Source organism: Phytohabitans sp. LZ39 (assembly GCF_059359075.1).
In genome coordinates this window covers 1-230686 of sequence record NZ_JCADBM010000009.1, presented here as the reverse complement: position 1 = coordinate 230686, position 230686 = coordinate 1, and the positions used below count along the sequence as shown (strand labels likewise).

Sequence of the window (230686 nt, the reverse complement as noted above, 5' to 3'; positions counted from 1 at the left end):
CGCGCGTGCTCTTCCTGGACGAGCCGACCACGGGCCTCGACCCGGAGGCCCGCTCGGCGATGTGGGAGGAGATCGGCCGGCTGGCCGCCGACGAGGGCCTCACGATCGTGCTGACCACGCACTACCTGGAGGAGGCCGACCACCTCGCCGACCGGCTGGCCATCGTGGACGGTGGCCGGGTGGTCGTCGAAGGCGCGCCCGACGAGCTCAAGGGCGAGCTCAAGGGCGACGCCGTACACGTGGAGCTGGGCGACGCCGACGGTGAGGGCCGTGCCCGCGCGGCGGTCGCCGTCGTCGCCGGCGTCCGCGAGGTCACTGTGGACGGACGTCGCCTGAGCGCCCGCGCCGACGACGGCGCCGCCGCGGTGCCCGCCACGCTCGCGGCGCTGGGCCGGGCCGGTATGCCGGTCGCCGCCGTGACGGTCGCCCGCCCCTCGCTCGACGACGTGTACCTGCGGTACGCCGGCCGCCGCTTCGCCGAGGTCGACGGAGGTGTGGCATGAGTGCCATCGTCACGGACACCATGTGGATGACCCACCGGCGGCTCCAGGCGTTCGTACGCCAGCCGGCCTTCCTCGTCATCACGCTCGTGCAGCCGGTCATCTGGCTGTTCCTCTTCGGCAGCCTCTTCCGCAGGATCGTCGAGCTGCCCGGCTTCGGCGCGTCGTCCTATCTGGACTATCTGGTGCCCGGCGTGGTCGTGATGAGCGCCGTCTCGTCGAACATGTGGGCCGGCATGGGCACGATGGAGGAGATCGAGCGGGGCACCCTCAACCGCTTCCTCACCACGCCGGTCAGCCGCGCCGCCATCATGAACGCCAACGTCGTCGAGCAGGCCGTGAGCACCACCATCCAGTCGGTGGTCATCGTGCTGCTCGGCTGGCTGGCCGGCGCGCACTACCCCGGCGGTGGGCTCGGCACCGTCGTGCTGATCGTCGCCTCGGTGCTGCTGGGCACGGTCTTCAGCGCCTTCTCCAACACGATCGGCATGCTGGTACGCCAGCGCGAGTCCATCATCGGCATCAACACGTTTCTGCTGCTGCCGCTGACGTTCCTGTCGTCCGCCTTCATGGCGACCGATCTCATGCCCGGCTGGATGCAGGCGATCGCCAAGGCCAACCCGGTCGACTGGGCGATCCGCGCGGGCCGCGACGCCCTCTCCGCCGACCCCGACTGGCCCGCGACCCTCACCCGCGGCGGGGCGCTGCTGGTGCTGGCGGCCGCGATGGTGTGGCTCTCCACCCGCACGTTCCGCTCCTACCAGAAGTCCGTCTGACGCTCCGCTCGTCCAGCCCCACCCGGGCGCGTGGGTGGGGCCTGGACGGGCCGTTTCTGGTCGCGGTTACTTCGGCGCCTCCGGCGGGGCCTCGGGCTCCGGCCGGGACCGCCTGGCCTGGTTTCGCGTTGTTGGTGGGTGGTCGGAGCCGAAACCCCGGGCCCGCCACCAGACCTTGGTATCTATTGGCCCCTCCGTGGGCCATTGCGTACCAAGATCTGCCCGCGTTCCGACAGCGGACGGGTGAGACCGGGGAGCTAGATCCGGATGCCGGTCACAGCCGGTACGGCGACAGCCGCATCGACCTCGGGCACCCCTCCGACAGGGATCCGGCCCACCGCGGGCTTGTGGCGCGGGCCTGGCAGCGCGGGTCGGGGATTTCGGCGAGCGCCAGCTCGCCGCCGACCCGCGCGTTCTCCGGCGGGAGCGGCGGTCCGCAGCTGACACGGCCCGGGCAAAACTCCGCCTGAGGCACGACGGCGCCACCCCGATCCCGAAAGGCTCACCTACGGGTGCAGGAGGATCTTGACCGCGCCGTCCAGCTTCTTCTGGAACATGTCGTAGGCGCGGGGCGCCTCGTCGAGCGGGAGCCGGTGCGTGGCGAACGTGTCCACGCCCAGCGGGTCGGCGTCGCCGGCCAGCAGGGGCACGATGTCGTCCACCCAGCGCTTCACGTTGGCCTGGCCCATGCGCACCTGCACCTGTTTGTCGAAGAGCGTGAGCATCGGCATCGGGTCGGCCATGCCGCCGTACACGCCGATCAGCGAGATGGTGCCGCCGCGTCGGACGATGTCGATCGCCGAGTACAGGGCGGACAGGCGGTCGACGCCGGCCTTCTGCATCATCTTGGCGGCTACCGCGTCGGGGAGGGCGGCGGTCATCTGGTGGGCGAGCTTGGCGGCGGTCGAGCCGTGGGCCTCCATGCCGACCGCGTCGATGACCGAGTCGGGGCCGCGGCCGTCGGTGCGGTCGCGGATCTCGCCGGTCAGGTCTTCGGTCTCGCGCAGGTCGATCACCTCGACGCCGCGGGCGCGGGCGCGTTCCAGGCGTTCGGGCACCAGGTCGACGCCGATCACCTGGCCGGCACCGCGGTGTGCGGCGACCCGCGCGGACATGTCGCCGATCGGGCCGAGGCCGAGCACGACGACGCTGCCACCGTCCGGGATGTTCGCGTACTCGACCGCCTGCCACGCCGTCGGCAGCACGTCCGAGAGGTACACGAAGCGGTCGTCGGGCGGGCCCTGGGGCACCTTGATCGGGCCGTACTGCGCCTGCGGCACGCGCAGGAACTCCGCCTGGCCGCCGGGCACCTCGCCGTACAGCTTCGTGTACCCGAATAGCGCGGCGCCCGTGCCGTGCTCCCGCACCTGCGTGGTCTCGCACTGGGTTTGTAGGCCCTGCGCGCACATGTAGCAGTATCCGCAGGAGATCTGGAACGGGATCACCACGCGGTCGCCGGGCGCGATCGTGCCTACCTCCGGGCCGACCTCCTCCACGATGCCCATCGGCTCGTGCCCGAGGATGTCTCCCTTGCCCATGAACGGGCCCATCACTTCGTACAGGTGCAGGTCGGAGCCGCAGATGCCGCTCGATGTGACTCGGACGATCGCGTCGGTGGGTTCCTGGATCTTCGGGTCGGGCACGCTCTCGACGCTCACCTCGCGTCGCCCCTGCCAGGTGACTGCTCGCATACGGAGCGGCTACCCGCACATGTACCCGTCAAACCCCTTCGCGGCGCGCGCGAGCCCGGCGCTTGCCCTCGTGCATGGCCTGCACGCGGGCGATGGGGATCGTGTGGCCCTCGGCGACCAGGTCGTCCGGGAGCCGCTGCGGCGCGGGCAGCCGCTCCGCCCACGGGTCGGCGTCGCCGAGCAGCCCGACCGCGGTGTGGATGGTGAAGTCGGCCGGCTTGACCCGCTCGAGGTCGTCCCACGCGACCGGAAACGACACCGGCAGGCCGGGACGCAGCCGCGGGCTGTACGCGGCGACGACCGTCGCGCCGCCGGACCTCGTGGAGTCGAGGAACACCTTGCCGGCTCGGTCCTCCTTGATGAACGCGGTGGTCGCGATCGCCGGGTCGAGCCGCTCGGCGCGGGCCGCGAGCGCGCGGGTGGCGGCGGCGACGTCCTCTATGGACACCGACTCGTCGACCGGCACGAAGATGTGCACGCCCTTGGAGCCGCTTGTCTTCACCGCGCCGGACAGCCCGGCGTCCTCAAGCGCCCGCCGCACGAGCCCGGCCGCGGCCACCACCGGGCCGAAGTCGTCGCCCTCCGGCGGGTCGAGGTCGAGGATCAGGTCGGTGACGTGGTGCCACCGATCCGCGCGCACGAGCGCCGGATGGTACTCGATCGCCCGCTGGTTGCCGAACCACAGCAGCGTGCGGCGGTCGTTGCAGAGGGCGTAGCGCACCTCCCGCTTGGACGCGTCCGCCCACCGCTCGACGGTCGGCACCCACTCCGGCGTGTACTTGGGGAGGTTTTTCTGCATGAACGCGTCCTGCCCGCGCAGGATGCGGATCACCGAGAGCGGCCGGTCGCGCAGCACCGGGATGATGCGGTCGCGCACCGCGTCGAGGTAGTCGACGAGCTCCCGCTTGGTCGCGCCGGCCCCCTCGAACAGCGGCTGGTCGAGGTTGGTCAGTGCGACCCCGTCGCGCTCCTCATCCGCACCCATCGCCTTACCCTGCCATCACCTCGCGCAGCAGGTCCAGGTTCTTGCTGATCACCGCGGATACGCCGAGGTGGCGGGCGTGCGCGAGCGCCTCCGGCGTGTCGACCGGCCACACCATCACGACCTCGACCGACTCGCGCAGTTCGGCGACCACCTCCGGGGTGAGCAGCTCGCGGCGGATCGAGACGCCGTACGCCGGCCGGTGGCGCACCCGTGCGCGCAGCCGCCGCAGCGTCACCCTGTTGCTGGACGAGAGCACCCGCCGCACCGGCTCCTCGAACGCGTCGAGCATCCCCCAGTGCTTCGTGCACACGGTGATCGGCGCGTCGGGCGCGGCCTCGCGCAGCAGCGCCGCCACCCGCGGCGCCAGCGCCGCCGCCGGACCCTTCAGGTCGAGCATCAGCCGATGGTCACCGTCCGCGGCGGTCAGGACCTCGTGCAGTTCCGGGAGTACCGTGTCGCGCCGCCGCACGAGCACCCACTTGTCCCACAGCCACCCGGGGCCGAGCGTCTTGAGGTGGCGTACCTCCAGCGCGCCCTTGAAGAGATGGATGTCGGCCTCGACGAGGTCGACGCCGGCGTCGAGGGCGGCCCGCAGGCCCCGCGTGTCGTTGCCGGCGCGGTGGGCGATGGCCATGAGCTGCTGAGGCACGGCTCAGGGTATCCCGCCGGCGTTTGCCCGATCTCGTGACGGGGAACCGCCCGGAGTGGCACGCTGGTGGCGAAACCGCCCCGGAAGCTGGCAAGCTCCACCGCCGACCAGCGCGGAGCGCGCCGGCCACCCCGGGAGACGCCAGCGAGCGGAGCTAGCGCGACCAGCACAGCCCCGAGGAGGCTCTCATGACCCAATCCTGGACAGGGCCGCCGGTCGGCGGGGCCGAGACGCCCGCCCGCCCCACGGTCACCGTGGCCAGCTACCCCGACTACCCGGCCGCGCAGCGGGCGATCGACTACCTGTCGGACAACGAGTTTCCGGTCGAGCGCACCGCCATCGTCGGCACCGACCTACGCCTGGTGGAAAACGTGCTGGGCCGCATGACGGTGGTCCGCGCCGGCCTGGCGGGCGCCGCGACAGGCGCCTGGTTCGGCCTGTTCATCGGCCTGCTCTTCGGCATCTTCAGCGACTCCAACTGGCTCGGCGTGATCCTCGCCGGCGTGCTGATCGGCGCGCTGTGGGGCGCCGTCTTCGGCGCGATCGCCCACGCGATGACCGGCGGCCGCCGCGACTTCACGTCGACCAGTTCGCTTCAGGCCGCGCAGTACGCGGTGACGGTCGACGCCGAACACGCCGACGCCGCCCGCCAGCTGCTCACCCGCCTCAACTGGCAGGCCAGCGGCGCCGGCTAGGTCCGGTCGCGACAAGCCCTGGACGATCTATCTTGGGCTACCGCGATGCCCGTCGTGGTCGCTCTCCGTTGCTCCCGCGGCCTCACCCGTCCGCCGTAGCGGTGCCCGCGGGAGCATACGGTCTACAGCTGACAGACGTGGGCGGATACCCCGTCTCCTGAAGGTCTAGGGGGTTCCGCGCACGAGGGCGGCGAGGAAGCCGCCGACGAACGCGTCGCCGAGCCCGATGGTCGTCGGCTCGGCGACGTCGAGGTGGAAGCCGGGAAGGCAGCGGGCGCCCCCGCCCATCCGCTCCTCCAGGGCCGCGGCGAACTCCACCGCCGCCGGCCGCCTCGGTCTGAGCCGCATCAGTTCGTAGTCGCCGGCGCTGTAGCGGGCGCTCGCTACCACGATGCCCTCGTCGAGCGCCGCCGCGTATCCGCCGGCTCCCTCGCCGACGGCCGCCGACCAGTACTTGGTGTGCAGGACCAGCGTCGGGACGGGGATGAGGGCGCGCAGCTTTTCGAGCGCCCGCGCCACCTCCGCCGGCGAGAGCAGGTCGACCGTGCGGCCGAGGTATGCCTGGAGCTCGTCCTCGTTGAGCCCGTAGACGGTGATGACGTCGACGAGCGCGTCACGGACCCGCTGGCTGAACCCCGGCTCGTGAAACCCGGCGTCCTCGTAGTAGACGACCGCCCCGGCGGGGAGCTGCCGCATGTGGCCGCGCAGCGTGGCCAGGCGCTGGTCGAGGAGCCCTTGGTCGCGGATCGCGTTGAACCCCGAGATCAGGAAGACCCGCGCGGAACGCAGCAGCCGGCCCAGCTCCGGGCTCAGCAGCATGGAACCGTTCGGCGGGTCGTTGACGTAGATCAGCCGGTTGGGGAACGGCGCGGCGATGTCGATGTCACCGGCCCGCACCTGGACGCCCTGGTCGTACTGGACGATGAGGTGCGGGTGGAACGTGTCCTTGTCGTCGCTGCATATGTAGTCGCAGTCCGGCGGGAGCAGGCGGCGGACGACGTCGTTGATGCTGACGAGGTGCAAAGTGGACGGTACGCCGAGCCGGCTCATCTCGATCGCCGCCCGCACGGAGGTGCCGCCCAGGGTCGTGCGGGTGGGAAAGCGCGCGGCGAACGTGCTCAGCCCGGCGGAGGAGGCGACGAAGTGCTCGCCTCCCCCGCCCTTCCTCAGGTACGTGAGGATCGAGATGACCAGCTCGCGCTCGCTGGCCACCGTCGTCGCCGCGGTCAGCTCGGCGGCGCGGATCCGGTACTCGCGGACGAGCTGCTCCACGATCGGCGCGGACAGCTTGAGCTCGTAGTCGACGCCTCCGCCGAGGCCCAGGACGACGTGGCCGCTCATGTCAGTACAGATCGGCCTTGCCGGTCGCCTCGAAGAGGTCGATCTTGTGCGCGGCCACGGCCTTCATGGCCGCGATGCACGGCGGCTGGATGTTGAGCGGCTCGCGCAGCCCGGCGTCGGCGAGAACCTCGCGCATCTTCGCGTGGTACGCCACCTTGATGTCGCTGGAGATATTGATCTTGTTGATGCCGAGCTTGACCGACTGCGCGATCTCGTCGTCCGGGTTTCCCGAGCCGCCATGCAGCACGAGCGGGATCCGCACCCGGTCCTTGATCTCCTTGAGCAGGTCGAGCTTGAGCTCCGGCTTCAAGGTCTTCGGGTAGAGGCCGTGGTAGGTGCCGATGGCCACCGCGAGGCTGTCGACGCCCGTCTCCCGCACGAAGGTCACGGCGTCGACCGGATCGGTGTAGATGATGGCGTCGGTGCCGGCCTCGCCCTCGCTGTCGGCCTTGCCGATCGTGCCGAGCTCCGCCTCGACCGACAGGCCGACCGCGTGCGCGGTCTCCGCGACCTTCCGGGAGATCGCGACGTTGTCCGCGAAGGATTGAAGCGACGCGTCGATCATCACCGAGGTGAAGCCGACGTGGATCGCGGTCAGCATCTCCTCGTACGTGGCGCCGTGATCCCAGTGGATCGCGATCGGCACCGACGAGCGGTGGGCCCGCTGCGTCATAGCGGCGATCACGTCGACTCCGATGTGCCGCACCTCGTCGGGATGGATCCCGATGAACAGCGGCGCGTGCTTTTCCTCGCTGATGTCCACGATGCCGTTGAACATGGCGTAATCGCTGATGTTGAAGGCGGGCACGGCGAAATTCTTCTCATTCGCAACGTCCAGGATCGCCTTGCCGGTCGTCAGCATAGCTGCATTTCTCCTTGTTGATTGGGTGGCTTGATCTAGGCCTTGACGGCACCGGAGGTGAGGCCGCCGATGAAACGCCGCTGGAAGAGCAGGAACAAGATGAGGACCGGGATCGAACCGAGGATGCTCATGGCCATCATCTGGTTCCACTCGTAGGAGTGCTGACCCATCAGGAGCTGGATGCCGATCGGCACCGTGCGCATGTTGTCGGTGCGGGTGAGCGTCAGCGCGAAGAGGTACTCGTTCCACGAGATCATGAAGGTGTACACGCCGACGGCGACCATCCCCGGCACCGAGATGGGCACCAGCACCCGCCACAGCGCCGTCCAGCTCGACGCACCGTCCACCTTGACGGACTCGTCGAGTTCCTTGGGGAGCGTGTTGAAGTAGGCGGTCATCATGATGATCGCGTACGGCAGGGTGAACACCATGTGCGTGAGGATCAGCCCGGGATACGTGTTGTACAGACCGAGCGTCACGACAAGCCCGAAGTAGGGGATGACGAGCGTGATCGGCGGCACCGCCTGGACGCTGACGATCACGGCGTTGATGGACCGCTTCAGCGGAAACTCGTAGCGGCTGAACCCGTAGGCCGCGAGCACCGCGACGAGCAATGTCAGCGCGGTGACCGAGAGCGCGACCACGTAGCTGTTGAGGAAGAACCGGAGCTGGGCGCCGTCGGTGAGGATCGCGCGGTAGGCGTCGAACGAGAAGTTGCCGGTGACCAGTCGGGGCGGGACGGCGAAGACCTCGCCGTTGGGCTTGAACGACGTCGACAGCATCCACAGCACGGGCAGGCCGGCGAAGGCCGCGCCCAGGCAGAGCCCGGCGAGCAGGGCGATCTTCGCGCCGAGGCGCCGTCGCTTGCGGGTGAGCACGCGATCACCTCTCCTTTTGCAGGCGGACGTAGAAGACCGCCAGGATCATCGTGAGCAGCAGGACGATGACGGCACTGGCGGAGGCGGTGGCGAACTCGTAACTGCTGAAGGCCTGCTTGTAGGTGTAGGTGCTGAGCATCTCCGTGACGTTCAGCGGCCCGCCGCCCGTCGTCATCCAGATGAGGGCGAACTGCTGAGAGGTCCAGATCAGGTCGAGCACGGCCATGCTGACGAGCACCGGCCGCAGCTGCGGGATCGTCACGTTCCAGAACTGCCGGAACGGGCTGGCGCCGTCGACGGAGGCCGCCTCGTACAGGTCGGGCGAGATGCCCTGGAGTCCGGCGAGGATGCTGATCATGAAGAACGGGTAGCCGGCCCAGATGTTGATGAATGTCAACGCCCACAGGGCCTTGCCGGGGTCGGAGAGCCAGTCGACACCCTGCGACATGCCACCGACCGTGGTCAGCAGGTAGTTGACCACGCCGGACGGGTCGAGCATGAGCCGCCAGATGACCGCGATCACCGCGACCGTGAAGAGCCACGGCAAGATGAAGACGACCCGGAAGATGGTCTTCGTCACCGGGCCCAGCAGCGAGGAGTTGAGCATCATCGCGAAGGCCAGGCCCAGCACGAGGTGGGCGAAGGTGCTCACGGTGATGAAGATGAACGTGTTCTTCAGCGCCGCCCGAAAGTCGGCGTCGGAGAGCACCTTCGTGTAGTTGTCGAAGCCGACGAAGGCCGTGCTCGGCTGGGTGATGACGGTGTCTCTGAACGAGTAGCTCACCACCATCCCGATCGGGATGATCATCAGGACGGCGATCAGCACGATCGTCGGCGAGAGGAAGCCGAACGGGGCGGCGCTCTTCGCGAAGAAACGCCGCGCCCTGCCCCGATGGGCCGCGCGGGTCTGCGATGCCACCGGCGCGGCGGGCGGGGCCGCGCGATCCAGTTTCGCAGTATCCATCGATGTCTCCTTGTTTCGAGGCCGCGCCGCGGTGCCCGGCGCGGCGCGGCCCCGATCTGTGGAAAGGCTCAGAGCACCGATGCCCAGGACTCTTGCGACTTGCTGAGCGTGTCGTCGACGCTCTGCTTGCCGGTGAGCGTGAGCTGAAGCTGCTCGTCGAAGCTGCGCATGAGGTCCTCGGACTTCGGCAGACCCACGAACTCGTTGGCCGGGTAGCCCGCCTGGTAGATGTCGAAGGCCGTCTTGAAGAGCGGGTCGCTCTTGGTGAAGTCGGGCTCGGCGGTCTTGTTGCCCGGGAAGCCGTTGGCCAGCGTGCTCAGCTCCGCGTTGGTCTGCTTGCCCATCAGGAACTCGACGAGCTTGAACGCCTCGGCCTTGTGCTTGGACGAGTTGGCCACGCCGATGCCCCACGACGCGTACGGGATGCCCCGCTTGCCGGTGTAGCCGTCCTCGGCCGGGAGCGGCGCCACGGTGAACTTCAGGTCCGGGTTGTTCTTCTTGATCAGCGTGATGTGCGCCAAGGAGTCGATCACCATGCCGACCTGGCCGGTGGTGAACTTCTCGACCTTGTCCTGTTCCTTCATCGTGAGCGAACCGGGTGCGATGACGCCGGCGTCGTTCAGGCTCTTGACGTACTCGACGGCGCTCTTGACGGGCTGGCCGGTCAGATCGGGCTTTCCGTCCTTGGTGAGCATGCTGCCGCCGGACGCCCACACCCACGACATGACGTCGTTCTGGATGCCGTTGGGCACGGCGGTGTCGAGCGGGAGCGCCCAGCCCTTGACGTTGCCACCGAGCGCGGTGACCTTCTTGGCCGCGTCGAGGAACTCGGTGCGGGTGCTCGGCGGCGCCGTGACCCCCGCCTTGGCGAGCAGGTCGTTGTTGACGAACAGGGGGTACACGAAGTTGACCACGGGGATCATGTAGGTCTTGCCCTGGATCTGGATCTGGCTCGCGAGCTGGCTCGAGTCGTAGCTCGCGTCGGTCATGAGCTCGCTCAGGTCGGCGATCGCCCCCTGCTTGGCGAAGTCGCTCACCCAGGCGCCGTCGAGACCCACGACGTCCGGCAGCGTCTTGGACGCCGCGCCGGACACCAGCTGCTGCTTGGTGGACGCGTACGGCCCGCTCAGCAGCTTGACCTTGATGTTCGGGTTTTGCGCGGTGAAGTCCGCCATGAGCTTGTCGAACGATCCCGCCGGAAGCTCCGGCGCCCACCACTGCGCGAACTCCAGCGTGACGGCCCCGCCCCCGTCACCGCTCGATCCCTCGTCAGAACCGCACCCCACCGCGGTGGTGCCGACCACAGCCGCCACCGCCATAACCCCGAGTAGCTGCCGCAGTCGGCCGCGCACCCCGGTGCCGCCTCCGATCATTGCGAACTCCTTCAATGTAAAGGTGTTACCGCTCTTTGCAGGTTTGCGCCACGTTAACAGCACGTTACACCCCCCACAAGGCCTAGTACTGCAACATCTGGCTAGAGACTGCATAGTCTCGCATCTTGAATGGGATATTGTGGTCGAATCCGGCACACTCGACCCGCCCGCGTTGCCGATCCTCGCCTCATGTGGCACGAAACGGGCGCTACGATGCTGTACCCTGCCGTTCTAAGCGTTCTTTGGGCCCTCCCGGCGCGCGATCGCCGGCCTGACTACCGCAGACATGGGAGGATCGGTGGCTCTAGACAAGGAGGACCGGCAGCGTCGCCTGCCCGCGGGTCGCAAGGCCCAGCTGGCGGCGTACGTGGCGGAGACCGGTGAGGTCACGGTCACCGCGCTCGCGGACCGGTTCGGCGTCTCCATCGACACCATCCGGCGCGATCTCGACCAGCTCAGCGCCGACGGCGTCCTGGTCCGCACCTACGGCGGAGCGGTCAGCCAGTCGACCTTCTCCCGCGTCGACCGGGCCGTCGACGTGCGGCTCAACCTGGAAAAGCGGGAGAAGGAGAAGATCGCGGAGCTCGCCGCGGCGCTGGTGGAAAACGGCTCGGTCATCATGATCAACGGCGGCACCACCACCCTCGCCGTCGCCAAGAGCCTGCGCAACCATCGCGACCTCACGGTGGCGACAAACAGCCTGCTCGTGCCCCCGGCGCTGTCTCCCGCGGCCGTCCGCGACGTGTACCTCTTCGGCGGCGCGGTCCGCACCCTCACGCTGGCTACCACCGGCCCCGTCAGCTTCCGGGCGGCCGGCGGCGCCGAGCTCGACATCAGCTGCGACCTGGCGCTGATCGGCGTCGGCGCCGTCTCCGCGGTCGCCGGATACACGACGAGCAACCTCGCCGAGGCGGCGATGATGCAAGAGATGATCTCCCGGGCGGCGCGCGTGGCGATCCTGGCCGACTCGTCCAAGTTCGGCCGGCGGCTCTTCGCCCAGGTGTCCGAGCTGGGGCGTGCCGACTACCTGGTCACCGACTCCACCCCGCCACGCGACCTTCTCGACGCCCTCCGCGAAAACGAGGTCGAGCTGGTGATGCCCGACGACTGAGCCAAGTGTTTTTTGATAGGTCGACGATATGTGCTGGTTCGTAGCATTGGGATCATGCGTGTGTTGGTCGTCGAAGACGAGCCCTACATGGCGGAGGCCATCCGTGACGGTTTGCGCCTGGAAGCGATCGCGGCCGACATCGCCGGCGACGGCGACACAGCTCTGGAGCTGCTGAGCGTCAACGCCTACGACATCGCCGTCCTCGACCGCGACATCCCCGGCCCCTCCGGCGACGAGATCGCCAAAAGCATCGTCGCCTCGGGCACCGGCACGCCGATCCTGATGCTCACCGCCGCCGACCGGCTCGACGACAAGGTGTCCGGGTTCGAGCTCGGCGCCGACGACTACCTCAGCAAGCCGTTCGAACTCCGCGAGCTCGTGCTCAGGCTCAGGGCACTCGACCGCAGGCGCGCGCACAACCGGCCACCGGTGCGGGAGATCGCCGGCCTGCGGCTGGATCCGTTCCGCCGGGAGGTCTACCGGGACGGCCGGTACATCGCGCTCACCCGGAAGCAGTTCGCCGTGCTCGAGGTCCTCGTCGCCGCCGAAGGCGGTGTCATCAGCGCCGAAGAGCTGCTCGAGCGGGCGTGGGACGAAAACGCCGACCCGTTCACCAACGCCGTGCGCATCACGGTCTCGGCACTGCGCAAACGACTCGGTGAGCCCGGGATCATCGCCACCGTGGCCGGCGTCGGCTACCGCATCGACACAGGACCGGCGGGAGGAGACCGTGGATAGGGCACCCGGCCTGAGCGTTCGCCTCAAACTCACGCTCAGCTACGCGGCCTTTCTCATGATCGCGGGTGCGTTGCTGCTCGCCGTGGTGTGGTTCTTCCTGCTGCGTTACGTACCCGAGGTGGTCAACGCGCCGATGCGCATGCCAAGCAAGTCCGACCTGGTGGACGCCTTCGCGCCGAAGGCGGCCGCGGTCATGGTGTTCCTGCTGGTATTCGGCCTCGTCGGCGGATGGATCCTCGCCGGCAGCATGCTGGCGCCCCTGACCCGCATCACGAACGCCACCCGCCTGGCCGCGAACGGGTCACTCTCCCACCGGATCCAGCTGGAAGGCCACCAGGACGAGTTTCGCGAACTCGCCGACGCCTTCGACACGATGCTCGCCCGGATCGAGGCACACGCCGCCGAACAGCAGAGGTTCGCGGCCAACGCCTCCCACGAGCTGCGCACCCCGCTGGCGGTCACGCAGACACTGCTCGACGTGGCCCGCAACGACCCGAGACGCGACAGCGGCGAACTCGTCGAACGCCTCCACTACGTCAACAGCCGAGCGATCGACCTCACGGAGGCGTTGCTCGTGCTCAGCCGCGCCGACCAGCGGTCCTTCGCCCGGGAGCACGTCGACATGTCCCTCATCGCGGAAGAAGCGATCGAAACGCTCCTCCCGCTGGCGGAAAAACGCGGCCTCGCTCTTGAGTCCTCCGGTGCCATCGCCACCACCGTCGGCTCCCACGCGCTCCTGCTCCAGATGACCACGAACCTCGTGCACAACGCGATAATCCACAACCTGCCCGCACATGGCAGCGTGTGGGTCACGACAAGCGTTCGCGCCAACAGTGTGGTGCTCACTGTCGAAAACACCGGCGAGAAGCTCTCCCCGCACCTTGTTTCCACGATTGTCGAGCCGTTTCAGCGCGGCACCGGACGGATACGTGACGGCCACGCGGGCGTCGGTCTCGGCCTGGCGATCGTCAAGAGCATCGTCCAAGCACACGACGGCTTCCTCGCCCTCACCCCCCGCGACGACGGAGGGCTCCGGGTCAAGGTGCGACTGCCCGCCGCACCACCGGCGGATGAAAGCCGACCGTGACCGTGATGATCCGTAACTGCCGCCCGCAGGACGGCCTCGACATCGTGCCCCTGCTGGCACAGCTCGGCTACCCGGCCTCACCGGAGCAGGCCACGCGAAGAGCGCACGAGTGGGCGGCAGACCCCGAACGGCACCTGCTCGTCGCCGACGTCGGTCACACCGTGGCCGGGCTCGCGGCGCTATGTCTCATCCCGCTCATCCACCGGGACCAACCCATCGCCCGGCTCGTCGCACTCGTCGTCGACGATCGGCACCGCGGCACCGGGGTCGGACACGCGCTGCTGGACCGGGCGGAACAGCTTGCCCAACAGTCCGGCTGCGAGGAAATGGAGATCACCAGCAACCGGAGCCGCGACCGGGCCCACCGGTTCTACCGGTCCCACGGATACGACGACTGGTGCGAGCGCTCGGCACGTTTCCGAAAGCAACTGAGCCCGGAGTAGCCCTTGAGCGCATACGCCACCGAGCCGGTGAGCCTGATCGTGCCGGTCGACATCGGGACTGGCCGATTCCGGGTGCATCTGACCGGCCCCCGGTTCGGTATTCGTGAGGTACTGGAGGCGCTCTCGCATCTGTGCCTTCTCGCCGTGGACGAGGCGTCCTTGCTGGAGGATCTCGCGCCTGTCATGCACACCCACGACGTGGTGCTCGCCGACGTCCTCGACGTGCGCGTACCTCCCGCACCCGCGCTGCCTCTCGTCGACCTTCTCCGCTGGGCCGCCGCCAGCCGGACGTCGCCGCGCGCGCTCGCCATCATCGAGATGGCCTTCGCGGACGTCAGCGACGACGAGCTCGCACTCCTCCTCGGCTCATCGGACCTTCCCTGGGTGCGTGACCTCGTGGCGTCGGTGCTGGCCGATCTCGACGGGCGTCAGCCGGCGGCCCGCGGCACGATCGCCGCGCTCGTGCCCGAGCATGTCGCCCGGCTGCTGATCGGCGGCGTGCCTCACGACCGCGCCACGGCCGCCGGATTGCCCCGCGCCTCCGCAAGCCTCGCCAGCTGCACCCAGACGCGTTCGAACGCGTAGCCCTTGGCCGCGAGCCCCATCAGGAAGGTGGAGGTGTCGGTGAGACCGGGCGCGACGGCCGTCTCCAACACGAACGCCCGGTCGTCCTTGTCGACGATGAGATCGGTCCGCGACAAGTCGCGCAGGCCCAGTGCCGCGTGCGCGGTGAGCGCCGCCCGTGCGGCCGCCGCGGCCGCCCTCTCACTCAAGCGGGCGGGGCAGAAGAACTCCGTCGCCCCCGCGGTGTAGTGGGCCGCGTAGTCGTAGATGCCCCTGCGGGGCACGATCTCCACGGCTGGCATCGCGACCGGCCCGTCTCCCAGGTCGACGACGCCGACGGCGACCTCGACGCCGACCACGGCTCGCTCGATGAGTGCGGTGTCGTGGTAGGCGAAACACGCCATCAGCGCCGCCGGGAGCTGATCGGCGACCTTGACGTGGCTGACGCCGAAGGCGGATCCGCCGGCGCGCGGCTTGACGAACAGGGGCAGGCCGAGCCGCTTGAGGATGAGCGAGATCAACGGGGCGGCGCCCAGGTCGTGGAAGGCTTCCCGCGGCAGCGTCACGGATGCCGGCGTGTCGAGTCCCGCCTGGGCCACCAGCGCCTTCGCGAGGGGCTTGTCGAACGCGAGCCGGCAGGCTTCGGCCGACGCCCCGACGTACGGCACGCCGACCAGCTCCAGCACCTCCCGGACGGTGCCGTCCTCGCCCGGGTTGCCGTACAGGACGGGCAGCACCACCGACGGCGGGTCGGCGACAAGGGTCTCCATCAGGTCAGGACCCAGATCGCCGAGCTCGACGTCGACGTCGAGCCGCCGCAGCGCGTCGAAGACCCGCCGCCCCGATTGCAGGGACACCTCCCGCTCGGGGGAGAGCCCTCCGGCGAGCACGAGTACGCGGCCAAGCTCTGACATCGGTCCACTCAACCACAGCTCAGTGGTAGGTGAGCTCGCCGGCCTCGATCGGATCGGCGAGGCGGTTCTCCTCCGGCGCGAGCGGACAGGCCCAGCGGTCGTCGTACGCGCAGCTGGGGTTGTACGCGTAGTTGACGTCGAGCCGCACCCGGCCGCCGGGGAGCGGCACCACGCCCCGCCCGAAGGTGCCCTTCACCGTGTCGGTGAGATAGCGCCCCGCGCCGTACGTCATCGACCCGTACGTGCCGTCCCGGAACGGCAGGAAGAGCCCTCCCCCGTACGCCTCGATCCAGAAGAGCGTCAGCGGGCCCCACGGTGTGATCGCGCGCGCCACCCGCCGGTACCGCACCACGCCGTCCGGCCCGCCAGTGTCGATCTCCAGCGTGCCCTCGGCCGGTTCGAGGGGCACCTCGACGACCGCGGTCGGGTTGTCCGGAAAGTAGCGGAGCCCGGCGAAGCTCGCGCGCTCGTGCGGCGGGATGGGTGACTGTGCGTGTTCGGCGAACAACCGGTCTCGGGCCGCGCGGAATTCGCCCAGGTCGAGCCCGGAGAGGTACATGCGCGCGACCCGCTCGCGCCAGTCCGCCAGATCTAGATCTTCCACGCTCTCGAACCCTAACCGCCCATCCAACGTATTCACGGCGGATGAGGCACTACTTTGCGCCCACGACGCAGCGGCCCTCGCTGCTACCGTTTGTCCGTGACTTCCCGGACACCCCGATGATCCACACGGTCGGGCTGGTGCTGCATCCACAGCGTGACAGCCGCGCGGCCATGTCGACCATCAGCGCCTGGGTGCGGGGCCACCAGGCGACGCTCCTGGGGCTGCCGGAGGAGGTCGCCCGCACCGAGGGTGCCACGGCCGTGCCGCCGGAAAAGCTGGCCGAGGAGTCCGACCTCGTCGTGAGCCTCGGCGGCGACGGCACGATGCTCCGCTCGATGCGCCTGTCCTGCGGCGGCCGCGCGCCCGTGCTGGGTGTCAACCTGGGCCGCCTCGGCTTCCTCGCCGAGATCGACGTGCCCCAGCTCCCCGAGGCGCTCTCCGCGATCGACGACAAGCGGTTCACGGTCGAGGCGCGCTCGGCGGTCCGCTCCCGGTTTCACGACCAGGAGGTGCTCGCCTTCAACGAGGTCGCGCTCGTGCGCCGCCCGGGCGGGCCGATGGCCGCGGTCGAGCTGTTCGTCGAGGGGCACCCTTTCATCCACTACGTGGCCGACGCGCTGATCGTGGCGACCCCGACCGGCTCGACGGCATACAGCTTCTCGGCCGGCGGCCCGATCGTCTCGCCGCGCGCGCAGGGCCTCGTGGTGACGCCGGTCGCGCCGCACTCGGCGTACAACCGGGCGCTCGTGCTCTCGGAGAGCGAAAAGGTGGCGCTGCGCGTGCTGCCGGCCAGCGGCGACCTGGAGGTCGAGTCGGACGGCGCCGTGGTCGGCCGCCTCTGCCCCGGCGACACGGTCGAGGTGGCCGCGGTGCCGGGTGCGGCGAGCGTGGTGCGCCTCGGCCACACCACGTTCTACCAGCGCGCCCAGCGCAAGCTGAGGCTTACCGGCTCGACCGAGGTCGACCGCGCCTGGTAGTTCTTCAGATTTGAAGTAACATGGGGGCATGGCCGAGCCGCTCACCCCCACGGAGATGGCTGGCTGGCGGGCATACATCGAGTCCAGCCAGCGGCTGATGACCCAGCTCGAAGACGATCTGCGCGCCGACAGCGGGCTGACCTTCGCCGACTACCACGTGCTCGTGCTGCTCTCCGAGGCGCCCGACCGGCGCCTGCGGATGGGCGAGCTGGCCAGCCGGCTGGTGTTCTCGCCCAGCCGCTTGACCTACCAGATCGGTTCGATGGAAAAGCGCGGGCTGGTGGCCCGCGAGAGCTGCCCGGAGGACCGCCGCGGCAGCGAGGCCGTGCTGACGGCCGAGGGCCTGCGCACGCTGCGCGAGGCCGCGCCGCACCACCTCCGCTCGGTGCGCGCCCACTTCGTGGACGACCTCGACGAGGCCGAGACCGCCGTCCTCACCCGCGTCTTCACCCGGCTCGGCGAGCGCCTACGCGCCTCGTCCGTGGCCAGCTAAGGAGCACCGCCATGCCCGCCATCACCGTCGACGACGTCCTTGTCCTACCCCGCCTGCCCAAGCTCGACCCGGCCACGACGGAGTACCGCGCCGTCCGCCGCCTCGTCACCGCGCCCAGCGGCTTCGAGGGCGAGGGCTTCCCGGTGCGCCGCGCCTTCGCCGGGGTGCCGCTGACCGAGCTCGACCCCTTCATCCACCTCGACCAGATGGGCGAGGTCGACTACGCGCCCGGCGAGCCGAAGGGCACGCCGTGGCACCCGCACCGCGGCTTCGAGACCGTCACGTACATCATCGACGGCATCTTCGACCACCAGGACTCCAACGGCGGCGGTGGCACGATCACCAACGGCGACACGCAGTGGATGACCGCCGGGGCGGGCATCCTGCACATCGAGGCGCCGCCCGAGCACCTCGTCGTCAGCGGCGGCCTCTTCCACGGCCTCCAGCTGTGGGTCAACCTGCCCAAGGTGAAGAAGATGAGCCCGCCGCGCTACCAGGACATCCGCGGCCGCGAGGCGAGCCTGCTCACCACGCCCGACGGCGGCGCGCTCATCCGGGTCATCGCCGGCGAGATCGACGGCCACCAGGGCCCGGGCACCACGCACACCCCGATCACGATCGCCCACGTCACCCTCCAGCCCGGCGCCGCACTCGACCTACCCTGGCGATCGGACTACAACGCCCTCGTCTACGTGCTGGGCGGCCGCGGCACGGTCGGCACCGACCGCCGCCCGGTCCACACCGGACAGATGGCGGTGCACGGGCCGGGCGAGGCGCTGCGGGTCACCGCCGACGAAAAGCAGGACTCGCACACGCCGGCACTCGACCTGTACATCATGGGCGGCGAGCCGATCCGCGAGCCGGTCGCCCACTACGGCCCGTTCGTGATGAACACCCGCGCGGAGCTGGCGCAGGCGTTCGACGACTACCAGGCGGGCCGGCTGGGGGTCATCCCCGCCAAGCGGGTCCCGCACGCCAGCGACTCGGAGCAGCCACCAACCACGTCCTAGAAGATTCGAGCTACCGCGGCGTCCGTCGTGGTCCATGCCGTTGCTCCCGCGGCCTCACCCGACACCGATCGACCCGTCAAGAGTCGAGCATGCCGGCGCCCCGTCTGCTCACGCGGCATCATCTCGGCGTGGGTTGGCGGAAAGGGCTCCAGAGACCTTTCGGGGTCGGGGTCGCCGCCCGTCGTGTTGCTTCGAGGCATATTTGCCCATGTCCGTGTCAGCGGCGGACCGGATGCTCCCGCGGGCACCGCTCCCGGCCGGCGGCTCGCAGGGCGAGCCGAAACCTCCGGCCGTCCACTGCCAGGTCCGCGGGACAAGCCCCGAAGGCTGTCTTCGCAGCCCCTACCCGGGCCATACTGACGCAGCGTAACCAGCCAAGGGACGAGACTTCGAGATCTGGAAGCTTAGGGTTGCTCGGCTTTCGTAGAAATGCCACGTGGTGCATAACCATGCACCCGTGCGCGCCCCCGAGGCACCTCCACCGCCACCTATAAACCATTTGTCGCTTCTCTTGTCCGCAGCAAGAGACACCTCAAATGGATCTAGAACACTTAGGGTCGAAGGGGCAACCACAAGTGTTCTAGATCTACTCCCAGACGATGCATAAATATCAGCGCGCGAAGCCCGAGCCGTGCCGTATGCCGTCGTCCACCCGCACGGGAAGCAGACCAGCGCCGGCCGCCACGAACCACGAACCCGCAACCATCAGACGGCGGCTGGCGGCCGCGGCGCTGGTCTGCTCGGCTCAGCCTGGACGACGGCATACGGCACCGCTCCCACCGCAACCACCCACCAACAGACCGAACAAGGCCAGGCGGCCCCGGCCGGAGCCCGAGGCCCCCCGCCAGAGGCGCCGAAGTAACCGCGACCACAAACGAAGCCAGAAAGTCGAGGCGCCCTAACTCTCCAAGATCTCGAATCACGCCCACGGCGACGAAACCCCCCGTTGCTTTCCCGGATCCCCGATCCAGCAACAGACATTGTGGACAAACGTCGACCACCGCCTAGCGCGAGCTCAATTTGCGCGAAGGGGTGAGCGCGACCAGCGGCGGACGGGTGAGGCCGCGGGAGCAACGGTCTGGACCACGACGGACGTCGCGGTAGCTCAAAACTCTGTCCAAAAAGAGGGGCTCAGGGGGTCGAAGCCACCCCGACTCCGAAAGCGGCGCTCTAGAGACCTTGGATTCGGGGGTTACACGCGGTCGATGGCGGCGGTCACTCTAGGGAAGCAGAGCAAGGGCATCCCGCGCACTCACCCAGCCGGGCCGCGGGGTCCGGCGCAGCCGTCGGGGTGAGCGCGATCAGAGGGACACGAGGTACATGCCGGCGACGCCGAGCACGACCATCAGCAGCACGGTCAGCAGCAGGCCACGGCCGGCCTCGGCGGGCTGCGCGGCGCGCTCGGTGGTGATGGACTCGGTGGTCACTGTGGCCTCCTGTGGTCTCGCTTGGTCACATTGACGTTATGGCGGCACCCCTACCTGGGTAATCACGGATTCGTGCCGCTGACGAACTGGTTCCTCACCGCGCCGGAACGCGGTAACGACGTATCCGACATACCCGCTTGGACGGAAGGAAACACGGCCGAGCCGTTGATTCATGGCTCGGCCTACTTCGATCGCCTGACCGACGCCGTCGAGCGCATGTCGGAGGGCGACCACCTCTTCTTCACCGACTGGCGGGGTGACCCGGACGAGCGCATGCGACCGGACGGGCCGACCGTCGCCGAGCTCTTCTGCCAGGCGGCGAAGCGCGGTGTCGTGGTCAAAGGGCTCATGTGGCGCTCGCATCTGGACGTGCTCCAGTACAGCGAGGAGGAGAACCGCCACCTCGGCGAGGCCATCGAGGCGGCCGGCGGCGAGGTGCTGCTCGACCAGCGGGTGCGCCGCGGCGGCTCGCACCACCAGAAGCTCGTCGTGCTCCGCCATCCCGGCCGGCCGGAGCACGACGTGGCGTTCGCCGGGGGCATCGACCTGTGCCACAGCCGCCGCGACGACGCCGACCACCGGGGCGACCCGCAGGCGGTGCGCATGTCGTCGCGGTACGGCTCCAACCCGCCCTGGCACGACGTGCAGCTCCAGTTGACGGGGCCGGCGGTCGGCGCGCTGGACACGTCGTTCCGGGAGCGGTGGAACGACCCGACACCGCTCGACTCGCACAGCCCGATCGCCTGGTTTCGCGACAAGGTGGGCGGTGCCGACCTGTCCGCCGGCGAGCTCCCGCCCCAGCCGCCCGACCCGCCACCCACCGGCCCGCACGCGGTGCAGGTGCTGCGCACGTACCCGTCGCTGCGCAACGCGTACGACTTCGCGCCGGGCGGGGAGCGGACCATCGCCCGCGGGTACACCAAGGCGATCAAGCGGGCGCGGCGCCTGATCTACCTGGAGGACCAGTACCTGTGGTCGCGCGAGGTGGCCGACCTCTTCGCGGGCGCGCTGACCGAAAACCCCGACCTCCACCTGATCGCCGTCGTGCCCCGCTATCCCGACGTCGACGGCAAGCTCGCCTGGCCACCCAACCTGATCGGCCGCGCCAAGGCGCTGGATGTCTGCCGCCGCGCGGCCGGCGACCGCGTCCATGTCTTCGACGTGGAAAACCATGCCGGCGGCCCTGTGTACGTGCACGCGAAGGTCTGCGTCGTGGACGACGTGTGGGCGAGCGTGGGCAGCGACAACTTCAACCGTCGCTCGTGGACACACGACAGCGAGCTCTCCTGCGCGGTGCTCGACGACACCCGCGACGACCGCTCCCCCACCGACCCGGCCGGACTGGGCGAGGGGGCCCGGAGGTTCGCCCGCGACCTGCGCCTGCGCTTGATGCGTGAGCACCTCGACCGCGCCACCGACGGCAGCGAGGACGCCGACCTGATCGACCCGGCCGACGCGGTCGCGGCGGTCACCGCGTACGCGCAGGCCCTCGCCGACTGGCACGACGCCGGCGAGGTCGGCCCGCGCCCGCCCGGCCGCCTCGTGCCACACGAGCCCGAGCGCCTGTCCCGCCTGACCAGGCTGTGGGCGGTCCCGGCCTACCGCCTCGTCTACGACCCGGACGGCCGCTCGCTACGCCACCGCCGGTCCGGCACCTGGTAGGCGCCAGTCGCGGGGCACCCAGATGGGCTGGCTCAGGTCGCCGTCGAGTGCCATGGGTGCCTGCCAGGCGGGCACGGCGGGGCGGCCCAGCGCGACCCAGCGGTCGATCAGCCCGCTCGCCGTCTCCGCGAACGCCACCGCGTGCGGGCCGCTGCCCCGCACCGCACCGTCCGGCCAGATCGTGGCGCCGCCGCCGGGGGTCTCGTCGAGCAGCGCGCAGCCGCCGTTGCCCGCGCTGTCGGGCGGCTGGGCGTACGTGGTGCGGCTGTCCCAGACGCCCAGCGCGAACCACATGTCGTGGTAGCGGAACACGTCCAGCGGTGGGTCGAAGCGGGCCGGGCGACTCACCGTCGGCGGGGACAGCGGGCCGCTGCCGAGCGGGTGTGCCCCGGCGTACACGGCGGAGAGCGGGCCGGCCGCGGACATGAAGCCGGCCGGACACACGCCCGCCGCGTGCACCGTGCCGTCGCCGGCCCTGGCCGCGCGGAGCACCGGGTGGTGGCCGGCGTGGCGGACCGGCGCGAGCACGAAGCCGCCGGGCACGAGCTGGTCGAGCCAGAGCGGCGAGACGCCGGCCACGCCGACGGTCACGATCACGCGGTCGTACGGAGCGCCGGCCGCCCAGCCCTCGTAGCCGTCACCGAGCCGCAGGTCCACTGTGGAGGAAATAGTGGCGAGTGCGGCCTCGGCCCGCTCCACCACGTCCGGCTGTACGTCCACAGTGGTCACCCGTGCGCCCGCGGCGGACATGAGGGCGGCGTTGTAGCCGGTGCCCGCGCCCACCTCCAGCACCTGCGTGCCGGGCGACAGGTCGAGCGCCTCGATCATCGCGGCCATCAGCGACGGCTGGCTCGACGAGCTCGTCGCCCGGCCGTCGACGACCTTCGTGACGAGGACGTCGTTGACGTAGACGGCGTCGAGGAACCCGCCGGCGTCCGGCGCGACCCAGGTGCCGTCGCGCCCGTGAAAGCCGCCCGCGACGAAGGCCTCCCTCGGCACGGCGGCGAACGCCTCGGCCACCTCGGGACGCGTGATGGCCCCCTCGCGCACGAGCGCATCGGCGAAGCGCCGGCGCAGCTCAACGGAAGAGGCCATCACACCACCCTAAGCTCAGGACAGGTCGAACTCCGGGTTACCCAGCCCGGTAACCCACTTACGCACCTTCTCCACGTCGCCACCGGAGAACGCGAGGCTGAGCATGAGCAGCAGCCGCGCCTTCTGCGGCAGCAGGTCGTCGCCGGCGATGATCGGCTGGGTCGTGCTGCCGCCGTACACCGAGCCGGAGCCGGTACGCGACGTGCTCACGAAGACCACGCCCTTGGCCGCGGCCGCCGTGCGGGCCGTCCCCTGCGCCGACGACAGGCCGCCCGCCCCGGTGCCGGCGGTGACGATGCCCTTGACGCCGGCGTCCGCGAACGCCGTGATCGCCTCGCCGCCCGCCTGCTGGTAGCTGGTCACCACCTCGACCCGGGGCAGTGCCTCGGGGCCGAGCTTGGTGAGGTTGAAGGGCGTGTACCACTTGCTCTTGTCGTCGCAGTCCTGGACGCGGGCCGGCGCCCGGCCGACCTTGATGTTCGCGCCGTCGATCCAGCCGAGCACGCCGAGTTCGCGGGTCTGGAACGTGTCCATCCGGTACGAGCTGGTCTTCGTCACGTCGCGCGCGGCGTGGAACTCGTCCCCCAGCATGAGCACCGCGCCGTAGCAGTACGTGGCCTGGCTGGCCGCGAGCACGATCGCGTTGTAGAGGTTGGCCGGACCGTCCGCGCCGATCACCTTGGGCCCGTCGGGTGTCACCGCCGCCCACGGGCGCATCGCGCCGGTGAGCACGACCGGCTTCTGGCTGCGCACGGAGAGGTCCAGCCAGTACGCGAACTCCTCCATCGTGTCGGTGCCCGTGGTCACCACCACGCCGTCGGAGGACTTGAGCGCCTTCTCCACGGCGAGCGTGAGGGCGTGGAACTCCGGGATCGTGTAGCCGCCGGAGCCCTTGTTGCCGAACTGCACGGTGCTGACGTCGGCGACCGCCCCGATCTCCGGTTGGAGGTAGCCGACCATGTCCGCGATGGCGATCTGACCGGAGCGGTAGTCCTGGAAGCTGCTGCGGGAGGTCGCGACCCCGGAGATCGTGCCGCCTGTGCCGATGACGGTCACGCGGGGCTTATTCGCGCGGGCCGCCGCGACGGCCTGGGTGTACGCGACGCTCTCGATGTCGGTCAGGGTTTCGACGCCGTCGACCTTGACGGAGGTGGGGTCGCTCTCCGGCGCCGCCGGCTGGCCGAGCGCGGAGACGACGAGGGCCGCGGTGACCGCGGCCGACAAGACGGGAAGGAGCAGGGCGCCGAGGCGCGAAAACGATCTCTTCGGCATGCGGGAGATCGTCTGTGCGGCCCGTTTCAGACCGGTTGCAGCTTGATCAAATATACGGTCACTCGCCCCCAGAGGGCAGCCCTCTTGGGGGGCTACATCAGACCCAAGAGGGCTGCCCTCTGGGGGGCGGCGACGTCAGCCGCTCAGCGGCTGCCACCACGCGTCGACCACGGGCGGCGCGCCGACGTCGACCCGCTCGCCCGGCCGCGGGATGGCCACCGAAACGTCGAACGCCTTCGCCTCCCGCCACAGCCGGTCGACCGGTTCGCTCCAGGAGTGGTACGACAGCACGAACGTCGCCCAGTGCACCGGCAGCAGCAGCCCCGCGCGCAGGTCGACGTGCGCCTTGACCGCGTCCTCCGGCGTCATGTGGATGTCCGGCCACGCCGGGCTGTACGCGCCGATCTGGATCAGGCTCGCGTCGAACGGCCCGTACTTCTCGCCGATCGCCGCGTACCCGTCGAAGTAGCCGGAGTCGCCGGTGTAGAAGACCTTCCGCCCGCCGGCCTCGACCACCCACGAGCCCCACAGCGTGCGGTCGCGGGCGAAGAGCCGCCCGGAGAAGTGCCGCGCGGCGGTCGCCGTGATGCGCAGGCCGGCTGGGCTCGCTCCGCTCGCTGGACGCCCCGGGCGGCCGGCGCCGTCCGGGCTCGTCGCCGCGCTCCTCGGTCCGGATCCCGCCAGCCCCGGGCCGATGTCGACGCCGTCGTCCCAGTCGAGCTCGACGATCCGCTGCCGCGGCACCTTCCAGCGGTCGAGGTGGGCACCCACCCCCAGCGGTACCAGGAACGGCGCCTCCTGCGTGCGGACCAGCTCGCGCACGGTGGGCAGGTCGAGGTGGTCGTAGTGGTCGTGCGAGATGACGATCGCGTCCACCGGCGGCAGCGCGTCGAGCGGCACCGGCGGCGGGTGCAGCCGGCGCGGGCCCGCGAACTGGAATGGCGAGCACCGCTTGCTCCACACCGGGTCGAAGAGCACCCGCCGCCCGTCCAGCTCGACGAGGCTGCTCGCGTGCCCGTACCAGGTGAGGTGCAGGCCCTCGGCGGGCGTCGCACCGGGCGTGACCAGCGGGACCGGCGCGGTGGGCTTGCGCACCTGCTTGCCGAAGATCATCTCCCGCATCGCCGCGCGCATCGCGCCGCGCGGCAGCACGGTGGCCGCCACGGTGTTGTGGAAGCGCCCCTCCCGGTACCGCGGGGAAGCGCCCACCACGGTGGCGTCGGGCTGGCCCCCGAAGGCGGCGGGTCTGATTTTCATCGCCCAACCGTACGACGACCGTGACCGTTTCTTCGTAAGGCCCCGGTAACCCGGGCCTGCGAGAATGTTCCACGTGTATGACTACGACGTGCTCGTGCTGGGCTCCGGCCCCGGCGGGCAGAAGGCCGCGATCGCCGCCGCCAAGCTCGGCCGCCGGGTCGCCGTGATCGAGCGACGTCACATGATGGGCGGAGTGTGCATCAACACCGGCACCATCCCGTCGAAGACGCTGCGTGAGGCGGTGCTCTACCTCACCGGCCTCAACCAGCGGGAGATGTACGGGCAGAGCTACCGCCTCAAGGACGACATCACCGTCGACGACCTCACGGCCCGCACCCAGCACGTGATCGGGCGCGAGACCGACGTCATCCGCAGCCAGCTCGCCCGCAACCGCATCCGCCTGCTGACCGGCACCGGCACGTTCGCCGACCCGCACAGCCTGACGGTGAACGACGGTTCCGGCCGCGAGCAGAAGGTGACCGCCGAAAAGATCGTCATCGCCGCCGGCACCCGCCCGGCCCGGCCGAGCACGGTCGAGTTCGACGACCGCACGATCATCGACTCCGACGGCATCCTCAACCTCGAGCACGTCCCCCAGTCACTCGTCGTGGTCGGCGCCGGCGTGATCGGCATCGAGTACGCGTCGATGTTCGCCGCCCTCGGCTGCAAGGTCACCGTGGTCGAGCGGCGCGACCGCATGCTCGAGTTCTGCGACCTGGAGATCATCGAGGCGCTCAAGTACCACCTGCGCGACCTGGCGGTGACGTTCCGCTTCAGCGAGACGGTCGCCTCGGTCGAGCGCCGGGCAACCGGCGCGCTCGCGGTGCTGGAGAGCGGCAAGCGCATCGCCGCCGACGTGGTCATGTACTCAGCGGGCCGCCAGGGCATGGCCGACCAGCTCAACCTGGAGGCCGCCGGCCTGAGCGCGGACAACCGGGGGCGCATCAAGGTCGACGAGCACTTCCGCACCGCGGTGCCGCACATCTACGCGGTCGGCGACGTGATCGGCTTCCCGGCGCTCGCCTCCACCTCGATGGAGCAGGGCCGCCTGGCCGCCCACCACGCCTGCGACGAGCCGGTGCGCGCGATGCACGAGCTCCAGCCGATCGGCATCTACACGATCCCCGAGATCAGCTTCGTCGGCCGCACGGAAGACGAGCTGACCGAAAAGCGCGTGCCCTTCGAGACCGGCATCTCCCGCTACCGCGAGCTGGCCCGCGGGCAGATCATCGGCGACTCGTACGGCATGCTCAAGCTCCTCGTCTCCCCCGACGACCGCACGCTGCTCGGCGTCCACGTCTTCGGCACCGGCGCCACCGAGATCGTCCACATCGGCCAGGCGGTGATGGGCTGCAAGGGCACGATCGACTACCTCGTCGACACGGTCTTCAACTACCCGACGCTCGCCGAGTCGTACAAGGTCGCCGCCCTCGACGCCATGAACAAGATGCGCAGCATCGACCGCATGCGCGCCTGACCCTCCGCGTCTCACGACCCACCCCCGACGACTGGAACACCAGTGCTGTTTAAGACGGCCGGATAACAGCACTGGTGTTCCAGCCGTGCGCCCGGTCGAAGCGAAAGGCGGTCATGGCGCGATCGCGGCCGGCAGGGGGCGGCGGTGGATGATGTCCAGCCGGGAGACGGCTCTGGTCAGGGCGACGTAGAGCAGGCGCGGCGCCAGGTCGGCCGGCTCGACGAGGACGACGTGGTCGAATTCGAGGCCCTTCACCATGGCGGCCGGCAGCACGGTCACCCGGTCGGAAGGCTCGTCGAGGGCGAACGGCGCGATGACGCCGATCGAGCCCTCGTGCTCCAGTGCCTCGCGCACCGCCTCGGCCGTCGCGGACCGCAGGTCTTCGGCGTGCCGCACGCGCAGGGAGCCATCGCCGCGGACGGCGCGGGTGGGTGGCACGTCGACGTCGAGCGTGGCGAGCAGGCGGTTGGCCACCGCGAGCACCGCGCCGGGCACACGGAAGCCGGCGGTCAGCGCGATCACCTGGGCCTTGGGCTTGCCGAGGTGGGCCAGCTGCTCGGGCCAGCCGCTGGCCGCCCACGGCGTGGTGCCCTGCGCGAGGTCGCCGAGCACGGTGAGCGAGCCGTGCGCGCTGCGGCGGGCCAGCGCGCGGCACTCCATCGGCGACAGGTCCTGTGCCTCGTCGACGACGATGTGCCCGAACGACTCGGGGTGGTCGATCAGCCCGGCCACCTCGTCGATCAGCACGAGGTCGGCGGCGGACCACTTCGTCCTGGGCCGGGTGATCGCCTCTTGCTCACCTGACGTGAGGATGCCGGCGGCGGCCGCGGACGGGTCGCGGAGCAGGGCGGCCACCACGTCCTCGGGGCGCACGGCCGGCCACACGTGGTCGAGAAACTCGCGGACCGGGCGGGAGCGGCCCATCCGCCGCGTCCACGCGGCGCCCGGCGAGTAGCCCCGCGCCTCGGCCTGGCGCTGGAGCAGACCGACCATGCGGGAGCGCAGCCGTTCGCGGGCGATGCCGTAGGGCAGCGACTCCTGCCACACCTCGCCGATCAGGCGGCCGAGCGCGTGCTCGGAGATCCGCCAGCGGGCCGAGTGCTCGGTGACGGTGAGCGGGCCGGCCGGCTCGCCGAGGCGTGCGTACAGGGCGCGGCTGAGCACGGTCGCCATCTTCGGGTCGTGCTTCACGGCCGCCGCCTCGTCGCCGTCGGTGGCGGTGACCGGCCGGCGGGCCAGCACCTGGTCGAGCGTGCTCTGCTCGACGTCGACCTCGCCCAGCGCCGGGAGCACGGCCGAGATGTACTCCAGGAAAGCCGGGTTGGGACCGATGACCAGCACGCCGTCGCGCTTGAGGCGGCGGCGGTGGGCGTAGAGCAGGTACGCGGCGCGGTGCAGGCCGACCGCCGTCTTGCCGGTGCCGGGCGCGCCCTGCACGCACACCGACTCGTCGAGGTCGGCGCGCACCAGGTCGTCCTGGTCGGGCTGGATGGTGGCCACGATGTCGCGCATCGGCCCGACCCGTGGCCGCTCGATCTCCTCGGCCACGATGCGGCTGGCCGAGCTGGCGAGACCCGATTCCAGGTGCTCGTCCTCGAAGCCGGTCAGGGTGCCCCCGCGCCACCCGTACCGGCGGCGGACCGTGACGCCCATCGGGTCGCGCGCGCTGGCCCGGTAGAACGTGCGGGACACCGGGGCGCGCCAGTCGATGACCATCGGCTCGCCCGCCTCGTCGGTGATGTGGCGGCGGCCGATGTAGTAGCACTGTCCACTGTGCTCACCGCCGCCGCGGCCGAAGCGCAGGCGCCCGAAGTACAGCGGGCCGTCCGGCTCCTCGGCGAGCTCCTTGGCGTAGCTCTTCAGCATGCGGCCGAGCGTCTCGGCGGTGTACCGGTCGCCGGCCACCTGCGCACCGGTGGCGACGCGGTGCCGGGCGAGGTCGAGCATGCGGGCCAGCGCGGCGCGGGAGGCGGCCAGGTGCGCCCGCTCCTCATCCATCGTCATACCGATAGCTTAACTCGGTAAAGAATTTGTCCGAGTGTAGTATCGGCCACGTGACCGGCCTCCGCGAGCGCAAGAAGCAGCGCACCCACGACGCGATCTCGTCGGCGGCGATCGCGCTCTTCCTCGACCGGGGCTACGACGCCGTCTCGGTGGCCGACGTGGCCGACGCCGCCGAGGTCTCCAAGCCGACCCTGTTCAAGTACTTTCCGAGCAAGGAAGACCTGGTCCTGCACCGCATCGCCGACCATCAGGGCGAGGCGGCGCGCGTGGTGCGCGGGCGGCGGCCGGGGGAGAGCCCGCTCGCCGCGCTGCGCCGGCACTTCCTCGACGGCCTCGACCGGCGCGACCCGGTCACCGGGCTCAACGACGACGAGCGGGTGCTGGCATACCACCGGCTGGTCTTCTCCACGCCCGGCCTGGCCGCCCGGGTCGCCACCTACACCGAGGCGGAGGAGGCCACGCTGGCCGAGGCGCTCGGCGGCGGCCTCACGGCGCGGGTCGCCGCCGGACAGATCCTCGCCACCCAGCGGATCCTCGCGCGGGACAACTGGCGCCAGCTCATCGAGGGCCGCTCCGCCGCGCGGCTCCACCCGGCGGCCGCGAAGGCGGCCAACGCGGCGTTCGACCTACTGGAGCGAGGCCACCACGACGCCGGTGACCTCGCCGAGGGCTAGCTCCGGCCGGCCCGGCGTGGCCGGCACCCGGCCCCGGATCACCACTTCGTCTCCGTCTTCCAGGAACGAGCGGGTCACCCCGCCCGGCAGCTCCAGCGGCTTGCGGCCGATCTGGCTCAGCTCCATCAGCGAACCGGCCTGGTCCGGCTCCGGGCCGCTGACCGTGCCCGAGGCGAAGAGGTCGCCGGGGCGGATGGAGGCGCCGTTGACGGTCAGGTGGGCGAGCATCTGCGCGGCGGTCCAGTACATCGCCGGGAACGGCGGCCGCGATATGACGGCGCCGTTGAGCTCGATCTCCAGCGCGATGTCCAGCCCCCACGGCGGCAGCGCCGCGTCGTCCAGATAGGACACCAAGGGCACGTCGCGCGGTGGCGGTGCGGTGCGCGCGCTGTCGAAGGCGTCCAGCGGCACCACCCACGGCGACACGGACGTCGCGAACGACTTGCCGAGGAACGGACCGAGCGGCACGTACTCCCAGGCCTGGAGGTCGCGCGCGGACCAGTCGTTGACCAGGCACACGCCGAAGACGTGCTCGGCCGCGTCGGCCAGAGCGACCGGCTCGCCGAGGCGGGTGCCGGCGCCGAGCACGAAGCCCACCTCGGCCTCGATGTCGAGGCGCAGGCTCGGGCCCACCTCGATCTCGCCGCCCACCCGGCGCTGGCCGTGCGGCCGGACGATCGGCGTGCCCGAGACGACCACCGTGCCGGAGCGCCCGTGGTAGCCGATCGGCAGGTGCTTCCAGGCCTCCGGCAGCGAGGGCGAGTCGGGGCGGAGGATGCGACCGATCGCCGAGGCGTGGTGCTCGGAGGCGTAGAAGTCGACGTAGTCGCCGACCTCGAACGGCAGGTGGGTCTGGCCGATCGGCTCCAGCAGCGGCTCGACGACCGGCCTTACTGATTCGTCGGTGAGCCACTCGGTCACCGCGGCTCGGAGGCGTCGCCAGGTCGCGGCCGGCGCGGCGAGCAGCGGGTTGAGCACCGGCCCGGACACCAGTGGCGCCAGGTCAGGGGCCAGCCGCGCGCATGCCGCCGCCAGATCCAGCCCGAGGTCGCCGATCCGCACCACGAGGCGCGGCGAATCTCGGTAGGACACCGCGCCGTACGGCAGGTTGTGCAGACCATAGGGGTGCCCGGCGTCGACGCCGGGCACCCATGTCACCGCGCTCACGAGTCAGACACTAGAGGTTGCCCCGGCGCTGCTGCTCGCGTTCGATGGCTTCGAAGAGCGCCTTGAAGTTGCCCTTGCCGAAGCCGAGCGACCCGTGCCGCTCGATGAACTCGAAGAACACGGTCGGCCGGTCGCCGATCGGCTTCGTGAAGATCTGGAGCAGGTAGCCGTCTTCGTCCCGGTCCACCAGGATCTTCCGCTTCTGGAGCTCCTCGACGGGCACCCGTACCTTGCCGATCCGCGCGCGCAGCTCGGGGTCCTCGTAGTAGGAGTCGGGCGTGTCGAGGAACTCGACGCCGGCCGCCCGCAGCTCGTCCACCGTGCGCAGGATGTCGTTGGTGGCCAGCGCCAGGTGTTGCGCGCCCGGCCCCCGGTAGAACTCGAGGAACTCGTCGATCTGGCTCTTCCGCTTGCCCACGGCCGGCTCGTTGAGCGGAAACTTCACCCGGTGGTTGCCGTTGGCGACCACTTTGGACATCAGCGCCGAGTAGTCGGTGGCGATGTCGTCGCCGATGAACTCGGCCATGTTGGTAAAGCCCATCACCCGGTTGTAGAACGCCACCCACTCGTCCATGTGGCCCAGCTCGACGTTGCCGACCACGTGGTCGAGCGCCTGGAAGAGCCGGCGGCGCTTGGGGAGCGTGGAGGTCCGGGCCACGTACCCGGGCAGGTACGGGCCGTGATAGCGGGAGCGGTCGACGAGCGTGTGCCGGGTGTCGCCGTACGCCGCGATGGCCGCCACCCGCACCGTCCCGTGCTCGTCGGTCAGCTCGTGCGGCTCGTCGAGGATCGTCGCGCCCTGCGCCCGCGCGTGCTTGACGCAAGTGTCCACATCGGGCACTTCGAGCGCGATGTCGCTGACCCCGTCGCCGTGCCGGTCGTGCAGCGCCACGAGTGGGCTCTCCGGGTCGACCGCGCCCTTGAGCACGAACCGCACGGCGCCGCTGCGCAGCACGAACGCGCAGTGGTCGCGGTTGCCCGTCTCCGGGCCGGAGTAGGCGACCAGCTCCATCCCGAAGGCCAGCTGGTAGAAGCGGGCGGCCTGGGTCGCGTTGCCGACCACCCACTCGATCGCGTCCCAGCCGGTCACCGGGAACGGGTCGGACTGCTCGTCGTACTCCACCAGTCCCACGAGTTGCTTGAGCTGCTCGAGGCTCAGATCCGCGAGCCGCTCGTCATCGGTCAGAACGTGTTCGACGGTCATGACCACCATCTGATCGTGCATTTGCTTCCTGTGCAACCGGCGTATCGTGAGCTAGGCAACCTGAGCAATTAGCACAGCGCTTTCCCCATAACGCTAGGCAGATTGGTAAGCTGTGGAACTCGACACTCTCGACGTCGCCCTCCTGCGACTGTTGACCGAAAATCCGCGCATCGGCGTGCTGGAGCTTTCCCGGCTGGCCGGGGTCGCCCGGGCCACCGTCACCGCGCGCATGGAGCGGCTGCGCGTCGCCGGCGTCGTCACCGGGTACGGGCCGCAGGTGGACCTCGCCGCCGCCGGCTACCCGGTGCAGGCGTTTGTGACGCTGGAGATCGCGCAGGGGCGGCTCGACGAGGTGACCGATCACCTGGCGGCGCTCCCCGGCGTGCTGGAGGCGTACGCGACCACCGGCCCCGGCGACGTGCTCTGCCGGGTCGCCGCCCGCTCCAACGACGATCTCCAGCGGATCCTGCTCGAGCTCGATCGCTTCGCCGGCATCCGCCGTTCTACAAGTGTGGTGGTGCTCTCGACGGTGGTCGCCCACCGCACGCTGCCGCTGCTCACGCACGGTCAGCGGCGGGGCGCACAGCACGCGCCGTCGTACAAGAATCCGGGCTGATTTTCTGTAATCCGGGTTCTGCCCGCCGGTCTCCACATACGGAAGGGTCGGCAACGGCACGTGAGGAGGCAGGCGGATGTCCCGTACCGGTCGGGCCACACCGGACGCCACGCTGGTCAGCGCGGCACAGCAGGGCGGCGCGCACGCGCTCGACGCGCTGGTCGCCGCCTCGCTCCCGCTGGTGTACAACATCGTCGGCCGCGCGCTGCGCGGCCACGCGGACGTCGACGACGTCGTGCAGGAGACGCTGGTGCGGGTGGTCCGCCACCTGCCCGACCTGCGCGACCCGAGCGCCTACCGCCCGTGGCTGGTGGCGATCGCGATCCGCCAGGTGCGCGACTGGGAGCTGCACCGGCGCACGGCACCCGCCCGGCCGGTGGGCGTCGAGGCGATGCAGGAGGTGCCCGACCCCGGCCCCGACTTCGCCGACCTGACCATCGCGAGGCTCGGCCTCACCGACCAGCGGCGCGAGGTGGCCGAGGCGACCCGCTGGCTGGACGCCGACGACCAGGAGCTGATCGCGCTCTGGTGGCTGGAGGAGGCGGGCGAGCTGGAGCGCTCCGACCTCGCCGGCGCGCTCGGCCTCTCCCCCAACCACGCGGGCGTGCGCATCCACCGCATGAAGGAGCAGATCCAGACCGCCCGCACCGTCGTGCGCGCGCTCCGCGCCCAGCCCGGCTGCGCGGCGCTGCGGGCGGTGGCCACCTCGTGGAACGGCGTGCCCGACTCGCTCTGGCGCAAGCGGCTGGCCCGCCACGTGCGCGAGTGCGGGGTGTGCGCGCGCACGACCGGCGACCTGGTGCCGATCGACCGCCTGCTCGCCGGCATCTCCATGCTCCCGGTGCCGGCCGCGCTGGCCGGCAAGCTGGCCGGGCCCACCGCACACACCGCGTTGGCCGCCAAGGCCGGAGCGGGTGTGGCGGCGAAGGCGGGCGCGGCGGCGGCCGGCACCAGCGGCCTCGCCGTGCCGATCACCGCCGCGGCGACCGTCGTGGTCCTGGTGACGGCGACCCTCATCGGGGTGAGGCTCAACCGCTCCCCCGCGCCCGAGCCGGCGGCGAATCCGTTACCGGCGGCGGTGGTCACGCCTACCGTAGGTCCCAGCCCCTCGGCCAGCCCATCGCCGTCGCCGGCACCTCGCGCGACCACCAAGGCGCCCGCCGCTCCGCCCACCACAAGGCCTCCGTCGCCGAAGAAGGGCGTCGCGGTCTGGAACTTCGACGGCGTCAGCCAGGCACTCGCCGCCTCCAAGGCGAGCTGGTACTACACGTGGAGCCCACGCCACGACGGCGTCACCACCCCGCGCGGCGCGCAGTTCGTGCCGATGATCTGGGGTGCCAAGGACGTCGACGACTCCGCGCTCGCCGCGGCCAAGGCGGCCGGCCCGTACCTGCTGGGCTTCAACGAGCCGGACATGGCCGGCCAGGCCAACATGAGCGTCGAGCAGGCCCTCGACCTGTGGCCGAAGCTGATGGCCACGGGCAGCAAGCTGGGCAGCCCGTCGGTAGCCTTCGGCGGCGCCGACAAGGGCGGCTGGCTCGACCGCTTCATGACCGGCGCCAAGTCCCGCGGCCACCGGGTCGACTTCGTGACGCTCCACTGGTATGGCGGCGACTTCACCACCGCGAACGCGGTCGACCAGCTCCGCCGCTACCTGCAAGCGGTATACGACAGGTACGAGAAGCCGATCTGGCTGACCGAGTTCGCGCTGATCGACTTCTCCGGCGGCGGTGCCCGCTTCCCCACGCAGGCGCAGCAGGCGGCCTTCGTGACCGCGGCGGCCAAGATGCTCGGCGGCCTGCCATTCCTTCAGCGCTACGCCTGGTTCGGCCTACCCGCGACCGACAAGGACAAGTCCGGCCTCTTCCGCACCGCCACCCAGCCGACGGAGGTAGGCCGCGCCTTCGTAGCCGCCCGCTAGCGCCCCCGCCGCAGCTAGATCCAAAACAGACTTCGAGCTACCGCGACGCCCGTCGTGGTCCAGACCGCTGCTCCCGCGGCCTCACCCGTCCGCCGCTGGTCACGCTCCCCCTGCGTCCCGGGCCGAGGCGAAGGGCGTCGCCGCGGCGAGTGGGCAACGTCCCCGACATTGCCCGTCCCCCTTGCCGCCTTTCCTCGATGATCGTTCGCCCGATACCCGCACTCTTCCCGGCGTGTCGTGTGGTTTCCGGGCGAACGATCATTGCGCCGTCCACATGCCGAGCCACATCCCCCAAACAGTGGGAAGGCGGGCCTCGGGATGCCGGCGGTGGCCCGAGGGCTTGTCCCGCGGACCCGGCAGCGGACGGCCGGGGAACTCGGCTCGCCCCGCGAGCCGCCGGCCGGGAGCGGTGCCCGCGGGAGCATACGGTCCGCAGGTGACGCGGAGGTGGGAAATTTCTGCCTCGAAACAACGCCATGACGGACGGCGACCCTGCCCGAAAGCTCGCTAGTCGGTCTCGTCGGGGTATTGGAAGACGTCGTCGAGCGAGACCTTGAAGACGCGGGCGATGCGGAAGGCCATCTCCAGCGACGGCGAGTAGCGCCCCTGCTCGATCGCGATGACGGTCTGGCGGGTCACGCCGATGCGATCGGCGAGGTCCGCCTGGGTCATCTCGCCGGCGGCGAAGCGCAGGGCGCGGATCGAGTTGGTGACCCGGGTGGGCTTGACCATGTCAGAAGCCTCGCCGATACGCCACGATCTTCGCGGCCGCCGAGCCGAGCGCGGCCAGGCAGAATGACAGGTAGAGCGCGTTGGCGATCCAGAAGTAGTCGACCTCGGCCATAGCCAGCACCAGCGGCCCGAGCGCGGCGAGGCTCATGACGTGAAAGCCGACGTACTCGCCGATGCGGTGGATCTGCCGGTCGCGCTCGTCCTTGCGGTCGATCTCCTCTTTACGGGAGAACATGGCGGCGACGATGTTGGCCACGATGCCGAGCACCATGGCGGCGACGACCGCGGTGATCAGTGGCCGGATGTAGGCGACGTCGGCGGCATCGGTGCCGTCGAGCCGCCGCAGCATCACGACCGCGTAGACCGCGGGCACGACGACCGCGATCGTGGCGTAGATCCAGGACCGCTTCTCCTCGATGGACATGCACACGAAGGTAAAGCTAGCCAGACATCATGTCAAGTATCTTTGACTCAACCACTCCGGCCGGGTCTGGGGTGCGGGCCCACGCCCGGTGGGCCCGCACCGGTCACCAGCTGTGCAGGGTGCCGTCTTCGAGGCGGTTGACCGGCAGGGCCGCCGGCTTGTACGGGTATCGCGCCGCCAGATCCTCGTCGATCTCCACGCCGAGGCCGGGCTCCTCGGACGGGTGTAGGTAGCCGTCGTCGAAACGGTACGTGTGCGGGAAGACCTCGTCGGTCGCGTCCGCGTGCGGCATGTACTCCTGGAGCCCGAAGTTGGGGATGCTGATGTCGAGGTGCAGCGCCGCGGCGAGGCACACCGGCGACAGGTCGGTGGCGCCGTGCGAGCCGCTGCGCACGTGGTAGAGCGCGGCGAAGTCGAAGATGCGCCGCAGGTGGGTGATGCCGCCGGCGTGCACCACGGTCGCCCGCACGTAGTCGACGAGCTGCTCGCTCACCAGCTGCTGGCAGTCCCAGATGCTGTTGAAGACCTCGCCCACCGCGATCGGCGTCGTGGTGTGCCGCCGGATCAGCCGGAACCCCTCCTGGAGCTCGGCCGGCACCGGATCCTCCATCCAGGTCAGCGCGTACGGCTCGAGGCTCTTGCCCAGCCGCGCCGCCTCGATCGGCGTGAGCCGGTGGTGCACGTCGTGCAGCAGCTTGAGGTGCGGCCCGAACTCTTCCCGCACCCGCGCGAACACGCTCGGCACGTGGTCGAGGTAGCGCTCGGTGGACCAGACCGCCTCGCTGGGCACGGCGGCGCCGGCCGGCTCGTACACGCCGGGGCCGACGTGCACACCGTACACACCGGACAGTCCGGGGATGCCGGTCTGCACGCGCACCGCCTTGTAGCCCTGCTTCACGAAGTCGGCCACCCGGTCGAGCACACTGTCCACTGTGTCCGCGCTGGCGTGCCCGTACACGGTGACACCCTCGCGTGACCGCCCACCCAGCAGCTGGTAGACCGGAAGCCCGGCCACCTTGCCCTTGATGTCCCACAAGGCCGTGTCGACCGCGGCGATCGCGCTCATCGTGACCGGCCCGCGCCGCCAGTACGCGCCCTTGTAGAGGTACTGCCAGGTGTCCTCGATCCTGGCCGGATCGCGCCCGATCAGCAGGGGCACCACGTGCTCCCGCAGGTAACTCGCGACGGCGAGCTCGCGCCCGTTGAGCGTGCCGTCGCCGATGCCCGTCACGCCCTCGTCGGTGACCAACTTGAGCGTGACGAAGTTGCGGCCGGGGCAGCTCACGATCACCCGGGCGTCCACGATCCTCACTCGACGTCCTCCCTCGACCGCGCCCGGCGACCTTCCGGAACTATTCCGGAAGAAACGTAGCGGCGCGCCGCCCAGATAGTCAAGCCACTCGATCGGTCCGCCAGGCCGCTTGACGCAACCATCTGATTGCTATAGCTTGGATGGCAATCAGATGGTTGCTATAAGGAGGACAAGATGCTCGCCCTTTCCGCGATGGTGATGGCCGACAACGCGACCCGGCACCACGTGCACTCCGCCCGCCCGAAGGCCCGCACGCAGCCCGAGCGGCCACCGCGCCGACGCCGCACGACGATGCGCGAGCTCACCGCGACAGCCCTGCACCGCCTCGCCCACCGGCTCGAGCCGCACGGTGTCAGCCCCGAAGCGACAACCAGCTAGATCCCTGCCCCGCCGGCCTCACTGGCCACCGTCTGTGACGCAGCGTCGGCAGGCTCGGCTGAGAACTTCGAGATCTAGGAGAGTTTGGGTTGGTATGGCGCCCTAACTCTCTCCTAGATCTCGAATCTTGGGCCACGCGGACGGCGCCGGCGGTTACTCAGGGCGACGAAGCCCTGTGCGCGGTCTCGCCGCCTGGTCGGCAACAGGCATTGTGGACAAACACTCTGCACCGCGGGCTGTGCATCCGCCGGAGGCAAAGGGGCGACCGCAACCCCAACGCGAGGGTGAGCCGCGGGAGCAGGGCTTGCCCCGCGGAGCCGGCAGCGGACGGCCGGGGAAGTCGGCTCGCCCCGCGAGCCGCCGGCCGGGAGCGGTGCCCGCGGGAGCATACGGTCAGCAACTGACGCGGACCCGGGAAAACTCTGTCTCGAAGTAACACCACAACGGACAGCGACCCCAGAGGGGTGGCCGCAACCAACGGCGGCGGGAGCGACGGTCCGGGCCACGACCGAGGTCAGGGGCGGGTCGTGCTCTGCCAGCGGGCAGCCAGGGCGGCGCGGCCGTCGTCCGTGAGGGAGCCGTACAGGCGGAGGCGAGCCATGCCGCCGTCGGGGAAGACGTCGAGGCGCACGTGGGTGGCGGCCGGCGGCGGGCCCGCGACCGGGAAGCGGTGGCGGGTGTCGGGCTGGAGGCGGGTGCGCGGCAGGATGTCGAACCACGCCGCCGGATCGTCCACGTCGGACACTCGGGCGTCCACGCCGCGCAGGCTTGCCGCGCCTGGCGCGTTGCCCTTGAAATGGCTCGTGTCGAGCTCGGCGAGGTGTACCACACCGGGCGCGGCGAGCTTGACCAGCACCCAGTCGTTGCCGTCGTCGCGGCGGCGGGCGGTCTCCCAGCCCTCGCCCATCACGCGTGCCAGGCCGGGCGCGATGAGGCGGTGCGGCGGGCCGTAGAACATGTCGCTGCACCCCACGACCTGGCCGCCGTGCTCCATCGCGGCCAGGTCGAGTACCGCCGGCAGCAGGGTGGGATCGGGCACGACCTCGCCGTGAACGCGTAGCCGGGCCACACCGCCGTCCGGGTAGATGGTCAGGCGCACGTGTGTGCAGCGGTGCGGGTCGCTCACCTCGAACTCGTTGCGGGTGTCCCCCGCCAGGGGCGACTTCGGGACGAGCGGGGCCCACGGCGCGGACGCCAGCTCGGACGGGCTCGGGTAGCCGTCGACCGCGACGCCCTCCACCGAGGCGTGCGGCGGGTAGTTGCCGGTGAAGAACGCGGTGTCCACGACCACGCCGCGCACGATGCCGGGCGCGCCGAGGCGGACGATGGCGTGGTCGACCCCGGGCTCGCGGCGGCGGCGGGTCTCCCAGCCGTCGTAGACCTGGCCCTTCGGGCCGAACGTCCGCGCCTCGAAGCTCGGCGGCGCGTCGGTGACCAGGTTGTCTCCGGCGGCGAAGAGCTCATCCGTGACATGCGGAACGCCGCCGCCGAGCGATCGGGCGGCGAGGTCGGGCAGCAGCCGCCAGGTCATGCCGCACCTCGGGACAGCAGCCGGCCGCGCGGGGTCACACCGTCCACAACGGACCCGCGCAGCCAGGTGGTGCGCACCTTTCCGAGCAGCGCCCTTCCGTGGTAGGGGGTGACCGGATGCCGGTGGCGCAACCGTCCGGCGTCGACCACGAAGGCGGCGTCCGGCTCGAAGGCGACGAGGTCGGCGTCGTAGCCCACCGCGATGCGGCCCTTGCGGGCGAGGCCCACGACCTCGGCCGGGCGGGTCGCCATCCAGCGCACCACGTCGGCGAGGGTGAAGCCGCGGGCGGCGGCCTGCGTCCACACGACCGGCAGGCCCAGCTGGAGGGAGGCGATGCCGCCCCAGGCCGCCGCGAAGTCGCCGGTGTCGCCGCGCTTCAGGTCGGGGGTGCAGGGCGAGTGGTCGGAGACGACGAAGTCGATCGCGCCGCTGGCGAGCCCCTGCCACAGCGCTTCGCGGTTGGCGGCGTCGCGGATCGGCGGGCAGCACTTGAACTCCGTCGCGCCGTCCGGCACCTCCTCGGCCGCGAACGTGAGGTAGTGCGGGCAGGTCTCGACGGTGACGCCCGGAACGTCCACGGTGGACGGCAGCGCGGACGCGGCGGACAGGTGCAGCACGTGCAGCCGGCGTCCGCTCTCCCGCGCGGCCGCCACGACCGTGCCGACGGCGCCGGTCTCCGCGCTGGGCGGCCGGGAGGCGACGAAGTCCGCGTAGTGCGGCGACGTGGCGGCCGGCTCGATGGCGGCCGGGTCTTCGGCGTGGATGACGAAGAGCGCGTCCACCGCGGCGAGCGCCTCCCGCAGCTGCGCGGGGGTGAGCGGTGGAAACTCCGGCACGCCCGAGTCGACCAGGAACGCCTTGAAGCCGAAGACCCCGGCCTCGTACAGCGCGGGCAGGGCGGCCGCGTTGCCGGGGATCGCGCCGCCCCAGAAGCCGGTGTCCACATGGCACTGACCGGTCGCCGCCGCACGCTTGACCGCGAGGGCGTCGGCGTCGACGGTGGGCGGTAGCGAGTTGAGCGGCATGTCCACGATGGTCGTCACACCGCCGGCCGCGGCGGCGCGGGTGGCAGTGGCGAAGCCTTCCCACTCCGTCCGGCCGGGCTCGTTGACGTGCACGTGCGTGTCGACGAGGCCGGGCAGCAGCGCGGCGTCGCCGAGATCCGTGCCGGGGAAGTCGTAGGCTTCGATCGCCGCGATCCGGTCGTCGGAGACGCACACCGCCGCCGGCCGCTCGCCGTCCGGCAGCACGACCCGGCGTGAGCGCAGCACAAGGTCGTAGCTCACGGGCCCTCCGAGGCGTCGAGCGCACCACAGTGGACGCCGCGGGTAAGGAAGCCCTCCAGCGCCCGCGCGGTCGCCGGCTCGTCGAGGATGCCGCCGGAGCGGCGCTCGCGGTATGCGGCGAGGCGGGCGCGGGCGGCCGGGGCTCCGTCGCGGAAGAAGGCGTACGTGGCGGCGAAGCGGGTGGGCAGCTGGGCGGGGTGCAGATCCCAGCCCTGGTAGAAGCCGCGCTCCAGCGAGCGGCGCACCAGCCGGGAGTGCAGCGCCCAGGCCTCCCGCACGGCGGCGGTGTCGCCGACCGGCAGCACGTTGGTGGAGCCGTCGGAGAGGCGCACACCGGTGCCGGCCACCGCCACCTGCATCACCGCCTTGGCGTGGTCGGCGGCCGGGTGCTCCAGGCTCTGGTACGCGGCGGCGATGCCGAGGCTGGCGCTGTAGTCGTAGGTGCCGTAGTGCAGCCCGGTGAGCCGCCCGCCGGCCGCCGCGATCATCGAGGCGACGGTGGCCCGCCCATCCGGCCCCAGCACCGCGGGCGGCGTCTCCACCTGCGCCTCGAAGCGGAGCGCGCCGGCCGGCAGCCCGTACTCGACCTCCAACCGTCCACACAGGATCGCCATCGCCTCGACCTGCGCCGGCGCGCTCACCTTCGGCAGCGTCACGACGAAGCCGGGCGGCAGGCCGCCGTACCAGAAGAGGAAGACGGCGAGCGTGCGCACCGCGCGGCGCCGCGTCGCCGCCTCCAGGCTCTTGACCCGCAGCCCCACGAACGGCGGCGCCGGGCCGTCGCGCAGCGCCGCGGCCGCGGTCACCGCGTCGGAGTCCTCGGTGGCGTCGTCGCGGATCCCGTATCCGTCTTCGAAGTCGATGCGCAGGTCTTCGATCGGCTCGCGGTCCAGTTTGGACAGCACGCGGTCGCGCAGCTCCTCCCCGAACGGCAGCGGCGGGTGCGCCTTCAGCGCCTCCCGCGCGGCCGTGCCCCACTCCGTCACGAGGCCGGCGTGCATCCGGTCGGCGGGCACGTACACGGTGTGCACCGGCTGCCGCCCGCCCGGGTCACCGGGGTAGCGCACCGCCAGCTCCGCGTCGAGCCCACCGAGCAGGCCGTCCAGCTCGGCGAAAAGGGGGTCGAGGAAGGACTCCGGAAACATCTACTGGATCAGCTCGTAAGCCGGGACCGTCAGGAAGTCGGCGAAGTCGTCGGCCAGCGCGACCTGTTCGAAGAGGTCGCGGGCCGACTTGTAGCGCTCCGGGTCGCCGAGCCGGGCCAGCTCCTCGTCGCCGATCCGCCGCACCAGGTCGGCGGTGATCGGTGTGCCGTCCTCCAGCCGCACGCCTTGATGGACCCACTGCCAGATCTGCGACCGTGATATCTCCGCGGTCGCCGCGTCTTCCATCAGGTTGTTGATGGCGACCGCGCCGTTGCCCTCCAACCAGGCCTCGATGTACTGGAGGGCGACCGACACGTTGTTGCGCAGCCCCGCCTCCGTCACGGCGCCTGGCGTGGCGGCGACGTCGAGCAGCTTTTCGGCGGGGACCACCACCTCGGGCCGCTGCCGGTCGAGCTGGTTGGGGCGGTCACCCAACACGCGGTCGAAGACCTCGCGGCAGACCGGCACCAGGTCGGGGTGGGCCACCCAGGAGCCGTCGAAGCCGTCGCCCGCCTCGCGCTCTTTGTCTTCGCGCACCTTCGCCAGTGCCACCTCGTTGACCGACGGGTCGCGCCGGCTCGGGATGAACGCGGCCATGCCGCCCATCGCGAACGCGCCGCGCCGGTGGCAGGTGGCGACGAGCAGCTCCGTGTACGCCCGCATGAACGGCGCGGTCATGGTGACCGACGCCCGGTCGGGCAGCACGAAGTCGGGCCCGGCGTCGCGGAAGTACTTGATGATGCTGAAGAGGTAGTCCCACCGGCCGGCGTTGAGGCCGGACGCGTGCGGGCGCAGCTCCCACAGGATCTCGTCCATCTCGAACGCGGCCGGGATCGTCTCGATGAGCACCGTCGCCCGGATGCTGCCCTGCGGGATGCCGAGCGCGTCCTGCGCGTAGGTGAACACGTCATTCCACAGTCGAGCTTCGAGGTGACTCTCCATCTTGGGCAGATAGAAGTACGGCCCGCTGCCCCGCTCGAGCAGCTCCCGCGCGTTGTGGAAGAAGTACAGCCCGAAGTCGACGAGCGCGCCGATCGCCGGCCACCCGTCCAACGGCAGGTGGCGCTCGTGGAGGTGCCACCCGCGCGGGCGCATGACGATCGTCGGATACGGCCCGCCGCCGAGCTCGTAGTGCTTGCCGCCGGTGTCGAGCGAGATGGTGCGGCGTACCGCGTCGTAGAGGTTTTGCTGCCCACCGACCACGTTGGACCAGTGCGGGGTGTTGGCGTCTTCAAGGTCGGCCAGCCACACCTTGGCACCGGAGTTGAGCGCGTTGATGGCCATCTTGCGCTCGGTCGGTCCGGTGATCTCGACGCGCCGGTCGGTGAGGTCGGCCGGCGCGGGCGGGACCTGCCACTCGGTGAGGCGGATCTCGGCCGTATCCGGGAGGAAGTCGAACCGGCCGGTGCGGGCGACCTCGGCGCGCCGCTCGGCGCGGCGGGCGATCAGCTCGTTACGGCGGGAGGCGAACCGCCGGTGTAGATCGGCGATGAACTCCCGGGCCTCGTCACTGAGTATCTCGGTCACCTAAGCACCGTAGCCGAAACTCTGCCACCCGGCCCTCGCTCCGCGACGGCCGCGCGGTCCGGCGCGCGAGGCGCGCCAGTTACCGCAGTGGTTTGGACGGCCTCCGCTTGGGCTCCTTGGTCTTGCCGCGCCGGCCGGGCTTCTCGTTGACGCCGGTGAGCCGGAGCGCGAGCCCGGGGCACATGTCGACGGCCCGCCGGGCGTCCGCCTCGAGCCACGCCGGCACCGGGGTGTCGGCGATCGCCGGATATCCGTTGCCGTCCAGCCGGATCAGCTCCGGTACGAGGTGGGCGCAGAGCCCGTGCCCGTCGCAGCGGGTCCAGTCGACCACGAGCTTGCCCACCCCGCCGGTCGTGCCCTCGGTCTCGGGCGAGCTGGAGAGCGGGAGCACGCCCTTGACCGGGCGGCCGCAACCCTCGCTGTACGCGTGGGTGGCGATGTCTTCCGCGAAGACCTCCAGCGCGGAGAGGGCGAAGCGGGACGTGCCGTCGGGGTGGCTGCACGCGCCGCGCCCCTTGACCACGCCGGCCGCGGCGCGCACGGCCGCCTGGCCGCCGCCGCCCTGGACCAGCTTCGAGACGGTGCGCGCGAGGTCGGGCAGGCCGAGGCGGCACGGGCCGCACTGGCCGGCGGACTCGGCCGCCATGTAGTGCATGACCCGCTCCACCTCGCCGAGCGGGCAGGTGTCTTCCGGCAGCGGGATCATGATGCCCGCGCCGAGCGTGCCGCCGACCTCGGTGAGGCTCTCCCGGGAGATCTCCGCGCGCGACGCGGCCTCCGCGGTGATCCACTTTCCGTGGTACCCGCCGAGGAGCAGCCCTTGTCCGGGCGTGGCCCCGCACATGCGCAGGACCTCCTTCAGCGGTACACCGGTCGGCGCCTCCACCACGCTCGGCTTGCCGTTGGCGGTGATGGTGAGCAGCACGGTGCCCGGCTCCCGGCCGGTGCCCACCGCGGCGTACTCGTAGGGCCCGATGCTCGCCGCGAACGCGAGCTGGGCGTACGTCTCGGCGTTGGAGAGCAGCGTGGGCAGCCCGTTGACGCCGGAGTCGCTCGACCGGATCTTGCGGCCGGGCGGGATGTGCGCCTCGCCGTTGATGCCGCGGACCAGCGCGCCGCCCTCGCCGGAGATGAACCGGTGCGGCACACCCACGATGCGGGTCGGCGCCGGCATCCGCCGCTCGGCCAGCGCCCGCCGCAGCGACTCGTGGCCGACGTGGTCCTTCTCCACGCCGATCACGATCTCGTCGGCTTCGAGCGCCCAGGCGGCGAGGGAGGCGCCGTCGAGGATCAGGTGCGGCGCGCGGGCGAGCAGCACCTTGTCCTTCCAGGCCGCCGGCTCGCCCTCGGTGGCGTTGACCACCACGACGATCGGCTTCTCCTGCCGCATCGCCGACTCGATGACCGCACGGACCTTGCGGGCGAACGGGAACGCCGCTCCACCCCGCCCAGTGAGCTTGATCTGTTCGGCGAGGGAGATGAGGTCCGCGCTCGACATCGGGCGCAGGTCACCGTGTACCTGCTGGTGATCCCAGAGATCCAGGCGCCCGAACTGTTCGAAGCCCGCGGTCAGCCGGGCCGGACCGGCGCGACCGACGGCCGGAACCATCCCTCCACTCACCTCCCATACCCTTCCCGAGGTCGAGTCCAGTAGGCACCGTTGTCCATGTCTTCACCGCCCGCTGCCCGGCGGCCACGCCGTGACCGGCGTGAGGGCATCGGGTCCACCGCGGGCGGGTACGGGCCGGGACGCTCGTAGCCAGGCTCGGACGCGTACTGGATCGGGCCGTCGTCCTCCTCGCCGAGGCTGTGCCGGCCGTCGTCGCGGCGGCTGTGCCGCGCGTCCTCCTGCTCGCGCGACGAGCGCGAGCGGCGCGACCGGCGGGGTGCGTCGTCGTCGGTCACCAGGCGCAGCGCCGCCCGGCGGGGACGCTCGTCCTCGTACCGCGGCTCGTCGTAACGGCTCTGGCCGTACCGGCTGGAGGGCGCGGAGACCGGGTCGACGCGGCTCTGGTCGTAGCGCGGCGCGGGACCGGAGACCGGCTCGCGGCTCTGGTCGTAGCGCGGCGCGGGGCCCGAGACCGGCTCGCGGCTCTGGTCGTAGCGCCGCGCCGGGGCCGAGACGGGTTCGCGGCTCTGGTCGTAGCGGCTGGCCGGGGCCGAGACCGGGTCGATGTCGGCGTAGCGCTCGTCGGCCGGCGACGTCCACCGCTCACCGCGCTGCTCCGCCCGGCGGCGGCCGCCGCCCTGCTCGCCGCGGCCGTACCGCTCACGCTCGGGCTGCGGGGCGGGCGCCGGCGACGAGGGCGCGTAACCACCCGAGACCGGCCCGTACCCGGACACCGGCTCGTCGCCGCGCAGGCTCTCGTACCACTCGCGGTCGGTGGCGTCGGCCTCCTTCGCCTCCGACTTCGACTTGCCGCGGCGCCACTGCGTCGCGCTGCGCTTGTCCTCGTTGCGCGAGCCGGACCGCGACGCGCGACGCTCCTGCCGCCGCATGTCGTCGAGGCGCTCGCCCACGTCTGCCCGGGGCGCCGGTGAACGCTCCAGGACGCGCCGCTCCTCGGCCCGCTCGTCCATCTGCTCCAGCCGGGAACGCCGCGCGTCGGACCGGGCCCGCTCCGGCCTCTCGGGCCGGGACGCGCGCCGCTCGCCCGGCGAGACCAGCTCGTCGGGCGTCCGCTCCTCGGTACGGGGACGCCGCTGCTCGGGCGGGGCCACCGGCATCGCGTAGCCGACGCGGGTCTCTTGCCCGGCGGCCTCCCGCTCGCGCGGGGGGCGGCCGGTCGTCATCATCCGGGTGGCGGTGTTTTCGAGGTCGTCGTCGCGGATGGCGCGCTGCTCGCGGGTCGAGGTCGACAGACCCTCCCGGAACCCGCCGTCGCCGACCCGCGGGATGATCGCGGTCTCCACGTTGATGCCCATCGCGGTGGGCACGGCCTTGCCGGTCGTGCGGCGGCCCAGGCTGACGTACACCCGGACCAGCAGCGCGATCACCACGCCGATGACGCAGGCGCTGTAGCTCAGCCACACCCAGGTGGCGGCCGGGCGGCCGGCGTTGAGGCCGTGGCCCAGCGCGGCCGGCCAGGCGACGTACGAGCTGGCGTGCAGCGTGCGCCACATCCACGGCTTGCCGCTGCCGGCGAACCGCGCCCGGACGATGCCGGTCCAGAAGACCGTGAACATCAGGTAGCTCGCGATGGTGCCGAGCCCGATGTAGATCGGCTCGAACGGGTTGGCGAACGGCACGAACGGGTCGATCACGCTCGCCGTCCCGGACAGCACCTTCATCGCGATGTGCAGCCCGAGGAAGACCACCGCGATGATCGCCGTCGCCCTGTGTACGCCCTGGAAGAAGACCCGATGGCCGATCTTCAGGAAGAACCGGTCGGTGGCGACCAGGCCGCACATGACCGTCAGCGAGAGCGCCACCAGCGAGACCACGCCGGCGAAGAAGTTGAGGAACGCGTAGACGTACACCGAGGCCAGCGCACCACCGAACGTGGTGCTGGCCGCCCACATGGCGAGGGCCAGGAAGACGACAGCACCGATCAGCGGGAGCCGCGGAAGCTTCCGCTTTACGCCGGTCGTACTGCTCGTCGTCTCCACCGTCCCTGTGTCTTCGTCGCGTTCCACGGAGCGCTCTTCGTACTTCCGCTTCAGCAAGACTTACCGACCTTCCGCAACCTAGTGACTTGCCCTTCACCCGGTCCGATCGCGCTCACTGCATCGGGTGCTCACCTCGCCTCACGCAGACGTCTCCGTCCCACGTGTACGTACCGAGGGGCGAGCTTGGTTGAACCGACTTTCGAAGAACTGCGTGTCTTAAGGGACGCATAAGGGGGCGCTAACCGGGCGCTGCGGTCCGAAACCGGGCCTACATCAGCGAGGCTCTTACAGACCCCTAACGCCTCCTTGCGGTGACCGTCCGACTACAGCTAGAACGCAGGTCATGAGGCATCCCGGGGGCAGGGTATCGAACCTCGCGCTGTTGCTCGCTCTGGTGCTCGCGTTCGCCACCGGAGCCGGCGCGGTGGCCGCCGGCACGCCCCGCGGACGCTGGGTGGTGATCGCCCACGGCGTCGCCGCGATGCTGGTCATCCTCCTCATACCGTGGAAAACCAGGATCATCCGGTCCGGCGTGCGCCGGCACAAGATCGGTCGCTGGGCGTCGCTCACACTCGCCGCGCTCGCGGTGGTCACCCTCCTCTTCGGACTCGGGTACACCACGGGGCTGGTCCGCTCGGTCGGCGGCATCCGTGGCATGTGGCTGCACGTCGCGGCGGCGCTGGCGCTGGTGCCCCTGCTGCTGTGGCACCTTGTCACGCGGCGAGTCATCCCGAGGCGCACCGATTTGTCCCGCCGCAAGGTCATGCGCGTGGGCACGCTGACCGCCGGCGCGGCCGCCCTCTACGCGACCGTGTACGGAGCCACCCTGCTGCTGCCCGGCCGGCGCCGCCGGTTCACCGGCTCGTACGAGGTGGGCTCGTTCCAGCCCAGGACGATGCCCAACACCATCTGGCTGAACGACACCTCTCCGCCGGTAGACCCGGCGACCTGGCGCCTGACGGTGGTGGACGCCGACGGCACCCGGACGTGGCCGTTGCCCGACTTGTCAAGAAATACGGTGACACGGCGCGAGCTGCTCGACTGCACCTCCGGCTGGTACTCGGAGCAGGACTGGACCGGCGTGCCGGTGTCCGCGCTGATCCGCCGGACCGGCGACGCCCGCAGCCTGCTGGTCCACTCGGTGACCGGCTACTGGGTCCGCCTACCGGTCGCCGACGTCGACACCCTGCTGCTGGCCACCCACGTCGGCGGCACACCCCTGTCCCGCGGCCACGGCTACCCACTCCGCCTGGTAGCCCCCGGCCGGCGCGGCTTCTGGTGGGTCAAGTGGGTCGACCGCATCGAGCTCCGGGACACCCCGTGGTGGTGGCAGCCACCCTTCCCCGTGACCTAGCAAGCTCCCGCGCGCGGTTGACCATTTGTCCATCGGCGGAGGCCGGGGCTTGTCGCGCGGACCCGGCAGTGGACGGCCGGGGATTTCGGCTCGCCCCGCGAGCCGCCGGCCGGGAACGGTGCCCGCGGGAGCATACGGTCTAGCGCTGACAGGAGCGTGGGAAATCTGCCTCGAAGCAATGCCACGACGGACGACGGCCCTAAACCCGAAAGCTCGCCAACCGCGTGAGGTCAGGTGGTGATGTGTTCCGGGCGGATGGGGACTCGGGCCAGCGCCTTGCCCGTCGCGGCCCGGACCGCGGCGACGATCGCGGGCGTCGAGGAGATCGTCGGGGGCTCGCCGACGCCGCGCAGGCCGTAGGGCGAGTGGGGGTCGGCCAGCTCCAGCACGTCGACCGCCATCGGGGGCATGTCGAGGATCGTGGGGATCAGGTAGTCGGTGAAGGACGGGTTGCGCACCAGCCCGTCGACGACCTGGATCTCCTCCATCAGCGCCAGCCCGAGCCCCTGCGCCGTGCCACCGTGGATCTGGCCCTCGACGGCGAGCGGGTTGACGGCCTTGCCGACGTCCTGCGCGGTGGCGATCTCCACGACCTTGACCAGGCCCAGCTCGACGTCCACGTCGACGGTGGCCCGGTGCGCGGCGAACGCGTACTGCACGTGGGCGTGGCCCTGGCCGGTCTCCGGGTCGAGCGGGTAGGTCGGGCGGTGCCGCCACTCCACCGTCTCCTCGATCGGCTCGTCGCCGATCGCCTCGGCGAGCTCGGCCAGCACGGCACCGGCCGGGTCGACCACCTTGCCGCCCACGATGCCGGCGCCGCCCACGCGGGACAGCAGGGCGGCCCGGACCGCCTGGCAGGCCGCGCGCACCGCGCCGCCGGTGACGTAGGTCTGGCGGGACGCGGACGACGAGCCGGCGCTGCCCACGCTGGTGTCGGCGGTCGCGACCGTGACCCGGTCGACGCCCAGCTCCGTGCGGGCGATCTGCGCCTGCACCGTCACCAGACCCTGCCCCACCTCGGCGGCCGCGGTGTGTACCAGCACGGCCGGCTCGCCGCCGATCAACTCCAGGCGGACGCGGGCGGTGGAGTAGTCGTCGAAGCCCTCGGAAAAGCCGACGTTCTTGATGCCGATCGCGTACCCGACGCCGCGCACCACGCCCTCACCGTGGGTGGTGTTTCCCACTCCGCCGGGCAGGCCACGCAGGTCCGAAGTGGACGGTGGTGGGGCCGGTCTGCCGCGTACCCGGGCGAGCAGCGAGGCGACCGGCGCCGGGCCCTCCACCACCTGGCCGGTGGGCATGCGGGAGCCGGCGGTCATCGCGTTGCGGATGCGCAGCTCGACCGGGCTCAGGCCGAGCGCGGCGGCGAGCTTGTCCATCTGCGACTCGTACGCGAAGCAGGCCTGCACCGCCCCGAAGCCGCGCATCGCACCGCACGGCGGGTTGTTGGTGTAGTAGACGCTCGCGTCCATGTCCACATTGGGCACCTCGTACGGCCCGACGCCCAGCGTCGCCGCGTTGGCCGCGACGGCGGTGGAGCTGGAGGCGTACGCGCCGCCGTCGAGCACGATGCGCGCCCGCACGTACACGAGGTCGCCGCCGCGGGTGGCGCCGTGCTCGTACCGCAGCTTGGCCGGGTGCCGGTGCACGTGGCCGTAGAACGACTCCTCGCGCCCGTACACCATCTTGACCGGGCGCCCGGTGTGCAGCGCGAGCATGCTGGCGTGCACCTGCATCGATAGGTCTTCGCGGGCGCCGAACGCGCCGCCCACGCCGGCGAGGCTGAGCCGCACCTTCTCCTCGGGCAGCCCGAGGCAGGCGGCCACCTGCTTGCGGTCGACGTGCAGCCACTGCGTCGCGATGTAGAGGTCGACGCCACCGTCCTCGGCCGGCACGGCGAGCCCCGACTCCGGGCCGAGGAAGGCCTGGTCCTGCATGCCGACCTCGTACTCGCCGGTGACCACCACGTCGGCTGTCGCATGTGGATCGCCGGTGCGCACCGGCACGCTGCGCAGCAGCTCGCCCTTCTCCGGGTCGGTGACCGGCGGCAGCTCCAGGTAGTCGACGGCGATGTGGCCGGCCGCCCGGCGCGCGGTCTCCGGGTGGTCGGCGGCCACGATCGCGACCGGCTCGCCCTGGTAGCGCACCTCGCCCATCGCGAGCACGGGCTGGTCGACGATCTCCAGGCCGTAGCGCTTGGCGCCGGGCACGTCCTCGTGCGTGAGCACGGCGTAGACCCCCGGCAGCGCGAGCGCCGCGGTCAGGTCGATGCCGCGGATCTCCGCGCGGGGGTACGGGCTGCGCAGTGTCGCGCCCCACAACATGTCTTCGTGCCACAGGTCGGAGGAGAAGGCGAACTCCCCCCTCACCTTCAGCGTGCCGTCCGGGCGGCGCGGGCTGGCGCCGACGCCCGCACGCACGGGAACGTCCACAGTGGTCATCTCAGGAGCCTCTCGTGCGCGCGGACCGACCGGCGGGTCAGCTCCCGCTCGTCGGCGGTGCGCAGCTCGCCCCGCTCGACGACCGGCCGGCCACCGACCATCAGCAGCTCCACTGTGGCCAGTGGGCCGAACACCAGCGCCGCCACCGGGTCGTCGATGCCGGCGTGGCCGAGGTCGTCGAGGCGCCACAGCGCCACGTCGGCGAGCTTGCCGGGCTCCAGCGAGCCGAGCTCGGCGTCCCGCCCGAGGCACCGCGCGCCGCCGATCGTGCCGAGCGACAGGGCCTGGCGGGCGGTGAGCGCGTCGTGGCCGCCGCGCACCCGGGCCGCGTAGAGCGCCATGCGCAGCTCGGCGCCAAGCTGGCCGCCCTCCTGCGACGCCGCGCCGTCCACGCCGAGCCCGACCGGGGCGCCGGCGGCCAGCAGGTCGGGTACGGGCGCGACGCCCGCGCCGAGCCGCGCGTTGGAGCTGGGGCAGTGGGCCACTCCCGTGCCGGTGGCACCGAAGCGGGAGATCGCGTCCGGGGAGAGGTGCACCGCGTGCGCCAGCCACACGTCGTCGCCGAGCCAGCCGAGCCGCTCGGCGTACTCCACCGGCGTGCAGCCGAACTTCTCCAGGCAGTACTCCTCCTCCTCGGCCGTCTCGGCGAGGTGGGTGTGCAACCGCACCCCGCGGCGGCGGGCCAGCACGGCTGACTCGCTCATCAGCTTGCCGGTGACCGAGAATGGCGAGCAGGGCGCCACCGCGATCCGCACCATCGCGCCCGGCGACGGGTCGTGGTAGCGGTCGATCGCCTCCTCGGTGGCGGCGAGGGCGGCGTCGGTGTCTTCCACGATCTCGTCCGGCGGCAGCCCGCCCGCCGAGGCGCCGAGGTCCATCGAGCCGCGGCACGGGTGGAAGCGCAGCCCGATCTCGCCCGCCGCCGACACCTGCGCGGCCATGAGGTCGCCGACGCCGGCCGGGTACACGTAGTGGTGGTCGGTGCTCGTCGTGCAGCCGGACAGCGCCAGCCACCCGAGCCCCGCGGCCGTCGTCGCGGCGACCACCTCGTCGTCGAGGCGGGTCCAGACGGGGTACAGCTCGGTCAGCCAGCCGAACAGGTTTTCCTGCTGGGCGAGGCCTCGGGTGGCCCACTGGTACAGGTGGTGGTGGGTGTTGACGAGCCCCGGCGTGGCAAGGCAGCCGGTGCCGTCGACCCGCTCGCCGTCGCCCGGGTAGCGACCCGCGCCCACCGCCACGATCCGGTCTCCGTCGATCGCGACGTGCCCGCTGGCGAACTCCGTCTGGTCCGCGTCGACGGTGGCGACGGCGCACCCCTCGATGACGATCATCGGGCCGCCAGCCGCACCGCGTCGAGGATCTTCTCGTATCCCGTACATCTGCACAGGTTGCCCGCCAGCGCCTCGCGTATGTCCGGGTCGCTGGGCTTTTCGTCGCGCGCCAGCAGGTCGTGCACGGCGACCACCAGCCCCGGTGTGCAGAATCCACACTGGACCGCGCCGGCGGCCACGAACGCCTCCTGCACGCGCCCGTACTCCAGCCCTTCCACGGTCACCACGTCACGCCCCTCCGCCTGGCCGGCGGCGACGAGGCACGAGCAGACCGGCGTGCCGTCGAGGTAGACGGTGCACGAGCCGCACTCTCCTTGCTCGCAGGCGTTTTTGGAGCCGGGCAGCCCGAGCCGCTCGCGGAGCACGTAGAGCAGGCTCTCCCCCGGCCAGACGTCGTCGGCCTGGCGCTTTTCGCCGTTGACCGTGCAGTTGACTCTCATCGCGATCCTCCCCAGGCCCAGCTCAGCGTGCGGCGGGCGAGCACCGACAGCGCGTGCCGGCGGTACGCTGCCGTGCCGCGCACGTCGTCGATCGGCGCGGCCGCCTCCGCGACAAGGCGCCCGAACTCCGCGGCCACGTGCGGCGGCACGGCGCCGCGCGACTCCCAGTCGAGCGACGCGGCCAGGAACGCCTCGGCCGCCGTGGCACGCAGCGGGGTGGGCGCGGCCGACCCGATCCCGGTGCCGACGGTCCTACGCGAAGGGTCCAGGGCCAGGGCGAACGAGCACACCGCGATCACCATCGCGTTGCGGGTCCCGATCTTGGCGAACTGCTCGGTGAACCCTGGACGCACCCAGAACGCGGCGATCAGCTCGTCGGGCGCCAGCACGCTCCGCTTCGGCCCGGTGAAGAACTCCTGGACCGGCAGGCGACGCACCCCGCGTACCGACGCGAGCTCCACCTCGGCACCGGCCGCCAGCAGCGGCGGATGGGCGTCGCCGGCGGGCGAGGCCGAGCCGAGGTTGCCGCCGACCGTGCCCCTGTTGCGGATCTGCGGCGAGCCGACCGTCCGGGACGCCATCGCCAGGCCGGGCAACCGGTCGCCGAGCTCCTCGATGATCCGCCGGTACGGCACGCCGGCGCCCACCCGCAGCAGCTCGCCGTCGCCACCCCACTCGGTGAGGGCGGACACCCGGGTCAGGTCGAGCAGCGCCGGCGGGCGGCGCTTGTCGAAGTTGAGCTCCACCATCACGTCGGTGCCGCCCGCGATCGGCACCGCGTCGGGGTGCGCGGCCTTGGCGGCCAGCGCTTCCTCCCATGTGGACGGTCGCAGGAAGTCCATCAGAACGCCCCGTCGTACGAGGGCGCGTCGGATCTCAGGACTGTGCCTTCGATAAGCCCGTATGGACGGTCGGCGGCCACGAACACCTCGTTGGGGTTGTCGAGCCCGAACGGCGCCAGGTCGACCAGCAGGTGGTGCTTGTTGGGCAGCGCCAGCCGCACCTCGACCACCTCCGGTCGCTCCTCCAGCACGCGCCGCCCCATCGCGTAAAGCGTCTGCTGGAGCGAGAAGCTGTACGTGTCGACGAACGCCGTCACGAGTGCCGCCCGCACGCCCTCGTACGACGCGGCCCAGTCGGCCTCCGGCGAGGCGAGGCGCCACCGAGCCGACACGGCCGTCGCGAGCACGCGATCCTTGGTCTCCGGCAGCGTCGTGTACCCGTCCTTCACGTACCCCCAGAACTCCGAGTCGGTCGAGTTGAGCAGCACCAGGTCGGCGAGGCCGGCGACCACCCACTCACCGGCACCGTCCACGGTGACGGTCGCGGTGCGCGTCTCGGCGCCGTCCCGCTGGAAGGAGTGCGGGCCGAGGCGCCGCCACCCGTACTGTTCGATGTGGATGCGAGCACTGTGGATGGTCGGCTGCGTCGCGACGAAGTGGCGGGCCAGCCGCAGCCCGAAGTCTTCCGGCTGGTCGATGCCGTGCTCCTTGGCGAAGGCGTACACGGTGTTCTTCTGCGTGTCGGTGGGGAGCACGCCCGCGTTGTCGCCGGTGAGGTGGGTGCCGTCGAGGTCGCCGGCGAGCGCGACGCTCACGTTGAGGTCGCGCAGCTCGTGCCGCTCGCCGTCGCGCACCACCCGCACGACACGGGTCTCCGCCTTGCCGTACCGGTTGGGCCCCAGCACGATCCCCATAACCTCAACTCCCCCGATAGGTCGTGTAGCCGTAGGGGCTCAACAGCAGCGGCACGTGGTAGTGACGGTCGGCGTCCGCCACCTGGAAGACCACCGCCACCTCGGGAAAGAAGTCGCTGTTGGCGGCCGTGTCGAAGACGAGCCGGTGCACGCCGATCTCCACGGGCCAGTCGCGCACCCGCCCGTCAGTGTCGGTGCGGCCGGCGGCGACGGTCGTCCAGCCGTCACCGTCCCGCCGTTCCAGCCGCACCGGCACCCCCCGCGCGGGCTGCCCCGTCGCGTTGTCGAGCACGTGCGTGGACAGGCTCATGGCACCAACCTCTCCAGCCGCAGCAGTGTGATCTTGCGAAGCTCCTCCTGGACGACCGGCCGCTCGGTGGCCTCGTCGTGGGCCAGCCGCGCGCGGGCCGCCGCCAGCATCTCGGGCGCGCTCCTGCCGGTCGCGAAGATCAGAAACACGTGCCCGAAGCGCTCCTCGTACGCCCGGTTGGCCGCCACCAGCGCGGCCGCGACCGACGGGTCGTCCGCGCCCGCCTGCTCCCGCCGCGACCAGGCCGCCTCCCGCCCCGCGCCCGCCGCCCGCTCACCGATCCGCGGATGCGCGGAGAGAGCCACCGCGACGTCCGCCCAGGTCAGGGCCCGTGCGGCGGCGTCACCCGCGGTCCGCAGCGCCATCCGGTCCGGGTACGGGCGACCGCCGGCCACCGCGCGGGCCCAGGCGGGCGCGGCGCAGCACGCGAGGAGCTCCCGCTCCGCCTCGGCGGCCGGGAGCGCGTTGAACTCAGCGAGGTTTGGCACTGTGCCTACCCCGCTCCGTCGCTCGGCGCTCGTCCGCCGTCGTGCGCAAGGCCCGTAGCCTCCCGCCTCTCGCTCATTCGGCCAGTAGACCAGTCAGACAACCGGCCATGAACCGGCTTTGACACCGAAACCGCAACATGCGGGCCGTAGGGTTTTCGTAGGTTCCTACAACTGGTCTCCGGGAGACGTGAGCGATGCTGCTGCGCGAGGTGCTCGACCAGCCTCGGCTAAAGCTTGCCCTGCTCACGGGCGCGGAGGGGCGCGACCACCCGGTCACCCGCGTGTACGTCACCGACCTGCCCGACCCCAGCCGCTACCTCGCCGGCGGGGAGATCGTGCTGACCGGCATGGTGTGGCGGCGCGGGCCGGACGACTCCGAGTCGTTCGTGGCCGCGTGCGCCGCCGCCAAGGTCACCGCCATCGGCGCGGGCGACGCGGTCTTCGGCAGCGTGCCGCCCGACCTCGTCGAGGCGTGCGCCCGCCACCGCGTGCCGCTGTTCGAGGTGCCGGTCGAGGTGTCGTTCCGCGAGATCGTCGACGCGGTCAACCCGTCGCTCTGGGCGCAGCGGGCGAGCGGGCTCGCCACCGTACTCGGAAGGCAAAGAGGCCTCGTGGCCGCGATGGCCGCGGGGGCCCGGCTGGCCGACCTGCTCCCACCCGTGGCCGCCGACCTCGGCCTGGCCTGCTGGGTGTACTCGCCGACCGGCCGCCCCATCGCCGGCACCGACGCCGCACCGCCCGGCGGCGTGCTCGCCCGCGCGTTCCTGGCGGCCACGAGACTGCCCGCGCCGGCGGGCGACGGGCGATACGCGCTGGTGGGCGTGCCCGGCCGGCCGGAGCACCGGCTGGCCAGCTGGTTCGTGGCGTTCGCGGCGGACGCGGAGGCGCCGTCGGGCCTGCCGGAGGGCGCCGAAGAGCTGGTCAGCCTCGTCGCGCTGGAGCGCGCCCAGCTGGACGAGGTCGTGCGCGTGGAGCGCCGCCTGGCCGACGGCCTGGGCCGCCAGCTCGCGGCCGGCGCCGCCCCGGCCGACCTGCGAGCCGGCGTGCTGTCCTGCGGGCTCGACCCGGAGTCCACGTTCGTGGCGGTGGTGGCCGGCCTGACCGGCTTGCGCACACCGCCTGACCTGACCGTCGCGGTGCTGGAAGAGGCACTGCGCACGGTCTCCCCACACCCGGCGGTGACCCAGCTGCCAGACGGCACCGTGCTGGGCATCGCGACCGCGGCACCGGATCTCGACGTGCCGGCCACGCTGCGCGGAGCGTTCGACGCACTCGGCCCCGGCCTGGGCACCGGCCGGCTGGCCGTCGGCGTGAGCGCCCCCGCGGTGGGCGTGGCCACACTGCCTGGCGCGGTCGCCGAGGCCAGACACGCCCACCGCTCCGCACACGGCCGCACAGCGGTGGTCTGCTCCACGGAGCTCGCGTCACACCAACTGCTACTCGCCCGCGTCCCGACCGACGCCCGCGACGCCTTCCGCGAACGCCTGCTGGGCCCACTGGCCGCATACGACCAGGCCCACGACGCCGACCTGGTCCGCACCCTGGCCGAGTTTCTCGAGTGCGGCGGCTCGTGGAGCCGCTGCGCCGAACGCCTCCACGTACACGTCAACACACTCCGCTACCGCATCAGCCGGGTGGAGGCACTGACCGGCCGCGACCTGACCCGCTTCGAAGACCGCGTCGACTTCTTCCTGGCGTTGCGCCTGTCCCGCTAGGCATATTTATTTACCCCGGTCCGCGTCACCTGCGGACCGTATGCTCCCGCGGGCCGCCAGCCCCGCGAGACAAACCCACCGGCGGCATGGTCACTCACGCAAATTCGACATGATCGACCACCGATCGGGGCAGTAATTGCGCGCCAGATGCGGGATAATTTATGGATGCGACAGCTACAGTTATTCACTTCGGCTGAGCTGGCTCAAATGCGCGACCGGACCGCGTCGCGTAACTATTCTCCAAAGCACGACGAGTTTCGTCGCGAGCACGAGCGCCATCGCGCCTGGGGCTTGATACAGCGCCATGGCGAGCGGCTGCGCAAGAGTTCCTGTGCCTCTCGAGCAGACCAGACTCGTCCACCTACGGTCTCGGCGTCCACGCCGCCTGAGCAGGAGCAAAGCCTGGCGCCAAGCAGTAACGCATCGACCGACCGAGAGCCCTCAGACCGCGGTGGGACACCGGCCGACGCCGTGGCGCCTGCCCCGAAGGGCGAGCCTGCCCACGCTGAGCCGCGTCATCGACTTAGGCCGCGATCCGGACCGCATTCACCGCGGCACAATCACCGACCGCCCCTTGAGGTTCCTACAGGCGTTGCATTGAGATTAGAAACCCATCGTGCAGACATCTCACCAAAGGCACGAGGAAGCCCTCGATTCTGAGCCCACGTACGAATTCTTGACGACGCGTCGACGTCGCTATGGCGAGGTGTCGGCTTTTCTGGCCAGCGGTGGCGCTCTCAACCGCCGCCCGTGATGTCGATCGCGATCGTCTCGATGGTGGTGTCGCCGACCCTAAACGTGGCCTTGGCGGTGCTGGTCGCGGGGTGCAGGAGCGCGGCATACCGGACGCCGAGCCGACTTGTGTACGCCAGGAGTTGGTACAGCTCGCTGGTTGCCGGGCGGGCATGCCACTCGCGGTACTTCGCGTCGTAGACGGCAGTCGGCCGGCCGCCTGCCTTGACCACGAAGTCGGCGCGGCCTTCCCATGTGGGGTGGCTGTCGGTGAGCTGGATGCGGTGCTGAGACCGGATTACCTCGCCCATCGCGTACCGCGTGGCGAGCCAAGCTTCCACGTACCGCTCCCAGATACGCGTCATGTTGAACAGCACGCCAACGCCCGCGACACCGCTGGCCGTGGGCAGACTCGTGCGTCCCTCCAGGATGAGTAGCGCGAGGTCATGCGCCTCGCGATACCGGGATGCGACGGCCGGAATGGGCGTCGCGGGTCCGGTGAGCGGCGAGATCTGGTGCAGCGAGGCACCCAAGGCGCGCAGCCGGGTAGCGAGGCCACGGTCCTGGTAGGACAGTGCGGCTATCTGACGGTGTGCGGCGGCGACGAGCCGGTTGATCGGCACGTCCGTGGTGAGGCGGCGCGCGGTGGTGACCAGCCGGTCGGGGCGCCCCGCGTGGGTATTCAGATGCGCGGTGACAGCCGGCACGCCGCCAAATGGGGGACGGGTGAACGTCTGTGTCCGGTAGCCCTTTTCCAGGCCCTGCCCCACGATCCGTTCTACCTCGCGGGTGAACGCCATCGCGATCAGGTCCATCAGGCCATTGCCGCCGGTGGCGGCCGTGGCTGCCTCGCGCAGCAGCGTGGCTCGATCGCCGAGGCCTAGTAGCCGGGTGAGGTCGTCGAATGCGAAGCGGCTGATGATCTCCACAACCCGACCGGAGCGCAGGCTGAAGCGACCGGCGTACGGGCCCGGCGTCACGTCGTAGTCGTCCCCGTTGATCGTGAGTCGCTCGATGACTCGGGGCTGACCGGCGGCCCCGCGCCCGCCCTTGGTGAGCGCGGTGAGCTCGTCGGCCTCGTCCCGACTGAGGTCGACGGTCGTCGGTTGGTATTCGGTCAGGCGGATCACGCTAGGCGCGTTCGGCGATCAAGGCCCGAACGTCCGCGTCGAGCTGCTCCAGTTCGGTGGGGCGCTCGAACCAGTACTCGGCCAGGTATGGGCGAAGCTGGTACTCCCAGACGCGCTGAGCGGCACGTGCATCGATGCCCTCCACCATCCAGTACGAATGGCCCGGGCTGACCGGCGAGTCGTGACCGATGCGGTCGCGAATGAGCCGAAATACATCGAGCACCAGGTCGGCGTCACCCGCGTTGCTGCTTTCCGCCCATCTACCGAGGACATCGTCGCTGGGTAGGAGGGGGAAGGCATGGAAACGCCGTCGAAGCGCGAAGTCGAGCAGGGCGAGGCTGCGGTCGGCCGTGTTCATGGTGCCGAGCAGGATCACATTGCGCGGCACTGAGAACGGCGTCTGGGAGTAAGGCAGCGTGGCCGAGACCGTGTCCCGGTACTCCAGCAAGAGCAGCAGCTCGCCGAAGACCGCGGCCAGGTCAGCCCGGTTCATCTCGTCGATGACCAAGACGAAAGTCTCTTTCGGCACGTCGCGGGCCCGATCGCACAGCTTGGAGAAGACGCCTTTGCGGACCGCGTAGTGGAGGGTGCCGCCGTCGCTGCGCTCGGGGCGCAAGCCCTCAACGAAGTCCTCGTACGAGTACGCGGGATGGAACTGGGTGATCTCCACGTGCTCCGGTGATGTCGCCAGATGATGCGCGAGGTGCCGGGCGATGTGCGTCTTGCCAGTGCCGGGCGGGCCGTAGAAGACCGCCTGTCGCATGCCTTTCTCCAGCGCCTCCACCCATGCGTCGACCTGCTCCACCGGCAAGTGGCACGCCGAGGCTACGTCCTCAGAGGTGGGACGCTCGTCCACACGAGTCAGCTGGTCCTCCAGCAGGTGAAACCGAGGCCGACTCCGGCGCATGATTTCCGTCAGGATCGCGTCCGCCTCCTGCGGCGCCACGCCGTACTCGCGCCGCCACTCGATCAAGACCGCACAGAAGCGCTCGTAGCTGTCCTGGTTGTCGGCCCGGAACCGCACGTCGACCTCGACGCCGAGACCGGTCATTGTGGCGTTCATGCACACGCCGAAGCGCTCGGGATCGCGCAGATACAGGAGGTAGCTGGGGAGCGAGGAGCCGGCGCCAGGCAGAATCGTGCGATCGGCGTACATCTGGCCGAGCAGGTGCACCGCGTCCTCGAAGGACCGCCGCCACAGGTCCGAGACGACCTCATTGAACCGGACGGTGTTCTGGGCGAGTTTCGCCATCACGGCGCCGGCGAAGCCAGGGGAGAAACGGTCGTAACGGATGCGCCCGGCCTTGCCGTGCCGGTTGAACACCCGCCCCAGCTGTAGGATTTCCTGCGCATCCATGTGGCCGATCCGCGCGTCGATGATGCGTCGCGCCTCCCGCTCGGAGTCTTCCCGGCTGGACACGAAGTCGGTGCCGAAGAACTCTCGCCGCTCCGCGACGACCTCGCGCGTATCCCACCGCTTCGCCGGCATCGAGTCCCCTCCGTCGCTCGGAGGAGAATCGTATTCGTCCGCGGCCGGCATCACGCTTCCGAGGTCCTCACCGATCCGACAGGGCGAGGAACCGTCACGACAGGGGCGGCCAGGCGTGGCGTGGCGACCGCCGAAGTCGCCACGCCACTCTCCCATCGAGGAGGGCCCGTGGACTGACGCCATCGACGCCAGTGGATAGCGAGTATCACACCGGAACCAAAAACGCGTCAACACTTTCCGGAAACATACCGGTAACTGCGGCGCCACCCGAACGGCCACCACCATGGGGCCTAGCTGCTCAAACGGCTCAAATTCCGTAACTGTTGCGGTAGTGATCAGTCCTCGACGTATGCCGCCGCTTGTAGGGTGAACAGCTCCGCGTACAGGCCGCCCAGTGCCATCAGGGTCTCGTGGTCGCCGGCCTCGACCACCGTGCCGGCGTCGAGCACGTAGATGCGGTCGGCCGAGCGGACGCTGGAGAAGCGGTGCGAGATCAGCAGTACGGTGCGGCCGGCCAGCAGGGTGCGGATGCGTTCGAAGAGCTCCTGCTCGGCGCGCGCGTCGAGTGAGGCGGTCGGCTCTCGAGGATGATGAACGGCGCGCCGCGGAAGAACGCGCGGGCCAGCGCTATCCGCTGCCACTGCCCCACCGAGAGGTCGGTGCCGCCGATGAACTCGGGGCCGAGCTGCGTGGCGTACCCCTTGGGCAGCTCCTCGACGAAGCGGTCGGCGCCGGCCTGGCCGGCGGCGGCCTGGATGGCCTCCAGGTCGTGCGCGAGGGCGACCCGCCCGAGGCCGATGTTGTCGGCGGCGGTGAGGTGAAAGCGTTCGAAGTCCTGGAAGATGACGGCCACGTGTTCGCGCCAGCCATCCGGGTCCACAGTGGACATGTCGGTACCGTCCCAGCGGATGGTGCCGCCGTCCGGGCGGTAGAGGCCGGCCAGCAGCTTCGCGAGGGTGGTCTTGCCGGAGCCGTTTTCGCCGACGAGCGCGACCACCTCGCCGGCCGCCACCTCCAGCGACACCCCGCGCAGCGCGGGCTCGGTCGAGGTCGGATAGCTGAACGTCACGTCCTCGGCGGTCAGGCGGGCGAAGCCGGTCGGGGCCGTGCCCGTGGGCAGCGCCTGCCGCACCCGCGGGAGCAGCGCGGTGAAGGCCAGATAGTCGTCCAGGTACCGCCCCGACTCGGTCAGCGCGCCCGCCGACCACCCGGCCTCGGCCAGGCGACCGCCGACCAGCGCCACACCGGCCACCGCGATGCCGGCGGAGGCGAGCGGCACGGTGCCGCGCAGTGAGAGCCAGGCGACGGTGAACAACGTGGCGGCGAGCAGCGCGCCGATCATCAGGTTGGCGCCGAGCGTCACGAGGAGCTGGCGGCGGGCCACCTTCTTGAGTTCGGTGATCCGCTCCGTGTACAGCTGGTCGTGGCGGCGGCGCAGGTGCGCGGCCAGGCCGAAAGCGCGGACCTCCTTGGCCGAGTTTCGGCTTTGCAGCAGGCCGGCGAGGTAGTGGCGCTCGCGGTCGCGCGGGGTCATCTTCCAGAAGAACTTGTGGAACGCCTCGCCGCGCCGCGACGCCGCGAACCACGCCGGCAGCACCACGAGCGCGAGCAGCGGGAGCAGCGCGGGCGCGACCGCCACGATCGCGACGAGCGCGGCGACCACGCCGACCAGCGCGCGGAAGAGGCCGGAGAGGCCGAAGATCATGTTGAGTGCCTGGTGGCCGCTGCTCTGGATGCGCTGCACCCGGTTGTGAAACTCGGGCTCATCGAACATCGCCAGGTCGGCCGCGCCGGTGACGTCAAGGACGCGCCCCTCGACGTACCGGCCGACCATCTCGCCGAGGATCTGCTGCCGCTCGCGCTGGAGGGCGGCGGCGAGGGACTGGCCGGCCGCGACCAAGGAGATCGCGATGACCCACGGCAGGATGTCCGAAATGGACCCAGCGCTCGTGACCACGCGCAGCACTTCCTCGAGTGCTGACCGCCCGATCAGTAGCAGCCCGGCGAGGCCGAGGCCGCCCAAGACCTGGAGCGCGGTGGAGAGGATGAGGTCACCGCGGCCGGCGGTCCAGGCGATGGAGAGCGCGTGGCGGGCGAGCCGGGGCAGGTGGCGGAGTCCGACCGGGGGCGGATCGTCCACTCCCATGAAGACCACCATGCGACCTACCCGTGGATCCGCCCGGTCGTCTCCGAAAGGCGCACGCCGCGACCACCCCACCGGCTCGCGATGATCTCGGCGGCGATGCTGACCGCGGTCTCCTCGGGAGTACGCGCCCCGAGGTCGAGCCCGATCGGCGAGGCGAGCCGGGCCAGCGCGTCGGCGCCGACACCCGCCTCACGCAGCCGGTCCAGGCGGTCGTCGTGGGTGCGGCGGGAGCCCATCGCGCCCACGTACGCCAGCGGCATGTCGAGCGCGGCCTGGAGCACCGGCACGTCGAACTTGGGATCGTGGGTCAGCACGCACACCACCGTGCGCTCGTCGATCCGCCCGCCCTCGGCCTCGCCGGCCAGGTAGCGGTGCGGCCAGTCGACGACCACGTCGTCGGCCTCCGGGAAACGCTTGGCCGTCGCGAACACCGGCCGCGCGTCGCACACCGTCACCCGGTAGCCGAGGAAGGCGCCGATCCGCGCCACCGCCGCCGCGAAGTCGATCGCGCCGAACACGATCATGCGGGGCCGCGGCGCGTACGCCCGCACGAGCACGCTCAGCCCGCTGCCGCGGCGCTGGCCGTCGGGTCCATAGTGGAGCATCCCGGTGCGGCCGGCGGCGAGCAGCCCGCGCCCGTCGTCGGTGGCCGCGTCGTCGAGCCGCGGTGAGCCGAGCGTGCCCTCCCGCTCGCCTGGGCCGATCACCAGGTGGCGGCCCAGCCGCTCGGGCGGCCCCTCGACGCAGGTGAGCACCGCGACCGGCACACCCTTGTCGATCGACTCGGCCACCCCCGCCAGCCACGGGAAGCTCTCCCGGTCGACCCGCTCCACGAAGAGCTCGATCGTGCCGCCGCACGTCAGGCCGACGGAGAAGGCGTCGTCGTCGCTCACCCCGTATCGCTGGAGGCGCGGCGGCCCGCCGGCGACGACCTCTTGGCACAGCTCGTAGACCGCGCCCTCGACGCAACCGCCGGAGACGCTGCCGACCGCGGTGCCGTCCGGCCCGACAAGCATCGTCGCACCCGGCGGCCGGGGCGCACTCTTCCACGTGGCGACCACGGTCGCCATCCCCACCGGCTGGCCTTCCCGCCACCAGGGCAGCAGGTCGTCGAGGACGTCACGCATGGGAACCAGTGTGCTCCTCCGGCGTGTCGACGTCACGATCGTCCGCCACGTCGTCGCACGGCACCACCCGCACGGCCGCGCCGTGCGCGGCCAGGTAGGGGCGCGCACCCACGTCGCCGGTCGCGGCCGCCGCCACCCCCGCCCAATGCTCCCGCCCCAGCAGCACCGGATGCCCCCTGCGGGGCCCATAACCCGCCATCACCAGCGCATCGGGCGAGGCCAGCGCCGCGACCCGCCGCACCGCCGCGGGCGTCACCCCAGGAAGATCCACGAGGAGTACGAGCGCCGAGTCCACGCCCAGCGGAAGAGTCGCTCGCAAGCCGGCACCGAGCGAGGAACCCATGCCGCTCGGCCACTCCGGGTTGTCGACCACGATGGCGTTACCGAGCATCGCCTCGGCGCGCACCCGGTCGGCCGCCGCGCCAAGCACCACCACCACCGGATCGCACCCGCCCTCGCGCAGCGTCTCCGCGGCCCGCTCCACGAACAGGCGCCCACCGTGGCGGGCGAGGGCCTTGGGCATCCCGTACCGCCGGCCGGCTCCCGCGGCGAGCAACACCCCCGCGACGGTCATCGGCCTACTGTATGCCGGTGGAGAAGTTCGAGATCGACATCGACGAGGCTGTCATCACCGACCTGCGCGACCGCCTCCGCCGCACCCGGTGGCCCGAGCCCGCACCGGGTGAGCCGTGGTCGCAGGGCACCGACGACCAGTACCTGCGTGACCTGCTCGCCTACTGGACGGACGGCTACGACTGGCGGGCCCAGGAACGCGAGCTCAACCGCTTCGCCCACTTCCGCACCACCCTCGACGACGCACAAGTCCACTTCGTCCACGCCCGCGCCGCCGGCGGTGACGGCATCCCGCTCATCCTCACGAACGGCTGGCCCAGCACCTTCGCCGAGCTGCTCCCGCTGGTGCCGCTGCTCACCGACCCGGCGGCGCACGGCATCGACGGGCCGGCGTTCGACCTGGTGCTCCCCTCGCTGCCCGGCTACGGCTTCTCGCCGCGCCCGGCGCGCACCGGCGTCACGTACCCCTATGTGGCGAGCCTGTGGCACCGGCTGATGCGCGAGCTGGGATACGAGCGCTACGCCGCCGGCGGGAGCGACTTCGGCGCGGGCGTCGCCACGTACATGGGGCTCGTCGACCCGGAGCCGCTCATCGGCCTGCACTTCAGCACGCCCGAGATCCCGCCGTACACCGGCCCCGGCTCCCGCCCGCTCTCCGACGCCGAACGCGCCTACCGCGAGGGGTACGCCCGGTGGGCGCTCACCGAGCGCGGCTACAGCGAGATCCAGTCGACCAAGCCACAGACCCTCGGGTACGGCCTGGCCGACTCCCCCGCCGGACTAGCCGCCTGGATCCTGGAGAAGTGGCGCACCTGGTCCGACCCGCGCGCCGACATCTCCCGCGACCTGCTGCTGAACACGGTCACGCTGTACTGGGTCACCGGGACGATCACGTCCTCGATGCGCGACTACTACGACAACCGCTGGTTTCGCGAGCCACTCGGCCCCGACGACTTCGTGGCGGTGCCGACGGGCTTCGCGTGGTTCGGCCACCACATGGCCGACGAGGGCGACATGCCCCGCGAGTGGATGGAACGCCTCTTCGCCATCCAGCGCTGGACCCCCATGCCCCTCGGCGGCCACTTCGCGGCCGCCGAGGTCCCGGAGCTGCTGGCTGGAGACATCGCGGCGTTCTTCGGCTCGCTCTAGAGACCTTTTCGGAGTCAGGGTTCGCGGGCCCAGCCACAACGCACGGTCAAATCCGAGGCAGGATTTTTCCCAGGTCCGCGTCAGCGGTGGACCGTGTGCTACTGGCACGGACGTGGGCATATCTGTTTTCAGAAACTCACGACGGGGAAGCACCCGACCCGGCGAGGCTTCCAGCCGCTCAGATCAGCTGGTACAGCACGACGGCGAGCAGGCCCAGCCCCACGACGACCAGCGCGACGGTCCGTCGCCAGCTGCGCCGCGGGGCGGTGGTCATGTAGTCGGCCAGCTGCTCGTACGCCTGCACGCCGCCGGCGGGCGAGAGCGAGCTGGTGTACTTCACCTCCGGCACCGGCTGCGGCGGCGACACGTCCTGCTCGCTGCCGGTCGGCCGCACGCGCGGCGGCAGCCGGCGGTATCGGCTGCGCCCGGGCTCCTCGTCCACGCCCGCCATCGTCGCAGGCGTTGTCACACCTGGGTGCGATGCTGGCGTCCGTGATCGTGGATTTCGAGGCCGAGCTGTGGATCTGGGACGCCCGGCGGGACGACAGCTGGACCTTCGTCACCCTGCCCGTCGACGCCTCCGACGAGATCCGCGACCGCACGGCCGCGACCGGGCCGCGCCGCGGTTTCGGCTCGGTGCGCGTGCGGGTGACGGTCGGCACCACCACGTGGCAGACGTCGATCTTCCCCGACGGCGCCCGCGGTGCGTATGTGCTGCCGATCAAGCGGGCCGTCCGCAAGGCCCAGTCGCTCGAGGAGGGCGACACCGCCACGGTGACGGTCGAGGTTCTCGACTGATCTCGCCCTCGCCCGGCGAAAACCCGCTTCCTCGGGTCAAATGGTGTGATGAGCGTCCTCCGCACCAAGCCGGTCGAGCAGTCCATCCGCGACACCGAAGAGCCGGAGCACCGCCTGCGCAAGGAGCTGTCCGCGCTCGACCTGACCGTGTTCGGTGTCGGCGTGGTGATCGGCACGGGCATCTTCGTGCTCACCGGCGTAGCCGCCAAGACCACGGCGGGGCCGGCGGTGGCGCTGTCCTTCCTGATCGCGGGCGTGGCGTGCGGGCTGGCCGCCCTCTGCTACGCCGAGTTCGCCTCCACGGTGCCGGTCGCGGGCAGCGCGTACACCTTCTCCTACGCGACGCTCGGCGAGCTCGTCGCGTGGATCATCGGCTGGGACCTCATCCTGGAGTTCATCATCGGCGCGGCGGTGGTCGCGGTCGGGTGGTCGCAGTACCTCGGGGTGTTTCTGGAGACCATCGGCCTGGAGCTGCCCACGGCCGTCGCCAGCAGTGAGGACGGCGTGGTCAACCTGCCCGCCATCCTGGTCGTCCTCGTCCTCACCGTGGTGCTGGTGGCCGGCATCAAGCTCTCCTCGCGGGTCAACGAGGTGGTCGTGACGATCAAAGTGGCGGTCGTGCTGTTCGTGATCGTCGCCGGCGCGTTCTTCATCGACTCGGACAACTACCGCCCGTTCGTACCGCCGTCCGAGCCGGCGGCCGACACGTCGGGGCTGCACGCGACGCTCGTCGAGGCCGTGTTCGGCCAGGCGCCGGCCAACTTCGGCGTCAGCGGTGTGTTCGCGGCGGCGGCACTCGTATTCTTCGCTTTCATCGGCTTCGACGTCGTGGCCACCACCGCCGAGGAGACCCGGCATCCGCAGCGCGACCTCCCGCGCGGCATCCTCGGCTCGTTGCTGATCTGCACCACGCTCTACGTCGCGGTGTCGCTCGTCGTGGTCGGCATGCGCAACTACACCGACCTCGACGAGGCGGCGCCGCTGGCGGCCGCGTTCCGGGCCGTGGACAGGCCGTTCTTCGCCAACCTCATCACCGTCGGCGCGCTCGCCGGCCTCACGACCGTGATGATGATCCTCATGCTCGGCCAGAGCCGCGTCGCGTTCGCGATGAGCCGCGACGGGCTCCTGCCCCGCCAGCTGTCGATCGTCCATCCGCGGTTCGGCACCCCGTACCGCATCACGGTCATCGTCGGCGTCGTGGTCGCGGTGCTGGCCGGCATCATCCCGCTGGCCGAGCTCGCCGAGCTGGTCAACATCGGCACGCTCTTCGCCTTCGTCCTGGTCTCGATCGGCGTGGTCGTGCTCCGCCGCACCCGCCCGGACCTGCCGCGCTCCTTCCGGCTCCCGCTGATGCCGCTGATCCCGGTGCTGTCGCTCGTCGCCTGCCTGATGCTGATGTTCTTCCTCACCGTGGAGACCTGGCTGCGCTTCCTGGCCTGGATGCTGCTCGGCTTCATCGTCTACTTCCTCTACAGCCGCCGCCGCAGTCGCCTCGCCGTGGACCGGCGGGCCGCAGCGGATAGCCAGCTTGACCAGGTTTAAACCGTAAATCGAATCACGTGCCTTTGACGATCAAATGCCCAGGCCAGGCCGTACTGTGTGGTTATGCTGGTCTGGCCTGGGCGTCGCTACCCCTTGGGCGCGACGTATGACGGTGTTGGCACCAACTTCGCGCTCTACTCGGAGGTGGCGGAGGCGGTCGAGCTGTGCCTCTTCGACGCCGACGGCACCGAGCAGCGGATCGAGCTGCCCGAGGTGGACGCGTTCGTCTGGCACGTCTTCCTGACCGGTGTGGAGCCGGGCCAGCGCTACGGCTTCCGCGTGCACGGGCCGTACGACCCCGGCCGCGGGCTGCGTTGCAACCCCAACAAGCTGCTCCTCGACCCGTACGCCAAGGCGGTCGACGGCGACGTGCGGTGGGATCCGGCGCTCTACGGGTACGACCTGGAGCACCCCGAGCGGATGTCCGAAGTGGACTCGGCGTCGTTCGTGCCGAAGGCGGTCGTCGTCAACCCGTACTTCGACTGGGGCAACGACCGCCCGCCGCGCACGCCCTACCACGACACGCTCCTCTACGAGGCGCACGTCAAGGGCCTCACCTGGCGGCACCCGGACATCCCCGAGCAGCTGCGCGGCACGTACGCGGGCATCGCACACCCCGTGATGATCGACCACCTCACGCGGCTGGGCGTGACGGCGATCGAGCTGATGCCGGTGCACCAGTTCATCCACGACCACCACCTCGACGAGCGCGGGCTGCGCAACTACTGGGGCTACAACACCATCGGCTACTTCGCGCCCTACCACGGGTACTCCGCGATGGGGCACCTCGGTCAGCAGGTGCAGGAGTTTCGCGGCATGGTGCGGGCGCTGCACGCCGCCGGCATCGAGGTCATCCTCGACGTGGTCTACAACCACACCGCGGAGGGCAACCACCTCGGCCCGACGCTCGGCTTCAAGGGCATCGACAACGCCGCGTACTACCGGCTCGCCGACAACGCGCCGCAGCAGTACATGGACTACACCGGGTGCGGCAACAGCCTCAACATGCGCGGCCCGCAGACGCTCCAGCTCATCATGGACTCGCTGCGGTACTGGGTGCAGGAGATGCACGTCGATGGTTTCCGCTTCGACCTGGCCGCCGCGCTGGCCCGGGAGTTCTACGAGGTCGACCGCCTCTCCACGTTCTTCGAGGTGGTGCAGCAGGACCCGGTGGTGAGCCGGGTGAAGCTCATCGCCGAGCCGTGGGACATCGGGCCGGGCGGCTACCAGGTGGGCAACTTCCCTCCCCTGTGGACGGAGTGGAACGGCAAGTTCCGGGACACCACCCGCGACTTCTGGCGCTCGCAGCCGGTGCTCGCCGAGTTCGCCAGCCGGATCAGCGGGTCGTCCGACCTCTACCAGGACGACGGGCGCCGGCCGTTCCACAGCATCAACTTCGTCACCTGCCACGACGGCTTCACGCTCACCGACCTCGTGTCCTACAACGACAAGCACAACGAGGCGAACGGCGAGGACAACCGCGACGGCGAGAGCTACAACCGCTCGTGGAACTGCGGCGTGGAAGGCGCCACCGACGACGCCGAGGTGCTCGCGCTCCGCGCCCGCCAGCGCCGCAACTTCCTCGCCACGCTGCTGCTCTCCCAGGGCGTGCCGATGATCAGCCACGGTGACGAGCTGGGCCGCACCCAGCGCGGCAACAACAACGTGTACTGCCAGGACAACGAGTTCTCCTGGGTCGACTGGGAGGACGTGGACGAGCAGCTGCTGGAGTTCGTCCGCCACCTGACCGCGTTCCGGGCCCGCCACAAGGTCTTCCGGCGCCGGCGCTTCTTCACCGGCGACCTGGTCAAGTCGCGCAGCGCGTCCACGCCGGTCGCCGACATGGAGTGGTTCGCCCCGGACGGGCGGCAGATGCAGGGCACCGACTGGGACAGCGACGTCGGCGCGCTGGCCGTCTTCGTCAACGGCGAGGGCATCCGCGAGCGCGGCCGGTACGGCGAGCGGCAGTGCGACAACTCCTTCCTGCTCTGCTTCAACGGCCACCACGAGCCGGTCGAGTTCGTGCTGCCGCCGGAGGAGTACGGCGAGAAGTGGCAGACGGTCATCGACACCACGGAAGGCGCGCCGCTCAGCCCGGAGACCCTGGGCGCCGGCGCGCGGGTGCGCGTGCCCGAGCGGTCGCTGCTGGTGCTGGACAGAGCGCTATGACCCAGCGGCCGCGCCCCGAGGCCGGCAAGGTCCGGCCCGAGGAGCGAAGCGACGAGGGCGGCCCGCGCCGGCAGCTCGGGGCGCTTCGCGAGCGAAGCGAGCGCGGCCAGCAGAGCCCCACGTACCGCGTCCAGGTGCGGCCCGACTTCGACCTGCTCCAGACCGCGGAGCTGGTCGACTACCTCGCCACGCTCGGCGTCGGCCAGCTCTACACCGCGCCGCTGCTCGCCGCCGCGCCCGGCTCCGCGCACGGGTACGACGTCGTGGACCACTCCCGCGTCAACCCGGAGCTGGGCGGGCCGGCGGCGCTCGACCGGCTGCGCGAGGCGCTGCACGCGAAGGGCCTCGGCCTCGTCGTCGACATCGTGCCCAACCACGCCGGCGTCGCGGTGCCGTCGGTCAACCCGGCGTGGTGGGACGTACTGCGGCGGGGGCAGGCCTCGCCGTACGCGCGGTGGTTCGACATCGACTGGGAGCGCGGGCGGATCCGCCTCCCGGTGCTCGCCGACGACCCCGCCGCGCTCGACGACCTCAAGGTGGTCGGCGACGAGCTGGTGTACCAGGAGCAGTGCTTCCCGATCGCGGACGGCACCGGCGGCGGTGAGCCGCGCGAGGTGCACGACCGCCAGCACTACCGGCTCGTCTCGTGGCGGATAGGGCCGAGCTACCGGCGCTTCTTCGCGGTGTCCACATTGGTCGGCCTGCGCGTGGAGGACCCGGAAGTGTTCGACGCCACGCACGCCGAGATCCTTCGCTGGCAGGCCGACGGCATCCGGGTCGACCACCCGGACGGGCTCCGCGACCCGGGCTCCTACCTGGCCAGGCTGCGCGCGGCGGCACCGTCCGCGTGGCTGCTGGCGGAGAAGATCCTGGAACCGGGCGAGCGGCTCCCCCGCTCCTGGCCGGTGGACGGCACCACGGGATACGACACGCTGGGCGAGGTCTGTGGGCTCTTCGTCGACCCGGAGGGTGAGGATACGCTCAGCCGCCTCGCCGGGAGCGCGAAGTGGGCCGACGTCGCGCACCGGTCCAAAGTGGAGGTCGCGACCACGCTGCTGGCCGCGGAGCGGGACCGGCTGGCCCGGCTCGCACCGGAGATCCCGCGGGCCGCGGACGCGCTCGCCGAGCTGGCCGCCTGCTTCGAGGTCTACCGCTCGTACCTGCCCAGCGGCGCGCGCCACCTGGCCGCCGCGCGGGTCGAGGCCGGCCACCGGCGTCCCGACCTGACCGAGGCGCTGGAGGCGGTCACCGCCCGGCTCGGCGACCCCGAAGACGAGCTGGCGGTGCGCTTCCAGCAGTACACCGGCGCGGTGATGGCCAAGGGCGTCGAGGACACCGCGTACTACCGGTACACCCGCTTCGTGGCGCTCAACGAGGTGGGCGGCGACCCGAGCCGCTTCGGCGTGACGCCGGAGGCGTTCCACCGCGCGGCCGCCGTGCGCGAACGGGACTGTCCACACTCGATGACCACGCTGTCCACACACGACACCAAGCGTTCCGAGGACGTCCGCGCGCGCCTGGCGGTACTCGCGGAAATGCCGTCGGAATGGGCGGCGACGCTGCGCCGCTGGACGGAGGCGGCGCCGCTCCCAGACGCGTCTTTGGCGCTTCTGCTCTGGCAGACGCTGGCCGGCGCCTGGCCGATCGAGCGGGAGCGCTTCCACGCCTACATGGAGAAGGCGGCCCGCGAGGCGGCCGTCTCGACCAGCTGGCAGGATCCGGACCGCGACTTCGAGGCGGCGATGCACGCCGCGGTCGACCGCGCGTACGACGACGAAGGGCTGCGCGCCGACATCGGGGCGTTCGTCAAGAGCATCACGCCGCACGGCTGGTCCAACTCGCTCGGCCAAAAGCTCGTGCAGCTCGCGATGCCGGGCGTGCCGGACACGTACCAGGGCACCGAGCTGTGGGACAACTCGCTGGTCGACCCGGACAACCGGCGGCCCGTCGACTTCGGCACGCGGCGCGACCTCCTCGCCCGCCTCGACGCCGGCTGGCTCCCCCCGGTGGACGGGACCGGCGCGGCCAAGCTGCTCGTGACAAGCCGCGTGCTGCGGGCCCGGCGCGATCACCCGTTCACCGGCTACTCACCGGTATCGGTGGAAGGGCCCGCGGCCGAGCACGCGGTGGCGTTCGACCGGGGCGGCGTTGTGGCGGTAGCCACCAGGTTGCCGGTCAGGTTGGCATTTCGCGGGGGCTGGGGCGAGTCTAAGCTGGCTTTGGCTCCAGGGCGCTGGACCGACGCGTTGACGGGACGCACGTGGCAGGCCCGGCGGGTGCCGTTGTCCGAAGTGCTGTCCGCCTACCCAGTAGCTCTCTTGGTGGCTGCCACATGATGACGCGATTCAGTGTGTGGGCGCCGGAGGCCTCGCGGCTCCGCGTGCGCATCGGAGGAAAAGACCATCCCATGGCGCTCGACGCCGGTGGGTGGTGGCGCACCAACGTCGCTTGCGCCGCGCACGGCACCGACTACATGTACCTGCTCGACGACTCCGACGAGCCGCTGCCCGACCCGCGCTCGCGCTGGCAGCCCTACGGCGTGCACGGCCCGAGCCGCACGTACGACCACGCCGCCTTCCCGTGGACCGACGACGAGTGGACCGGGCGCGACCTGCCCGGCGGTGTCATCTACTCGGTGCGGGTGGGCGCTTTCACCCCGGACGGCACGTTCGACGCGGCGATCGCCCGTCTCGACCACCTTGCCGACCTCGGCATCGACGCGGTCGAGCTGCACCCGGTCAACATCGAGCGCGGCTCGGGCCACCACAGCGCCTGCTGGTACACGCCACACCCGTCCTACGGCGGGCCGGACGGGTTGAAGCGCTTCGTCGACGCCTGCCACGCGCGCGGCATCGCGGTGGTGCTCGACCTGGCTTACGACCACCTCCAGCCCGGCGCCGGCACCCACCGCATCGGCCCCTACCTGGCCGAGGTGGCCAACACGTGGGGCCACACGCTCGCGCTCGACGGCCCGCACGGCGCCGGCATGCGCAGCTTCATCACCGACAACGTGCTGATGTGGCTGCGTGACTACCACGCCGACGGCGTGCGCCTCGACGCCGCACACACGCTCATCGACCGCGACGCGCTGCTGCTCGTCGACGAGCTGTCCACCGCGGTGTCCGCGCTCTCCATCAGCCTGGGCCGTCCGCTCGCGCTGATCGCCGGCTCGGGCCTGGCCGGTGCCCGCTTCATCCCCGGCCCCGGCGCCGACCTGGCCGACCTGCTTGCCCCGTCCCCGGGCGGCGCGGCCGGCATCACCGCACTCGACCGCGACTACGGCGCCGAGTTCGGGTCGCTGGAGCAGCTGTTCGGCATCCTGCGCGCCGGCTTCTCCACGGTGCTGAGCACCGACCGCCCCACCGCCGCCCTCTCCCCCGGCCTGCTGCGCATCGGTGCGACGCTGCTGCTCACCGCGCCCTCCACGCCGGTGCTCCAGATGGGCGAGGAGTGGGCCGCCCGGATGCCCACCCCGCCGGAGTGGGGCGGAGTCAGCGCCCTCGACTGGTCCGAGCTCGACAAGGCCGAGCACCGCGACATGCTCGACCTCCACCACCGCCTGATCGCGCTCCGCGAGAGCCAGCCCGACCTGGCCAAACCGGTGCTGAAGCGGAGCGAGGTCTGGCACGGCGGCAGCTTCCTGGCCATCCGCCGCGGCACCTGCGTGGTCGTCGCCAACCTGCGCCGCACCCCGCAGAGGATCAACCTGCACGGCACCGCACGTACGGTGCTGGCCGCGACCGAGCCGGGCCTGGCGCTCGCACACGACGCCGCCGACCTACCGGGCGAGTCGGCCGCGGTGATCGCCTGCTGCCGCTTCGACCGCTGACCCATGCCTCCACCTGACGCGGCCTAAAACCTCGCTCTGAAAACAGCTTTGGGCTACCGCGATGTCCGTCGTGGTCGCTCTCCGTTGCTCCCGCGGCCTCACCCGTCCGCTGTTGGTCGCGCTTTCCCTTTTGCCTTCGGCGGATGCGCGGCCCGCGGTGCAGGGGTGTTTGTCCACAATGCCTGTTGCCGGACAGGCATTGTGGAGGCTTCGCCGCCCTGAGTCACCGCCGCCGCCGTGCGCGCGGCCCAAGACTCGAGATCTAGGAGAGTTAAGGGGCCATAACGACCCAAATTCTCCTAGATCTCGAAGTTTCTCACCTGAGCCCGCTGGCGCTGCGTCACAGACGGTGGCCGGCCCGTCCTGTGCGGGCAGGAAATCCATGTAGTGCCGTCGGCCCTTGCCGGTCCTGTCATCCGCGCGTCTCCGAATGCCCAGGTGAGCACCTGATCGACTTGGGTACAGGCCGCTGCTCCCGCGACCTCACCGGTCCGCTGTTGGTTGCGGTTACTGCTGCGCCTCCGGCGGGGCCTCGGGCTCCGGCCGGGCCGTCCCCGGCTTGTTTCACGTTCTTGGGTGGGTGGTTGCGGTGCGAGCCGTGCCGGGCTTCGCACGCTGGCGGCGGCTTCGGGGTGGCCCGGCCTCGGCGCGGGGTCATGATCGATGTGGTTGATATTTATGCATCGTCTGGAAGTAGATCTAGAACACTTTTGGTTGCCCCTTCGACCCCAAGTGTTCTAGATCCACTTGTGGCGTCTCTTGCCACTCACCCAGGAAGCGACAAATGGTCTATAGGTGCCGCGTAGGCGCCCTGTGGTGAGCTATGGATCGCATGGTTATGCGCTGTCTAGCATTTCTGCGGACGACGAGCAGACCAGCGCGGCCTAGCCGGATCCCAAACTCGGTCCCGCGGCTGGCGACGCTTCGTCGGGATGCCGGCGGTGGCCGCTGATTTTGTCCCGCGCAGCTGGCATCCACGTCGCGGAGAGGTTGCCGCCGGGGCAGCCGTGACCAACGGCGGATGGGTGAGGCCGCGGGAGCGACGGTCTGGACCACGACGGACGTCGCGGTAGCTCGAATGGCTATCTAGGTTGTGGGGTCCTACGGGACCAGGGGGCGGACGTCTTCGGCGACGAAGCGGACGAAGGCCTCCGGGTCGGGGTCGTCGGCGGTGGGCTGGAGGATGACGGTGTCGGCGCCGGCCTCGACCCAGGCGTGGATGGCCTCGGCGAACTGCTCGGCGCCGCCGGCGATGCTGCGGCCCTCGATCGTGTCGTAGCCCCACTTCACGCGCTCGGCCTCCAGGCGGGCGGCCGCCGTGGGGCCGGTCGCGGCGTGCACGTACGCGACGATGGTGTGCGGGTCGTCGGCGCCCTGGGCGCGGCGGGCGCGGCCCTCGTCGACGAGCGCGCGGGCCCGGCGCAGCTCGTCGGGGCTCTTGCCCCCGTCGACGATCGTGCCGTCGGCGACCTCGCCGCAGAGGCGCAGCGAGTTGGGGCCGGTGGCGCCGGCGAAGATGGGCGGCGTCGCGAGTGGCGGCATGTCTAGCTTGACGCCGTCGAGCGTCACGTAGCGGCCCTTGGTGGTGACCCGCTCGCCGGAGAGCAGGGCGCGCAGCGCGTTGGCGTACTCGCGGAGGAGGGTGACCGGCGACTCGACCCGCGCGCCGACCTGGCCCATCCAATCCTGCACGCCGTGGCCGATGCCGACCAGCGCGCGGCCGGGGAAGTAGCGGTCGAGCGCGGCCATCTCCATCGCGGTCAGCGCGACGTTGCGCAGCGGGACGGGCAGCAGGCCGACGCCGACCCGCAACCGCTCGGTCCAGCCCAGGGTGGCGGCCATGCTGGCGATGCCGCCCTCGAGGAAGCAGTCTTCCCAGAGCCAGAGCTCCTCCAGCCCCGCCTGGTCGGCAGCCTTGGCCACGGAACGCAGGCGCTCCGGCGGGTTGTAGGGCAGGTATACGGCGCCGAGTGTCGTCATGCCGCGATCCTGCCTCACGCCTCCGACAGAGCGGCGATCAATTCCCGCTCGCGGTCCGTGGTCAGGCCGGCCTTGCGGGTGCGGTCGAGGCCCTGCTCGCGTTCCCAGGCGAGGGTGTCGGCCACGACCTGCTCGCGCGGGCGGTGCCGCAAGCCGGCGGCGACCGCGGCGGCGCCGCTGCGCGCGTTGAACGCCTCCCAGCCGGGCGACGCGATCCACATGGGCAGGGACTCGTCGCCCATCCACTCGGCGACCTCCCGCGACCGCAGCCAGGCCGATTCGGCGGTGACCACCGGGCCGTCGTGGCCGCCGACCGCGCGGGACAGCGCGATCCACTCGCCGAGCGGCACCACCGGGCCGACCGCGTCGAACGTGCCGGTCGTGCCGGCCTCGGCGGCGTCGATCAGCCACGCGGTCAGGTCGCGCACGTCGACCACCTGCGTCGCCTGGTCGGGCGCGTCGGGCACGAGCAGCGGTGCCTGCGGGGCGCGGGCGGCGCGGGCCACCCAGTAGCCGGTGCGGCCGGTGTGGTCGCCCGGCCCGCCGATGAGCCCTGAGCGGGCGATCAGCAGCCGGTCGCCGACCGCCGCGAGGCAGGCCCGCTCGCAGGCCACCTTCGCCTCGCCGTACAGCTCGCGGTCGACCGTGTCGAGGTCGGTGGGGGGCAGCAGCGCGCCCGACTCGTCCGCGCCGTGGGTGCCGTGGTCGGCGTAGACGTTGCCGGACGAGACGTACGTCCAGTGCCGGGCCCGCGGGGCGAGCGCGTCGAGTGCGCCGCGCACGAAGCCGGGCTGCCACGACACGTCGACGACGGCGTCCCAGTCACGGCCGGCCACCTCGTCGTACGCGCCGGGCGCGCTCCGGTCGGCGGCGACGTGTACCGCGCCCTCGGTCACTCCGCCGCTCTCACCTCGCGCGAGGCACGTCACCGCGTGCCCGCGGGACAGCGCCTCCCGCGCCAGCTCGCGACCCAACCATGCCGTGCCACCCAGGACCAAGATCTCCATAGACCCAGACAACCAGTCGGGTACCGCCGGGCCCAGCCCTGTTCACCCAGAGCGCAAGCGCTCGACCAGGATCTGACCTGGCCATTCGCCCACAGCGAACACATCGGTGGCGGTGAAGCCCTGCCGCTCGTAATAGCGGACCAGCGCGCGGTCGTCGCCGGCGTAGCAGTCCACGCGCAGCTGGCGGGCGCCACGCTGGCGGGCGATGGCGCGGGCGTGGTCGAGCAGCCGGGCGCCGACGCCCCGGCCCGCGTGGGCCCGGCCGGCGACGAGGAGGTTGACGTACAGCTCGGGCTCGGTCGCCGGCGGAACGTAGGGCATCGCCTCACCGACGGCGAGGGCGCCGGCGACCTCCCCGTCGATGCGGGCCAGGTGCAGCCTGCCGGTCTCGGCCCACTCGGTGATCTGGGCGACTCCGCGCGGGTTGGTCGAGCGTGGTTGGGTGCCCCACTGGCCGGTGCGACCGATGCTCACCAGCCAGGCCGTGGCGTCGTCGAGCAGCGCGAGCACGGCGTCGACGTCGTCCGGCCCGCCCGGCGTGATCCGCATACCTCTTTCTACAGCCTCGCGATCAGCAGCGCGGAGACCAGGAGTGAGAACCAATGAAGGGCCTGGTCGGCGACGTACATGCCGCAGACCGGCGAGGTCTGCTCCGCGAACACCGGGGAGCGGGTCAGCCGCAGCAGGTTGCGTACCGGGGTGCGGCGGTCGAGGATCGCATGGCTGACGACGCTGAAGCCGAAGCCGGCGACAAGGCCGGACGCGGAGAGCGGCAGCTCCAGGGTGAGCGCCGTGCCGGCGAGCACCGCGCCGGCGGTGAGGTGGTAGGTCAGCAGGTGGCCGACCATCGCGCGCAGGCCGGCCTGCCCCTTGGCCGCCTTGTTGTCCGCCTGCTTGTCGGTCTGCGCGATGTGGTCGCCGAGCTGGTGCCCGATCAATAACGCGAGAAGGGCCACCCCGAAGGTGGCCTGGAGGGTCAGTTGCTCGGCGCTCATCATGGCATCCTGCGCGACCGCTCAGCTTCGATCAGCGTGGTAGCTGACACTTCTGGGGATTGTGGCAAAGCTCGCCCAGGTTTCGAGTGTCGACCGAGTGGGGACAGGGCGGCATGACACAGACGGCCGCCGATCGATTTCCCACCCGCCACCTGCCCGCGGTGACGGTGCGTGAGCTGCCGGATCCGCCGCGTTCGCCGTGGCGGATCATCGGTCCGGGGGTCGTGGCGGCCGGCGTGGGGCTGGCGTCCGGCGAGTTCGTGCTCTTCCCGTACATCGCGTCGCAGGTCGGGCTGGTCTTCCTGTGGGCCGCGGCGGTCGGCATCATCACCCAGTACTTCCTGAACATGGAGATCGAGCGCTACACGCTCGCGACCGGCGAGACCGCGCTGACCGGGTTCTCCCGTTTCTGGCGTCACTGGGGCCTGGTCTTCGCGATCATGGTGTACTTCGCGAACCTGTGGCCGGGGTGGTCCACCAGCTCGGCCACCATGGTCACGTACATCTTCGGCGGCGACGCCACCTGGATCGCGGTGGGCATGCTGCTGGTCATCGGCGCCACCCTGACCCTCGCGCCGGTGGTCTACGTCGCGCTGGAACGCGTCGAGTTCGTCAAGGTCGCGCTCGTGGTGCTCTTCATCGTGGTGGCGATCGGGTTCGCGATCAGCGCCAGCGCATGGGGCGACCTGCCGGAGACCGTCACGAGCCCGGAGTTTCCGACCGAGCTCGGCTTCGCGCTGATGCTCTCCGCCCTCGTCTTCGCCGGCGCGGGCGGCGGCCAGAACCTCTGCCAGAGCAACTGGATCCGGGACAAGCGCTACGGCATGGGCGCCTACGTGCCCCGCCTGGTCAGCCCGGTCACCGGCGAGGAGGAGGCGGCCGCCGGCGGTGGCGGCTACGTCTTCGAGCCGACCGACGACAACCTCGGCCGCTGGCGCCGCTGGTGGAAGCTGGCCAACCAGGAGCAGCTCGCCACGTTCGTGCTGATCTCGTTCGTGACGATCGTGCTGATGTCGATGCTCTCCTACTCGACCGTCTTCGGCGTGCCCGGCCTGGAAAACGGCGTCTCGTTCCTGGAGGTGGAGGGCGAGAAGCTCAAGGAGCTCGTGGGTGGCTGGTTCGGCACGCTCTTCTGGGTGATCGGGGCGCTGTCGCTCTTCGCCGCCGCGCTGGGCATCGTCGACTACACCAGCCGGCTCGCCGCCGACGTGCTCAAGACGTCATACCTGCCCCGGGCCTCGGAGAGCAAGCTCTACTTCGGACTCGTGTGGGGTCTGGTGGCGATCGGCTGCGGCATCCTGATCGCCGGCTTCGACCAGCCGCTGCCGCTGCTCGTGATCTCCGCCTGCGTCGGCGGGCTGATGATGTTCTTCTACTCGATCCTGCTGCTGGTGCTCAACCGCAAGGTGCTGCCCAGCCAGATCCGGCCGCGCGCCTTCCGGGTCGCGGCTCTGGTGTGGTCGATGGCCCTCTTCGGCGTCTTCTCCGCGCTCACCGTCTGGCAGCAGGGCGACAAGCTGCTCGACTGGCTGCGCTGATCATGGTGACCTGGGCGCGCCCCAAACGCGCCCGGGTCCTCACGACCAAGCCTTGGACCTACACGATCTCGTCGGGGCGCGGCTTGCGCACCACTTCCCGATACTTGGGGTGGCTCGCGCCATACAACGCGAAATTGAGCTTGGCCTCGCCAAGTGTGAGATCGCCGTTGGGACCGCCAACGTCGACGAACGCTCCCGGATCCGCCTGTGCGGCGTCGGTCCAGAAGCAGACCGGGCACGTAGCGCACCCAGTCCGGTAACCACAACATGGACAACGGCTTATCACCGATGCCTGACCCTTACCACCCACGCGCCCTACCCTTTCACGCCACCCGCCCCCGGCGTAACCCGGGGACGGGTGACGGAATGGTCGATCTTTCAGCTACAGGTGGCGCCGTTCAGGGTGAACAGGCCGGGTGACGGGTTGGGTCCGCCGGTCGTCGCGTTGAAGCCGAACGTCTTCGACGCGCCCCGTTCGATGCGGCGATTGTGCGACTGGTTTCGGGCCGTGACCGTAGCGCCGGACTGGGTGGTGTCGGCCAGCCAGGACTGGGTGACCTTCTGTCCACCTAGGAACGCCCAGCGCAGCGCCCAACCGTCGATCGCCGTGGTGCCGGTGTTGGTCACCGTGACCTGCCCGGTGAACCCGCCGGTCCAGGTGCCGTGCACCACGTACGAGACGCGGCAGCGGGTCGCCGGCGCGGGGCCGGCCGCACCCTGGTCGGCCAGGAAAGAGGCCACCCAGGCGAGCGCCGAGTTCCAGTTGATCGCCACCTCGTTGGTCGCGTACGACTCGATGTGGTCGACGTAGCAGAACATCGGCTGGCAACCGTCGAGCAGCTGCTTGGCGTACGGGTCGTCGAGGCTGGCGTTGGCCCCGCCGGCGATCGAACCGGCCGGCGGGTGTGGCAGCGAGGCGTCCGCCTGGTTGGCGAAGATCCGGCTGTGCTGGTTCTGCGACGCCTTCTCGCCCCACCCGGTCACATAGGACTGGTTGAGCGCGTTGCGGCCGAGGATGTAATCGATGCCTTGGACCGCGCCGTCCCGGTACTTCGCCGCGCCGGAGAGGTCGAACGCGGTGGCCAGCACGACCATGTTGTTGAGGATGTTGCTGTTGGCGCCCCAGAAGTAGGCGCCCCGGTTGCCGGGCATCGGCAGGCCGTACGCCTGGCCGGCCTGGATGGTCAGGTACGCGTCCGCGGCGGCGAGCACCGAGGCGCGCAGCCGGTCCCGGTCGGCGGCCGGCAGTCCACTCGGGACGGTGGCCAGGTCGAGGCGGCCGAGCGCGGCGGTGCTGCCCCAGCCGAAGCCGTTCGGGCCGAAGACGTCCGCGCTGGTGTGGTGCGGTGACGCGGTCACGTCCGACAGGTACGGCGCCTCGCCCGTGGTGAGGTACAGCTCGGCGGCCGCCCAGTAGAACTCGTCGCTCACGTCGTTGTCGCTGTAGGTGCCGCCACCGGTGCCGTCGTTCGGGTCCGCGTACACCGCCGGGTTGGCCTTGGCCGCCGCGTACGCCGTCTTCGCCGCGGTCAGCGCCGTGGCCGCGAACGCCGCGTCGTACGGCGCGAAGAGCCGGGCGCCCTGCGCGGCGGTGGCCGCGAGGTTGAGCGTGGCGGCCGTCGACGGCGCGTGCAGCTCGCGCTGCTGCGGGTCGTCCTCCGGCTGCATCGGGATGCCGGTCCAGTTGGCGTCGTGCATCTTGTGGTGCGCCATGCCGGCGAGCGGCCTGCCGGCCGGCACCTGCATGCGCATGAGGAACTCCAGCTCCCACCGGGCCTCGTCGAGCACGTCCGGCACGCCGTTGCCCCGCTCGGGTACCCGCAGGGTGCTGTCGGCCAGGGCCGCGCCCCCGCCGGCGGTCGGGGCGGTCTTGGTCCGCTCGAACGAGCTCAGCAGCTGGGCGGTGGCGATGCCGCCGTTGACGACGTACTTGCCGTGGTCGCCCGCGTCGTACCAGCCGCCACGCACGTCGAGGCGGTAGTCGCAGACGCCGGCCTGGCAGGGCACGTCGGTGTCGCCCTTGTTGGGTGCCACGCCCAGGTGGCCGGCCGGGCGGGCGTACTGCTCACCGATCAGCGCGCCGTCGATCGCGATGCCGCTGCGCTGCGCGTAGAAGAACTGGAGCGAGTCGGATCGGAGCTGCTTGAAGACGTCCGCGGCGATGTCGAACGGGTGGCTCGTCTCGCCGTCGGCGGTCAGCGTGTAGCCGGTGCCGGCCGTCGTGAACGAGCCGAAGTCGACGGTGTGCACGTTCTGCCCGGAGGCCTGGTCGGTGCCGCGCGGTGTGGTCTGGCCGCTGGCCACGACCGTGCCGCCGCTGTCCTTGAGCTGCCACGGCAGCGCCTCGGTGGCGGTCGTGACGACCGTCGCGCCCTTGGGGCCGGACGGCAGGTAGCCGACCTGGTTGACCCGCACCCGCGGGCCGGTGTCCGGCACGTACGGCGGCTCCTCTTCGCCGCCGAGCAGCGAGACGTTGTCCAGGCAGAGCGTGTACGCGGCCGCGTTGGCGCCGACCTGGAACACGACCTGCGCCTGCTCGGTGTCGACCGGCGAGGTGAAGGTGAACTCCAGGTGCTGGGTATCGCCGGTCAGCGGCACGTCCCGGCTCAGGAACGCGGTGAACGGGTCCACGCCGAGCTGCACCGCCGCGCGGACGGTGGCGCCCGGCGCCGCGCTCGCGTCGAACGAGAACGTGTACGCGGAGCCGGCCAGCAGCGGGACGTCGTTCTGCCCGATGCCGGCGTCCCACGGGTTGGCCAGGCCGCCGGGCACCTCGGCGCAGAGCCGGCCGTCGGTGACCGCCGTCGAGGTGGTGCCGTACGAGAACCAGCCGGCGGTGCCGTCGTTGAAGTCACCGTTTTCGACCTGCTCGGGGTCCCCGCCGGCGGTGGTCTCGCTGGTCAGCGACACGCCGTCGAGGCAGAACGTGAACGCGTCGGCCGAACCGCCGAGCTGGAAGGTGAAGACACCGTTCGTCGAGTCGATGTTGCCGTCGAACTCGTACACGAAGGTCTGCGGGGTGGCGGTGAGGGCGACCTCGCGGGAGAGGGCCGTGGTGAACGGCGTCTCGTTGAGCTGGACGTTCGCGCGGACGGTGACCGGCGCGGTCGCCGAGGCGGTGAAGGTCAGCCGGTACGCGTCGCCGTCGACCAGCGGGATGTCGCCGTGGCCGATGGCGGCGTCCCACGGGTTGGCCTGGCCGGCCGGCACCTCCGCGCAGAGGCGGCCGTCGACGGCGGAGATCGGGGTGTTCTCGGTGTTCCACCAGGGCGCGGTGCCGGCGTCGAAAGTGCCGTTGTCTATGTGCTCGACCTCTTCGGCGTGGGCCGCGGCGGTGAGTCCGGTGGCGATCAGCACGGCGGCCGCGAGGACCGCGAGGATCTTGGGGGTGGGGCGTCGGGTCACGGCGGATCCCTTCAAGATTGGGAGCGCTCCCATAGGGCACCGATGTTGCCAGCGCGTTTCGCTGATGTCAATCGATGTCTTGGGATGCCGCCCAGTCTCGTAAGGGCCGCCGGAACAAAAAGGAATTTAGCCGCGTAGTGGGCGCGAGCGGTGATCTACTGGAGACATCCAAACGTCGGCCTGGCAGGCTCCCAGCCATGACCCTGAAGCTGCGCTACGCGGCGGTGAGCGATACCGGCCTGATCCGGAGCGCTAACCAGGACTCGGTGCACGCCGGGCCGCGTCTCCTCGCCGTCGCCGACGGCATGGGTGGCATGGCCGCCGGCGACCTCGCCAGCCGCATCGTCATCGAGTCCGTGGCGCCGCTGGACCGGGAGATTCCCGACGACGGGTTGATCGACGCGATGCGCGAAGCGCTCGACACGGCCAACGGCCGCATCCGCGAGGCCGTGGCCGAAGACCCGAGCCGCGACGGGATGGGCACCACGCTCACCGCCGTCCTGTTCACCGGCACCGCCCTGGCGCTGGGGCACGTCGGCGACTCCCGCGCGTACCTGCTCCGCGAGGGCCAACTCCAGCAGATGACCCGGGACGACACGTTCGTGCAGATGCTCGTCGACGAGGGTGTGATCACGCCGGAGCAGGCCAGCCACCACCCCCGGCGGGCGGTGGTCACCCAGGCGCTCCAGGGCGGCGAGGCCAATCCCGCGTACACCTTCATGCGTCCCACCGCCGGCGACCGCTGGCTGCTGTGCAGCGACGGCCTGTCCAATGTGGTCAGCGCGGAGACGATCGGCGAGACGCTGGGCGGATACCCGGAGCCGCTGGAGTGCGCGCGGCGGCTCGTCGACCTGGCGCTGCGGGCCGGCGGCCCGGACAACATCACGGTCGTGATCGCCGACGTGGTCGAAGAAGAGGCGTAGCCCCTGGATGCGCTGAACGGATACCGTTCCGTCCATGCATCCCGGCTCGCCACCGCCGCCCCCAGCACAGGTCGGTGCCACCCTGCCACTCCTCGTCGGCGGCTTGGCCCTGCTGCTGATCGCCGGCATCATCGCCGGCGCGGTGCTCATCTCGTCCAGCCTGGACGACGGCGGCGGCCCCGGGCTGTCGGTGGCGTCCTCGCCGTCCGCCGCCTCACCCGCACCCAGCGACGCGCCGCCCTCCGGGTCGCCGTCCCCGTCGCCCTCTCCGGAGCCGTCCACTTCGGAGGATCCACTGCACGACTCCTGCCTGATCGGCACCTGGCAGGAGACCTCGCACGACTCGGACACCACGATCGACGGTGTGAAGATGCGGCTGCACAGCTGGGGCGCCACCCAGCACTTCAAGGCGAACGGCACACTCACGGTCGACTACGGCGACGGCAACAACGCCCGCGCGAAGGTCAACAACCGCACGTACGAGATGATCCTGTCGGGCATCCTGACGTACAACTGGCAGACCAACCAGGGCCAGATCCTCTACAGCAACGCCAAGGGCCTCGGCACGGTGGTGTACAAGCAGAGCGGCCGCGAAACCGGCCGGTCGTCGCTGAGCGGCTCGATCGACCCCGAGCGGTACACGTGCAGCGGCGACTCCCTGCGCCAGTTCGGCCCGACCTGGACGATCGAGCTGCGGCGGCTCAACACGGCACCGCTGTAAAAGGCGCGTCTAAGCCGGCACGAACGGGTGCCACTCGCGGACGCTGACGACCGCGACGCCCGGCGTCGTGAGGTAAGGGTCGGCCGCGAGCTTGTCGCGCACGGCCTCCTCGTCCGGCAGGTCGAAGACGATCACCGCGCCGGAGTCGTCGGCGAGCGGGCCGGCCATCGGCACCGTGCCCCGCTCGTGCAGGCTGGCCAGCAACCGCCGGTGGGCGGGGCGGGCGGCCAGGCGCTCCTTCGTCGGGGCCAGGCTGAGTTCGACGATCCACATGTTTCGGCACGCTACGGCCGGGGCGGGTCGGGGCGCTGTATCACTGGATACATGACCTTGCTCGGCACGATCCCCGCGTTCGCGGCGCTGTCCGCGGAGGCGCTCGGCGCGCTCTCGGCGGCGAGCCGTCCGGTGTCGTACCCGCCGGGGGCGGTGATCCCGCGCGACGGCGCCGTGCTCCTGCTGCTGAGCGGCGTGGTGGTGGGCGCGCACACGAACTCAGCCGGCGCCGAGGTGTGGCCGGCCCGCTGGGAGGCGCCGGCGATCGTCGACAAGCCGGCCGCGCTCGCGCCCGCCGCCGGCACGCTCGTCGCCGCCACCGCATGCCGCGGCCGGCGCCTGCCGGCGGAGGCTTTCATGCGCCTCCTCGACGACGAGCCGGCGGTACGCCACCATGTGCTCGCCCGCCTCGCCGCGGACGCCGCCGACCTGCGGCAGCGCCTGGCCGAGACGGCGACGGTGCCGGCGCTCGGCCGGGTGGCGGGCTGGCTGCTGGCCACCGGTGCCGGGCCGGGCGAGGTCGCCTGGCGCGGCTCTCAGGAGTCGCTGGCCCGCCTGCTCGGCCTCAGCCGCGTCACGGTCAACCGCGCCCTCCGCCGGCTGACCCGCGCGTCAGCGGTCGCGGTGACGGCCCGAGGGGTCGTCCTGCTCGACCGCGCCGAGCTGGAGTCGATCAGCCCAGCTGCTCGTCCACGAAGCACCAGCGCCAGTCCTCACCGGGCTGGAAGGACTTGATCACCGGGTGGCCGGTGTCGCGGAAATGCGCGCTCGCGTGCTTGGCCGGCGAGGAGTCGCAGCAGCCGACCCGCCCACAGGTGAGGCAGAGCCGCAGGTGCACCCAGTCGCGGTGACCGGCCTCCAGGCAGTCCTGGCAGCCCTCCGTGCTCTGCGGCTCCACCAAGGTGGCCTCGGCGAGGTGCGTACAGGCCATCCCTACCACGCTCCGTCGCTCGGCGCTCGTCCGCCGTCGTGGTCGAGGCCCGTAGCCTCGCGACTCCCGCTCATCAAACTCAGTCCTCCGTCGTTCGCTGCAACAAAGACTCCTCCAGGTCCAGATCGCGCTGGGCCCGGCGGAGCACCTCCTCGGCGATGCGTCCCTCGTCGCGGGCGTTTCGGAACACCTCGCGCTCCGCGTCGATCATCTCGCGGCGCAGCCGACCATACGCCCGGGACGGCGTTTCCGCCGCGCCACCCAGCCGTTCCCACGCCTTGTTCACCCGGTGGTCGGCGAGGTCGCGCAGCCGCTCCACCGTCGCCGCCGGCGCGCCGTCGGCGAGCGCCTCCAGCCGCTCGCGGGCGGCGCGGCTGGCCGCGTTCTGGACGGCGGCCTCGGCGAGCGTGTCCTGGGTCGGATCGTCCGGCGGCACCCGGAAGCGCCGCGCGTACCAAGGCAGGGTCGCGCCCTGGAGCACCAGCGTCACCACGATCACCGCGAACGCCAGCCACACGAACAGCTCCCGCGGGTAGGCCACCTCGCTGGTCTCGGGCAGGGCCAGCGCGGCGGCCAGCGTGACCACGCCGCGCATCCCGGCCCAGCCGATCACGGCCGGGTAGCTGGCCGAGGGTACGGGATCCCGCTGGCGCGTCCGCGGCACGAGGCGGGCGGCGTACGTGGCCGGGAAGATCCACACAAACCGCACCGCGATGAGCGTGAACACGACCACGGCCGTGATCCAGATGACCTCGCTCCACGGGGTGTCCAGCTCCTGCACGATCTCGCGGAGCTGGAGCCCCACGAGCAGGAAGACCATTCCCTCCAACAGGAACCGGGCGATCCGCCAGAACCCGTCCATCTGTAGCCGGGACGCCGCCGACATCAGCGTCGGGAACCGGTGGCCGAGATAGAGTCCGGCGAACACCACCGCCACGACACCGGACGAGTGCGCCGCCTCGGCGGGCAGCATGATCAGAAATGGCGTGAGCAGCGACAACGCCGTGTCGATCAGCGGGTCCTTGATCCGCTTGTGCAGGAAGGCGATCACCAGCGCGCCGACCGCGCCGATGGCGATGCCGCCGCCGGCGGCGCGTACGACGTCGATGGTCACGTCGAAGAAGCCGACCGCGGCGCCGGTGGCGGCGGCCACCGACACCCGCAGCAGCACCAGCGCCGTGGCGTCGTTGATCAGGCTCTCGCCCTCGAGGATCGTCACCAGCCGGCGGGGCAGCCCGATCCGCCGCGCCACCGCCGTGGCCGCGACCGCGTCGGGCGGGGCGACCACCGCGCCGAGGGCCACGCAGAGCGCGTACGGCACCTCGGGCAGCAGCAGGTGCAGCACGGTGCCGACCGCGAACGCGGTGAAGATGACGAGCCCCACCGCGAGCAGCAGGATGGGCCGCAGGTTGAACCGGAACGCCGGCACCGACATCTCGATCGCGGCCACGTACAGCAGGGGCGGCAGGATGCCGACGAGCACGAGCTCCGGCTCGAGGTGCACCTCGGGCGCGAACGGCAGGAACGACATGCCGAGCCCCACGATCACCAGCACGATCGGCGCCAGCAGCCCCAGCTTGCGGGACAACGCCGTGCCGATCACCGCGATCGCCACCAGCGCGACGATCTCGCCCAGCCCATCCATGCGCAGAAGCTTATGCGGCCGTCCGCGTGTCATCGCCGCCACGCGGGCGTTCCGCGAAAGCGGGCCCTGGCACAGGCGGGCGGTCCGTTAGAGTAGTCAGGCCATTGCTGTCCGCTACCGAGACTTCGGGGATGCCGCGATGCGCCAACGCTGGACGACTGCCGTCCTCGCCCTTACCGCGATCCTGGCCCTGGCCTGCGAGGAGGGCGGTGCGGGCGGGCGGCCGGGAGCCACGACGAAGCCGGCCAACACCGACCTTCCGTCGTCGATGGCCGCGATCGGCGACTCGATCACGGCCGGGCTCGGTGCCTGCATCACGTACAAGGGCTGTGGCCGCCAGTCGTGGTCGACCGGCGAGAGCGGCCTCGTCGACAGCCACTACCGGCGGCTGCGCGACGACAACAAGGCGATCAAGGGCAACGCGCACAACTACGCCGTGCCGGGCTCCCGGGCGGCCGACCTGCCGGCACAGGCGGACAAGGCGGTCGGCGCCAAGGTCGAGTACGTGACGCTGCTCATCGGCGCCAACGACATCTGCCGCGCCAGCGTGGCCGACATGACGCCGGTCGCCGACTTCCGGCAGAGTCTCGACGCGACGCTGCGCCGCCTCAAGAAGGGGCTGCCGAAGGCGCGCGTGCTCGTGGTGAGCGTCCCCGACCTCAACCGCCTGTGGGAGATCGGCCACAAGGAGCGGCGCGCGGTGAAGGCGTGGTCGCGCGGCACCTGCCCGGCGCTGCTGGCCAACCCGACCTCCACCTCGGCGGAAGACACCGGCCGGCGGGCCGCGGTCGCCAAGCGGGTCGACGCGTACAACGGCCAGCTCGCGGCCGCCTGCAAGGCGTACGGCAACCGGTGCCTCTACGACGGCGGCGCGGCACACCGGGTCCGCTTCAGCCTCGACATGATCAACCGGGTGGACTGGTTTCACCCCGACTCGGACGGGCAGAGAAAGCTGGCCGAGGTCACCTACCCTCGCCGCTTCGCTGCCTAGGCACGGTTGGGCGATACAGCGCCTGGGTGCGCCGGGCCAGCTCTTTGGTGGCCGCCGAGTTGGCCCAGGTGCCGAAGACGACGCCGGCGCCCGGCACCACCTTGGCGACCATGCGCTTCGCGGCGCCGACACCGGCCATCTGGGCCAGCTTGACACCCAGCCGCAGAAACGTGCGCCCGGCGGCGGCCGGCTGGCCGAAGAGCGCGCCGGCCCGCTCGCGTCCCGCCGCCACTCCCAGCGCGAGCCGCGCGGTCTCGGCGACCTTGTGCACCTTCTGGAGGACGAGCAGGTCGGTGGCGCGGTCGTGGTGGGTCGGGTCGATCCCGTACGCGGCGGCGACGTGCAGCACCATCCGGGCCTGGGTCCAGGCGAGCACCCCGACGTCGACCACCGCTCCGGGCAGGCCGGCCGCGCCGGAGACCGCGCCGGACAGGCGGGCGAGGTTGACGAAGCGGCGCGTGGCACGGCGCGCCAGCTCGTCGGGGTGTACGTCGGGCTGCCGGGCCCGGGACTGCTCGGCCCAGCGCTTGGCCTCGGGGCCGAGTCGCCGCACCGCCTCCAAGGCGAGGTGCTCCGGCGCGTACTGCGGGTCGCTCTTCATGCGGTCCCACAAGCCGGCTGGCGGCTCGGCGGGTCCGTCTTCCGCGGTGGGGTCCTCGGACGCCGCCGTCGGCGGCTGAGGTTCGGTCACGGATGCCTCCGGGGGGCGAGGGGGGTCGTTCCATAGTGCCCGGAGGAAACCACCCCTCGCCCGTCCCGGAGTCAGCCGTTGGCGACGCCCTGCTGGATCAGCGACTTCACGACGGCGGTCGCGGCGCCCTCGTGCTTCGCGTATGCCTCGGGGAACGCCGAGACCTGCACCGCCTGCGCGGCGTACGTCAGCGGCATCCGGTCCCACCCCGGCACCTGGAGCAGGCCCTGGTAGAACTTCGTCGCCGCGTACTCCGGCTGCATCAGGCTGGCCACCGGGCCCCAGCCGGTGCTGGTGCGCTGCTGGAAGAGGCCGACCGAGTCGTGGTCCGCGCCGGTGCCCTGGTGCGGGTAGCGCTTCGACTCGGGCAGCACCTCGCTGGCCCGGTTGAGCAGCGTGCTCTCCTGCATCGCGGTGGCCACCGCGATGACCATGCCGCGCTGGGGCACGCCGTTCTTGGCGCCGGCCCGCACGATCGCGGCGGCGTTGTCGGTCTGCACCTGCGACAGGCCGGCGGCCGGGGTGAGCTTGGCGGGCGCCTTCTTCGGCGCCGCCTTCGGTGCGGCGGGGGCCTTGGCCGCCGGCTTCTTCGCGGCGGCACCGTCCTTCGTGGACTTCTTCTGGTCCGCGCCGGCCGCCTTGGCCGACCCGGCCTCGGCCCGCTCGGCGCGAGACACCGGCGCCTCGGCGGCCTCGGCCCGCTGCGCCTCGGCGTGCGCCGCGGCCACCGGGGAGAGGGCGGTCACCGGGCCGCTGGTGGCGGCGCCGGTCTCGGCGAAGGCGGCGAAGCCGAGGAGGCCGATGATGCCGGTGGCCACGCCGACCCGCACCCTGCGGGTGTTCAGCTGGTCGCGGATCTGCGACCAGTCGCGGGTGCGGAGCCACGCGGGCGCATCGGCCGCCCACTGCTTCGCGCGCTCCTCGACTACCGAGGGCAACGTCCGCATCCATGACGGAACGTGAACGCGGCGTGGGGCTCGGTGCCTTACGGGGGACCCGCCATCAGCCGAACGGTTAGTGCTGGCTGCGGCGGCGGACTGGGGGTTCTTCGTGTCGTCGTCACGCATCCAGCGAGGTTAGACAGTGCTTCTCGCGATCACACACAGTGATTTTGTGAGGCCGGCCACTTTGTTAGCCCAGCAAACCAGTCACCGAGCGTCACGGATGGGGCATCGGGCAATAACCTCGCCAGACCGGCAAGTCGGGTATGCCCAAAGAGTCATGACAAGACAGGAGATATCCTCCAAGATCGATGATCAAAGAGCGACATACCTCGACCTCCTCCGTTCGGCCGAGCCCCCCTCAACCCCGGAAAACCCGTCCGGGGGAACGGATTCAACACCGCGTAGTCACCCTTGGACACACCGTAGCGGAGGCGCCTGAGGCCACGCGCAAGAAAATTTGAGCTACCGCGATGTCCGCCGTGGTCCAGACCGCTGCTCCCGCGGCCTCACCCGTCCGCTGTTGGTCAAGCTGCGGACCTTGACATCCGAGACGCGCGGCTGACCGGACCGGCAAGGGTCCACGCCCCGCGGGAATCGCTTGCCCGCACAGGCTGGGCCGTCCTCGCCGGTCACCGCCTGTGACGCAGCGCCAGCAGGCTCAGTTGAGAACTTCCAGATCTAGGACAGTTAGGGTCGATATGGCGCCCTAACTCTCCAAGATCTCGAATCGTGGCCCGCGCGGACGACGGCGGCGGTTACCCACGGCAACGAAGCCTCCGCTTCGATCTCCCGCCGCCTGGACGGTAACAGGCATTGTGGACAAACACCGCCGCCCCCGACGGCGCGGGCCGCGGCCTCACCCGTGCGCGGCTGGTCAAGGGCGTCGCGGAGCGACGCCTCGGTCTTGTCTCGCGCACCTGGCAGCGGAGGTCGGGGATCTCGGCTCGCCCCGCGAGCCGCCGGCCGCCGCGGTCTCCGGCGGGAGCAGCGGTCCGCAGGTGACGCGGGCCCGGGAAATCCGCTCGTGAAAAGCGGCACGACACGACCAGCTCTAGGGTCGGACGTGTGCGGGATCTTCGACGGCTGCCGAAGGCCAATCTTCACCTCCACCTGACCGGCTCCATGCGCCCGGCAACGCTGGCCGACCTGGCCGACCGCTACGGCGTGCCGGTGCCGCCGCCGCTGACGCCGGGGATGGCGCACGGGTGGGCCGCGTTCCAGACCCGCTACGACGCGGCGCGCGCCGCCGTGCGTACCGCGGACGACGTCGCCCGTCTCGTGGCCGAGGCCGCCGCGGGCGACGCGGCCGATGGCGCGGGCTGGCTGGAGCTCCAGGTCGACCCCACCTCCTACGCGGAGCGGCTCGGCGGCCTGGAGCCGGTGGTCGAGGCCGTGCTGGCCGGCGCCAGGGGAGGCCGGACCGGCATCGTCCTGGCGGCGAGCTGGACCCGCCCGCCAGAGGTGGCGGTGGAGGTGGCGCGCCTGGCCGCCCGGTACGCCGGCGCCGGCGTCGTGGGCTTCGGACTGTCCAATGACGAGCGGCGCGGGCGGGTGGCCGACTTCGCGCCGGCGTTCCGGATCGCGGCGGAGGCCGGGCTGCTGGCCGTGCCGCACGCGGGCTTCTACGAGCCGGCCTGGCACGTGCGCGACTGCGTGACCACGCTCGGCGCCCGCCGCATCGGGCACGGCCTCAGCGCCGCCGCCGACCCGGCCACGCTCGACCTGCTCGCCGCGGAAGGCGTCGCGCTGGAGGTGTGCCCCACGTCATACCCTCCGCTCGGCGTCATCGCCGACTTCGCCGCCCTCCCCCTGCGTACCCTGCTCGACGCCGGCGTCCGGGTGGCCCTCGGCAGCGACGACCCGCTGCTGTTCCCGGGCGGCCTGCACCGGCAGTACGAGATCGCCCGGCACGAGCTGGGCTGCACCGACGCGGAGCTCGCGGTGCTGGCCCGGCATTCGGTGGAGGCCTCGGCGGCGCCGGCGGAGGTGCGGCGGCGGCTCGCGGCGGGAATCGACGCCTGGGTCGCCGGGGTTTAATAACGGGTAGACCGTTTGTCCCGAGGAGGACTGGTGCTCGATCCGCATGGCCTGTACGAGCTGGCCGACGACCTGCCCGACCTGGGCCGGCCGGTGCTGGTCCAGGCGCTGAGCGGCTTCGTCGACGCAGGTAACGCCGTCCGGCTGGCGCGTGAGCACCTTCTGGAGACCCTCGAGTCGCGGCCGGTGGCGACATTCGACATCGACCAGCTGCTCGACTACCGTTCCCGCCGCCCGCCGATGATCTTCATCGAAGACCACTGGGAGTCGTACGAGGCGCCCAAGCTCGAGCTGCACCTCGTGCACGACGACGCCGGCACCTCGTTCCTCCTGCTCACCGGCCCCGAGCCCGACCTTCAGTGGGAGCGGCTCGTGGCGGCGCTCACCGAGGTGGTCGCGCGGCTCGGCGTGCGGCTCACCGTCGGGCTCAACGCGATCCCGATGGCCGTGCCGCACACCCGGCCCACCGGCGTCACCGCACACGGCACCCGCCGCGAGCTCGTCGCCGGCTACGAGCCGTGGCTCCAGCGGGTGCAGGTGCCGGGCAGCGCCGGCCACCTGCTGGAGTTTCGCCTCGGTGAGAAGGGGCACGACGCGATGGGCTTCGCCGCCCATGTGCCGCACTACCTCGCCCAGGCGGAGTACCCCCCGGCCGCCGAGCAGCTGCTGACCTCGGTCTCCAAGTCGACCGGCCTGCTGCTGCCCACCGAGGGCCTGCGGCAGGCGTCCGAGACCGTGCGGGCCGACATCGACCAGCAGATCGCGCAGACCGCCGAGGCGGCTGAGCTGGTGCGGGCGCTGGAGGAGCAGTACGACGCGTTCACCCGCGGCCGCCAGCGCGGCGCCAACCTCCTCGCCGACAGCGGCCCGCTGCCGACGGCCGAGGAGCTGGGTGCCGAGCTGGAGCGCTTCCTGGCCGAGCAGGGGAAGTCGGGAGACTCAGGCCCTAGCGCGCCGTGATCAAAGCTCCTCTCGAGCCGTTCCAACGGCTTGGAGGAGCTTCGATCACGGACGGGTCAGTGACCAGGCGCGCACGCCGCCGATGATGCCGGCGGTGTTGGGCACGACCACCACGTCGTCGCCCATCCGGGTGAGCTGCTCGGGGCGGATCCGGCGGGCGTTGCCGCCGCCGATGTAGAGGCGGTCCCACAGGAAGACCGGCCGCAGCCCGTCGACGATCGCCCGGATCCGCCGCGACCAGAAGGCGTCGCCCAGACGGCGCCGCTCGTGCTCACCGATGTACGTGTCGTAGCTCATCCCCCACCGCACCGGCGCCTGGGAAAACTCCAGGTGCGGCGCGAGGATGCCGCCGTCGAAGAGCGCACAGCCGAGCCCGGTGCCGAGCGTGAGCACCAGCTCCAGCCCGGTGCCGGCGACCACGCCGGCGCCGTGCACCTCGGCGTCGTTGAGCACCAGGGTGGGCAGGCCGAGCGCGTCGTTGAGCGCGGTGCGGGCGTCGAAGCCGGACCACTGCGTGACGAGGTCCGGGTCCACCTTGGTACGCGGGCCGTTGCGGGTCACGTAGTGCGGCGTCGCCACCACCACGCCGTGCCGGATCATCCCCGGCATGCCGACGGTGGCCCGGTCGGCGGTGGGTAGCTTGCCCGCCAGGTCGCCGAGGGTCTGCACGAACAGGGTCGGCGGCAGCGGGTACGGCGTGGGCACCCGCACCGGCTGGGCGCGCATCGTGCCCGCCTCGTCCAGCACGGACGCCTTGATGCCGCCCCCGCCACAGTCGATCGCCAGCGTGGTAGTCACCCCGCCAGTGTGCCTGGCGGGGTGCTTCACCACCGGTTGATCAGCCCACCACGCCGTAGTGTGGCGGCACTTCCACGGTCCGCGCCCCCGGCTCGCCACCGAGGATGACCTTGCGGAGCGAGCTGTTGTTCGTCTTGTCCGACTCGATCAGCTTGTTGTCCGGGTTGGCGACCACCTCGACGTAGTACGTCCCGTTCGGCAGGTCGGTGATGTCGAACGACTGGCCCGGCAGGAACTGTCCGTACGTGTCGCCGTTGCCGATGTCGAGGACCTCCCGCACCGCGATCGAACCCTGCTCGCCGCAGGACGTGTTCAGCTCGGTGTTCTCCGGCTTCCAGTTGGCCCGCGGGAGTGTGAGGTCCACCGCGTCGGTGTTGGCCAGGCAGAAGGCCTCCTTGCCGCTGCGCACCGCGAGCTGCTGGCTGGCGTCGAGCAGCCGGTACTGGGCGAAGTCGGTGAAGTGCCAGTGGTTGTGCCCGTCGCGGTCGTCCCACTCCATCGTGCCGACCTGGGCGTACCCGGTCTGGTTGCCCTGGGCGTCGTAGAAGTACTGGTAGGCGTCCATGATGTCCTGGCCGGACCGGCGGAAGCCGTCGACGACGAGCGGTGACCGCCCGCCGAGCCACACCGTGGCGTTGAAGGACAGGTAGTCGTGCCCCTCCTCGGCGTCGTACGCGCCGATCTCGATGCCCCACGCGGGCAGCGACCGGAGGTCCGGCTTCGGCCCGGCGACGACCTTGCCCTTGCCGGCCGGGCGCGCGGCCGCCGGCTGCCCACCGGCGTTACCGGCGGCGAAGCGGGCGTGCTGGTCGGGCGTGTGGTGCGCGTGCTCGTCCGCCGGGGCGGCGGACTGCCGCCGGGGTTCGCCCGGGTCGACCGAGCGCACGGTGACCCGCACCGTCGCGCTCGACTGGTCGGCCGGGATGCCGAAGAGGTCGCGGTACGGCTGGTTGACCGTCACGGTCGCCGTGTAGGTGCCGTCGGGCAGGTCGACCGGCTCCTTCTGCCACCACGCCCCCGAGGTGGGCACGCTCCACCCGGCCTGGATCCCCCAGACCGCCCCGAGCGTGAACGGGTTGGTCGCGCAGTCCCTCGGGTACGGCGAGGTGTCCGGCGCGTCGGGCCGGCTGCGCGCGCCGTAGCCGTTGGGGCAGAACTCCTCGTCCCGTTCGAGGACCACCGCGCCGGTGGCGTCCGTGATCCGGGTGTGGGTGAACGCGCTGAAGCCGGAGAAGCTGGTGAGGAGCCCGGCCGGCAGCTGTGTCGCGCGGGCACCGGTGCCCTGCGTCGCCACGATCGGGTCGGCGTACGAAGCGCGCTTGGCACGGATCTCGAACGGCTTCTTGCCGGCCACGACGTGGGTGCCGAGGTCGAGCCAGACGCCCTCGTCGGGATAGCGTTCGAGGGTCACCGCGCTGGTCGCCGCGACGAAGCTGAGGGGCGGCGGTGCGGGCGCCGCGGCGGCCACCGCACCGCCGTTCATCGCCAGCACCACCGCCCCGACCGCGAGTGGACGAAGCAGTTTCGTGGTTGCCATTTCCTCCCCGTTCTGTCGTGGGTGGACCGAGGTGGCCCACCCACATAGACAGACGCGAGTCGGACGGGAAGGGTTGCTAAGCGCTCGCGCACACCGTCCCATTTAGACGGAACTCCGCCGGGCGGTTGTTCGTGCCGCTGTAGGTGGCCTGGAAGCCGAAGGTCACGTTGCCGTTGGTCGGGATCGCGCCGTTGTAGCTGACGTTTCGCGCGGTCACGCCGGTGCCGCTCTGGGTCACCTGGGTGTTCCAGGCGTTGGTGACCTGCTGGTTGCCGCCGAACGTCCAGGTGAGCGCCCAGCTGCTGACCGCCGCGGCGCGGTTGGTGATGGTCACGTTCGCGGTGAAACCGTTGCTCCACTGGTTCACCTGGTACGCGACCGTGCAGCTACCGGTGACCGGCGGCGTGGTGGGCGGCGTCGTCGGCGGGGTCGTGGGCGGCGTCGTTGGTGGTGTGGTCGGCGGGGTGGTGGGCGGCGTCGTCGGCGGGGTCGTGACCGTACCGACCGGCGGGAAGCGCAGCACGCGGTCGTCGTTGGCGGCGGGCGAGCCGCGGCCGTCACGGTTGCTGGTGGTCACCCAGAGCCAGCCGTCCGGGCCGACGACGACGGCGCGCAGCCGCCCGAACTGGCCCTGGAGCCGTGCGGTCGGGCTGCCCGTGACGCCACCGCTGCCGTCCAGCGTGACCTGCCACAGCCGGGTGCCGCGGAGCGCGGCGACGAAGAGCGCGTTGCCGTCGATGGCCGCGCCGCTGGGCGACGCCTCGGCGGTGGTCCACTGCACGATCGGGTCGCGGAAGCGCGGGTCACCGGCCCGCCCCTCGACCGTCGGCCAGCCGTAGTTGCCACCCGGCACGATCTGGTTGACCTCGTCCCACGTGTTCTGCCCGAACTCGCTGGCGTAGAGCCGCCCGGCCGGGTCCCAGGCCAGGCCCTGCACGTTGCGGTGGCCGAGGCTGTAGACGAGCGAGCCGGCGGTGGGGTTGTCCGGCGGCGCGCTGCCGTCCGGCCGCATCCGCAGGATCTTGCCGTTGCGGCTCTGCGGGTTCTGCGAGTTGGCGGTGTTGCCGGCGTCGCCGACGCCCGCGTACAGCATGCCGTCCGGACCGAACGCGATCCGGCCGCCGTCGTGGATGGTGGCCCGGGCGAGACCGGTGAGGATCGGCGTCTGGGTCTGCGGGTTGGCGAGCGTGAAGCGGGCGATCCGGTTGTCGGAGGCGGTCGTGAAGTACACGTAGACGAAGCCGTCCTGCGCGTACGTCGGCGAGACCGCGATCCCGAGCAGGCCGGACTCGCCGCTCGCCGAGACGCCGCTGATCGTGGCCACCTGCGTGGCCTGGCCGCCGCCGGCCGGGATGCGCAGCACACGACCGCTATTGCGCTCGGTGACCAGCGCGCTGCCGTCGGGCAGGAAGGCGAGGGCCCACGGCACGGTGAGGCCGCTGGCCGCGGTCTGCGGCGCGGACCAGTTGAAGTTTCCGTTGGCGAGGGTGGTGATCGGACCATCGGCGGCCGCGTTCGCCGCGATGGCGACGCCGGCCCCGCCGGCGGTCGCCACAAGAGTGGCCAGGGCGATGACGATTCGGGTACGCACGGTGATCTCCTCAGCGCATACAATGATCGTCATCAATCTATCATGGGTTCTTGGTCTCCACGAGCGACGCGAACGCCACGATGTTGTCCTGGTAACCGATGCTCCCGCCGATCCACCGACCGCCGCAGGTGATGAGGCGGAGACCGGGCCGGCTGTAGTCGCCGTAGACCCGGTCGGCGGGGAGCTTGGACTTGCCGAAGCGCTCCACCGAGTTGACCTCGAAGATCGCTATCGAGCGATCCCGGCGGGTGATCTCGATCTTGGCGCCGGGCTTGAGCTTGGGCAGCGAGAAGAAGATGGACGGGCCGTCCTTGGTGTCGGCGTGCCCGACGAGGACGGCCGGGCCGAACTCGCCCGGCGTCGGCCCGCGGTCGTACCAGCCGGCCTCGTTGTGCCGGTGCACCGAGGGCACCGAGATCGAGCCGTCGTCGGCCAGGCCGACGCCGTGCACCGGCGCCTTCACGTCGATCGACGGGATCACGATGCGGATCGGCCGGCTCGGCTCCAGCAGCGGAAACTCGCGCGGCGGCGGCTTGGAGTCACCGGACAGGGCCGCCCAGAGGCCGGTGTCTTCGGTCAGGCCGGCGCCGACCGCGAGCACACCGGCGATCGCGACCACGATGGCGACCGGACCGGTGAACCGGGTGGCGGCCATCGCTCAGGTCGTCTCCGCGCGGCGGCGGCGCAGCGTATACACCCCGAGCAGCGCGCCGGCGACGATCGCGACCATGCCCCCGCCGACGAGCAGGCCGCCCGAGCCGTCGTCGGCCATGCCACCGAAGCCGGTGGCCGGCCCCTCGCTCGGCCGCCCGCCGTCGAGCACGTTGAGCCGGGCGGTGGCTGACCCGCCGCCGTCGCAGGTCAGCCGCACGTTGTAGCGGCGGGGGTCCTTGTCGGCGGGCACCGTGACCGCCGCGGTCAGCACGTCGAACTGCGGGTAGACCTTGACCTCGCCGAACGCGTCGGACTCCACAGTGGCCGGTTTGGTGTTGTCGTCGCAGCTCGCGCGGATGCCCACGAGATATCCAGCCTGGACGGTCGCCGGGTTGAGCTCGACATACACCGCGGCGGCCCGTGCGGGCGCCGCGGTGGACAGGACCACGGCCACGACGGCGGCGGCCGCTGCGATGGCGCCGCGTCCTCCCATGGTCAGATTCTCCCCGTGATCGGGTAGACCTTCAAGTCACCATCGGGAGGACGCGGCGCCGCCGATTGATCTTTTACGTCGCGGTGCAGGTGAGCGTGGGTGCCGTGTGGGAACCGTTCCAGCTGGCGATGAAGCCGAAGGTGACCGAGGCGTTCGGGCCGACCGCGCCGTTGTAGCCGGCGTTCGTGACGGTCACAGTGGACCCGCTCTGCGTGTACGAGCCGCCCCACATCTGGTTGACCTGCTGCCCGTTCGCGAAGGTCAACACGACCCGCCACCCGCGAGTGGCCGCGGTGCCGTTGTTGCGCACGGTCACCTCACCCTGGAAGCCACCCGGCCACTGGCCGACGCCCCGGTAGGTCGCGCCGCACCCGCTGCCCGGCGGCGGTCCGGTGGTCGGCGGCGCGGTCGTCGGGGGCCCGGTCGTGGGCGGCGCGGTCGTCGGCGGGGCGGTCGTCGGCGGGGCGGTCGTCGGGGTCACGCCACCCAGGGCGGCCGCGAGCGCCGGGTACCACTTGTCCGACATCTTCTGGTCGCCGCTCGCGTTCGGGTGTACCCCGTCGTAGGTGTCGGTGGCGGTGTCGAAGCCGGTCCACTGGTCGACCACGGTGATCGGCGACTGGCTGGTGGTCTTGCTCGCGGCCCAGGCCGGGATCGCGTTGTTGAACGAGACGACCCGCTGCCCGCACTCGGCGCACTGGCTGGTGCCCATCGGGATGATCTTCGCGACCAGGATCCGCATGTTCGCGTTGCTGGCCCGCATCTGGTCGACGAGCTTCGAGAACGCGGCCAGGATGACGTCGTTGGGGCGGTTGCTCCAGACGTCGTTGGTGCCGAAGTGCATCATCACGACGTCGGGCCGGGTGGCGGCGAGCCAGCCCACCAGCTGGTTCTGGTCGGCGACGTTGGTTGCCAGGAAGCCACCGTGGCCCTCGTTGTCTCCGTCGTGCGCCACGCCGCAGCCCTGTGGCGGGAGCGTGCCGACGAAGTCGACGTCGGTGAGGCCGGCGCTCTGAAGCCGGTTCCACAGGATGGCGCGCCAGCAGCCCGGCGAGCCGGTGATCGAGTCGCCGAGGGGCATGACGCGCACCGGGGCGGCCGCACTGGCCTCCGGGGCGGTCAGGACCTGCTGACCGGCGATGGCTGCTCCGACGGCCAGCAGGCCGGCGAGCAGGGATCTTCTCCACATGGGTCGCATTGAAGCATGTAGATACATGGCAACTCAACCGGTTCAGGAACTAAGTTTGTCGTACCGTCGGATTAGTATGTGTGTACGAACACGGCTCGTCACTTTCGGTTAGGAGACTGCTGTGACCGGCGCCCCTCCCCCCTACGCCACCTTGCTCGCGTTCACCCGTTATGTCGGGCGCACCGGCCCTCGCAAGGCCACCTTCGTCTCCGGTCTGCGCCGCCAGCGCGAGTCCGGCTCCGGCTTCAACCCGCACGGCACGCTGGTCAAGGCGCTCAAGGCCGACATTCAGTTCCGCACCGGCGGAGCGCAGCTCGCGGCCGCCGTCGACCTGGTCCGACCGCGCTGGCGCCCGCTCTACGAGGCGCTCACCCCCGGCGCCCTCGCCTACCTTGGTTCGCTCGGCGATCCGGCGGCCGTCGGCGTGGCACAGACCCGCGACGCGCTCGGCGTGCTCGGCGGCCTCTCCATCAAGGTCAATCCGCACCTGGGCCTGCGCTACGACGACGGTCGGGCCGAGGCGGTCCGCCTGCACTTCGACCCCGACCCGCCGGCCGACGAGGCCCTGCTGGCCACGCTCCACCTGATGTCCCGCCACATGCACCAGGTCCTCCCGCACGCCACCCCCGTGGTGGTAGACGTCCGCCGCGGCGAGATCCACCGCCCCGACCCGGCGACCAAGCCGGAGGAGGTCGAGCGCTGGCTGACCGGCGAGGCCGCCGCCTTCGCCGCCATGTGGACGGCGGTCGCCTGACCCGCCCGTGATCAAAGGCGGCGGCGCCGGGCGCCCGGCGCCGCCGTATCCTTGGGCGCGTTATGACTTCTCTCGCTCATCCCGCCCGCGTGCGGACGTTCCACCCGCGCCGGGGGCGGATGACCGGGCGCCACGCCGACGCGCTCACCCGGCTCTGGCCTCTCTGGGGCGTCACCATCCCCGAGACGCCGGCGAGCCGTCTCGACCTCGACGAGCTGTTCGGGCGGCGGGCGCCGGTCGTGCTGGAGATCGGCTCCGGCATGGGTGAGGCGACGATCGCGATGGCCGCCGCCGACCCGGGCCGTGACTACCTCGCCGTCGACGTGCACACCCCCGGCGTGGCCAACCTGCTCGCCGTGGTCGAGGAGCGCGGGCTGACCAACGTGCGGGTCGGCCTCGGCGACGCGATCACGCTGCTGCGCCACATGCTCGCGCCGGAAAGCCTGAGCGCGGTGCACGCCTTCTTCCCCGACCCGTGGCCCAAGGCCCGCCACCACAAGCGCCGGCTCTTTCAGCCCGACCACGTGGCGCTGCTACGGTCGCGGCTCGCGCCCGGCGGCCGGCTGCGGTGCGCGACCGACTGGGCCGAGTACGCCGAGGTCATGCTCGAAACCCTGAGCGCCGACTCAGCGCTGGTCAACGAGCACGAGGGGTTCGCGCCGCGCCTGGCCGAGCGCCCGGTCACGAAGTTCGAGCAGCGCGGTGTCGAGGCCGGCCGGGAGATCTTCGACCTCTCGTTTCGGCGGCCACAGTAGACAGTCCTATGTAAACGCCACGGTGGGCATCCGGAAAAGCGGCCCGGCCGGGTTTTCCCGCGGCGCGGGCTCGGCCGAAGGCGCCTTCCCCGAGCGGGCGGTCAGCGTGTCGGTGAAGTGCCCGGTCGACGGCGGGTCGAGCACCAGATAGCCGGCGGCGACGAGGTTGAGCACCGGCACGAGCTGCTGCGCCACCTCGCTCGAAGGCACCAGCCCGAGGATCCCGTGCGCCACCGCCTCCGCCATGCCGCGCCGGTCGATCGGGTGGTCGTGCACCATTACGGCCGACCAGCCGAGAGCCGCGCCGGCCTGCCACTGGTCGACGGTCGGGTTGACGAGCACCCGGATCACCGGCCCGCGGTGCGTACGGAGCCAGTGCACCTGTGCGACCGCCTCCGGTCCGTGTTCGCGGACGACCGCGAGCCGGTGGGCGATGAGCGTGGTGACGACGAGGTCGAGCACCGGTCCGGGGTTGCCCACCGCCACCGCCAGCACCGGGCGTCCCGTGGGAGGGGGCGGCTCCTCGTCCGGGTGGCTCGGCGGCGCCGGCGGCCGCGCGGCGACGGGTGGCGGTGGCACGCCGAGCTTCGCGTACACCCGGCGCCGGTGGTTTTCCACGGTGCCCGCGCTGATCGCCAGCAGGTCCGCGATCTCGCCGACGTGGTGCCCCGAGCGCAGCAGCAGGAGGATCTCGCGCTGGCGACTGGTGAGCGCCGCGCCGTTCGCGGTCTGCCAGGTGCCGGCCGGCAGCGCGCGGAGCACGGCGAGAAGGCCTCCGAGGCCGTGCGTGTACGGCACGACGGCCGCCAGACCCACGTCGCCGAGCGCGGCGAAGTCGTGGCTCGACAGCCGCTCGTACACAACCACCGCCGCGATGCCCGGAAACCGCTCGCGGAGCACGCGGATCGCGGGCAGGTGCTCGCCCGGCCGCGGCCCGCCGTCGATGAGCGCGATGTCGGGCCGCTGCGACTCGGTGAGCGGGATCAACTCGGCACAGCCGGCGGCCTGCCCCACGAGGGTGAAGTCCGGCAGCGTGCCGAGGTATGCCGCCACCGCGTCGCGGCGGAGTTGGTCGACGGAACACACCGCGATGCGGCTGGGTCCCGGCGGTGTTCCACTGCCCATGGGCCGCCCCCTGAGTAGGAGCACGAATACCATCGATGAGCACGGATTTGAAAGCAGCATAACCGCTGCGGTCGGAGCGTAGGAACCGTGCGCCGAGCGGCCCTGGAAAGGCGATGAGCGGCGGAGCCCAGACGACGAACGGCCAGTGTGGACGGTCTGCTGACTGCTTGCTCAGGCGACCGGTGGCTGGGGCCGAGGTGGCGTACGCCAGAGGGGGGCTCGACCCCGGCCGGTCCGTTCGGTGGCCGCGACCAGCCTCACACTTGTCATCCAGGCGGTAAAGGATCTACGGTCAGCGCAGCTGCGCCATGTCGCAGATGCGTCAACGAGGGATGTGATCGTGCTCCAGGCCGCCGGGCTGAGCGCAGCGGAGGAGTCCACGTATCTGTCCCTGGTGCGCCAGGGCAGCGCCCCGCTCCCCCAGCTCGCCGACCGCATCGGCCTCAGCGCCGCGGGCACCCGCCGCGCGGTCGCCGGCCTCCAGCGCAAGGGCCTGGTCCACCGCACGCCGCCACCGCAGGAGCGGGTGGTGCCGGTGCCGCCCGACCTCGCCGTGGAGCAGCTGGTGCGGCGCCGCATGGAGGAGCTGGAGCGCACCCGCGAGGCCGCGCTCCGCCTCGCCGACGAGGCCGAGCACCTGGTGGCCGACCGGAGCACCGAGGAGCTGATCGAGATCGTCTCCGGCCGGGCGGCGGTGGGGCGTGCGTTCGACCGGGTGCAGCGAACGGCGCGCAAGGAGATGCGGGTGCTCGTCGCGCCGCCGTACGCGAAGCCCACCGGGGTCAACCGCACCCAGCTCGACCGCGAGGCGGCCGGCGTCAGCTACCGCGCCGTGTACGACGCGACGGCGCTCGCCGACCCGGGCGTGGCCGCGGCCGCCGCGACCCACCTGCGGGCCGGTGAGCAGGCCCGGCTCGTCGAGGTGCTGCCGACCAAGCTGGCGATCGCCGACCGCGAGCTGGCGCTGCTCCCCCTCGCGTACGCCACCTCGGCACACGACGCGGCCCTGCTGGTACACCCCTGCGGGCTGCTGGACGCGTTGATCGCCCTGTTTGAGACCATCTGGGCGGTTGCCACACCGCTCGCACTCGGCGACGACGACGAGCCGACCGCCGACGCCGGCCTGACCGCCGCCGACCGCCAACTGCTGTCGCTGCTCGTGGCCGGGCTCACCGACGAGGCGGCCGCTGCCCGACTGGGCGTGAGCCGGCGTACGATCGTCCGCCGTGTGCAGCACCTGATGGAGCTGACCCACTCCCGTTCCCGCCTCCAGCTGGGATGGCAGGCGCGCGAGCGCGGGTGGCTCTGACACCATAGGTGGGTTATGACGCTCACCGACCTCGTCCCGCGCGACGACCCGGGCCCCGACGCGACGTTCGACGCGTTCGCCACCTGGGCCGACGACCACGGGCTCGCCCTCTACCCACACCAGGAAGAGGCGCTGATCGAGATCGTCTCGGGCGCCAACGTGATCCTCAGCACCCCGACCGGCTCGGGCAAGAGCCTGGTGGCGCTCGGCGCGCACTTCGCCGCGCTCGCCACCGGCCGCACCACCTTCTACACCGCGCCCATCAAGGCGCTCGTCTCGGAGAAGTTCTTCGCGCTCTGCGAGGCCTTCGGCGCGGACAACGTCGGCATGCTCACCGGCGACGCCAGCGTCAACGAAGACGCGCCGATCATCTGCTGCACCGCCGAGATCCTCGCCAACATCGCGCTACGCGAAGGCGACCAGGCCGACGTCGGCCTGGTCGTGATGGACGAGTTCCACTTCTACGCCGAGCCCGATCGCGGCTGGGCGTGGCAGGTGCCGCTGCTCGAGCTGCCGCAGGCGCAGTTCGTGCTGATGTCCGCGACGCTCGGCGACGTCTCCTTCTTCGAGAAGGACCTGACCCGCCGCACCGGCCGGCCCACCGCCGTCGTCCGCTCGGGCGCGCGGCCGGTCCCACTCTTCTTCTCGTACGTCACCACGCCGCTCCACGAGACGATCGAAGAGCTGCTCACCACCCACCAGGCGCCGGTGTACATCGTCCACTTCACCCAGGTGGCCGCGCTGGAGCGCGCGCAGGCGCTGATGAGCGTCAACCTCGCCACCCGCGCGGAGAAAGACGCCATCGCCGCCGCCATCGGCAGCTTCCGCTTCACCGCCGGCTTCGGCAAGACCCTGTCGCGCCTCGTGCGCCACGGCATCGGCGTGCACCACGCGGGCATGCTTCCCCGCTACCGCCGGCTGGTGGAGACGCTGGCGCAGGCTGGGCTGCTCAAGGTGATCTGCGGCACCGACACGCTCGGCGTGGGCATCAACGTTCCAATCAGGACAGTGCTCTTCACCGCGCTGAGCAAGTACGACGGCACGAAGACCCGGCTGCTCAAGGCGCGCGAGTTCCACCAGATCGCGGGCCGCGCCGGGCGGGCCGGGTTCGACACGGTGGGCAACGTCGTCGTGCAGGCGCCCGAGCACGTCATCGACAACGAGAAGGCGCTCGCCAAGGCCGGTGACGACCCGAAGAAGCGCCGCAAGGTTGTGCGCAAAAAGCCGCCGGAGGGCTCGATCGGCTGGGGCAAGCCGACCTTCGACCGGCTCGTCGAGGCCGAGCCGGAGCCGCTCACGTCGAGCTTCGCGGTCAGCCACTCGATGCTGCTCAACGTCATCGGCCGACCCGGCGACGCGTTCGCCGCGATGCGCCACCTGCTCACCGACAACCACGACGAGCCGGCCACGCGGCGCCGCCACATCCGGCGGGCCATCGCGATGTACCGCGAGCTGCTCGCCGCCGGCGTGGTGACTCGCGCGCCGATCCGCCTGGCGGTCGACCTGAAGCTCGACTTCGCACTCAACCAGCCGCTGTCACCGTTCGCGCTGGCGGCCATCGAGCTGCTCGACCGCGACGCCCCGACGTACGCCCTCGACGTGCTCTCGGTCATCGAGTCCATCTTGGACAATCCTCGGCAGGTGCTCTCCGCACAGCAGTTCAAGGCCCGCGGCGAGGCGGTTGCCGCGATGAAGGCCGACGGCATCGAGTACGAGGCGCGGCTCGAGCTGCTCGAAGACGTGACCCACCCCAAGCCGCTGGCCGACCTGCTGGAGGTGGGCTTCGAGGCGTACCGGAAGGGCCACCCCTGGGTCGCCGACCACGAGCTGTCGCCGAAGTCGGTGGCCCGCGACATGTACGAGCGGGCCATGACCTTCACCGAGTACGTGGCCTTCTACGGCCTTTCCCGCTCCGAAGGGCTCGTGCTGCGCTACCTCGCGGACGCGTACAAGGCGCTGCGCCAGACCGTCCCCGACGAGGCCAAGACCGAAGAGCTGATCGACCTCGTCGAGTGGCTCGGCGAGCTGGTCCGCCAGGTCGACTCCAGCCTCCTCGACGAGTGGGAGCGGCTGCGCGGCGGCATCGACGGCACGGCCGCCGAGGCCCCGGTCGACGAGCGCCCGCCCGCGGTCACCCGCAACACCCGCGCCTTCCGCGTCCTGGTTCGCAACGCCCTCTTCCGCCGCGTCGAGCTCGCCGCCCTCCGCCGCTGGGACGAGCTGGGCGCGCTGGATGCCGAGGCCGGTTGGGACGCCGAGGCGTGGGAGGACGCGCTGGAGCCCTACTTCGCCGAGCACACCGACATCGGCACCGGCCCCGACGCCCGCGGCCCCGCGCTGCTGATGATCGACCAAGGCCGCGACCGCTGGACGGTGCGCCAGATCCTCGACGACCCGGCCGGGCACCACGACTGGGCCATCACCGCCGAGGTCGACCTGGCCGAGTCCGACGAGCTTGGCGCCGCCGCCGTCCGGGTGCTCACCGTCTCCGCCTGATCTACGGCAGAGCCTGTTACCTGGGCGTTTCGGTCCGCGATGACGCCGGCGTAACAGGGGCTCGGGTTGTATCCGGAGCCATGGCTATGAATGAGAGCATCGGGCGGCGCGCGTTTCTCACCGCGGCTGGCGCCGCGGCGGGCGTCGCGGCCGGCGGAGCGGTGCTGGTTGGTGCGGATCGGGCCGCGGCCGGCGCGCCCGTGATTCCCACCGAGCTGCGCCCCGGCGGCGCGTTCGACCAGTACGTACGAGGGCTGACCGCCGAAGACGCGTTTTCCGGGAGCGTCGCGCTGGTACACCAGGGCCGTACGGTGCTGGAGCGGGGATACGGGATGGCGGACCGGGCGCGCTCCGTCCCCAACCGGCCCGGCACGATCTTCTCGCTCGCCTCGGTGACCAAGTTCCTCACCAGCGTGGCGATCGCCCAGCTCGTCCAGCGGGGAAAGCTCGCGTACACGGACACGGTGGGCAAGCATCTCGACGGCTTCCGGGACGACGTGGCCGGCACCGTCACGGTCCACCACCTGCTGACGCACACGTCGGGGCTGGGCGACTACCTCCAGATCGAGGGCTTCTGGGACGAGCTGCCGGCGTGGGACACCGTCGAGAAGGCGTGGCAGGGCACGCTGCGGTATGCCCGCCGGGACACGCTCGCCTTCGCGCCGGGGGCGGGCCAGCGATACAGCAACACCGGCTTCGTCACGCTGGGCGCGGTCGTCGCGGCGGCATCGGGGCGGTCGTACTACGACCAAGTACGCGAGGGCATCCTTCGGGTCTCGGGCACCACCGGCTCCGACTTCTACACCACGCCTCGGTGGCGGACCGATCCCCGCTTCGCCCACCCGTACCTGCGGGACGGCAGCGACCAGATCGAGCGGCACGGCTTCGTCGGCAGTCCGGCGGGCGGTTCGTTCGCCACGGCCGGCGACATGGCCCGGATCGTGGCGGCGCTGCTGGGCGGCAGGCTGCTCGACCGCGTCCACGCCGACCTGTCCACCAGCCCCAAGCTGCCGTTGCCGCCCATGCCCGGCGGCGGTGACGGGCGTATGGGCTTCAGCAACTACCTCACGGTCGGCTCGCTCGTGAACGGCCGATGGGTGCTCGGGCACTCCGGCGGCGCACCCGGCGTCTCCACCAACTTCAGCTGGTATCCCGACGCCGGCTGGACGGTCGTCGTGCTCAGCAACCTCGACGGCGCCGCCAACCAGGTGGCCGCGGAGGCGCGGAGCCTGATCCTGGCCTGAAGCGGCGAAGGGCCCGTGCCGCACGTGCGGCACGGGCCCTCGCATCCACTGTGGAGCTACAGCAGGTGGTCGAGCGACCGCTTCACCAGGTCGTCACGGACGGCCGGTGCGAGGCCCTCCAAGCCGAATCCCGTGTAGACGGTGTCGGGAGTGACGACGATGCCGCCCTCGTCGAACGCCGTCTGGGTGCGGCTCCAGTCGTTGCCGTTGGGGTCGGAGCCCGGCGCGGGGCCGGCCACCGTCCAACCGCCGAGGTCCGCCTCGAACGAGGTCTCCGCGACCGGTGCGCCGTCGGCGAGGACGCGCGCGTCGTCGATGAACACGCCCAAGCCCTGGGTGGACCAGTCGGAGACGTACGAGATGGAGATCTCGACCTGCTTGCCCGCGTACGCGGTGAGGTCGACCGACCACTCGACCCAGCCGCCGGACGGGCCGCTGGCCGCGTTCCACACGCCGGTCGTGCCGGTCGGGGAGCAGTCCGCGCCCTGGTAGTGGGCGAGGAACGGGTGCAGCTGCGGCACCCAGCCCGAGTTGCAGCTCTCGCCGGTCTCGGTGCCCGTGTGGCCGTTGCGGTCCGGCAGAGTCGTCCAGTCGTCCGCCCCGACGGTGTGCGCCTCGACGAGGAGGAAGTCCCACTCCGCCTCGGTGTCGTACGAGGCGCCGAACCGCAGCTCGCCGCTCGTCGCGCCGGTCAGGTCGACCGTGCGCGTCAGCCGCTTGTACGACTGGTCGGACTGGCCACTGTAGACGTACCAGGCGCCGGTCAGCGGGTCGAACGGTGCCGCGCCCGGCCGATCCCAGTCACCCGCGATCTCGCTGCGGAACTGCGGGAACTCCGCGGGCGGCAGGAAGCTGGACGTCGGCAGGAACGAGGCGGTGTGCGCCTGGTTTTCCGCCGAGCCCGGGGCGTTGAGCGTGCCGGTCCAGCCGGCGAGCGGCCCGCGGCCGTTGATCGGGTACGTCGAGCCGTCCGGTGACGTGCCGCCGTCGCTGACGTACGTGTGCGCGCCCAGCCAGTACTGCGGGAAGTCGTTGACCAGCGGCAGGCAGGCCAGGTCGTCCGGGTCGGTGCACTCGGGCGGCGCGGCCGGGTTGTAGAAGTACGCACCGTTGGCTCCCTGGGCGAACAGCGCGTTCTGCCCGCCGACGAGCGCCTTGCCACCCTCGTTGAGGTAGTCGCGCACGGCGAGTTCGGTGTCGAGCGCGGCCTTGGTGGTCGTGCCCGGCACCTGACCCTGCGACCGCTGGATCACGTCGTCGCCGGTCTCCCAGACCACCGCCTTGTAGTGCGAGAGCACGCCGAGGTGGTGGGGTGCCTTGCGGCCCTGGGTGTCGAAGTCGTAGACGTCGGTCGTGTAGCCCGCCTTGTTGATCGCGGCGACGTGTTCGTCCGCGTACTTGGCGGAGGTGAAGCCGGCCTGCACCGGGCTGAGGCCCGTCACGTCCTCTTCGGCGAGCACGAGGACCTGGCCGCCGATGTCGCTGTTGACCGTGTACGTGAAGTGGTCGCTGGCGACGACACCCTTCTTGGCCTTGCGGCCGGTGAACCACACCTCGACCCGGTCACCCGGCTTGGCGCCGGTCACCTTGCCGCGCAGTTCGGCGTAGTAGTCGTCGTGGGTGCCGCCGTACTTCTCGCCGCCCTTCCACTCCCGGACGTCGACCGTCTTGGGGCGGCCGCCGTTGATGGTGTAGTGCATGTGGACGTCCTTGAGCGCCCGGCGGGCGATCGTGGCGACCGGCTGGTTCCGCCCGTACGACACGTCGAACGGGTCGATCACGAAGTCGGGGGTGGTGCGGCCGACGACCGAGACCGGGTCGTCCGGGTCGAGCGCGGACTTGCCGACCGCCAGCGCGAACGGGATGTTCTTCGCGACCTCGGTGGCGATCAGCTCCTCGTCGTCCGGGAAGATGAACGTGCTGACGCAGTCTTCCGGCTCCCACTCGTCATCCGGCACCGACGCGGAGACGGTCTCGCAGGTCGACATCTCGGGCGTGAAGCCGAGCGTGCCGTAGTTGATCGTCATGTGCGTGTCGGTGTCGCCGTTGGTGATGTAGAGCTCGGCCGAGATGTCGGGGTCGTAGCCGGGCACCGCCGGGTTGGCGTCGTCGCCGGCCATCGCCTTGTAGATCTCGTCGTCGGGGGTCGGGGTGGCCTGCTGCCAACCCAGGCCGTAGAGCAGCAGCTCGGCGGCGGAGTGGTAGTTGATGAAGAACTCGAAGCCGACCCGGCGGAAGAACCTGTCGAGCGCCTGCGTCTCCGGCTCCGAGTTGGGCCCGGTGCCACGGAACGTGTCGCTCGCGAAGTCGGTCGAGGAGCCCTCGTTGTCGTAGCCCCACTTGTACGCGAAGTTGCGGTTGGGGTCGACGCCGTCGAGTGTGGTGATCTTGCCATCACCATCGTTGTCGCGCATGTTCTTGCGCCACAGCCGGTTGTCCTCGGTGAACGTGTAGTCGTACCCGTCCGGGTTGGCCACCGGCAGGAACCACAGCTCGGTCTTGTCGACGAGCGCGGTGATCTCGGCGTCCTTGCCGTACGAGTCGAGCACGTGGTGCATCAGCCGGCGGACCATCTCGGGCGTGATCCACTCGCGAGCGTGCTGCGCGCCGAGGTACAGCGTCGAGGGCCGCTGGCCGTCGCGGAGGTTGCGGGCGCCCTTGGTGACCTTGACGGCGAGGATCGGCTGGCCGTTGAGCGACTTGCCGATCGTCACGAGCTTGGCGATCTTGGGGAAGCGGGCCGCCGTGGCCGTGACCTCGTCACGGATGCCACCCGGCTCGCTGTATGAGCGGAAGGCGTCCCAGCCCTGCGCGGCCTGCGCGCGCAGTGCCTGCGAGGCCGTCTTGCCCTCCACCTTCTTCGGCGAAAGCTTCACGCCCTTGGTCGCGAGCTTTGCCGCCTGGTATCCACTCAGCACCACTTCTACGGCGGAGTTGCCGGACTTGTCCGTCGCGACCGCCGCCTCCTCGAGGTCCACACCGGCGGACCGCGTGGTCTCGAGCTGCTGAGGCGTGAGCGTGCCGACGTACACCTCCAGCTTGTCCACTCCGCCGCCGGGTTTCGACGGCGCCTGAGCTCCTGCCGGTATGGCGGGTGTCAAAGCACCCACCAGAGTGAGCACGCAGGCTGTCGCCAATCGTGCTGTCCTCATTGCGCCTCCTCTATGTTGAGGGTCGTCCACGCGTGAGCCTGCTGTTACGCGCGGTAGGTGTCAATCAACCCTTCGGCCCTGCCGCGATTTAGAATCAGGCGAATGAGCCGATGGGTCTGCCCCCGATGTGACCGCGAGTTCGGCCGGACCCATCAGTCGCATGTGTGCATTCCGGGTATGACGGTTGACGAGTGCTTCGCACCCTGGCCACCGGCATATCGCGAAATCTACGACGTGCTGGTCGATTTTCTGTCCACTTTGGGCGATGTACACGCCGACGCCGTCACGGTCGGCGTTTTCCTGAAGCGCGGGCGCACTCTCGCCGAGGTCCGTCCCAAAGCACGCTGTCTCTCGCTCGAGTTGGCACTCCACCGTCGCATCGACCATCCGCGGATCGCCCGCACGATCCGGGTCAACGCCGATCGCACCATCAACGTCGTCAAGCTCACCCGTCCGGAGGAGGTAGACGACGATATCCGCGCATGGCTCGCGGAAGCCTACGACGCGGCGGCCTGAACGGGCCGCGCCACCCGTAGAATCGGCGGGTGGCTCCCGCTGTAGATCTTGAAACCGAGGCGCTCCGCGTCCTCCGGCGGATCTTCGGATACGACTCGTTCCGCGGCGACCAGCACGAGATCATCGAGCACGTGAGCGGGGGCGGCGACGCGCTCGTGCTCATGCCCACCGGTGGGGGCAAGTCGCTGTGCTACCAGATCCCGGCCCTGGTCCGCCGGGGCACAGCCGTGGTGATCTCGCCGCTCATCGCGCTCATGCAGGACCAGGTCGACGCGCTGCGCGCGCTCGGCGTGCGGGCCGACTTCCTCAACTCGACGCTCGACTTCGACACCCGCCGCGCGGTCGAGGCGACGTTCCTCGCCGGCGACCTCGACCTGATCTATCTGGCGCCGGAGGCGCTCGGCACACCCGGCGTGCAGCGGCTGCTCGACCGGGGCGACATCGCGCTCTTCGCCATCGACGAGGCGCACTGCGTGTCGCAGTGGGGCCACGACTTCCGCCCCGACTACCTCGCACTGTCGATGCTGCACGAGCGGTGGCCGGACGTGCCGCGCATAGCGCTCACCGCCACCGCCACCACCGCCACCCACGCCGAGATCGCCAAGCGCCTCCAGCTCGAGGGCGCCCGCCACTTCGTGGCCAGCTTCGACCGGCCCAACATCCAATACCGGATCGTCCCCAAAAACGAGCCCCGCAAGCAGCTGCTCCACCTGCTGCGCACCGAGCACGCGGGCGACGCCGGCATCGTCTACTGCCTCTCCCGCGCCTCCGTGGAGAAGATCGCCGAGTTCCTCGTCGACAACGGCATCACCGCGCTGCCCTACCACGCCGGCCTCGACGCGCGCACCCGCGCGGCCAACCAGTCCCGCTTCCTGCGCGAAGACGGGGTGGTCATGGTCGCCACGATCGCGTTCGGCATGGGCATCGACAAGCCCGACGTGCGCTTCGTCGCCCACCTCGACCTGCCCAAGTCGGTCGAGGGGTACTACCAGGAGACCGGCCGCGCCGGCCGGGACGGCCTCCCGTCGACCGCCTGGCTGGCGTACGGGCTGCAAGACGTCGTGCAGCAGCGCAAGATGATCGACGGCTCGGAGGGCGACCTGGCCCACCGGCGAAACCTTGCCGCACACCTCGACGCGATGCTGGCCCTCTGCGAAACGGTGGAGTGCCGGCGGATGCAGCTCCTGGCGTACTTCGGGCAGCAGAGCGGCCCCTGTGGCAACTGCGACACATGCCTCGCGCCGCCGGAGTCGTGGGATGGCACGATCGCCGCGCAAAAGCTGCTTTCCACGGTGCTTCGGCTGCACCGCGAGCGGGGGCAGCGCTTCGGCGCCACCCAGTCGATCGACATCCTGTTGGGCAAAAAGACCGACAAGGTCACGCAGTGGCGGCACGACCAGCTCAGCGTCTTCGGCATCGGCACCGAGCTGAGCGAGAGCGAGTGGCGGGCGGTGGTGCGCCAGCTCCTGGCCCAGGGCCTGCTCACGGTCGAAGGCGAGTACGGCACGCTCGCGCTCACCGAGGCAAGCAAGGCCGTGCTCAGCAAGCAGCGCGAGGTCAAGCTCCGCCGCGAGCCCGAGAAGGTCGCCACCGCCAAGGCCGCCAGGGCCGCGAAGTCGAAGAGCAAGGCCGCGGCCGTCGCCGAGCTGACGCCCGAGACCAAGCCGATCTTCGACCGGCTCCGCGGCTGGCGTGCCGTCACCGCCCAGCAGCTCGGCGTCCCGGCCTACGTCGTCTTCCACGACGCGACGCTCCGCCAGATCGCCGTCGAGTCGCCCCGCACGCTCGACGCGCTCAGTACGGTCAGCGGCGTCGGCGAGGCAAAGCTGGCCAAGTTCGGCCTGGAGATCCTCGAGACGCTGGCCGCCGGCCAGGACTAGAGACATTTCGGTGTCGGGTTTGCTTCGGCCTACATGGCGTCGGCCCGCGTGGCCTGGTGAAGATCAAACCTAGATACCAGATGCGAGCTACCGCGACGCCCGTCGTGGTCCCGACCGTTGCTCCCGCAGCCTCACCCCACGCCGTTGGTCACGCTCCACCCACAAAAAGCAAGACCGAGGCGCGCAAGCAAATCGTGGTACACGACTGCACCCCTGGGTACAGCTCACGACCACGATCCGCCCGAACCCGCCGATCCGAGCCACACCGGGATCTACACCTTGTCCCGGGTGTGCGCGCCTGCGCATTTGCTCTGCTTCCCTCGAGGAAGCGCCCGAGCCCGGCGAATAGCTGAGACTGTGCCGCTTCCTATACGGAAGCAGAGCAAACGCACCCGCGACACACCACCGACCAGCGGTCGGACGATCCGGTCGCCGCTACCACCGCGCCTGGGGTGACCGGCAGGCCGAGGTGGTCAAGCAGCTGCCCAAGCTCGGCGCGCGGTTTCGGGCTTGGACCGCGGAGCCGGCAGCGGGGGTCGGGGATCTCGGCGAGCCCTGGCGAGCCGCCGACCTCCGCGGTCTCCGGCGGGAGCGGCGGTCCGCAACTGACGCCGACCCGGGCAAAATGTCCTCAAGGGCGCGTCAGCCCGAAAAGGGCGACGGCGGTCGGACTAGGGGATCCCCGCGGCGGTAACCGCGAGGACCACCCGCCTTGCCTTCGGCACAGGGCCGCTGCTCCTTTGTGGGGGCGCCATGCGGAAGTCTGCAACCACGTCCCTGCCCAGGTCACTAGCCCGCGCGCTTCGCAAACGCGACATGTCTCTAAGAGGCCACCGGGCCTGATCACCCATTCCAGCGATGGTCATCGCTTGATCCGGGTACTTGACGGGCGGATACTTGAGCCGTCAAGAGATTGGTCACAGTCGTCTCCGTTAGTGGAGGTAGGCATGGACATACTCGTACTTATCGGGCGCATTCTCTTCTCGGCGCTCTTCCTCGGTTCGGCGGTGGGGCACCTGACCCAGACGAAGGCCATGGCCGGCTACGCGTCCAGCAAGGGCGTGCCGCAGGCATTCGCCGCCACGCTCGTCAGCGGCGTGGTCATCGCGGCCGGCGGGCTGATGGTGCTGCTCGGGATCTGGGCGGACCTCGGCGCGCTGCTGCTGGCGATCTTCCTGGTGCCGACGGCGATACTCATGCACGCGTTCTGGAAGGAGACCGACGCGCAGGCGCGGCAGGGCGAGATGGTGCAGTTCCAGAAGGACATCGCGCTGGCCGGCGCCGCGATCATGCTGTTCGCGCTGATCTCGTTCGCCGGTGACGAGCTCGGCCTGACCATCACCGGCCCCCTCTTCGACATCAGCTGATCCCCCTCCCCAGCCCGCCTGGCCAGCGCCCCGTCGGCGAAAAATCCGCTGGCCAGGCGGGATAAACTTGTCGGGACATGGATCGGGACACGCGGCTTGCCGCTCGCCGCGAGAGCAGGGCGAGCGTGCCGGAGATCAGCTACCCCGAGGCGCTCCCGGTCAGCCAGAAGAAAGACGAGATCCTCGCGACCATCCGCGACCACCAGGTCGTGATCGTGGCCGGCGAGACCGGCTCGGGCAAGACCACCCAGCTGCCCAAGATCTGTCTTGAGCTGGGGCGGGGCGTCGAGGGGGCGATCGGTCACACCCAGCCGCGGCGGATCGCGGCCCGCACGGTCGCCGACCGGATCGCGGAGGAGCTGGGCACACCGCTCGGCACGGCCGTCGGATACAAGGTGCGCTTCTCCGACCGGGTCAGCGACGGCACGCTGGTCAAGCTGATGACCGACGGCATCCTGCTCGCCGAGATCCAGCACGACCGGATGCTGCGGCAGTACGACACGCTGATCATCGACGAGGCGCACGAGCGCAGCCTCAACATCGACTTCATTCTCGGGTACCTGAAGCGGCTGCTACCCCGCCGGCCCGATCTCAAGGTGATCATCACGTCGGCCACGATCGATCCGGAGCGCTTCTCGAAGCACTTCGGAAACGCGCCCATCGTCGAGGTGTCCGGCCGCACCTACCCGGTCGAGGTCCGCTACCGCCCGCAGGAGGACGAGCAGGACCCGATCCAGGCGATCCTCGACGCGGTCGACGAGCTGTCCGCCGAGGGGCCGGGCGACATCCTCGTCTTCCTCTCCGGCGAGCGGGAGATCCGCGACACCGCCGACGCGCTGCGCAAGCACGACCTTCGCCATACGGAGATCCTGCCGCTCTACGCGCGACTGTCCACCGCGGAGCAGCACCGCGTGTTCCAGCCGCATACCGGGCGCCGCGTCGTGCTCGCCACCAACGTCGCGGAGACCTCACTCACCGTGCCCGGCATCAAGTACGTAGTCGACCCGGGCACCGCGCGCATCTCGCGGTACAGCCACCGGCTCAAGGTGCAGCGGCTGCCGATCGAGCCGGTCTCGCAGGCCTCGGCCAACCAGCGCAAGGGCCGCTCCGGCCGCACCTCCGACGGCATCTGCGTACGGCTCTACTCCGAAGACGACTTCCTGTCCCGCCCCGAGTTCACCGACCCGGAGATCCTGCGCACCAACCTCGCCTCGGTCATCCTCCAGATGCGCGCGCTCGGGCTGGGCGACATGGCCGAGTTTCCCTTCGTGGAGCCGCCGGACCGCCGCAACATCAAGGACGGCGTCGACCTGCTGCACGAGCTCGGCGCGCTCGACGGCGACCGGCTCACCAAGCTCGGCCGCCGGCTCGCCCAGCTGCCGGTCGACCCACGCCTGGGACGCATGGTGCTGGAGGCCGAGCGCAACGGCTGCGTACACGAGGTGCTCGTCATCGCCGCGGCACTGTCCATCCAGGACCCACGTGAACGACCGACCGACCACCAGCAGGCGGCCGACGAAAAGCACGCCCGGTTCGTCGACAAGGAGTCCGACTTCCTCGCCTACCTCAACCTGTGGAAGTACGTCGAGGAGCAGCAGAAGGCACTGTCGTCGAGCCAGTTCCGCCGGATGTGCCGCAACGAGTTCCTCAACTACCTCCGGGTGCGCGAGTGGCAGGACCTGTACGGCCAGCTGCGCCAGGCGGTCAAGCCACCCAAGGCGCCGCCCGCCGACGGCCAGCGGATCCACCTGTCGCTCCTCAGTGGACTGCTGTCCCACGTCGGGCTGAAGAACGTACAGAAGCACGAGTACCTGGGCGCGCGCGGCGCCAAGTTCGGCATCTTCCCGGGCTCGGCGCTCTTCAAGAAGCAACCCCAGTGGGTGATGGCCGCCGAGCTGGTGGAGACGTCGCGGCTGTGGGCCCGCATCGTGGCCAAGGTGGAGCCGGAGTGGGTGGAGCGGCTCGCCGGCCACCTCGTCAAGCGCAGCTACAGCGAGCCGCACTGGGAGAAGAAACAGGGCGCGGTCATGGCGATCGAGCGGGTCACGCTCTACGGCGTACCGCTGGTCACCGGCCGCAAGGTGAACTTCGGGCGGATCGACCCGCCGCTGTCCCGTGAGCTGTTCATCCGGCATGCGCTCGTGGAGGGCGACTGGGAGACCCATCACGCGTTCTTCCGCGAAAACCGCGACCTGCTCGCCGAGGTGGAAGAGCTTGAGCACCGCGCCCGCCGCCGCGACATCCTGGTCGACGACGAGACGCTCTTCGCCTTCTACGACCAGCGGCTCCCCGCCGACGTGGTGTCCGCCCGACACTTCGACAGCTGGTGGAAGAAGGCCCGCCAGAGCCAGCCCGACCTGCTCACGTTCGAAAAGGCCATGCTCGTCAACGAGCGGGCCGGCGCCGTCGATGCCGCCGACTACCCGGACGAGTGGCGCCAGGGTCAGCTGGCGCTGAAGCTGACCTACCAGTTCGAGCCGGGCACCGGCGCCGACGGCGTCACCGTCCACATTCCACTCCCGCTCCTTTCCCGGGTACGCCCGGAAGGCTTCGACCGGCAGGTTCCGGGCTTGCGCGAAGACCTTGTGGTGGCGCTGATCCGGTCGCTGCCCAAGCCGGTGCGGCGCAACTTCGTGCCGGTGCCCGACTACGCGCGGGCCGCGCTCGACCGGATGGCGCCGGACGGGCCGCTGCTCGACGCGCTGGAGCGGGAGCTGCGGCGGATGACCGGCTCACCGGTGCCGCGCGACGCCTGGGACGTGTCGAAGGTGCCGGACCACCTGCGGATGACGTTCCGGGTCGAAGACGAGAGCGGCGCCACCCTCGCCGAGGGCAAAGACCTCGGCGCGCTCCAGGCCCAGCTCCGGGCCACCGTCCGCGAGACGGTCACCGCGGCGGCGCCCGGGATCACGAGGCACGGCCTGCGCGCGTGGGGAGACCTCGGCGCGCTGCCCCGCACGGTCCAGCAGGAGCGTGCCGGGTACGCGGTCACCGCGTACCCGGCGCTGGTCGACGAGGGTGACGCGGTCGGCGTCGGCGTCGGCGTCTTCGAGACGGAGGCCGAGCAGCGCTACGCGATGTGGTCGGGCACCCGCCGGCTGCTGCTCCTCGGCCTGGCCTCGCCCGCGAAGGTGATGCAGGGCCGGCTGTCCAACGAGGACAAGCTGGCGCTCAGCCGCAACCCGCACAAGAGCGTGGCCGACCTGCTCGAAGACGCCGCGGGCGCGGTCGTCGACCAGCTGATGGCGGAGGCGGGCGGCCCGGCGTGGGACGAGGACGGCTTCGCGAAGCTGCGTGACGCGGTGCGGGCCGGCTACGTCGACGGGCTCATCGCCGTGATCGGCCAGGTACGGCGGGTGCTCGCCGCCGCCTACCAGGTGGAACAGCGCCTGAAGGCGACCACGCGCCTCGACCTCATGCCTTCGCTCACGGACGCCCGCGCCCAGCTCTCCGCGCTCGTCTACCGCGGCTTCGTGACCGCGACCGGCCAGCGGCGACTACCGGACCTGATCCGCTATCTCACCGCGATCGAGCGCCGGCTCGACCGGCTGCCACAAAACCCGCAGCGCGACCTCCAGCAGACCCGGGCGATCGAGGAGATCCAGCGGGAGTACGCGCAGCTGCGCCAGGAGGTGCCGCCGAGCGACGCGCTCCACGAGATCCGCTGGATGATCGAGGAGCTGCGGATCAACCTGTTCGCGCAGGCCCTGGGCACGGCGTACCCGATCTCCGAACAGCGCATATATCGCGCAATGGACAGCCTCTAGTCCGTCGCGGTCCAGACCGCCGCTCCCGCCCGGCACACCACGACGGCTTCACCATGAACCCGGAAGGCACTAGCCATTTCGCTATCTGCCACCTGGCAGATTGCACTATTGCCTTCCGACCCCTGGCATCGGATAGTGAGGTGTAGCGAAGGAGGCCGCGATGAGCATCGACCACCTCAGCCGTCCGGGCCGGTCGCCCGGATTCCCCACCCTCTTCTACAACCAGTTCGGCGTCGCCGTGACCGACCAGTGGCTGGTCATCGGCGGCCAGCGGTTCCTGATCGACGAGCTGCACGACCTGACACGCGCCCGCGGGCCGGTCACGTCTCCCACGCGCACCGCCATCGCCGCCGGCTGTGCCACGCTCGCCATCTCGGCGGTGGTGCCGTTCGTCTTCAGCGCGCCGGCGGCCTGGGCCATCGCCGCGCTCACCGCGGCGGCCGCCTTAGGCGTCATGGTCTGGAGCTGCCGGCGCTGGCCGGCGACCTTCCAGATGTGGGCCGACTACCGCAGTCGGCCCACATTGCTTTTCGAGACATGTGACGAGCAGCGGTTCGGCCAGGTCAGACGGGCCCTGATCCGCGCGCTCGAGCACCGCCGCCGCGGCTACCTCGCCTGAGCACGTGCCCGGGGGGCCTGCCACTCCCCGGACGCGCGGCGCCGGCCGGGGCGGCGGTCGCCCCGGCCGGCAGCCATCCCACGGTTATCCGACAGCGCAGGCCGTGGTGTTCACGGAGAACCCCGTCGGTCGGTTGTTGACCCCGCTCCAGGTGGCGTTGAAACCCACTCCGCCGAGGGTCTGTCCGGCATTCAGGGTGCCGTTCCAGGTGGCGTTCGTGACGGGTACCCGGGCCCCGTCCTGAGCGACGACTCCGTTCCAGAGCTGGGTGATCTGCTGCCCGTTGGGGAAGACGAAGCGCAGCGTCCAGCCGTCCGGGATCGGCGTGGAGCCGGTGTTCGTGATGGACATCGTCACCTGGAACCCGGTGCTCCACTGGCTCTCCACCCGGTACGTGACCCGGCAGCTCGCCGGTGGCACGTCACCCTCGGCGAAGAACACGTTGCGCGGCAGCTCGGCGCGGGGTACGTCGCTGTTGAGCGCGATGAGGTCGCCGAGGTTGCGCCGGAAGTCGATGCCGTACGTGTTCTGGATGTACGACAGCGCCGGGTCGTTGGCGTAGAAGAACCGGTCGCCGTCGCGCAGCCGCTGGAACTCGCGGGTCCAGATGGCCCGCTGTAGCTCTCCGAACTCGGTGCCCGGCACGTGCGGCTCGGCGAGCGCGCCGGTAAACGCGTCGACGTTGTTCACGTTGCCGTAGACGCCCTGAAGCCGGGCGGCGAGCGGGCTGGCCCGGTTGAACCGGGTCGGCGTGCCCTCCACCGCGTCCTCGTCGGCTTGGTCGACCTCGGCGTCGAAGACGTCGAAGAGCCGCGGGAAGTTCAGGCTCGCCGGGTTGTCGAGGCCGGTGCCGGGCGGGAACGCGGCGCTGGACTCGCCGGTGATCTGGGCGAACGACGTCCGGGCCGGCAGCCCGTACGCCTGGCGCATCTGGTTGTACGTCGGCATGCCGTGGTCGCGACCCCGCTCGACGTCGATCGCGCCGAGGTCGAGGACCGCGTCGAAGCACTCCGGCAGCCCTTCGCCGTCCAGGCACTCCGGGTTGCCGGAGACCGGGATCTGGAAGAGCACGCTGCGCAGCTGGTTGTCGATCATTTCCTCGTTGTTGTACTGCGGCTCGCCGCCGATCGCGTGCAGCAGCGGCCCGAGCCCGATCGACGGGACCAGGTTGGGGTTGAAGAACCCGCGGTTGAGCGGGATAACCAGCTCGACCTCGCCGTCCTCCTGGACGATCTCGATGCCCTGCGCCTCGAACGCGGCCAGCTGGGCGGGCGTGTACCGGTCCGCGTCCGCGGCCACCTCCATCTCACCGTGGATCTGGCTGTGCACCCGGTACCCCACGGTCGCGAACTCGTTGCTCAGCGCGGTGTTGATGCCCGGGTTGTAGCCGCCGTACGCGGGCAGCCTGATGCCCATCGCCGGCAGCCACTCGGTGTAGGTGATGTACTGCTGCTCGGCCATGACCACGCGCCGGGCGATCTGGAACTTGTCCTCTTCGGACAGTGACGCCGGCAGCAGGCCGACGATCCGGTTGTGCTCCCGCGCCATGAGGGTGTGCGTCGCGGTGAGGAAGAGGTTTTCGTTGGCCCGCACGTCACCGGCGACCATCGCGTTGGCCGGGTTGGCGCGCAGGATGCCGTCGATCTCCATCGGCGGCGCGGTCGACGCGTTGCCCCGCGCGTTGGCCCGCGGCAGGTAGTCGCTCTGGAGCAGCAGGCGGGCGTTGTTGTTGGCCGGGTTTCCGTCGGTCGAGCCTTCCCGGAGCCAGTCCAGGCGGGTGTTGGTGCCGCCGTAGACCGGGAAGCCGTTGATGTACGACGGGTTCGTGTTCACCTGCTGGCGCGGGTTGGTCACGCCGGTACCGGGAGCCGGATCGGAGCGCGCGAACGGAATGAACCCGAGTGTGTTCTCGAACTCCTCCATCGGGTCATCGGCATTGAAGGGAATGTTCGCGGTCTCGCCGGCCGGATCACCCGGTGCTCGACCCAACCGGAGCCCAAACGTGTGGTCGAGGAACTGACCCCAGGTCCACCCCCACGCCGTTACCTGGCGCTCGGAAAAGATGTTCTGGGCCACGTCGTTGAATATCCGATTGCTGATGTAACGGGAGTTGGGACCGCTCACGGGCTGGCTCCGCCCGTCGGCGTAGCGGGCGGCGGCGACCCGGGAGTAGGGCTGGTTCGCCTGGCCCCAGGCGGGGTTGGCCGCGTTGTTTCCGGTGCCGTCCAGGCTTTGCACCGCGAACGGAACAGCCAATGTGGACACATCAGCGGCGGCGAACGAGGTCGCGGACGAGCCCGCGACGGTGGCGAGGACGACGAGCCCGACGAGAATGTGCTTTCTTTTCCGCATCGTTCCTCCCGAGCAAGTGGTTGGATAAACAAGGGCGCGCGATTTGGCGCCCCGCATGAAACCGCTCGCCTGGTTCGGAAGAGTGATCCCCTTCAATTTCGAAGTCAATAGCTTCAAATAAACGCGAAACCCTTGGGGGTGCTGGTTGTCGAAAATGATTCGACAGGCCGGAAACGGAGACGGGTGGGCGGCGGTAGGGTTGACCGGCGTGACTGCCACGACGCCCCGCGCCCTGCTCGGCGCGGCGATCCCCGCACCGTCGGCCGCCCGCTTCCGCCCCGACGAGCTGGCCGCACTGGCCGCTCTGGACGACCTGCTCGACCACGACATCGCGCCCGCGGCGGCGGAGGCCGATGCCGCCGGCCGCTACCCGACCGCCTCGGTCGCGGCGCTCAAGCGCAGCGGCATCCTCCAGAGTGGACTCCCGGCGGAGTGGGGCGGGCTCGGCGCCTCCCACCGGGTGTCGCTGGAGGCGCAGGTGCGCATCGCGGCCGCCGACTCGTCCGTCGCACAGATATTCAAGGTGCACGACGAGCTGACCCGGGAGATCTTCGTGTATTGCCCAGACGAGCTGCGTCCCCTTCTCTCGGCCCGGATCCTGGACGGGGCGATCCTCGGGCTGGCCGTCGCCGAGCGCGGCCGCAAGGTGGACGACCCGTGGCGTACGGTCGCGACGCCGCACCCCGATGGCGGGTTCACCGTGGACGGCGAAAAGATCTACACCACCGGTGCGGCCGAGGCCGACCTGATCGCCGTGTGGGCGTTCAATCCGGCGGCCGAGGGGGCGGCGGACAACTTCCTCCTCGGTCTCCAGCTCAACCTCGTGCCCCGCGACGCCGAGGGGGTCACGGTCCACCGCGACTGGGACATGCTCGGCCAGCGCGCCACCGACTCGGGCACGGTGACGTTTCGGCAGGTGCGCACCGACCCGGCGCTGCGGGCGAGCGTGCCCGGCCGCGCCCCGCTGCCGCAAAACTCGCTGCGCTACCAGGCCGGCTTCGCGGCGGTACTCGTCGGGATCGGGATCGGCGCGCTGAGTGCGGCGGCGCCGTTCGTGTCGTCGCGGGCGCGGCCGTGGCCGTCTGCCGGCGTCGACAGCGCGGCCGACGACCCGGTCGTGAAGCGGCTGGCCGGCGAGCTCGCGTCCGGCCTCGCGGCGGCGTACGCGCTGACGATGCAGACCGGCGACCTGCTGGACGCGTTCGAGCGGGGCCTGCTGAGCCGCACCGAGCTGGCGGTGCCGATCTTCGCCGCGAAGTCGGCGGCCACCAAGGCCGCGCTGGCGGCGACGACGGACGTGTTCGCCCTGATGGGGGCCAGTGCCACCCGCACCGGCACCGGGTTCGACAGGTACTGGCGGGACGCCCGGACCCTGGCCCTGCACGACCCGGTCGACTGGAAGCACATCGAGGTGGGCGCAAACGTTTTGTCCGGCTGGGATCCCCCTCCCGGGATCTATACCTGACGAGGATTGATCCGATATTGTCCTCGCCGCGTATTGGACCTGTGGGGGACCAGACGAGGTGCGATGACTGCGGATCGCGAACGTGAGGGTATCGACCGGCTGCGGGTCGGTGGGTGGTTGTCGCCTGCCCGTAGCCGGTTCGAGCGTGGGGACGCGCCGGACGGGCCGGCGCACGCCGCGCCGGACGACGACGAGCCGGACCGGCAGGGACCGGAGTGGCGGCAACTGCCCGCGGCGTACGAGGCGCCGCCGGTCGACTTCGACGCGCCGGTGTCAGCGGTGCCGCACCGCCGGGCCGCACCGGAGCGGAGCCGCACCTTCGACGCCCGCCCCGGCGTGGCACAGAGCGTCGGGCGGTACGTCTACCAGGGCCGACGCCACCTCAGCGAGATGATGGCGAACACTCCGCGCCGGCAGCGGGCCCGGTTCGCGCTGGCCGGCGTCGCGCTCGTCGTGGTGGCGATCGCGGCGGTGGCGATGCTCTCCCCGGACCGCGGCACGGGCCCGGGCCCGGGGCTCGCCCTGCCCACCGGCCCGCCGCAGCTCCCGCCACCTAGCGCCGACCAGGGCATCGGCTCGGCCAGCCCGGAGCCGCCGTCGCCCAGCCCGTCGCGTACCACCCCGCCGTCCAAGTCACCGCCCGCGCGGCCGCCGTCCTCCCGGCCCGGGCCGCTGACCATCTCGTACGAGGCGGAGGGCGCGACACTCGTCGGGGGCGCCCAGGTGGCCCCGCTCTCCGACGCCTCCGGCGGCCGGATCGTGCACAACATCGGCAGTGCGCCGGGCCGGCAGGGCGGGCTGGTCTCGTTCACCGACGTGGTCGTGCCGACGACGAACCGGTACGCGCTGACGGTCGACTACGTGACGGCCGAGGAGCGCACCGCGGTCCTGATCATCAACGGTGACACGAGCCTGCGGCTGAGGTTTCCGTCCAGCGGGGGCTGGGAGAAGGTCGCCTCGCGGACCTTCACGATCCAGCTGGTCGGCGGCCGCAACAACCTGACCTTCGGCAACCCCGACGGCTGGGCGCCGAGGATGGACCGGATAAGCCTGCTCGGCTGAGGTTTAGCAGTGGTACCACCCGGGTATAGACTGCCATCGTGGCGATGAAAGCGCTTTCAAAGCGGCGCACTGGAGTCACCATTTACGAGGTCGCGCGGAGGGCCGGTGTGTCCATCGCGACCGTTTCGCGCACTATGCGCGACCCCGATCTCGTCACGCCCGAGACCCGGGCGCGGGTGCTCGCCGCCGTCGACGAGCTCGGTTTCACGCCGAGCCGGCTGGGGCGTTCGCTGGCCGAGGGCCAGCACGCCGCCAACGGCATCGTGTTCCCCGATCTCATCGGGCCGTACTACGCCGAGGTGGTCCTCGGCTACGAGGAGGTCGCCGCCGACCTGGGCCGCAGCGTGCTGATCCTGGCCACGCACGGCCGGCGCGACGCGGCGGCGCAGGTGCTGGAGCTCGCCAACCGGGTCGACGGCATGGTCGTCATGGGCCGCACCGTCGGCGACGACATCGTGGAGCGGATCGCCGCGAGCGGGCCGCCACTCGTGCTGGTCGCCCGCGACCCCGTCTCCACAGTGGACACCATTCGCACCGACAACGAGCGCAGCGCGCGCGAGTTGGCCGAGCACCTGCTGGCGCACGGCCACCGGCGGTTCGCCTTCGTCGGCGACCCGGACGACTCCCCCGACGTCGCCGGGCGCTACGCGGGCTTCGCCGCCGGGCTGCGCGCCGCGGGCATACCCGTGCCGGCCCCGGTGCGCTGCTCCTTCGACATCGAGGCCGGCCGGGCGGCGGCAGAGGCCCTGCTGCGGCGGCGCACCCGGCCCCAGGCGGTGGTGTGCGCCAACGACGAGGTGGCCCTCGGCGTGCACACGGCGGCGACCGACGCCGGCCTCTCCGTGCCGGACGACCTCGCGGTCACCGGCTGGGACGACGTGATGGCGGCCCGGTTCGCCGGGCTGACCACCGTCCGCCAACCGATGCGGGAGCTGGGCGCCACCGCGGCGCACTGGCTGCACGACCGCATCACCGAACGAAGCTCCGACCGGTCGCGCCAGCGGGTCGCGCGGCGCAGCCAGGTCCTTCCCACGCAGCTCACGGTCCGGCGCAGCTGCGGCACCCACCACCCCCGGGAGGTAATTAGATGAGAACGCACAGGCGGTTGGGCACCGCCGCGGTGCTCGTCGCGGCCCTGGCGCTCGGCGCCTGCGGCCGCGACTCCGGCGGCGGTGACGACGCCGCGCAGCCGGTCGCCGAGGGCAAGGCCAGCGGCGACATCACGGTGTGGGCGATGGGGACCGAGGGTGAAAAGCTCGGCGCGTTCGCCCAGGAGTTCATGGCGGAAAACCCGGACGCGAAGGTCAACGTGACCGCCGTGCCGTGGGACGCCGCGCACCAGAAGATCGCGAGCGCGATCGCCGGCAAGCAGACACCGGACGTGTCGATGCTGGGCACGACGTGGATGGGCGAGTTCGCCAAGACCGGCGCGCTCGACCCGACGCCGGACGGCAGCGTCGAGAAGGGCGCGTTCTTCCCCGGCGCCTGGGACACCACCGTCGTCGACGGCACCTCGTACGGCGTTCCGTGGTACGTCGAGACCCGGCTCATCTACTACCGCAAGGACCTGGCCGCGAAGGCGGGCGTCGGCGCGCCGACGACCTGGGACGAGCTGAAGTCCTTCGCCATCGCCATGCGCGACAAGGGCGGCGCCAAGTGGGGCATGAACCTCCAGCCCGGCGGCACCGGCAGCTGGCAGAGCCTCATGCCGTTCGCCTGGTCCAACGGCGCCAACCTCGCGGACGGCGGCACGTTCACTCTGGACAGTCCACAGATGACCGAGGCGCTGGCGTACTACCAGTCCTTCTTCACGGAGAAGCTGTCACCGCCGACCGATCTGTCGCTCCAGGGCGCGCTGGAGCAGAACTTCATCAACGGCACGTTGGCCGCGTTCATCTCCGGGCCGTGGCACGTCGGCCTGCTGACCGAGCAGGGCGGTGCCGGTTTCAAGGACAAGTTCGCGGTGGCGCAGATGCCGCGCAAGCAGTCCGCCACGTCGTTCGTCGGCGGCAGCAACCTCGCCGTCTTCAAGGACGCCAAGAACCGCGACGGCGCCTGGAAGTTCGTGCAGTGGCTGAGCCGGCCCGAGGTGCAGATCAAGTGGTACAAGGCGGTCGCCGACCTGCCGGCCGTGCAGGGCGCGTGGAGCGACCAGAGCCTCTCCGGCGACCCGTTCCTGTCCACGTTCGGCGAGCAGCTCAAGGACGCCAAGTCGCCGCCGGCGATTCCCACCTGGGAGCAGGTGGCCGCGGTGATCGACGGCGAGGTGGAGAAGGTGGCCAAGTCCGGTGAGGACCCGGCCGCGGCCGCGAAGGCGATGCAACAGCGCGCCAGCGGCATCGGGACCGGGACCTGACAATGGCCACCGTCACGGCCACGCCACCGGCCGAGGCGACCGCCTCGGCCGGTGACCGCCGGCCCTACCGGATCCGCCAAGGTCTGGCCGGTTGGATTTTCGCCACCCCGTTCACGGTCCTCTTCCTGCTCTTCATGGCGGTGCCGGTGCTGGCGTCGCTGGTGATGAGCGTGACCGACCTGCGCTCGACCGACCTGCGGACCCCGTTGGCGGTGGAGTTCGTCGGGTTGGACAACTACACCCGGCTGCTCGAAGACGCGCAGTTTCGCCGGGCCGCCCTCAACACCGCCGTCTTCGTGGTCATCGGTGTGCCGCTGACCATGGCGGTCGGGCTAGCCGCGGCGAGCGCGCTCAACTCCGGCCTGGTCAAGTTCCGCACGCTCTTCCGGGTCGGCTTCTACCTGCCCGTCGTGACAAGCATCGTGGCGCTCGCCGTGGTGTGGCGCTTTCTGCTCGACCCGGAGGCCGGGCTCGTCAACAACGCGCTGCGCCTGGTCGGCGTCGAAGGGCCCAACTGGTTGGGCGACTCGCAGCTCGCCCTGCCGTCGATCATCGCGATGGCGGTCTGGCGCAACTTCGGCTTCCTGATGGTGATTTTCCTGGCCGGGCTCCAGGCGATCCCGGCCGAGCTCTACGAGTCGTCCAAGCTGGACGGTGCCGGGCGGTGGGCCCAGTTTCGGCACATCACGGTGCCGCTGCTGCGCCCCACGCTCCTCTTCGGCGGCGTGGTCACCAGCGTCGGATACCTCCAGCTCTTCGAGGAGCCGCTGGTGATGACCCGGGGCGGCCCGCTCGACTCGACGCTGTCCGTCTCGTACCACATCTACAACCAGTTCGGCTTCGGCAACTACGGATACGCGGCGGCGGTCAGCTACGTGCTCTTCGCCGCGATCGTCGGCCTGTCGATTTTGCAGTTCCGCCTCCTCGGATCGAGGGACTGAGATGCGCCGCCGGGATCTCGTCGCGCGCGCCGTGCTGTACACCATCCTCGGCGCCGGTCTGCTGGTGGTCGTCGGCCCGTTTCTGTGGGCCGCGCTGTCGTCGCTCAAGCCGGAGGCGGAGATCCGCCGCATCCCGGGCACGTGGTGGCCGCAGACGATCACGCTCGACAACTACGACGAGCTGCTGTCCAGGTTGGACTTTCCGCAGGCGTTCGCCAACTCGGCGATCGTCGCGGTGCTCACCACCGTGGGCAACCTCGTCTTCTGCTCGCTGCTCGGATACGCGCTCGCCAAGCTGCGCTTTCCGGGCCGGCGGGCGCTCTTCCTCGTCGTGCTCGGCACGCTGATGGTGCCGAGCATGGTGACGTTCGTGCCGCAGTTCGTGATGGTCAGCAACCTCGGGCTGGTCAACTCGTACGGCGGCCTGATCCTACCGTTTCTCGCCACGCCGTTCGGCGTCTTCCTGATGCGGCAGTACCTGCTGTCGATCCCGGACGAGCTGATCGAGGCGGCCAGAGTGGACGGTGCCGGCGAGCTGCGCATCTTCGCGCGGATCGTGCTGCCGCTGTGTGGCCCGGCGCTCGCCACGCTCACCATCCTCACGTTTCTCGCCTCGTGGAACAACTTTCTGTGGCCGCTCGTGGTGGCCACCACCGAGGACAAGTACACGCTGCCCGTCGCGCTCGCGCTCTACAGCGTGGGCCAGAACCGCATCGACTTCGGTCTCGTGCTCGCCGGTGCGGTCGCCGTCCTGTTGCCCGTGGTCATCGTGTTCGTCCTGCTCCAGCGGCATTTCCTGCGGGGCATCGCGACGACCGGACTCAAGTGAGGGTTTCCATGCGACGTCTCCTCTCGGTTGTCCTGGCTATCGTTCTCCTACCCGCCGCCCCCGCTTCCGCCTCAGGCGATCCCCTGCGCACCTACGCGAAAGACACGTGGCGGTCGATGGTCGCCATGGTGGATCCGGCCACCGGCCTACCGGCCGACAACATCGGTGGCGACCTCGCGCCGGGCAGCCGCTCGGCGTACACGTCACCGACCAACATCGGCGGTCTCATGTGGTCGGCCGTCGCCGCCCGTGACATCGGCACCGTCTCCCGCCGCGAGGCGTCGCGCGTGGTCGGTGCGGCGCTCGACGGGCTCGCCGGGCTCGACCGGCACGACGACTCGGGCATGTTCTACAACTGGTACGACCCGCACACCGGCACGGTGATCACCACGTGGCCGGAGGACGGCACGCCGCGCACCCCGTTCCTGTCCAGCGTGGACAACGGCTGGCTGGCGGCCGCGCTCGTGGTGGTGCGCAACACGTTCCCCGAGCACCGGGCCCAGGCACAGGCGCTGCTCGCACCGATGGACTTCGGCTTCTACTACAACCCCGAGGCGCGCGGGCCCGACTTCCCGGCCGGCCTTATCCGCGGCGGTTTCTGGGACACCCAGCCGAACGAGTGCTTCGTCATCGGCAACTACCGCGACCGCGGGCCGGACGTCTGGTACACCTGCAACCACTACGACATCGCGGTGACCGAGCCGCGGATCGCCAGCTACCTCGGCATCGCGTTCGGCCAGATCCCGCCGGCGCACTACTTCGCCACCCAGCGCACCTTCCCGGCGACCTGTGACTGGGACTGGCTCGAGCAGCAGCCGACCGGCTTCACGGCCACGCACATGGGCATCCAGGTCTTCGAGGGCTCGTACACGTACCGGGGCATCCAGTTCGTGCCGAGCTGGGGCGGCGACATGTTCGAGGCGCTGATGCCGGACCTGTTCGTGCCCGAGGCGAAGTGGGGTCCGCGCAGCTGGGGCCGCAACCACCCGGCCACCGTGGCGGGGCAGATCGAGCACGGGCTGCGCGACGCGAAGTACGGCTACTGGGGCTTCTCCCCCGCCTCCGACCCGTTCGGCGGCTACCGGGTGTGGGGCGTCGACGCGATGGGCATGGACCCGCTCGGCTATCCCTCAGATGTGGAGTCGACGAACTACGACGGTGGCTTCGGCGACTGCCGCCCCGCCGCTCCGGCACCGACCTATGGGGACGGTGTGGTGACACCGCACGCCGCGTTCCTCGCGCTGCCGTACGCCAAGCGCGCGGTCGTCGACAACCTCGCCAAGATGAAGGCCAACCTCGGCGCCTACGGGCCGGGCGGCTTCTACGACGCGATCGCGGTGCGCAGCGGCACGGTGGCCAAGCGCTACCTGGCGCTCGACCAGGCGATGATCCTTGGCGCGCTCGGCAACGAGCTGGGCAACGGCTCGATCCACCGGGCGTTCGTGACGCCCCAGATCGAGCGCGCGCTGCGCCCGCTGATGGCGCAGGAGACGTTCAACGTGAGGGCTCTATGACTGTGGAAGACGTCGCCCGCGAGCGGTGGGCGGAGCTGATGGGGGCGGGCGGTGCCCAGGACCGGGCGCCCGGCGAGATCGTGCCGGCCGACCTGCCCGCCCCGGAGCGGCTCACCGCGACGGGCGGCCGCGGCCACGTCACGCTCAGCTGGGAGCCGGTGCCGGGCGCGATCGGGTACGCCGTGCACCGCGCGGCCGCGCCGTCCGGCCCGTACGAGCCGGTGGACCACGGCGGCGGTGACGTGCTCGCGGTGCCGCACGGCCCGTACGCGGACACCACCGGCGAGCCGTTCCGCGAGTACTGGTACGCGGTGGCGCCGCTCGGCACGGTCACGTCGATGGGCCCGCTGAGCGTGCCCGCGGCGGCGTCCGCGCACACCGGAGGCCCCGCCACGGTGCGGCTGGAGGTGGCCGCCGGCGGCGACGCCGGTCCACTGCACCGGCCGTGGCGGGCCGTGGTCGGCTCCGAGCACCTGAGCCACATGCTGTGCGCGGACACGAGCGGCGGCCGGCCGATCGGCGCGGAGCTGACCGAGGCGCTGCGCCGCACCCACGACGAGCTCGGCGTCGAGCAGGTGCGGGCACACGCGATCCTCTGCGACGACCTCGGGGTGTACAAGCTCGTCGACGGGGAGCCCCGGCTCGACTTCAGCGGCGTCGACCGGGTCTACGACACCGTGCTGGAGCTGGGCATGCGCCCGGTGGTCGAGCTCTCGTTCATGCCCCGCGACCTGGCCAGCGACCCTTCGCGGACCGTGTTCGCGTACCAGGCCGGCATCTCGCCGCCGCGCGACTGGGAGCGGTGGGCGTGGCTGGTCCGCGAGCTGACCGCGCACCTCGTCGAGCGGTACGGGCGGGACGAGGTGCGCGACAACTGGTGGTTCGAGGTGTGGAACGAGGCGAACCTGTCGGTCTTCTGGTCCGGCACGCCCGACGAGTTCTGGCGCCTGTACGACGAGACCGCCCGCGCCGTGAAGTCCGTCGACCCGGGGCTGCGCGTCGGCGGCCCCGCGTCGGCGGCGGTCGGGTGGATCGAAGACCAGCTGGCCCGCGAGTCCCCTGTGGACTTCGTCTCCACGCACACCTACGGCAGCCCGCCGCTCGACCTCCGCCCGCTGGCCGGCGACCGGCCTCTACTGTGGACGGAGTGGGGGGTGACCGCCACGCACGGCGGCGAGGTGAACGACACGGTGTTCGCGGCGGCGTTCCTGCTCCGCGGCATGCGGTCGGCGTCCCGGCGGGTCGAGGGGCTGGCGCCGTGGGTGGCCTCCGACCACTTCGAGGAGCTGGGGCGCCCGCCCCGGCTGACGCACGGCGGGTTCGGGCTGCTGACGGTTGGCAACCTGGCCAAGCCGAAGTACTGGGCGCTTACCCTCGCCCAGCGCCTCGGTGACACCGAGCTGCCGGTCACGCTCTCCGGCGACGGCGCGGGCGGGCTGGTCGAGGCGTGGGCGGCGCGCGCGGCCGACGGCACGGTCACGGTGCTGCTCTGGAACACCACCCTCGACCACGCCAAGGCCGGCGGCGACCCCGAGCTCGACCGGACGGTGACGGTCGACGTCACCGGCCTGCCCGCGGCGGCGTACCGGATGACGCATTGGCGCGTCGACGCCACCCACTCGAACATCGCCGCCGTGTGGCACACGATCGGCGAGGGCCGCGACTGGCCGGACGAACGGCAGTGGGCGGCCCTGCGCGAGGCCGACAAGCTCACCGAAGCCGAACCGTCGCGGGTGCTGGCGGCGGAGGCCGGCGCGGCGACGGTCACCTTCGACCTCCCGATGCCCGCGATCTCCTGCGTGGAGCTGACGCCCATCCCGTGAAAGGGCAGGGCTTCTGACTCTCACATTCGAAACAGAGATATGGGCTACCGCGGTGTCCGCTGTGGTCCAGACCGTCGCTCCCGCGGCCTCGCCCGTCCGCCGTTGGTCGCGCTCACCCCGGACGGCCCTGCCGGGCCGTGCGGACTCCCGGCTGGAAACGGGGTGCGCGCTGACCACATTTGCTCTGCTCCCTTATAGGGGGCACCCATGCCTAGGCAGGCCAACCGCCGACCGCCTCCTATACGGGTGCAGAGCAAATGCGGTCAGCGGACGCCTACTCATCCCCCGGGCCGCCGGCCCGGGGATGGCTGTCGACCTGGACGCACAGACGGGGCAGCTCCACAGCAAGCCGTGAGCGTGACCAGCGGCGGACGGGCGAGGCCGCGGGAGCAGCGGTCTGGACCACGACGGACGTCGCGGTAGCTCGAATTTTTGGAAAGGTCCTGCTACGGCTCGCGGTCGTAGTCGTGGAGGATGCGCTCGAGCAGCGCCAGTGTGCGGTCGGGCGGCAGGGCCTCGACGCAGAGCCGCTCCATGGCCGCCGCGTAGGAGTCGACGTCGTCGCGCTTGTCGAGGTAGAGCGCGGTGGTGAGCTGCTCCATATAGATCACGTCGGGCAGCTCGGCGTCGGGGAAGCGGAGGATCGAGAAGGCGCCGCCGGCCGCCGCGTGGCCGCCGGCGCTGAACGGGACGATCTGGATCGTCACGTTGGGCAGCTTGGTGGCGTCGATCAGGGCGGCGATCTGGGTGCGCATCACGGTGGCGCCGCCGATCGGGCGGCGCAGCACGGCCTCGTCGAGCACGGCCCACAGGTGGGGCGCGCCCGGACGGGTCAGCAGCTGCTGGCGGGCCATGCGGACGTCGACGCGGCGGTCGATCTCGTCGAGGCCGGCGGCGCCGTGGCCGATCATCACGACGGCCCGTGCGTACTCGCGGCTCTGGAGCAGGCCGGGGACGAACTGCACCTCGTAGGTGCGGATCATGCCGGCGCTGGACTCGAGGCCCAGGTAAGCCTGGAACCAGGATGGGAGCACGTCGCTGAAGCGCTGCCACCACCCCTGTGTATTGGCCTGCCGGGCAAGGGCCAGGAGGGCTTCGCGCTCGGTCTTGTCATGCACCCCGTAAAGCGTCAGGAGGTCGGCCACATCCCGCTCCTTGAACCCGACCCGGCCGAGCTCCATCCGGCTGATCTTGGACTCGGATGCCCGGATTTCCCACCCGGCGGCTTCGCGGGTGACCCCATTGGCCTCGCGGAGCTTGCGGAGCTGTGAGCCGAGCAGAATCCGCAGCACGGTCGGCCCGCCGGCCCCGGCCTCCGGCCCTGTCGTCACACTGCCCTCCAGGCTGGTCGCAAGCCGCCGAGGCTGACGCCCACTGTGCTCGCTCACTAGCTGCCAGGGGTAAGCATGCCATGACCGTCTGGCGAGGAGGATCCCCGTTTCGTTCATGATTGGCGCGGCTGTGCCAGGGGGTTGGCCGTGGCGCCGGCCACCCCGATGGTCATGGAAACGCTCCCGCCTCAGGTCAAGAGGTGATCGAAGTCTCCGTCCCTGGCCCCCAAGATGAACGCGGCGATTTCTTCCGTGGTGTAGATCAGTGCGGGGCCTTCGGGATCGCGCGAGTTGCGGATCGCGATCCCGGCCCCGCCGGGCAGCTCGGCGACCTCCACACAGTTTCCGCTGGGGTTGCTGCGGCGACTTTTCCGCCACGCGACCGCCGGAAGCTTGCCGGCGGGCGTGCCGTTGACAATCTGGCTCATCGACGTCTTTCTCATCGGCCTGCGTACGGGCTTGGTACCCGGCCGCCAGGGTTCGATCAGATCATCTGCACGTGCATCAGCCCTTGCGTCTGCAAGGGCCAGCTAGCATGATAACTCTGTGCTACTAGTGCAAGGTCGTTCACGTTTTGTGACGGAAGCGCGGGCCGCGACCGGCCCGCGGGGCACACCCCTCTGTCCCAATCCTCATCACGAAGCCAAAACCACCTGCTGGGAGTAGATCATGCCTGCGCCGACCATCGATCCGACCCAGCGCGACCCCCAGGCCGTAGCCCCTACGGACAGTTACCGCCCGGCGGACCGCGTGTGGGTCTACCGCGGCGGCACGTGGCGCGCGGGCGTCGTCGAGACGGTCTCCCCCCGGGCCGCCACGGTGACGTACCGGCCGAACAGCGCCCGCGGCACCGGGGTCGACACGCTGACCGCCCTGTACATGTGTCCCCGTGCGGACGTCGACCCACTGCTCGACCGCGTCCCGCAACGGCTGTAGGTGCCGCCAGTCGTTACCGGACACTAACGCCACCGAAATAGAGTGTTGCGAATGTTTCCTTGCTGATCTTGAGGCCTTCGGTCCGAGGGCCTCCGATCGAGAGGAGACATGGTGGCGATACCACAAACCCGCCGGCGGTTCCTCCAGGCGGTCGGGATGACCGGTGGAGCGGGCGTCCTCTACAGCACGATGGGGGCGCTCGGTCTGGCGCCGGCCGCGCAGGCGGCACCGCCGTTCCGCGCGCCGCGCGAGTCCGACTTCACGCTGACCGGCCGCTCACACAAGTCGGTGCTAATCCTCGGCGCCGGCATCGCGGGCCTCGCGACCGCGTACGAGCTGCGCAAGGCTGGCTACCGGGTACGCATCCTGGAGGCGCGCGACCGGCCCGGCGGTCGCAACTGGACGGTGCGCGGCGGCACCGTCGAGACCGACCTGGACGGCCACACCCAGCGTGCCCGGTACGCCAAGGGGCAGTACCTCAACGCCGGCCCGGCCCGCATCGCCCAGCACATGGTCACGCTCGACTATTGCCGCGAGCTGGGCGTGCCGATCGAGATGTTCGGCAACCAGAACGCCGACGGCTACTACTACAACGAGGGCGCGGGCGCGCTCTCCGGCACACCGGTCCGCCACCGCACCGCCAAGTCCGACGTCTACGGCTACGTCTCCGAGCTGCTCGCGAAGGCCACCGACCAGGGCGCGCTGGACGGCCAGCTCACCGCCGACGACAAGGAACGTCTGCTCGCGTTCCTGCGCAACTTCGGCTCGATCGGCGGGCGGGCGGACGGCTGGAAGTACACCGGCAGCAGCCGCCGCGGGTACCTCGTGGACCCGGGTGCCGGCTTCGAGGCGGGCACGCCAAACCTGCCACCGTACGCCCTCTCCGACGTGCTCGCGAGCGGCGTGGGGCAGTACTTCTCCTTCGAATTCGGCTGGGATCAGGCGATGCTCATGTTCCAGCCGGTCGGTGGCATGGACCGCATCGCGTACGCGCTGGAGGAGGCGGTCGGCGGCCACCGCGTCACGTACGGGGCGGAGGTCCGCTCCATCACCAACAAGGGCTCGGGCGTCGAGGTCGTCTACACCGGAGCGGGCGGGCGGACCAGCGTCGCCTCGGCCGACTTCTGCGTCTGCACGATCCCGCCGCAGGTGCTCACGAAGATCCCCTCCAACCTCACCCCGGCGGTCAAGGAGGCGCTCGCCTACGCGCAGCCGGTGAGCACCGGGAAGATCGGTCTCCAGTACGGGCGGCGGTGGTGGGAGGAGGACGACAAGATCTACTCCGGCATCACCAACACCAACCTCGACCTCTCCACCATCTGGTACCCCTCGTACGGCTACCACGGGGCGAAGGGCATCGTCGTCGGCTACTACAACTTCGGCGCCAACGCGGACCTCTACGCCTCGCTCACACCGGCCGAGCGGCAGGCGCGGGCCGTCGAGCAGGGCGTGAAAATCCACGGCGAGAAGTACCGCACCGAGCTGGAGGCGGCGTTTTCGGTGGCGTGGCAGCGCACCCGGTACAGCGAGGGCGGTTGGGTCTCCTGGCCGTCCCGCACCAGTGGCCACTATGGACGGTTGCTGGAGCCGGACGGCAGGGTCTACTTCGCCGGCGACCACCTCAGCTATTACATCGCCTGGCAGGCAGGCGCGTTCGAGTCCGCCCGCAAGGTCGTCACCGATCTGCACGCCCGCGTGCTGTCCAGTTAGGAGGCTTACCATGCGCCTGTCCCGCCGGCTCCTCGCCCTGGCCCTGCCGACCGCCGCGGTCTCGGCCACGATGGCGACACCCGCCGCCGCGCACTCGCGGCTGCGCCCGACCGAGGTCAAACCCAACCTGCCCGCCGGCCAAAGCAACCCCCTCATCGCGAACGGGGTGAGCGTCGGCGGCCTGGTGGCGCTGTACCGCAGCAGCGGCACCGGTCCGGCGGCCCGCAACACGAGCGCGCCGGCGGGCACGCCGGAGGCGTACGTCGACCCGGCCCAGTTTCCCGGCGCCGCCCTGCCCGCGGGCGTCACGCTGACCGAGGCGCAGAGCTGGAACGCGTTGGCCCGCATCGGGGAAAACCTGGCCGCGGTCAAGCTCCGCTACGCCGACGTCATCTCGATGCGCGTCTTCCTCGACAACCCGCCCGGCGCGGCGACCGCGGACTACGCGGGGTGGAACCGCGCGTACCGCCAGTTCTTCGCCAACGTCGACCTGGTCAGCGGAGCGGTGGTGCCGGTGCCGCTGGGCAGCGCGCCGCCCGCCCCGCCCCAGGTGGCAAACCGCGCCAGACCGTCGCGCACGACCATCGAGGTAGCCAGCCTGCCGGTCCCGGGCTGGCTCGTGGAAGTGGAGGTGGAGGCGGTTCTCCGCTAGGCGTCTCGCACCCCCGCGGAGAGAGCGTGAGGCTTCGGAGCCGCGCTGGTTACTCTACGCCACCAGATCTTGGTATTTAGTGGCCCCTATAGGGGCCAATCCGTACCACGATCTGCTCGCGTCCCAAACAGCGGACGGGACAGACCGCGAAAGCTAGATCCGACCGCGGGCACCCGTTCCGCCCCGCGGGCTTGCACCGCGGATTTGGCAGCGCGGGTCGGGGATCTCGGCTGCGTCACCCTGACCCCGAAGGCTTTCTAGATCAGGTCGGTCAGCTGAGCGGCAAGGTCGGCGGGGGCGGGGAGCTCGGCCATCCGCGTGGCCGCCGCCCGCGCGGCCGCCGTGACAGCGGTGTCGGTCAGGAGCTTCGACACCGTGGCGGCGTCCACATCGGCCGGCGGGCACCAGGCGCCGACGCCCAGGCCGGCGACCGCGGTCGCGTTGATGAACTGGTCGGCGCCGTGCGGCAGGATCAGCTGCGGCACGGCGGCGGCCAGGGCGGCCATGGTCGTGCCGGAGCCGCCATGGTGAGCCACCGCCGCGCTGCCGTCCAGCAGGTGGTGCAGCGGCACCCAGCCGACCGGGCGCACGTTGGGCGGGAGGGGCCCGAGCGGGGCCAGGTCGGCGTCGCCGCCCAGCGCGAGCACGAAGTCGGCGTCGACGTCGCGGGCGGCGGCGAGCATCCGGGCCAGGCCGCCCACGCCCTGTAGGCGCGGCACGACCGTGCCCATCGTGATGAGCACGCGCGGACGCTCCGGTGGCCGCCACAGCCACTCCGGCAGCTCGCCGCCCGCGTTGTACGGCACGTAACGCATCGACAGGGCGGCGTCGCTCGGGCCCAGCATCATCTCCGGCGGGGCCACGTGGATGACCACCCGGCGTCGTGGCAGGGCCGGTGGGGCGCCGGCCCGCTCGTAGGCCTCCGCCAGGTGGGGCAGGAAGCGGGCGGCCAGGTCGTCTTCGCTCTGGAGGTTGAAGCCGTGCTCGACGGCGGGCACGCCCAGCGCGCTCGCCGCCGCCAGGCCCGCGCCCTGAAGCCGGGAGTGCACCACGAGGTCGGGCCGCCAGCGCCGGGCCACCTCGGCGGTGGCCGCCGCGGTGACCGCCGAGATCTGGCCGAACGTGCGCAGCAGCAGCTCGTGCACCTCGTGGCCGGCCTCGGCGATCCGCTTGCCGCGCTCGCTCATCCGCCGGGCGCGCTCGTCGGGCGGGCCGGTGGCGGTGCCGAAGATGGCGGCGATCGCGCTGGCCGGGGCCGTCTCGACGGCCGGCAGCCCGGCGTGGACCGCCGCCTCGACGCTCTCGGCCGCCGTGGCCACCAGCACCTCGTGGCCGGCCGCGCGGAGCGCCCAGGCCAGCGGCACGGTCGGGAAGAGGTGGCCGATCCCTGGGGACACCGCGAAGAGCACGCGCACCGGCCCAACGGTAGCATTGATCGAGGTGCCTGATTATCCACTATGGAGGATCCAGTGTCCGACATCCCGTTCACCGTCGACCTCCACATGCGACTGCTGCTCAGCCTCGACCGCGGCCACGCCGTGCAGCGGGCGGTGGCCGCCGCGGTGCGGCCGGGTGCGCGGGTGCTCGACGCCGGCACGGGCAGCGGGCTGCTCTCCTTTGTGGCGCTGGCCGCGGGCGCCGGTGAGGCCGTCGCGGTCGACCGCCACCACGTGGAGATGGCGCGCACGCTGGCCGCGCACAACGGGTTGGCCGACCGGATGACGGTGGTCCAGGGCGACCTCTCCCAGCTCCACCTGTCCGGCGTCGACCTGGGGCGCCGCTTCGACCTGCTGCTCGCGTTCATCCACGTCAACAACCCGCTGGTCGACGAGGAACGCGCCCGGATGGTCCACGAGGTGCGCGACCGCTTCTGCGCCGACGACTGCGTGGTGCTGCCGGAGGCCGTGCGCTACCGGGCGGTGGGCTGCGACCGCCTCGACTGGGACCTCCCCACCGAGCTCGCCGACCTCGACGACGCGGCCGGCATGCTGCGCGGTGCGTACGGGCTCGACTTCCAGCCGCTGGTCGACGCGGCCAAGCGGGGCGTCGCGCGGTCGGCCAGCCGGCCGGAGAGCGCGGTGCGTCCACAGTGGCGCTCCCCCACGACGATGGGCTCGCTCCGCTTTCCCCGCGAAGACGTGCGGGTGCTGACGGCGAGCCACGACTTCGCCACGTTCGACTACACCGGGCCGGCGTTCACCGGCTTTCCGCCCGAGGTGCGGCTGACGATCGCCACGCCCGGGCGGCTGAGCGGCGTCATCTGGACACAGGAGCTGCTCTGCGGCGGTCAGTCGGTGTGGACCACCGAGGCGTACAGTCCACTCGCGACACCGTGGGCGGTCTCGGCGGGCGACGAGGTCACGCTGGCGACCGGCGACGAGTGGCGGGCCACCAACGTGCTACGCACGGCGTGAGCTTTCACCAGTAGCCGATGTAGTCCTCCAGGAAGGCCGCGCCGTACGACGGGGAGGCGATGATCCGCTCCAGCCGGGCCATCTGCACCTGGTGCAGAAACGGCGCGGTCGGCGTGCCCAAGCCGGGCGTGTTGACCAGGTCCATCATCCAGTGCACGAACTCCTGGACGCGCCAGATGCGGGCGAGCCGCGTCGCCGAGTACGCGTCGAGCCGTTCGTGGTCGTGGCGGACGAAGCGGTCGACCAGGCCGAGCGCCAGCTCCTCGGCGTCGGCCAACGCGAGGTTGAAGCCCTTGCCTCCCACCGGCGGCACGACGTGCGCCGCGTCGCCGGCCAGGAAGAGCGAGCCGTGCCGCATCGGCGTACAGACCAGGCTGCGCATGCGCACCATGCCGGTGGAGAGGATCGGTCCTTCGTGGAGGGTCCACGGCTCGTCGAGCGCCAGGCGCAGCCGGATCTCCTTCCAGATGCGCTCCTCCGGCCAGTCGTCCGTGGTGTCGTCGCGCGCGCACTGGAGGTAGAAGCGGCTCACCTCGGGGGTACGCCGCACGTGCACGCACGAGCCCGACTCGTGGATGGAGTTGATGACGCAGTCGCTGGAGGGCGGGGCCTGGGCGAGCACGGCCAGCCACGCGTATTCGTACTGGTGCTCGTAGCTGCGCAGGGCGCCCGGCGGCACGGTGCGACGGGACACGCCGTACTCGCCGTCGGCGCCGACCACCACGTCGCACTCGATCACCTCGGCGCCGCCGTCCGGGCTCTCCACCTCGATCCGCGGGTGGTCGCCCTCGATGCCGGTGATCACCCGGGCCGGCGTCTCGAAGCGCAGGTCGCCGCCGTCGCCCAGGTAGGCCTCGACAAGGTCGCGCACGAGGAACTGCTGCGGGTAGATGTAGTGGCTGCGCCCCTGCGCGATCGGGTCGTACCGGAGCGGGTAGCGCCGGCCGCCCATCCGAAACTCGATCTTGTTTTCCACCTGGCCGGTGCCGAGCAGCCCGCCGGCCAGGTCGTGGCGGCGCAGCAGGTCGACCACGCGGTGCTCGACGGTGCCGCCGCGGGAGCGCTGCTCCACGTACGCCCGGTCGCGGTGCTCGACCACCACGCACTCGACGCCGGCCCGGCGCAGCAGGGTGGCGGCGAGCATCCCGGCGGGGCCGGCTCCGACGATCCCGACCTGGGTGGTGGTCATCAGCATTCACTCCGCTCGCTGGTGAGGGTCGACGTCGGGACCGCGGCTCGCGCCAGGGTGCCCTCGGGGGTCAGCGCGAAAAGCCGCGCCCGCATGAGCTGGCGGAGCGCGGTAAGGCCGGCCTGCGTGCTGCGCCCGCGGGAGGCGGCGGCCATCCGCAGGCTGGGCAGCACGTCGCCGCCGAAGCGGGCGCAGATGAACTTGTGCGCCTCGTACGCCGTGACCGTCGCCTCGACGAACTGCTCGAACGCCTCACCCGCCGGGCCCCGCCCGTGCGCCGCCGCGGTGGCCCGCAGCCGCCCGAAGAGGCCGACCAGGTAGGAGTGGTCGCGGGTCTGAAGCCCACTGAAGCCCTCGCGCACGGCGGGCGGGCTCATCGCCGGCCGGATGCGCTCCTCGTAGTCGACCGGGCCGAAGTCGGAGGTGAACTTGATGGCCGCCGCCGAGCTGCGCATGAACGCGGCCGCGACCCGCACGGCGGCGTCCGCGTCGGCGGCCGCTTCGCCGTCCCGATCCTCCGCGCTCGCCTCGAGGTAGCAGTTGATACCGACGATCACGCCTTGCAGCAGCGCGAAGAAGAGCTGGTGGCCGATCAGCCAGCGCCGCTCCGGGTCGTAGCCGGCCGGAGTGTGCCGCGGGGCGGGGCGCAGGACGACGGGGACGCCCTCCTTGAGCCCGTCGCCCGCCGCGTATCGCAGGAGCGCGTCGAGCCCGGCGAACAGTTCCTGCCACTCCACCGGGTCGACAATCGAAAGGCCCATGGCCAGGCCGTTTTCGTGTACCGAGGAATGGCTTTGAAGGAGGCCGCGCACAAACGCGAATGCAGGCCTATGTTTCGCACGGGTGACCTGGAAATAACGGTCATGTTCGACGTGCTCGGGGTCGTCGTCATCAACGGGCACAATGTCCGACCACTGCTCATCCCATAGACCGGGATCGAAGACCGTTTCAATTACCCCGGAGTAAGACAGGTCGCGCGTCACGCCCGCGACCTGCTCTCTTGTTTTGGGCAATAGTGCAGGATACGGCAAGCACAATAAGCCACTATGCACGGCGTCCCCGCCCTTCGGAGAAGGTTTCAGGCGACGAGAAATTGACGACTCAGGCCAAACTCGAATCGCATTTCGGCCGCGGCGCTGCAGTCCCCCAAGATTCTCGGCGAGGTCCTTAACCCTGTCAATCCCTCGATCCGATCTTCTACGTATTCCCAGCTAGCGGCCGTGCAGAATCATTTATCAAGTGTGGGGTGTACGAAATCGGGGTATCCGCAATGACATGAGCACACAACCCGGACAGCCGCGTGGCCGGCGCGGGACGGTTGGACACGCGTACAGCGCCCTCAACCTGCGGCTCCTGCTCGCCTCGATCGGTCTCGTGTTCATGGTGGTGTTGGCGGTGCTGCTCGCCGTCGCCGACCAGCCGGTGCTGGCGATCATCGCGAGCGCGCTGGCGGCCGTGGCCGCGATCGACATCGCGGTCGTCGTCCGGCGCATCCGCACCCGCCACCGCGCGGACCCCAACCGCCACTACTCCCTCTTCGAGTGAAGCCGCGCCCCGCCTTCACCGGCTCGCGATGAAGGCAGGCAGCGGAGATCGGGGTTTCGGCGAGCCCAAGCCAGCCGCCGGAGCGTGCGAATCCGCTTGAGGAGCGACGTAGTGTTTCTCTCGTGCGGATGCGCCCCTACCGTGACGCCGACATGCCGGCCCTCCAGGAGACGTTTTCGGGGTGGATCGCGGAGGCGGGCCGGTGCGGATACGACCACATCGGCGAGCTGCCGCACCGGGTCTACGAAAACCTGCGCGGCCGCCGGCCGGTCGGTGAGCTGGTCCAGGTGTGGGAAGACGGGCCGGAGCTGGTGGGGCTGGGCATCAACCTGCGGTTCGGCGAGGCGTTCGACGTCTTCACCGCGCCGGCGTTGCGGGGCTCGTCCGCCGAGGAGGAGATGTTACGCGTCGCGGCCGCGACGACCGGCGGGCTGATCACCGGGGCGTACGTGGGCACCGACGTCTTCGACTGTGACACCGCGCGGATCGACCTGCTTACCCGGCTCGGGTTCGCGCGCTTTCGCACCTGGGACGACGTGCGTGAGCGGCCGCTCGGTGAGCTGCCGGCGGAGGAGCCGCCGGCAGGGTTCACGATCCGGGCCGCCACGTTCGACGACGCGGACGGGCTTGCCGAGGCGCGCAACACGTCGTTCGCGGACGACTGGACCGGCGGGCAGTACCGCGACGAGGTGATGGCGAAGCCCGGCTACGACCCGGCGCGCGAGATCGTGGCGGTGGCGGACGACGGGCGGATCGCGGCGTTCACGGTGTGCTGGATGGACAGTCGCAATAGGACCGGTCACTTCGAGCCGGTGGGCACGCACTCCGCGTTTCAGCGCCGGGGGCTGGCCCGCGCGGTGATGGTGGCCGGCATGGCCCGCATGGCGGAGGCCGGCATGGCGACCGCGACCGTCAACCACAACGCGGAAAACGTGGCGGCGCGGCGGTTGTACGAGTCGCTGGGCTTCGCGAAGGGGCACGAGACGTACGGCTACCGCCGAGCGGTGTGAGGCGGGGCGGTCAGAGGCCGAGGTGGGCGTTGGCCGCCCGCGCCAGATGGGCGAACTCGGGCAGCTCCACCACCGCCACGCCGGCCGCCATCAGCATCGCCACGCCCTCGCACGCGGCGAAGAGGGCCGGCTCGCGCCAGGCGAACACCACCTCGGGGATGCCGGCGGCGATGATCAGACTGGTGCAGGTGGCGTGCGGCCGGCTACGCCGCGTGGTGCACGGTTCCAGCGTGCTGTAGAGGGTCGCCGTGGTGAGCCGGCGGTCGCCGGCGGCCTTGAGCAGGGCGGATTCCTCGGCGTGAACGTGGGGATCGTCGTCCCGGGAGTAGCCGTAGGCGATCTCCCGCCCGCTGTCGGACACGATCACCGCACCGACCGCGAAGGCGGCGGCGGAGTGCGGCGAGCGGCGGGCCAGGTCGACCGCGCGGCTCATCCACCGGTGGTGGTGGTCCACGCGGCTGCCGTCCGTCACGCTCACATCCTCAACCTCCGGGCGGCACTGCTGGCTCGTCAACCCGTGGAAACAGGGGACGTGGCTCGGGAAGGCGGCCGTCGACCGGGGCGCACTGGGCCGTGACGCGCGCGGCCGCCTCCGGCAGAAACGGCGCCAGCAGCTCGCCCACCGCCTGGCACGCGGCCAGCAACACGCCGAGCGCCTGGTCCAGCGCCGCCGCGTCGCTCCGCGCGAGCTGCCACGGGCGGGCCTCCTCCACGTACCGGTTGGCCTCCTCCACCACCTGCCACACGGCCGCCGTCGCCAGGCGAAAATCGAAATCCGCCAGCGCCGCGTCCACCCGCCCGGGCGCCGCGCGCCACGCGGCCACCAGTGGGTCACCCTCATTCATCTGGTACCGGCGGGGAGTCCCGCCCCGGTAACGGTGGACCATGCTGACCACTCGGTGCACGAGGTTGCCCAGGTCGTTGGCCAGGTCCCGTTCGTAGCGGGCGGTCAGCCGCGCCACCGTGAAGTCGGCGTCGCCGACGCGGGGCACCTCGCGCAGCAGCCACCACCGCACCGCGTCCACGCCGAAGCGGTCGACGAGCGCGACCGGGTCGACCACCGCCCCCGACGACTTGCTGATCTTCTGGCCCTCGGCGGTGAGGTAGTCGTGCACCAGCACGTCCGTGGGCAGCGGCGCACCGGCCGACAGCAGCATCGCCGGCCAGTACACGGCGTGGAAGCGCAACACTCCCTTGCCGACCAGGTGGACCCGGCGGTCGCCGCGCACCCACCAGCGGTCGTACGCCGCGCCGCCGGTGCCGTAGTCGAGCGACGTGACGTAGTTGCCGAGCGCGTCCCACCAGACGTAGATGACCTGGCCCTCGTCGCCCGGCACGGGGATGCCCCAGCCCCGCGCGCGGGTGTGCGAGCGGGAGATGCTGAAGTCTTCCAACCCGGCCGCGACGAACGCGAGCACCTCGTTGCGCCGCGCGGCCGGCTCGATCCGCAGCCGTCCACTGTGGATCACGTCGAGGAGGCGGTCCTGGTAGCGGGAGAGGCGGAAGAACCAGTTTTCCTCGGCGACCCGCTGCGGCTCGGTGCCGTGCTCGGGACAGCGCCCACCGGCCAGCTCCGCCGGCGTGTAGAACTGCTCGCAGCCGACGCAGTACAAGCCTTCGTAGTGCTTGCGGTAGAGGTCGCCGGACTCGGCGCAGGCCCGCCACAGCCGCTCCACGCCGGGGCGATGCCGAGGGTCGCGGCTGGTCCGGATGAAGTCGTCGAACGAGAGGCCGAGCGGCCCGCGCAGCGCTTCGAACGCGCCCGCGTTGCGGTCGACGAGCTCCTGTGTGGACACTCCTTCGGCCGCGGCGGCGAGCACGTTCTTGAGCGAGTTGTCGTCGGTGCCGGAGAGGAAGCGCACCGCGTCGCCGCGCTGCCTCCGGTGCCGCGCGAGCACGTCGGCCTGCACCAGCTCCAGCGCGAAGCCGAGGTGCGGGCTGGCGTTGACGTACGGGATCGTGGTGGTCACGTAGTAGGTCATCGTTAGCGATCCTCGCGGGTAGGAGCGGGGCCCCGCGGACATGAAGAGAGGCCCCGTCTCGGGGGCCTCGTGCGTGCAGCTCGGAGTGTCCCCGCTAGCGGGGCATCATCACCTGGGCTGTCGACGCGTTCACCCGGCCAGGATATCACCGGGGGTACGGGCCGGCCGCGTACCGCTTGGGGACGGCCGCCGCCACCGACCGGGTGAACGCCGTGAACGGGGTCGCCGCCACCTCGCGCCGCCCCGCCTTGCCGGCCGCCCGCCAGGTGCCGACGACCTGGCCGGCGCTCACCACGGTGGGCTGGAAGACGCCGTTGCCGCCGGGGACGATGCGGTCGGCGTGCTCGGCGGGGAGGGCCGCGGAGCGGTCGGCGTAGCCCAGCATGTACTCGTCGAAGCCGGGCAGCAGCAGCACCTCGCGGGCCGCCTTGCGGTGGGCGGCGAGCAGGTCGGGGGTGGCCGGGTCCATCAGGTACTCGACGCCGCCTGCCTGGATCGTGGCCAGTAGGGGCCGCGCGACCGCCAGGCCGGCCTTGACCTCGGTGGCGGTGAGGCCGGCCCAGCGCGTGTAGTCCTTGACCGTGGCCGGACCGTGACCGCGGAAGTAGCGCAGCGCCAGCTCGCCCAGCGCCTCGTCCCGCTCGGGCCGGCGTGGCTGGGGGATCCACTCCTCGACGAGCACGACGAGCTGCTCGCCGGCGCGTACCGGGCCGAAGCACACCACGCCGGTCATCGCCAAGTGCCGCAGGATGTGGTAGCCGCGCTGCCCGGCCGGGGTGACACCGGCCTCGTCCCACACGCCGATGAGCTCGTCGCGGCGCATCGAACGACCGCCGCCCAACGCCTCCTGGGTGAGTTGCCGCGCGTACTCGAGGGTCTTGTCGTCGAGCGCGAGCTCGGCCTGGCGCACGACCGCCTTGGCCATCACCCGCGGCACCCCGAGGGTGAGGATCCACGGCAGGTCTTCGGCCGCGACGAGGTGGAGCGTGCCGCGCATCGGCCACGACTTGACGATCTCGCCCGCGTCGAAGGCCGCCTCGACCGCGGCGCGCGTGCCCCCGGCGGTGCGGAGCGCGACGGACGTGACCGCGCCGGCGTGGTCCTGCGCCTGGGCGGCGGTCAGCCACCGTACGGCGCCCGCCGCGGTGTCATGGCCCGGACCGGCGAGCCGCTGCGCGACGAGGCGCAGCAAGGCGATGTCCCCCATGGTGGTCATCCGCGCATCATCGCCGCCGGTGCCGGGTGGGAGCAACCGAGAGCCGTCGCACGCCGTAGATACGTCGGGTCGGCATCGCGACTGGAGCACGGGCGACCGGCGCGTCGACGCCGATAGTGTGTGCGTGGCGCCTTCTCGCTGTCTCCTGCTCGTCGCCGCCGCCGGATACGGCAAGACGACGGCGCTGGAGAGTGCGTGCGCGGTGGTGCCCGCCTTCGCGGAGCCGCCGCTCGCGCTCGACGCCGGCGTCGACGACGTGTGCCGCCTCGGCGACGCGGACCAGGTGCGGCTGGCCCACTGGGCGGCAGGCCTGCACGACGTACGCCTGTCCCTGGCGGCGCGCCGCCCGCTCCACCCGGATGCGCTGGCCGTGCTGGCCGGGCTGCCCGCACCGCCCGTCACCCGCGGCCCCGCCGACCTCGCGCTCACCCCCGACCAGGTGATCCGTACGCTCCGCGACGAGCACGGCGTGGGCGACACCGATCTGGCCTACCTGACGTACGAGCTGACCGCCGGCTGGCCCGCGCTGGTGCAGCTGGCCGGCGCGGCCCTGGACCGGCAGGGCGTGGGCCGGCGAGACCTGCTGGCCGCGCTCGCCGAGCCGGGCACGGCGGGCGCGTGCTGGGTGCGCGACCAGGTGCTCGCCGACCTGCCCGCCCCGGCGGCGCGGCTGCTGGAGGCGGTCACCGACCTGGACCCCGTCTCGAAGGCCCTCTGCACGACGCTCACACCGTCCACCGGTGACAGTCCGGATGGGACGGTGGAGGCGCTGCGCTGGTTGGCCGCGACCGGCCTGATGGTGGCCGCCCCCGTCCGCCGGCCGGGAACGCTGCGGCTGGTCCCGATGCTCCGGGCGGTGCTGACCCGCCGCGCGGGCCGGGCAACGCGGTCCGCGGACACCCGGATCGCGGCCGCCGAGTGGTACGCGGACAACGGCTACCCGCTGGCGGCGGCCCGTACCCTCGCGGCGGCCGGCGCGGCCTCGCGGGCGGCGGCGCTGCTGGCGGCGCACGGCGACGAGATGCTGGCGGCCGGCGGGGCGGTCGAGGTGGCCCGGCTGGTGGAGTCGCTCCCGGCGGGCGCGCGCACCGCGCCGCTGCGCCTGGTGCGGGCCGACGCGCTGCGGATGGCCGGCGACGTGGCGGGCGCGGCGACGGCGTTCGCGCCGCTGCTCGCGGAGGCCGAGCGGACCGGGCGGTGGCCGGCCGCGCTGGCCTGGCGGGCGGCGATGCTGCACTACATGCGCGGCGACTACCGCGGCGCACTCGACCTGCTGGACCGGAGCGACAGCGCCACCGACCGCGACGGCGTACAGGTGCTGGCCTCCCGGGCCACGGTGCTCGTCGTGCTCGGTGAGACCGAGCGGGCCTGTGCGGCCGCCGCCGAGGCGCTCGCCGCGGCCGCCGTCGCGGGCGACGACCAGGGCTGGGCGGCCGCACACCTGGCCGCGGCGCACATCGCCGTGGGGGTGCGGCGGGACGAACACCTCGCGCGCGCGTTGGCCGCGGCCGAGCGGGCGGGCGACCTGGTGCGGCAGGCGCGGATCCTGGCCAACCAGGCGGACTGCCTGCTCCGCGACGCGCGCTACCCGCAGGCGTTGCGGGTCGCCGCGCGCGCCGTGCGGGCGGCCGAGGTCGGCGGCCCGCCGGGGGTGCTGGTGACCGCCCTGCACAACGCGGGTGAGGCGCTGACCCGGCTGGGCCGCTACGACGAGGCAACCCTCCACTTCGAACGGTCCATCCAGGTCTCGCACCGGGCGGGGTTGAGCCGCACCGCACCGGGCGTGTACGGCATCGGCGAGGTCAACCGGATCCTCGGGCGGCGGCAGCAGGCGCGGATCGCGTTCGAGGAGGCCGCGGAGCTGGCGCGGGCGCACGCGGAGCTCCAGATCCTGGTACCGGCGCTGGTCGGGCTGGCCCGGCTGCTGGTGGAGAGCGGCGAGCCGGACGCCGCCGTCGCCGCGGCCACGGCGGCCGCGGACGCCGCCGAGAGCGGCGCGCTTTGCTTCGCCGCGCAGGCGCACATGGCACGCGGCTGGGTGGCCCTCGCGGCAGGCGAACCGGTACGCGCACAGGCGTGTGCGGAGCAAGCCGTCGCGACGGCCCGCGCCTGCCGCCAGGCCGACGTACTCGCCGAGGCGCTCGAGCTCGCCGCCGCCGTCACAGGTGAGGCGAGCCTCGCTCGCGCGGCGCTCGCCGAGGCGGAGGCGATCTGGTGCCGTGCGGGCGCGGAGCCGGCGGCCGACCGCGTGCGGGTACTCCTCGGAAGGCTGCCCGGGGCGGACGGCCCGCAGCGGTGGGCGGCGCGGGAGGCGACGCGGCGCCTCGTGGCCCTCGGTGTGCCGGCCGTGGAGGGTGCGTCGCTGCCGCCGGTGGAGGCGGCGCCGGTGCGGGTCCGCGTGCTGGGGCGCTTCGACGTGGTAGTCGGCGGGCAGGCCGTGCCGCTGCCGGCGTGGCGTTCCCGGCAGGCGCGCACGCTGCTGAAGATCCTCATCGCCCGCCGTGGACGGCCGGTGCCGCGCGGCGAGCTGTGCGAGCTGCTGTGGCCCGACGACGAGCCGTCCCGGACGGCGCACCGGCTGTCGGTACTCCTGTCGGCGGTCCGGAATGTGCTGGACCCGAGCCGGCAGCGGCCGGCGGACCACTACCTGCGCGCGGATCCCGCCGGGGTCTGCTTCGACATCGGCCGGGTGGCGCTGGACGTGGAAGACCTGCTCCGCGACGCCGCGCACGGGCTGCGCCTGGCCCGCGAAGGCCACCCCGAACGGGCCCGGGAGATCCTCGCCGAGGTCGACGCGGCGTACCGGGGCGACGCGTTCGACGACGAGCCGTACGAGGAGTGGGCCGACGGGCTGCGCGAAGAGGCGCGCGCGGTGTGGCTGCGCGCACTGCGCGAGCTGGCCGAGCTGTGCCGGCGGGCGGGCGACCTCGACCAGGCGGCGACCACGCTGGTGCGGCTGCTGGTCACCGACGCCTACGACGAGCCGGCGCACCGGGCGCTGGTCGAGGTGTTGCGGGTGGCGGGGCGGCACGGCGAGGCGCAGCGGGCGTTCGAGCGGTGGGCCGGCGCCATGCGTTCGATCGACGCGCCGGTGCCTACGGTCGCGGCGCTGCACGCTCCGCGCGCCGGCGGCTATTGATCACGCCGCGCCGTGGTAGAAGAGGTCGCCGAATCCGATCGTGAAGGCCAGGACGCCGTAGAGGGCGTGCTCGACCGAGACCGTCAGCAGCGAGCGGGTCTTCTGGTACCGCCGGGCGAAGATCCAGCCGCCGGCGAGCGTGAGCACCACCGACAGCACGTTTCCGAAGATCACGTGGGCGAAGCCGAACGCGGCGGCGCTCGCGGCGGCCGCCCCGGCGCCGGTGCCGAGGAGCGGCGCGTACCGGTGCAGGAGGAACGCGCGGTAGATCAGCTCCTGCGGGTACACCGAGAGCAGCGGGTAGAAGACCACCACGATCGCCCAGATCAGCGGCTCCTCGCGGGGCAGTTCGAAGAGCTGCTCCGGCTGGGCCAGCGCCAGCACCACCACGCCCACGACGGCCGCCACCGCCCACCCGGCCAGGATCGCGGGCAGCGCCGCGGGCACGGCGGCAGCCCGGGTCAGGTCGCGCCGCTCGAAACCCCGCTGGCGGCGCAGGTAGACGTACGCGGCGATCGCACCGACCACCAGAAACGGGATCGGGCTGCCGGGGCTGCCGGCCAGCGTGTACACGCCCACGACGCCGAAGAACAGGGCCAGGAACTCCACGGCCAGCCACACCCCGGTGGCCGGCCGTGGAGGCGCGGTCGCGGTCTCGTCCACGACCGCAACGGTACGGCGGTCAGCGTGCCGCCAAACGGGACGCCGGATGAACGTCAGGGGTGATGTTGTGGCCCGCCCGGAACACGTTGTCCGGGTCGTAGGCGGCCTTCACACCCCGCAGGCGGCGCAGGTTCTCCGCGGTGTACGCGCTCGCGGTGCGCCCCGGGTCGGCGAGGAAGTTGAGGAACGAGCCGCCGCTGCCGTACGGGCGCAGGGCCGCGTTGAGCGCCGGCACCGAGGCGTCGACGATCACCGAGAACGGCATGTCGCGGTGCCCGACCGGGCCGGCGTCGGTGCCGGGGGCCGCCATCGCGCCACCCCAGTGGCGGATCTCCACGGTGGACGCGAGGCCGTCTTCGTGCGCGCCGGCCAGCACGCGGAGCACCGGGTCCGGCAGCGACGGGAACAGGTCGAGGTAGCGGGCCGGGGTGCCGCCCATCGCCGCGTCGGCGTAGCGCATCGAGCGCATGTCGTCGTGCAGCACCGGGCCGGCCGCGTTCCACAGTGGACGCAGCAGGCACCGGGCCTGGTCGGCGCCGCCCGCGTACATCGCCTTGATCATGACCACCCGCCGGCCGCGGACCGCCTCGGGCACCTCGGGCGAGTCCGGCATGCGGCGCAGCAGCGCGGCGGTGCTCAGCTCGTCGGGCGCGGTGGCGGCCCAGTCGCGGTACCAGGCGAGGGTCTCGGCGGCGTTGTCGGCGGCGAAGTACGCGGCGCCGGCGAACACCTCGGCGACCGGGTAAAGGCGGAACTCCAGCGCGGTCACCACGCCGAAGTTGCCACCGCCGCCGCGCAACGCCCAGAAGAGGTCGGCGTTGCGGTCGGCGCTGGCGGTCACCACGCGGCCGTCCGCGGTCACGACCTCGGCGCGGACCACGCTGTCGGCCGCGAAGCCGTACCGGCGGCCGAGCCAGCCCACGCCGCCGCCGAGCGTGTACCCGGTGACGCCCACGTCGGGCGACGAGCCGGAGAGCGGGGCGAGGCCGAACGGCGCGGCCGCGGCGAGCACCGCGCCCCACCGGGTGCCGGCGCCGACCCGGGCGATCCGCCGGTCCGGGTCGACCAGCGCGGTGGCCAGGCCGGAGGTGCGGAGCAGGATCCCGCCGTCGTTGGCGGTGTGGGTGCCGTGGCCGGTCGCCTGCACCGAGAACGGCACGTCGAGGGCGCGGGCCGTGACGACCGCGGTGCGCACGTCGGCGGCGCTCGCGGCCTCGACGACGGCGACCGGGTGGGCGTCGACGGTGGGGTTCAGGGAGCGGCGGTTCTCGTCGTATCCGGGCTCGCCAGGCAGGTGCACCTGACCGGCGAACCGCTGCCGAAGGGCCTGCGGGTTCATGGCGTTCCCCCTTGATCGTGATCGCTCTTGTCGAGGGTTCAGACGCCTGGAGCCGCTCGAACTAATCGCACGCAGCGCGATGACTTTCCGCTCGCCGGGTGGTCTCATTCCGTGTACCCGCAACCCGGCGAGTGGAGGTCGGCATGAGCGCGCCCGTGTTTGTGGTGGGCCCGTCGGCCCGCCGCGCGGACGTACCGGTGCTGTCCGAGCACCTCGCCGCGATCGTGCGGGACTCTCCCGCGGACGTCGTGATCTGCGACGTCCGGGCGATCACCAGCCCGGACGCGCACACGATCGACGTACTCGCCCGCCTACAGCTGATGGCGCGGCGGCTCGGGTGCGGCATCCGCCTCTACGGCGCGCACCCGCGGCTGCGCGACCTGCTCCTGCTCACCGGCCTGAGCGACGCGCTGCCGCTGGTGGGCTCAGCTGAAGTCGTCGAGCCGGCTGGGGAGCCCGAAGAGCGGGAAGACCGCCTCGACGTCGAGGAACGAGTTGATCCCCGCGATCTTGCCTCCTGAGATCTCCAGGACGATCAGCGCCCACGGCTCGTGACGGCCGTTGGGGCCGCTCGGCCGGTACTGACCGAAGGCGGGCAGCCCGTTGGCCACCGTGGGGACGAGCCGCGAACCCGCGCACGGCGCACCGGGGCCGACCATGAAGTCGCGGATGTCCTCGTGGCCGCGGAACCAGAACTTGAGCGGCGGCATCGAGAGCGTGGCGTCTTCGTGCAAAAGCGAGGCGAGCGAGGCCATGTCATACGCCTCGAAGGCCTTCACGTAGCGGGCGAGCAGGTCGCTCTGCTCCTTGTCGAGCGGCTCGAGCCGGTCGCCGGTCAGGTCGACCGAGGAGATCGTGGCCCGGGCCCGCTGGAGCGCGCTATTGACCGAGGCGACGGTGAGGCCGAGCAGCTCGGCGGTCTCCTGAGCCGACCAGGCCAGCACCTCGCGCAGGATCAGCACCGCGCGCTGCTTGGGCGGCAGGTGCTGGAGGGCGGCGACGAACGCCAGCCGGATCGAGTCGCGGGCCACCGCCACGTCAGCCGGGTCGCTGCGGTCGGGCACCACGCGGCTGTCCGGCACCGGCCCCACCCACACCTGCTCGGGCAGCGGCACCACCTCGGTGACCTCGCGCGCCTTCCACGCCGGGCCGAGCTCCATCGGCCGGGCCCGGCGCTGGGCGCTGCCGAGCATGTCCATGCAGACATTCGTCGCGATCCGGTACAACCAGGAGCGGAGCGCCGAACGCCCCTCGAACCGGTCGTACGCCTTCCAGGCGCGCACCATCGTCTCCTGCACCGCGTCTTCGGCCTCGAAGGCCGAGCCGAGCATCCGGTAGCAGTAGCCATTGAGCTCAGTGCGGTATTCGTCCAGGCGCAACTCCACGCCCACCACGCTCGTGGCCTCACCCATGGTGAACCCCCCATCGGCCCTAGATGCCCCACAACCTACCCGAGACCTCTGACAAGCGGCTTCTCCAAAATCGACGTCCGCCGGGCGATGAGTCCGGCCCGCGCCACCCGTCTGAGCCTGCATCCGACCTCCTGAAGGGAACGAACGATGGCTCAGATCGCCGCCACCCCCACCGCCGTGGCCCGCCCCAGCCGCACGACCGCCCTGCTCACCGCCGGTGTGCTGGCCGGGCCCATCTTCGTCGTCAGCGTGCTCGCGCAGGCGTTCACCCGCGACGGCTTCGACCCCAGACGGCACCCGCTCAGCCTGCTCGCCCTCGGCGACCTGGGCTGGATCCAGACCACGAACTTCGTCGCCTGCGGCGTGCTGGCCTTCGCCTCCGCGTTCGGCCTCCGGCGCGTGCTGCGCGGCGGCCGGGCCGGCACGTGGGGCCCGATCCTGATCGGCACGTACGGCGTGGGCCTGGTCTGGGGCGGCGTCTTCAGCGCCGACCCGGCGTACGGCTTTCCGGTCGGCACCCCCGACGGCGCGCCCGAGCAGCTGAGCTGGCACGGCATCCTGCACGGCATCGCACCGGCCGTGGCCGCGGTCGCGCTCGTCGCCGCCGCGTTCGTGTTCGCCCGCCGGTTCGCCGCCGAGGGCCGGCGCGGCTGGGTGGCGTACTCGGTCGCCGCCGTCGTCGCGGACCTCGGCCTGACCAGCGTCACCTTCGCCACCGACGACTACCGCTGGATGCTGGCCGGCGGCATCGTGATCTGGACCTGGGCCGCGGCGGTCACCGCCCAGGTGGCGCGCACCCGCGCCTGAGCGGCGGCCCGCCGACGTCCACCGTTGTTCACGGTGGACGTCGGCGTGTGTTGAGCCGGGATTCATCGAGCGACCTTAACGTCACGCTCCGTGCGTGCCCTATTTCTCGTCGCGTTGCTCCTGGCCCCGGCCCAGCCGGCCGTGGCCGCCGAACCCACCGCCTACGCCTCCTTCCGGGTGGTCCGGGCCGCGCCCGGCGAGCCGGCCGCCCCCGAGATCACGCTGCCATCCGGGTACACGCCGGTGGCCGGCACGAACTACCAGGTGGCCAGCCGCGCCGAGTACTACACGTTCGTGAGCGGGCCGCGCAGCACGGGCATCGAGGTCGCGGTGCGGTGGCCCGGCGAGCGCGTGGCGGCCGTCGTCACCGGCGACACCCGGCTCGCGCTCACCCAGGACCCGGCCGACCCGGAGCGGGTCACGTTCACGCTGCCGGTGACCGCCGCCTCGGCGAACGCCGCGCAACCCACGCTCCAGGTGTTCAGCTACCCGAGCGGCGCCACGTCCAGCGGCGTGTACTGGCGCATCGAGCACAACGACCCGGACCGCGCCGCCGGCTACTGGGCCGGCGTGCCCTGGCCCGCCGGAGAGGCGAAAGCCGCGATCAACTACCTGGTGGCGACCGAGGCGATCCTGCGGGACTCGGGGCTGGCCGCCGAGGCGCGCCGGCGCGGGCACTTCTTCGCGCTGATGGGCTTCGAGACCAACAACCTGCTGCACCTCGACAACCCGCCGCACTGGCACCTGTCGTACTACCCGGGGCTGACGTTCGGGGCACCCAAGGCGCACGTGCCACACCTGTGGATGGACGCGCAGGGGCGCACGTTCTACAACGGCATGGACATCCAGGGCCAGGGGCGCAGCAAGTTCTACGTCGGCGACCCGGCGCGGATCCACGACGCCCAGGGCAACCTGATCGTCACACTGACCATCCGTGCCGACGGCGGCCTCGACATCGACCCGCCGGCCGGCCCGCGCTACTCGATCACCGCGGACGGCGGCCGGTTCGACCGGTCGGTGCGCATACTCCGCGACGGCCAGCGGTGGCGCTGGCTGACCAGCTACGACGACGTACACCAGGGGGCGCTGGTGACGACCGTCCTGGCCGAGACGTGGCAGGCGACGGTGTACCGCTACGACCGCCTGACCGGCGTCATCACTGCTGTCGACCGCCAGCCCACCTAGCAAGGATCAGGAGGGCTACCGCAGCGTCCGTCGTGCGAGCCGCCTTTAGACGCTTTGTCGCCTTTCCCTTATTTGAACAGAGATTTGAGCTACCGCGACGTCCGTCGTGGTCCAGACCGCTGCTCCCGCGGCCTCACCCGTCCGCCGTTGGTCGCGCTCACCCCCTACGCGCAACCGGCGGGGGATTGAGGTCGCGCCAGGCGGTGGTCGACGAAGTCTCGACCCATGAGCTGGTGACGCTGCGTCAGGATGGCGCAGGTGGGGCCGCGTAGAGAACTACGACGGAGGCGATCCCAGCTCCTTGACTTGTGGGGCGAGCTTCGTGCCGAGTAGGTCGTCCGCCCGACCCAGCTCGCGCCTGAGGGCGGTGTACTGCTCGTCGCCGTCGAACGGGATGCGCGTCGTGTAGCCGAACGACGGCCCGGCCACGGTGACCTCCACCGTGCCGGCGTAACGGCGTTCGAGCGCGAACAGCAGGTACAGCAGGTTGAGCGGAAACATGCACATGAAGGCCAGCACCAGGACGATCATCGCCGAGTCCAGGCGGGGGCGGACGGCGCCGGTGTGGCTCACGTTCCAGCGCGCCTGCGACCGGCGCAGCGTGCCCGCGGGGGTGACCACCTCGCCGCCGAAGACGGCGATGCCGCCCAGGCGGAGGTCCGGGTGCCGCTCGGGCGGCGGGATGGGTGGGCTGTCGAGGGCCGCCGCCGCGGCGGCGTGCGCGGCCGGCGCCGCTTGGCCGGTCCAGATCGCGGCGAGCGTGCGGGTCGCGACGGGTGCGCTGCCCAGCGCGGCGGCGTAGGCGAGGTATCTGCCCCAGAGGGTGACGGCGGCCGGCGGCAGCGCCTGGAGCTGCGGCGTGGCGTCGAGGTAGGCCTTGACGCCGAGCCAGCGCGACAGTGAGCCGCGCCCGTCCGGGGTGCTCCAGTCGCGCAGGGCGATCGGCGCGCCCGTCGGCACGATCAGCAGGATGAACAGCGCGAAGAACGCGATCGGCGCGACGAGCCACCACCGCCAGTCGGGCAGCAGCAGATAGGTGCCGGGCAGCACGATCGTGGCGGCCGAGACCATCGCGAAGAGGAAGAGGGAAAACTCCACCATCTCGCGGGGCTTGCGGGTCGACAGGCCACGCTCCTCGGCTTCCGCGCGGACCATCCGGGCGTACCGGCGGCGGAAAGCCCTCGCCTCGGCGGCGTTCGCCGGCCGCAGCGCGGCCATCCCGACGCCCCGGTTGGCCACGGTGCGGGAGGTGAACCAGCTCAGCACCGCACGCTCCGATGTGGTCAGCTGCCCGGATGCGGCGTCGCGCGGCCGGAAGACCGTCTCGCCGCCCACCTGGTCCAGCTCCACGAAGCGGCGCGCCGCGAGGTCGAGCAGCGTCGCCACGATGGCGGTGTCGCCGACCCGCCAGCGGTTGTACATCATCGCGACGAGGGCGGGCGGCTCCGGTCCGAGCTCCGGTGTCGCGGCGGACGGGCGAGGCAGCCACGGCCGGCCGGCGACGAACCAACCGAGCATGACCAGGTATCCGAGCGGGGCGACGCCGAGCAGCGCCAGCTTGAGCTGCCCGACCCAGGCGAGGTCTTCCATCAGGTTTGTCAGTGTGCTGGGCACACGCAAACACCGGCCCGCTCGACGTTGAGCGGGCCGGTGTCCACCTGGGAGGGGTCAGCCGCGCGTCTCGACCCAGACGTTCTCGATGGTGTGCGGCGGGTAGCCGGTGATCGAGATGCCGCCCACCGGCGCCCAGTTGCCCTCGACCGGGATGCGGCCTACCTCGGGCAGGAAGTGGCGCAGCACCATGCGGATGCGGTGCTCGCCGGTGCCGCTCGCGCAGTAGCTCTGCACGGTGCGGTTGGGACCGAACGAGATCGTGCAGTCGGTGGGTGCGGCCAACGCGCTGGTCGGCGTGACCGCGACGAGGCCGGTGGTGGTCAGGACGGTGGCGATGAGCATCGGGCCGAGCTTGCGCATTTTCATAAACGCTCCAAGAGGGCAGGCCGCATCACAACTAAAAGGAAACTTTACTAAGAAAGGAAGTGAGACGCCAGCAGTTCCTCGGTAAAGCGCCACAACAGCGACGAGTCGTGCGTGTGGAACGCGGCTCCGGTGTAGAAGGTGCCGTTTCGGCCTTGCAACCCGTACAGCCGTCGGTAGAAACCGCCCGCGATGTCGCCGGGCCGCACCACCATCTCGAACGGGACGTGCGCTTTGAAGATCTCCAAGCCGTCGAGCTCCACCGGGTACGAGCCCGCCGTGCGCAGCCGCCGGATGTCGGCGACGATGGCCGCCCGCACCGCGCCGTCGCTCAGCGGGCCGGTGCTGCCGTACTTGACGCCCCACAGGTTGGGCACGCCGGTGACGGTGAGGCCGTAGAGCCCGGGCAGCGGCGCCAGGTGGTACGGGGTGTCCGCGCCGACGTTGACGAGCGAGACGCCGGCGGGCATACCGGTGAGGCGGGCCACGGCCGTCCAGTACCGGTGGTGGCGGAAGCGGCCGAAGACCGCCCGCTCGGTCCCGTCGAGGTCGAAACCGTCGAAAGTGGACAGCAGCGGCGGCGCGGTGACGAGCAGCCTGCGGCAGTGGATCACGCGCGGCCCGTGCGGGGTGGCCACCAGCACCTGGATGCCCTGCGGGCCGCGGTGCACCCTGGTCACGTGGGCGCCGAGCAACGCGTCCGCGCCGAGAAACGCGGTGGCTTTCTCGTAGAGCTCGCTGTTGTTCCGCCGTTCGGTGATCAGGAGCGAGCCGGTGAGCACGCTGTTCAGCACGCTGAGGCCGACGTTCTTCAGCACGTAGATGGCCGGGATCCGGAGGATGTCGCCGAGGCCCTGCGCGTACCCGAAGATCAGCGGCAGGATCGACTCGAGCCCGTGCCGCACCGCGAACTCGCCGAACGGCAGCAGCAGGTCGGCCGGCACCGGGTCGGGCAGCTCGAAGCCCTGGTCGAGGTACGGGTACCGCTGGAGCAGCGCGATGTACGCGGGCAACGCGGCGGGCGCCGGCGGCGTGTACCCGGGCACCACCAGCCCGGTGCGGAAGTCGACGTAGTGGTTGGTCGTGCCGCCCTGGCCGGTGTACCGCACCAGCGGCACGTCGAAGCGGCCGAAGAAGTCCCTCACCAGCGGCATGTCGTGGTAGATGAGCACACCGACGTCGGTGGTGCCGCCCGTCACCGGGTCGTGGAACGTCTCGGTGTGCCCGCCCAGCCGCCCGGCCCGCTCCACCACCGCGACGCTGTGGCCGAGGTCGCGCAGGCGCACCGCGGCGTACGTGCCGGTGGCCCCGCCGCCGATCACGCACACGTCGCGGCGGATGACCCCGCTGGCCGAGGCGGCGGCGCCAGGGGCCAGCGCACCGGCGGCCGCGGCCACCCCCGTGCCGGCGAGAATTCGCAACGCATCCTTGCGGGTGACACCCATCGGGGTTCCTCTCTACAGTGGACGGTTCGCGATCAAGATCCGGGACATGATATTTCCTCGCACTCCCGGTGGGGATCGGCGTTAAGGTGGCGGCGTGGGTGATCTCCGGGTGCTCTTCGTCGGCGGCAGCGGCATCATCAGCTCCGCCTCCTCCCGCCTCGCCGTGGCGAGCGGCATCGACCTGTACGTCCTGAATCGCGGCACCACCACCCACCGGCCGCTGCCGCCGGAGGCCACCGTGCTCCGCGCGGACGTGCGCGACCCCGAGTCGGTGGCCGCCGCGCTGGGCGACCTCGAGTTCGACGCGGTGGTCAACTGGGTGGCGTTCACGCCCGCGCACGTCCAGGCCGACCTCGACGTGTTCGCCGGCCGCACCCGGCAGTACGTCTTCATCAGCTCGGCCTCGGCCTACCAGACCCCGCCGGCCCGCGTGCCGGTGGTGGAGTCGACGCCGCTGCGCAACCCGTTCTGGCGCTACTCCCGCGACAAGATCGCCTGTGAGGACCTGCTCGTCGCGGCGTACCGGGACAGCGGCTTCCCGGCCACGATCGTGCGCCCCTCGCACACGTACGACCGCACTCTCGTCCCGTTCGACGGCGGCTGGACCGTCGTGGAACGGATGCGGCAGGGCAAGCCCGTCGTCGTGCACGGCGACGGCACCTCACTGTGGACACTCACACACACGCGCGACTTCGCGCGCGGCTTCGTGCCGCTGCTCGGCCACCCGCGCGCGATCGGCGAGGCCGTGCACATCACCTCGGACGACGTGCTCACCTGGGACCAGATCGCGCTGGCGCTGGGCGCCGCCGCGGGCGCAGAGCCGCGGATCGTGCACGTGCCCTCGGACGCGATCGCCGCGGCCGACCCCGAGTGGGGCGCCGGGCTGCTCGGCGACAAGGCCCACTCGATGGTGTTCGACAACGCGAAGCTCCGCTCGCTCGTGCCGGGCTTCGTGGCCACGATCCCCTTCCACCAGGGCGCCCGCGAGATCGTCGCCTGGTACGACGAAGACCCGGCCCGCCGCAAGGTCGACCCCCGCTTCGACGCCACGATGGACAAGCTCGCCGCGGCCTACTCGCCGTGAAGCTTCGCGAGTACGCCGCGCTCGACGGGGTCGGCCTGCGCGCGCTGATCCGGTCCGGCGAGGTGAGCGCCGCCGAGGTCGAGGAGGTGGCACGCGAGGCCCTGGAGACCGCCGGCGCCGAGCTCAACGCGCTCACCCTCCCGCTCTTCGCGCCCGCGCTGGAGCACGAGGCGGACGGCCCGTTCGGCGGCGTGCCGTTCGTCGTCAAGGACAGCGGCCCGTTCGCGCGCGGGGTGCCGTTCGCGCTGGGCAGCCGGAGCATCCGCGGCGCCACCGCACTGGTCGACCACGACCTGATGGCCCGATTCCGCGCCGCCGGGCTCGCCACGCTCGGCCAGACCACCGCGCCCGAGCTGGGACTCAGCTTCGCCACCGAGTCGGCACTGCACGGCGCCACCCGCAACCCGTGGGACCTCGCGCGCGGCGTGGGAGGCTCGAGCGGCGGCGCGGCCGCACTCGTCGCCGCCGGCGCGGTGCCACTGGCACACGGCAACGACGGCGGCGGCTCGATCCGCATCCCGGCCGCCTGCTGCGGGCTCGTCGGCCTCAAACCCAGCCGCGGCCGCACCCCCTCGGGACCGTACGCCGGCGAGGTCGGCTTCGGCCTGATCGTCGAGTTCGGCCTGGCCCGCACCGTGCGCGACGCCGCCCACCTGCTCGACGCGGTGAGCGCGCCGCCGATCGCCGACAAGTACTTCGCTCCCCCGCCGGCCCGCCCGTACGCCGAGGAGGTGGGCGCCGACCCGGGCCGCCTGCGGGTGGCGCTGACGACCGCCGCCTGGTCCGGCGTGGCGGTGGACCCACAGGTCGCCGAGGTCACCGAGACGGCCGCCAAGGTGCTGGAGCTGCTCGGACACCAGGTCACCCCGTCGAGCCCGCCCCTCGACGCGGACGACCTGGTCGAGGCCGCGATGCTCGGCGTGTACGGCACCGGCGGCGCCATCCTGCGCGCGCCCCGACGCCCCGACGCCTCGCTGATGGAGGCGGTGGCCCGGCGGGTGGTGGCCGAGACCGAGGCGGCGAGCGCGCTCGACCTGCTGGCCGCGGTCGACGCCCAGCACCGGGTGACCCGCCCGGTCGGCCTCTTCCTCGGCCGGTACGACCTGCTCGTCACGCCCACGCTCGCCCAGCTGCCCGCACCGCACGGCACGCTCGACTACAACAACCCGGACCACACCGCCCGCTCGTGGCTGCGGCGGATCTTCGAGTACGGGCCGTTCACCGCCGCGTTCAACATCTCCGGCCACCCCGCGATCAGCCTGCCGATCGGTCAGAGCCGGGAGGGCCTGCCGATCGGCGTCCAGTTGGTGGCCGGCTACGGCCGCGAGGACCTGCTCATCCGCGTCGCGGCGGCACTGGAGGAAGCGGCGCCCTGGCAGACCCGCGTGCCGTCCTTCTTCGTCGGTCGCTAGAAAGAGATTCGAGCTACCGCGACGTCCGTCGTGGTCCCGACCGCTGCTCCCGCGGCCTCACCCGTCCGCCGCTGGTCACGGGTTACCCCTTTGAGTACTCCGACCATGCCGTGCGCGGCGCGCGCTCTCTTCCTCTTCCGCCGCGCTCGACGTTTTGTCCGCAATGCCGCTTGCAGGGATCGCCGGCTCGGTCTTTCGTCGCGTGCGCGGCGAGGCGGCGCGTGCGCGGTGAGCGCGCGGTGACCGTTGCCAGACGCGGAGGGTGAGGCCGCGGGAGCAGCGGTCCGGACCACCGCGGACATCGCGGTAGCCCAAATCTTTCTCTAGGTGTCGAAAACCGTGCGGCGGCTTCTACGTCCCGGGTGGAAGGCAACCTGAGAGGAGAGAAACCATGAACACGTTGCTGAGCGGTCTCGTGATGGGTGAGTCGCCGCGCTGGCACGACGGGCGGCTGTGGCTGTCCGACATGGGCGGCAACGAGGTGGTGCGGGCCGACCTCGACGGCAAGAGCGAGATCGTCACGAGCGTCCCGGGCATGCCGATGGGGCTTGGCTGGCTGCCGGACGGGCGCTTCCTCGTCGTCTCGTCGCGGGATGGCAAGCTGCTGCGCCGGGAGCCGGACGGGTCGTGGGTGACGCACGCCGACCTGGCGCCGCTGTCTGCTTACCCGTGGAGCGACATGGTCGTCGACGGGCGGGGCAACGCGTACGTCGGCAACATCGGCTTCGACTTCGGTGTCGGCGATCCGGCGCCGGGGACGGTCGCGCTGGTCACCGCCGACGGGGTCGTGCGGGAGGTGGCCGGCGACTTCGGGTTTCCCAACGGGATGGCCGTGACGCCGGACAACCGCACGCTGATCGTCGCCGAGTCGTACGGCAACCGGCTGACCGCGTTCGACATCGAGGAGGACGGGAGCCTCGCCAACCGGCGGGTGTGGGCCGATCTGCCCGGCGCGTTTCCGGACGGGATCTGCCTCGACGCCGAGGGCGCGGTCTGGTTCGCGGAGGTGCCCGGCCAGCGGTGCGTGCGGGTGCGCGAGGGCGGCGAGGTGCTCCAGACGGTGGGCTTCGACCAGGGTGCCTTCGCCTGTGTGCTCGGCGGGCCGGAGGGGACCACGCTGTTCGTCACCACGGCACCCTGGCCGCCGGACGGTTCGCGCGGCGGCGAGGTGGTCACGGTCGAGGCGCCGGCACGCGCTGTCGGATATCCGTAAGTCGCGTCACACGGCTCGTCACACGGTCGGCCGGTCTCCTGTGGTGGATAGATCACACGAGGAGGAGCATCGTGACGAGCACGACCATCGACTTCGAGACGATCAAGAAGAACCAGCGGGCGGGCTGGGAGACCGGCGACTACCCGCGGGTTGGCAACACCCTCCAGATCATCGCCGAGCTGCTGGTGGAGGCGGCCGACGTGCGCGCCGGCCAGAAGGTCCTGGACGTCGCCTGCGGCCAGGGCAACGCGGCGATGGCCGCCGCCCGCCGGTTCGCCGAGGCCACCGGCGTCGACTACGCGGCCAACCTGCTGGAGCAGGGGCGGGAGCGGGCGGCGGCCGAGCATTTGGACGTGACGTTCCGGGAGGGCGACGCCGAGGCGCTGCCCGTGCCGGACCGCGCGTTCGACCTGGTGGTGAGCACGGTCGGCGTGATGTTCGCGCCGGACCACCAGCGGGCGGCCGACGAGCTGGTACGGGTTACCAAGCCGGGCGGCCGGATCGCACTGGCCTGCTGGACGCCGACCGGCATGATCGGCGACCTCTTCAAGACCGTCGCGAAGTGGGCACCGCCGCCGGCCGGCGTCCGCCCGCCCACTCTGTGGGGCACCGCCGAGCACCTCGCCGCCCTCTTCGGCGACCGGGTGGAGTGGACGGCGCTCACCGGCCGCACCTACACCTTCCGTTACCACTCCCCCGTGCACTTCTCGGAGTGGTTCAGGCAGTTCTACGGCCCGATCACCCGGCTGGCCGGCGCGCTGCCGGAGGCGGACCGCGAGCGGTTCGCGATCGATCTGGCCGAGGTGGCCGTCCGCTTCAACCGGGCCAGCGACGGCACGGTGGCGGCTCCGGCCGACTACCTCGAATCCGTCGGCGTGGTGCGCGGATAATCCGGTCGTGTACACCATCCGGCTGCTCGGACCGCCAGCCATCGAGCTGGACGGCCAGCCGGTGCGCTCGCCGCGCGGCCGGAAAGCCTGGGCGCTCCTGACCTACCTGCTGCTCGCCGAGCGGCCGCCGAGCCGGCGGCACCTGGCCGAGCTGCTCTTCGCCGACGCCGACGACCCGCTGGGCGCCCTGCGATGGACGCTCGCCGAGCTGCGCCGCGCGTTGGGGGGCGCCGGCGCGTTCAGCGGCGATCCGGTGGCCACCGCGCTGGGCGACGGGATCGCGGTGGACGTACGCCTGCTGGACGACCCGGACGGCGACCCGGCACCGCTGCTCGCCCTCGGCGGCGACCTGCTCGACGGGGTGAGCCTGCCGGCCTGCCTGGAGTTCGAGTCGTGGCTGCTGGTGGCGCGGCACCGGGTGTCGGCGGCGGTCGAGGCGCGGCTGCGGCAGGCGGCCGTCGCGCTGCTGGCGAGCGGGTCGGCGGGCGAGGCGGTCGGATACGCGGCCCGCGCCGTCGCCCGCAACCCGCTCGAAGAGGGCAACCACGAGCTGCTGGTACGCAGCCTCGCGGTGGCCGGCGACCGGGCGGCAGCCCTGCGGCAGATCGCGGTCGGTGAGGACCTGCTGCGGCGCGAGCTGGGACACGAGGCGTCGGCGGCGCTCCGCGAGGCGGCCGACGTGGGCCCGGAGTCGGCGATGGTCTCACCGCTGAGCGGCCGGGCCGCCGCACTCAGCCAGCTGGAGGCCGGCCGGGCCGCGATCGCCGCCGGTGCCGTCGACGCGGGCCTCCAGTGCCTGCGCCGCGCGGTCACCGAGGCGGCGCGGGCCGGCGACGACGCGGTGCAGGGGCAGGCGCTGTGCGCGCTGGGGGGCGCACTGGTGCACGCCGTACGGGGGCGGGACAACGAGGGGGCCGTCGTCCTGGAGGAGGCCATCCAGCTGGCGAGCCGGGCCGGTGACCGCGCCACCGCGGTCACCGCACACCGGCAGCTCGGCTTCGTCGAGGTGCAGGCCGGCCGGCGGGGCACCGGCGAGGCGTGGCTGGCCAAGGCGGCGGCGCTCGCCGAGACCGACGCCGAGCTGGCCGCGATCCTCGGCGTACGCGGCATGAACGCCTCCGACCGCGGCGACTACCCCACCGCGCTCGCCCAGCTCGGCGAGTCGGCGGAACGGGCGGCGAGCGGCGGCGACCCGCGGCAGCAGGCCTGGTCGCTGTCCGTGCTGGCCCGCGCCCACCTCCTGCGCGGCGAACGCAGCCAGGCGGGCGCCGCCCTCGACACGTCACTGGCGCTGATCCACGAGCAGCGGTGGATGGCGTTCTTGCCGTGGCCGCAGTCGCTCCGCGCCGAGCTCGACCTGTCCGCCGGCGACACCGACACCGCCGCCGACACCCTTGAACGCGCCTGGACGCTGGCCCTCCAGCTCGACGACCCGTGCTGGGAGGGCATGGCCGCCCGCGGCCTGGGCCGCCTGCACGCCGCCCGCGGCGACCGCGCCGGTGCCACGCGGTGGCTTGTCGAGGCCCGGCGCCGCTGCTCCGTCGCACCGGACCGCTACCAGTGGGTGCACGGCTACGTGCTGGACGCCGCCGCCAGCACCGCCATCGAACACGGCGACCACGAACGGGCCGCCGCCCTCGCCGGCACGCTGGCGTCGCTGGCCGCGCGGTGCGACCTCGGCGAGCTCGTGGTGCGCGCACACCTGCACCGCCACCGCCTCGGCGACCCGACCGCGCTCGGCGCCGCCCGCCTGCTGGCCGCCGGCATCGACAACCCCGCCCTGGCAGCGTTGCTGTGAGACGTCGGCTCAGGCGGCGGGGAAAGCCGAACAAAGAGATTTGAGCTACCGCGATGTCCGCGGTGGTCCAGACCGCTGCTCCCGCGGCCTCACCCTCCGCGTCTGGCAGCGGTCACCGCGCGCTCACCGCGCACGCGCCGCCTCACCGCGCACGCGCCGCCTCACCGCGGACGCGGGCACCGCGCGGATCCGCGGGCACGGCGCGATGCGCGGGCACGGCGCGGATGCGCAGGCACGGCGCGGAGGTAACGCAGGGTAGGCGGCCGGGGCGGGCACTTTCCAGATCTAGGACAGTTAGGGTTGAAATAGCGCCCTAACTCTCCAAGATCTCGAAAACCGGGGCCGGTCACATCATCGCGCCGACTACCCACGGCAACAAAGCTCACCGCTGCCGGGCCCAGTGCGGACATTGCGGACAAAGGCCAAGCCGCCGCATCGAAAGAGTGCGGCACCGCGCAGAGAGCGACCCGCGCACACCACCCGCTGTGCCATCCCGACGGGCATCGACCCGTCCGCTTTGGCGCATGCCAAGGTCCGGGGCGCCGCGCCCCAGGCGACCGCACCGATCAGCACTCAACGATGGCGCCCCGGGCGTTGGCATGCTCAGCTCTTGACGGTTTGTGGGTGTCGGGATGGCACTTCCCCCCATCCTGATGGTCGGAGCGCTCCTGGCGGAGGCAAAGGGGTGAGCGCGACCAACAGCGAATGGGTGAGGCGCGGGAGCAACGGACAGCGACCACGACGGGCGCCGCGGTAGCTCAAATCTCGTAGGGTTGGCGCATGCGCCAGCCGCTGACCATCGCCGTCGCCCAGCCGCCCGTCGTGTCGCACGATCTGGGCGCCAACGTCGCCACCCACACCGAGGTGGTCCGGGCGGCGGGCACGCGGGTGGTGGTCTTCCCGGAGATGTCCCTCACCGGCTACGAGCTTGAAGCCTCCACTGTGGACATCGATGACCCGCGGCTCGCCCCGCTCGTCGAGGCGTGTGCCGCGCGGGGATCCGTGGCGCTGGTGGGCGCGCCGATCGAGGGCCCGCACATCGCGATGCTGGCCGTGGACGGCGGCGGGGTGACGGTCGCCTACCGCAAGCTCAACCTGGCCGGCGGGGAGCCGGCCCGCTTCGTGCCCGGCGCCAAGCCGGAAGTGTACGAAGTGGACGGTTGGCGCCTGGGCCTGGCGATCTGCAAGGACACGGGGGTGCCCCAGCACGCGGCGGACACGGTGGCGCTGGGCATCGACGCGTACGTGGCGGGCGTGGCCGAGGACCGCCCCGACGTGCTGGAGGAGCGCGCCCGCCGCATCGCCACCACGCATGGCGTGTGGGTGGCGGTGGCCAGCTTCGCCGGACCGACCGGCGGCGACTTCGCCACGACGGCGGGCCGGTCGAGCGTCCGCACTCCGACCGGCGAGGTCGTCGCCCAGGCCGGGGCGGCGCCGGGCGAGCTCGTCCGCGCGACCCTCAGCTGAGCTCGCGCGCCAGCCGGGCCAACGCCGCCGCCAAACTCCTCGTGCGCGCGACCCTCAGCTGAGCTCGCGCGCCAGCCGGGCCAGCGCCGCCGCCAGCTCCTCGTCCACCGCCGGCGTCGGCGTGACCTCGGGGGCCAGGGCGACGATCCAGACCAGCGTGCCGGCGCCGGGCTGGCGGCGGGCCGCGACGCGCGCCGGGTGGCCGCCGATCGGGACGCGGGTAGTGAGCAGCGTGGTCCAGGCGATCCGCTCGCGGGCCAGTGCCAGCAGCGGCGTGGCGGGCTCGGCGGCGACGACCGTGCGGGGCGGCAGGTCGGGGGCCCAGGCGGTGAGGAGCAGGCCGCGCTCGTGCCGCTCGACGCGGGTGACCTGCTCCCAGCCGAGCCGCGTCCAGTCCGGCCCGTCGCAGAAGATGGCACGGTCGGTGGCGACCACGCCGTGGAGAGTGAGGAGCACGCGCTCGCCGCGTGCCAGGAAGAGGGCGGGCAGGGCCGGAAAGGCCCGGGCGCGAGCCGTGCGGCGGCGTGGCCGGGTCGCCGGCCACCCCGACAGCCAGGGCATGGTGGTGGCCATCCCAGACCCTAGCATTGACATAGCTCGATGTATAGGTGTGCCGGGCGCTACGCCCGCATCCGCTGAAGGTCTTCGATGATGCCGATCGCCACCAGCGCGTCACGCGGGTCGACCGGCACCGGGGCGGAGGACCGGAGCGCGGCCGCGAGCTGGGCGTAGAACTCGCGATATCCGCCCCGCTCGGTCGCCACCGGCACGGCGTCTCCCTCGCGCCCGAGCTTGCCCCACGCCTCCACCGGCTCCACGCCGAACCCGTCGTCCAGCGGCGACATCCCGCCGGCCAGCTGCGACTCCTGCGGGTCGAGCCCCCACTTCGTGAAGCCGGACTCCGATCCCAGCACCCGGAAACGGAAACCGCGCTGCGCCACCATGCTGCTCATCGCCAGGTGCGAGCGCACGCCCGAGGTGTGGGTGAGCGCGATGAAGCTGTCGTCGTCGTTGACCGCGCCGTCGCGGTGGCGGTCGAGCTCGCCGTAGTACGAGGCGATCGGCCCGAAGAGGCGCACCGCCTGGTCGATGAGGTGCGCGCCCAGGTCGTACGCCACGCCGCCGCCCTCGACACCGGGAGTCTCCTGCTTCCACTGTGGACGAGGGCGGGTGCTGTGCCACTCGAACCGGGACTCGAAGCGCCACACGTCGCCGAGCGCACCCGCCTCGACGAGCTTGCGCACGGTCAGGAAGTCGCCGTCCCACCGCCGGTTTTGGAAAACGGTCAGCGGGACGCCGCGAAGCGAGGCCAGCTCGATGAGCTCGGCCGCCTCCACACTCCGCACCGCCAAAGGCTTGTCGACGACGGTGGCGAGCCCGCGCTCCACCGTCCGGGTCGCGATGGCCGCGTGGTCCGGCGTCGGCGCACCGACCACGACCAGCTCGATGTCGCCGGCCGCGAGCAGATCGTCCACAGTGGAGAATATGCGCGCGGAAGGGTAGAGCGAGGCCGCCGCGGCCGATCGGTCGGGATTGGCGGTCACGATGCCGGCCAGCTCGAATGCCGGATCGGCGCTGATCAGGGGCGCGTGGAAGACACGGCCCGCGAGCCCGTAACCGATGATGGCGGTGCGGATGGGATCACTCACCCGCCCAGCTTACGAGTCGACCGGCCGCCCCGCGGGCGCGGCGTCGGGATCCGGCCGGGCCAGCGGATCGTTGGCGCCGTCGTTGTGCACACCCTCGTCTTCGTCGTCGATCGCGTCCTGCACCGCGGCGGAGATGGCCGGCAGCCGCTCGTCGATGGCCGCCCGCACCGCCTCCTTGAGGGCCTCCGGGTTGGTACCCGTGCCGGCGGCGACCACCTCGGCGAGGTGCTGCACGGCCGCGGTGAGGCCGACGATCTCGGTCCGGGCGGCCTGGATCTCGTTGAGCGCGCGCTGCGGGAAGGCCAGGTGGGGCTGGATGAAGATGCCGCCGCCCGCGGTCACCGCCTTGCCCTCGCCACGGAAGCCCGCGAGCACCTTGATCATTTCTTCGAGCGTCACGTCGTCTTCGTCCTCTCCGGTCAGCAGCATCCGCAGCTCCGCGAACGTGCCGCGAAACGCGTTGATGTCCGTGCCGCGATCGATGTCCTTGCCGTTGGCGTCGTGCTTGCGGTGCGGATAGTCGTTGACACCCGGTACGAGCGCCCGGGAGCCGAACTGCCACAGCGCCGGAGTCTTGCCGCCGTATGCTTTCCAGCCGTTGCCGTCGTCGCCGCCGCGGTGGTCGTAGAGGCGCGCCGTCGGGAGCGTCTGGTTGTCTCCGTAGTTCGAGGAGACCAGTGGGCCGCGCAGCTGGGTCAGCGAAGGGGCGCCGAGGTGCCCGTCCCAGACCCAGTGCGGGAGGTAAATCGCCAGCACCCGGCTCTCCACGGCGGCCCACCGGTCGTCGAACCGGCGGACGTCGTCGAATCTGGGCTCGGTGTGGTGGGCGAGGAGCTCCTCGTAGCGCTCGACGTCGAGCATGGCCCAGTTGGCGTCGTGCCGGTCGAGCTCCGACCGGAAGAAGTCGACCTGCCGGTTGATCGAGCTCTGGTCGCCGCGCACGAGGTTGTGGTAGCCCCCGCGAAGCGCGAAGCCGGCACTCTTGGCGCCCTGCGCGAAGTCGCCGAAGTGCCGGGTGTCGTAGAACGTACCCTGCGCGCCGCTGCCCTGCGGATCGCCGTACGTCGCGCGGGCACACATCGCCTGGATGCCGGCGGCGCTTGCCTTCGCCCAGCCGATCTGGCCGGGAAGGCCGTGCTCGACCCGGCCGGCCCAGTCGTGATGGGAAACATCGATGGTGAACACGGGCATGGCGACCTCCCGCTTCAGCGTTGCCCCGGCGACCACGCCGGGCAATCAGGTAACCGACACGCGCGGGTTACGCGGACCGCACGATGATCACGCGAAAGTCGGTGATGGTGAGTCCGATGCTTTCGTCGATCGCCCGGCGGCGGGCCTGCATGGTCATCGTGATCGGAAACGGCGGCAGCGGCGGGAAGGGCGGCTCTCCCACCATCGCCGGGTTGAAGTCACTGGTGAAGCATTCGAGCCGGAAGTCGGCGTCGCTTATGGACACCTCGCGGCTGTCTCCGCTCGGCGCCCCGGCGATGGATTCGAGCGGCCACTCGACGCCCCGGGCACCGTGACCGATCGCGCAGGAGACGACGGCTTGGGTGCCCGGCGTCCGCTCGACGTGACCGCTGACCACCAGCAGGAAGCCGATCAGGTCCAGCTCCTCCGGAAGGCTCACCGCCAGCTGGCCCGCCATCCCGAGCGCGGCGGCGAACGGGCGGTCCTGGTCGCCCTGGAGCAGCATCGTGAGCCGGTCGAGCGTGAAGTTGACGCTCGAACCGTCTTCGGCGACGCTCCGCGTCATGCTCGCCGCCTGGCCCGCCGGGTCGTAGTCGGCCGCGAACGCGCTCCAGGTCGAAACATCCGTCGCCATCGCCGGCCTCCAGGTGGTCTCCGCTCCCCGCTCTGGGCTCAAGCTAGACCGGCCACCGCGGACCGGCGCCGTACCGTCGGGAAGCCGCCACACCACGCACGGGTGAAACGCGGCGGGCACCGGGCGGGGCGCCCACCGCGCGTTCTGCCAGGACAGTTAACTAATCTGGTCTCAGCCCGTCAATAGGCATCCAGAAACTGGCACGCCTTCTACATTCCTGTCGCGATCATCCACATACATGGAACCTATCTTTGGATGCGGATCGACACTATGCTATGGCTTCTGTGACGTGGGGGTGGCCGGGCGCCCGGCCGCTCGACTGGGCAGCCATTCATGGGGAGGCACGATGGCGCACGACCGCATCCTGATCACCGGTGGGGCGGGCAAGGTCGCCACGCTCCTCCGCCCGCGCCTGGCCCGGCCGGGCCGCGTGCTGCGCCTGCTGGACGTGCGCGAGCCGGCCCCGGTCGAGGGCGCCGGCGACGAGGAGGTGCTGATCTCCTCGATCGACGACCTCGACGCGGTGGTCGGCGCCACCACCGGGGTCGACGCGGTCGTGCACATGGGCGGACAGTCTCGCGAGTCCGACGCCGAGGAGGTGTTGCGGCTCAACGCCTACGGCACGTACTGCGTGCTCGAGGCCGCCCGCCGGGCCGGCGTGCGCCGGGTGATCCTGGCGTCCTCCAACCACGCGGCCGGCTTCCACACCCGCGACGAGATGCCTCTTCCGGCCGGCGTGTCCGGACGACCCGACACGCTGTACGGCTGGAGCAAGGTCGCCGCCGAGGCGGCCGGCCGGCTCTACGCGGACCGGTTCGGCATGGACGTGATCTGCCTGCGGATCGGCCTGTGGTTTCCGACGCCGCCGGGGCCGCGCGGGCTGGCGATGTGGCTCTCCCCCGACGACGGCGCGCGGCTTGTCGAGGCCGCGCTGAGCGTGGAGAGCCCCGGCTACCGGCTCGTCTGGGGCATCAGCCGCAACACGCGCCGCTGGTGGTCGCTGGCCGAAGGCGAGGCGATCGGCTACCACCCCAAGGACGACGCCGAGGTGTACGCGGAGCAGCTGGTCGCCGAGCACGGCGAGCCCGACTTCGCGGCCGACCCGGTGCTGACGCGGGTCGGCGGCCAGTGGTGCGACGTCCCCCTGGGCCGCCACTACTAGCCGACGACGGATTGGATCGCGAGGCTGCTCCTCAGGTCGCGGCGATGACCTCGATCTCGACGAGCCAGTCGTCGGCGAGCGTCTGCGTGACGATCGCAGTGGTGGGCACCGCGCGGCCGAGGGCGGCCACCCGCGCCCGCGCGTTCTCCTCCGCGTACGCGACGTCGCGCAGGTAGCTCGTCACGCGTACCACGTCGTCGAGCGTCATGCCCGCGGCCGCGAGGATCGCCCGGATGTTGTCCCAGACGAGCGTCAGCTGCTCCTCCAGCGACGCGCCGGCGGCGCCCGCCCGGTCGAGGCCCATCGTGCCCGCGACGAAGACGAGCCGCCGCGGATCGCGAATCTCCACAGCGTGCGCGTAGTCGTCGGTCGCCGGGTAGACGCCGCTGTCCGGGCGCAGCAGGCGGATCTCCGCGCCCGGCGGTGCCGAGTCGAGCCGCGCGAGGTCGAACGTGGACAGCGCGATCGCGCTCACGCTCGCGAACGCGGTCGCCAGCGCGAGGAACGCGGCCAGCGTGAGGTCTTCCCGGCCCGGCCGCAGGCCGCCGAGGATCCACGGCAACGCGACGATCGCGACCACGCCAACGGTCCCGGCGATCTCGTTGAGCAGCAACGTCCGCGACTGGGTGACGCGCGTGGCCCGCACCTTGACGGCGGTCTCCACATTGGCCACCACGAGCACCACGCTCAGCCCGACGAAGAGCGCCCGCGCCCAGGCCAGCTCGAACGCGACGAGCGCGAGCGACAGCAGCAGCGCCATCGCGAAAAGCAGCATGACGATGCGGGTGCCCGAGCGCATGTAGCGCCACAGCTCCACCCGGCTCTCCCGCGCCGGCCCGCGCATGCCGCCCTCGACGAAGAACAGCACGCCGACCAGGAAGAGGCCGATCACCGTCGCGGACACACCGGCGATACCGAGAAGCAGCTCGTCGCTCACCTGTCGCACGACCGATGATCGTAATCGGGATGCGCGGCATCGGCCGCCCGATTACGGTGGCGCGGTGCTGATCAGACGCGAAACCCCCGAGGACGCCGCCGACCTCTGACGCATAGATCGCCCTCAAGTGGGTAGCCAAAGGCAATGACGACGTCAGAAGAGACCGGCCAAGTCACCGGCACCAAGGACAAGAACTACAACATCATCTGGTTTACCGAGTCGTGCCTGAGCAACGCTCTGCGCCTGGAGACCTACATCCAGGACGCCCAGCGCGACGGCGACACCGAGCTCGCCGACTTCTTCCGGCGGGCGCAGGGCGAGAGCCGCAAGGGCGCCGAGCAGGGCAAGCAGCTGCTCCGCTCGCGCCTGGGCTGACCACAGCCCCGCGGGGGCGGGCCCGCCGACTCAGGACGGCGGCGGGCCCACGCTCGCCGCGATCGCGGTGACCAACAGCGCGGACACCGTGCGGGTCATCGCGCGCCGCGCCGCCTCCGCGTCCAGCTCGAGCCCGTCGCGGAGCATCGACCACGCCGGCCACATGCTCGCCGCGACGAGCGCGTCGACGAGCTCGCCCGCCGCCGGCCCGGCCAGCTCCAGCTCCGGCGCGAAGAGTTCCTCCACCTCCTGGCGTACCCGCACGATGTGCTTGACCCTGTTGCGGTGCAGCTGCGGGGAGGTCGGCTCGCGCATCGCCGCGGCCCGGAAGATCGGCGCGAACATTTGCATCAGGTCGGCCCGCTGCCGGCAGAAGGCGTCGACCCGCTGGCGCAGCGGCAGGTCGCGCGGCACCGGCCGGTAAGCCGAGTCCTGACGCTCCAGCACGGTGGACCCGCTCGCCTCGAAGAGCGTCTCCATGTCCTTGAAGTTGATCCACAGGGTGCGCAGCGAGATGCCAGCCCGCTCGGCGATCTTCTCGCCGGTCGGCCGCATGTCGCCCTCGGCGATGAGGGCGAGGTGGGCCTCCACGATCGCCCGGCGGGTGCGCTCCGCGCGCGCGGTCCGGCCGTCCACCCGCCCCGCAGCCTCCACCTCGCTCACCCCGCGAAGTCTAGAACCCTTTTTGATCAGATGACTCCAGGGAACGCTGGATGCCGTTCATCGCGCCCAGCCAGCGGTCCGGATCGGTGGCCCGGCGGCGGTAGTGCTCGGCTACCTCAGGGTGCGGCAGCACCAGGAAGCGGTCGCCGGCCAGCGCCTCCTCGACCCGGTCGGCCACCTCGTCCGGCGTTATCGCGTCGGGGGCCAGCAACACCTCTCCCGCCGGGCCGGCCTGGTCGAGCATCGGCGTGCGCACCCCCTGCGGGCAGAGCGCCTGCACGACGATGCCGCGGTGGTGGTAGGTCACCCGCAGCCACTCCGCGTAACCGACCGCCGCGTGTTTGGTAACCGCGTAGGGCGCCCCGCCGAGCATCGTCAGCAGCCCGGCCGCCGAGGCGGTGACGAGGAGCCGCCCGCGCCCGGCGGGCAGCCAGCGCGGCAGCAGCGCGCGGGCGGCGTACACGTGGGCCATCACGTTGACCCGCCACGACAGCTCCCACGCGGCGTCGGGGTCGCCGGAGCGGTCGTCGGCCGCCACGCCCGCGTTGGCGCAGAAGAGGTCGAGGGCGCCGTACCGCTCCCACACGGTCTCGACGAGCTGGCGCACCGCCGCCGGGTCGCCCGCGTCGCAGGGGAGCGCGAGGCCGCCCACCCGCTCGGCGACCGACTTGGCGGCGTCCGCGTCGAGGTCGTTGACCACGACCACCGCGCCACGCTCGGCGAAGCGCCCGGCCAGGGCCGCGCCGATGCCCGAACCACCGCCGGTCACCACCGTGACCGCACCCGCGAGCCGCAGCCCGCCGCCGGCTCCGTCCACTCCGGACTCCTCTCCGGTCGGCGGGCGCGGCCCGCTCACTCGCTCACGCCGCTGGGATGCCGTTTTGCGGTGGCGCGGGCGGCTGCTCGGCGTACTCCTTGACCGGCCCGTCCGCCTCGTCCGTCTCGTAGGTCGGGCCGAAGTACTCCTGTGTGCTCCCGGTGACCTTGGTCATCCGCTGCCCACCGTACCCGGAGTGGTCGTCGCCGGAGTAGCGCAGCGGCGCCAGACCGGGCCCGCGGAAGCCGCCCTTCTCCACGGCCGCGATGATGCCCTCGCGGGTCAGGTCTTTGCCGGCGGCTTGGAGGGCCTGGACGAAGAGGTACCCGACCGCCATGCCGTACACGATGTTGCCGTCGAACGGGGCGGCCGCGTTGTACTGGTCGTTGACCCGCTTGAAGAGCGCCGTCCACGGGTCGTCCAGGTCGAACTGCGACGGCAGGTAGCCGACCGCGAGCATGCCCTCCAGCAGCGCCTTGTTCTCACCGAGGAGGCCGGAGAGCGTGAGGTAGTCCGCGCCGACATTCGACACCACCCACTGTGGACGGAAGCCGAGCCGCGCGGCCGTGCCGATCGCGAGCGCGGTGAAGGGCGGCACGGTGGCCATCATGACGACCTGGCAGCCGGCCGCCTTGAACGCGCCGATCTGCGGGCCCACGTTGGCGTTGCTGGTGACGTACTTCTGCTTCGCTGTCACCCCGGTCGGCCCGAGGATCTTCTCCACGCCGAGCAGGCTGTCCCGCCCGAAGTCGTCGTCCTGGCCGAGGAAGCACACCTTCTGGCCGGCGAAGTTCTTCTGGATGTAGGTAGCCAGGATCTTGCCCTCGACCGTGTAGTCGGGGTTGAAGCCGAACGTGCCCGGATACTTGTCCGGCTGGTCCCAGCTGCGGCTGCCGGAGGCGACGAAGAGGTCGGGCACCCGGTTGCTGGCGAGGAAGTCGAGCACGCCGGTGTGCGTGCCGGTGCCGAGGCCGTTGAGGATCGCGAAAACCTTGTCCTGCAACACGAGCTGGCGTACGACCTGCTGGGTGTTCGCCGGGTTGTACCCGTCGTCCATGACCTTGTATGTGATCTTGCGGCCGTGCACGCCGCCGTTGGCGTTGACGAGGTCGAAGTAGGCCTTCGTGGCCGGGGCGATCTTCGAGTAGCCGGCCGAGGCCGGCCCGGTGAGCGGCATGTGCGTGCCGACGACGACCTCCGTGTCGGTCACGCCGGGGACGTTCGCCCCACCGCCGCCGTTGTCGCCGCCGCACGCCGCGACGGCCAGCACGAGCGCGACGGCCACGCCGCCGGCGATGCTCTTTCTCATGGGGTACCCACCTCTCTGTGGTCACGTCTGGGGCGGAGTCGCCGGGCGGCGCGGGCCAGCAGGCCCTGCACGCCGCCGGGCGCGAGGAGCATGACGGCGACCAGGGTGATGCCGAAGATCGCCAGTGGCAGGTTGCCGTCGAGCCGCTGGGCGGCGGCCGGCGACAGGGAGAGCGCCTCGGTCAGCGAGTGGCTCGTCTCGGGGAGCAGGACCAGCAGGATCGCGCCCCAGACCGCGCCGGCGAGCCGCCCGAGGCCGCCGATCACGACGGCCATGACGAGAAACAGGGAGAGGGTCAGCGAGAACGCGCCGGGCGACACGCTCTGCGCCAGCACGGCCAGCAGCCCGCCGCCGAGACCGGCGCACGCCGCGCTGACCACGAACGCGAGCACCTGGGTCCGCGCCACGTTGATGCCGGCCAGTCGGGCGGCCACCTCGTCGTCCCGGACCGCCCGGAAGTGCCGCCCGTAGCGGCTGCGGACGAGATTGGCGAGCAGAAACATGGTGAGCAGCGCGCCGGTCAGCGCGATCCAGGCCTGCCACCGCTCGTAGGGGAAGGTGGCGCCCAGCGAGAGCGGCGGCGGTTCGATGTAGACGGACAGGCCCTGGTCGCCGTTGAAGACGCTGTCGAACGCGGTGGTGAGCGCGGGCACGATGACCGCGACGGCGAGCGTGACGCCGGCCAGGTACGGCCCGCGCAGCCGCGCAGCCGCGAGCCCGACGACGAGCCCGGCGACGAGCGCGGTGGCCACGCCGATCGCCAACGACACCGGCAGCACCCAGCCGCCGCTGACGTCGCGGTCGCGAAACTCGTTCTGTGCCAAGGCGACCGGGTAGGCGCCGGTGGCCATAAGCGCCCCGTGGCCGAGCGACAGCTGCCCGCTCAGTCCGGTGAGGACGGTCAGCCCAGCGGTCGCGCACAGGTACGCCGCGACGGTGGCGAGCTGGTAGTTGCGAAACGGCGCCAGCCCGTACGTGAGCGCGAGCAGCGCGACCGCCGCCGCGAGCGTCAGCGCCAGGTGGCGCACCGCCGTGGACCTCATACCCGCCTCGCCGCGACGCCGGAGAAGAGGCCGGAGGGGCGCACCAGCAGCACCGCCAGCAGGAGCACGAGCACCGCCACGGGCGTCATCTCCGCGCCCGCGTACCCGCTGACGTAGGAGAGCAGCAGCCCGACGGCGAGCCCGCCGGCGACGGCGCCCAGCGGGCTGTCGAGGCCGCCCACGACCGCCGCGGTGAACGCGGTGACGAACACGATGTCCATCGACGTCGGATGCAGGCCGAGCCCGGTCGGGATGACGAGCATCGCGGCGAGGGCGCCGACCGCCGAGGCGAGCGCCCACGCGAGCGTGCGCATCCCGGCCACGTCGACGCCGAGGAGCCGGGAGACCTCCGGGGCGAACGCGGCGGCCCGCAGGCGCAGCCCGACCGCCGTGCGGGTGAACAGCAGGGCCAGCCCGACCATCAGCGCCACCACGGCGGCGAAGACGAACACGTCGTACCGGGAGAGGAAGGCGAGCCCGCCGACGGTGAACGCGGTGCGGCTGAACGGCGCCTCCGCGGGGCGGAACTCGTTGCCGTACACCATGCCGAGCACCGCCTGGATCACCAGCACGAGTCCCAGCGCGACGATGACCGCGTTGAGCGGCGAGGTGTGGCCGACATACCGCATCACCGCCCGCTCCACCACGACGCCGAGCGCGAGTCCACACAGGAGGGCGGCGCCGAAGCCCAGCCAGTACGAGCCGGTCGCGGACGTGACGCTGTACGCCGCGTACACGGTCGCGACGGCCATCGCGCCCTGCGCGAAGTTGACGATCCGGGCGCCGCGCCAGATGAGCACCAGAGCGAGCGCGAAGGCGGCGTACACCGCGCCGCGGGAAAGCCCGTCGAACGTGAGGAACACGAACCGGTCCACCGGCTCCCTCCCTTCAGAATCCCAGGTACGCGTGGCGCAGCGCGGTGTCGTCGCGCAGCCGCTCGGCGCTGGCGGCGACGGCGACGCGGCCAAGGGACATGACCACGCCGCCGTCGGCCACCGAGAGAGCGCCGCGCACGTTCTGCTCGACCAGCAGGACGGTGAGGCCGCTGGTGTCGCGCAGCCGCCGCAGCAGCGCCATGATCTGTGCGGTGACCCTCGGCGCGAGACCCAGTGACGGCTCGTCGAGCAGCAGCAGCCGGGGCCGGCCGACGAGTGCCCTCGCCAGCGCGAGCATCTGGCGTTCGCCACCGGAGAGCTGGTGTCCACTGTGCTTTCGGCGGCCGGCCAGCGCGGGAAACGTCTCGTACGCCTCGGCGATGTCGCGCCGGAGCCCCGCGGCGTCGCGTCGCCATAGGCCGCCCAGCCGCAGGTTTTCCTCCACGGTCAGCTCGGCCACGACACCCCGGCCCTGCGGCACGTGCGCGAGCCCGCGCCGCACGAGCTGCTCCACCTTCGCCCCACGCAGGTCGGCGCCGTCGAAGACGATCCGGCCCGCGGTGGGCTTGAGGAGACCCGAGAGGGTGCGCAGCAGCGTGGTCTTCCCGGCGCCGTTGGCGCCCAGCACCGCGGTGATGGCGCCCCTCGGGACGGTGAGGTCGACCTCCTTCAGCACGGGCGCGGCGCCGTACCCGGCGACAAGCCCGTGGACCTCCAAGATGGACGCGCCGGTCATGCCGGTGTCTCCGCGTCCACTGTGGTCACCTCGGCGCCCAGGTAGGCCTCGGCGACGGCCGGGTTGTCGCGGATCTCGTCCGGCGTGCCGGCGGCCACCACGCGGCCGAAGTCGAGCACGACGATCTCGTCGCAGACCGCCATCACCAGATCCATGTGGTGCTCCACGAGGACGACCGCGATTTTCCGGTCTTTGATGAACCGGCCGAGCTCCTGGACCTCCTCGGCGCTCAGGCCGCCGGCCGGCTCGTCGAGCAGCAGCAGTCGGGGCCGGGCGGCGAGCGCGCGGGCGAGGGCGACTCGCTTGCGCACCGCGTACGGCAGGGTCGCCGGCGCCGCGGCGGCGTGCTCGGCCGCACCCACCTCGGTGAGGCACTCCATCGCCAGGTCGCGGAGGCGGCGCTCGTCCCGGTCACTGCCGGGGAGCCCGAGCAGCGCCGGGACGAAGCCAGCCTGTGCCGTGTGGCTCGCCCCCGCCATCACGTTTTCCAGCACGGTCAGGCCGTCGAACAGCCCGACGCCCTGAAGGGTGCGGGCGATGCCCAGCGCGGTGAGCCGGTGTGGCTTGGGCCGCAGCGGCGCGCCGTCGAGTGTCAGCGAGCCGGCGGACGGCGTCACGAACCCGCACACGACGTTGAACAGCGTCGTCTTGCCGGCGCCGTTTGGCCCGATCACACCGACGATCCGGCCGGGCGGCACGCGCATCGACACGTCGTCGAGCGCGACCAGGCCGCCGAACCGGGCGGTGATGCCGTGCAACGCCAGGGCCATGCTCACCTCGCCGGGTTATTACACCAGGAGTGTAGGTTCTTGGATCGAGTCGTCCAATCCCCTGTTACGCGCTCGTTACGCGGGCAGCAGGTCGACCAGCTGCCCGAGGGCGGCGCGGTGCCGGTCCGGCGTGCCGAAGGCGATCGCCGACGCCTTGGCCCGCTTCAGGTACAGGTGTGCCGGGTACTCCCACGTGAAGCCGATCCCGCCGTGCAGCTGCACGCACTCCTCGGCGGCGTGCACGGCGACCGGAGCGCAGTGCGCCTGGGCGAGGGCGGCGGCGACCTCGGCCTCGCCACCCGCCTCGCCGGCGCGGGCGGCCGCGTACCGGGCGACCGCCCTGGCCTGGGTGACGTCCACCCACACGTCCGCGAGCCGGTGCTTGACCGCCTGGAACGAGCCGACCGCGCGGCCGAACTGGCGCCGCTCCTTCACGTACCCGACGGTGGTCTCCAGGCACCACGACGCGACGCCGAGCTGTTCGGAGGCGAGCAAGGCGGCCCCGGTCGTGAGCGCCGCGCGCACGGCGGCCGCACCGGTGCCGGCGTCGGCGATCCGCTGCCGGGGCGCCCCGGCCAGCGTGATGTCGCAGAGCTGGCGCGTGGTGTCGAGCGATACCACCGGTGTACGGGTGACGCCGGACGCCCGCGCGTCGACCGCCCAGAGCCCGTCGCTCGCCGGCACCAGGAGGATTTCCGCGGACAGTGCGTCGGCGACGCTGGTGATGGTGCCGGGCTGGGGGACGGGGTCGTCATATGGCGACCGGGAGAACGGCACGGCCAGCGCGGCGACCACCTCGCCCTCGGCGAGCAGCCGGAGCAGGTCGGTGGCGCCGCAGGCGAGCAGGGCGGTCGTCGCGACGACGGCGCTGCCCAGATATGGCACCGGCGCGACCGCCCGCCCCAGCTCCTCCAGCACGAGCGCGGCGACCCGGTGCTCGGCACCGGCGCCGCCGAGCTCCTCGGGCACCAGCAGCCCGGCCAGCCCCATCTCGCCGGCGAGCGTCCGCCACAGCTTGGCGCCACCTTGCTCCTCCGTAGACAGCAGAGCGCGGAGGCTGTCCCGGAGGTCTGTTTCGGTGTCGTCGTAGAGCAGGTCCGGTGTGGTCATCGCGGCAGCCCCAACACCCGCTCGGCGATGATGCCGCGCAGGATCTCGGACGTGCCGCCTTCGATCGAGTTGCCCTTGGCCCGCAGGTATCGGTGGGTGGGCGCCCGGTCGGCCACGTCGGTGCGCTCGGGCCGGCGCAGCGTCCAGTCGTCGTGCCGCAGCCCCTCCTCGCCCAGCACCTCCAGCTCGAAGCCGGTGATCCGCTGGGCGAGGGTGGCGTGCGTGAGCTTGACCGCCGAACCCTCCGGGCCGGGCTCCCCCGCGGCCAGCTGCTGGCGCAGCCGCGCGGCGGTCAGCCGGGCCGCCTCGGCCCGCACCCAGAGCCGCATCAGCTCGTCGAGCCGCCCCGGCGTACGCACGTCGGGCCGCTCCCGCCAGGTCCGCACGAGCGGCTCGATCGGGCCGCCTTCGCGGGGCAGCGGGGTGCCGCCGATCGCGACGCGCTCGTTCATCAACGTGGTACGCGCGACCTCCCAGCCCTCGCCGGGCGCGCCGAGCCGCAGGTCGTCCGGGAGCCGCACGCCGGTCAGGAAGACCTCGTTGAACTCGGCCTCACCGGTGATCTGCCGGAGCGGCCGCACCTCGACGCCGGGTGCGGTCATGTCGCAGACGAAATACGTCAGACCGCCGTGCTTGGGCGCGTCCGGGTCGGAGCGCGCCAGCAGGATGCCCCACCGCGCCTTGTGTGCGAGCGAGGTCCAGACCTTCTGCCCGGTCACCACCCACGTGTCGCCGTCGCGGACGGCGCGGGTGGCGACGGCGGCGAGATCGGATCCGGCGCCCGGCTCGCTGAAGAGCTGGCACCACACCTCCTCGCCGGTCCAGAGTGGACGGAGGAAGCGACGCCGCTGCGCGTCGGTGCCGTGGCGCAGGATGGTCGGCGCGGCCATGCCGAGCCCGACGCCGTTTCGGCCCGGGTCGTTGTCCGGCGCGCCCGCCGCGGCGAGCTCGGCGTCGACCGCCGCCTGGAGCGCGCGCGGCGCGTCGAGGCCACCGAGTCCGACCGGAAAGTGCACCCAGGCGAGCCCCGCGTCGAAGCGGGCGCGGAGAAACGCGAGCCGGTCGCCGTCGACGGGGTGGCGGGCCAGCAGCTCCTTGACGAGAGCGTCCCATGTTTTTGCACTCACAGTGCAATCATATGGGCGACTGCCCTCCCGGGGAAGCCGTCAGTTGCGCGTGCGACCCATGTACACGTTGCGGGCGCGATAGAAGGTGTCGGCGGTGGGCCCCGGCGAGCCGGACGAGCCCTCCATCTGGAGGTTGATGATCAGCCACATCGGCTTGCCGACGAAGTTGGAGCCGCGGTGCTGCCCCTTCCACTGCCCGTCGAGGTAGTAGTGGATGTCCACGTCGGTGGCGTTGACCTTGGCAATCCACACCCGGTACTCGTGCCAGCCACCCGGGTTGGACACGCCGACGATCGTGTTGTCCCACGCCCCGTCGTAGGTGTTGAACCAGTTGCGGGCGTCCCCCTTGTACTCGAGGATGTCGCTCTCCGGCGGCCAGCTGTTGGCGCCGGTCAGCCAGAACGCCGGCCAGGTGCCACGCGTCGAAGGCGCCTGAAACTCGCCCCGCACCTCGTAGTTGGGAAACTGGTCGTTGACCAGCACCTGGTCCTTGGCGTGAATCGCGCCCGAGTGGTAGCGGATCGGCAGGTGCGGGTCGGCGGAGCTGGTGCCCTCGTCCCAGTTGATGCGCGTGGCCTTGATGTTGAGCTGCCCGCTCGGCGAGAGGTAGACGTGGTTGGTGTCGGTGGCGCTCGCATACATCCGTGCGCTCCCGTTGTGGTCGGAGCCCCAGGGATAGCGGAAGTGCCACTCCGCCATGAGCGCGTTGCGGTCGGCGAACGACGACCCGTTGATCAGCGTCTCCCAGGTCGCCGCCCGCGCGGACGGCTGGGCGATCACCACCACACCCACCAGCGTTACGGCCAAGCTCAGCCCGGCCCGCACGATCCGGATCATCGGGAACCACCTCCGGAGGCCGAGCGTAATATCGAAATCTATCGAAGTCTATGTGGATTTGTCGGCGGTCCCTGGCAGGCTGGCGGCCATGGATGGAGCAGACCCCGACCGCTGGTCAGCCGTCGCCGAGGGCTGGGCCGAGCTGTGGGGCGGCTACGCCCAGCCGGTCTGGCGGGCGATCCTGGACGCGAGCGGCGCCAGGCCGGGCACCCGGGTGCTCGACGTCGGCTGCGGCTCCGGCGACCTCCTCGCCTTCGCCGCCGGCCTCGGCCTGACCGCGGCGGGCATCGACCCGGCGCCCGGCATGGTCGAGCAGGCCCGCGCCCGCCTCCCCGAGGCCGACATCCGCCTCGGCTCAGCGGAGCCCCTTCCCTGGCCGGACGCCCACTTCGACCTGGCGGTCTCGGTCAACGCGCTCCAGTTCGCCGAAGACACCCTGGACGCCCTGGCCGAGATGGCACGGGTCACCACCCTCGCCGGCCATGTCGCGATCGCAAACTGGGCCGAAGCTGCCCAAAACGACCTAGACGTGATCGAGAAGGCGGTAGCCCGCGCCGCCGGCGAAGACCCCCTCCCGGACGGCGAGCTACGCCAGCCCGGCGGCCTCGAGCGGCTGTTCGCCGAGGGCGGCCTGGAGGTGGTCTCCGCCGGCCTGGTGCCACTGCCCTGGCACGCCGCCGACGACGACACGCTGGTCCGCGGCGTCCTGCTCGGCGAAGACCAGGCCACCATGGCCGCCCGCGCGCCCGCCGTCCTTGCCGCCGCCGGCGGGTACCGCACCGCTGACGGCGGATACCGCCTGGTGAACGCCTTCCGCTACGCCGTGGCCCGCCACCGGCCCTGATCAAGCCCCCTTCACGCGACGCGCCGGGTGTGAACCGAGTTGGCAGTTGCTTCGCGACTGGGCTAAAGTTCTGATCCGTCGCCGGGAAACATCCCGGCTGGTAGTGCGGACGTAGCGCAGTTGGTAGCGCATCACCTTGCCAAGGTGAGGGTCGCGGGTTCGAGTCCCGTCGTCCGCTCGGAGTGAGGCCACGACAAGACGTCGGGGGTCACCTCGGTGGAGTGGCCGAGAGGCGAGGCAACGGCCTGCAAAGCCGTGTACACGGGTTCAAATCCCGTCTCCACCTCGCACCACATACGGGCGATTGGCGCAGTGGGAGCGCGCTTCCTTGACACGGAAGAGGTCACTGGTTCAAACCCAGTATCGCCCACCAAATCGGTTCTACTTGAACCATGGCCTGCCAGAACCATGGCAAGCAGGTCCGCTCCGGTCAGATCAGACCACGCAGCCTCGCCCTCGTCGGCGGGGCTGTTGGTGTTCGGGCCTCCGTACGGGTCCGTCCGTCGTTGGAAGGTCAGCTGTTGCGCTTCCACGAGATCCCGTACCGGCTGGGCCAGCTCGTGGCGCGAGATCTCCTCGCCGTCGACGAACAGCTTGGCAAAGACGATCTTGTTCATCGCCCGCTTGAGGCTGGTCCCGCCCTGGTCGTAGAAGGTCTTCGGGTCACCTACCAGCGCCAACGCTGCCAGGAACACCTCACGCCCGGCTTCCAACCGGCTGGAGGCGTCGGCCAGCTGTGCCTGCACCTGGTCGTGCTCGGCCCGGATCGTTTCGAGCTTCTTGCGGATCTTGTCCCTCGGCCAGCCCGGAGATCCCACCAGTTCCAGGTACTGGTCCTCCTTGGCGTCGAGCTCGCTCAGGCGAACCTTGAGGCGCTTCTTCAGCGCCGCCAGGCTGCCCAGGTCAGCCAGTAGCGCGTCGTCCAACTCCCGGCGTACGCGCTCGCGGAACTCATCGCCCAGCCGCACCGTGGCGTAGTGCCGCGCGACCGCCGCCTCCACCGCCTCCACACGCAGATAGGGCTGGTCGCAGCCGTGCTCTTGGCGGCCTCGGCACAGGAAGTAGAAGTAGATGCCGCCGTTGCCCTTGCCGCGCATGATGATGAACCGCCGTCCGCAGCGACCACACCACAACGTGCCCTTGAGGTAGTGATTGTGGGTCCGCTGGCGAGTGCCGCCGCCTCCGTGGAGCGCCAGCACCCGCTGCACCCGCTCGAACACCTCTGACGTTACGAGTGGTTCGTGCCTGCCGGGGTACTCCTCCCCGTCGTGCCCGATGACCCCGAGGTAGTAGCGGTCAGCCAGAATCGTCCAGAACTGACTGATCGACAGCGGCTTCGGTGAGGTGCGCTTGTCTCCACGGGTGCGGAGGCCCGCCGCCGTCAGCTGGTCGAGCACCTGCCGCGCGCTGTACTGGCCCGTGGCGTACAGCGCGAAGCCGCGCGTGATAAGCGGCCCGCGTTCCGCGTCGACGGCCACGGCCCGAATCTCCCGTCCGTCCACGTGGTCGCGGACATTCAGGTAGCCGAGCTTGGCGCGAGAAACCGTGCCACCGGCCTTCGCCTTCTGGCCCATCTTGTAGCGAATGTCTGCCCCGTTGGCCTCGGACTGGTACTGGTCGACCGCGTGAATAATCGTCTCGACCATCGCGCTTTCCGGCGACTCGCCCATGTCGAGCACCGTTGACACGACCCGCACGCCATAGCGACCCAGTTCACGCTTGGTAATTGCCGCGTCGATGCTGTTCCGAAAGATGCGGTTGAAATGGTAGACAATGACAAAGTCCACGTCTTGCTCGCGCCGGATGCGAGCCAGCATCTCCTGGAATACCGGTCGCTTGTCGACCGTGGTGGCCGTCCGGCCTGGCTCGACGTACGTGTCGACGATCTCCGCGCCCAGCTGCTCTGCCTTACGGGTGGCCGCCTCGCGCTGGGCCCGAGCAGGAGACGTGATGGAGCTTCATCGGTTCGCGCTCATCGTCGACCGCCTGCCCGACCGAGCAGACGCCGCGCAGGTGGCTGACCGGCACGGCGACATCTTCCTCGCGCCCGGCCACCACGAGGTTACCGTACAACGCGCCGCCCTCAGCCTGGCTGAAGCCGTCGTCTCGGCCGTCCATGACTTGGAGGCACTCGATCTCCAACCAGTCCGGGTTTGCGACAACGACTGGGTCACCCTGGCGCATATCGCCGAACGCATCGAGCGGTCCCGCGAACTCGTGCGGCTCTGGTCCATCGGGCGGTACGGGCCGGGCGACTTCCCGCCGCCGCTCAACCCCGGCCGCGACACCAAGTTCTACTCGTGGACCGAGGTCGCCGTCTGGCTGCGGCGTCACATGGACGTCGACGTAGACCGGCCCGACCCGACGCTCGTGGTCGCCAACTTGCTGTTGCAGGCCCGCCGCTTGGCTCCGTCAACTCGGAGCCGCGAGGTCCTCGGCAACCTGGTCGACTCGTACCGACCGACACTCAAATAGCCTCGCAGCAGATGACCGCCTCCGGCAGCATTACCTGCTATGGCCGATGAACCCGAAGGCGACGCTTCCCAAGCACCGCAACGTACCTACGTCGTCGTGCTCCGAGCGCGGTCTGGCGCCCGGTTCAGGCCCGAGGAAGGTAGCGAGTTCTTCCTCCCGTCCGTGCCAGGCTCCCAAGGCACGGTCCGCTTCCGGCTGCGAACGCGTTGGGTTAACGCGGGTCACGAGGCGCCGCTCCCGCGGGAACTGTGGATCGAGGCTCGAGGTCCGGCACCGTCTCTTGACCAGGCGTCCTCGACCTTCGCGGCCGTGGCTCGCTACCTTGCCGCGCTGCTCGCCTTCACGGCCAATACGCAGGTAGGTATTCCTGAAACTCACCTGGCCTACGACGCGTCAGACGGAGTCACCCATCGCGACTTCCTTGAGGTGTTCGTTCCTGATGAGCGCGGCCACCCAGGCGAAGGACGCCTCGTCAGGACTGACGAGATCACGGCCGTCTTCGTCGGCATGGACACTGCCCCAGATGGCGCACGGATCTCGCGAGCCCTTCATCAATACAGCCTGGCGCTCCGGTACTGGTATTTCGGTGGCGAGTGGCTCGCCCTGGCCCACCTCTACATGGCTGTCGAGAACCTAACCAAGGCCGTAATCCGACGCCGATGCCAGGACGCCGGCATCGATGAGGAAGCACTCGCCGAGAGTCAGGCAATCGACACGAGCGACAGCTCAAAGTGGCCACATAGGCTAGAGGTTTGGGCGCGCCGAGAGATAATCTTCGACGGCAACGTCGCCGCATATAACCGAGCGCGAAACGCGAGCGATGGCGTTGAGCATGGGTTCATGGAAATGAACAAGGTATATGAGTATGCGCTCGCGACCACCGAGATCACCTTCGGTTACGTGCGACGAACCATGTTGCGGCTCGTGGGTATCGACCAGGCCGGTCAGCCCGACCTCTACGATCGCCCACCGCGCGACGTCCAATCGCTGCGCAAAATGATTCGTGGACAGTTCATTGGCGATGGCGCCGATCCTGCGCCCGCAGGCGAAGAGTACCCCTACCTCAAGTGGAACTCAAACGTCAAAACCATGACGCGGGACGGCGACAAGTTCTCGCTCTCGTTTGAGGAGAAATTCCGGGTCTATTGTGCCCCCTCGTATACCTTCACCGGACAAGCCTTTGAGGTCCGAGGACGGGCTGAGACAGGCAGCCCCATACGCCTCGATACTGTCATAGAGGTCACGAAGACACCGCCGACGTTGCCAACGTCGGAGGCATTCGACCTCATGCAGCGTGCAACCTCCTTCGCGAAAACGGTCGCAGCGCACGGTCAAACGTCTGGGATACCGCCCCTGTTGCTGAACGTCTTCGGTCTTTCGGCAGTACAGCTCTCGGTCTTCGAGGCGATCGAGGTCCTGCTCCGCCGCAATAGCCTTGCTGAAACACTCGTCCTGCTCCGCAATCTCATCACTGGGACGTGCCGGCTCCAAACTATTGCCAACGATCCGAATCCTATTGGAGTGGCCATCCGGCTCAAGCTCGATGCGCTGGAGCGACAAATTGCCCTCTACCCCACCGATGAGAACGTTGCACAACTCGTGGGTGGGAGGATCGCCGAGTATCGCAGGGCCGCAACAAAGCGAGGGATCGCCATTCCAGACTCCGTACCAGACATAACGAGCACAGAGTTCTACTGTGAGAGTGCCAACACCTTGCGGTTCACAGAAGAAGTCGCGCAGGGCGACGAGCTAGCAATCGCCCTACACACCAGGACGGAAGACGACGGTAGCCAAGGCATTCACACCACCCTGCCCGACGACAAGATGGTTCGCGGGATCGCCGCCGACTCTGCATCTGCTCTAGTGGTGTCATTTGTTTCACTGGCTATCGTTCTCGGCTGGTCCTTCGATCGCGATGTGGCGTCTGCCCTTGAGGCAGACGCTCAGCGCCTCGGCGCGGACGAGTAACGCTGAGACGACCGCCGGCGTCAAACAGCGGAGCCACAGGTCTCGTCTCTCGCCAAGCGCCGAGGCAGCCAAATCCCCAACTATCGTCTCGTCTATGCATGTCTCCTCAGGCCACCCGGCCGTGAGCGGCGACTAATCGTCCACGTGATAGCGGCTCCAGTTGGATGACGATCACGCCAAACGGGCCATGTATACCGGCTGATACCTCGTTGTACGGTACATGTCGCGATCGGTAAATCTTGAGCCTTGACGCCCTAAGCCTGTAGTCGTACCGTTACTGCACGTAATCAACGCACGTTCGGTCGAGAGGGAGTCGCAGGCCAGGTAGCCCGAAGAGGAGGGGCATAGAGGTGAAACTCAATATATTTTCGGTCCCATTATCGAATGTGCCCCGACTTGAAGAAAAGTTTGCCTCCGTCGGCCTCATGACCGTAAACGAAGGCGAGCAAAGTGGCTGGAAAACCGCCTTTTACTTTTCGAAGGACGAAGAGCCAAATCCCATCCCGTGGGTTGAGGAATACGCGGAGTTCTTCGGCAAGGGCACCTTCCGCAATCTCATCTATTTTGCGGCCTACGTATTCCACAAAGAAGACCGCTACTTTGTTCTCACATACGGCAAGAGTCACTTCTACGTCAGACCGCTCTGTGATCACGACTTTGGCATTGAGATGGCCAAGCGAATCGCCGACGAGAACGACATCAAACAAACCGCTTCCAAGAAGTTCGCCGGCAAGAAGAAAAAGGAAATCAAGAGCTATACGAGCAACACGCCGCTCAACATCGAGAGCGGCGAGTCGGTTGACTACTTGCGGGCAGCCATAGAGCTCGGCACCAGAGAATCGTTCGGCCAATCGGGAAAATTTGGCTCCTCGGTACTACTCAACGCCCCCATCACGAAGACAGACATCGGCGCGTTGCTCGACAAGATTGTGGCCCTTCTTGGTAAGGAGCCAAGATTTAAGCTTCCGCGCACCACGGTCATCGCAGACGAAGAACAGGTCAACGCTTACGACCAAGGGTTGGTAACCGCGATCACCGGCGACGGCGACACCACCGAGTTTACACACTCGGGCCACGATATTATCGGCGTCGACTTCGTCTTCTCCGGCAATGAACGCTATACCCTTTCGTGCCGCGGCCACAAGCAGAAAGCGCTCGGAGACGCGGAGCTGGATATTACGCTGCTGCGTGAGTACATCGCATCCGAGGATATTAAACCCGACGAAGTGCTCGACATCCGCGTGCGCATAGACAACGAGGGCCAGAAATCCTACTGGAAACCGCTTCGAGAGGCGCTTGATTTTATTGTCGCGGGCGAGAATGTCATGCTCTCTCAAGGCCGCTGGGTTCGCTTCAACGAAGACTACATCGATCAGCTAAATGAATACCTGGACGCCATTCCGGTCGAGGCCACCGAACCGGAGTTTCGCATCATCAGCATGGAAGAAGGGGATTTCAACACTTCAGAAGCCGCCAAAGGTCTTGGTTATGTGGTGGCAGATAAGGACTTCTCCAAGATTAAGACAAAGATGTCAACACCCATCGAGGCGTGGGACCTACACAAAGGCGCGACAGTTTACGCTGTCAAGTTCGGCACCGCACAGAATCTCGGCTACGTCTGCGACCAGGCCAACAATGTCCTTGAGATCATTCGAACCAATTCCAACCTGAAGAAGCTGAATCAGGAGTTCAAAACTTATTGCCTTTGGCTCGGCTTCAAGCTGAAGAAGCTCCCTACCGGAATTTCTGCATCCGGGTCGATCATCCTCAAGCAGAAGATCGAAGCGTGGGCGCGTAGGTGCCGAGATCTCGGGATCGAGCCGAGACTCAAGCTGTCCCTGCGTCAGTAGGCTTGGCCTGGCCGTACGGCCCCTATCAACGACCTCTCAACGGTGGTACCGCCCAACGCCGCTTCGGCGTAGCGTGCGCTTCACGCAACTCTCGCTAACGCCATACTGCTCCGCGAGGGCGCGAATCCGGGTCCCGGCCCTGAAGCGCTCGACCAACTCTTCTCGCTCCGCCTCGGTCAGCCGCCGGGTCATGCTCGGTTCGCCGGTACTGAAGACGCCAAGCTCGTCCGTCCGATCACCTGCTTCGATCCGCCGCGGTACGTCGATCATGGGACCAACGAGATCCTGGCAGTTCGAGTATCGCCGTAGGACCTCCACACATTCTCCCAGCTCACGGCCCCTTTCCTCAGTAATCAGGAAGGGGCCGCGCTGCTGCCCGGGTGACGGCCGACGCGGAAGATTTCTAGTGTGGGGTCGTGGCTGTCGGTCGTCTGCGTCGGGTCGCCGTCCTCGTGCTCGAGGGGGCGAAGCCGCTCGACGTGGGCATCCCGGCGCAGGTGTTCACGACGCGGGCGAGCATGCCGTACGAAGTGCGGGTGTGCGGGCCGGCGCCCGGCCTGGTGACCGGCGGTGACGGCCTTTCTTACCACGTCGCCGACGGCCTTGACGCGCTCGCATGGGCCGACATCGTCTTCATCCCGGGCTACCGCTTTCCGGACCGTGACGATCCCCCGCCGGTCGTGGTCGACGCGCTGATCGCCGCGCACGGGCGGGGCGCGCGGCTGGCCGCGATCTCGACGGGGGCGTTCGCGCTGGCCGCGACCGGTCTGCTCGACGGCCGGCGGGCCACCACGCATTGGCACTACACCCGGGCGCTCGCGGAAAAGCACCCGACCGTGCGGGTGGACGAAAATGTGCTGTTCGTCGACGAGGGCAGTGTGCTGACGTCGGCCGGCGCGGCCTCGGGCATCGACCTCTGCCTGCACATCTTGCGCGGTGATCTTGGGGTGGCCGCCTCCAACCACGCGGCCCGCCGGCTTGTCGCGGCACCGCACCGCAGCGGTGGCCAGGCGCAGTACGTGCCGCGCAGCGTGCCCGAGCCGCTCGGCGAACGGTTCGCGGTTACCCGCGAGTGGGCGCTGCACCGGCTCGACAAGCCCCTCACGCTCGAGACTCTCGCCCAGCACGCGGCGGTGTCGCCGCGCACGTTCTCCCGGCGGTTCGTCCAGGACACCGGGTACACGCCGATGCAGTGGGTCCTGCGCGCCCGCATCGACATGGCCCGCGAGCTGCTCGAACGGTCACAGCGCAGCGTCGAGCAGATCGCCGCCGACGTCGGGCTGGGCACCGCGGCCAACCTGCGGCTGCATTTCCGGCGCATCCTCGGCACCACCCCGAGCGAGTACCGCCGCACCTTCGCCCGCGGCAACCAGGTGGCGTGATCCTTGCGGACCGTGGCGCTCACGCCGCTGTCCCGGCCGGCCACGAAACCCGAATCTGGACTCATGACACGCATCGCCATCAACGGATTCGGCCGTATCGGCCGCAATGTGCTGCGCGCGCTGCTGGAACGCGACAGCAAGCTCGACGTCGTCGCCGTCAACGATCTCACCGAACCCGCCGCCCTCGCCCGCCTGCTCGCGTTCGACAGCACCGCCGGTCGGCTGGGCCGGCCGGTAACCGTCGACGGGGACGCCTTGGTGGTCGACGGTCGCCGCATCACGGTGCTCGCGCGGCGGGAACCGGCCGAGCTGCCCTGGGCGCGGCTCGGCGTCGACATCGTGCTCGAGGTGACCGGCCGCTTCACGTCGGCCGCCGCCGCCCGCGCCCACCTCACCGCGGGGGCGAAGAAGGTGCTGGTCGGCGCTCCCTCGGACGGGGCGGACGTCACGCTGGCCTACGGGGTCAACAACGACGCGTACGACCCGGCCGCGCACACGATCGTCTCGAACGCCTCCTGCACGACCAACGCGCTGGCGCCGCTGGCCGCGGTCCTCGACGAGCTCGCCGGCATCGAGCACGGCTTCATGACCACGGTGCACGCCTACACGCAGGAGCAGAACCTCCAGGACGGCCCGCACCGCGACGCCCGCCGCGCCCGCGCCGCCGCTGTCAACATCGCGCCGACCACGACCGGTGCCGCCAAGGCGATCGGCAAGGTGCTGCCCCGCCTCGACGGCAAGCTGTCCGGCGACTCGATCCGCGTACCGGTGCCGGTGGGCTCGATCGTCGAGCTCAACACGAGCGTCGCCCGGGACGTGACCCGCGACGAGGTGCTGACCGCGTACCGGGTGGCGGCGGACGGGCCGCTCACCGGCGTACTCGAGTACTCGGAGGATCCCCTGGTCTCCTCCGACATCGTCGGCAACCCGGCGTCGTCGATCTTCGACTCGGCCCTCACCCGGGTCGACGGCCGCCACGTCAAGGTCGTCGCCTGGTACGACAACGAATGGGGCTTCTCCAACCGTGTGATCGACACGCTCGAACTGCTCGCCGCCTCCCCGTTGGAGTAGCCGGCACGCCGCACGCCGAGGCGTTCCGCGTCGTGCCGGCCGTGGACGCCAGACTGCGGGGTATGGAGTTCTTCTGCTACCACCGTGACCGGTCCGACTCGATGGCGCTGCGCGAGGAGCTGTTGGAAGAGCATTGGTCCTACATGGACCGATACTCCGGACAGATGATCGCTCGCGGCCCCACTCTCGCCGGCGACGGTGAGACGGCCACCGGCAGCGTGCACATCGTCGACCTGCCCGATCCGGCCGCCGCGCGGGCGTTCGCGTTCGACGAGCCCAACTATCAGGCCGGTGTGTACCGGGATGTGCTGTTGCGCCGGTGGCGCAATGTGTTGGGCCGCGACATGTGGGACTTTCCTGGCGGCCGGACCGGTGGCGACCGATACCTGGTGCTCGGGCTGGGCGCGGGGCCGGCCGCTGACCTCGCGGTGCCGGCGGGCCGGGACGAGTTGATCGCGTACGGGCCGCTGCTGTCCGACGACGGCACCGTGTGGCTGGGCACCGCGGCACTCGTCCATGCGCCGGACCCGCACGAGGCGGGCGCTTTGCTGGCCCGGGACCGGTACGCCGACATCGAGGTGCACGCCTGGCGCTTTGGTGGCCGGCCGGCGTGATCCGCAGCATCGCCCAGGTCACGGCGACACCTTAGGAAACGTGCCCGGTGCGCGGCCGGCGCAGGCCGACACCGGCTCGCTGCTCAGCCCGATCACCCAGATCTACGGCACACTCGCCGGCGGCGGCCAGCCCGAGCAGGTGGTCCGGCAAGTGGTGACCGCGGTGGCGGGCATCCGCGCCGACGTCCTGGCCCACGTGGAGCGGATACCCATCGCCGGCGTGCGCGCCTGCGCCACCCGGCACGTCAACGAGTTCGCCGATCTCGAGCGGCTCGCGCCGGCCGCCGCGCGGGCGTGGGCACAGGACGCCACGACGTGCGTGACATTGATCGACACCCACCTGCGGGCGGCTCAGGTCCGGCCGCCGCAACCCGACCCGGTCGTGCCGCCCGACGACAAACCCACCGTCGACCTGCTCGGCCTGGCGGTGAACGTGGTCGGGCCGATTGCCATGACGGCTCGGTCGCACACCGGGCTCGGCAACGACGGTCTACGGCAGGCGCTGGTCGGCGCCAACAACACGGTGATCACGAAGATCGCGCCGTACTGCACCGAATGGCGACAGTACGAGGACGACTCGAACCTGTTCGAGCTGTGGTTCGTGCGAGCCGTGGCACTCGTGCGAGGAAACGCCCGTGACTCCACCCGTGGACAAGGATCGGGTCAGGTCCGAAGCGATGAAGTACACGAGCTGGGTCATCGCGCGCGCCGCGCTGTCCCTGCTCTGACCGTCGACGGCGGCCGAGCTGACCGTCGAGCCGATCGTCAGACCGGCCGCCACATTCCAATCTGGACGGTGACGCCGGTCGAGGCGAGCACGAGCGGCTCGTGGTCCGGCGTGGGCAGTCCCGCGGCCTGTACCACGTCCTGGTCGAGGTGCTCGACCTCGGCCCGGCGCAGGGGCCACGGCGGGTGCTCGGCGTTCGCGGCGACCATGCGCCCGGCGAGCCGGCTGTAGAGCCGGAATCGGGCGGTGAGGAAGTGGTCGAGCGGCCGGACGCCGGTCTCGGCCAGCTCCTCACCGACGCGCACCGAGACGTCGCACCGGGCGCCGGCAGTGCCCGGCCAGCGCCGGCGGGCGCGGTAGACCATGCGCGGTCCGACGACCTCGACGGCCATGCCGGACCAGAAATACGGCAGGCCATACGCCGCCCGGCCGGCAGACACCGCGGGCAGCCGGCCGGCGTCGAGCGAGAAGAACCAGATGCCACTGAGCCCGTCCGGCCCGCGGACGTAGGTGCGCACGTTGGTCTCCGGAAACCGGGACAGCCACGGGAGTGCGGGAACGCCGGGCAGGCGCACGCCCTCCATCCGGAACGGGACCAGGCCGATCCAGGCGGTGCCGTCGTGGGTCTCCACCGTCAGACCGGACGGCAGGAGTGCCTGCACCTGATCGGCGGGGTATCGCCAGTGCAGGAAGGTGAGATCGCGCCAGCTCTGGATCATCACCGCCATGGACCGAAGCCTACCCAGGCCGGCTCACCGGTCGACCGAGATGGTGGCCGTGGCGAGGCGGCCCTGATGCTCGGCGACGTCGCCGCAGATGGGACCCGAGCCCCCCGGCTTCGGCCCGTACAGCGCGATTTCGTGGCTACCTGGCTTGGCGGACCTGGGCACGTCCATCGCCATGAAGATCTGCGCGTGGTCCTGGTTGGCCGGAGCCGCGTACCGGAGAAGCTTGTGCGCCGTCGGGGCGCCGTCGAAGCGCAGCTCCGCCGCACCGCACAGCCGGCGGTTGCGAAACGCCAGCACGGTCAGCCGCTCGCCCGGTGCCGCCGACTCGGGCACGACAAGCTGGAGGTGTACCGGCGAGATCGTCTCGGCGGACGGCGGGGGCAGGGCGGGCCCCGCCGGCTGGGCCTCCGGCGATCGGTCGCCGCCGGTCGTGTGGACGGCCAGCAGGACCGCGCCGGTCGCCACGACGAGCGTCGCCTTCTCGGCGAGCTTTCGCATTCGGCGCCTGGTCGGCGAGGTGGACGATGGCTCGGGATCTCCACCAAATGTGATCACGTCGGGGTTCATCGCGGTCTCCTCGAAGGCAATGTGGAAGGAGGTCACTAATTGCTTTCGCAGCCCAATCGGCGACTACCGCGATAAGCGCGGGCCTGGCAGGATGAATCGCACATCCTGGATCGGGCTTGCGGCTCCCATGACATCTGTCCGATGTGGTGTCCGGCGATGTTCCCGGACGACTCGCGGACAGCGCGGCGCGGCTGGCCTGACCTGAGAGGGGTCGGCAGATGGACGCCCACGGTGCTGGCGAGGTGGCGAGCCACGCTGATCCCGTGCAGGATTTCGCCGAGCGATTACGCGAGTTGCAGATCAATTCCGGCGGACCCTCGGTGCGCGATCTGGTGAGACTTACCGATAAAGTCGGTTTGCCGTACACGCGAGGGACCATTCATGACAAGCTGACCGGTCGCTCGGCGGCTCCTTGGGAGTTCGTAGAGGCATTCGTCCGGGCCTGCGCTTTGCACGCCGGTGCGACCGGCGAGCCCGATCTACGACCATGGCGTGAATCGCATGCGCGAATGGTGCGCGAGTTGGCCGCGCTGCGGGCCGGGCGGCGCCGCACCGTCCGCACCGACGTGTGCCCGTATCGAGGGCTTGAGTCGTTCACCGCCGAGCACAGCGAGTGGTTTCACGGGCGCGACGCGGCGGTGCACGACGTGTTGGCCGCGCTGGCCGCCCACCCGCGCGGCGTCCTGCTGCTCGGCCCGTCCGGGGCCGGCAAGTCCTCGGTGCTCCAGGCGGGTGTCCTGCCCGCGCTGGCGGCGGGCCAATTGCCCGGCAGCGACCGGTGGATCAGGACGCTGGTCCGGCCCGGCAAAGATCTGCTGGCCGAGCTGCGCCGCGCGGGGCTCGACGACGTGGAGAGCCGACCGATCGGTGCGGCGGTCGCGGACCGGCTGGCCGGCGAGCCGTCCGCTTCCCGTGTCCTGCTGGTCGTCGACCAGTTCGAGGAGTTGTTGACGCCGGCGGTCGCCAACGAGGAAGACCCAAGCCACCAGCGGGCGATCGACGCGTTGGCGGCCGCGATCGGCACCCCCGGGCTGAGCGTGGTCCTGGCCCTGCGCGACGACTTCTACCCCCGGCTGGCCTCGCACGCGCCGGCGTTGCTGCTGGCCCTGAGCCCAGGCCTGTGCAACGTGTCGGCAAACCTCAACGTCCAGGACCTGCGCGACATCATCACGAGGCCGGCCGAGGCCGTGGGCCTCGACTGCCAGGAGGGTCTGCCCGAGCGGATCATCACGGACGTGCTGGCCGCCGACCTCCACGCCGAGCCGGCACGCCACGCCCCGGTCACGATGCTTCCGCTGCTGGAGCTCACCCTCCAGCAGCTGTGGCAGCGCCGCCACGAGGGTGCCCTGACGCACGAGGCGTACCAGCGGATCGGTGGCATCGCCGGGGCCCTGACCACCTGGTGCGACAGCGCCATCGCGGAGATGCCGACCGGGCGGCGGGCGATCGCCCGGCGGATCCTCACGGCGCTGGTCCGCCCCGCCGACACCGTCCACCACATCCCCGCGGTCCGGCAGCAAAAGTCCGTAGCGGCGCTGCGCCAGTTGGCCGGCACCGCGGCCCCGGCCGGCGGCGAGCCGTCCGAGCACGGCGTCGACGAGGTCCTGACCGTGTTGACCGATCACCGCATCGTGGTAACCCGTACGGCTGGGCGACCGGACGGCGCCGATGCCGTCCCGGTCGCCGAGCTCGTCCACGAGGCGCTCATCCGAGACTGGGCCACCCTGCGTGAGTGGGTCGCCCAGGACCATCGCTTCCACGACTGGCTGCGCCGCGCGGAGGAGCGGCACACCCGCTGGGCCGACCACCATGAGGCCGGCGATCTGCTGCACGGCAGCGACCTGGCCGAAGGCGTCGACTGGTCGCGACAGCGCCGGCTGCCGGCACACATCGCCAGCCTCCTGACCGCCAGCCGGCGATACCAACGAATCGGGATCCGCCGCATCCGCATCCTGGCCGCGGTGCTGGCCGCCCTGCTCGTCGTGGCCCTCGGCGCGACGGGGCTCGCGTTGCGGCAGCGGCAGAGCGCCCTCACCGCACAAGAGGTGGCCCTGTCCCGCCAGCTCGCCGCCCAGTCCACCGCCCTTTTCAGCTCCAACCCCGAGCTGGCGGGACTGCTGGCCGTCCAGGCCTACCGGACGAGTCCGACCAAGGAGGCCCTCGGCAGCATCTACAGCGCGGAGGCCTCCCCGCTCCTGCGGCTGCTGAGCACCGACGCAGACGTCGACGCACAGGGGTCCGTGGCATTCAGCCGGGACGGGCACCTCCTGGCCAGCGCCGCCGCCGACGGCACCGTCCGGCTGTGGAGCATGCCCGACGGGCAACTCCGCGCCACGCTGACCGGCCACACCGCGGGCGTGCCGTGGATGGCGTTCAGCCCGGACGGCAGCACCCTGGCCACAGCCGGCGAAGACCGCACGGCACGGCTGTGGGACCTGGCCGGGAAGCGGGAGCGGGCCACTCTCGAAGGTCACACCGAAGCGGTGTGGACAGTGGAGTTCAGCCCGGATGGTCGCACTTTGGCCACGGCCAGCGCAGACGGCACCCTGCGGCTATGGGATTTGGCCAGCACGCGGTCCCGCGCCACTCTGCGCGCCGACGCCCTTGACGTGTACACGATCGTGTTCAGTCCAGATGGGCGCACCCTCGCCGCCAGCAGCAACAACCCGAACGTGCGACTGTGGGACGTCGCCACCGGGCGACCGCGCGCCACCTTCGCCGGCCACAGCGACCACGTGTGGAACGTCGCGTTCAGCCCAGACGGACGCACGTTGGCCACCTCCAGCGAAGACCGCACGGTGCGTCTGTGGGATCTGACCAGCCGGCGACCGCGAGCCACTCTCCACGGCCACACCGCCGGGGTGCGGGCGGTGGCGTTCAGCCCGGACGGGCGCACTCTGGCCACCGGGAGCTTTGACCACACGGCCCTCCTGTGGGATGTCGCCACGCTGCGACCGCGCTCCACTCTCACCGGCCACACCGCCGACGTAAACGTCACGGACTTCAGCCCGGACGGCCGGATATTGGCAACGAGCGGCAGCGACGGCAGGCCCCGGCTGTGGGAGGTGGCCACCGGAGAGCCGCGGGGCACGCTACCCGGCACCGGCACCGGCGTGGCGGCATTCAGCCCCGACGGGCGCATGATCGCCGCCGCCAGCCTCAACGGCACCAGGCTCTGGGACCTGACCGTCGGCCAGCCTCGCGTCAGCTTCACCATCGGCGAGACCAACATGGGGACGGTGCAGATCGGCCCGGACGGGCACACCCTCGTCACCGGCAGCACGGACGGCAACGCCCAGCTGTGGGCCCCGACCGGTGGACCACCGCGGGCCACGCTGGCCGGACACACCGGCTGGGTCCCGGAGGTGGCGTTCAGCCCGGACGGAAAGACGCTGGCCACGGTGAGCCTCGACGGCACCGGGCGGTTGTGGGACCTGCCGAGTAGGCGCACACGCGCCGCCCTCCGCGGCCACACCGACGAGGTGTGGTCGGTGGCCTTCAGTCGAGACGGCCGCACCGTGGCGACTGGTGGCGCGGACAAGACCGTCCGGCTGTGGGAGGCCACCACCGGGCATCTGCGTGCCACGCTGCCTGGCCACGCCGACGGCGTGATATCGCTGGCGTTCAGTCCGGACGGCCGCACCCTTGCCACCGGCAGCGGCGATCGCACGGTCCGGCTGTGGGACCTGGCCAGCAGGCGGTACCGCACGCTCACCGGCCACGTTAGCGCCGTCGACGCGGTGGCGTTCAGCCCCGACGGCAAGACCCTCGCCAGCGGCAGTTGGGACGGCGTGCGCATGTGGGATGTCGCAAGTGGACAGGCCCGCCTGACTCTCACCGACCACACCCAGCAGGTGATGACGGTCGCGTTCAGCCCAGACGGCCGCACCTTGGCCAGTGGCGGTTACGACCGCACCGTCCGGCTGTGGGATGTGGCCACCGGGCTGGTCCGCGACGTCCTCGTCGGCCATTTCGCCAATGTGCTGTCCCTGTCGTTCAGCCCCGACGGGCGCACTCTCGCCTCGGGCAGCTGGATGGGCGAGGTGAAGCTCTGGGAGGTCGGGATGCCCACCGTCGCCGCCGCCATCGACAAGATTTGCCGGATGGCCAACCGCGACCTCACCCCGCGCGAGCGTTCCGTCTACCTCCCCGCGAACCAGTCATCCACGCCGATCTGCCCCTGACCGCGGCCGGCCAGGCGGGGCCGAGCCGCCGGCCGGGAGCGATGCCCGCGGGAAAGCACCCCAAGAAACGGTCCGCAGGTGACGCGGACGTGGAAATCTGCCGGCTAGCGATCGTCGGACTGGGCTTCGAGGAAGGCGCGCAGGATCTCCGCACTCGCTTCGTCGAGGCCGGCGGTGAGGTCGTCACCGCGTTCGCCTTCGGCCGCGCGGCGGATCGCCTCGCGCATGGGAACCGGATCCCACCGCGAACCCGTCGGCGATGGGATAGCGCATCGCGAGCACCGCGACGCCCAGCTCCTCGACCATCCCCCGGGCCAGGCCCACCGGAGCGCCCGGGTCCGCCCCGTCGGCCAGGTCGACCTGGTCGGCGGCGTCGCCCAGGCCCAGGTCGCGCAGCGTGCTGGGCGCGGCCATGGCGCCGGAGCTGCACGCGGAGAGCACAGCCAGCTTCAGCCGCTCCATAGGGGACTGCTCGACGCCGGACAAGTTACCGCGTCGCCTCGAAACCCGCCTGGGTGCCGCGTGTGATCACGCCGGCGACGACCGGCGGGTCATCGGCCATCGGTACGTGGCCGCAGCGCGGCAGCGCGTCGATCCGCACGGTGCCGGGTAGCTGGTCGAGGTGCCGGGACTGGCGCGGCAGCAGGATCATGTCGCGGCTGCCGAACGCGAGCGTCATGGGTGCGGCGATGCCGGTGCCGTCGAGGAACCGCCGCGTGTTGGTGGCGCGCATCGTCGCCTCGAAGCCGGTGCACTTCGCCAGCGCGCGCACCGAGGTGCGGGCGTAGTCGGCGCTCATCGCCCACGGCCGGCCGTGGGTCTGCGCGAGAGTGACCGTCCGCCCGACCGCGGTCGCGACCGCCCACAGCAGCAGGCGGGTGGCCCGGCGCGCCATCCACCGGCTTGCGCCGAGGCTGATCCGGCAGTACAGCGGGGCGCCGCCGCGCCACAGCCCGGCCGGGGAGAGCAGGGTGACGGTGCGCACCTCGCGGATCCGGGCCAGCTCCAGGACCACCCAGCCGCCGAGCGAGTTGCCGGCGATGTGAAACGGCCCCACGCCGAGCCGGTCGAGAAACTCCAGGAGCGCCGCGGCGAGCGCGGCCGGCGTCGGCTCTACGGTGGCCGGCAGCTCCGGGGAGTCGCCGAACCCGGGTAGGTCGACGGCGATGACGTCGAACCGCTCGGCGAGGTGGACGACGACCGGCTGCCAGGTGGCCTTCGAGCCGCCGATGCCGTGTACGAGCACCAGCGGCTCGCCCCGGCCGGTACGGGTGAACGCGAGGTCAGTCATGGCGGACGGCCCCCAGGTGGCGCAGCTTCTCCGGGTTGAGCACGAAGTCGATCTCGGTGATCCGGCCGGCGAAGACGGTGAACGCCATCACCCCGACCACCCGGCCGGCGCGGCTGAACACCGCGCCCGGCATGCCGTTGACCGGCGTCATCCGCCAGTCCGTGCGGTCGCGGGCGGCCAGGCCGAGCAGCAGCCTCGCGACGTCGCGGGCTCCGCTCACCGGGCGGCGCGCCGAGGTGACCTGGCCGCCGCCGTCGGAGCGCAGGACCACCCGCGGGTCGAGCACGCCGGCCAGCGCGTCGAGATCGCCGTCCGCGGCCGCGCGCAGGAACGCGGTGACCGCGGTGCGGTGCTCGTCGCGGTCCGGGGTGAAGCGCGGGGCGCGCTCGTCTACGTGCCGCCGCGCGCGGGCCAGCAGCTGCCGGCACGCCGTCTCCTGCCGGCCAACGATGCCCGCGATCTCGGCGTGCGCGAACCCGAACGCCTCGTGCAGGACGAAGACGATCCGCTCGGCCGGGCTGAGCGACTCCAGCACCACGAGCATGGCGAGGCTGACCGAGTCGTCGAGGGTGAGCCGGTCTTCCGGGCCGAGCGCCGGCGCCGGGGCCACGACAGGCTCCGGCAGCCACGGCCCGACGTACCGCTCCCGGCGGGCCCGGGCCGAGGTGAGCTGGTCCAGGCAGATCCTCGTCACGGTGGTGGTCAGCCAGGACCGCGGATCGTCGACCTCGGCGCCGGTGCGGACGAGGCGCAGGTACGCCTCCTGCACCGCGTCCTCGGCCTCGCTGACCGTACCCATCAGGTGGTAGGCCACCCGCATCAGATGCGGCTGGTGCTCTTCGAACATGTCGTCCACGCAATGGGAGACGACGCACCCCCCGCGCGCGTGACATCGCCCCGGCTTTTCAGCCCAGGAAACGGGCGCAGGCGACGAAGCCGGCCAGGGCGAGATAGGCGAGATTGGCCGCGATCACCCTCGACTCGTGGCGGCGCAGGTGGGTGATCATCGCGCCGACCATCAGCAGCACCACGCCCAGGGCGGCCAGCGGCATCAGGACGGGCGCGACGTCGAGCGCGGCGGGCAGGACCAGGCCGGCGGCGGCGAGTACCTCCACGGTTCCGATCGCTTTGATGGCGCCGGCGCTGAAGTCCTCGGTCCACGCCCCGCCGGGGAGTGTGGCCAGCTTCTCCTTGGGCAGGACCAGCTTGGCGGCGCCGCTGGCCAGGAAGGCGACAGCGAGCAGACCGGCGATGATCCAGGAAGCGGTGTTCATACCCTTCCCGACGAGGCAGCCGGGCAAGGTGTGAGGTCCCGTATTGACGCCGCCGACCCCGGCCGCGAGGATCGCACTCGATGATCGCCTGCGAGAGCCTTGTCCGCATCTACCAGACCGGATCGGTCGAGGTGCAGGCGCTGCAAGGGCTGGACCTGGTCGTCGACCGCGGCGAGATGATCGCCGTCGTCGGGGCGTCCGGTTCGGGCAAGTCGACGTTGCTCTCCATCCTCGCCGGGATCGACGCGCCCACCGCCGGGCGGGCGCGCGTCGACCGGTGGAACCTGCTGGCGATGTCGCGGGCCGATCGCGTGCACTACCGGCGGCACACGGTCGGTTTCGTACGGCAGCAGACGGCGAGCAACCTCGTGCCGTACCTGACCGCGCGCCAGATGGTCGACCTGCCGATGACGGCCGCCCGCGTACCGGCCCGCGACCGCCGCGAGCGCGCCGGCGAGCTGCTGGCGGCGCTCGGCGTCGCGAGCTGCGCCGACCGGCGCCCCGCCCAGCTGTCCGGCGGCGAGCAGATGCGCGTCGCGATCGCGGTGGCGCTCGCCAACCGGCCCCGCGTACTACTGGCGGACGAGCCGACCGGCGAGCTCGACGCGGCCACGTCGGCCGAGGTCTTCGAGGCGCTGCGCACCGTCAACCGCCAGTTCGCCGTCACGGTCGTCGTCGTGACCCACGACCCCGCCGTCAGCGGCCAGGTCGAGCGCACCGTGGCGATCCGGGACGGGCGCACCAGCAGCGAGGTGCTGCGCCGCACCGCCACGCGCGAGGACGGCGGCACGCACGTGATCGCGGAGGAGTACGCGGTGATGGACAGGGCCGGGCGGGTGCAGGTGCCGCGCGACTACCGCGAGGCGCTGGCGCTGACCAGGCGGGTGCGGTTGGCGCTGGAGGCCGACCGCGTCGAGATCCGCCCGGACACCGGCGGCGACGCGTGACGGACGCGCTCGTCGCGGTGCGCGGTGTGCACCGGCGTTTCGGCTCGGGGCCGACGTCCGTGCACGCGTTGCGGGACGTCTCCTTCGACGTCACGGCCGGCACGATGGTCGCCCTCGTCGGGCGCTCCGGCTCCGGCAAGACCACCCTGTTGAACGTCATCGGCGGCCTCGACCGCCCGGACGCGGGAAGCGTCGTGGTCGACGGCACCGAGGTCACCGCGCTCGACGAGGACGGCCTGTCCCGGCTGCGGCGGGCGAAGGTCTCCTACGTGTTCCAGACCTTCGGGCTGATCCCGGTGATGTCGGCGGCGGAGAACGTCGGCGTCCCGTTGCGCCTCGCCCGGGTGCCGACGCAAGAGCGTGAGCGGCGGGTGGCGCTGTTGCTGGAGCTTGTCGGCCTGGCCGACCACGCCGAGCAGCGGCCGGACGAGCTGTCCGGCGGACAGCAGCAGCGGGTGGCGATCGCCCGCGCGCTGGCCGCCTCGCCGCGGCTGCTGATCGCGGACGAGCCCACTGGGCAGTTGGACGCCGAGACGGGCCTGTCGGTGATGGCGCTGCTACGCGGGGTGGTGGAATCCGAGGGCGTCACGGTGCTGGTGTCCACACACGACCCGGTGATGATGGAGCTGGCCGACCGGGTGATGCGGATACACGACGGCCAGGTCGAGCCGTGAGCGGCAGCTCGTGCTGAGGCTGCTGGCCCGCCGCGCCCGCGCGCAATGGCCGCTGCTGGCCGCCCTCCTGGCGGTCGTCACGATCGGCGCCACGCTGCTCGGCACCTGTGCCCTGCTGGTCACCCGCACCGGCGAGCGGGCCCTCGAGGTCGTGGCGGCCCGCGCGGCCCCCGACGAGGTCAAGGCCACCGCTTTCACGGTCACCGTCCGCGCCTCCGACGCGGCCTCCGTTGCCGCCGACACGCGCGCCGTGCTGACCTCGGCGCTCGCGCCGTTTCCTGCGACGACGGCGATGCGCGCGTCGTCGGTGATGCGGTCCCTGCCCTCGGGCGGCGAGATGGCCGAGACGTACCTCTCGGGCCTGGACGACCTTCCGGCCCGCGCACGGCTGGTGGCCGGCCGCTGGCCGCGGCCCGGCATGGCGCCGCTGGAAACTGTCGTCCTCGAGTCCACGGCGCGGACGCTCAGGCTCACCCCCGGCAGCCGCGTCCACCTCGGCGAGGAGCTGGCCGTCGACCCGGCCCCCGCGCTCGACGTCACCGTCGTCGGCGTCGTCCGGCCATTGCCGGGTACCGGCTGGGAGCGGGACCCGCTCGTCGGTGCCGGCTACGACTTCGCCTTCCAGGGCCAGAACCCGCAGCCCGTCCACGCGTACGGGCCGTTTCTCGTCGACCTCGCCGACCTGTGGGCCAGCGGCTCGCTCATCGGCCGGCTGGAGGTCACGGCGCGGCCGGACCTGTCCCACGCCGCTCGCCGCGACCTGGACGCCGTCGCCGCCAACATGTCCGGCGCGGACCGGCGGCTGGACGCCGCCCTCGGCGACCGGGTGCGGATCCAGCGCGTCGAGTCCGCGCTGCCGCTGACCCTGCGAAACGCTCGCGACCAGCAGCGGGTTACCGCCGCCGCGGTGCTCGCGATCGCGGTGCTCGGCTGCGTGCTGACCGCGGCCGCCCTCGCGCTGGCCGGCCGGCTCACCGCCGGCGTGCGTACCGGGGAGACCGCGCTACTGTCCGCGCTGGGCGTCAGCGGCGGCCAGCTCGCCGCCGCCGCGACCGTCGAGGGCATCGCGCTCGCCCTGCTCGCCGTGGCGATCGCGATACCCGCGTCGTCGGCCCTGCACGCCGGTCTGACCCACCTGTCGCCGCTGGCCGGCGCCGGGCTCACCACCGGACCGGGCGTCGACGGCACGCAGGTGCTCGCGGTCGCCGCCGGGGCGGTGGCGCTCGCGGCGGTGCTCGTCGTCCTCGCGATCCGGCGCTCCCCCGGGCCGGGTGAGCGCCGCGGCCGGCGCGAGCTGCTCGCCCGATCCGGTGCCGACCTGCTGCTCGTGGCGTTCGCCGCCGTGGGTTGGTGGCAGCTGAACAGCCAGCCGACCGGCTCCGGCACGCGCGCCGACGCCGTCCGCGTGGTCGCGCCCGCGCTCCTGCTCACCGCCGGTGCCGCGCTGGCGCTGCGGGTGGCGCCGCCCGCCCTGCACGGCCTGGACCGGCTGGCGCGCAGGGCCCGCGGGCTGGCGTTTCCACTGGCCGCGTTCGAGGCCGCGCGCCGTTACCACGCGATGGCCGCCGGCCTGCTGATCGGCCTCGCCTGCGCGGCCGGCACGTTCGGGGTGGCGCTCGACGCGACGTGGGAACGTTCGCAGCACGACCAGGCGGACCTGTCGGTCGGCACCGACCTCGCGCTCACCCTCGCCGCCGCGCCGGGCCCGGGCGACGGTGCGGCCGTCATCGCGGCGACCGGTGGCACGGTCAGCCCGGCGACCGACCGTGGTATCGCCGTCGGGCAGTGGATCGGCAGCGCCGGCGACCCGCCGCGACTTGTCGCCGTCAACGCGGCGCGGGCCGGATCGCTGCTGCGCGGACGGCTGGACGGCGACCGGACCTGGGCGGACGTCGGTGCCGCGCTCGCGCCTCCCACCCGCGTCGAGGGCATCGCCGTCCCGGCCGGCGACGCGCTCACGATCACCGGGACGGGCGGCGCCGGGATCGTCGTTACCCCTCGGCTGCTGATGCAGGACGCCACGGGACTGCGGACCACCTGCGAGGGTGAGCCGATCCTCCTCGACGGCACCACACACCGGCTGGCCGACTGCGCACCGGTCGACGGCCTGCGGCTGGTCGGCGTCGCCTTGCCGGTCTCGCCCGCGGAGGCCAGCGGTGACATCGCGATCACGCTCACCGTGCCGGGGGCGGCGGGCTCACCCTGGACGGCCACCTCCCCACCGCCCTCACCCGCGCGGCTCACCGATCCGGCGATCGTGGTCACCGGCACGCGGCTGAAGATGACGGCGACGGTGCAGCCGGCGGGACCGGAGGGCGCGGCCCGCACGCTCGTCGCGACCGCCTTTGCCGATCCCGGGCCGGTGCCGGTCGCCGTCTCCAGCCGCCTCGCCGGCGACCTCGGTGTCCACAAAGGAACCGAACTCAGCGTCCCGATCGGCACCACGCCGGTGTCGATCAGGGTGGCCGAGGTGGTGCCGACGGTCCCGTCCGCCCCGGGCGCGGCCGCGATCCTGGCCGACGTGGACACGCTTTCCCGCGCGCTGGTGGTCAGCGGCGACCTGGAGTACCCGGTCGACGCCTGGTGGGTCGGAAACCCCGTCGCCGGCGCCGGTGGCGGCGCATCGCGGGCCGGCGAGACCGCGCGGCTCATCGGCAGCCCGCCCCGCGCCGGGCTCCCGGCGGCACTGCGGCTGCTCGTGCCCGCGACGGCTCTGCTGCTGTTCGCCGGCGCGATCCTGCACCTGACGTTCGACCTGCGGGTACGTGCCGTGGAGGTGGCGCGGCTGCGCGGCCTGGGCATGTACCGGCGAGAGATCCGCGCCGTCCTGCTCGGCCAGCACGCCGGCGTGCTGCTGCCCCTGACGCTGGCCGGCGCCGCGGTCGGCGCGCTCGCTACCCGCATCGTCGCACCGCTCATGGTCCGCTCCGACACCGGAGCCGTACCGGTGCCGGCCGTCGTGCCCACCTGGCCGTGGGCCGCGGAGGCCGCCCTGATCGCCGTGCTGCTGGCCGGGTGCGCGCTCGCGGCGACCGCCGTGGTCGTGTCGCAGGCGCGCCGGGCCGACGCCGCGCACCTGCGGGTGGCGTCGTGATCCGGCCGCGGACGCCCGCCATTCACTGGCCCAGCGTCCGGGGCCGGGCCCGCGCCGACACCGGGCCGCTGCTGCTGGCCGCCGCCGTCGTCGTGGTCGTCGCGCTGCTCGCCGGCGCGACGCCACCGCTGCTGCGCGCCGCGGCCGACGACGCGGTACGCGACGCGGTCCGCGCGGCCGGCCGGGACGCCGACGTCCTGGCCCACGCCCGATGGGAGTACGACGACGGGCCCGGCGGGCGGGTCCGCGCACCGCGCCTGGCCGAGGACATGGACAACTTCCGCGACCGGGCGAAGCTGGACCTCGACCCCGCCCTGGCCGCCGTGCTGCGCCCGCCCGTCGCCACGGTCAACGGCCCCACCCTCAAAATCACAGACGGCAGCCTGCCGCGCACGTTCCGGCTCACCTACCTGGTCGACGAGCACGGCCCGTACAGCGACCCGTCGCGGGTCACCTGGGTCGCCGGCGGCCCACCGGAGTCCACCGTGGACGGGGCCGTCACGGTCCCCTACAACGGGCCGCCGTGGCAGGTACAGGTCGGTCTGTCCGAAGTAGACGCAGAAGCGCTCGGCCTGCGGCCCGGCGACCGCATCCCGCTCGTGGACCAGTACCGGCGGGTCAAGGACGTCCGGGTGAGCGGCATCTTCCGGGCGACGGACAGCGCCGACCCCACCTGGCGGCTGGCGCCCTGGCTGCTGCGGCCGGTGGCCGGCGCGGACGGGGTGGGCACCACCCGGCTCGGCGGCCTGCTCTCCCCCGAGTCACTGCCCGACGCCCGGCTCGCGTTCGACCGGGAAGAGCTCGACCGCACCGTCCGGTTCTCCCCCGACCCGGACGCGCTCGACTCGGACTCCGCCCAGGCGATCACCGCGGCGCTGGCCACCCTCAAGGCCACGTCCGGCGCCTCGAACGTCGGCGACACGTCCCTGAAGTGGGAGTCACAGCTCGACTTCGTGCTACGCGAGGTGCGGACCCGGGTCGACGCCGCGTCCGCGCAGGCGTCTGTCCTGCTCACCGGTGTCCTGGCCGGCGCGGTACTGGTGCTGCTGCTCGCCGCGGACCTGCTGATGCGCCGCCGCCTGCCGGCACTGGCCGCCGCCCGGCAACGCGGCGTCGGCCTCGCCGACCTCGGCGCCGAGCTGCTGATCGAGTCCGCCGCCGTCGCGCTGGTGGCAGCCGCGGCCGGGCTCGCGCTGGCCCGCGCCGTCACGCCCGGCATCTCCTGGTGGTGGGCGGTTCCGGTGGCCCTCGCCGCGGCCGCGGCGGGTCCGGGGTTCGGCACGCTCTACGCCGCCCGGTCCACCCGCGACCGGCGCGCTCCGGCCAACCGGGCCGCGCGCCGCTGGATCCGGCAAACCAGGCAGCTGCGCCGCGCCGCGCTGGAGGCCGCGGTCGTGATCGCCGCGGTCGCCGCGCTTGTCGCGCTGCACCAGCGCGGGATCGTTCCGCCGAGTGGCGACGGCGGCGGTGCGGCGCTCCCGTCGAGCGCACCCGCCCTCGCCGCCATCTCCGGCACGCTCGCCCTGCTGTGGCTGCTGCCGGCCGGCACGCGCCTCGCGCTGCGCCGGGCCCTGCGCTCGCGGCGCCCGCTGGCCGTCTTCGGCACCGCCCGCGCCGCCGCGACGTCAACGCGCGCGCTGCCGTTGCTGGTGATGGTCGCCGCCGCCGCGCTGGCCTCCTTCGCGCTCACGCTCGACGCCACCGCCGAACGGGGCCTGGCGGACGGGGCCTGGCGCACCGTCGGCGCCGATGCCCGCCTGGACGTCAACCCCGCCGCGGGAATCGACGTGGCCGCGCTGACCCGAAGCGTCGCCGCCGCGCCGGGCGTCCGGCAGGCCGTCGCGGCACAGGTCATCGACGGCGCCCGGGTCACCACCGACGCGACGCTCGTGACCCCACGCCTGGTGATCGTGGACGCCGCCGCGTTCCAGCGGCTGCTGGCCACCACCCCACTGCCGGACGCCCCGGACCTCGCCCAGCTAGCGCCGCCGGCTCAGGGCGACGTGCCCGCGCTGGTGCGTTCCGGCGACGGCAGCCTGCGAACCGGGATGCGGATGCGGCTGCCCAGGGACGACGCACCGGCCATCACGCTCAAGGCGGTGGGCACGGCACCCGCCGTCGGTGCGGCCGCCGACGTCGTCATCGTGGACGCCGCCGCCCTCACCGCCGCCGGCGCGCCCGCGGTGCCGAACACCGTGTGGGTCACCGGCCCCGGGACGGCTCAGGCGCTGGCCGGGCATGCCGCCGTGCTCCGCGCGGACGTGCTGCGTGAACGCCGCACCGCGCCGCTCACCGCCGGCCTCCTGCGGCTGGCCGAGATCTCGGCCGCGGCACTGGTGGCTTTGGGCCTGCTCGGGCTCGCGCTGGGCGCGGCCGCGGGCGCACCCGACCGGTGGCAGACCCTCAGCCGGCTGCGGACGCTCGGCCTGCGGGTACGCGAGGCCCGCTGGGTCGCCGCCGGAGAGCTGCTGCCACCGGTGGCGGTCGCGGCGGTCGGCGGGCCGCTGATCGGGATCCTGCTCGCCCACCTGACGTTCGGGCCGCTGGCGCTGCGGCTGGTCACCGGCACGGGCGACGACCCGGGGGTGGCGGTGCCGTGGTGGGGCGTCAGCCTGGTCGCTGTCGCGTTTCTTGCCGCGGTCGCCGTCGTGGTGCCGGTCGAGTCCGCCGTACGCCGCCGCCGGCGGCTCAGCGAGGTGCTCCGCGCCGGCGGATGAGGTGGAAGAAATGGTCGGCGCGGACCACGCGGTACCGATCGTCCAGTTCGGACGCCAGCGTGGCGGCGTCGGACGGGGTCATCGACCAGGCGAGCACGCCGATCGACACGAAGCGCGGGCCTGGTCCGGCCGCGCGGGCGAGCACCCGGCGGCACTCCTCCACAGTGGACACGAGACGGCCGGTCGCGACGGGGAGACCCGACACCGTCTTCACGCGGTGGCGGAAGGTCCAGTGCTGGAGGATGCCGAGCGGCGCCACATCCCGCGCGTAGGCGGCCAACCGGCGCCGTGACATGTCGCGGTCGATGCGGCGCGCGCGGTTGAGCACGTTGACCACCGGTGGGCCGGGGTCGAGCGAGTACTCGGCGGTCTGCCGGGTGAAGGCGGGCAGGTGGCGGGCCGGCCACACGCCTGGATACGCGTACCCGGCGCCGGACGGCCCCGCCACCAGCAGGTCGTTCGGGGTGGCGGTGCGCTGGTAGTAGGCCAGGATCGCGGGGGCGGCGTCGCGGAGCAGCGGGCTGACCGTCCAGTTGAGCGGCACCCGCCCGCGCTCGGGCGTGTCCCAGAGCCGGCGCATCGCGTGCTGGCAGTACTGGAGATTGTCGCCGTCGGTCATCGTGAACGTGACGTACACGCGGTCTTCCAGCGGTGGCACCTCGGGTGACGGCGGCGCCGCCAGCGCAGACCGCACGCCGCCGAAGACGGTGAGGTTGTGCGCGAAGTCGGCGGGCACCACGTATACGGCGTGCCGGGAGGCGAGCTCGGTGCCGCGGCTCTCGCCGGACACGCCGCTCGGCCACCAGCCCACGTAGGGCGAGTTCGGCGGCATGTCGGCCAGAAGTCCTTTGAGGAGCGTGCGGTCGCGCGCGTGGGTCCAGATCACGAACGCCCGGTTGGCGACGGCGTAGTCCCGCAGGAAGCCGGGAACGTCCGGGCTCAGTCCCACGAGCATCCGGTGCGTGGTGCGCGGCCACAGCCGGTCGACCGCCCACCGGTACGCCTGCCGGTCTTCGTCGAACCGCCCGCGGAGGTCGGCCAGGATGGGCAGGCCGAGCCGGTCGGCCGCGTCGGGGCCGGCCACGACGGCGTCCTCCAGGCCGGCCAGGGTGGTGGCCACGTTGACCGTCGCGGGCACCGCGGGGTCGGCGAGGACCGCGCCGCGGATCTGCCGCCGGTGCCGCGCCACGAGGTCGTCCACGCCCGCGACCGGGGTGGCCGGGAGGGCGAGGGTGTCGAGCCAGGTGTGGCTGCCCTCGTCGGCCTCGCGCACCAGCCAGATCTGGGGAAGGTCGCGGTTGACCACGCCCTGTGCCGTCGTGGCGAGCAGCACGTCCGCCGCCGGCGCATCCCTGAGGTCGAGCACGTCCAGGGCAGCGGGGCTGGCGAACCTCGGCAGCGCCTGCCCGTCCGGCCAGAACACAGGACCAGGTTACGGGCCGCCGGGTGATCCAAATCAACTGGCAAGAAGCCTTCCAGTAAGGAATGCTCGGCCGGGCACCCGATACGGAGGGACGGGCATGTCGACCCTGTGGACGCGCGACTTCGGCTTGTACTTCGTGGCCCGCTCGGTCGCGCTGCTCGGTGACGCCACGCTGCCGGTCGCGGTGGCCCTGGCGGTACGCGGCGCCGGCTACGGAGACTCCGGCGTGGGCCTGGTGCTCGCCGCCTGGATGGCGCCGTTCGCCGCGCTGCTGCTCTTCGGCGGCGTGTTCGCCGACCGGTTCACCGCGCGCCGCATGATGATCGGCGCGGACCTGGTCCGGGTCGGCACCCAGTCGGTGGTCGCGGTCGCGCTGCTGACCGGGCGGCCCTCGCTCTGGCTGCTGCTCGTGATGTCCGCCCTGGCCGGCTCCGCGGCCGCGATGTTCCAGCCCGGCGTGGCCAGCCTGGTGCCGCGCGTCGCCACCGACGTCCAGCGGGCGAACGCCACCCTCCGCGTCGCCGACGCCGGCGCCCAGCTCGTCGGGCCGGCCCTGGCGGCGACGCTGACCGCCGCGTTCGGCGCCGGGATGGCGTACGCGCTCAACGCCGGCACGTTCGCGGTCAGCGCCGCCTGCCTGCTCGCGCTCCGCCTCGACCCGGTGCCGCTGGTCGCCCGGGGCGCCTCGATGATCCGCGACCTGCGCGAGGGCTGGCACGAGTTCCGGTCCCGTACCTGGATGTGGTCGGTGATCCTGATCTGGGCCGTGTACGGCGTGCTGCTCTTCGGCCCGATCTACCCGCTCGGCTCCGGCCTCGTCACCGAGCGGCTGGACCAGCAGGCGTACGGCTTCACGATGTCCGCGATGGGCGCCGGCACGATCGTCGGCGGCCTCGTCGCGATGCGGTACCGGCCCGCGCGCCCGCTGGCCGCCGGTGCCGTGGCGCTGTTCGGGTTCGCGATGATCCCGCTCAGCTACGCCGCCCACGCGCCGCTGTCGCTCCTGCTCGGCGGGCACGCGGTGGGCGGCGCCGCGTGGGCCTTCTGGTCGGTGATGTGGGCGACAAGCATCCAGACCCAGGTGCCACCGGCGGCGCTCAACCGGGTGAGCGCCTACGAGGTGGCCGGCTCGGTCGGCACCGTCCCGATCGGACAGGCGCTCGCCGGCCCGGCCGCCGCCCTGCTCGGCGCGGAGACCGTGCTCGGGGTGGGCGCGGCGGTCGGCCTCGCCGGCTGCCTCGTGCTGCTCGCCGTGCCCGGCATCCGCGGCCTCCGCCGCGCCCCGGAGACCGCTCGATGCGTGCCGGTGTAAAAGCCCCTTCCACCTGGCACCGGGGTTTTACATTGGGGAACGTTGAGTGGCGCCCACCCTCCGGGCGTGACTTGACGGCGCCATACGTCGACGGGGCGGCTCGCATTTCTTGATCTATGAGCCGGACGCCAGGTGCCCGTGTCCCAAAGGCATTCGGTTCTGAGAGCAGCCTGGTTTTGGGCTGCCTCCCACCCGTGGAGAAGGGAGCAGTTGTGCCCGATGCGCCCACGCAGGACCTGCGCGACGTTCTCGTGGTCTCCTGCGACATCGTCGGCCACTCCTCCGAGCAGGAGCACGAGGTGCAGCTCAGCCGGGTTACCGGCATAAACTCGGTGGTCGCCGAAACGATCGAAAAGCCGGTACCGGCGATTTGGGCATCGGGTGGCGACGGTGGCCATGTGATCTTTCCCGATGGTGATGACGCGAGTGCGGCGCAGGCCGCGCTCGACCTGATCCATCGATTTCTGGAATGGTCGGCGAAAGACGACGTCGGCCTACGGGTAACCGCTCACGCCGGCCAGGTCAGCCAGGTGCGCGGCGCCGACGGCCGGGTGCAGGTGGTCGGCAACGGCATCAACGTGGCCGGCTGGCTGCTCACCCGCGGCGGTCCCGACGGGGTGATCGTGTCGGACGCGTTCCGCTGCCGGCTCGAGCAGCACGGGCCATGGCCCGGTGTGGAGTTTCACGAGCCCCGGTCGCTGCGCGACAAGAGCGCGACCGACCAGCAGCTCTGGCGGATGTCGCTGGGCGACTTCGACTCCAAGTGGTACGGCCCGGCGCGGGACGACCGGGCCCGCTTGGCGGAGAGCCGCGGCTGGGAGCTGATGTACTACGCCAAGCGGATCCTCCAGGTGAACAAGACGGACGGGAAGGCGCTGGACGCGCTCACCCGGCTCAAGCGGCTCGATCTCGTCTACACCAATCCCGGCGGCGAGCAGGAGGCCAATCCGTTCTTCGAGTACCTCCAGCCGACGATGCTCCGCGAGGTGGCCAAGTCGGCCCAGCTCGTCGAGCGGCAGTACAACGAGGTGATCTGCAAGCTCGGCGACGAGGGCGACACGATGTTCGTCATCCTGCGCGGGCGGGTCGGCGTCTACAAGACACCCGGCCGCGACGACAACCGCCCCACCGAGCCGTACTTCTCCCACCAGGAGGGCGACGTCGTCGGTGAGCTGGCGTTCGCGCTCGGCCGGCGGCGCACCGCCGATCTCGTGGCGATGACACCCGTGGTGCTGCTCTCCTTCCACCTCAGCGACATCGAGGGCCACCTCGAGGCGCGGGCGAAGCAGGGCGACCGGGACGCCATCCACGCGCTCGCGATGATCAAGAGTTTCATCAGCCGCCGGGTTCTGGAGTACATCAGCCAGGAGGTCGACTTCCTGGTCGGCGCCGACGGCTCCGGCCCCCTCGCGGTGCCGCGCGACTCCACGGCCGACCCGCTGGCCGGGCTGAGCGGCCACACCGAGCTGATCACCGTACCCGACGAGCTGCGCCGCCAGATCACCTTCGAGGGCATCGCCGAGGCGGCCGACCTGGACCGCGGGCGGCACGGCATCTACCTGCTCGCCGCCGGCGAGCTCAACAGCCTGGTCGGCCCCGGCAGCACGCTCTCCCATGAAGACTTTCCGATCCTCTGGGCGGACGTGCCGGGCTTCCTCGTCCTGCCCAAGCAGCGCTTCGAGCCGCGCAGCAACAAGGTCAAGGTGTTCCGGATCGAGTCCAACGGCATCATGGGCCTGGAGTGGACCCGGCGCGAGGCGTTCCGCAAAGCCGTGCTCAAGTCCGTGCCCTGGTCCTGCTTCGTCTACGACGCCTTCATCTCCTACACCCACCACGACGCCGACGAGGCCCAGCACTGGGCCCGCGAGCTGCGGGCCCGCGGCCTGCGGGTGTACATGAACGAGCCGGCCGAAGGCGCCGGCTTCCTCCAAGAGGTCGACGACGGTCTCAAGCACTCCCTCGCGCTCGTCCCGATGATCTCCTCGAACGTCCAGATCCGCGACCTGACCGACAACTGGGTCGTCAAAGAGGTCAACGCCCGCAAGTCGTACTTCCCCAAGTCACCGCACATCTTCCCGGTCGTCTTCGGCGAGGCGCGCCCGGAGCTCATCGCACCCGGCGTCACGCCCATCAAAGTGATCGGCGACCGCGCGGAGGCCATCGAAAAGCTCGTCCAGAAGCTGGAGCAGCTCCGCGACGGCCGGCTCGAAGCACCGCACACCGACAGCGAGATCATCGACGTCACGTTCGACTGAGCATCACCCCAAGCGGCGCACGAGCACGAGCCGCGGGCGGGTGAGCAGCGCGGTGGCCAGCACCGCCACGATCGGCGCGACGAGCACGGTGATCGCGAGCGGCAGCCACGGCACGCGCCACTCCAGGTTGGAGCGGAAGGCGACCATGCCCGCCGCGGGCGCGATCCCGCCGACCACACCGAGGATCGCGCCGATGCCCACGATGAGTCCGGCCTGCGCGGCGGCGATCCGGCGGCGCAGCCGGGGGCCCGCGCCCACAGCGGCCAATGTGGACAGATCAGTGCGCATCTCGGCGGTGGCCAGGCCGACCGCGACCGCGCTGGCGGCCAGCGTGACGACGGCGCTGACCGCGGCGAGCACGAGGAACATCGCGCCGTAGTCGCGCCCGTAACGCTTCCGCCCGCCGGCTTCGGCCTGCGCCGGATCGGTGACCGCCGGCGTCGCCTCGACCTGCGCGGCGAGGATCACCGAGTTTCCGGCGGCGAGCTCGGCCGCCGTCGGCGGGCGGGTGGTGTCGACGAGCGCACCCGCGGGCCGGGTGGCGAGGCCGAGCCGCTTGGCGGTCGACTCGGCGACCACGGCGGCGGGCAGCTCGCTGAAGGCGTCCGATACCGGCACGACCACGGCCGGCACCCGGTGGCCCGCTTCGCCGACGACCAGCTGACCATCGATCGGGACCCACGGGTAGAACACCACCGCGCGGCCGTCGCGCAGGGCGGCCAGGGCGGCCGGGGGTGCGTCCGCCCCCGTCACCGCGCGGATCACCTCCGCCCCACCGATGGCCACCTGCCCCGACACGTACGCGGGGAGGCCCGAGTCGCCGTAGAGCGGACCCTCGGACTCCTGCCACGCCTGCCCTTCCGCGAGGGTGAGCGGCACGATCTCGCGCACGGGCAGCGCCTCGGCCAGCTCCCGCCGCCGGTCGGGCGTCAGGTGGCCCGCCGCGACCTCGGGCACCACCACCAGGCCGGCTCGCGCCTCGGGCTGGAGCACAAGGCTTTCCACGTCGTCTGCGGCGTTGTAGAGCATCAGGGCCATGCTCCCGGCGACGGCCGTGCAGACCGCCGCGGCCGAGGCGGCGGTACGCAGGCGGTGGCGGGCGGCGTGCCGTACCGCGAGGCGCAACGCCAGCGGGAGGCGGCGGCCGAGCCGGCCGGCGACGGCGACCACGACGGGCGTGGCCGCCGCGACACCGAGCAGGATCGCCATCGCGCCGGCCGTCACGGTGATCACGCTGCCGGTCGGTCCGGCGGCGACCACCGCGGCGGCCGCACCGCCCGCGGCCATGAGCAGCCCGCCCACCAGCCAGCGCAGGTTGCTGGCCTTGGTAGCCGGCTCGCGCCCGGACAGCGCGGCGCGCAGGCTCTGCCGGGCGGCACCGCGCGCCGGCCCGAGCGCGGCGAGCAGGCCCACCGCGACCGCGAAGAGCGCGATGGCGGCGAGCCAGCCCAGCGGTGCCGCGCCCTCGCGGAGCGGGTGGTTGGCGACGCGCTCGACGGTGTCCTTGTTGAGCTGGTACGTGAGCACGCCCAGCAGCACGCCGCAGCCGCCGGCGAGCGCGCCGAGCACGACGCCGTTGGCGAGCACCATCCGCGCGATCTGCGGCCGGCTGGCACCGACCGCGGCCACCATCGCCAGCTCGCGCCGCTGCCGCCGGGCCCCGATCGCGAACGCGGCGCCGGCCAGCAACGCCACCTGGAGGGCGGCGAAACCGACCACGAGCGTGAAGGCCGCCACCCGGACCGCCATCTCCGCGGCGCTCGGGCCCACGTCGCCGCGGTACGTGGTGCTGATCGAGGAGCCGCACACCTGCGCCCCGTCCGGCGTCGTCTCGCACTTCTTGGCGCCCTCGTACGGCGTCCAGCCCGTGCCGCCCGGCGGCAGCTTCACCAGGGCCTTTCGGCCCGCGGCGGAGAGCGGCTGGTCGGCGTCGGTGACGACGAGCGGGATGCTCAGCTCGCGGGCGGCGTCGATGATGCCCACAATGGACCGTTCGCGCGGCGGGGCGCCGACGGCGAGCTTGTCGCCGACCCCGACGCCGGTGGCCTTCGCGAGCGCGGCGGAGACCGCGGCCTCGCCCGGTCCGTGCGGCGCGCGGCCGGCCCGGACGAAGAACATGCCGGCGGTCAGCTCGTCGTCCACATTGGCCGCGACGTAGTCGCGCAGGCTGTAGAACCCCGCCGCGCGCACGACGGTGCGGCTCTCCGTGACCCAGGCGGTGCGGCTGCCCGGCGGGAGTGTCGCGAGCGCGCCCTCCGTGCCGTCGCCGTCGATCAACCAGTCGGCCGTGCCGAGGCGCCAGCTGGCCTCGGCGTCCGCGGAGGTGTACGTGCTCGTGTACGACAGCAACAGCACCGTGCCCGCGAACACCGGCAGCGCCAGCATCAGCACGATCAGCAGCGTGCGCGCCTTGCTCCGGGCCGCGGCCCGCCGCGCCACCCGGATCGCCACCCGCCAGGATCCCAGTCCCTCGCCAACGCTCATAGCCGTCCTCGCTTCGCGGCGTGCCCGATGATCCGCTCGCTCATGAGGTCAGCAGCTCCTCGGCCCGGTCACGCCCGCCGGTGCTGTCGACCATCCGGCCGTCGCGCAGGAACACGATCCGGTCGGCCCAGCTCGCGAACCGTGCCTCGTGGGTGACCAGCACGCCGGCGGCGCCGCGGTCGACCCGCGCCCGGATCAGGTCGAGCACCGCCTGCCCGGTGGCGGAGTCGAGCGCGCCGGTCGGCTCGTCGGCGAGCAGCAGCCGCCGCCGGCCGATCAGTGCCCTGGCCACGGCGACCCGCTGCTGCTGGCCACCGGAGAGCTGGTCCGGAAACCGGTCCGCCTCGGGCGCCAGCCCGACCTCGTCGAGCGCGGCGAGCGCCTCGGTCCGGGCCTTGCGCGCGGAGGCGCCGGCCAGCTCCCGCGGCAGCGCCACGTTTTCCGCCGCGGTGAGACCGGAGACGAGGTTGAAGTCCTGGAAGACGTAGCCGATCCGGTCGCGGCGCAGGCGGGCGAGCGCCGCCGCGCCGAGCCCGTCGAGGGCGGTGCCCTCCACGCGTACCCGCCCGGCGGTCGGGGTGTCCAGCCCGCCGGCGAGCGCCAGCAGCGTCGACTTGCCCGACCCCGAGGGGCCCATCACCGCGACGAGCTCGCCCGCCGCCACCTCCAGGTCGAGGCTGTCGAGCGCCCGCACGGTCGTGGCGCCGGACCGGTAGTCCCGGCACACCCTCTCGAGGCTCAGCACGGTCATCGTGCGTTCCTTTCCGTCGTACGAGCCGCGCGGCGCGGCCGTTTGGGCGCCGGCAGGCGGCCGCCCCGCCGCAGCACGGTCGACTCGACGTGGTCGAGCCAGCGCACCTCGCCCTCCAGCGCGAAGACGAGGCTGTCCAGCAGCAGCACGCCGGCCACGTCGTCGACCTCGTCGGCCGCGCGGCGCAGCGTGTTGTAGTCGCGCATCAGGCGCAGCGACTCGGTGCGCTGGCGCTGCACGACCGCGGTCACGTCCACGCCGGGCGTGGTCGCCGCCATCAGCAGCTTGATGGCCAGCTCGTTGCGCGGGCGGTCGGAGTCGGCCACCGGCGTGCTGAACCACCGGTCCAGCGCGGCCCGCCCCGCGTCGGTGATCGCGTAGACCGCGCGGCCCTCGTCGTTGGTGCCCTCGGCGGCGACGAGGCCGTCGCGCTCCAGGCGCTCCAGCGTCGTGTACACCTGCCCGACGTTGACCGGCCAGGTGCCGCCGGTGCGCGCCTCGAACTCGGTGCGCAGCTGGTAGCCGTACTTGGGGCCGTCGGCGAACAGCGCCAGCAGGCCGAACTTCACGCTCATCGCCACGCACCTTACCGAGTAAGTAGTTACTGGGTAAGTAGTATGTGGATCGGATCGCCGCTCGTCAACCCAGCACGGTTAGGTCCGGGCCCACGCAGACGATGTAGAACCTGTCCGTGCGCGGGTCGGCGACGATCCGGGACGGGCCTTCGAAGAGGCCCAGGCCCAGCTCGTACTCGTCGACGATCCGCTCACCGGCCAGGTCGACCACCTGGACGGTGCCCGGCACGGCCAGGCCCACGACAAGGCGCGCGCCGTCGCGACTGACCGCGACCGCGCTCGGTTCGGGCTCGAGCGGCGGGTCGGTGGAGAGGATGGGCGGCTGCGGATAGCGGGTGGTGATCGGGATCGTGCCGATCGGCTCAAGCGGGTCGGTGCGGAGCACCTGGATGGCCGCCGGCCGCGAGGTGGCGACGTAGAGCCGGTCGCCGGACGGGCTCACGCACAGCGCCTCCGGGGTGCCACCGACCGGCACGGCGCCCCGGCCGGTGAGGCACTCGATGTCCACAGTGGTGACCGACCCGTCGCCCTGGTTGGCCACGTAGAGCCAGTCACCGCCCAACGCCAGCGCGGACGGCCACCTTCCACTGTGGATGGTCGCGACGACGGTGCGGGCCCACATCGCGATGACCGAGACGGTGCCGTCACCGCCGTTCGCGACGTAGACCCGGTCGCCGCCGGGGTCGGCCAGCACGGCGCGGGGCCGCACGCCGACCCGGATCCGGGCCACCCGCCGCCGCCTGGCGAGGTCGATGACGGACACCCGGCCGCTCGACTCGGCTGCGACGTAGAGGTGCGTGCCCTCCGGGTGCAGCGCCACCACACCGACGGAGTGCCGGCGCAGGCGCCTCTCCCGGCCGGTCTCCGTGTCGACGAGCGAGATGGAGCCGCGGTGCGGGAGCCACCACAGGCGGGGTGGGTGGAAGTTGACCAGGTAGAGCCGCTCGCCGGTGCGGCTCACCGCGAGGTCGACCGGCCAGTGACGCGTCGCGATGATGTCACGCCCGTACACCCTGCCCATGATTGCGCCACTCGGCCAGGAACTCCTCCCACGTACGGCCCGCGGTCGCACCCGTGGTGAGCAGGTTGGCGCCGGCGCGCATCGCCGCGGCCGCCCGGCCCGGCATGCGCATCGGCAGCAGCGGGCGGCGCTTACCGGCGGCGCGCAGGTAGTCGCGGATCAGCTCGTCCATGCCGTACACCCGCGGGCCACCGAGGTCCGGCACGAGACCGGCCGGCGCGCCGAGCGCGAGCTCGACCATCCGGGCCGCGACCCGCGGCGGAGTCGACGGGCTGCACCCGCATGCCCGACGGGACGGGCAGCACCGGCAGCTTCGCCATCTGGGCCGCGGTGCGCAGCATCAGGTCGTGAAACTGGGTGGCCCGCAGCGTGGTCCACGGGATGCCCGACTCGGCGACCACGCGCTCGCCGCCGAGCTTGGCCGCGTAGTAGCCGAACATCGTGCGGTCGGCCCGGCTCGTCACCGGCACGCGGTCGGCGCCGACGACGGAGATGTACACGAGATGGCGGACGCCGGCGCCCGACGCGGCCCGCACAAGCTCGCGGGCCTTGAGGTCGTCGCTGGTCGAGCGCACACCGGAGGCCACCCGCCAACTCGCCAGCCGCGCCCGCCGCCGGGTGCGCTAGCAGGTCGCCGCGCGTCGTGCCGTTACTTCCAGACCCGATTTGCCCACCTCCGCGCCAGCTGCGGACCGCATGCTCCCGCGGGCACCGCTCCCGGCCGGCGGCTCGCGGACCGAGCCGAAACCCCCGGCCGTCCACTGCCGGGCCCGCGGGACAAGCCCAAAAGGATTCTCCGCGGACAGCCAACGCCCTAACGCAGCGTCCTCCGCATGCCCGGTGTCCACCGCGCTTCGATGATCGTTAGCCCGCAAACCGCATTCTCGCCGGCGTGTCACACAGGTTCCGGGCTAACGATCATGACGCCGCCCACATGCTGAACCACACCCTAAACAGTGGGAGAGTGGCCGGCGGTCCGCCGAGGGTGACCGGCCTAACTGGACAGTGAGACGCCCGTGAGGTCGGCTGAGTAGGCCCAGAGGCGTGCGGCCTGCTCGGGGTCGACGGCGTAGGGGCGCACGCCGGCGCCCGGGGCGCCTTCTGGCACCAGGTCGGCGATGTCGCAGTCTTCGCAGTAGACGCCGCCCATGCCGGCCAGGCGTGGCGAGGTGGCGGCCCACACCTGGGTGGCGGCGCCCTGCTCCGGGGTCTTGAACGACGGGTCGAGCGCGTTGCCCTGCTCGTCGATCCAGCCGGCGGCGACCATCTCCGACCGTGGCAGGTGGCGCTGTAGCGGGGTGAGGATGCTGCCGGGGTGCACCGCGAACGCGCGCACTCCGGCGTCCTGGCCGAGCGTGTCCAGGTGTACAGCGAAGAGGACGTTGGCGGTCTTGGCCTGGCCGTAGGCGGTCCACTTGTCGTAGCCGGACGTGAAGTGGATGTCGTCCCAGCGGATCGGTGAGCGGCGGTGCCCGCCGGACGAGACGGATACCACGCGGGCGCCGCCGTCTCGGGCGATCGCGGGCCACAGGCGGTTGACGAGCGCGAAGTGTCCGATGTGGTTGGTCGCGAACTGCGCCTCCCAGCCGGGCCCCACACGGGTTTCGGGGCAGGCCATGATGGCCGCGTTGTCGATGACGAAATGGACGGTGCGCGCGGAGGCTAGGAAGCGCTCGGCGAAGGCGCGGACGCTCTCCAGGTCGCCGAGGTCGAGCTCGTCGACCTCGACGCCGGCGATGCCGGACAGCGCCTCCGTGGCCACGGCCGGGCGGCGGGCGGGCACGACCACGTGCGCGCCGGCGCCGGCGAGCGCGCGGGTGGTCTCCAGGCCCAGGCCGGAGTAGCCGCCGGTGACGATCGCGAGCTTGCCGGACAGGTCGATGCCGCGCAGTACCTCGGTGGCGGTGCTCCGGTATCCGAAACCGGAGCCGATCTTGTGTTGTGCGGTCCTCGTCGTCATGCTCCGGACGCTACGACTTCGAGGACGCTCGAACGCAAGCTCAGCCCTTGTCGTAGAAGCGCTGGGCGCCGGGATGCAGCGGCACCACACCGGTGCGCGCCGCCGCCTGCCGGTCGGCCGAGCCCCACTCGGGGTGGCCGTCGACCAGCTCCTGGCGGTACGTGAAGATCAGCGCGGTCAGGTCGTGGGCGAGCTGCTCGGGCATGTCCGCCTCGACCACGACGAGGTTGCCGACCGTGACGGTGGGGATGTCGCCGGGCAGCCCGTACGCGGAGGCGGGGATCTTGCCGGTGCCGTAGGTCTCCGGGTAGAGCCGGTCGAGCTCGGGCACCAGGCCGTCGAGCGGCAGGAAGCGCATCTTCGCCTTCGCGCCCATCAGCTCCGTGATGCCGACGGTGGGCAGGCCGCCGGACCAGAACGTGGCGTCGAGCGTGCCGCCGGCCAGCCCTCGTGTGGTGGCCGAGAGGGAAAGGCTGGAGCGCCTGATGTCGCGGTCGGGGTCGAGGCCGGCGGCCCGGATCAGCCGCAAGGCGAGAAACTCGGTGCCGGAGTTGACCGTGCCGGTGGAGACCCGCTTGCCGCGCAGGTCGGCGGGTGACCTGATGCCCGCGTCGGCGCGCACGACAAGGTGGGTGTAGCCGTGGTAGGCCACCGCGAGCGCGCGCAGCGGCCGCGGGCCGTCGGCGAACGTGCCCCGGCCGCGTACCGCGTCGGCGGCCACGTCGGCGAAGGTCAGCGCGATGTCGACGTCGCCGCGTGCCATGCGGAGCAGGTTGTCGGCGGAGCCGGCGGTGGGCGCGACGATCGCCTCGTAGCCGGCGAGGTGGGTGGTGATCACGTCCGCGTAGGCGCCACCGAGCTGGTAGAAGACGCCGGTCGCGTTGCCGGTGCCGAGCACGAGATGGCGGTCGCGCAGGCCGGTGGGCGGGTCGGGCGCGCAGCCGGCGGCGAGCGCCACCGCGGCCGGCAGGGCGAGCAGGCGCCGCCGCTTCACGACGGGCGGGCGCCGGGGTCGAGCGCGGTGGCCACGCGCCGGGCCAGCACGGCCGTCTCGTAGCCCACCTGGCCGAGGTCGGCGCCGGACTCGGCGAGCACGGCCAGGTATGCCCGGTCGGCCACCGACATGATGAGCAGCACGCCGCCGTCCATGTCGAGCACCGACTGGCGGATCTGCCCGGTCTGCATGCACTTCGCCGCGCCGGCCGACAGGCTGGCCAGGCCGCTGGTGATCGCGGCGAGCTGGTCGGCCTGGTTGGCCTCCAACCGCTCGGAGGCGGCCAGCGCGAGGCCGTCGACGGAGACCGCCAGCGCGTACACGACGGACGGCACCTTGCGCGCGAACGACGTCAGCAGCCAGCCCAGGTCACCGTAGTCGACGGGGGCCGGCAGGGAGTCCGTAGCGTGGTTCATGGGTGTCCTCCCGGGTCGGCGGCGCGCTGGCTGGCAGTGCGGGTGGTGGTATCGCGGTGCGGCGGCCCGCGGCGATGCCACTGGCCAAACTGGACAGTCGCGCGCGCACCTCGTCTGGATCGGGCGTGCCGCCGGCGCTCGGGCGCCCGGCGACCGGACCGGAGGGCAGCGCGGTGGCGGGTGCCCGCTGCGGCAAGCCGGATGCGGGTGACCGCTGCGGCAAGCCGGATGCGGGTGACCGCTTTGGCAGGCCGGACGCGGTCAGCCCGTCGACGAACGCGGGCACCATCGCGTGCGGCGCCGGCTGCTCCTGGTGGTGCACGACGGTACGCGGCGGCGCGGCCGACGGGGTGGGCCCGGGCGGCGGCCCCAGCAACTGTCCACGGTAGAACCGGGCCGGCGGCGGGAGCGGCGCGAGGACGCGCTCCGGCAGCGTGACGGTGGCCGCGGTGCCGCCGCCCGCCACGCTCGTGAGCCGCACCTCGATGCCGTGCCGCGCGGCCAGCCGCCCCACCACGAGCAGGCCCATCGTGCCCACCAGCGTGCTGGTGAGCGCGGACGGGCGGGCGATGCGGTCGTTGGCCTCGGTGAGCCGGTCGGCGGTGAGCCCGATGCCCTCGTCGAAGATGGTCAGCGCCACGTGGTCGACAGCCTGGCGGGCGGCCACCCGGACGGTCGTGGTCGGCGGCGAGAAGCTGGCGGCGTTTTCCAGCAGCTCGGCCAGCAGGTGTACGACGTCGCCGACGACGTGCGCGGCGACCGCCACCAGCGGGGTGGCCACGGCGTCGACCCGGCCCGGCTCCTCGATCTCCGCCGCGGCGAGCTGGATCACGTCGCGCACCGCCACCGGCTCGGTGAACCGCCGCCCCGGGTCGCCGTCGGCGAGCACGAGCAGGTTTTCCTCGTTGCGCCGCATCCGGGCGGCCAGGTGGTCGAGGGCGAAGAGCCGGGCCCGGCCGGCCTGGTCGGCCTCGTGCCGGGCGAACTCGCCGATCATGTGCAGCTGCCGCTGCACCAGCGTCTGCCCGCGCCGGGACAGCGCGGTGAGGGTCGCCGTGGTCTCCATCCGCTGGAGCGCCTGCTCGGCCGCGAGCCGCAGCGCCTGCCGGTGCACCGTCGCGAACGCGGTGGCCAGCTCGCCGATCTCGTCGGCACCGGGCGGCAGCATGGCGTCGACGCGGGTGCCGGAATCCCGCAGCGTGCCGCGCACGGTGGGCTCGTCGGGCGCGGCGGAGACCTGGGCGACGGCGTCGGGCAGCTCCGTGTGCGCGACGGTGAGCGCGGTGGCCCGCATCCGGCGCAGCCGCCGGCTCGTGCGCACGGCCTGGATCACCGCGCCGGCCAGCGCCAGCCCCACGAGCAGGCCGGTGAGCGCGGCGGTCATCAGCGTGCGGGTGTGCGCGGCGACCTGGATGTCGTACGCCTCGCGCTCCATCGACGTGGACAGCTCCGACTGCATCAGCCGCAGCCGGCGCAGCAGGCCGCTCTGCGCCGCCCACCAGACGTCGGGGTCGACCTGGAGCGTGGCGGGCGCGCCGCCGGTGTCGAGCACCTTGTCGCGCATGTCGCGGGCGCGGGTCACGTCGTCGCCGGTGACGAGCTCCTCGAAGCGCGCGTGGGTCTGGCCGGGCAGCCGCTCGATCACCTCGAGCTGCTGGTGCTCGGCGCCCTCCCAGGCGGCCAGCCGCACCAGCTCGCCCGGCTGGAGCCGCTCCCGCGTGAAGACCCGGCGGAGCAGGTCGAGCTGCTCGGCGGCGAGGTGTTCGAGCTCGGTGACGAGCACGACCGCGCGGGCGCTCTCCAGCAGCCGCTGCTCGGTCAGCTGGCTGGGCACCGCGTCGGCGATGCCGATCATCGCGTGGGTCACCGCGTTGTAGGCGTCGAACACCTCGGGTGAACCGTCCGGCGCGCTCACCGCGATCGCCCGCACGCTGGTCAGGACGTCGACCACGGCGTCGGCCGCGTCGAGCTTGCCGGCCAGCGCGGGCGAGACCTCGCGGGCGTCGCGGGCCGCCGCCGTGTATCGCGCGCGGGCCGCGTCGGTGCGGGCGCGCTGCGCCTCCAGGAGCTGCTTGCCGGCCTCGCCGCCACGCAGCCGCAGCGCGATGGTCTCGGCGTACTCGAGCTCGGCCTGGTGGGCGACCGCGATGCCGGCGTTCGCCGTGCGGGCCAGGATCCGCGCGTCGCCCGCGCGGCCGGACTCGGTGAGCGCGTCGCGGGTCTGCAACACGCCGAGCGTGACCAGACCGACCGTCGCCACGACGACGGGCAGCAGGATGCGCACGCCGATCGAGCGCAGCGGCCCGGGCCCGCCGGCATCGGCGCGAGGGTGGTGGGTGGCGGGCACGCCGGCGTCGGCGCCAGCCGGCCCCGGCCCGCCGTGGTGGGCGGGCACGCCGGCGTCGGCGCCAGCCGGCCTCCGCCCAAAGCCGCCCATAGCCGTCCACTCCGTCTCCGGCCAAACAAGTCACCCCCCGCGGGCGACCACGCCTACGATCGGCCCATTCGGGCCTTAGCGACATCCTCTGCACAGCTACCTCGGGCGAACCGATAGTGCCAGGGCGTAACGACCACCACCGATCTTGATCTGCGCGGCTCGGATGATCGGCGGGTGTCTCATCCCCCGACCGGTGCGCACGGCGATCGCGAATTCGATTTCATTCCGGAATGACACCGAGTAATAGCTGCGGAAATTGGGCAGGCATTCATGAGTTACTGTGTGCGCTGTGACGAGACGTTCCGCAGAAGTCCGCCTTGATTCACTACTCAGCACCGCCTGCGACGTGATCGTGGAGCGCGGCCTGGCAAACACCCGCACCTCCGACGTGGCGGCAGCGGCAGGCGTCAGCCAAGCGTTGGTCTTCTACCATTTCGCCACGAAAGAAAATCTACTCGCTCAAGCTTTCGCGTACGCGGCGGAGCAGGACCTGGCTCGCCTCCACTCCGTCGTCCACTCCACCGCGACGCCACTGGAAAAGCTCAAAAAGATCCTCCGGCTGTACGCGCCGCAGGGCCGTTCCAAGTCGTGGGCGATGTGGATCGACGGCTGGTCGGAGTCGCTGCGCACACCGGAGCTGGAAAAGGTTTCCCGCCGGCTGGATCTGCGGTGGAAAGAGGCACTCACCGAAGTGATCACCGCGGGCGTCGACGAAGGGGCGTTCAAGTGTGACGACCCGGCCGGCGCCGCCTGGCGGATCCTGGCGATCATCGACGGCCTCGCGGTACAGGTGACCGTGCACGACCGGGTGATGAGCCGCCGCCAGCTCAGCGAGTGGATCCGGCTGTCCGCCGCCCGCGAGATCGCCATCGAGCCGGCCCAGCTCATATAGGCGGGAGCGCGGCCCGTGCGGGGCCGCGCTCCCCTGTTCAGTCGAGCAGTTCCGTCACCGAGCCCGCCGCGACGGTCCGGCCGCCCTCGCGCACCGCGAAGCCGAGCCCGACCTCCATCGCGACCGGCGAGCCGAGCCGCACCGTCAGGTCGACGGTGTCGCCGGGCATGACCATCGTGATCTCGCCCAGGTCGACCGAGCCCGGCACGTCCGTGGTCCGGAAGTAGAACTGCGGCCGGTAGTTGCCGAAGAACGGCGTGTGCCGGCCACCCTCGGCGGTGGTCATCGCGTACAGCCGCGCCCGGAACCGCGTATGCGTGCGGATCGACCCGGGCGCCGCGACCACCTGGCCGCGCCGCACCTGGTCGCGCTTCACACCACGCAGCAGTACGGCCGCGTTGTCGCCCGCCTCGGCCCGGTCCAGCGACTTGCCGAACGTCTCCAGCCCGGTGGCCACAGTGGACGTCGTCGGTACGAAGCCGACCACCTCCACCGTCTCGCCGAGGCGCAGCGCGCCGCGCTCCACCGCGCCGGTGACGACCGTGCCGCGGCCGGAGATGGTGAGCACGTTCTCGATGGGCATCAGGAACGGCTCGTCCAGCACGCGGGGCGGCACCGGGACGTACCGGTCGACCGCGTCGAGCAGGTCCACGATGGACCGCGTCCAGCGCGGGTCACCCTCCAGCGCGCGGAGGGCGGAGACCCGCACCACCGGCACCTCGTCGCCGGGAAACCCGTACTCGGACAGCAGCTCGCGCACCTCGAGCTCGACGAGGTCGAGCAGCTCCTCGTCCTCGACCGCGTCGGCCTTGTTCATCGCCACCACCAGGTACGGCACGCCGACCCGCCGGGCGAGCAGCACGTGCTCGCGGGTCTGCGGCATCGCGCCGTCCTGCGCCGAGACGACGAGGATGGCCGCGTCGACCTGCACCGCACCCGTGATCATGTTCTTCACGTAGTCGGCGTGGCCGGGCATGTCCACGTGGGCGTAGTGCCGCGTGGCCGTCTCGTACTCGACGTGCGCGATGTTGATGGTGATGCCGCGCGCGACCTCCTCCGGCGCCCGGTCGATGCCGTCGAACGACACGAACTGGTTGACGGACGGGTCCCGCTGGGCGAGGACCTTGGTGATGGCGGCCGTCAGCGTGGTCTTGCCGTGGTCGACGTGCCCCATCGTGCCGATGTTGAGGTGCGGTTTGGTCCGCACGAACTGGCTCTTGGCCATGGTGGATCAACCCCTTGTTTCTGGGAAGAGAGTGATGGCGGGGCACCCTCCTCCCGGCGTCCGCGCGCGCCTACCGGCCGTCCGCAATGGACGGTCTACCCGCGCGGGAACGGGAGGAGGGTCAGGTATCCAGACGGACCGGCGACGCACACGCGGCGGCCGCGACCGGCAGGCCAGTGCCTGCGGGCCGCGCGAAGCCAGCCGGGGCGAACATGCGGATCACGGTAGCTGTCAACACCACCGCGCCCAACCGTATTTCCATGGCGAAGCGGGGAGCCAGTAACCTGACTCCCCGCCTCTGGTGTGGGACTTGCGTATAGGTCCTATCCGAGGCCGCTGCGCATGGCGGTGATCAGCTCACCGTTGGCGGTGTCGCCGTTGAGCTCCCAGAAGAAGGCGCCGCCGAGACCCTGGTTGCGGGCGTACGTCATCTTGCCGCCGATCGTGGCCGGGGTGTCGTAGCTCCACCACTGGTTGCCGCAGAAGGCGTACGCCGTGCCGGCGACGGTGCCGGTGGCCGGGCAGCGCGTCTTGAGCACCTTGTAGTCCTCGTTGCCCGCCTCGTACGTGCCGGGTGCGGCACCGGTCGCCGAGCCGCCGGGCGCGGCCTGCGTGACGCCGGTCCAGCCACGGCCGTAGAAGCCGACGCCGAGGAGCAGCTTGCTGGCCGGTACACCCTTGCTCTTCAGCTTCTGTATCGCCGCGTCGGCGTAGAAGCCCTGGGTCGGTATCCCGGTGTACGACGTCAGCGGCGAGTGTGGCGCGGTCGGGCCCTGTGCGGCCCAGGTGCCGAAGTAGTCGTACGTCATCGGCATGAGCCAGTCGACGCTGCCCGAGGCACCCGCGTAGTCGGCCGCGTCGATCTTGCCGCCGCTGCTGCCGTCGGCCGTGATCGCCGCGGTCACCAGCGCGCTGGAGCCGAAGCGGGTGCGCAGCGCGCCCATCAGGTTCTTGAAGGAGTTGGGCCCGCTGGTGTCGCAGGTGAGGCCGCAGGCGTTCGGGTACTCCCAGTCGATGTCGATGCCGTCGAAGACGTCCGACCAGCGCGGGTCCTCGACAAGGTTGTAGCAGGAGTTGGCGAACGCGGTCGGGTTCTGCGCCGCGTGGCCGAAGCCGCCGGACCAGGTCCAGCCGCCGAACGACCAGATCACCTTGATGTGCGGGTACATCCGCTTGAGCTTGCGCAGCTGGTTGAAGCTGCCGCGCAGCGCGCCGGCGTCCCAGGTGTCCGCGACGCCGTCGACGCTGTTCGCCGTCGTGTACGCCATGTCGTAGTCGGCGTAGGAGTCACCGATCACGCACTGGCCGTTGGTGACGTTGCCGAACGCGTAGAGGATGTGCGTCAGCTTCGACGCCGAGCCGCTCGTGTGGATGTTCTTCACGAAGTACTGCCGCTGGTAGACACCCCACTGCGCGAAGTAGCCGACGAGCTTGCGCCCGGCGGGCGGGGGCGGCCCGGTGGTCGGCGGCTGCGTGGTGGGCGGGGCGGTCGTGGGAGGCGCGGTGGTCGGGGGGTTGCTCGTCGGCGGGGCGACGGTGGTGGGGGTGGTGCCGCCGCCGCAGGGCGCGCCGTTGATCGTGCAGTTGGTCGGCGCGCGGAACGCGCCGGTGCCGATGTATCCCCACGTCTGCGAGCCGCCGGGCGGGATGGCGCCGGCCCAGCTCTTCTTCGTGGCGACGTAGTGGTTGTTGGTGCGGGTGACGTCCGCGTCCCAGGAGCTGCTGATCGTGGTGCCGGCGGGAAGGTCGAACTCGACCCGCCAGGTGGCGACGGATGCGTCCGAGCCGTTCGCGACCGTGACCCGGACCTCGTGGCCGCTCCCCCAGTCGGAGGTGGCCGTGAACTGTGTAGTGACGCTCCCCGCGCCGAAGGCCGACGCGACGGGGATCGCGGCGACTGCCACAGCGACCACCGTGCTGGCCCACAGCGCACGCCGTAGGGATCTCCTCATCCGACGTCTCCCTAATTGTTAGGAAACTTTCCAGAAGGTTGATGCGACGTTACTCACACGGCTGTGAACTCGTCAAGATGCGAATTTCTCGATCCGTGCGCGGCTCAACCGCTGGGCCCTCGGCTACGTACGTATGGATGAGCGATCGGCCCGGACGAGCGCTCCGGGCGAGGGGAGGACGGCCCATGACGGCCCAGCCAGGCGAACGCACTGTGTCGTGGCTGGACGAGGACGACCCCAACCGGGGCTCCGTGCCATTCATGCCGGTGGAGTCGGTGATCGAGCTGACGCCGTCCGGCGAGGAGTCGCCACCCCCCAAGAAGTCGCGGCGTGAAAAGGCGCCGAAGCCCTCTCGCGGGAAGCTGTGGCGGCGTGACAAGGCGACTCAGGAGAAGCCACCGCGTGAACACCCACCCCGCGACGTGACACCTCGCGCAGGAGACTGGCCGGCGCCGGCCAGCGAAGAATGGCTCACCACACTCCGCGGCCCGGCCCCCCGCGACGCGCGCCCCGCGGAGGAGGAGTGGTCGACCGTCCCGGACGAGGCGCCACGCACCGGTCCGCACCCAAGCTGGGCGGCCGGCCCCGAGGAGACGGTCGACGACGACGGCTGGACGACGACGCCACCCCTCCGGCCGCCGCCCGCGGAGGCTCCGGCCGGGCCCATGACGCGCGAGGACTGGTTCACTCCGCGCGCCGACGACCGCCCCCAGGACCAAGGGTGGGATCCCCCACGCGAGGCCGACCCGGAGCCGGACTACCGGACCGGATGGAACGAGGACCCGGAGCCGGCGGCCCCGCCCGAGCCCACGGCCCGGCCCGACTGGGTGGCCAGCCCCGAGCCGGCGGCCCGCACCGACTGGGCCTCCCCCGAACCGGCACCCCGCTCCGAGCGGGCCGCCTCCCCCAAACCGGCGGCCCGACCCGAGTGGGCCGCCTCGCCCGAACAGGCGGCTCGTCCCGACTGGGCGAGAAGCGCCGAGCCGGCGGCCCGCCCGGACTGGGTCACCTCCCCGGTCCCCGCCTCCGCGCCGGCCGCGGCACCGGAAGGCGGCTGGCCCGAGCCCGCGCCCAGCGACGCCCCCGTCCCGGAAGCCTGGCCGGCACCGCTCGACATCACGCCCGACGACGACCTCCCCGAGCCGCCGGCGAAGCGCCGCCGAGGGCCCAGGTCCACCGGCCCGACCGGTGGGCGGCCACCCGGCCGGCCCGGCCGCCGGCGCAAGCCGCTGATGCTGCTCGCGATCGCCCTCACCGCCGCGGTCGTCGGCGCCGCGGTGGTCGCGGCCGCCAGCGCGTACCGGCTGGTGCTCGACGGCGGCGGCCTCTCGCACACGATCGCGGCGCCGCTCGGCGGCCGTACCCAGGCGGAGCTGGAGCTGGAAAGCGGCGCGGCCATCGTCACCGTGCTCGGCACCGACCTCGGCGACGACCTGTTCCAGGTCACCACGCCGGACAGTGACGACGCCGTGCCGCGCGCGACGATCGACGGCGACCGCACGACGGTACGCGCGACCTCGGACAGCGGCGAGGGCGCCAGCGCTGTCGAGGTGCGGCTCAACTCGCGGGTGACCTGGCGGCTGACGTTTCGGGGCGGCGCGAAGACGCAGACCGTCGACCTGAGCGGCGGGCGGCTGGCGGCGCTGGACATGGAGGGTGGAGCCACCCGGCTGGAGCTGATCCTGCCCAAGCCGACCGCCACCGTGCCGATCCGCCTGCGCGGCGGGCTCGACGAGCTTTTCGTGCACGCGCCCACCGGCGTACCCACGCGGGTGAAGGTCACCAAGGGAGCCACCAATGTCACGCTCGACCGCTTCAACCGGTCGAAGGTCGCGCCCGACACGACATTCACGCCGAACGGTTGGGGGGATGCGAAAGCACGGTACGACGTGGATGCCGCGGAGGGTATCGGGACGGTGAAGCTGGACCGCCGCTGACCTGTTGTCGCTTTCCGCCCCGGGTGACTGGTTCTGTGTGCACGGGTGACAAATTGCTGACAGAAGAGGCTCTTGCCATCTGTTAGATGGTCGCGAATCCTTTCCCACGAGTCGCGCCGACGAGGGGGCTACGCCGGCGCGGAAGTCACCAAAATGGGGAGGGGCCGTGACTTCAGTACTCCGTACACTTCGGCGCACCGCGGCGCTGACCGGCGCGCTGCTTCTCGGCAGTGGAGCGGCTCTGGCCGCCGCCGCGCCGGCGGGGGCGGCGAGCGTCGGTTACGTCCGGCTCGCGCATCTCTCGCCGGACACACCGGAGGTCGACGTATACCTCGACGACCTGTCCGGTCCGGCGGAAACGCAGGTGTTCAAGGGCGTCGGATACGGCGTGATGTCGGCGTACCTGCCGCTGCCGGCCGGGCGCTACGCGGTGTCGATGCGCCAGAAGGGCGCCGCCGCGTCGACGCCGCCGGTGCTCACCACCGACGTGAGCGTGACGACCGGGCAGGCGTACACGGTGGCCGGCGTCGGCCGCTACGCCGACCTCGGCCTGCGGATCCTCAAAGACGACATCAGCGCGCCGGCCGCGGGCAAGTCCAAGGTGCGGGTCGTCCAGGCCTCGGTGCGCGCGCCGGTGCTCGACATCTCCGGCGCCACCGGTGCCGAGATCGGCAAGGGCGTGCAGTTCGCCACCACCACCGACTACCGCGAGGTGCAGCCGGGTGACTGGCAGGTGCGCCTCCAGCCCTCCGGCGGCGACGCGACGGTCGCCAAGTGCACGATGGCCGAGGGTGGCGTCTACTCGCTGATCGTGCTCGACGCGAAGTCCGGCGGCCTCACCACCGAGCTGCGTGAGGACGCCAAGGGCGGCGTCGTGGTGCCGGCCGGCGGTGTGGACACCGGTGCCGGCGGCTCGTCGGGCGGCCCGGTGCCGTACCCGATGATGTTCACGGGCCTGGTGGGCGTGCTGGTGGCCGCCTCCGCGGCGGTCGGCCTCGTCGCCCTGCGGCGGCGCGCCGCCCTCGCCCGCGGAGCGTCCCCCGAGGCGTAGTGCGCGCGTACGTCCTGGTCACCGCGGGCGCGATCGGGCTCGCGGCGGCGATCATCGGCGCGGCTGCCATCCCACACCGGATGGCGGCCGCGCCGTCATGGGAAGAGCCGGTGCCCTCGCCCGCACCGGTCGCGATGACCACCGTGCCGCCCAAGCACCAGCCGCAGGGCCCGCCCACCCGCCTGCGCGTGCCCCGGATCGGCGTCGACACGCCGCTGGTCACGCTCGGCCTGGACAAGGCCGGCAAGCTCGAGGCGCCCAAGGTGTACGACAAGGCGGGCTGGTTTCGCGGCGGGCCGTCGCCGGGCGACGTGGGCCCGGCCGTGCTCGCCGGCCATGTCGACTCCAAGGCCGGCCCGGCGGTCTTTTACCGCCTGCACGAGCTGAAGGTGGGCGACAAGATCGAGGTGCGGCGCGGCAAGGACACCGTGACCTTCACCGTCACCGTGGTGACCAAGCACCCGAAGGACGGGTTTCCCACCGCCGCCGTCTACGGTCCTACACCCGGGCCCGAGCTGCGCCTGGTGACCTGCGGCGGCGTATTCGACCGCCTGCGCAACTCCTACCGCGACAACGTGGTCGTCTTCGCCGTCACCCAGCCAGCCCAGGTGATCCCCAAATCCGCCGCGGGCTAGGCGTTGAGCTTGCGGCGGCCGGCGAAGCCGCACTCCAGACGGTGGTACCAGCCGATGTCGCGGTCGCCCTCCAGCCAGCACCACAGCACCGGCCGGCCGTCGCGTTCGCCGGCGAAGTCCAGCAGGACCGGCGCGTACCCCTTGACCTGGATGTCGTGCTCGCCGAGCTCGTCGAGGATGCCGTAGATGCGCGCTTCGAGTCCCTTGACCTCGGGCAGGCCGCCGTGCGGGCTGCTGCCGCCGTCGGCCAGATCGGCGTGCAGCTCGGCGAGGTCGGCGCGGAGCACGATCAGCTCGTCGACACGCGGTCGGAGGGTGGCGAGCAGGTGGCGGGCCTGGGCCAGAGTGAACACGTCCGACAGTATGGGGCATTCGTTAATCGGTCATGGAGCTGCCCGATTTGTCGGGATACCGACTACACAAGGTGATCGACGACGTCGACCTGGACGGCGTGGTCGTACGTGGCCTACGCGGCAGCTTCCACCGCCGTCCCACCGGGTCGGACGTGCTCACCGTCGGCGTCTACAGCTACGCCGGTGCCGAGCTCATGATGGCCTGGGGCTACGTGGGTGAGCCGCACTGCCGCTTCAACGCGCTGCGCCGGCCCGACGGCTCGTGGGAGCCGCCCCGGCAGGGCTGCCCGCCGGTGTCCAGAGTGCACGACGGCGGGCGGGTCACCGCCCTCACGCTCGGCGAGCACATCCTGCCCACCGAACCGATGACCGGCCCGCCGTCGGGTGGGGCGCGCGCTCCGGATCCGAACGCTGTCCTGCCGGCGGTCGGCGGGCCGGGAGGACTCGGATCTTGGCCGCCGCCGGCCGCGTGCGCGGCCGACAGCGGGTCCTGAGCGGGGCGCTGCCCCTGGTCCCTGTTGAGTTGTGCACTTCTTCAAGTCCTGGGCGCCCGCCCGCTGCGGGGTTGGCGGACGCCCCTCGCGCTCCGGGTTGGAGCGCGGGCCTAGCGGTGTGCGTGCGCCGGCGCGGGGGAAGGCGCGGTCCGGCGCACGTACATCAGGGACGCGGCGGTCAGACCGAGCCCGGTCACGAACGCGACCGCGTGCACGAGCGGATGCACGATGGGCACGAACGCGATGACCGCCACCGGCACTTGGACGACCGCCACGAGGGCCGCCAACAGACCCCTTCGCCGACCGCCCCATAGGTACGCCGTCCAGACCGGCGCGGTCACCACCGCGAGCACGAGCACGTCAAGCATCGCGTGGAGGGCGGGGTTACGCACCTTGTCGTGTGCGAAGGCGGATGCCGGTGAGGACACCCAAAGGGCCGCCGCCACACCACCGATGATCACCGCGAGACGTCGCATGGCCGTACCTCCCTGAGTGTCGCTATCACTACTCCCTGTCATGACACTAGGAGTGCAGAGAGCGGCCGGGAAGGGATGAACGCATGAGTGAATCAGGAGCACACGAGAGTGGCGCGCGTTCCTGCTCGCCGGCTCACTCGCTCTGCTGGGCGAGCTGCCGGGCCCGGTCGCGGGCCGCCTCCAGCGCCGCGAGCAGGGCGGCACGCACGCCGTGGTTTTCCAGCTCGCGGATCGCGGAAATCGTTGTCCCAGCAGGGGAAGTGACCGCCTCGCGGAGCTTGACGGGGTGCTCACCGGAGTCGCGGAGCATCACCGCCGAACCGATCGCCGTCTGCACGATCAGCTCGTGCGCGACCTGGCGCGGCAGCCCGAGCAGGATGCCCGCGTCGATCATGGCTTCGACGAGCAGGTAGAAGTACGCCGGCCCGGAGCCGGACAGCGCGGTGACCGCGTCCTGCTGCGACTCGGGGACACGGAGCGTGGCGCCGAGCGGCTTGAACATCTCCTCCGCCAGCGCCAGGTGCGCGGCCGTGGCGTGCGGGCCCGCCGAGATCGCGGTCATCGCCTCGTCGACCAGCGCGGGCGTGTTTGTCATGACGCGCACGACCGGCGTGCCCTCGGGCAGCCGCCGGCCGAAGAAGCCCGTCGGGAGGCCGGCACAGAGCGAGATCACAAGCTTGTCCGGCGGCACCTTGGCGCCGATCTCCTCCAGCAGCACGCCCGCGTCCTGCGGCTTGACCGCCACGGCCAGCACCTCCGCCTCGGCGACGGCGGTGAGGTTGTCGACCATGCGCACGCCGTATCGCTGGGCGAGCTCCTCGGCCCGCGCGGCGCGGCGCGTGGTCGCCATCAGCTTGTCGGCCGGCCAGCCCGCACGCAGGAGCCCGGAGAGCATCAGCTCACCGATCTTGCCCGCGCCGATCACCGCGACCGTATGAACACCCGGTGCCATGCGGCCATCCTCTCGCACGCCCACCCAAGGCCCGTCTGGCGGGTGCCGCGAGGTGCCGGCAAAGATCAAGATCAAGCTTTGTGCTACCGCGATGATGCTCCTATGGTTGTCAAGCGGCGGGGTCAGGGTCGTTTGTTGTGATGATTTGGTAGAGCTCGCGGGCGATGTAC

General features: G+C 71.5%; 199 protein-coding genes, 3 tRNA genes and 1 pseudogene (1 of these 203 cut by a window edge). 91 read left to right on the top strand and 112 right to left on the bottom strand.

Features of this window, described 5'->3' with window-relative positions:
- Positions 1-503, top strand: partial view of an ATP-binding cassette domain-containing protein gene (locus AC5L36_RS19580; protein ID WP_441218099.1) — the 3' portion only. The gene continues 487 nt to the left of window position 1, outside the view; 503 of the gene's 990 nt are visible here — the last part of the coding sequence; the start codon falls outside the window, past its left edge; the stop codon is at positions 501-503.
- Entirely contained in the window at positions 500-1276 is a 777-nt protein-coding gene (locus AC5L36_RS19575) for an ABC transporter permease (RefSeq protein WP_441218097.1), read from the top strand. The genes AC5L36_RS19580 and AC5L36_RS19575 overlap by 4 nt, the downstream gene beginning before the upstream one ends.
- Positions 1277-1782: 506 nt before the next feature.
- Here the strand turns inward: AC5L36_RS19575 and AC5L36_RS19570 are convergent.
- From AC5L36_RS19570 to AC5L36_RS19560, 3 genes are read right to left on the bottom strand one after another with little or no spacing between them, the layout of a single operon-like run.
- Positions 1783-2967: a zinc-dependent alcohol dehydrogenase gene (locus AC5L36_RS19570; RefSeq protein WP_441218095.1), complete on the bottom strand. Its 1185-nt coding sequence runs from the start codon at positions 2965-2967 to the stop codon at positions 1783-1785.
- Between the two features lie 28 nt (positions 2968-2995).
- Positions 2996-3952 carry a DNA polymerase domain-containing protein gene (locus AC5L36_RS19565; protein WP_441218093.1) on the bottom strand — a complete coding sequence of 319 codons (957 nt, stop codon included), beginning with the start codon at positions 3950-3952 and terminating at the stop codon, positions 2996-2998.
- A 4-nt stretch (positions 3953-3956) separates the two neighbouring features.
- Positions 3957-4601: a glycerophosphodiester phosphodiesterase gene (locus AC5L36_RS19560; protein ID WP_441218091.1), complete on the bottom strand. Its 645-nt coding sequence runs from the start codon at positions 4599-4601 to the stop codon at positions 3957-3959.
- A gap of 188 nt (positions 4602-4789) precedes the next feature.
- On the opposite strand from AC5L36_RS19560, the gene AC5L36_RS19555 reads away from it, so the two are divergent.
- Complete coding sequence (locus AC5L36_RS19555; protein ID WP_441218089.1) at positions 4790-5296, top strand: YflT domain-containing protein; 507 nt, start codon at positions 4790-4792, stop codon at positions 5294-5296.
- Positions 5297-5461: 165 nt separating this feature from the next.
- Here the strand turns inward: AC5L36_RS19555 and AC5L36_RS19550 are convergent, their stop codons facing one another.
- The 5 genes from AC5L36_RS19550 to AC5L36_RS19530 form a co-directional block, all read right to left on the bottom strand.
- Positions 5462-6637 (bottom strand): ADP-dependent glucokinase/phosphofructokinase, encoded by a 1176-nt coding sequence (locus AC5L36_RS19550; protein WP_441218087.1) that lies wholly within the window; start codon positions 6635-6637, stop codon positions 5462-5464.
- 1 nt (position 6638) lies between these two features.
- Positions 6639-7499, bottom strand: coding sequence for a ketose-bisphosphate aldolase (locus AC5L36_RS19545; protein WP_441218085.1), 861 nt, complete (start codon positions 7497-7499; stop codon positions 6639-6641).
- A 35-nt stretch (positions 7500-7534) separates the two neighbouring features.
- Positions 7535-8377 (bottom strand): carbohydrate ABC transporter permease, encoded by an 843-nt coding sequence (locus AC5L36_RS19540; protein WP_441218083.1) that lies wholly within the window; start codon positions 8375-8377, stop codon positions 7535-7537.
- 4 nt (positions 8378-8381) lie between these two features.
- Complete coding sequence (locus AC5L36_RS19535) at positions 8382-9341, bottom strand: carbohydrate ABC transporter permease (protein WP_441218081.1); 960 nt, start codon at positions 9339-9341, stop codon at positions 8382-8384.
- A gap of 68 nt (positions 9342-9409) precedes the next feature.
- A complete protein-coding gene (locus AC5L36_RS19530) occupies positions 9410-10714 on the bottom strand; it encodes an ABC transporter substrate-binding protein (RefSeq protein WP_441218080.1) in 1305 nt (434 codons plus the stop codon).
- A 298-nt stretch (positions 10715-11012) separates the two neighbouring features.
- Here AC5L36_RS19530 and AC5L36_RS19525 point away from each other — a divergent pair, with 298 nt between their 5' ends.
- Genes AC5L36_RS19525 through AC5L36_RS19505 form a run of 5 tightly spaced genes read left to right on the top strand, consistent with a single transcriptional unit; the run spans position 11013 to position 14678 of the window.
- Positions 11013-11825 carry a DeoR/GlpR family DNA-binding transcription regulator gene (locus AC5L36_RS19525; RefSeq protein ID WP_441218078.1) on the top strand — a complete coding sequence of 271 codons (813 nt, stop codon included), beginning with the start codon at positions 11013-11015 and terminating at the stop codon, positions 11823-11825.
- Between the two features lie 54 nt (positions 11826-11879).
- A complete protein-coding gene (locus AC5L36_RS19520; RefSeq protein ID WP_441218076.1) occupies positions 11880-12563 on the top strand; it encodes a response regulator transcription factor in 684 nt (227 codons plus the stop codon).
- Positions 12556-13650, top strand: a complete 1095-nt coding sequence (locus AC5L36_RS19515) for a sensor histidine kinase (protein ID WP_441218074.1) — start codon at positions 12556-12558, stop codon at positions 13648-13650. Before AC5L36_RS19520 ends, AC5L36_RS19515 begins: the two co-directional genes overlap by 8 nt.
- A gap of 5 nt (positions 13651-13655) precedes the next feature.
- Positions 13656-14093 carry a GNAT family N-acetyltransferase gene (locus AC5L36_RS19510; RefSeq protein ID WP_441218240.1) on the top strand — a complete coding sequence of 146 codons (438 nt, stop codon included), beginning with the start codon at positions 13656-13658 and terminating at the stop codon, positions 14091-14093.
- Positions 14094-14120: 27 nt separating this feature from the next.
- Positions 14121-14678, top strand: coding sequence for a hypothetical protein (locus AC5L36_RS19505; protein ID WP_441218072.1), 558 nt, complete (start codon positions 14121-14123; stop codon positions 14676-14678).
- Here the strand turns inward: AC5L36_RS19505 and AC5L36_RS19500 are convergent.
- Positions 14597-15571, bottom strand: coding sequence for a D-alanine--D-alanine ligase family protein (locus AC5L36_RS19500; RefSeq protein WP_441218070.1), 975 nt, complete (start codon positions 15569-15571; stop codon positions 14597-14599). The genes AC5L36_RS19505 and AC5L36_RS19500 overlap by 82 nt on opposite strands.
- Positions 15572-15590: 19 nt before the next feature.
- The gene (locus AC5L36_RS19495; RefSeq protein ID WP_441218068.1) at positions 15591-16175 is read right to left on the bottom strand and encodes a DUF1684 domain-containing protein; all 585 of its coding nucleotides are present in this window, start codon (positions 16173-16175) and stop codon (positions 15591-15593) included.
- Positions 16176-16216: 41 nt separating this feature from the next.
- On the opposite strand from AC5L36_RS19495, the gene AC5L36_RS19490 reads away from it, so the two are divergent.
- Genes AC5L36_RS19490 through AC5L36_RS19480 form a run of 3 tightly spaced genes read left to right on the top strand, consistent with a single transcriptional unit; the run spans position 16217 to position 18655 of the window.
- Positions 16217-17152, top strand: coding sequence for an NAD(+)/NADH kinase (locus AC5L36_RS19490; protein ID WP_441218066.1), 936 nt, complete (start codon positions 16217-16219; stop codon positions 17150-17152).
- Between the two features lie 28 nt (positions 17153-17180).
- On the top strand, positions 17181-17645 hold the full coding sequence (locus AC5L36_RS19485; protein ID WP_441218064.1) for a MarR family winged helix-turn-helix transcriptional regulator: 465 nt from the start codon (positions 17181-17183) through the stop codon (positions 17643-17645).
- An 11-nt stretch (positions 17646-17656) separates the two neighbouring features.
- Entirely contained in the window at positions 17657-18655 is a 999-nt protein-coding gene (locus AC5L36_RS19480) for a pirin family protein (protein ID WP_441218062.1), read from the top strand.
- A gap of 1301 nt (positions 18656-19956) precedes the next feature.
- On the opposite strand, the gene AC5L36_RS19475 is transcribed toward AC5L36_RS19480, so the two are convergent.
- Positions 19957-20082 (bottom strand): hypothetical protein, encoded by a 126-nt coding sequence (locus tag AC5L36_RS19475; RefSeq protein WP_441218060.1) that lies wholly within the window; start codon positions 20080-20082, stop codon positions 19957-19959.
- Positions 20083-20154: 72 nt separating this feature from the next.
- Between AC5L36_RS19475 and AC5L36_RS19470 the strand changes: the two genes are divergently transcribed.
- Positions 20155-21744 carry a phospholipase D family protein gene (locus AC5L36_RS19470; RefSeq protein WP_441218059.1) on the top strand — a complete coding sequence of 530 codons (1590 nt, stop codon included), beginning with the start codon at positions 20155-20157 and terminating at the stop codon, positions 21742-21744.
- Here AC5L36_RS19470 and AC5L36_RS19465 read toward each other — a convergent pair.
- The 3 genes from AC5L36_RS19465 to AC5L36_RS19455 all read right to left on the bottom strand — a co-directional run bounded on the left by AC5L36_RS19465 (position 21715) and on the right by AC5L36_RS19455 (position 25368).
- Positions 21715-22839 carry a protein-L-isoaspartate O-methyltransferase family protein gene (locus AC5L36_RS19465; RefSeq protein WP_441218057.1) on the bottom strand — a complete coding sequence of 375 codons (1125 nt, stop codon included), beginning with the start codon at positions 22837-22839 and terminating at the stop codon, positions 21715-21717. The genes AC5L36_RS19470 and AC5L36_RS19465 overlap by 30 nt on opposite strands.
- Positions 22840-22854: 15 nt before the next feature.
- Positions 22855-24111, bottom strand: a complete 1257-nt coding sequence (locus AC5L36_RS19460) for an asparaginase (protein ID WP_441218055.1) — start codon at positions 24109-24111, stop codon at positions 22855-22857.
- A 135-nt stretch (positions 24112-24246) separates the two neighbouring features.
- A complete protein-coding gene (locus tag AC5L36_RS19455) occupies positions 24247-25368 on the bottom strand; it encodes an MBL fold metallo-hydrolase (RefSeq protein WP_441218053.1) in 1122 nt (373 codons plus the stop codon).
- A 73-nt stretch (positions 25369-25441) separates the two neighbouring features.
- On the opposite strand from AC5L36_RS19455, the gene sthA reads away from it, so the two are divergent.
- Positions 25442-26845, top strand: a complete 1404-nt coding sequence (gene sthA / locus AC5L36_RS19450) for a Si-specific NAD(P)(+) transhydrogenase (protein ID WP_441218051.1) — start codon at positions 25442-25444, stop codon at positions 26843-26845.
- Positions 26846-26956: 111 nt separating this feature from the next.
- Here the strand turns inward: sthA and AC5L36_RS19445 are convergent, their stop codons facing one another.
- The gene (locus tag AC5L36_RS19445) at positions 26957-28849 is read right to left on the bottom strand and encodes a HelD family protein (RefSeq protein ID WP_441218049.1); all 1893 of its coding nucleotides are present in this window, start codon (positions 28847-28849) and stop codon (positions 26957-26959) included.
- 50 nt (positions 28850-28899) lie between these two features.
- On the opposite strand from AC5L36_RS19445, the gene AC5L36_RS19440 reads away from it, so the two are divergent.
- The gene (locus tag AC5L36_RS19440; protein ID WP_441218047.1) at positions 28900-29523 is read left to right on the top strand and encodes a TetR/AcrR family transcriptional regulator; all 624 of its coding nucleotides are present in this window, start codon (positions 28900-28902) and stop codon (positions 29521-29523) included.
- Here the strand turns inward: AC5L36_RS19440 and AC5L36_RS19435 are convergent.
- Positions 29476-30681 (bottom strand): fumarylacetoacetate hydrolase family protein, encoded by a 1206-nt coding sequence (locus AC5L36_RS19435; protein ID WP_441218238.1) that lies wholly within the window; start codon positions 30679-30681, stop codon positions 29476-29478. The two genes, AC5L36_RS19440 and AC5L36_RS19435, sit on opposite strands and share 48 nt — an antisense overlap.
- A gap of 19 nt (positions 30682-30700) precedes the next feature.
- Complete coding sequence (hppD, locus tag AC5L36_RS19430; RefSeq protein WP_441218045.1) at positions 30701-31894, bottom strand: 4-hydroxyphenylpyruvate dioxygenase; 1194 nt, start codon at positions 31892-31894, stop codon at positions 30701-30703.
- Between the two features lie 112 nt (positions 31895-32006).
- On the opposite strand from hppD, the gene AC5L36_RS19425 reads away from it, so the two are divergent.
- Together AC5L36_RS19425 and AC5L36_RS19420 are read left to right on the top strand one after the other, a co-directional pair.
- Positions 32007-32510 (top strand): Lrp/AsnC family transcriptional regulator, encoded by a 504-nt coding sequence (locus AC5L36_RS19425; RefSeq protein WP_441218044.1) that lies wholly within the window; start codon positions 32007-32009, stop codon positions 32508-32510.
- Positions 32511-32586: 76 nt separating this feature from the next.
- On the top strand, positions 32587-34431 hold the full coding sequence (locus tag AC5L36_RS19420) for a sigma-70 family RNA polymerase sigma factor (protein WP_441218042.1): 1845 nt from the start codon (positions 32587-32589) through the stop codon (positions 34429-34431).
- 507 nt (positions 34432-34938) lie between these two features.
- Here AC5L36_RS19420 and AC5L36_RS19415 read toward each other — a convergent pair.
- The 3 genes from AC5L36_RS19415 to manD all read right to left on the bottom strand — a co-directional run bounded on the left by AC5L36_RS19415 (position 34939) and on the right by manD (position 36899).
- The gene (locus tag AC5L36_RS19415) at positions 34939-35163 is read right to left on the bottom strand and encodes a helix-turn-helix transcriptional regulator (protein WP_441218040.1); all 225 of its coding nucleotides are present in this window, start codon (positions 35161-35163) and stop codon (positions 34939-34941) included.
- Position 35164: 1 nt separating this feature from the next.
- Positions 35165-35587 carry a hypothetical protein gene (locus AC5L36_RS19410; protein ID WP_441218038.1) on the bottom strand — a complete coding sequence of 141 codons (423 nt, stop codon included), beginning with the start codon at positions 35585-35587 and terminating at the stop codon, positions 35165-35167.
- A 103-nt stretch (positions 35588-35690) separates the two neighbouring features.
- Positions 35691-36899 (bottom strand): D-mannonate dehydratase ManD, encoded by a 1209-nt coding sequence (gene manD / locus AC5L36_RS19405; protein ID WP_441218036.1) that lies wholly within the window; start codon positions 36897-36899, stop codon positions 35691-35693.
- 174 nt (positions 36900-37073) lie between these two features.
- Between manD and AC5L36_RS19400 the strand changes: the two genes are divergently transcribed.
- Positions 37074-37277 carry a hypothetical protein gene (locus tag AC5L36_RS19400; protein ID WP_441218034.1) on the top strand — a complete coding sequence of 68 codons (204 nt, stop codon included), beginning with the start codon at positions 37074-37076 and terminating at the stop codon, positions 37275-37277.
- A gap of 514 nt (positions 37278-37791) precedes the next feature.
- Here AC5L36_RS19400 and alc read toward each other — a convergent pair.
- The 6 genes from alc to AC5L36_RS19370 form a co-directional block, all read right to left on the bottom strand.
- Positions 37792-38808, bottom strand: coding sequence for an allantoicase (alc, locus tag AC5L36_RS19395; RefSeq protein ID WP_441218032.1), 1017 nt, complete (start codon positions 38806-38808; stop codon positions 37792-37794).
- Positions 38805-40094, bottom strand: a complete 1290-nt coding sequence (allB, locus tag AC5L36_RS19390) for an allantoinase AllB (RefSeq protein WP_441218030.1) — start codon at positions 40092-40094, stop codon at positions 38805-38807. Before allB ends, alc begins: the two co-directional genes overlap by 4 nt.
- Positions 40091-41239, bottom strand: coding sequence for a DUF6986 family protein (locus AC5L36_RS19385; RefSeq protein WP_441218029.1), 1149 nt, complete (start codon positions 41237-41239; stop codon positions 40091-40093). The genes allB and AC5L36_RS19385 overlap by 4 nt, the downstream gene beginning before the upstream one ends.
- Positions 41240-42766, bottom strand: a complete 1527-nt coding sequence (gene aceB / locus AC5L36_RS19380; RefSeq protein WP_441218027.1) for a malate synthase A — start codon at positions 42764-42766, stop codon at positions 41240-41242. It abuts the gene before it with no gap.
- 79 nt (positions 42767-42845) lie between these two features.
- Positions 42846-44375, bottom strand: coding sequence for a ferredoxin (locus tag AC5L36_RS19375; protein WP_441218025.1), 1530 nt, complete (start codon positions 44373-44375; stop codon positions 42846-42848).
- Positions 44376-44383: 8 nt separating this feature from the next.
- Positions 44384-46402, bottom strand: coding sequence for a hypothetical protein (locus tag AC5L36_RS19370; RefSeq protein WP_441218023.1), 2019 nt, complete (start codon positions 46400-46402; stop codon positions 44384-44386).
- Positions 46403-46718: 316 nt separating this feature from the next.
- On the opposite strand from AC5L36_RS19370, the gene AC5L36_RS19365 reads away from it, so the two are divergent.
- Positions 46719-47729 carry a molybdopterin-dependent oxidoreductase gene (locus AC5L36_RS19365; protein ID WP_441218022.1) on the top strand — a complete coding sequence of 337 codons (1011 nt, stop codon included), beginning with the start codon at positions 46719-46721 and terminating at the stop codon, positions 47727-47729.
- A gap of 230 nt (positions 47730-47959) precedes the next feature.
- Here the strand turns inward: AC5L36_RS19365 and pucD are convergent, their stop codons facing one another.
- The 7 genes from pucD to uraD are packed head-to-tail and all read right to left on the bottom strand — an operon-like array spanning position 47960 to position 54435.
- A complete protein-coding gene (pucD, locus tag AC5L36_RS19360) occupies positions 47960-50170 on the bottom strand; it encodes a xanthine dehydrogenase subunit D (protein ID WP_441218020.1) in 2211 nt (736 codons plus the stop codon).
- Positions 50167-51501: an 8-oxoguanine deaminase gene (locus tag AC5L36_RS19355; RefSeq protein ID WP_441218018.1), complete on the bottom strand. Its 1335-nt coding sequence runs from the start codon at positions 51499-51501 to the stop codon at positions 50167-50169. Before AC5L36_RS19355 ends, pucD begins: the two co-directional genes overlap by 4 nt.
- The gene (locus tag AC5L36_RS19350; RefSeq protein WP_441218016.1) at positions 51498-51941 is read right to left on the bottom strand and encodes a (2Fe-2S)-binding protein; all 444 of its coding nucleotides are present in this window, start codon (positions 51939-51941) and stop codon (positions 51498-51500) included. Before AC5L36_RS19350 ends, AC5L36_RS19355 begins: the two co-directional genes overlap by 4 nt.
- A complete protein-coding gene (locus AC5L36_RS19345) occupies positions 51938-52783 on the bottom strand; it encodes an FAD binding domain-containing protein (RefSeq protein WP_441218014.1) in 846 nt (281 codons plus the stop codon). Before AC5L36_RS19345 ends, AC5L36_RS19350 begins: the two co-directional genes overlap by 4 nt.
- Entirely contained in the window at positions 52783-53637 is an 855-nt protein-coding gene (pucL, locus tag AC5L36_RS19340; protein ID WP_441218012.1) for a factor-independent urate hydroxylase, read from the bottom strand. Before pucL ends, AC5L36_RS19345 begins: the two co-directional genes overlap by 1 nt.
- 4 nt (positions 53638-53641) lie before the next feature.
- On the bottom strand, positions 53642-53947 hold the full coding sequence (gene uraH, locus AC5L36_RS19335) for a hydroxyisourate hydrolase (RefSeq protein ID WP_441218010.1): 306 nt from the start codon (positions 53945-53947) through the stop codon (positions 53642-53644).
- Positions 53944-54435 (bottom strand): 2-oxo-4-hydroxy-4-carboxy-5-ureidoimidazoline decarboxylase, encoded by a 492-nt coding sequence (gene uraD / locus AC5L36_RS19330; protein WP_441218008.1) that lies wholly within the window; start codon positions 54433-54435, stop codon positions 53944-53946. Before uraD ends, uraH begins: the two co-directional genes overlap by 4 nt.
- A 194-nt stretch (positions 54436-54629) precedes the next feature.
- Here uraD and AC5L36_RS19325 point away from each other — a divergent pair, with 194 nt between their 5' ends.
- The gene (locus AC5L36_RS19325) at positions 54630-56150 is read left to right on the top strand and encodes a PucR family transcriptional regulator (protein ID WP_441218006.1); all 1521 of its coding nucleotides are present in this window, start codon (positions 54630-54632) and stop codon (positions 56148-56150) included.
- 737 nt (positions 56151-56887) lie between these two features.
- On the opposite strand, the gene AC5L36_RS19320 is transcribed toward AC5L36_RS19325, so the two are convergent.
- The 5 genes from AC5L36_RS19320 to AC5L36_RS19300 form a co-directional block, all read right to left on the bottom strand.
- Positions 56888-58012 (bottom strand): 5-methylcytosine restriction system specificity protein McrC, encoded by a 1125-nt coding sequence (locus AC5L36_RS19320; RefSeq protein ID WP_441218004.1) that lies wholly within the window; start codon positions 58010-58012, stop codon positions 56888-56890.
- Between the two features lies 1 nt (position 58013).
- Positions 58014-59501 carry an McrB family protein gene (locus AC5L36_RS19315; protein WP_441218002.1) on the bottom strand — a complete coding sequence of 496 codons (1488 nt, stop codon included), beginning with the start codon at positions 59499-59501 and terminating at the stop codon, positions 58014-58016.
- Positions 59502-59994: 493 nt separating this feature from the next.
- Positions 59995-61647 (bottom strand): ATP-binding cassette domain-containing protein, encoded by a 1653-nt coding sequence (locus AC5L36_RS19310; RefSeq protein WP_441218001.1) that lies wholly within the window; start codon positions 61645-61647, stop codon positions 59995-59997.
- A 17-nt stretch (positions 61648-61664) separates the two neighbouring features.
- On the bottom strand, positions 61665-62774 hold the full coding sequence (locus tag AC5L36_RS19305) for an XdhC family protein (protein WP_441217999.1): 1110 nt from the start codon (positions 62772-62774) through the stop codon (positions 61665-61667).
- Complete coding sequence (locus AC5L36_RS19300; protein WP_441217997.1) at positions 62767-63348, bottom strand: nucleotidyltransferase family protein; 582 nt, start codon at positions 63346-63348, stop codon at positions 62767-62769. The genes AC5L36_RS19305 and AC5L36_RS19300 overlap by 8 nt, the downstream gene beginning before the upstream one ends.
- An 11-nt stretch (positions 63349-63359) precedes the next feature.
- Here AC5L36_RS19300 and AC5L36_RS19295 point away from each other — a divergent pair, with 11 nt between their 5' ends.
- Complete coding sequence (locus AC5L36_RS19295; protein ID WP_441217995.1) at positions 63360-64496, top strand: epoxide hydrolase family protein; 1137 nt, start codon at positions 63360-63362, stop codon at positions 64494-64496.
- 178 nt (positions 64497-64674) lie between these two features.
- Here the strand turns inward: AC5L36_RS19295 and AC5L36_RS19290 are convergent, their stop codons facing one another.
- Complete coding sequence (locus AC5L36_RS19290; protein WP_441217993.1) at positions 64675-64938, bottom strand: hypothetical protein; 264 nt, start codon at positions 64936-64938, stop codon at positions 64675-64677.
- Between the two features lie 50 nt (positions 64939-64988).
- Between AC5L36_RS19290 and AC5L36_RS19285 the strand changes: the two genes are divergently transcribed.
- From AC5L36_RS19285 to AC5L36_RS19265, 5 genes are all read left to right on the top strand, one after another.
- On the top strand, positions 64989-65294 hold the full coding sequence (locus AC5L36_RS19285) for a DUF1905 domain-containing protein (RefSeq protein ID WP_441217991.1): 306 nt from the start codon (positions 64989-64991) through the stop codon (positions 65292-65294).
- 48 nt (positions 65295-65342) lie between these two features.
- The gene (locus AC5L36_RS19280) at positions 65343-66836 is read left to right on the top strand and encodes an amino acid permease (RefSeq protein ID WP_441217989.1); all 1494 of its coding nucleotides are present in this window, start codon (positions 65343-65345) and stop codon (positions 66834-66836) included.
- A gap of 63 nt (positions 66837-66899) precedes the next feature.
- Positions 66900-69005, top strand: coding sequence for a glycogen debranching protein GlgX (glgX, locus tag AC5L36_RS19275; protein ID WP_441217987.1), 2106 nt, complete (start codon positions 66900-66902; stop codon positions 69003-69005).
- A complete protein-coding gene (treY, locus tag AC5L36_RS19270; protein ID WP_441217985.1) occupies positions 69002-71341 on the top strand; it encodes a malto-oligosyltrehalose synthase in 2340 nt (779 codons plus the stop codon). Before glgX ends, treY begins: the two co-directional genes overlap by 4 nt.
- A gap of 71 nt (positions 71342-71412) precedes the next feature.
- Complete coding sequence (locus AC5L36_RS19265; RefSeq protein WP_441217983.1) at positions 71413-72834, top strand: alpha-amylase family glycosyl hydrolase; 1422 nt, start codon at positions 71413-71415, stop codon at positions 72832-72834.
- A gap of 1101 nt (positions 72835-73935) precedes the next feature.
- Here AC5L36_RS19265 and AC5L36_RS19260 read toward each other — a convergent pair.
- The 4 genes from AC5L36_RS19260 to AC5L36_RS19245 are packed head-to-tail and all read right to left on the bottom strand — an operon-like array spanning position 73936 to position 76816.
- A complete protein-coding gene (locus AC5L36_RS19260) occupies positions 73936-74814 on the bottom strand; it encodes an LLM class flavin-dependent oxidoreductase (RefSeq protein ID WP_441217981.1) in 879 nt (292 codons plus the stop codon).
- Positions 74815-74828: 14 nt separating this feature from the next.
- Positions 74829-75821: a Rossmann-fold NAD(P)-binding domain-containing protein gene (locus AC5L36_RS19255; protein ID WP_441217979.1), complete on the bottom strand. Its 993-nt coding sequence runs from the start codon at positions 75819-75821 to the stop codon at positions 74829-74831.
- A gap of 42 nt (positions 75822-75863) precedes the next feature.
- Positions 75864-76370, bottom strand: coding sequence for a GNAT family N-acetyltransferase (locus tag AC5L36_RS19250; RefSeq protein WP_441217977.1), 507 nt, complete (start codon positions 76368-76370; stop codon positions 75864-75866).
- A gap of 8 nt (positions 76371-76378) precedes the next feature.
- Positions 76379-76816, bottom strand: a complete 438-nt coding sequence (locus tag AC5L36_RS19245) for a DUF3307 domain-containing protein (RefSeq protein ID WP_441217975.1) — start codon at positions 76814-76816, stop codon at positions 76379-76381.
- 113 nt (positions 76817-76929) lie between these two features.
- On the opposite strand from AC5L36_RS19245, the gene AC5L36_RS19240 reads away from it, so the two are divergent.
- Positions 76930-78354, top strand: a complete 1425-nt coding sequence (locus AC5L36_RS19240; protein ID WP_441217973.1) for an Nramp family divalent metal transporter — start codon at positions 76930-76932, stop codon at positions 78352-78354.
- A gap of 58 nt (positions 78355-78412) precedes the next feature.
- On the opposite strand, the gene AC5L36_RS19235 is transcribed toward AC5L36_RS19240, so the two are convergent.
- Positions 78413-78640, bottom strand: a complete 228-nt coding sequence (locus AC5L36_RS19235) for a CPCC family cysteine-rich protein (RefSeq protein ID WP_441218236.1) — start codon at positions 78638-78640, stop codon at positions 78413-78415.
- A gap of 92 nt (positions 78641-78732) precedes the next feature.
- On the bottom strand, positions 78733-81759 hold the full coding sequence (locus AC5L36_RS19230; RefSeq protein ID WP_441217971.1) for a glycoside hydrolase family 9 protein: 3027 nt from the start codon (positions 81757-81759) through the stop codon (positions 78733-78735).
- 197 nt (positions 81760-81956) lie between these two features.
- Between AC5L36_RS19230 and AC5L36_RS19225 the strand changes: the two genes are divergently transcribed.
- A complete protein-coding gene (locus AC5L36_RS19225) occupies positions 81957-82682 on the top strand; it encodes a PP2C family protein-serine/threonine phosphatase (RefSeq protein ID WP_441217969.1) in 726 nt (241 codons plus the stop codon).
- Positions 82683-82716: 34 nt separating this feature from the next.
- Complete coding sequence (locus AC5L36_RS19220) at positions 82717-83403, top strand: hypothetical protein (RefSeq protein WP_441217967.1); 687 nt, start codon at positions 82717-82719, stop codon at positions 83401-83403.
- 9 nt (positions 83404-83412) lie between these two features.
- On the opposite strand, the gene AC5L36_RS19215 is transcribed toward AC5L36_RS19220, so the two are convergent.
- Complete coding sequence (locus AC5L36_RS19215) at positions 83413-83676, bottom strand: YciI family protein (RefSeq protein WP_441217965.1); 264 nt, start codon at positions 83674-83676, stop codon at positions 83413-83415.
- Between the two features lie 51 nt (positions 83677-83727).
- Here AC5L36_RS19215 and AC5L36_RS19210 point away from each other — a divergent pair, with 51 nt between their 5' ends.
- Positions 83728-84411, top strand: coding sequence for a Crp/Fnr family transcriptional regulator (locus AC5L36_RS19210; protein WP_441217963.1), 684 nt, complete (start codon positions 83728-83730; stop codon positions 84409-84411).
- Here AC5L36_RS19210 and AC5L36_RS19205 read toward each other — a convergent pair.
- Positions 84350-84607, bottom strand: coding sequence for a UBP-type zinc finger domain-containing protein (locus AC5L36_RS19205; RefSeq protein ID WP_441217961.1), 258 nt, complete (start codon positions 84605-84607; stop codon positions 84350-84352). The two genes, AC5L36_RS19210 and AC5L36_RS19205, sit on opposite strands and share 62 nt — an antisense overlap.
- 79 nt (positions 84608-84686) lie before the next feature.
- On the bottom strand, positions 84687-86252 hold the full coding sequence (locus AC5L36_RS19200; protein WP_441217959.1) for a Na+/H+ antiporter: 1566 nt from the start codon (positions 86250-86252) through the stop codon (positions 84687-84689).
- 139 nt (positions 86253-86391) lie between these two features.
- Between AC5L36_RS19200 and AC5L36_RS19195 the strand changes: the two genes are divergently transcribed.
- Positions 86392-87243 carry an SGNH/GDSL hydrolase family protein gene (locus AC5L36_RS19195; protein WP_441217957.1) on the top strand — a complete coding sequence of 284 codons (852 nt, stop codon included), beginning with the start codon at positions 86392-86394 and terminating at the stop codon, positions 87241-87243.
- On the opposite strand, the gene AC5L36_RS19190 is transcribed toward AC5L36_RS19195, so the two are convergent.
- Together AC5L36_RS19190 and AC5L36_RS19185 are read right to left on the bottom strand one after the other, a co-directional pair.
- Positions 87215-87934 (bottom strand): EcsC family protein, encoded by a 720-nt coding sequence (locus tag AC5L36_RS19190; RefSeq protein ID WP_441217955.1) that lies wholly within the window; start codon positions 87932-87934, stop codon positions 87215-87217. The two genes, AC5L36_RS19195 and AC5L36_RS19190, sit on opposite strands and share 29 nt — an antisense overlap.
- 71 nt (positions 87935-88005) lie before the next feature.
- Complete coding sequence (locus tag AC5L36_RS19185; protein WP_441217953.1) at positions 88006-88881, bottom strand: peptidase M23; 876 nt, start codon at positions 88879-88881, stop codon at positions 88006-88008.
- A gap of 1062 nt (positions 88882-89943) precedes the next feature.
- On the opposite strand from AC5L36_RS19185, the gene add reads away from it, so the two are divergent.
- Positions 89944-90915 carry an adenosine deaminase gene (gene add / locus AC5L36_RS19180; RefSeq protein ID WP_441217951.1) on the top strand — a complete coding sequence of 324 codons (972 nt, stop codon included), beginning with the start codon at positions 89944-89946 and terminating at the stop codon, positions 90913-90915.
- A gap of 33 nt (positions 90916-90948) precedes the next feature.
- A complete protein-coding gene (locus tag AC5L36_RS19175; protein ID WP_441217949.1) occupies positions 90949-91875 on the top strand; it encodes a proteasome assembly chaperone family protein in 927 nt (308 codons plus the stop codon).
- Positions 91876-91920: 45 nt separating this feature from the next.
- Here the strand turns inward: AC5L36_RS19175 and AC5L36_RS19170 are convergent, their stop codons facing one another.
- From AC5L36_RS19170 to AC5L36_RS19145, 6 genes are all read right to left on the bottom strand, one after another.
- Complete coding sequence (locus tag AC5L36_RS19170) at positions 91921-92673, bottom strand: ROK family protein (RefSeq protein ID WP_441217948.1); 753 nt, start codon at positions 92671-92673, stop codon at positions 91921-91923.
- Positions 92674-92713: 40 nt separating this feature from the next.
- The gene (locus AC5L36_RS19165; RefSeq protein WP_441217946.1) at positions 92714-94210 is read right to left on the bottom strand and encodes a lysyl oxidase family protein; all 1497 of its coding nucleotides are present in this window, start codon (positions 94208-94210) and stop codon (positions 92714-92716) included.
- Positions 94211-94286: 76 nt separating this feature from the next.
- Entirely contained in the window at positions 94287-95834 is a 1548-nt protein-coding gene (locus tag AC5L36_RS19160; protein ID WP_441217944.1) for a PQQ-dependent sugar dehydrogenase, read from the bottom strand.
- A 7-nt stretch (positions 95835-95841) separates the two neighbouring features.
- A complete protein-coding gene (locus tag AC5L36_RS19155) occupies positions 95842-96456 on the bottom strand; it encodes a class F sortase (protein ID WP_441217942.1) in 615 nt (204 codons plus the stop codon).
- 3 nt (positions 96457-96459) lie between these two features.
- On the bottom strand, positions 96460-96948 hold the full coding sequence (locus AC5L36_RS19150) for a hypothetical protein (protein ID WP_441217940.1): 489 nt from the start codon (positions 96946-96948) through the stop codon (positions 96460-96462).
- A gap of 73 nt (positions 96949-97021) precedes the next feature.
- On the bottom strand, positions 97022-98137 hold the full coding sequence (locus AC5L36_RS19145; protein WP_441217938.1) for a cellulose binding domain-containing protein: 1116 nt from the start codon (positions 98135-98137) through the stop codon (positions 97022-97024).
- Between the two features lie 121 nt (positions 98138-98258).
- Between AC5L36_RS19145 and AC5L36_RS19140 the strand changes: the two genes are divergently transcribed.
- On the top strand, positions 98259-98891 hold the full coding sequence (locus AC5L36_RS19140) for a hypothetical protein (RefSeq protein ID WP_441217936.1): 633 nt from the start codon (positions 98259-98261) through the stop codon (positions 98889-98891).
- Positions 98892-98953: 62 nt separating this feature from the next.
- Positions 98954-99646 (top strand): tRNA (guanosine(46)-N7)-methyltransferase TrmB, encoded by a 693-nt coding sequence (trmB, locus tag AC5L36_RS19135; protein WP_441217934.1) that lies wholly within the window; start codon positions 98954-98956, stop codon positions 99644-99646.
- 6 nt (positions 99647-99652) lie between these two features.
- On the opposite strand, the gene AC5L36_RS19130 is transcribed toward trmB, so the two are convergent.
- Positions 99653-100771 (bottom strand): response regulator transcription factor, encoded by a 1119-nt coding sequence (locus AC5L36_RS19130; protein WP_441217932.1) that lies wholly within the window; start codon positions 100769-100771, stop codon positions 99653-99655.
- A gap of 334 nt (positions 100772-101105) precedes the next feature.
- Between AC5L36_RS19130 and AC5L36_RS19125 the strand changes: the two genes are divergently transcribed.
- The 3 genes from AC5L36_RS19125 (at position 101106) to AC5L36_RS19115 (ending at position 105820) form a co-directional block, all read left to right on the top strand.
- Positions 101106-102080, top strand: coding sequence for a helix-turn-helix domain-containing protein (locus AC5L36_RS19125; protein WP_441217930.1), 975 nt, complete (start codon positions 101106-101108; stop codon positions 102078-102080).
- A 15-nt stretch (positions 102081-102095) separates the two neighbouring features.
- A complete protein-coding gene (locus tag AC5L36_RS19120; protein ID WP_441217928.1) occupies positions 102096-104576 on the top strand; it encodes a DEAD/DEAH box helicase in 2481 nt (826 codons plus the stop codon).
- An 86-nt stretch (positions 104577-104662) separates the two neighbouring features.
- Positions 104663-105820: a serine hydrolase domain-containing protein gene (locus tag AC5L36_RS19115; protein ID WP_441217926.1), complete on the top strand. Its 1158-nt coding sequence runs from the start codon at positions 104663-104665 to the stop codon at positions 105818-105820.
- Positions 105821-105876: 56 nt separating this feature from the next.
- Here the strand turns inward: AC5L36_RS19115 and AC5L36_RS19110 are convergent, their stop codons facing one another.
- On the bottom strand, positions 105877-108972 hold the full coding sequence (locus AC5L36_RS19110; protein WP_441217924.1) for a M14 family metallopeptidase: 3096 nt from the start codon (positions 108970-108972) through the stop codon (positions 105877-105879).
- A gap of 177 nt (positions 108973-109149) precedes the next feature.
- Here AC5L36_RS19110 and AC5L36_RS19105 point away from each other — a divergent pair, with 177 nt between their 5' ends.
- The 5 genes from AC5L36_RS19105 to AC5L36_RS19085 all read left to right on the top strand — a co-directional run bounded on the left by AC5L36_RS19105 (position 109150) and on the right by AC5L36_RS19085 (position 117121).
- Positions 109150-109488, top strand: a complete 339-nt coding sequence (locus tag AC5L36_RS19105; protein ID WP_441217923.1) for a DUF5655 domain-containing protein — start codon at positions 109150-109152, stop codon at positions 109486-109488.
- 29 nt (positions 109489-109517) lie between these two features.
- On the top strand, positions 109518-111368 hold the full coding sequence (gene recQ / locus AC5L36_RS19100) for a DNA helicase RecQ (protein WP_441217921.1): 1851 nt from the start codon (positions 109518-109520) through the stop codon (positions 111366-111368).
- A 947-nt stretch (positions 111369-112315) separates the two neighbouring features.
- On the top strand, positions 112316-112735 hold the full coding sequence (locus AC5L36_RS19095; protein WP_441217919.1) for a DoxX family protein: 420 nt from the start codon (positions 112316-112318) through the stop codon (positions 112733-112735).
- A gap of 77 nt (positions 112736-112812) precedes the next feature.
- A complete protein-coding gene (hrpA, locus tag AC5L36_RS19090; RefSeq protein ID WP_441217917.1) occupies positions 112813-116502 on the top strand; it encodes an ATP-dependent RNA helicase HrpA in 3690 nt (1229 codons plus the stop codon).
- A gap of 160 nt (positions 116503-116662) precedes the next feature.
- Positions 116663-117121: a DUF6232 family protein gene (locus AC5L36_RS19085; protein WP_441217916.1), complete on the top strand. Its 459-nt coding sequence runs from the start codon at positions 116663-116665 to the stop codon at positions 117119-117121.
- A gap of 84 nt (positions 117122-117205) precedes the next feature.
- Here AC5L36_RS19085 and AC5L36_RS19080 read toward each other — a convergent pair whose 3' ends face one another.
- Positions 117206-119473 carry a peroxidase family protein gene (locus tag AC5L36_RS19080; RefSeq protein WP_441217914.1) on the bottom strand — a complete coding sequence of 756 codons (2268 nt, stop codon included), beginning with the start codon at positions 119471-119473 and terminating at the stop codon, positions 117206-117208.
- A gap of 208 nt (positions 119474-119681) precedes the next feature.
- On the opposite strand from AC5L36_RS19080, the gene AC5L36_RS19075 reads away from it, so the two are divergent.
- The 8 genes from AC5L36_RS19075 (at position 119682) to AC5L36_RS19040 (ending at position 129463) form a co-directional block, all read left to right on the top strand.
- Complete coding sequence (locus tag AC5L36_RS19075) at positions 119682-120938, top strand: acyl-CoA dehydrogenase family protein (protein WP_441217912.1); 1257 nt, start codon at positions 119682-119684, stop codon at positions 120936-120938.
- Positions 120939-121001: 63 nt separating this feature from the next.
- On the top strand, positions 121002-122000 hold the full coding sequence (locus AC5L36_RS19070) for a carbohydrate-binding protein (RefSeq protein WP_441217909.1): 999 nt from the start codon (positions 121002-121004) through the stop codon (positions 121998-122000).
- A 44-nt stretch (positions 122001-122044) separates the two neighbouring features.
- Entirely contained in the window at positions 122045-123091 is a 1047-nt protein-coding gene (locus tag AC5L36_RS19065) for a LacI family DNA-binding transcriptional regulator (RefSeq protein ID WP_441217907.1), read from the top strand.
- A complete protein-coding gene (locus AC5L36_RS19060; protein WP_441217905.1) occupies positions 123088-124356 on the top strand; it encodes a sugar ABC transporter substrate-binding protein in 1269 nt (422 codons plus the stop codon). Before AC5L36_RS19065 ends, AC5L36_RS19060 begins: the two co-directional genes overlap by 4 nt.
- Before the next feature lie 2 nt (positions 124357-124358).
- Positions 124359-125297 carry a carbohydrate ABC transporter permease gene (locus AC5L36_RS19055; RefSeq protein ID WP_441217903.1) on the top strand — a complete coding sequence of 313 codons (939 nt, stop codon included), beginning with the start codon at positions 124359-124361 and terminating at the stop codon, positions 125295-125297.
- Position 125298: 1 nt separating this feature from the next.
- On the top strand, positions 125299-126126 hold the full coding sequence (locus AC5L36_RS19050) for a carbohydrate ABC transporter permease (RefSeq protein ID WP_441217901.1): 828 nt from the start codon (positions 125299-125301) through the stop codon (positions 126124-126126).
- A gap of 8 nt (positions 126127-126134) precedes the next feature.
- Positions 126135-127640 (top strand): glucoamylase family protein, encoded by a 1506-nt coding sequence (locus tag AC5L36_RS19045; RefSeq protein ID WP_441217899.1) that lies wholly within the window; start codon positions 126135-126137, stop codon positions 127638-127640.
- Entirely contained in the window at positions 127637-129463 is a 1827-nt protein-coding gene (locus AC5L36_RS19040) for a GH39 family glycosyl hydrolase (RefSeq protein WP_441217898.1), read from the top strand. The genes AC5L36_RS19045 and AC5L36_RS19040 overlap by 4 nt, the downstream gene beginning before the upstream one ends.
- Before the next feature lie 446 nt (positions 129464-129909).
- On the opposite strand, the gene AC5L36_RS19035 is transcribed toward AC5L36_RS19040, so the two are convergent.
- Both AC5L36_RS19035 and AC5L36_RS19030 read right to left on the bottom strand, forming a co-directional pair.
- Positions 129910-130794, bottom strand: a complete 885-nt coding sequence (locus tag AC5L36_RS19035; protein WP_441217896.1) for a Sco1979 family transcriptional regulator — start codon at positions 130792-130794, stop codon at positions 129910-129912.
- 188 nt (positions 130795-130982) lie between these two features.
- Positions 130983-131222, bottom strand: a complete 240-nt coding sequence (locus AC5L36_RS19030; protein WP_441217895.1) for a DUF397 domain-containing protein — start codon at positions 131220-131222, stop codon at positions 130983-130985.
- A gap of 241 nt (positions 131223-131463) precedes the next feature.
- Between AC5L36_RS19030 and AC5L36_RS19025 the strand changes: the two genes are divergently transcribed.
- The 3 genes from AC5L36_RS19025 to AC5L36_RS19015 all read left to right on the top strand — a co-directional run bounded on the left by AC5L36_RS19025 (position 131464) and on the right by AC5L36_RS19015 (position 134092).
- Positions 131464-131730: a hypothetical protein gene (locus AC5L36_RS19025; RefSeq protein WP_441217893.1), complete on the top strand. Its 267-nt coding sequence runs from the start codon at positions 131464-131466 to the stop codon at positions 131728-131730.
- A 111-nt stretch (positions 131731-131841) separates the two neighbouring features.
- Positions 131842-133440 carry a flavin monoamine oxidase family protein gene (locus tag AC5L36_RS19020; RefSeq protein WP_441217891.1) on the top strand — a complete coding sequence of 533 codons (1599 nt, stop codon included), beginning with the start codon at positions 131842-131844 and terminating at the stop codon, positions 133438-133440.
- A 10-nt stretch (positions 133441-133450) separates the two neighbouring features.
- Positions 133451-134092 carry a Rid family hydrolase gene (locus AC5L36_RS19015; protein ID WP_441217889.1) on the top strand — a complete coding sequence of 214 codons (642 nt, stop codon included), beginning with the start codon at positions 133451-133453 and terminating at the stop codon, positions 134090-134092.
- A 257-nt stretch (positions 134093-134349) separates the two neighbouring features.
- Here the strand turns inward: AC5L36_RS19015 and AC5L36_RS19010 are convergent, their stop codons facing one another.
- The gene (locus tag AC5L36_RS19010) at positions 134350-135507 is read right to left on the bottom strand and encodes a nucleotide disphospho-sugar-binding domain-containing protein (RefSeq protein ID WP_441217887.1); all 1158 of its coding nucleotides are present in this window, start codon (positions 135505-135507) and stop codon (positions 134350-134352) included.
- Between the two features lie 54 nt (positions 135508-135561).
- On the opposite strand from AC5L36_RS19010, the gene AC5L36_RS19005 reads away from it, so the two are divergent.
- Positions 135562-136506 carry a 50S ribosomal protein L11 methyltransferase gene (locus AC5L36_RS19005; protein ID WP_441217885.1) on the top strand — a complete coding sequence of 315 codons (945 nt, stop codon included), beginning with the start codon at positions 135562-135564 and terminating at the stop codon, positions 136504-136506.
- A gap of 4 nt (positions 136507-136510) precedes the next feature.
- Here AC5L36_RS19005 and AC5L36_RS19000 read toward each other — a convergent pair whose 3' ends face one another.
- Both AC5L36_RS19000 and AC5L36_RS18995 read right to left on the bottom strand, forming a co-directional pair.
- Positions 136511-137695: a 4-hydroxybenzoate 3-monooxygenase gene (locus tag AC5L36_RS19000; protein WP_441217883.1), complete on the bottom strand. Its 1185-nt coding sequence runs from the start codon at positions 137693-137695 to the stop codon at positions 136511-136513.
- Positions 137695-138597, bottom strand: coding sequence for a 3-methyl-L-tyrosine peroxygenase-related protein (locus AC5L36_RS18995; protein WP_494908527.1), 903 nt, complete (start codon positions 138595-138597; stop codon positions 137695-137697). The genes AC5L36_RS19000 and AC5L36_RS18995 overlap by 1 nt, the downstream gene beginning before the upstream one ends.
- 373 nt (positions 138598-138970) lie before the next feature.
- Between AC5L36_RS18995 and AC5L36_RS18990 the strand changes: the two genes are divergently transcribed.
- Both AC5L36_RS18990 and AC5L36_RS18985 read left to right on the top strand, forming a co-directional pair.
- Complete coding sequence (locus AC5L36_RS18990; protein WP_441217879.1) at positions 138971-139240, top strand: DUF6343 family protein; 270 nt, start codon at positions 138971-138973, stop codon at positions 139238-139240.
- A 128-nt stretch (positions 139241-139368) separates the two neighbouring features.
- Complete coding sequence (locus tag AC5L36_RS18985; protein ID WP_441218234.1) at positions 139369-140250, top strand: GNAT family N-acetyltransferase; 882 nt, start codon at positions 139369-139371, stop codon at positions 140248-140250.
- Positions 140251-140260: 10 nt separating this feature from the next.
- Here AC5L36_RS18985 and AC5L36_RS18980 read toward each other — a convergent pair whose 3' ends face one another.
- The 3 genes from AC5L36_RS18980 to AC5L36_RS18970 form a co-directional block, all read right to left on the bottom strand.
- Positions 140261-140722: a deaminase gene (locus tag AC5L36_RS18980; protein WP_441217877.1), complete on the bottom strand. Its 462-nt coding sequence runs from the start codon at positions 140720-140722 to the stop codon at positions 140261-140263.
- Between the two features lie 10 nt (positions 140723-140732).
- Complete coding sequence (locus AC5L36_RS18975) at positions 140733-142232, bottom strand: methionine--tRNA ligase (protein ID WP_441217875.1); 1500 nt, start codon at positions 142230-142232, stop codon at positions 140733-140735.
- Positions 142233-142377: 145 nt separating this feature from the next.
- The gene (locus AC5L36_RS18970) at positions 142378-143448 is read right to left on the bottom strand and encodes a winged helix DNA-binding domain-containing protein (protein ID WP_441217873.1); all 1071 of its coding nucleotides are present in this window, start codon (positions 143446-143448) and stop codon (positions 142378-142380) included.
- Positions 143449-143572: 124 nt separating this feature from the next.
- On the opposite strand from AC5L36_RS18970, the gene AC5L36_RS18965 reads away from it, so the two are divergent.
- Entirely contained in the window at positions 143573-146587 is a 3015-nt protein-coding gene (locus AC5L36_RS18965) for an AfsR/SARP family transcriptional regulator (RefSeq protein WP_441217871.1), read from the top strand.
- Here the strand turns inward: AC5L36_RS18965 and AC5L36_RS18960 are convergent, their stop codons facing one another.
- Together AC5L36_RS18960 and AC5L36_RS18955 are read right to left on the bottom strand one after the other, a co-directional pair.
- Entirely contained in the window at positions 146588-147250 is a 663-nt protein-coding gene (locus tag AC5L36_RS18960; RefSeq protein ID WP_441217869.1) for a CPBP family glutamic-type intramembrane protease, read from the bottom strand. It lies immediately after the preceding gene.
- Positions 147251-147269: 19 nt separating this feature from the next.
- Positions 147270-148589 (bottom strand): FAD-binding oxidoreductase, encoded by a 1320-nt coding sequence (locus AC5L36_RS18955; RefSeq protein ID WP_441217867.1) that lies wholly within the window; start codon positions 148587-148589, stop codon positions 147270-147272.
- Between the two features lie 143 nt (positions 148590-148732).
- On the opposite strand from AC5L36_RS18955, the gene AC5L36_RS18950 reads away from it, so the two are divergent.
- A complete protein-coding gene (locus tag AC5L36_RS18950; RefSeq protein ID WP_441217865.1) occupies positions 148733-149110 on the top strand; it encodes an STAS domain-containing protein in 378 nt (125 codons plus the stop codon).
- Here the strand turns inward: AC5L36_RS18950 and AC5L36_RS18945 are convergent.
- Complete coding sequence (locus AC5L36_RS18945) at positions 149015-150001, bottom strand: sigma-70 family RNA polymerase sigma factor (RefSeq protein ID WP_441217863.1); 987 nt, start codon at positions 149999-150001, stop codon at positions 149015-149017. The genes AC5L36_RS18950 and AC5L36_RS18945 overlap by 96 nt on opposite strands.
- Before the next feature lie 147 nt (positions 150002-150148).
- Here AC5L36_RS18945 and AC5L36_RS18940 point away from each other — a divergent pair, with 147 nt between their 5' ends.
- Both AC5L36_RS18940 and AC5L36_RS18935 read left to right on the top strand, forming a co-directional pair.
- A complete protein-coding gene (locus AC5L36_RS18940; RefSeq protein WP_441217862.1) occupies positions 150149-150808 on the top strand; it encodes a DUF998 domain-containing protein in 660 nt (219 codons plus the stop codon).
- Positions 150809-150898: 90 nt separating this feature from the next.
- Positions 150899-151993, top strand: a complete 1095-nt coding sequence (locus AC5L36_RS18935; RefSeq protein WP_441217860.1) for a hypothetical protein — start codon at positions 150899-150901, stop codon at positions 151991-151993.
- A gap of 276 nt (positions 151994-152269) precedes the next feature.
- Here AC5L36_RS18935 and AC5L36_RS18930 read toward each other — a convergent pair whose 3' ends face one another.
- Genes AC5L36_RS18930 through AC5L36_RS18920 form a run of 3 tightly spaced genes read right to left on the bottom strand, consistent with a single transcriptional unit; the run spans position 152270 to position 155415 of the window.
- On the bottom strand, positions 152270-153607 hold the full coding sequence (locus tag AC5L36_RS18930) for a DUF2207 family protein (RefSeq protein WP_441217858.1): 1338 nt from the start codon (positions 153605-153607) through the stop codon (positions 152270-152272).
- A 54-nt stretch (positions 153608-153661) separates the two neighbouring features.
- Positions 153662-153973 (bottom strand): hypothetical protein, encoded by a 312-nt coding sequence (locus AC5L36_RS18925; protein ID WP_441217857.1) that lies wholly within the window; start codon positions 153971-153973, stop codon positions 153662-153664.
- Positions 153974-154020: 47 nt separating this feature from the next.
- Positions 154021-155415 carry an FAD-dependent oxidoreductase gene (locus AC5L36_RS18920; protein ID WP_441217855.1) on the bottom strand — a complete coding sequence of 465 codons (1395 nt, stop codon included), beginning with the start codon at positions 155413-155415 and terminating at the stop codon, positions 154021-154023.
- 94 nt (positions 155416-155509) lie between these two features.
- On the opposite strand from AC5L36_RS18920, the gene AC5L36_RS18915 reads away from it, so the two are divergent.
- From AC5L36_RS18915 to AC5L36_RS18890, 6 genes are all read left to right on the top strand, one after another.
- Positions 155510-156499: an NAD-dependent epimerase/dehydratase family protein gene (locus tag AC5L36_RS18915; RefSeq protein ID WP_441217853.1), complete on the top strand. Its 990-nt coding sequence runs from the start codon at positions 155510-155512 to the stop codon at positions 156497-156499.
- Positions 156496-157911 (top strand): amidase, encoded by a 1416-nt coding sequence (locus AC5L36_RS18910; RefSeq protein ID WP_441217851.1) that lies wholly within the window; start codon positions 156496-156498, stop codon positions 157909-157911. The genes AC5L36_RS18915 and AC5L36_RS18910 overlap by 4 nt, the downstream gene beginning before the upstream one ends.
- Before the next feature lie 391 nt (positions 157912-158302).
- A complete protein-coding gene (locus AC5L36_RS18905) occupies positions 158303-159124 on the top strand; it encodes an SMP-30/gluconolactonase/LRE family protein (protein ID WP_441217849.1) in 822 nt (273 codons plus the stop codon).
- Positions 159125-159195: 71 nt separating this feature from the next.
- Positions 159196-160014: a class I SAM-dependent methyltransferase gene (locus AC5L36_RS18900; protein ID WP_441217847.1), complete on the top strand. Its 819-nt coding sequence runs from the start codon at positions 159196-159198 to the stop codon at positions 160012-160014.
- Between the two features lie 7 nt (positions 160015-160021).
- Positions 160022-161812 carry an AfsR/SARP family transcriptional regulator gene (locus AC5L36_RS18895; RefSeq protein WP_441217845.1) on the top strand — a complete coding sequence of 597 codons (1791 nt, stop codon included), beginning with the start codon at positions 160022-160024 and terminating at the stop codon, positions 161810-161812.
- Positions 161813-162592: 780 nt separating this feature from the next.
- The gene (locus AC5L36_RS18890; RefSeq protein ID WP_441217843.1) at positions 162593-163279 is read left to right on the top strand and encodes a carbon-nitrogen hydrolase family protein; all 687 of its coding nucleotides are present in this window, start codon (positions 162593-162595) and stop codon (positions 163277-163279) included.
- A gap of 54 nt (positions 163280-163333) precedes the next feature.
- On the opposite strand, the gene AC5L36_RS18885 is transcribed toward AC5L36_RS18890, so the two are convergent.
- From AC5L36_RS18885 to AC5L36_RS18870, 4 genes are all read right to left on the bottom strand, one after another.
- Entirely contained in the window at positions 163334-163852 is a 519-nt protein-coding gene (locus AC5L36_RS18885) for a hypothetical protein (protein ID WP_441217841.1), read from the bottom strand.
- A 47-nt stretch (positions 163853-163899) separates the two neighbouring features.
- Positions 163900-164928, bottom strand: coding sequence for a Gfo/Idh/MocA family protein (locus AC5L36_RS18880; protein ID WP_441217840.1), 1029 nt, complete (start codon positions 164926-164928; stop codon positions 163900-163902).
- 9 nt (positions 164929-164937) lie between these two features.
- Positions 164938-166119, bottom strand: a complete 1182-nt coding sequence (locus AC5L36_RS18875; RefSeq protein ID WP_441217839.1) for a GH25 family lysozyme — start codon at positions 166117-166119, stop codon at positions 164938-164940.
- 67 nt (positions 166120-166186) lie between these two features.
- Entirely contained in the window at positions 166187-166753 is a 567-nt protein-coding gene (locus AC5L36_RS18870; RefSeq protein WP_441217838.1) for a hypothetical protein, read from the bottom strand.
- A 346-nt stretch (positions 166754-167099) separates the two neighbouring features.
- On the opposite strand from AC5L36_RS18870, the gene AC5L36_RS18865 reads away from it, so the two are divergent.
- Positions 167100-167915, top strand: a complete 816-nt coding sequence (locus tag AC5L36_RS18865; protein ID WP_441217837.1) for an NAD-dependent epimerase/dehydratase family protein — start codon at positions 167100-167102, stop codon at positions 167913-167915.
- 31 nt (positions 167916-167946) lie between these two features.
- On the opposite strand, the gene AC5L36_RS18860 is transcribed toward AC5L36_RS18865, so the two are convergent.
- A complete protein-coding gene (locus AC5L36_RS18860) occupies positions 167947-168861 on the bottom strand; it encodes a RidA family protein (RefSeq protein WP_441217835.1) in 915 nt (304 codons plus the stop codon).
- 135 nt (positions 168862-168996) lie between these two features.
- Between AC5L36_RS18860 and AC5L36_RS18855 the strand changes: the two genes are divergently transcribed.
- A complete protein-coding gene (locus AC5L36_RS18855; RefSeq protein WP_441217834.1) occupies positions 168997-169227 on the top strand; it encodes a hypothetical protein in 231 nt (76 codons plus the stop codon).
- Positions 169228-169257: 30 nt separating this feature from the next.
- On the opposite strand, the gene AC5L36_RS18850 is transcribed toward AC5L36_RS18855, so the two are convergent.
- The 10 genes from AC5L36_RS18850 to AC5L36_RS18805 all read right to left on the bottom strand — a co-directional run bounded on the left by AC5L36_RS18850 (position 169258) and on the right by AC5L36_RS18805 (position 178514).
- Positions 169258-169890, bottom strand: coding sequence for a TetR/AcrR family transcriptional regulator (locus AC5L36_RS18850; RefSeq protein WP_441217833.1), 633 nt, complete (start codon positions 169888-169890; stop codon positions 169258-169260).
- A gap of 10 nt (positions 169891-169900) precedes the next feature.
- Positions 169901-170686, bottom strand: a complete 786-nt coding sequence (locus AC5L36_RS18845) for an SDR family oxidoreductase (RefSeq protein WP_441218232.1) — start codon at positions 170684-170686, stop codon at positions 169901-169903.
- A 64-nt stretch (positions 170687-170750) separates the two neighbouring features.
- Entirely contained in the window at positions 170751-172016 is a 1266-nt protein-coding gene (locus AC5L36_RS18840) for an ABC transporter substrate-binding protein (protein ID WP_441217831.1), read from the bottom strand.
- Complete coding sequence (locus AC5L36_RS18835) at positions 172013-173059, bottom strand: branched-chain amino acid ABC transporter permease (RefSeq protein WP_441217829.1); 1047 nt, start codon at positions 173057-173059, stop codon at positions 172013-172015. Before AC5L36_RS18835 ends, AC5L36_RS18840 begins: the two co-directional genes overlap by 4 nt.
- Positions 173056-173934, bottom strand: a complete 879-nt coding sequence (locus AC5L36_RS18830) for a branched-chain amino acid ABC transporter permease (protein WP_441217827.1) — start codon at positions 173932-173934, stop codon at positions 173056-173058. Before AC5L36_RS18830 ends, AC5L36_RS18835 begins: the two co-directional genes overlap by 4 nt.
- Positions 173935-173947: 13 nt before the next feature.
- The gene (locus tag AC5L36_RS18825) at positions 173948-174670 is read right to left on the bottom strand and encodes an ABC transporter ATP-binding protein (RefSeq protein WP_441217825.1); all 723 of its coding nucleotides are present in this window, start codon (positions 174668-174670) and stop codon (positions 173948-173950) included.
- A complete protein-coding gene (locus AC5L36_RS18820; RefSeq protein WP_441218230.1) occupies positions 174667-175440 on the bottom strand; it encodes an ABC transporter ATP-binding protein in 774 nt (257 codons plus the stop codon). Before AC5L36_RS18820 ends, AC5L36_RS18825 begins: the two co-directional genes overlap by 4 nt.
- A 75-nt stretch (positions 175441-175515) precedes the next feature.
- Complete coding sequence (locus tag AC5L36_RS18815; protein WP_441217823.1) at positions 175516-176550, bottom strand: acyl-CoA dehydrogenase family protein; 1035 nt, start codon at positions 176548-176550, stop codon at positions 175516-175518.
- The gene (locus AC5L36_RS18810) at positions 176547-177677 is read right to left on the bottom strand and encodes an acyl-CoA dehydrogenase family protein (protein ID WP_441217821.1); all 1131 of its coding nucleotides are present in this window, start codon (positions 177675-177677) and stop codon (positions 176547-176549) included. Before AC5L36_RS18810 ends, AC5L36_RS18815 begins: the two co-directional genes overlap by 4 nt.
- A 39-nt stretch (positions 177678-177716) precedes the next feature.
- Positions 177717-178514 carry a glycoside hydrolase family 16 protein gene (locus AC5L36_RS18805; RefSeq protein WP_441217819.1) on the bottom strand — a complete coding sequence of 266 codons (798 nt, stop codon included), beginning with the start codon at positions 178512-178514 and terminating at the stop codon, positions 177717-177719.
- A gap of 88 nt (positions 178515-178602) precedes the next feature.
- On the opposite strand from AC5L36_RS18805, the gene AC5L36_RS18800 reads away from it, so the two are divergent.
- The 5 genes from AC5L36_RS18800 (at position 178603) to AC5L36_RS18780 (ending at position 180272) form a co-directional block, all read left to right on the top strand.
- Complete coding sequence (locus AC5L36_RS18800; RefSeq protein WP_441217817.1) at positions 178603-179358, top strand: class I SAM-dependent methyltransferase; 756 nt, start codon at positions 178603-178605, stop codon at positions 179356-179358.
- A 105-nt stretch (positions 179359-179463) separates the two neighbouring features.
- Positions 179464-179536 (top strand) — tRNA-Gly (locus AC5L36_RS18795).
- Between the two features lie 37 nt (positions 179537-179573).
- A tRNA-Cys gene (locus AC5L36_RS18790) sits at positions 179574-179644 on the top strand.
- 12 nt (positions 179645-179656) lie between these two features.
- Positions 179657-179731: transfer RNA gene (locus AC5L36_RS18785), tRNA-Val, on the top strand.
- Between the two features lie 19 nt (positions 179732-179750).
- The gene (locus tag AC5L36_RS18780) at positions 179751-180272 is read left to right on the top strand and encodes a hypothetical protein (RefSeq protein WP_441217815.1); all 522 of its coding nucleotides are present in this window, start codon (positions 179751-179753) and stop codon (positions 180270-180272) included.
- A gap of 75 nt (positions 180273-180347) precedes the next feature.
- Here AC5L36_RS18780 and AC5L36_RS18775 read toward each other — a convergent pair.
- Positions 180348-181310: pseudogene (locus tag AC5L36_RS18775) on the bottom strand (recombinase family protein); the annotation flags it as partial.
- Here AC5L36_RS18775 and AC5L36_RS18770 point away from each other — a divergent pair.
- The 6 genes from AC5L36_RS18770 (at position 181309) to AC5L36_RS18745 (ending at position 188718) form a co-directional block, all read left to right on the top strand.
- A complete protein-coding gene (locus AC5L36_RS18770; protein WP_441217813.1) occupies positions 181309-181833 on the top strand; it encodes a hypothetical protein in 525 nt (174 codons plus the stop codon). The pseudogene AC5L36_RS18775 and the gene AC5L36_RS18770 overlap by 2 nt on opposite strands.
- 309 nt (positions 181834-182142) lie before the next feature.
- The gene (locus tag AC5L36_RS18765) at positions 182143-183801 is read left to right on the top strand and encodes a hypothetical protein (protein WP_441217811.1); all 1659 of its coding nucleotides are present in this window, start codon (positions 182143-182145) and stop codon (positions 183799-183801) included.
- A gap of 386 nt (positions 183802-184187) precedes the next feature.
- Positions 184188-185651, top strand: coding sequence for a DUF6119 family protein (locus AC5L36_RS18760; RefSeq protein ID WP_441217809.1), 1464 nt, complete (start codon positions 184188-184190; stop codon positions 185649-185651).
- Between the two features lie 416 nt (positions 185652-186067).
- Positions 186068-187033 (top strand): GlxA family transcriptional regulator, encoded by a 966-nt coding sequence (locus AC5L36_RS18755; RefSeq protein ID WP_441217807.1) that lies wholly within the window; start codon positions 186068-186070, stop codon positions 187031-187033.
- Positions 187034-187096: 63 nt separating this feature from the next.
- Entirely contained in the window at positions 187097-188104 is a 1008-nt protein-coding gene (gene gap, locus AC5L36_RS18750; RefSeq protein ID WP_441217805.1) for a type I glyceraldehyde-3-phosphate dehydrogenase, read from the top strand.
- 62 nt (positions 188105-188166) lie between these two features.
- Positions 188167-188718: a YciI family protein gene (locus AC5L36_RS18745; protein WP_441218228.1), complete on the top strand. Its 552-nt coding sequence runs from the start codon at positions 188167-188169 to the stop codon at positions 188716-188718.
- A gap of 765 nt (positions 188719-189483) precedes the next feature.
- Here the strand turns inward: AC5L36_RS18745 and AC5L36_RS18740 are convergent.
- Together AC5L36_RS18740 and AC5L36_RS18735 are read right to left on the bottom strand one after the other, a co-directional pair.
- On the bottom strand, positions 189484-190173 hold the full coding sequence (locus AC5L36_RS18740) for a YqjF family protein (RefSeq protein WP_441217803.1): 690 nt from the start codon (positions 190171-190173) through the stop codon (positions 189484-189486).
- Positions 190174-190197: 24 nt separating this feature from the next.
- Complete coding sequence (locus AC5L36_RS18735) at positions 190198-190671, bottom strand: hypothetical protein (RefSeq protein WP_441217801.1); 474 nt, start codon at positions 190669-190671, stop codon at positions 190198-190200.
- 578 nt (positions 190672-191249) lie between these two features.
- On the opposite strand from AC5L36_RS18735, the gene AC5L36_RS18730 reads away from it, so the two are divergent.
- Entirely contained in the window at positions 191250-194924 is a 3675-nt protein-coding gene (locus AC5L36_RS18730) for an nSTAND1 domain-containing NTPase (protein WP_441217800.1), read from the top strand.
- Between the two features lie 104 nt (positions 194925-195028).
- Here the strand turns inward: AC5L36_RS18730 and AC5L36_RS18725 are convergent, their stop codons facing one another.
- The 5 genes from AC5L36_RS18725 to AC5L36_RS18705 are packed head-to-tail and all read right to left on the bottom strand — an operon-like array spanning position 195029 to position 197489.
- Complete coding sequence (locus AC5L36_RS18725) at positions 195029-195151, bottom strand: hypothetical protein (RefSeq protein ID WP_441217798.1); 123 nt, start codon at positions 195149-195151, stop codon at positions 195029-195031.
- Complete coding sequence (locus AC5L36_RS18720) at positions 195108-195386, bottom strand: hypothetical protein (RefSeq protein WP_441217796.1); 279 nt, start codon at positions 195384-195386, stop codon at positions 195108-195110. Before AC5L36_RS18720 ends, AC5L36_RS18725 begins: the two co-directional genes overlap by 44 nt.
- Positions 195387-195411: 25 nt before the next feature.
- A complete protein-coding gene (locus AC5L36_RS18715; RefSeq protein ID WP_441217794.1) occupies positions 195412-196215 on the bottom strand; it encodes an alpha/beta fold hydrolase in 804 nt (267 codons plus the stop codon).
- Positions 196208-197062, bottom strand: coding sequence for an RNA polymerase sigma factor SigJ (sigJ, locus tag AC5L36_RS18710; protein WP_441217792.1), 855 nt, complete (start codon positions 197060-197062; stop codon positions 196208-196210). The genes AC5L36_RS18715 and sigJ overlap by 8 nt, the downstream gene beginning before the upstream one ends.
- Positions 197063-197120: 58 nt before the next feature.
- Positions 197121-197489, bottom strand: a complete 369-nt coding sequence (locus AC5L36_RS18705) for a DoxX family protein (RefSeq protein WP_441217790.1) — start codon at positions 197487-197489, stop codon at positions 197121-197123.
- Positions 197490-197569: 80 nt separating this feature from the next.
- Here AC5L36_RS18705 and AC5L36_RS18700 point away from each other — a divergent pair, with 80 nt between their 5' ends.
- The 4 genes from AC5L36_RS18700 to AC5L36_RS18685 are packed head-to-tail and all read left to right on the top strand — an operon-like array spanning position 197570 to position 204921.
- Positions 197570-198436: an ABC transporter ATP-binding protein gene (locus AC5L36_RS18700; protein WP_441217788.1), complete on the top strand. Its 867-nt coding sequence runs from the start codon at positions 197570-197572 to the stop codon at positions 198434-198436.
- Positions 198433-199110, top strand: a complete 678-nt coding sequence (locus AC5L36_RS18695) for an ABC transporter ATP-binding protein (protein ID WP_441217786.1) — start codon at positions 198433-198435, stop codon at positions 199108-199110. Before AC5L36_RS18700 ends, AC5L36_RS18695 begins: the two co-directional genes overlap by 4 nt.
- Before the next feature lie 10 nt (positions 199111-199120).
- Positions 199121-202204: an FtsX-like permease family protein gene (locus AC5L36_RS18690; protein WP_441217784.1), complete on the top strand. Its 3084-nt coding sequence runs from the start codon at positions 199121-199123 to the stop codon at positions 202202-202204.
- The gene (locus AC5L36_RS18685; RefSeq protein ID WP_441217782.1) at positions 202201-204921 is read left to right on the top strand and encodes an FtsX-like permease family protein; all 2721 of its coding nucleotides are present in this window, start codon (positions 202201-202203) and stop codon (positions 204919-204921) included. Before AC5L36_RS18690 ends, AC5L36_RS18685 begins: the two co-directional genes overlap by 4 nt.
- Here the strand turns inward: AC5L36_RS18685 and AC5L36_RS18680 are convergent.
- The gene (locus AC5L36_RS18680; RefSeq protein ID WP_441217780.1) at positions 204893-206344 is read right to left on the bottom strand and encodes a hypothetical protein; all 1452 of its coding nucleotides are present in this window, start codon (positions 206342-206344) and stop codon (positions 204893-204895) included. The two genes, AC5L36_RS18685 and AC5L36_RS18680, sit on opposite strands and share 29 nt — an antisense overlap.
- A gap of 97 nt (positions 206345-206441) precedes the next feature.
- Here AC5L36_RS18680 and AC5L36_RS18675 point away from each other — a divergent pair, with 97 nt between their 5' ends.
- Entirely contained in the window at positions 206442-207656 is a 1215-nt protein-coding gene (locus AC5L36_RS18675) for an MFS transporter (RefSeq protein WP_441217778.1), read from the top strand.
- Positions 207657-207868: 212 nt separating this feature from the next.
- Positions 207869-209911, top strand: coding sequence for a cyclic nucleotide-binding domain-containing protein (locus AC5L36_RS18670; RefSeq protein ID WP_441217776.1), 2043 nt, complete (start codon positions 207869-207871; stop codon positions 209909-209911).
- A 3-nt stretch (positions 209912-209914) separates the two neighbouring features.
- On the opposite strand, the gene AC5L36_RS18665 is transcribed toward AC5L36_RS18670, so the two are convergent.
- The 10 genes from AC5L36_RS18665 to AC5L36_RS18620 form a co-directional block, all read right to left on the bottom strand.
- The gene (locus AC5L36_RS18665; RefSeq protein ID WP_441217774.1) at positions 209915-212395 is read right to left on the bottom strand and encodes an FtsX-like permease family protein; all 2481 of its coding nucleotides are present in this window, start codon (positions 212393-212395) and stop codon (positions 209915-209917) included.
- A gap of 40 nt (positions 212396-212435) precedes the next feature.
- Entirely contained in the window at positions 212436-213146 is a 711-nt protein-coding gene (locus AC5L36_RS18660) for an ABC transporter ATP-binding protein (RefSeq protein ID WP_441217772.1), read from the bottom strand.
- The gene (locus tag AC5L36_RS18655; protein ID WP_441217770.1) at positions 213143-213721 is read right to left on the bottom strand and encodes a PadR family transcriptional regulator; all 579 of its coding nucleotides are present in this window, start codon (positions 213719-213721) and stop codon (positions 213143-213145) included. The genes AC5L36_RS18660 and AC5L36_RS18655 overlap by 4 nt, the downstream gene beginning before the upstream one ends.
- 64 nt (positions 213722-213785) lie before the next feature.
- Positions 213786-214733: a YncE family protein gene (locus tag AC5L36_RS18650; protein WP_441217768.1), complete on the bottom strand. Its 948-nt coding sequence runs from the start codon at positions 214731-214733 to the stop codon at positions 213786-213788.
- Positions 214720-214914, bottom strand: a complete 195-nt coding sequence (locus AC5L36_RS18645) for a hypothetical protein (RefSeq protein ID WP_441217766.1) — start codon at positions 214912-214914, stop codon at positions 214720-214722. The genes AC5L36_RS18650 and AC5L36_RS18645 overlap by 14 nt, the downstream gene beginning before the upstream one ends.
- Complete coding sequence (locus AC5L36_RS18640; RefSeq protein ID WP_441217764.1) at positions 214874-215329, bottom strand: SDR family oxidoreductase; 456 nt, start codon at positions 215327-215329, stop codon at positions 214874-214876. Before AC5L36_RS18640 ends, AC5L36_RS18645 begins: the two co-directional genes overlap by 41 nt.
- Positions 215330-215736: 407 nt before the next feature.
- Positions 215737-216702, bottom strand: coding sequence for an SDR family NAD(P)-dependent oxidoreductase (locus AC5L36_RS18635; protein WP_441217762.1), 966 nt, complete (start codon positions 216700-216702; stop codon positions 215737-215739).
- Positions 216703-216742: 40 nt separating this feature from the next.
- Entirely contained in the window at positions 216743-217696 is a 954-nt protein-coding gene (locus AC5L36_RS18630) for a TAXI family TRAP transporter solute-binding subunit (RefSeq protein ID WP_441217760.1), read from the bottom strand.
- Positions 217693-218112, bottom strand: coding sequence for a roadblock/LC7 domain-containing protein (locus tag AC5L36_RS18625; RefSeq protein ID WP_441217758.1), 420 nt, complete (start codon positions 218110-218112; stop codon positions 217693-217695). The genes AC5L36_RS18630 and AC5L36_RS18625 overlap by 4 nt, the downstream gene beginning before the upstream one ends.
- A complete protein-coding gene (locus AC5L36_RS18620; protein WP_441217756.1) occupies positions 218066-220549 on the bottom strand; it encodes a sensor histidine kinase in 2484 nt (827 codons plus the stop codon). The genes AC5L36_RS18625 and AC5L36_RS18620 overlap by 47 nt, the downstream gene beginning before the upstream one ends.
- A gap of 289 nt (positions 220550-220838) precedes the next feature.
- On the opposite strand from AC5L36_RS18620, the gene AC5L36_RS18615 reads away from it, so the two are divergent.
- Positions 220839-221441: a TetR/AcrR family transcriptional regulator gene (locus AC5L36_RS18615; RefSeq protein WP_441217754.1), complete on the top strand. Its 603-nt coding sequence runs from the start codon at positions 220839-220841 to the stop codon at positions 221439-221441.
- 37 nt (positions 221442-221478) lie between these two features.
- Here AC5L36_RS18615 and tuf read toward each other — a convergent pair whose 3' ends face one another.
- A complete protein-coding gene (tuf, locus tag AC5L36_RS18610) occupies positions 221479-222666 on the bottom strand; it encodes an elongation factor Tu (RefSeq protein WP_441217752.1) in 1188 nt (395 codons plus the stop codon).
- Positions 222667-222989: 323 nt separating this feature from the next.
- Positions 222990-224618 carry a glycosyl hydrolase family 18 protein gene (locus tag AC5L36_RS18605; protein WP_441217750.1) on the bottom strand — a complete coding sequence of 543 codons (1629 nt, stop codon included), beginning with the start codon at positions 224616-224618 and terminating at the stop codon, positions 222990-222992.
- A gap of 185 nt (positions 224619-224803) precedes the next feature.
- On the opposite strand from AC5L36_RS18605, the gene AC5L36_RS18600 reads away from it, so the two are divergent.
- The 3 genes from AC5L36_RS18600 (at position 224804) to AC5L36_RS18590 (ending at position 228241) form a co-directional block, all read left to right on the top strand.
- On the top strand, positions 224804-226555 hold the full coding sequence (locus AC5L36_RS18600) for a hypothetical protein (protein ID WP_441217748.1): 1752 nt from the start codon (positions 224804-224806) through the stop codon (positions 226553-226555).
- A gap of 166 nt (positions 226556-226721) precedes the next feature.
- Entirely contained in the window at positions 226722-227606 is an 885-nt protein-coding gene (locus AC5L36_RS18595) for a DUF4397 domain-containing protein (RefSeq protein ID WP_441217747.1), read from the top strand.
- On the top strand, positions 227606-228241 hold the full coding sequence (locus AC5L36_RS18590; protein WP_441217745.1) for a class F sortase: 636 nt from the start codon (positions 227606-227608) through the stop codon (positions 228239-228241). Before AC5L36_RS18595 ends, AC5L36_RS18590 begins: the two co-directional genes overlap by 1 nt.
- Here AC5L36_RS18590 and AC5L36_RS18585 read toward each other — a convergent pair.
- On the bottom strand, positions 228238-228594 hold the full coding sequence (locus AC5L36_RS18585) for a DUF2203 domain-containing protein (RefSeq protein ID WP_441217743.1): 357 nt from the start codon (positions 228592-228594) through the stop codon (positions 228238-228240). The genes AC5L36_RS18590 and AC5L36_RS18585 overlap by 4 nt on opposite strands.
- A 32-nt stretch (positions 228595-228626) precedes the next feature.
- On the opposite strand from AC5L36_RS18585, the gene AC5L36_RS18580 reads away from it, so the two are divergent.
- On the top strand, positions 228627-229088 hold the full coding sequence (locus tag AC5L36_RS18580; protein WP_441217742.1) for a hypothetical protein: 462 nt from the start codon (positions 228627-228629) through the stop codon (positions 229086-229088).
- A gap of 110 nt (positions 229089-229198) precedes the next feature.
- On the opposite strand, the gene AC5L36_RS18575 is transcribed toward AC5L36_RS18580, so the two are convergent.
- Together AC5L36_RS18575 and proC are read right to left on the bottom strand one after the other, a co-directional pair.
- Positions 229199-229564 (bottom strand): hypothetical protein, encoded by a 366-nt coding sequence (locus tag AC5L36_RS18575; protein WP_441217740.1) that lies wholly within the window; start codon positions 229562-229564, stop codon positions 229199-229201.
- Positions 229565-229697: 133 nt separating this feature from the next.
- Positions 229698-230516, bottom strand: coding sequence for a pyrroline-5-carboxylate reductase (gene proC, locus AC5L36_RS18570; RefSeq protein WP_441217738.1), 819 nt, complete (start codon positions 230514-230516; stop codon positions 229698-229700).
- Positions 230517-230686 lie beyond the last annotated feature (170 nt).

What these genes read in the sequence shown, in the direction of transcription:
- AC5L36_RS19575 (WP_441218097.1), top strand. Translation starts at nt 500, where the DNA reads ATGAGTGCCATCGTCACGGACACCATGTGGATGACCCACCGGCGGCTC.
- AC5L36_RS19570 (WP_441218095.1), bottom strand. Translation starts at nt 2,967, where the DNA reads ATGCGAGCAGTCACCTGGCAGGGGCGACGCGAGGTGAGCGTCGAGAGC.
- AC5L36_RS19565 (WP_441218093.1), bottom strand. Translation starts at nt 3,952, where the DNA reads ATGGGTGCGGATGAGGAGCGCGACGGGGTCGCACTGACCAACCTCGAC.
- AC5L36_RS19555 (WP_441218089.1), top strand. Translation starts at nt 4,790, where the DNA reads ATGACCCAATCCTGGACAGGGCCGCCGGTCGGCGGGGCCGAGACGCCC.
- AC5L36_RS19550 (WP_441218087.1), bottom strand. Translation starts at nt 6,637, where the DNA reads ATGAGCGGCCACGTCGTCCTGGGCCTCGGCGGAGGCGTCGACTACGAG.
- AC5L36_RS19545 (WP_441218085.1), bottom strand. Translation starts at nt 7,499, where the DNA reads ATGCTGACGACCGGCAAGGCGATCCTGGACGTTGCGAATGAGAAGAAT.
- AC5L36_RS19535 (WP_441218081.1), bottom strand. Translation starts at nt 9,341, where the DNA reads ATGGATACTGCGAAACTGGATCGCGCGGCCCCGCCCGCCGCGCCGGTG.
- AC5L36_RS19530 (WP_441218080.1), bottom strand. Translation starts at nt 10,714, where the DNA reads ATGATCGGAGGCGGCACCGGGGTGCGCGGCCGACTGCGGCAGCTACTC.
- AC5L36_RS19520 (WP_441218076.1), top strand. Translation starts at nt 11,880, where the DNA reads ATGCGTGTGTTGGTCGTCGAAGACGAGCCCTACATGGCGGAGGCCATC.
- AC5L36_RS19510 (WP_441218240.1), top strand. Translation starts at nt 13,656, where the DNA reads ATGATCCGTAACTGCCGCCCGCAGGACGGCCTCGACATCGTGCCCCTG.
- AC5L36_RS19500 (WP_441218070.1), bottom strand. Translation starts at nt 15,571, where the DNA reads ATGTCAGAGCTTGGCCGCGTACTCGTGCTCGCCGGAGGGCTCTCCCCC.
- AC5L36_RS19490 (WP_441218066.1), top strand. Translation starts at nt 16,217, where the DNA reads ATGAGGCACTACTTTGCGCCCACGACGCAGCGGCCCTCGCTGCTACCG.
- AC5L36_RS19485 (WP_441218064.1), top strand. Translation starts at nt 17,181, where the DNA reads ATGGCCGAGCCGCTCACCCCCACGGAGATGGCTGGCTGGCGGGCATAC.
- AC5L36_RS19480 (WP_441218062.1), top strand. Translation starts at nt 17,657, where the DNA reads ATGCCCGCCATCACCGTCGACGACGTCCTTGTCCTACCCCGCCTGCCC.
- AC5L36_RS19465 (WP_441218057.1), bottom strand. Translation starts at nt 22,839, where the DNA reads ATGGCCTCTTCCGTTGAGCTGCGCCGGCGCTTCGCCGATGCGCTCGTG.
- AC5L36_RS19460 (WP_441218055.1), bottom strand. Translation starts at nt 24,111, where the DNA reads ATGCCGAAGAGATCGTTTTCGCGCCTCGGCGCCCTGCTCCTTCCCGTC.
- AC5L36_RS19455 (WP_441218053.1), bottom strand. Translation starts at nt 25,368, where the DNA reads ATGAAAATCAGACCCGCCGCCTTCGGGGGCCAGCCCGACGCCACCGTG.
- AC5L36_RS19445 (WP_441218049.1), bottom strand. Translation starts at nt 28,849, where the DNA reads ATGACGATGGATGAGGAGCGGGCGCACCTGGCCGCCTCCCGCGCCGCG.
- hppD (WP_441218045.1), bottom strand. Translation starts at nt 31,894, where the DNA reads ATGACCGTCGAACACGTTCTGACCGATGACGAGCGGCTCGCGGATCTG.
- AC5L36_RS19420 (WP_441218042.1), top strand. Translation starts at nt 32,587, where the DNA reads ATGTCCCGTACCGGTCGGGCCACACCGGACGCCACGCTGGTCAGCGCG.
- AC5L36_RS19415 (WP_441218040.1), bottom strand. Translation starts at nt 35,163, where the DNA reads ATGGTCAAGCCCACCCGGGTCACCAACTCGATCCGCGCCCTGCGCTTC.
- AC5L36_RS19410 (WP_441218038.1), bottom strand. Translation starts at nt 35,587, where the DNA reads ATGTCCATCGAGGAGAAGCGGTCCTGGATCTACGCCACGATCGCGGTC.
- AC5L36_RS19400 (WP_441218034.1), top strand. Translation starts at nt 37,074, where the DNA reads ATGCTCGCCCTTTCCGCGATGGTGATGGCCGACAACGCGACCCGGCAC.
- alc (WP_441218032.1), bottom strand. Translation starts at nt 38,808, where the DNA reads ATGACCTGGCGGCTGCTGCCCGACCTCGCCGCCCGATCGCTCGGCGGC.
- AC5L36_RS19385 (WP_441218029.1), bottom strand. Translation starts at nt 41,239, where the DNA reads ATGTTTCCGGAGTCCTTCCTCGACCCCCTTTTCGCCGAGCTGGACGGC.
- AC5L36_RS19375 (WP_441218025.1), bottom strand. Translation starts at nt 44,375, where the DNA reads ATGGTTCCGGCCGTCGGTCGCGCCGGTCCGGCCCGGCTGACCGCGGGC.
- AC5L36_RS19365 (WP_441218022.1), top strand. Translation starts at nt 46,719, where the DNA reads ATGAGGCATCCCGGGGGCAGGGTATCGAACCTCGCGCTGTTGCTCGCT.
- pucD (WP_441218020.1), bottom strand. Translation starts at nt 50,170, where the DNA reads ATGACCACTGTGGACGTTCCCGTGCGTGCGGGCGTCGGCGCCAGCCCG.
- AC5L36_RS19355 (WP_441218018.1), bottom strand. Translation starts at nt 51,501, where the DNA reads ATGATCGTCATCGAGGGGTGCGCCGTCGCCACCGTCGACGCGGACCAG.
- AC5L36_RS19350 (WP_441218016.1), bottom strand. Translation starts at nt 51,941, where the DNA reads ATGAGAGTCAACTGCACGGTCAACGGCGAAAAGCGCCAGGCCGACGAC.
- AC5L36_RS19345 (WP_441218014.1), bottom strand. Translation starts at nt 52,783, where the DNA reads ATGGACTTCCTGCGACCGTCCACATGGGAGGAAGCGCTGGCCGCCAAG.
- pucL (WP_441218012.1), bottom strand. Translation starts at nt 53,637, where the DNA reads ATGGGGATCGTGCTGGGGCCCAACCGGTACGGCAAGGCGGAGACCCGT.
- uraH (WP_441218010.1), bottom strand. Translation starts at nt 53,947, where the DNA reads ATGAGCCTGTCCACGCACGTGCTCGACAACGCGACGGGGCAGCCCGCG.
- AC5L36_RS19325 (WP_441218006.1), top strand. Translation starts at nt 54,630, where the DNA reads ATGCTGCTGCGCGAGGTGCTCGACCAGCCTCGGCTAAAGCTTGCCCTG.
- AC5L36_RS19315 (WP_441218002.1), bottom strand. Translation starts at nt 59,501, where the DNA reads ATGCCGGCGAAGCGGTGGGATACGCGCGAGGTCGTCGCGGAGCGGCGA.
- AC5L36_RS19310 (WP_441218001.1), bottom strand. Translation starts at nt 61,647, where the DNA reads ATGGGAGTGGACGATCCGCCCCCGGTCGGACTCCGCCACCTGCCCCGG.
- AC5L36_RS19305 (WP_441217999.1), bottom strand. Translation starts at nt 62,774, where the DNA reads ATGCGTGACGTCCTCGACGACCTGCTGCCCTGGTGGCGGGAAGGCCAG.
- AC5L36_RS19300 (WP_441217997.1), bottom strand. Translation starts at nt 63,348, where the DNA reads ATGACCGTCGCGGGGGTGTTGCTCGCCGCGGGAGCCGGCCGGCGGTAC.
- AC5L36_RS19295 (WP_441217995.1), top strand. Translation starts at nt 63,360, where the DNA reads ATGCCGGTGGAGAAGTTCGAGATCGACATCGACGAGGCTGTCATCACC.
- AC5L36_RS19280 (WP_441217989.1), top strand. Translation starts at nt 65,343, where the DNA reads ATGAGCGTCCTCCGCACCAAGCCGGTCGAGCAGTCCATCCGCGACACC.
- glgX (WP_441217987.1), top strand. Translation starts at nt 66,900, where the DNA reads ATGCTGGTCTGGCCTGGGCGTCGCTACCCCTTGGGCGCGACGTATGAC.
- treY (WP_441217985.1), top strand. Translation starts at nt 69,002, where the DNA reads ATGACCCAGCGGCCGCGCCCCGAGGCCGGCAAGGTCCGGCCCGAGGAG.
- AC5L36_RS19265 (WP_441217983.1), top strand. Translation starts at nt 71,413, where the DNA reads ATGGCGCTCGACGCCGGTGGGTGGTGGCGCACCAACGTCGCTTGCGCC.
- AC5L36_RS19260 (WP_441217981.1), bottom strand. Translation starts at nt 74,814, where the DNA reads ATGACGACACTCGGCGCCGTATACCTGCCCTACAACCCGCCGGAGCGC.
- AC5L36_RS19255 (WP_441217979.1), bottom strand. Translation starts at nt 75,821, where the DNA reads ATGGAGATCTTGGTCCTGGGTGGCACGGCATGGTTGGGTCGCGAGCTG.
- AC5L36_RS19250 (WP_441217977.1), bottom strand. Translation starts at nt 76,370, where the DNA reads ATGCGGATCACGCCGGGCGGGCCGGACGACGTCGACGCCGTGCTCGCG.
- AC5L36_RS19245 (WP_441217975.1), bottom strand. Translation starts at nt 76,816, where the DNA reads ATGAGCGCCGAGCAACTGACCCTCCAGGCCACCTTCGGGGTGGCCCTT.
- AC5L36_RS19240 (WP_441217973.1), top strand. Translation starts at nt 76,930, where the DNA reads ATGACACAGACGGCCGCCGATCGATTTCCCACCCGCCACCTGCCCGCG.
- AC5L36_RS19225 (WP_441217969.1), top strand. Translation starts at nt 81,957, where the DNA reads ATGACCCTGAAGCTGCGCTACGCGGCGGTGAGCGATACCGGCCTGATC.
- AC5L36_RS19220 (WP_441217967.1), top strand. Translation starts at nt 82,717, where the DNA reads ATGCATCCCGGCTCGCCACCGCCGCCCCCAGCACAGGTCGGTGCCACC.
- AC5L36_RS19215 (WP_441217965.1), bottom strand. Translation starts at nt 83,676, where the DNA reads ATGTGGATCGTCGAACTCAGCCTGGCCCCGACGAAGGAGCGCCTGGCC.
- AC5L36_RS19210 (WP_441217963.1), top strand. Translation starts at nt 83,728, where the DNA reads ATGACCTTGCTCGGCACGATCCCCGCGTTCGCGGCGCTGTCCGCGGAG.
- AC5L36_RS19205 (WP_441217961.1), bottom strand. Translation starts at nt 84,607, where the DNA reads ATGGCCTGTACGCACCTCGCCGAGGCCACCTTGGTGGAGCCGCAGAGC.
- AC5L36_RS19200 (WP_441217959.1), bottom strand. Translation starts at nt 86,252, where the DNA reads ATGGATGGGCTGGGCGAGATCGTCGCGCTGGTGGCGATCGCGGTGATC.
- AC5L36_RS19195 (WP_441217957.1), top strand. Translation starts at nt 86,392, where the DNA reads ATGCGCCAACGCTGGACGACTGCCGTCCTCGCCCTTACCGCGATCCTG.
- AC5L36_RS19185 (WP_441217953.1), bottom strand. Translation starts at nt 88,881, where the DNA reads ATGCGGACGTTGCCCTCGGTAGTCGAGGAGCGCGCGAAGCAGTGGGCG.
- AC5L36_RS19165 (WP_441217946.1), bottom strand. Translation starts at nt 94,210, where the DNA reads ATGGCAACCACGAAACTGCTTCGTCCACTCGCGGTCGGGGCGGTGGTG.
- AC5L36_RS19160 (WP_441217944.1), bottom strand. Translation starts at nt 95,834, where the DNA reads ATGACGATCATTGTATGCGCTGAGGAGATCACCGTGCGTACCCGAATC.
- AC5L36_RS19155 (WP_441217942.1), bottom strand. Translation starts at nt 96,456, where the DNA reads ATGGCCGCCACCCGGTTCACCGGTCCGGTCGCCATCGTGGTCGCGATC.
- AC5L36_RS19150 (WP_441217940.1), bottom strand. Translation starts at nt 96,948, where the DNA reads ATGGGAGGACGCGGCGCCATCGCAGCGGCCGCCGCCGTCGTGGCCGTG.
- AC5L36_RS19145 (WP_441217938.1), bottom strand. Translation starts at nt 98,137, where the DNA reads ATGTGGAGAAGATCCCTGCTCGCCGGCCTGCTGGCCGTCGGAGCAGCC.
- trmB (WP_441217934.1), top strand. Translation starts at nt 98,954, where the DNA reads ATGACTTCTCTCGCTCATCCCGCCCGCGTGCGGACGTTCCACCCGCGC.
- AC5L36_RS19130 (WP_441217932.1), bottom strand. Translation starts at nt 100,771, where the DNA reads ATGGGCAGTGGAACACCGCCGGGACCCAGCCGCATCGCGGTGTGTTCC.
- AC5L36_RS19120 (WP_441217928.1), top strand. Translation starts at nt 102,096, where the DNA reads ATGACGCTCACCGACCTCGTCCCGCGCGACGACCCGGGCCCCGACGCG.
- AC5L36_RS19115 (WP_441217926.1), top strand. Translation starts at nt 104,663, where the DNA reads ATGAATGAGAGCATCGGGCGGCGCGCGTTTCTCACCGCGGCTGGCGCC.
- AC5L36_RS19110 (WP_441217924.1), bottom strand. Translation starts at nt 108,972, where the DNA reads ATGAGGACAGCACGATTGGCGACAGCCTGCGTGCTCACTCTGGTGGGT.
- AC5L36_RS19105 (WP_441217923.1), top strand. Translation starts at nt 109,150, where the DNA reads ATGACGGTTGACGAGTGCTTCGCACCCTGGCCACCGGCATATCGCGAA.
- AC5L36_RS19095 (WP_441217919.1), top strand. Translation starts at nt 112,316, where the DNA reads ATGGACATACTCGTACTTATCGGGCGCATTCTCTTCTCGGCGCTCTTC.
- hrpA (WP_441217917.1), top strand. Translation starts at nt 112,813, where the DNA reads ATGGATCGGGACACGCGGCTTGCCGCTCGCCGCGAGAGCAGGGCGAGC.
- AC5L36_RS19085 (WP_441217916.1), top strand. Translation starts at nt 116,663, where the DNA reads ATGAGCATCGACCACCTCAGCCGTCCGGGCCGGTCGCCCGGATTCCCC.
- AC5L36_RS19080 (WP_441217914.1), bottom strand. Translation starts at nt 119,473, where the DNA reads ATGCGGAAAAGAAAGCACATTCTCGTCGGGCTCGTCGTCCTCGCCACC.
- AC5L36_RS19070 (WP_441217909.1), top strand. Translation starts at nt 121,002, where the DNA reads ATGACTGCGGATCGCGAACGTGAGGGTATCGACCGGCTGCGGGTCGGT.
- AC5L36_RS19065 (WP_441217907.1), top strand. Translation starts at nt 122,045, where the DNA reads ATGAAAGCGCTTTCAAAGCGGCGCACTGGAGTCACCATTTACGAGGTC.
- AC5L36_RS19060 (WP_441217905.1), top strand. Translation starts at nt 123,088, where the DNA reads ATGAGAACGCACAGGCGGTTGGGCACCGCCGCGGTGCTCGTCGCGGCC.
- AC5L36_RS19055 (WP_441217903.1), top strand. Translation starts at nt 124,359, where the DNA reads ATGGCCACCGTCACGGCCACGCCACCGGCCGAGGCGACCGCCTCGGCC.
- AC5L36_RS19050 (WP_441217901.1), top strand. Translation starts at nt 125,299, where the DNA reads ATGCGCCGCCGGGATCTCGTCGCGCGCGCCGTGCTGTACACCATCCTC.
- AC5L36_RS19045 (WP_441217899.1), top strand. Translation starts at nt 126,135, where the DNA reads ATGCGACGTCTCCTCTCGGTTGTCCTGGCTATCGTTCTCCTACCCGCC.
- AC5L36_RS19040 (WP_441217898.1), top strand. Translation starts at nt 127,637, where the DNA reads ATGACTGTGGAAGACGTCGCCCGCGAGCGGTGGGCGGAGCTGATGGGG.
- AC5L36_RS19030 (WP_441217895.1), bottom strand. Translation starts at nt 131,222, where the DNA reads ATGAGCCAGATTGTCAACGGCACGCCCGCCGGCAAGCTTCCGGCGGTC.
- AC5L36_RS19025 (WP_441217893.1), top strand. Translation starts at nt 131,464, where the DNA reads ATGCCTGCGCCGACCATCGATCCGACCCAGCGCGACCCCCAGGCCGTA.
- AC5L36_RS19015 (WP_441217889.1), top strand. Translation starts at nt 133,451, where the DNA reads ATGCGCCTGTCCCGCCGGCTCCTCGCCCTGGCCCTGCCGACCGCCGCG.
- AC5L36_RS19000 (WP_441217883.1), bottom strand. Translation starts at nt 137,695, where the DNA reads ATGACCACCACCCAGGTCGGGATCGTCGGAGCCGGCCCCGCCGGGATG.
- AC5L36_RS18990 (WP_441217879.1), top strand. Translation starts at nt 138,971, where the DNA reads ATGAGCACACAACCCGGACAGCCGCGTGGCCGGCGCGGGACGGTTGGA.
- AC5L36_RS18985 (WP_441218234.1), top strand. Translation starts at nt 139,369, where the DNA reads ATGCGCCCCTACCGTGACGCCGACATGCCGGCCCTCCAGGAGACGTTT.
- AC5L36_RS18975 (WP_441217875.1), bottom strand. Translation starts at nt 142,232, where the DNA reads ATGACCTACTACGTGACCACCACGATCCCGTACGTCAACGCCAGCCCG.
- AC5L36_RS18970 (WP_441217873.1), bottom strand. Translation starts at nt 143,448, where the DNA reads ATGACCACCATGGGGGACATCGCCTTGCTGCGCCTCGTCGCGCAGCGG.
- AC5L36_RS18955 (WP_441217867.1), bottom strand. Translation starts at nt 148,589, where the DNA reads ATGAACCCGCAGGCCCTTCGGCAGCGGTTCGCCGGTCAGGTGCACCTG.
- AC5L36_RS18950 (WP_441217865.1), top strand. Translation starts at nt 148,733, where the DNA reads ATGAGCGCGCCCGTGTTTGTGGTGGGCCCGTCGGCCCGCCGCGCGGAC.
- AC5L36_RS18945 (WP_441217863.1), bottom strand. Translation starts at nt 150,001, where the DNA reads ATGGGTGAGGCCACGAGCGTGGTGGGCGTGGAGTTGCGCCTGGACGAA.
- AC5L36_RS18940 (WP_441217862.1), top strand. Translation starts at nt 150,149, where the DNA reads ATGGCTCAGATCGCCGCCACCCCCACCGCCGTGGCCCGCCCCAGCCGC.
- AC5L36_RS18925 (WP_441217857.1), bottom strand. Translation starts at nt 153,973, where the DNA reads ATGAAAATGCGCAAGCTCGGCCCGATGCTCATCGCCACCGTCCTGACC.
- AC5L36_RS18920 (WP_441217855.1), bottom strand. Translation starts at nt 155,415, where the DNA reads ATGGGTGTCACCCGCAAGGATGCGTTGCGAATTCTCGCCGGCACGGGG.
- AC5L36_RS18905 (WP_441217849.1), top strand. Translation starts at nt 158,303, where the DNA reads ATGAACACGTTGCTGAGCGGTCTCGTGATGGGTGAGTCGCCGCGCTGG.
- AC5L36_RS18890 (WP_441217843.1), top strand. Translation starts at nt 162,593, where the DNA reads ATGCGCCAGCCGCTGACCATCGCCGTCGCCCAGCCGCCCGTCGTGTCG.
- AC5L36_RS18885 (WP_441217841.1), bottom strand. Translation starts at nt 163,852, where the DNA reads ATGGCCACCACCATGCCCTGGCTGTCGGGGTGGCCGGCGACCCGGCCA.
- AC5L36_RS18875 (WP_441217839.1), bottom strand. Translation starts at nt 166,119, where the DNA reads ATGCCCGTGTTCACCATCGATGTTTCCCATCACGACTGGGCCGGCCGG.
- AC5L36_RS18870 (WP_441217838.1), bottom strand. Translation starts at nt 166,753, where the DNA reads ATGGCGACGGATGTTTCGACCTGGAGCGCGTTCGCGGCCGACTACGAC.
- AC5L36_RS18865 (WP_441217837.1), top strand. Translation starts at nt 167,100, where the DNA reads ATGGCGCACGACCGCATCCTGATCACCGGTGGGGCGGGCAAGGTCGCC.
- AC5L36_RS18855 (WP_441217834.1), top strand. Translation starts at nt 168,997, where the DNA reads ATGACGACGTCAGAAGAGACCGGCCAAGTCACCGGCACCAAGGACAAG.
- AC5L36_RS18840 (WP_441217831.1), bottom strand. Translation starts at nt 172,016, where the DNA reads ATGAGAAAGAGCATCGCCGGCGGCGTGGCCGTCGCGCTCGTGCTGGCC.
- AC5L36_RS18835 (WP_441217829.1), bottom strand. Translation starts at nt 173,059, where the DNA reads ATGAGGTCCACGGCGGTGCGCCACCTGGCGCTGACGCTCGCGGCGGCG.
- AC5L36_RS18825 (WP_441217825.1), bottom strand. Translation starts at nt 174,670, where the DNA reads ATGACCGGCGCGTCCATCTTGGAGGTCCACGGGCTTGTCGCCGGGTAC.
- AC5L36_RS18820 (WP_441218230.1), bottom strand. Translation starts at nt 175,440, where the DNA reads ATGGCCCTGGCGTTGCACGGCATCACCGCCCGGTTCGGCGGCCTGGTC.
- AC5L36_RS18815 (WP_441217823.1), bottom strand. Translation starts at nt 176,550, where the DNA reads ATGACCACACCGGACCTGCTCTACGACGACACCGAAACAGACCTCCGG.
- AC5L36_RS18805 (WP_441217819.1), bottom strand. Translation starts at nt 178,514, where the DNA reads ATGATCCGGATCGTGCGGGCCGGGCTGAGCTTGGCCGTAACGCTGGTG.
- AC5L36_RS18800 (WP_441217817.1), top strand. Translation starts at nt 178,603, where the DNA reads ATGGATGGAGCAGACCCCGACCGCTGGTCAGCCGTCGCCGAGGGCTGG.
- AC5L36_RS18780 (WP_441217815.1), top strand. Translation starts at nt 179,751, where the DNA reads ATGGCCTGCCAGAACCATGGCAAGCAGGTCCGCTCCGGTCAGATCAGA.
- AC5L36_RS18770 (WP_441217813.1), top strand. Translation starts at nt 181,309, where the DNA reads ATGGAGCTTCATCGGTTCGCGCTCATCGTCGACCGCCTGCCCGACCGA.
- gap (WP_441217805.1), top strand. Translation starts at nt 187,097, where the DNA reads ATGACACGCATCGCCATCAACGGATTCGGCCGTATCGGCCGCAATGTG.
- AC5L36_RS18745 (WP_441218228.1), top strand. Translation starts at nt 188,167, where the DNA reads ATGGAGTTCTTCTGCTACCACCGTGACCGGTCCGACTCGATGGCGCTG.
- AC5L36_RS18740 (WP_441217803.1), bottom strand. Translation starts at nt 190,173, where the DNA reads ATGGCGGTGATGATCCAGAGCTGGCGCGATCTCACCTTCCTGCACTGG.
- AC5L36_RS18735 (WP_441217801.1), bottom strand. Translation starts at nt 190,671, where the DNA reads ATGCGAAAGCTCGCCGAGAAGGCGACGCTCGTCGTGGCGACCGGCGCG.
- AC5L36_RS18730 (WP_441217800.1), top strand. Translation starts at nt 191,250, where the DNA reads ATGGTGCGCGAGTTGGCCGCGCTGCGGGCCGGGCGGCGCCGCACCGTC.
- AC5L36_RS18725 (WP_441217798.1), bottom strand. Translation starts at nt 195,151, where the DNA reads ATGCGCGAGGCGATCCGCCGCGCGGCCGAAGGCGAACGCGGTGACGAC.
- AC5L36_RS18720 (WP_441217796.1), bottom strand. Translation starts at nt 195,386, where the DNA reads ATGGAGCGGCTGAAGCTGGCTGTGCTCTCCGCGTGCAGCTCCGGCGCC.
- AC5L36_RS18715 (WP_441217794.1), bottom strand. Translation starts at nt 196,215, where the DNA reads ATGACTGACCTCGCGTTCACCCGTACCGGCCGGGGCGAGCCGCTGGTG.
- sigJ (WP_441217792.1), bottom strand. Translation starts at nt 197,062, where the DNA reads ATGTTCGAAGAGCACCAGCCGCATCTGATGCGGGTGGCCTACCACCTG.
- AC5L36_RS18705 (WP_441217790.1), bottom strand. Translation starts at nt 197,489, where the DNA reads ATGAACACCGCTTCCTGGATCATCGCCGGTCTGCTCGCTGTCGCCTTC.
- AC5L36_RS18700 (WP_441217788.1), top strand. Translation starts at nt 197,570, where the DNA reads ATGATCGCCTGCGAGAGCCTTGTCCGCATCTACCAGACCGGATCGGTC.
- AC5L36_RS18675 (WP_441217778.1), top strand. Translation starts at nt 206,442, where the DNA reads ATGTCGACCCTGTGGACGCGCGACTTCGGCTTGTACTTCGTGGCCCGC.
- AC5L36_RS18665 (WP_441217774.1), bottom strand. Translation starts at nt 212,395, where the DNA reads ATGAGCGTTGGCGAGGGACTGGGATCCTGGCGGGTGGCGATCCGGGTG.
- AC5L36_RS18660 (WP_441217772.1), bottom strand. Translation starts at nt 213,146, where the DNA reads ATGACCGTGCTGAGCCTCGAGAGGGTGTGCCGGGACTACCGGTCCGGC.
- AC5L36_RS18655 (WP_441217770.1), bottom strand. Translation starts at nt 213,721, where the DNA reads ATGAGCGTGAAGTTCGGCCTGCTGGCGCTGTTCGCCGACGGCCCCAAG.
- AC5L36_RS18645 (WP_441217766.1), bottom strand. Translation starts at nt 214,914, where the DNA reads ATGGACGAGCTGATCCGCGACTACCTGCGCGCCGCCGGTAAGCGCCGC.
- AC5L36_RS18635 (WP_441217762.1), bottom strand. Translation starts at nt 216,702, where the DNA reads ATGACGACGAGGACCGCACAACACAAGATCGGCTCCGGTTTCGGATAC.
- AC5L36_RS18625 (WP_441217758.1), bottom strand. Translation starts at nt 218,112, where the DNA reads ATGAACCACGCTACGGACTCCCTGCCGGCCCCCGTCGACTACGGTGAC.
- AC5L36_RS18620 (WP_441217756.1), bottom strand. Translation starts at nt 220,549, where the DNA reads ATGGGCGGCTTTGGGCGGAGGCCGGCTGGCGCCGACGCCGGCGTGCCC.
- tuf (WP_441217752.1), bottom strand. Translation starts at nt 222,666, where the DNA reads ATGGCCAAGAGCCAGTTCGTGCGGACCAAACCGCACCTCAACATCGGC.
- AC5L36_RS18605 (WP_441217750.1), bottom strand. Translation starts at nt 224,618, where the DNA reads ATGAGGAGATCCCTACGGCGTGCGCTGTGGGCCAGCACGGTGGTCGCT.
- AC5L36_RS18600 (WP_441217748.1), top strand. Translation starts at nt 224,804, where the DNA reads ATGACGGCCCAGCCAGGCGAACGCACTGTGTCGTGGCTGGACGAGGAC.
- AC5L36_RS18580 (WP_441217742.1), top strand. Translation starts at nt 228,627, where the DNA reads ATGGAGCTGCCCGATTTGTCGGGATACCGACTACACAAGGTGATCGAC.
- AC5L36_RS18575 (WP_441217740.1), bottom strand. Translation starts at nt 229,564, where the DNA reads ATGCGACGTCTCGCGGTGATCATCGGTGGTGTGGCGGCGGCCCTTTGG.
- proC (WP_441217738.1), bottom strand. Translation starts at nt 230,516, where the DNA reads ATGGCACCGGGTGTTCATACGGTCGCGGTGATCGGCGCGGGCAAGATC.